This is a genomic window from Brevibacillus sp. AG (assembly GCF_028369215.1).
Lineage (GTDB): Bacteria > Bacillota > Bacilli > Brevibacillales > Brevibacillaceae > Brevibacillus > Brevibacillus porteri.
In genome coordinates, this window is record NZ_JAQMYO010000001.1 from 865,072 (window position 1) to 1,095,757 (window position 230,686).

The 230,686-nt window shown below is 47.3% G+C and carries 247 protein-coding genes, 1 tRNA gene, 1 pseudogene, 2 riboswitches and 1 other annotated feature (2 of these 252 running past the window's edge); of the genes and pseudogenes, 31 read left to right on the forward strand and 218 right to left on the reverse strand.

Going from position 1 to position 230,686, the window contains the following annotated elements; all coding sequences use genetic code 11:
• From POF51_RS03770 to POF51_RS03800, 7 genes are all read right to left on the reverse strand, one after another.
• On the reverse strand, positions 1-512 hold the 5' portion of the coding sequence (locus POF51_RS03770; RefSeq protein WP_069845302.1) for a DnaD domain-containing protein. The gene continues 172 nt to the left of window position 1, outside the view; the window shows 512 of its 684 coding nt (coding positions 1-512); it begins with the start codon at positions 510-512; its stop codon lies off the left edge, out of view.
• A 119-nt stretch (positions 513-631) separates the two neighbouring features.
• Positions 632-1,921 (reverse strand): asparagine--tRNA ligase, encoded by a 1,290-nt coding sequence (asnS, locus tag POF51_RS03775; RefSeq protein WP_069845303.1) that lies wholly within the window; start codon positions 1,919-1,921, stop codon positions 632-634.
• Positions 1,922-2,137: 216 nt separating this feature from the next.
• Complete coding sequence (locus POF51_RS03780; RefSeq protein ID WP_271753942.1) at positions 2,138-5,002, reverse strand: WIAG-tail domain; 2,865 nt, start codon at positions 5,000-5,002, stop codon at positions 2,138-2,140.
• A 178-nt stretch (positions 5,003-5,180) separates the two neighbouring features.
• Positions 5,181-6,692, reverse strand: a complete 1,512-nt coding sequence (locus POF51_RS03785; protein ID WP_069845305.1) for an AAA family ATPase — start codon at positions 6,690-6,692, stop codon at positions 5,181-5,183.
• Complete coding sequence (locus tag POF51_RS03790; protein WP_017248154.1) at positions 6,685-7,212, reverse strand: hypothetical protein; 528 nt, start codon at positions 7,210-7,212, stop codon at positions 6,685-6,687. Before POF51_RS03790 ends, POF51_RS03785 begins: the two co-directional genes overlap by 8 nt.
• 152 nt (positions 7,213-7,364) lie before the next feature.
• Complete coding sequence (locus POF51_RS03795; RefSeq protein ID WP_007723133.1) at positions 7,365-7,844, reverse strand: cell wall elongation regulator TseB-like domain-containing protein; 480 nt, start codon at positions 7,842-7,844, stop codon at positions 7,365-7,367.
• Between the two features lie 29 nt (positions 7,845-7,873).
• Positions 7,874-8,578 carry a hypothetical protein gene (locus POF51_RS03800; RefSeq protein ID WP_069845306.1) on the reverse strand — a complete coding sequence of 235 codons (705 nt, stop codon included), beginning with the start codon at positions 8,576-8,578 and terminating at the stop codon, positions 7,874-7,876.
• 133 nt (positions 8,579-8,711) lie between these two features.
• Here POF51_RS03800 and POF51_RS03805 point away from each other — a divergent pair, with 133 nt between their 5' ends.
• Positions 8,712-8,891, forward strand: coding sequence for a hypothetical protein (locus tag POF51_RS03805; RefSeq protein ID WP_133257456.1), 180 nt, complete (start codon positions 8,712-8,714; stop codon positions 8,889-8,891).
• 63 nt (positions 8,892-8,954) lie between these two features.
• Here the strand turns inward: POF51_RS03805 and POF51_RS03810 are convergent, their stop codons facing one another.
• The 15 genes from POF51_RS03810 to POF51_RS03880 form a co-directional block, all read right to left on the reverse strand.
• The gene (locus POF51_RS03810) at positions 8,955-10,259 is read right to left on the reverse strand and encodes an amidohydrolase (RefSeq protein ID WP_069845307.1); all 1,305 of its coding nucleotides are present in this window, start codon (positions 10,257-10,259) and stop codon (positions 8,955-8,957) included.
• A 16-nt stretch (positions 10,260-10,275) separates the two neighbouring features.
• Positions 10,276-10,899: a redox-sensing transcriptional repressor Rex gene (locus tag POF51_RS03815; RefSeq protein ID WP_017248151.1), complete on the reverse strand. Its 624-nt coding sequence runs from the start codon at positions 10,897-10,899 to the stop codon at positions 10,276-10,278.
• Positions 10,900-10,914: 15 nt separating this feature from the next.
• Positions 10,915-11,820, reverse strand: a complete 906-nt coding sequence (locus POF51_RS03820; RefSeq protein WP_069845308.1) for a ComEC/Rec2 family competence protein — start codon at positions 11,818-11,820, stop codon at positions 10,915-10,917.
• Between the two features lie 41 nt (positions 11,821-11,861).
• The gene (gene dinG, locus POF51_RS03825) at positions 11,862-14,765 is read right to left on the reverse strand and encodes an ATP-dependent DNA helicase DinG (protein WP_069845309.1); all 2,904 of its coding nucleotides are present in this window, start codon (positions 14,763-14,765) and stop codon (positions 11,862-11,864) included.
• Between the two features lie 91 nt (positions 14,766-14,856).
• The gene (locus POF51_RS03830) at positions 14,857-16,266 is read right to left on the reverse strand and encodes a tetratricopeptide repeat protein (protein ID WP_271753952.1); all 1,410 of its coding nucleotides are present in this window, start codon (positions 16,264-16,266) and stop codon (positions 14,857-14,859) included.
• Between the two features lie 82 nt (positions 16,267-16,348).
• Positions 16,349-16,732 (reverse strand): aspartate 1-decarboxylase, encoded by a 384-nt coding sequence (gene panD, locus POF51_RS03835; RefSeq protein WP_007723146.1) that lies wholly within the window; start codon positions 16,730-16,732, stop codon positions 16,349-16,351.
• 20 nt (positions 16,733-16,752) lie between these two features.
• Positions 16,753-17,619 carry a pantoate--beta-alanine ligase gene (gene panC, locus POF51_RS03840; RefSeq protein WP_069845311.1) on the reverse strand — a complete coding sequence of 289 codons (867 nt, stop codon included), beginning with the start codon at positions 17,617-17,619 and terminating at the stop codon, positions 16,753-16,755.
• Positions 17,616-18,479, reverse strand: a complete 864-nt coding sequence (gene panB / locus POF51_RS03845) for a 3-methyl-2-oxobutanoate hydroxymethyltransferase (protein WP_069845312.1) — start codon at positions 18,477-18,479, stop codon at positions 17,616-17,618. The genes panC and panB overlap by 4 nt, the downstream gene beginning before the upstream one ends.
• A 260-nt stretch (positions 18,480-18,739) precedes the next feature.
• On the reverse strand, positions 18,740-19,723 hold the full coding sequence (locus tag POF51_RS03850) for a biotin--[acetyl-CoA-carboxylase] ligase (RefSeq protein WP_069845313.1): 984 nt from the start codon (positions 19,721-19,723) through the stop codon (positions 18,740-18,742).
• Positions 19,713-20,936, reverse strand: coding sequence for a CCA tRNA nucleotidyltransferase (locus POF51_RS03855; RefSeq protein WP_069845314.1), 1,224 nt, complete (start codon positions 20,934-20,936; stop codon positions 19,713-19,715). The genes POF51_RS03850 and POF51_RS03855 overlap by 11 nt, the downstream gene beginning before the upstream one ends.
• A gap of 140 nt (positions 20,937-21,076) precedes the next feature.
• Complete coding sequence (gene bshA, locus POF51_RS03860) at positions 21,077-22,204, reverse strand: N-acetyl-alpha-D-glucosaminyl L-malate synthase BshA (protein WP_069845315.1); 1,128 nt, start codon at positions 22,202-22,204, stop codon at positions 21,077-21,079.
• Between the two features lie 16 nt (positions 22,205-22,220).
• Positions 22,221-22,916 (reverse strand): bacillithiol biosynthesis deacetylase BshB1, encoded by a 696-nt coding sequence (gene bshB1 / locus POF51_RS03865; protein ID WP_069845316.1) that lies wholly within the window; start codon positions 22,914-22,916, stop codon positions 22,221-22,223.
• A complete protein-coding gene (locus tag POF51_RS03870) occupies positions 22,913-23,323 on the reverse strand; it encodes a methylglyoxal synthase (RefSeq protein ID WP_056492842.1) in 411 nt (136 codons plus the stop codon). The genes bshB1 and POF51_RS03870 overlap by 4 nt, the downstream gene beginning before the upstream one ends.
• 50 nt (positions 23,324-23,373) lie before the next feature.
• Positions 23,374-24,126 (reverse strand): 4-hydroxy-tetrahydrodipicolinate reductase, encoded by a 753-nt coding sequence (gene dapB / locus POF51_RS03875; protein WP_271753966.1) that lies wholly within the window; start codon positions 24,124-24,126, stop codon positions 23,374-23,376.
• Positions 24,119-24,466, reverse strand: a complete 348-nt coding sequence (locus POF51_RS03880; protein WP_016740047.1) for a nucleotide pyrophosphohydrolase — start codon at positions 24,464-24,466, stop codon at positions 24,119-24,121. Before POF51_RS03880 ends, dapB begins: the two co-directional genes overlap by 8 nt.
• Positions 24,467-24,681: 215 nt before the next feature.
• Here POF51_RS03880 and POF51_RS03885 point away from each other — a divergent pair, with 215 nt between their 5' ends.
• Positions 24,682-25,539, forward strand: a complete 858-nt coding sequence (locus tag POF51_RS03885; RefSeq protein ID WP_017248139.1) for a YitT family protein — start codon at positions 24,682-24,684, stop codon at positions 25,537-25,539.
• A 60-nt stretch (positions 25,540-25,599) separates the two neighbouring features.
• On the opposite strand, the gene POF51_RS03890 is transcribed toward POF51_RS03885, so the two are convergent.
• The 44 genes and pseudogenes from POF51_RS03890 to POF51_RS04110 all read right to left on the reverse strand — a co-directional run bounded on the left by POF51_RS03890 (position 25,600) and on the right by POF51_RS04110 (position 61,212).
• Complete coding sequence (locus tag POF51_RS03890; protein WP_069845318.1) at positions 25,600-26,415, reverse strand: sporulation protein YpjB; 816 nt, start codon at positions 26,413-26,415, stop codon at positions 25,600-25,602.
• Between the two features lie 48 nt (positions 26,416-26,463).
• Complete coding sequence (locus POF51_RS03895) at positions 26,464-27,063, reverse strand: DUF1405 domain-containing protein (protein WP_017248137.1); 600 nt, start codon at positions 27,061-27,063, stop codon at positions 26,464-26,466.
• Between the two features lie 76 nt (positions 27,064-27,139).
• Positions 27,140-27,931 (reverse strand): menaquinol-cytochrome c reductase cytochrome b/c subunit, encoded by a 792-nt coding sequence (locus tag POF51_RS03900; RefSeq protein ID WP_017248136.1) that lies wholly within the window; start codon positions 27,929-27,931, stop codon positions 27,140-27,142.
• 28 nt (positions 27,932-27,959) lie between these two features.
• Positions 27,960-28,631, reverse strand: a complete 672-nt coding sequence (gene qcrB / locus POF51_RS03905) for a menaquinol-cytochrome c reductase cytochrome b subunit (RefSeq protein ID WP_012686173.1) — start codon at positions 28,629-28,631, stop codon at positions 27,960-27,962.
• Between the two features lies 1 nt (position 28,632).
• Entirely contained in the window at positions 28,633-29,151 is a 519-nt protein-coding gene (locus POF51_RS03910; protein ID WP_069845319.1) for a ubiquinol-cytochrome c reductase iron-sulfur subunit, read from the reverse strand.
• A gap of 253 nt (positions 29,152-29,404) precedes the next feature.
• The gene (locus POF51_RS03915) at positions 29,405-29,827 is read right to left on the reverse strand and encodes a DUF2487 family protein (RefSeq protein WP_069845320.1); all 423 of its coding nucleotides are present in this window, start codon (positions 29,825-29,827) and stop codon (positions 29,405-29,407) included.
• An 89-nt stretch (positions 29,828-29,916) separates the two neighbouring features.
• Positions 29,917-30,132 carry an IDEAL domain-containing protein gene (locus tag POF51_RS03920; protein ID WP_007716588.1) on the reverse strand — a complete coding sequence of 72 codons (216 nt, stop codon included), beginning with the start codon at positions 30,130-30,132 and terminating at the stop codon, positions 29,917-29,919.
• Positions 30,133-30,141: 9 nt separating this feature from the next.
• Positions 30,142-31,260, reverse strand: a complete 1,119-nt coding sequence (locus POF51_RS03925) for a hypothetical protein (RefSeq protein WP_069845321.1) — start codon at positions 31,258-31,260, stop codon at positions 30,142-30,144.
• 103 nt (positions 31,261-31,363) lie between these two features.
• Positions 31,364-32,311, reverse strand: a complete 948-nt coding sequence (locus tag POF51_RS03930; protein ID WP_069845322.1) for a tetratricopeptide repeat protein — start codon at positions 32,309-32,311, stop codon at positions 31,364-31,366.
• Between the two features lie 128 nt (positions 32,312-32,439).
• On the reverse strand, positions 32,440-33,090 hold the full coding sequence (locus tag POF51_RS03935; RefSeq protein ID WP_069845323.1) for a zf-HC2 domain-containing protein: 651 nt from the start codon (positions 33,088-33,090) through the stop codon (positions 32,440-32,442).
• Entirely contained in the window at positions 33,087-33,677 is a 591-nt protein-coding gene (locus POF51_RS03940) for an RNA polymerase sigma factor (RefSeq protein WP_007716581.1), read from the reverse strand. The genes POF51_RS03935 and POF51_RS03940 overlap by 4 nt, the downstream gene beginning before the upstream one ends.
• A 146-nt stretch (positions 33,678-33,823) precedes the next feature.
• Complete coding sequence (locus POF51_RS03945) at positions 33,824-34,945, reverse strand: amidohydrolase family protein (protein ID WP_069845324.1); 1,122 nt, start codon at positions 34,943-34,945, stop codon at positions 33,824-33,826.
• A 322-nt stretch (positions 34,946-35,267) separates the two neighbouring features.
• A complete protein-coding gene (aroA, locus tag POF51_RS03950) occupies positions 35,268-36,548 on the reverse strand; it encodes a 3-phosphoshikimate 1-carboxyvinyltransferase (RefSeq protein ID WP_069845325.1) in 1,281 nt (426 codons plus the stop codon).
• Positions 36,549-36,638: 90 nt separating this feature from the next.
• Positions 36,639-37,742, reverse strand: a complete 1,104-nt coding sequence (locus POF51_RS03955) for a prephenate dehydrogenase (protein ID WP_069845499.1) — start codon at positions 37,740-37,742, stop codon at positions 36,639-36,641.
• 68 nt (positions 37,743-37,810) lie between these two features.
• Complete coding sequence (hisC, locus tag POF51_RS03960; RefSeq protein WP_069845326.1) at positions 37,811-38,905, reverse strand: histidinol-phosphate transaminase; 1,095 nt, start codon at positions 38,903-38,905, stop codon at positions 37,811-37,813.
• Between the two features lie 29 nt (positions 38,906-38,934).
• Complete coding sequence (gene trpA / locus POF51_RS03965) at positions 38,935-39,753, reverse strand: tryptophan synthase subunit alpha (protein WP_017248127.1); 819 nt, start codon at positions 39,751-39,753, stop codon at positions 38,935-38,937.
• A gap of 2 nt (positions 39,754-39,755) precedes the next feature.
• A complete protein-coding gene (gene trpB, locus POF51_RS03970) occupies positions 39,756-40,976 on the reverse strand; it encodes a tryptophan synthase subunit beta (RefSeq protein WP_069845327.1) in 1,221 nt (406 codons plus the stop codon).
• Positions 40,939-41,607: a phosphoribosylanthranilate isomerase gene (locus POF51_RS03975; RefSeq protein WP_069845328.1), complete on the reverse strand. Its 669-nt coding sequence runs from the start codon at positions 41,605-41,607 to the stop codon at positions 40,939-40,941. The genes trpB and POF51_RS03975 overlap by 38 nt, the downstream gene beginning before the upstream one ends.
• Positions 41,604-42,404 (reverse strand): indole-3-glycerol phosphate synthase TrpC, encoded by an 801-nt coding sequence (gene trpC, locus POF51_RS03980; RefSeq protein ID WP_069845329.1) that lies wholly within the window; start codon positions 42,402-42,404, stop codon positions 41,604-41,606. Before trpC ends, POF51_RS03975 begins: the two co-directional genes overlap by 4 nt.
• A complete protein-coding gene (gene trpD / locus POF51_RS03985; RefSeq protein ID WP_069845330.1) occupies positions 42,394-43,419 on the reverse strand; it encodes an anthranilate phosphoribosyltransferase in 1,026 nt (341 codons plus the stop codon). Before trpD ends, trpC begins: the two co-directional genes overlap by 11 nt.
• The gene (gene trpE / locus POF51_RS03990) at positions 43,413-44,927 is read right to left on the reverse strand and encodes an anthranilate synthase component I (RefSeq protein WP_069845331.1); all 1,515 of its coding nucleotides are present in this window, start codon (positions 44,925-44,927) and stop codon (positions 43,413-43,415) included. The genes trpD and trpE overlap by 7 nt, the downstream gene beginning before the upstream one ends.
• A gap of 292 nt (positions 44,928-45,219) precedes the next feature.
• Positions 45,220-45,597, reverse strand: coding sequence for a chorismate mutase (gene aroH / locus POF51_RS03995; RefSeq protein ID WP_069845332.1), 378 nt, complete (start codon positions 45,595-45,597; stop codon positions 45,220-45,222).
• A 2-nt stretch (positions 45,598-45,599) separates the two neighbouring features.
• Positions 45,600-46,700 (reverse strand): 3-dehydroquinate synthase, encoded by a 1,101-nt coding sequence (aroB, locus tag POF51_RS04000; RefSeq protein WP_069845333.1) that lies wholly within the window; start codon positions 46,698-46,700, stop codon positions 45,600-45,602.
• Positions 46,700-47,863: a chorismate synthase gene (aroC, locus tag POF51_RS04005; protein ID WP_017248119.1), complete on the reverse strand. Its 1,164-nt coding sequence runs from the start codon at positions 47,861-47,863 to the stop codon at positions 46,700-46,702. Before aroC ends, aroB begins: the two co-directional genes overlap by 1 nt.
• A 226-nt stretch (positions 47,864-48,089) precedes the next feature.
• A complete protein-coding gene (locus POF51_RS04010) occupies positions 48,090-48,248 on the reverse strand; it encodes a hypothetical protein (protein ID WP_007716564.1) in 159 nt (52 codons plus the stop codon).
• Positions 48,249-48,324: 76 nt separating this feature from the next.
• Positions 48,325-49,098 carry a CheR family methyltransferase gene (locus POF51_RS04015; protein WP_017248118.1) on the reverse strand — a complete coding sequence of 258 codons (774 nt, stop codon included), beginning with the start codon at positions 49,096-49,098 and terminating at the stop codon, positions 48,325-48,327.
• A 129-nt stretch (positions 49,099-49,227) separates the two neighbouring features.
• Entirely contained in the window at positions 49,228-49,671 is a 444-nt protein-coding gene (gene ndk / locus POF51_RS04020) for a nucleoside-diphosphate kinase (RefSeq protein WP_007716560.1), read from the reverse strand.
• Positions 49,672-49,775: 104 nt separating this feature from the next.
• Entirely contained in the window at positions 49,776-50,741 is a 966-nt protein-coding gene (locus POF51_RS04025; RefSeq protein WP_017248117.1) for a polyprenyl synthetase family protein, read from the reverse strand.
• Positions 50,742-50,750: 9 nt separating this feature from the next.
• Positions 50,751-51,607 (reverse strand): annotated as a pseudogene (locus tag POF51_RS04030) (menaquinone biosynthesis protein).
• A gap of 4 nt (positions 51,608-51,611) precedes the next feature.
• Positions 51,612-52,208, reverse strand: a complete 597-nt coding sequence (locus POF51_RS04040; RefSeq protein WP_017248115.1) for a UbiX family flavin prenyltransferase — start codon at positions 52,206-52,208, stop codon at positions 51,612-51,614.
• Positions 52,205-53,074 (reverse strand): UbiA-like polyprenyltransferase, encoded by an 870-nt coding sequence (locus tag POF51_RS04045; protein ID WP_017248114.1) that lies wholly within the window; start codon positions 53,072-53,074, stop codon positions 52,205-52,207. The genes POF51_RS04040 and POF51_RS04045 overlap by 4 nt, the downstream gene beginning before the upstream one ends.
• 77 nt (positions 53,075-53,151) lie before the next feature.
• Positions 53,152-53,871, reverse strand: a complete 720-nt coding sequence (locus POF51_RS04050) for a demethylmenaquinone methyltransferase (RefSeq protein ID WP_069845335.1) — start codon at positions 53,869-53,871, stop codon at positions 53,152-53,154.
• Between the two features lie 4 nt (positions 53,872-53,875).
• Complete coding sequence (locus tag POF51_RS04055) at positions 53,876-54,712, reverse strand: heptaprenyl diphosphate synthase component 1 (RefSeq protein WP_017248112.1); 837 nt, start codon at positions 54,710-54,712, stop codon at positions 53,876-53,878.
• A gap of 125 nt (positions 54,713-54,837) precedes the next feature.
• Positions 54,838-55,353: a hypothetical protein gene (locus tag POF51_RS04060; protein ID WP_069845336.1), complete on the reverse strand. Its 516-nt coding sequence runs from the start codon at positions 55,351-55,353 to the stop codon at positions 54,838-54,840.
• Positions 55,354-55,429: 76 nt separating this feature from the next.
• Positions 55,430-55,660: a trp RNA-binding attenuation protein MtrB gene (mtrB, locus tag POF51_RS04065; protein WP_017248110.1), complete on the reverse strand. Its 231-nt coding sequence runs from the start codon at positions 55,658-55,660 to the stop codon at positions 55,430-55,432.
• 37 nt (positions 55,661-55,697) lie between these two features.
• On the reverse strand, positions 55,698-56,408 hold the full coding sequence (locus POF51_RS04070; RefSeq protein WP_069845337.1) for a lytic transglycosylase domain-containing protein: 711 nt from the start codon (positions 56,406-56,408) through the stop codon (positions 55,698-55,700).
• A gap of 111 nt (positions 56,409-56,519) precedes the next feature.
• A tRNA-Pro gene (locus POF51_RS04075) sits at positions 56,520-56,596 on the reverse strand.
• Between the two features lie 66 nt (positions 56,597-56,662).
• Complete coding sequence (gene folE / locus POF51_RS04080) at positions 56,663-57,229, reverse strand: GTP cyclohydrolase I FolE (RefSeq protein WP_017248108.1); 567 nt, start codon at positions 57,227-57,229, stop codon at positions 56,663-56,665.
• Between the two features lie 207 nt (positions 57,230-57,436).
• Positions 57,437-57,709 carry an HU family DNA-binding protein gene (locus tag POF51_RS04085; RefSeq protein WP_005831316.1) on the reverse strand — a complete coding sequence of 91 codons (273 nt, stop codon included), beginning with the start codon at positions 57,707-57,709 and terminating at the stop codon, positions 57,437-57,439.
• A 237-nt stretch (positions 57,710-57,946) separates the two neighbouring features.
• On the reverse strand, positions 57,947-59,425 hold the full coding sequence (spoIVA, locus tag POF51_RS04090) for a stage IV sporulation protein A (protein ID WP_069845504.1): 1,479 nt from the start codon (positions 59,423-59,425) through the stop codon (positions 57,947-57,949).
• Positions 59,426-59,605: 180 nt separating this feature from the next.
• Positions 59,606-60,334 carry a hypothetical protein gene (locus POF51_RS04095; RefSeq protein WP_271754024.1) on the reverse strand — a complete coding sequence of 243 codons (729 nt, stop codon included), beginning with the start codon at positions 60,332-60,334 and terminating at the stop codon, positions 59,606-59,608.
• 16 nt (positions 60,335-60,350) lie between these two features.
• The gene (locus tag POF51_RS04100) at positions 60,351-60,698 is read right to left on the reverse strand and encodes a 2Fe-2S iron-sulfur cluster-binding protein (RefSeq protein ID WP_271754026.1); all 348 of its coding nucleotides are present in this window, start codon (positions 60,696-60,698) and stop codon (positions 60,351-60,353) included.
• A gap of 16 nt (positions 60,699-60,714) precedes the next feature.
• Positions 60,715-61,011 (reverse strand): 2Fe-2S iron-sulfur cluster-binding protein, encoded by a 297-nt coding sequence (locus POF51_RS04105; protein ID WP_271754029.1) that lies wholly within the window; start codon positions 61,009-61,011, stop codon positions 60,715-60,717.
• Positions 61,012-61,023: 12 nt separating this feature from the next.
• A complete protein-coding gene (locus tag POF51_RS04110) occupies positions 61,024-61,212 on the reverse strand; it encodes a DUF2768 family protein (protein WP_017248104.1) in 189 nt (62 codons plus the stop codon).
• 134 nt (positions 61,213-61,346) lie between these two features.
• Between POF51_RS04110 and POF51_RS04115 the strand changes: the two genes are divergently transcribed.
• Positions 61,347-61,823 carry a hypothetical protein gene (locus POF51_RS04115; protein WP_069845426.1) on the forward strand — a complete coding sequence of 159 codons (477 nt, stop codon included), beginning with the start codon at positions 61,347-61,349 and terminating at the stop codon, positions 61,821-61,823.
• 120 nt (positions 61,824-61,943) lie between these two features.
• On the opposite strand, the gene POF51_RS04120 is transcribed toward POF51_RS04115, so the two are convergent.
• The 17 genes from POF51_RS04120 to prsW form a co-directional block, all read right to left on the reverse strand.
• Positions 61,944-62,210, reverse strand: coding sequence for a stage VI sporulation protein F (locus POF51_RS04120; RefSeq protein WP_007716506.1), 267 nt, complete (start codon positions 62,208-62,210; stop codon positions 61,944-61,946).
• Between the two features lie 78 nt (positions 62,211-62,288).
• Entirely contained in the window at positions 62,289-63,341 is a 1,053-nt protein-coding gene (locus tag POF51_RS04125; protein WP_069845427.1) for an NAD(P)H-dependent glycerol-3-phosphate dehydrogenase, read from the reverse strand.
• A gap of 13 nt (positions 63,342-63,354) precedes the next feature.
• The gene (gene plsY, locus POF51_RS04130; RefSeq protein WP_017248100.1) at positions 63,355-63,957 is read right to left on the reverse strand and encodes a glycerol-3-phosphate 1-O-acyltransferase PlsY; all 603 of its coding nucleotides are present in this window, start codon (positions 63,955-63,957) and stop codon (positions 63,355-63,357) included.
• A 15-nt stretch (positions 63,958-63,972) separates the two neighbouring features.
• Positions 63,973-65,286: a ribosome biogenesis GTPase Der gene (der, locus tag POF51_RS04135; RefSeq protein WP_069845505.1), complete on the reverse strand. Its 1,314-nt coding sequence runs from the start codon at positions 65,284-65,286 to the stop codon at positions 63,973-63,975.
• A 54-nt stretch (positions 65,287-65,340) separates the two neighbouring features.
• Positions 65,341-65,523: a capping complex subunit for YIEGIA gene (locus POF51_RS04140; RefSeq protein WP_017248098.1), complete on the reverse strand. Its 183-nt coding sequence runs from the start codon at positions 65,521-65,523 to the stop codon at positions 65,341-65,343.
• A gap of 3 nt (positions 65,524-65,526) precedes the next feature.
• Positions 65,527-66,432, reverse strand: coding sequence for a YIEGIA family protein (locus tag POF51_RS04145; protein WP_069845428.1), 906 nt, complete (start codon positions 66,430-66,432; stop codon positions 65,527-65,529).
• A gap of 7 nt (positions 66,433-66,439) precedes the next feature.
• Complete coding sequence (locus POF51_RS04150) at positions 66,440-67,075, reverse strand: YphA family membrane protein (RefSeq protein ID WP_069845429.1); 636 nt, start codon at positions 67,073-67,075, stop codon at positions 66,440-66,442.
• Between the two features lie 85 nt (positions 67,076-67,160).
• Entirely contained in the window at positions 67,161-68,213 is a 1,053-nt protein-coding gene (fni, locus tag POF51_RS04155; protein WP_106835991.1) for a type 2 isopentenyl-diphosphate Delta-isomerase, read from the reverse strand.
• Between the two features lie 76 nt (positions 68,214-68,289).
• Positions 68,290-69,462 carry a 30S ribosomal protein S1 gene (rpsA, locus tag POF51_RS04160; protein WP_069845431.1) on the reverse strand — a complete coding sequence of 391 codons (1,173 nt, stop codon included), beginning with the start codon at positions 69,460-69,462 and terminating at the stop codon, positions 68,290-68,292.
• Positions 69,463-69,647: 185 nt separating this feature from the next.
• Positions 69,648-70,241, reverse strand: a complete 594-nt coding sequence (locus POF51_RS04165; RefSeq protein WP_017248093.1) for a lysophospholipid acyltransferase family protein — start codon at positions 70,239-70,241, stop codon at positions 69,648-69,650.
• On the reverse strand, positions 70,238-70,909 hold the full coding sequence (gene cmk / locus POF51_RS04170) for a (d)CMP kinase (protein ID WP_271754038.1): 672 nt from the start codon (positions 70,907-70,909) through the stop codon (positions 70,238-70,240). Before cmk ends, POF51_RS04165 begins: the two co-directional genes overlap by 4 nt.
• 209 nt (positions 70,910-71,118) lie before the next feature.
• Complete coding sequence (locus POF51_RS04175; RefSeq protein ID WP_016740005.1) at positions 71,119-71,301, reverse strand: hypothetical protein; 183 nt, start codon at positions 71,299-71,301, stop codon at positions 71,119-71,121.
• Positions 71,302-71,326: 25 nt separating this feature from the next.
• Positions 71,327-72,010 carry a flagellar brake protein gene (locus POF51_RS04180; protein WP_271754039.1) on the reverse strand — a complete coding sequence of 228 codons (684 nt, stop codon included), beginning with the start codon at positions 72,008-72,010 and terminating at the stop codon, positions 71,327-71,329.
• Positions 72,011-72,125: 115 nt separating this feature from the next.
• A complete protein-coding gene (gene ypeB / locus POF51_RS04185; protein WP_069845434.1) occupies positions 72,126-73,493 on the reverse strand; it encodes a germination protein YpeB in 1,368 nt (455 codons plus the stop codon).
• Positions 73,494-73,525: 32 nt separating this feature from the next.
• On the reverse strand, positions 73,526-74,185 hold the full coding sequence (locus POF51_RS04190) for a cell wall hydrolase (protein WP_069845435.1): 660 nt from the start codon (positions 74,183-74,185) through the stop codon (positions 73,526-73,528).
• Between the two features lie 26 nt (positions 74,186-74,211).
• A complete protein-coding gene (locus tag POF51_RS04195) occupies positions 74,212-74,370 on the reverse strand; it encodes a hypothetical protein (protein WP_007716480.1) in 159 nt (52 codons plus the stop codon).
• A 20-nt stretch (positions 74,371-74,390) separates the two neighbouring features.
• Entirely contained in the window at positions 74,391-75,065 is a 675-nt protein-coding gene (gene prsW, locus POF51_RS04200) for a glutamic-type intramembrane protease PrsW (RefSeq protein ID WP_017248088.1), read from the reverse strand.
• 82 nt (positions 75,066-75,147) lie between these two features.
• On the opposite strand from prsW, the gene POF51_RS04205 reads away from it, so the two are divergent.
• Entirely contained in the window at positions 75,148-76,119 is a 972-nt protein-coding gene (locus tag POF51_RS04205) for an asparaginase (protein WP_069845436.1), read from the forward strand.
• 635 nt (positions 76,120-76,754) lie between these two features.
• Here POF51_RS04205 and POF51_RS04210 read toward each other — a convergent pair.
• Entirely contained in the window at positions 76,755-78,044 is a 1,290-nt protein-coding gene (locus POF51_RS04210) for a Glu/Leu/Phe/Val family dehydrogenase (protein WP_017248085.1), read from the reverse strand.
• A 311-nt stretch (positions 78,045-78,355) separates the two neighbouring features.
• Here POF51_RS04210 and POF51_RS04215 point away from each other — a divergent pair, with 311 nt between their 5' ends.
• Entirely contained in the window at positions 78,356-79,099 is a 744-nt protein-coding gene (locus POF51_RS04215) for a PIG-L deacetylase family protein (RefSeq protein ID WP_271754043.1), read from the forward strand.
• Positions 79,100-79,172: 73 nt separating this feature from the next.
• Here the strand turns inward: POF51_RS04215 and POF51_RS04220 are convergent, their stop codons facing one another.
• From POF51_RS04220 to POF51_RS04245, 6 genes are all read right to left on the reverse strand, one after another.
• Positions 79,173-79,772: a genetic competence negative regulator gene (locus POF51_RS04220; protein ID WP_017248082.1), complete on the reverse strand. Its 600-nt coding sequence runs from the start codon at positions 79,770-79,772 to the stop codon at positions 79,173-79,175.
• Between the two features lie 373 nt (positions 79,773-80,145).
• Positions 80,146-81,060: an NAD(P)/FAD-dependent oxidoreductase gene (locus POF51_RS04225; protein ID WP_271754046.1), complete on the reverse strand. Its 915-nt coding sequence runs from the start codon at positions 81,058-81,060 to the stop codon at positions 80,146-80,148.
• 50 nt (positions 81,061-81,110) lie between these two features.
• The gene (locus POF51_RS04230; RefSeq protein ID WP_106834772.1) at positions 81,111-81,788 is read right to left on the reverse strand and encodes a LysM peptidoglycan-binding domain-containing protein; all 678 of its coding nucleotides are present in this window, start codon (positions 81,786-81,788) and stop codon (positions 81,111-81,113) included.
• Positions 81,785-82,363: a CPBP family intramembrane glutamic endopeptidase gene (locus tag POF51_RS04235; protein ID WP_069845439.1), complete on the reverse strand. Its 579-nt coding sequence runs from the start codon at positions 82,361-82,363 to the stop codon at positions 81,785-81,787. Before POF51_RS04235 ends, POF51_RS04230 begins: the two co-directional genes overlap by 4 nt.
• A gap of 16 nt (positions 82,364-82,379) precedes the next feature.
• Entirely contained in the window at positions 82,380-83,891 is a 1,512-nt protein-coding gene (locus tag POF51_RS04240) for a RecQ family ATP-dependent DNA helicase (protein WP_069845440.1), read from the reverse strand.
• Positions 83,888-85,003: a helix-turn-helix domain-containing protein gene (locus tag POF51_RS04245; RefSeq protein ID WP_069845441.1), complete on the reverse strand. Its 1,116-nt coding sequence runs from the start codon at positions 85,001-85,003 to the stop codon at positions 83,888-83,890. The genes POF51_RS04240 and POF51_RS04245 overlap by 4 nt, the downstream gene beginning before the upstream one ends.
• An 80-nt stretch (positions 85,004-85,083) precedes the next feature.
• Between POF51_RS04245 and POF51_RS04250 the strand changes: the two genes are divergently transcribed.
• The 4 genes from POF51_RS04250 to serA all read left to right on the forward strand — a co-directional run bounded on the left by POF51_RS04250 (position 85,084) and on the right by serA (position 89,724).
• A complete protein-coding gene (locus POF51_RS04250; protein ID WP_069845442.1) occupies positions 85,084-85,995 on the forward strand; it encodes a hypothetical protein in 912 nt (303 codons plus the stop codon).
• Between the two features lie 103 nt (positions 85,996-86,098).
• Positions 86,099-86,305, forward strand: a complete 207-nt coding sequence (locus POF51_RS04255; RefSeq protein WP_007724004.1) for a ferredoxin — start codon at positions 86,099-86,101, stop codon at positions 86,303-86,305.
• 369 nt (positions 86,306-86,674) lie between these two features.
• Positions 86,675-86,923: a binding site (T-box leader), on the forward strand.
• A gap of 70 nt (positions 86,924-86,993) precedes the next feature.
• Positions 86,994-88,148 carry a pyridoxal-phosphate-dependent aminotransferase family protein gene (locus tag POF51_RS04260; RefSeq protein WP_069845443.1) on the forward strand — a complete coding sequence of 385 codons (1,155 nt, stop codon included), beginning with the start codon at positions 86,994-86,996 and terminating at the stop codon, positions 88,146-88,148.
• Positions 88,141-89,724 carry a phosphoglycerate dehydrogenase gene (gene serA / locus POF51_RS04265; RefSeq protein ID WP_069845444.1) on the forward strand — a complete coding sequence of 528 codons (1,584 nt, stop codon included), beginning with the start codon at positions 88,141-88,143 and terminating at the stop codon, positions 89,722-89,724. Before POF51_RS04260 ends, serA begins: the two co-directional genes overlap by 8 nt.
• 72 nt (positions 89,725-89,796) lie before the next feature.
• On the opposite strand, the gene POF51_RS04270 is transcribed toward serA, so the two are convergent.
• A complete protein-coding gene (locus tag POF51_RS04270) occupies positions 89,797-89,925 on the reverse strand; it encodes an IS3 family transposase (RefSeq protein ID WP_083261573.1) in 129 nt (42 codons plus the stop codon).
• Positions 89,926-89,985: 60 nt separating this feature from the next.
• Positions 89,986-90,324 carry a helix-turn-helix domain-containing protein gene (locus POF51_RS04275; RefSeq protein ID WP_069844674.1) on the reverse strand — a complete coding sequence of 113 codons (339 nt, stop codon included), beginning with the start codon at positions 90,322-90,324 and terminating at the stop codon, positions 89,986-89,988.
• A gap of 170 nt (positions 90,325-90,494) precedes the next feature.
• Here POF51_RS04275 and POF51_RS04280 point away from each other — a divergent pair, with 170 nt between their 5' ends.
• Positions 90,495-91,778, forward strand: a complete 1,284-nt coding sequence (locus POF51_RS04280) for an ArsB/NhaD family transporter (RefSeq protein ID WP_271754052.1) — start codon at positions 90,495-90,497, stop codon at positions 91,776-91,778.
• A gap of 12 nt (positions 91,779-91,790) precedes the next feature.
• The gene (locus POF51_RS04285) at positions 91,791-92,066 is read left to right on the forward strand and encodes a hypothetical protein (protein ID WP_069844673.1); all 276 of its coding nucleotides are present in this window, start codon (positions 91,791-91,793) and stop codon (positions 92,064-92,066) included.
• A 40-nt stretch (positions 92,067-92,106) separates the two neighbouring features.
• On the opposite strand, the gene POF51_RS04290 is transcribed toward POF51_RS04285, so the two are convergent.
• The 53 genes from POF51_RS04290 to POF51_RS04550 form a co-directional block, all read right to left on the reverse strand.
• Positions 92,107-93,237 carry an HAD family hydrolase gene (locus POF51_RS04290; protein ID WP_069844672.1) on the reverse strand — a complete coding sequence of 377 codons (1,131 nt, stop codon included), beginning with the start codon at positions 93,235-93,237 and terminating at the stop codon, positions 92,107-92,109.
• 14 nt (positions 93,238-93,251) lie between these two features.
• Positions 93,252-95,036, reverse strand: a complete 1,785-nt coding sequence (locus tag POF51_RS04295) for an ATP-binding protein (protein WP_271754054.1) — start codon at positions 95,034-95,036, stop codon at positions 93,252-93,254.
• Position 95,037: 1 nt separating this feature from the next.
• On the reverse strand, positions 95,038-95,754 hold the full coding sequence (locus POF51_RS04300) for a response regulator transcription factor (RefSeq protein ID WP_012686105.1): 717 nt from the start codon (positions 95,752-95,754) through the stop codon (positions 95,038-95,040).
• Positions 95,755-95,842: 88 nt separating this feature from the next.
• Positions 95,843-97,072 (reverse strand): c-type cytochrome biogenesis protein CcsB, encoded by a 1,230-nt coding sequence (gene ccsB / locus POF51_RS04305; RefSeq protein WP_069844670.1) that lies wholly within the window; start codon positions 97,070-97,072, stop codon positions 95,843-95,845.
• 24 nt (positions 97,073-97,096) lie between these two features.
• Positions 97,097-98,731 (reverse strand): cytochrome c biogenesis protein ResB, encoded by a 1,635-nt coding sequence (gene resB, locus POF51_RS04310; protein WP_069844669.1) that lies wholly within the window; start codon positions 98,729-98,731, stop codon positions 97,097-97,099.
• A gap of 13 nt (positions 98,732-98,744) precedes the next feature.
• Entirely contained in the window at positions 98,745-99,269 is a 525-nt protein-coding gene (gene resA / locus POF51_RS04315; protein ID WP_069844668.1) for a thiol-disulfide oxidoreductase ResA, read from the reverse strand.
• Between the two features lie 108 nt (positions 99,270-99,377).
• Positions 99,378-100,127 (reverse strand): pseudouridine synthase, encoded by a 750-nt coding sequence (locus tag POF51_RS04320; RefSeq protein WP_069844667.1) that lies wholly within the window; start codon positions 100,125-100,127, stop codon positions 99,378-99,380.
• Between the two features lie 115 nt (positions 100,128-100,242).
• Complete coding sequence (locus POF51_RS04325) at positions 100,243-100,776, reverse strand: spore maturation protein (protein WP_007724050.1); 534 nt, start codon at positions 100,774-100,776, stop codon at positions 100,243-100,245.
• Positions 100,777-100,787: 11 nt separating this feature from the next.
• Positions 100,788-101,378: a nucleoside recognition domain-containing protein gene (locus tag POF51_RS04330; protein ID WP_069844666.1), complete on the reverse strand. Its 591-nt coding sequence runs from the start codon at positions 101,376-101,378 to the stop codon at positions 100,788-100,790.
• Positions 101,371-102,540, reverse strand: coding sequence for a D-alanyl-D-alanine carboxypeptidase family protein (locus POF51_RS04335; protein ID WP_271754061.1), 1,170 nt, complete (start codon positions 102,538-102,540; stop codon positions 101,371-101,373). Before POF51_RS04335 ends, POF51_RS04330 begins: the two co-directional genes overlap by 8 nt.
• 144 nt (positions 102,541-102,684) lie before the next feature.
• Positions 102,685-103,269 (reverse strand): SMC-Scp complex subunit ScpB, encoded by a 585-nt coding sequence (scpB, locus tag POF51_RS04340; protein ID WP_017248066.1) that lies wholly within the window; start codon positions 103,267-103,269, stop codon positions 102,685-102,687.
• Positions 103,259-104,023: a segregation/condensation protein A gene (locus POF51_RS04345; protein ID WP_069844664.1), complete on the reverse strand. Its 765-nt coding sequence runs from the start codon at positions 104,021-104,023 to the stop codon at positions 103,259-103,261. The genes scpB and POF51_RS04345 overlap by 11 nt, the downstream gene beginning before the upstream one ends.
• Before the next feature lie 19 nt (positions 104,024-104,042).
• Entirely contained in the window at positions 104,043-104,711 is a 669-nt protein-coding gene (locus POF51_RS04350; protein WP_017248064.1) for a site-2 protease family protein, read from the reverse strand.
• A 180-nt stretch (positions 104,712-104,891) separates the two neighbouring features.
• Entirely contained in the window at positions 104,892-105,323 is a 432-nt protein-coding gene (locus tag POF51_RS04355) for a peptidylprolyl isomerase (protein ID WP_069844663.1), read from the reverse strand.
• Positions 105,324-105,390: 67 nt separating this feature from the next.
• Positions 105,391-107,664 carry a GGDEF domain-containing protein gene (locus POF51_RS04360; protein ID WP_106834784.1) on the reverse strand — a complete coding sequence of 758 codons (2,274 nt, stop codon included), beginning with the start codon at positions 107,662-107,664 and terminating at the stop codon, positions 105,391-105,393.
• A gap of 124 nt (positions 107,665-107,788) precedes the next feature.
• A complete protein-coding gene (gene lysA, locus POF51_RS04365; RefSeq protein ID WP_069844661.1) occupies positions 107,789-109,111 on the reverse strand; it encodes a diaminopimelate decarboxylase in 1,323 nt (440 codons plus the stop codon).
• A gap of 179 nt (positions 109,112-109,290) precedes the next feature.
• Complete coding sequence (locus POF51_RS04370) at positions 109,291-110,760, reverse strand: spore germination protein (protein ID WP_069844660.1); 1,470 nt, start codon at positions 110,758-110,760, stop codon at positions 109,291-109,293.
• Positions 110,714-111,328, reverse strand: coding sequence for a stage V sporulation protein AE (locus POF51_RS04375; RefSeq protein ID WP_069844659.1), 615 nt, complete (start codon positions 111,326-111,328; stop codon positions 110,714-110,716). Before POF51_RS04375 ends, POF51_RS04370 begins: the two co-directional genes overlap by 47 nt.
• Positions 111,329-111,357: 29 nt before the next feature.
• Positions 111,358-111,708, reverse strand: a complete 351-nt coding sequence (spoVAE, locus tag POF51_RS04380; protein ID WP_007724093.1) for a stage V sporulation protein AE — start codon at positions 111,706-111,708, stop codon at positions 111,358-111,360.
• Complete coding sequence (gene spoVAD / locus POF51_RS04385; protein WP_271754062.1) at positions 111,708-112,733, reverse strand: stage V sporulation protein AD; 1,026 nt, start codon at positions 112,731-112,733, stop codon at positions 111,708-111,710. Before spoVAD ends, spoVAE begins: the two co-directional genes overlap by 1 nt.
• A 13-nt stretch (positions 112,734-112,746) precedes the next feature.
• Positions 112,747-113,232 carry a stage V sporulation protein AC gene (gene spoVAC / locus POF51_RS04390; protein ID WP_017248057.1) on the reverse strand — a complete coding sequence of 162 codons (486 nt, stop codon included), beginning with the start codon at positions 113,230-113,232 and terminating at the stop codon, positions 112,747-112,749.
• 81 nt (positions 113,233-113,313) lie between these two features.
• The gene (locus tag POF51_RS04395; protein ID WP_017248056.1) at positions 113,314-113,733 is read right to left on the reverse strand and encodes a stage V sporulation protein AB; all 420 of its coding nucleotides are present in this window, start codon (positions 113,731-113,733) and stop codon (positions 113,314-113,316) included.
• Positions 113,730-114,344 (reverse strand): stage V sporulation protein AA, encoded by a 615-nt coding sequence (locus POF51_RS04400; RefSeq protein WP_017248055.1) that lies wholly within the window; start codon positions 114,342-114,344, stop codon positions 113,730-113,732. The genes POF51_RS04395 and POF51_RS04400 overlap by 4 nt, the downstream gene beginning before the upstream one ends.
• A 166-nt stretch (positions 114,345-114,510) precedes the next feature.
• Positions 114,511-115,266, reverse strand: a complete 756-nt coding sequence (sigF, locus tag POF51_RS04405) for an RNA polymerase sporulation sigma factor SigF (RefSeq protein WP_007724105.1) — start codon at positions 115,264-115,266, stop codon at positions 114,511-114,513.
• An 11-nt stretch (positions 115,267-115,277) separates the two neighbouring features.
• On the reverse strand, positions 115,278-115,727 hold the full coding sequence (spoIIAB, locus tag POF51_RS04410; protein WP_007724107.1) for an anti-sigma F factor: 450 nt from the start codon (positions 115,725-115,727) through the stop codon (positions 115,278-115,280).
• Positions 115,727-116,077 (reverse strand): anti-sigma F factor antagonist, encoded by a 351-nt coding sequence (spoIIAA, locus tag POF51_RS04415; RefSeq protein WP_007724108.1) that lies wholly within the window; start codon positions 116,075-116,077, stop codon positions 115,727-115,729. Before spoIIAA ends, spoIIAB begins: the two co-directional genes overlap by 1 nt.
• Before the next feature lie 147 nt (positions 116,078-116,224).
• Positions 116,225-117,409 (reverse strand): D-alanyl-D-alanine carboxypeptidase family protein, encoded by a 1,185-nt coding sequence (locus POF51_RS04420; RefSeq protein ID WP_017248053.1) that lies wholly within the window; start codon positions 117,407-117,409, stop codon positions 116,225-116,227.
• A gap of 143 nt (positions 117,410-117,552) precedes the next feature.
• Positions 117,553-119,625, reverse strand: coding sequence for a methyl-accepting chemotaxis protein (locus POF51_RS04425; RefSeq protein WP_069844657.1), 2,073 nt, complete (start codon positions 119,623-119,625; stop codon positions 117,553-117,555).
• Positions 119,626-119,804: 179 nt separating this feature from the next.
• On the reverse strand, positions 119,805-120,764 hold the full coding sequence (locus tag POF51_RS04430) for an ABC transporter ATP-binding protein (RefSeq protein WP_026043036.1): 960 nt from the start codon (positions 120,762-120,764) through the stop codon (positions 119,805-119,807).
• A gap of 20 nt (positions 120,765-120,784) precedes the next feature.
• The gene (locus POF51_RS04435) at positions 120,785-121,774 is read right to left on the reverse strand and encodes an ABC transporter ATP-binding protein (protein ID WP_069844656.1); all 990 of its coding nucleotides are present in this window, start codon (positions 121,772-121,774) and stop codon (positions 120,785-120,787) included.
• Between the two features lie 14 nt (positions 121,775-121,788).
• A complete protein-coding gene (locus POF51_RS04440; protein ID WP_017248051.1) occupies positions 121,789-122,706 on the reverse strand; it encodes an ABC transporter permease in 918 nt (305 codons plus the stop codon).
• Between the two features lie 6 nt (positions 122,707-122,712).
• Positions 122,713-123,645 (reverse strand): ABC transporter permease, encoded by a 933-nt coding sequence (locus tag POF51_RS04445; RefSeq protein WP_017248050.1) that lies wholly within the window; start codon positions 123,643-123,645, stop codon positions 122,713-122,715.
• A gap of 248 nt (positions 123,646-123,893) precedes the next feature.
• On the reverse strand, positions 123,894-125,552 hold the full coding sequence (locus POF51_RS04450; protein WP_069844655.1) for a peptide ABC transporter substrate-binding protein: 1,659 nt from the start codon (positions 125,550-125,552) through the stop codon (positions 123,894-123,896).
• A 115-nt stretch (positions 125,553-125,667) separates the two neighbouring features.
• Complete coding sequence (locus POF51_RS04455) at positions 125,668-126,138, reverse strand: Lrp/AsnC family transcriptional regulator (RefSeq protein WP_012686077.1); 471 nt, start codon at positions 126,136-126,138, stop codon at positions 125,668-125,670.
• A gap of 330 nt (positions 126,139-126,468) precedes the next feature.
• Positions 126,469-127,776 (reverse strand): pyrimidine-nucleoside phosphorylase, encoded by a 1,308-nt coding sequence (locus tag POF51_RS04460; protein ID WP_069844654.1) that lies wholly within the window; start codon positions 127,774-127,776, stop codon positions 126,469-126,471.
• A 24-nt stretch (positions 127,777-127,800) separates the two neighbouring features.
• Complete coding sequence (locus POF51_RS04465) at positions 127,801-128,610, reverse strand: purine-nucleoside phosphorylase (protein WP_007720725.1); 810 nt, start codon at positions 128,608-128,610, stop codon at positions 127,801-127,803.
• Between the two features lie 60 nt (positions 128,611-128,670).
• Positions 128,671-129,843, reverse strand: a complete 1,173-nt coding sequence (gene deoB / locus POF51_RS04470) for a phosphopentomutase (protein WP_069844653.1) — start codon at positions 129,841-129,843, stop codon at positions 128,671-128,673.
• Positions 129,844-129,962: 119 nt separating this feature from the next.
• A complete protein-coding gene (gene xerD, locus POF51_RS04475; protein WP_069844652.1) occupies positions 129,963-130,850 on the reverse strand; it encodes a site-specific tyrosine recombinase XerD in 888 nt (295 codons plus the stop codon).
• 93 nt (positions 130,851-130,943) lie between these two features.
• Positions 130,944-131,183: a YqzK family protein gene (locus POF51_RS04480; protein ID WP_007720735.1), complete on the reverse strand. Its 240-nt coding sequence runs from the start codon at positions 131,181-131,183 to the stop codon at positions 130,944-130,946.
• Between the two features lie 156 nt (positions 131,184-131,339).
• Entirely contained in the window at positions 131,340-131,804 is a 465-nt protein-coding gene (gene fur / locus POF51_RS04485; protein ID WP_007720739.1) for a ferric iron uptake transcriptional regulator, read from the reverse strand.
• 94 nt (positions 131,805-131,898) lie between these two features.
• Entirely contained in the window at positions 131,899-132,525 is a 627-nt protein-coding gene (gene spoIIM / locus POF51_RS04490) for a stage II sporulation protein M (RefSeq protein WP_016739960.1), read from the reverse strand.
• Between the two features lie 67 nt (positions 132,526-132,592).
• Positions 132,593-133,765 carry an endonuclease Q family protein gene (locus tag POF51_RS04495; protein ID WP_069844651.1) on the reverse strand — a complete coding sequence of 391 codons (1,173 nt, stop codon included), beginning with the start codon at positions 133,763-133,765 and terminating at the stop codon, positions 132,593-132,595.
• Positions 133,766-133,769: 4 nt separating this feature from the next.
• Positions 133,770-134,327, reverse strand: a complete 558-nt coding sequence (locus POF51_RS04500; protein ID WP_069845453.1) for an NUDIX domain-containing protein — start codon at positions 134,325-134,327, stop codon at positions 133,770-133,772.
• A 160-nt stretch (positions 134,328-134,487) separates the two neighbouring features.
• Positions 134,488-135,687: a DUF3866 family protein gene (locus POF51_RS04505; RefSeq protein ID WP_069844650.1), complete on the reverse strand. Its 1,200-nt coding sequence runs from the start codon at positions 135,685-135,687 to the stop codon at positions 134,488-134,490.
• A 143-nt stretch (positions 135,688-135,830) separates the two neighbouring features.
• Positions 135,831-136,952, reverse strand: a complete 1,122-nt coding sequence (locus POF51_RS04510) for a M20/M25/M40 family metallo-hydrolase (protein ID WP_069844649.1) — start codon at positions 136,950-136,952, stop codon at positions 135,831-135,833.
• Positions 136,953-137,043: 91 nt separating this feature from the next.
• Positions 137,044-137,460, reverse strand: coding sequence for a methylmalonyl-CoA epimerase (gene mce, locus POF51_RS04515; protein WP_069844648.1), 417 nt, complete (start codon positions 137,458-137,460; stop codon positions 137,044-137,046).
• 330 nt (positions 137,461-137,790) lie between these two features.
• Positions 137,791-139,935: a copper amine oxidase N-terminal domain-containing protein gene (locus POF51_RS04520; RefSeq protein ID WP_069844647.1), complete on the reverse strand. Its 2,145-nt coding sequence runs from the start codon at positions 139,933-139,935 to the stop codon at positions 137,791-137,793.
• Positions 139,936-140,176: 241 nt separating this feature from the next.
• Positions 140,177-141,514, reverse strand: coding sequence for a dihydrolipoamide acetyltransferase family protein (locus tag POF51_RS04525; protein ID WP_069844646.1), 1,338 nt, complete (start codon positions 141,512-141,514; stop codon positions 140,177-140,179).
• Positions 141,515-141,534: 20 nt separating this feature from the next.
• Positions 141,535-142,518 (reverse strand): alpha-ketoacid dehydrogenase subunit beta, encoded by a 984-nt coding sequence (locus POF51_RS04530; RefSeq protein ID WP_017248037.1) that lies wholly within the window; start codon positions 142,516-142,518, stop codon positions 141,535-141,537.
• 13 nt (positions 142,519-142,531) lie between these two features.
• Positions 142,532-143,524 (reverse strand): thiamine pyrophosphate-dependent dehydrogenase E1 component subunit alpha, encoded by a 993-nt coding sequence (locus POF51_RS04535; RefSeq protein ID WP_017248036.1) that lies wholly within the window; start codon positions 143,522-143,524, stop codon positions 142,532-142,534.
• 18 nt (positions 143,525-143,542) lie between these two features.
• Positions 143,543-144,964, reverse strand: coding sequence for a dihydrolipoyl dehydrogenase (gene lpdA, locus POF51_RS04540; RefSeq protein ID WP_069844645.1), 1,422 nt, complete (start codon positions 144,962-144,964; stop codon positions 143,543-143,545).
• Positions 144,965-145,102: 138 nt separating this feature from the next.
• Positions 145,103-146,194, reverse strand: a complete 1,092-nt coding sequence (locus POF51_RS04545; protein WP_017248034.1) for a Glu/Leu/Phe/Val dehydrogenase dimerization domain-containing protein — start codon at positions 146,192-146,194, stop codon at positions 145,103-145,105.
• 233 nt (positions 146,195-146,427) lie between these two features.
• On the reverse strand, positions 146,428-148,497 hold the full coding sequence (locus POF51_RS04550; protein ID WP_069844644.1) for a sigma 54-interacting transcriptional regulator: 2,070 nt from the start codon (positions 148,495-148,497) through the stop codon (positions 146,428-146,430).
• Positions 148,498-148,713: 216 nt separating this feature from the next.
• On the opposite strand from POF51_RS04550, the gene POF51_RS04555 reads away from it, so the two are divergent.
• Complete coding sequence (locus tag POF51_RS04555) at positions 148,714-148,974, forward strand: DUF2627 domain-containing protein (protein ID WP_007720834.1); 261 nt, start codon at positions 148,714-148,716, stop codon at positions 148,972-148,974.
• Here POF51_RS04555 and POF51_RS04560 read toward each other — a convergent pair.
• From POF51_RS04560 to POF51_RS04595, 8 genes are all read right to left on the reverse strand, one after another.
• Positions 148,971-149,894 carry a UDP-N-acetylmuramyl pentapeptide phosphotransferase gene (locus tag POF51_RS04560; protein WP_244521659.1) on the reverse strand — a complete coding sequence of 308 codons (924 nt, stop codon included), beginning with the start codon at positions 149,892-149,894 and terminating at the stop codon, positions 148,971-148,973. The genes POF51_RS04555 and POF51_RS04560 overlap by 4 nt on opposite strands.
• Positions 149,876-150,568: a glycosyltransferase family 2 protein gene (locus POF51_RS04565; RefSeq protein ID WP_069844643.1), complete on the reverse strand. Its 693-nt coding sequence runs from the start codon at positions 150,566-150,568 to the stop codon at positions 149,876-149,878. The genes POF51_RS04560 and POF51_RS04565 overlap by 19 nt, the downstream gene beginning before the upstream one ends.
• A complete protein-coding gene (locus POF51_RS04570; RefSeq protein WP_069844642.1) occupies positions 150,555-151,109 on the reverse strand; it encodes a copper transporter in 555 nt (184 codons plus the stop codon). The genes POF51_RS04565 and POF51_RS04570 overlap by 14 nt, the downstream gene beginning before the upstream one ends.
• A gap of 25 nt (positions 151,110-151,134) precedes the next feature.
• Positions 151,135-152,301 (reverse strand): putative cytokinetic ring protein SteA, encoded by a 1,167-nt coding sequence (gene steA, locus POF51_RS04575; protein ID WP_069844641.1) that lies wholly within the window; start codon positions 152,299-152,301, stop codon positions 151,135-151,137.
• 110 nt (positions 152,302-152,411) lie between these two features.
• Positions 152,412-152,588: a DUF2759 family protein gene (locus tag POF51_RS04580; protein ID WP_017248028.1), complete on the reverse strand. Its 177-nt coding sequence runs from the start codon at positions 152,586-152,588 to the stop codon at positions 152,412-152,414.
• A 116-nt stretch (positions 152,589-152,704) separates the two neighbouring features.
• Entirely contained in the window at positions 152,705-153,508 is an 804-nt protein-coding gene (locus tag POF51_RS04585; RefSeq protein WP_069844640.1) for a class I SAM-dependent methyltransferase, read from the reverse strand.
• Positions 153,509-153,510: 2 nt separating this feature from the next.
• Positions 153,511-153,885 (reverse strand): VOC family protein, encoded by a 375-nt coding sequence (locus tag POF51_RS04590; RefSeq protein WP_069844639.1) that lies wholly within the window; start codon positions 153,883-153,885, stop codon positions 153,511-153,513.
• Entirely contained in the window at positions 153,869-154,678 is an 810-nt protein-coding gene (locus POF51_RS04595) for a class I SAM-dependent methyltransferase (protein WP_106834805.1), read from the reverse strand. The genes POF51_RS04590 and POF51_RS04595 overlap by 17 nt, the downstream gene beginning before the upstream one ends.
• Before the next feature lie 100 nt (positions 154,679-154,778).
• Between POF51_RS04595 and POF51_RS04600 the strand changes: the two genes are divergently transcribed.
• Positions 154,779-155,645: a LysR family transcriptional regulator gene (locus tag POF51_RS04600; protein WP_069844637.1), complete on the forward strand. Its 867-nt coding sequence runs from the start codon at positions 154,779-154,781 to the stop codon at positions 155,643-155,645.
• Positions 155,646-155,651: 6 nt separating this feature from the next.
• On the opposite strand, the gene POF51_RS04605 is transcribed toward POF51_RS04600, so the two are convergent.
• The 11 genes from POF51_RS04605 to dxs form a co-directional block, all read right to left on the reverse strand.
• Positions 155,652-156,509 carry a metallophosphoesterase gene (locus tag POF51_RS04605; protein ID WP_106834807.1) on the reverse strand — a complete coding sequence of 286 codons (858 nt, stop codon included), beginning with the start codon at positions 156,507-156,509 and terminating at the stop codon, positions 155,652-155,654.
• A complete protein-coding gene (locus POF51_RS04610) occupies positions 156,506-157,081 on the reverse strand; it encodes a beta-class carbonic anhydrase (protein WP_069845451.1) in 576 nt (191 codons plus the stop codon). Before POF51_RS04610 ends, POF51_RS04605 begins: the two co-directional genes overlap by 4 nt.
• A gap of 114 nt (positions 157,082-157,195) precedes the next feature.
• The gene (locus POF51_RS04615; RefSeq protein ID WP_271754063.1) at positions 157,196-157,666 is read right to left on the reverse strand and encodes a hypothetical protein; all 471 of its coding nucleotides are present in this window, start codon (positions 157,664-157,666) and stop codon (positions 157,196-157,198) included.
• Between the two features lie 806 nt (positions 157,667-158,472).
• The gene (locus POF51_RS04620) at positions 158,473-159,117 is read right to left on the reverse strand and encodes a hypothetical protein (protein WP_271754064.1); all 645 of its coding nucleotides are present in this window, start codon (positions 159,115-159,117) and stop codon (positions 158,473-158,475) included.
• Positions 159,118-160,279: 1,162 nt separating this feature from the next.
• On the reverse strand, positions 160,280-161,068 hold the full coding sequence (gene spo0A / locus POF51_RS04625) for a sporulation transcription factor Spo0A (protein WP_007720793.1): 789 nt from the start codon (positions 161,066-161,068) through the stop codon (positions 160,280-160,282).
• Between the two features lie 259 nt (positions 161,069-161,327).
• Positions 161,328-162,662 (reverse strand): SpoIVB peptidase, encoded by a 1,335-nt coding sequence (spoIVB, locus tag POF51_RS04630; protein WP_069844632.1) that lies wholly within the window; start codon positions 162,660-162,662, stop codon positions 161,328-161,330.
• Positions 162,663-162,903: 241 nt separating this feature from the next.
• Positions 162,904-164,628 carry a DNA repair protein RecN gene (gene recN, locus POF51_RS04635; protein ID WP_069844631.1) on the reverse strand — a complete coding sequence of 575 codons (1,725 nt, stop codon included), beginning with the start codon at positions 164,626-164,628 and terminating at the stop codon, positions 162,904-162,906.
• A 16-nt stretch (positions 164,629-164,644) separates the two neighbouring features.
• Positions 164,645-165,094, reverse strand: a complete 450-nt coding sequence (gene ahrC / locus POF51_RS04640; protein ID WP_017248017.1) for a transcriptional regulator AhrC/ArgR — start codon at positions 165,092-165,094, stop codon at positions 164,645-164,647.
• A 5-nt stretch (positions 165,095-165,099) separates the two neighbouring features.
• Entirely contained in the window at positions 165,100-165,957 is an 858-nt protein-coding gene (locus POF51_RS04645) for an NAD(+)/NADH kinase (RefSeq protein WP_069844630.1), read from the reverse strand.
• 128 nt (positions 165,958-166,085) lie between these two features.
• The gene (locus tag POF51_RS04650) at positions 166,086-166,904 is read right to left on the reverse strand and encodes a TlyA family RNA methyltransferase (RefSeq protein WP_017248015.1); all 819 of its coding nucleotides are present in this window, start codon (positions 166,902-166,904) and stop codon (positions 166,086-166,088) included.
• Positions 166,901-168,787 carry a 1-deoxy-D-xylulose-5-phosphate synthase gene (dxs, locus tag POF51_RS04655; RefSeq protein WP_069844629.1) on the reverse strand — a complete coding sequence of 629 codons (1,887 nt, stop codon included), beginning with the start codon at positions 168,785-168,787 and terminating at the stop codon, positions 166,901-166,903. Before dxs ends, POF51_RS04650 begins: the two co-directional genes overlap by 4 nt.
• A gap of 248 nt (positions 168,788-169,035) precedes the next feature.
• On the opposite strand from dxs, the gene POF51_RS04660 reads away from it, so the two are divergent.
• Positions 169,036-170,730 (forward strand): M3 family oligoendopeptidase, encoded by a 1,695-nt coding sequence (locus tag POF51_RS04660; protein WP_069844628.1) that lies wholly within the window; start codon positions 169,036-169,038, stop codon positions 170,728-170,730.
• A 54-nt stretch (positions 170,731-170,784) separates the two neighbouring features.
• Here POF51_RS04660 and POF51_RS04665 read toward each other — a convergent pair whose 3' ends face one another.
• The 21 genes from POF51_RS04665 to POF51_RS04765 all read right to left on the reverse strand — a co-directional run bounded on the left by POF51_RS04665 (position 170,785) and on the right by POF51_RS04765 (position 185,649).
• Positions 170,785-171,687, reverse strand: coding sequence for a polyprenyl synthetase family protein (locus tag POF51_RS04665; protein ID WP_069844627.1), 903 nt, complete (start codon positions 171,685-171,687; stop codon positions 170,785-170,787).
• Positions 171,687-171,938 carry an exodeoxyribonuclease VII small subunit gene (gene xseB, locus POF51_RS04670; protein WP_069844626.1) on the reverse strand — a complete coding sequence of 84 codons (252 nt, stop codon included), beginning with the start codon at positions 171,936-171,938 and terminating at the stop codon, positions 171,687-171,689. Before xseB ends, POF51_RS04665 begins: the two co-directional genes overlap by 1 nt.
• Positions 171,907-173,289, reverse strand: coding sequence for an exodeoxyribonuclease VII large subunit (gene xseA, locus POF51_RS04675; protein ID WP_069844625.1), 1,383 nt, complete (start codon positions 173,287-173,289; stop codon positions 171,907-171,909). The genes xseB and xseA overlap by 32 nt, the downstream gene beginning before the upstream one ends.
• Before the next feature lie 113 nt (positions 173,290-173,402).
• The gene (folD, locus tag POF51_RS04680; RefSeq protein WP_069844624.1) at positions 173,403-174,257 is read right to left on the reverse strand and encodes a bifunctional methylenetetrahydrofolate dehydrogenase/methenyltetrahydrofolate cyclohydrolase FolD; all 855 of its coding nucleotides are present in this window, start codon (positions 174,255-174,257) and stop codon (positions 173,403-173,405) included.
• An 88-nt stretch (positions 174,258-174,345) separates the two neighbouring features.
• Complete coding sequence (locus tag POF51_RS04685) at positions 174,346-175,308, reverse strand: O-sialoglycoprotein endopeptidase (RefSeq protein ID WP_271754065.1); 963 nt, start codon at positions 175,306-175,308, stop codon at positions 174,346-174,348.
• Between the two features lie 18 nt (positions 175,309-175,326).
• The gene (nusB, locus tag POF51_RS04690) at positions 175,327-175,731 is read right to left on the reverse strand and encodes a transcription antitermination factor NusB (protein WP_069844622.1); all 405 of its coding nucleotides are present in this window, start codon (positions 175,729-175,731) and stop codon (positions 175,327-175,329) included.
• Positions 175,732-175,778: 47 nt separating this feature from the next.
• Positions 175,779-175,991, reverse strand: a complete 213-nt coding sequence (locus POF51_RS04695) for a DUF2273 domain-containing protein (RefSeq protein WP_017248006.1) — start codon at positions 175,989-175,991, stop codon at positions 175,779-175,781.
• 12 nt (positions 175,992-176,003) lie between these two features.
• Positions 176,004-176,561, reverse strand: coding sequence for an alkaline shock response membrane anchor protein AmaP (gene amaP / locus POF51_RS04700; protein ID WP_026043028.1), 558 nt, complete (start codon positions 176,559-176,561; stop codon positions 176,004-176,006).
• Between the two features lie 152 nt (positions 176,562-176,713).
• Positions 176,714-177,130, reverse strand: coding sequence for an Asp23/Gls24 family envelope stress response protein (locus POF51_RS04705; protein ID WP_017248004.1), 417 nt, complete (start codon positions 177,128-177,130; stop codon positions 176,714-176,716).
• A gap of 70 nt (positions 177,131-177,200) precedes the next feature.
• Positions 177,201-178,556, reverse strand: coding sequence for an acetyl-CoA carboxylase biotin carboxylase subunit (gene accC / locus POF51_RS04710; RefSeq protein ID WP_069844621.1), 1,356 nt, complete (start codon positions 178,554-178,556; stop codon positions 177,201-177,203).
• Positions 178,557-178,572: 16 nt separating this feature from the next.
• Positions 178,573-179,073 carry an acetyl-CoA carboxylase biotin carboxyl carrier protein gene (gene accB, locus POF51_RS04715; RefSeq protein ID WP_017248002.1) on the reverse strand — a complete coding sequence of 167 codons (501 nt, stop codon included), beginning with the start codon at positions 179,071-179,073 and terminating at the stop codon, positions 178,573-178,575.
• A gap of 207 nt (positions 179,074-179,280) precedes the next feature.
• Positions 179,281-179,955, reverse strand: a complete 675-nt coding sequence (locus POF51_RS04720; RefSeq protein WP_069844620.1) for a SpoIIIAH-like family protein — start codon at positions 179,953-179,955, stop codon at positions 179,281-179,283.
• Between the two features lie 13 nt (positions 179,956-179,968).
• Entirely contained in the window at positions 179,969-180,664 is a 696-nt protein-coding gene (gene spoIIIAG / locus POF51_RS04725; RefSeq protein ID WP_083261489.1) for a stage III sporulation protein AG, read from the reverse strand.
• Between the two features lie 31 nt (positions 180,665-180,695).
• On the reverse strand, positions 180,696-181,373 hold the full coding sequence (gene spoIIIAF / locus POF51_RS04730) for a stage III sporulation protein AF (RefSeq protein ID WP_069844619.1): 678 nt from the start codon (positions 181,371-181,373) through the stop codon (positions 180,696-180,698).
• A gap of 8 nt (positions 181,374-181,381) precedes the next feature.
• Positions 181,382-182,578 carry a stage III sporulation protein AE gene (gene spoIIIAE / locus POF51_RS04735; RefSeq protein ID WP_069844618.1) on the reverse strand — a complete coding sequence of 399 codons (1,197 nt, stop codon included), beginning with the start codon at positions 182,576-182,578 and terminating at the stop codon, positions 181,382-181,384.
• A 16-nt stretch (positions 182,579-182,594) separates the two neighbouring features.
• The gene (gene spoIIIAD / locus POF51_RS04740) at positions 182,595-182,984 is read right to left on the reverse strand and encodes a stage III sporulation protein AD (protein ID WP_017247996.1); all 390 of its coding nucleotides are present in this window, start codon (positions 182,982-182,984) and stop codon (positions 182,595-182,597) included.
• A 13-nt stretch (positions 182,985-182,997) separates the two neighbouring features.
• Positions 182,998-183,201: a stage III sporulation protein AC gene (gene spoIIIAC, locus POF51_RS04745; RefSeq protein WP_007725726.1), complete on the reverse strand. Its 204-nt coding sequence runs from the start codon at positions 183,199-183,201 to the stop codon at positions 182,998-183,000.
• A gap of 16 nt (positions 183,202-183,217) precedes the next feature.
• The gene (spoIIIAB, locus tag POF51_RS04750) at positions 183,218-183,736 is read right to left on the reverse strand and encodes a stage III sporulation protein SpoIIIAB (RefSeq protein WP_069844617.1); all 519 of its coding nucleotides are present in this window, start codon (positions 183,734-183,736) and stop codon (positions 183,218-183,220) included.
• Complete coding sequence (gene spoIIIAA / locus POF51_RS04755) at positions 183,724-184,686, reverse strand: stage III sporulation protein AA (RefSeq protein WP_069844616.1); 963 nt, start codon at positions 184,684-184,686, stop codon at positions 183,724-183,726. The genes spoIIIAB and spoIIIAA overlap by 13 nt, the downstream gene beginning before the upstream one ends.
• A 146-nt stretch (positions 184,687-184,832) precedes the next feature.
• A complete protein-coding gene (locus POF51_RS04760; protein WP_069844615.1) occupies positions 184,833-185,306 on the reverse strand; it encodes a CD1247 N-terminal domain-containing protein in 474 nt (157 codons plus the stop codon).
• A gap of 79 nt (positions 185,307-185,385) precedes the next feature.
• Entirely contained in the window at positions 185,386-185,649 is a 264-nt protein-coding gene (locus tag POF51_RS04765) for a YqhV family protein (protein WP_017247992.1), read from the reverse strand.
• A 149-nt stretch (positions 185,650-185,798) separates the two neighbouring features.
• Between POF51_RS04765 and POF51_RS04770 the strand changes: the two genes are divergently transcribed.
• Genes POF51_RS04770 through POF51_RS04780 form a run of 3 tightly spaced genes read left to right on the forward strand, consistent with a single transcriptional unit; the run spans position 185,799 to position 187,825 of the window.
• Positions 185,799-186,620: a phosphosulfolactate synthase gene (locus tag POF51_RS04770; RefSeq protein WP_069844614.1), complete on the forward strand. Its 822-nt coding sequence runs from the start codon at positions 185,799-185,801 to the stop codon at positions 186,618-186,620.
• Positions 186,611-187,327: a 2-phosphosulfolactate phosphatase gene (locus tag POF51_RS04775; RefSeq protein ID WP_069844613.1), complete on the forward strand. Its 717-nt coding sequence runs from the start codon at positions 186,611-186,613 to the stop codon at positions 187,325-187,327. Before POF51_RS04770 ends, POF51_RS04775 begins: the two co-directional genes overlap by 10 nt.
• Positions 187,328-187,363: 36 nt before the next feature.
• Complete coding sequence (locus tag POF51_RS04780) at positions 187,364-187,825, forward strand: DUF441 domain-containing protein (RefSeq protein ID WP_012686015.1); 462 nt, start codon at positions 187,364-187,366, stop codon at positions 187,823-187,825.
• A 52-nt stretch (positions 187,826-187,877) separates the two neighbouring features.
• On the opposite strand, the gene POF51_RS04785 is transcribed toward POF51_RS04780, so the two are convergent.
• The 7 genes from POF51_RS04785 to POF51_RS04815 form a co-directional block, all read right to left on the reverse strand.
• A complete protein-coding gene (locus tag POF51_RS04785) occupies positions 187,878-189,572 on the reverse strand; it encodes a DUF4179 domain-containing protein (protein ID WP_069844612.1) in 1,695 nt (564 codons plus the stop codon).
• Positions 189,553-190,122 (reverse strand): RNA polymerase sigma factor, encoded by a 570-nt coding sequence (locus tag POF51_RS04790; protein WP_069844611.1) that lies wholly within the window; start codon positions 190,120-190,122, stop codon positions 189,553-189,555. The genes POF51_RS04785 and POF51_RS04790 overlap by 20 nt, the downstream gene beginning before the upstream one ends.
• 198 nt (positions 190,123-190,320) lie before the next feature.
• Complete coding sequence (ant(6), locus tag POF51_RS04795) at positions 190,321-191,175, reverse strand: aminoglycoside 6-adenylyltransferase (RefSeq protein ID WP_069845449.1); 855 nt, start codon at positions 191,173-191,175, stop codon at positions 190,321-190,323.
• Positions 191,176-191,319: 144 nt separating this feature from the next.
• Positions 191,320-191,877 carry an elongation factor P gene (gene efp / locus POF51_RS04800; RefSeq protein WP_007725738.1) on the reverse strand — a complete coding sequence of 186 codons (558 nt, stop codon included), beginning with the start codon at positions 191,875-191,877 and terminating at the stop codon, positions 191,320-191,322.
• Positions 191,878-191,918: 41 nt separating this feature from the next.
• Positions 191,919-192,989, reverse strand: coding sequence for a M24 family metallopeptidase (locus POF51_RS04805; protein ID WP_069844610.1), 1,071 nt, complete (start codon positions 192,987-192,989; stop codon positions 191,919-191,921).
• A gap of 29 nt (positions 192,990-193,018) precedes the next feature.
• Positions 193,019-193,459 (reverse strand): type II 3-dehydroquinate dehydratase, encoded by a 441-nt coding sequence (aroQ, locus tag POF51_RS04810; protein WP_007725740.1) that lies wholly within the window; start codon positions 193,457-193,459, stop codon positions 193,019-193,021.
• A 140-nt stretch (positions 193,460-193,599) separates the two neighbouring features.
• On the reverse strand, positions 193,600-194,112 hold the full coding sequence (locus tag POF51_RS04815) for a YqhR family membrane protein (protein WP_069845448.1): 513 nt from the start codon (positions 194,110-194,112) through the stop codon (positions 193,600-193,602).
• 124 nt (positions 194,113-194,236) lie between these two features.
• Between POF51_RS04815 and POF51_RS04820 the strand changes: the two genes are divergently transcribed.
• Positions 194,237-195,184: a DUF1385 domain-containing protein gene (locus POF51_RS04820; RefSeq protein ID WP_017247982.1), complete on the forward strand. Its 948-nt coding sequence runs from the start codon at positions 194,237-194,239 to the stop codon at positions 195,182-195,184.
• 36 nt (positions 195,185-195,220) lie between these two features.
• Positions 195,221-195,580 (forward strand): hypothetical protein, encoded by a 360-nt coding sequence (locus tag POF51_RS04825; RefSeq protein WP_069844609.1) that lies wholly within the window; start codon positions 195,221-195,223, stop codon positions 195,578-195,580.
• 43 nt (positions 195,581-195,623) lie between these two features.
• On the opposite strand, the gene POF51_RS04830 is transcribed toward POF51_RS04825, so the two are convergent.
• From POF51_RS04830 to POF51_RS04840, 3 genes are all read right to left on the reverse strand, one after another.
• Positions 195,624-196,553 (reverse strand): patatin-like phospholipase family protein, encoded by a 930-nt coding sequence (locus POF51_RS04830; RefSeq protein WP_069844608.1) that lies wholly within the window; start codon positions 196,551-196,553, stop codon positions 195,624-195,626.
• A 120-nt stretch (positions 196,554-196,673) separates the two neighbouring features.
• On the reverse strand, positions 196,674-197,105 hold the full coding sequence (gene mntR / locus POF51_RS04835) for a transcriptional regulator MntR (protein WP_017247979.1): 432 nt from the start codon (positions 197,103-197,105) through the stop codon (positions 196,674-196,676).
• A gap of 99 nt (positions 197,106-197,204) precedes the next feature.
• Complete coding sequence (locus tag POF51_RS04840; RefSeq protein ID WP_017247978.1) at positions 197,205-197,768, reverse strand: NADPH-dependent FMN reductase; 564 nt, start codon at positions 197,766-197,768, stop codon at positions 197,205-197,207.
• Between the two features lie 156 nt (positions 197,769-197,924).
• On the opposite strand from POF51_RS04840, the gene POF51_RS04845 reads away from it, so the two are divergent.
• Complete coding sequence (locus POF51_RS04845; protein ID WP_271754105.1) at positions 197,925-198,932, forward strand: hypothetical protein; 1,008 nt, start codon at positions 197,925-197,927, stop codon at positions 198,930-198,932.
• Between the two features lie 122 nt (positions 198,933-199,054).
• On the opposite strand, the gene POF51_RS04850 is transcribed toward POF51_RS04845, so the two are convergent.
• On the reverse strand, positions 199,055-200,392 hold the full coding sequence (locus POF51_RS04850; RefSeq protein ID WP_271754108.1) for a M28 family peptidase: 1,338 nt from the start codon (positions 200,390-200,392) through the stop codon (positions 199,055-199,057).
• 317 nt (positions 200,393-200,709) lie between these two features.
• Between POF51_RS04850 and dat the strand changes: the two genes are divergently transcribed.
• Positions 200,710-201,561: a D-amino-acid transaminase gene (gene dat / locus POF51_RS04855; RefSeq protein ID WP_069844605.1), complete on the forward strand. Its 852-nt coding sequence runs from the start codon at positions 200,710-200,712 to the stop codon at positions 201,559-201,561.
• Positions 201,562-201,616: 55 nt separating this feature from the next.
• On the opposite strand, the gene POF51_RS04860 is transcribed toward dat, so the two are convergent.
• From POF51_RS04860 to gcvT, 5 genes are all read right to left on the reverse strand, one after another.
• Entirely contained in the window at positions 201,617-202,447 is an 831-nt protein-coding gene (locus POF51_RS04860) for a lipoate--protein ligase family protein (protein WP_106833408.1), read from the reverse strand.
• A 71-nt stretch (positions 202,448-202,518) separates the two neighbouring features.
• Positions 202,519-203,598 carry an undecaprenyldiphospho-muramoylpentapeptide beta-N-acetylglucosaminyltransferase gene (locus tag POF51_RS04865; RefSeq protein WP_271754112.1) on the reverse strand — a complete coding sequence of 360 codons (1,080 nt, stop codon included), beginning with the start codon at positions 203,596-203,598 and terminating at the stop codon, positions 202,519-202,521.
• A gap of 99 nt (positions 203,599-203,697) precedes the next feature.
• Positions 203,698-205,167: an aminomethyl-transferring glycine dehydrogenase subunit GcvPB gene (gene gcvPB, locus POF51_RS04870; protein ID WP_017247972.1), complete on the reverse strand. Its 1,470-nt coding sequence runs from the start codon at positions 205,165-205,167 to the stop codon at positions 203,698-203,700.
• A complete protein-coding gene (gene gcvPA / locus POF51_RS04875) occupies positions 205,160-206,512 on the reverse strand; it encodes an aminomethyl-transferring glycine dehydrogenase subunit GcvPA (protein WP_069844602.1) in 1,353 nt (450 codons plus the stop codon). The genes gcvPB and gcvPA overlap by 8 nt, the downstream gene beginning before the upstream one ends.
• A 41-nt stretch (positions 206,513-206,553) precedes the next feature.
• The gene (gene gcvT, locus POF51_RS04880) at positions 206,554-207,657 is read right to left on the reverse strand and encodes a glycine cleavage system aminomethyltransferase GcvT (RefSeq protein WP_271754117.1); all 1,104 of its coding nucleotides are present in this window, start codon (positions 207,655-207,657) and stop codon (positions 206,554-206,556) included.
• A gap of 78 nt (positions 207,658-207,735) precedes the next feature.
• Positions 207,736-207,847, reverse strand: a riboswitch (glycine riboswitch).
• Positions 207,848-207,945: riboswitch (glycine riboswitch) on the reverse strand.
• A gap of 220 nt (positions 207,946-208,165) precedes the next feature.
• Between gcvT and POF51_RS04885 the strand changes: the two genes are divergently transcribed.
• The 3 genes from POF51_RS04885 to POF51_RS04895 all read left to right on the forward strand — a co-directional run bounded on the left by POF51_RS04885 (position 208,166) and on the right by POF51_RS04895 (position 212,001).
• Positions 208,166-209,872 (forward strand): DEAD/DEAH box helicase, encoded by a 1,707-nt coding sequence (locus tag POF51_RS04885; protein WP_017247969.1) that lies wholly within the window; start codon positions 208,166-208,168, stop codon positions 209,870-209,872.
• Between the two features lie 36 nt (positions 209,873-209,908).
• Positions 209,909-211,033, forward strand: coding sequence for a YqhG family protein (locus tag POF51_RS04890; RefSeq protein WP_069844600.1), 1,125 nt, complete (start codon positions 209,909-209,911; stop codon positions 211,031-211,033).
• Between the two features lie 110 nt (positions 211,034-211,143).
• Positions 211,144-212,001, forward strand: coding sequence for a hypothetical protein (locus POF51_RS04895; protein WP_069844599.1), 858 nt, complete (start codon positions 211,144-211,146; stop codon positions 211,999-212,001).
• A 33-nt stretch (positions 212,002-212,034) separates the two neighbouring features.
• On the opposite strand, the gene POF51_RS04900 is transcribed toward POF51_RS04895, so the two are convergent.
• The 5 genes from POF51_RS04900 to POF51_RS04920 all read right to left on the reverse strand — a co-directional run bounded on the left by POF51_RS04900 (position 212,035) and on the right by POF51_RS04920 (position 216,090).
• Entirely contained in the window at positions 212,035-212,289 is a 255-nt protein-coding gene (locus POF51_RS04900; RefSeq protein ID WP_017247966.1) for a YkuS family protein, read from the reverse strand.
• A 39-nt stretch (positions 212,290-212,328) separates the two neighbouring features.
• Positions 212,329-212,490, reverse strand: coding sequence for a YqzE family protein (locus POF51_RS04905; protein WP_007725773.1), 162 nt, complete (start codon positions 212,488-212,490; stop codon positions 212,329-212,331).
• A gap of 57 nt (positions 212,491-212,547) precedes the next feature.
• Positions 212,548-213,069 carry a shikimate kinase gene (locus POF51_RS04910; protein WP_069844598.1) on the reverse strand — a complete coding sequence of 174 codons (522 nt, stop codon included), beginning with the start codon at positions 213,067-213,069 and terminating at the stop codon, positions 212,548-212,550.
• Positions 213,066-214,934, reverse strand: a complete 1,869-nt coding sequence (locus tag POF51_RS04915) for a stalk domain-containing protein (RefSeq protein ID WP_069844597.1) — start codon at positions 214,932-214,934, stop codon at positions 213,066-213,068. The genes POF51_RS04910 and POF51_RS04915 overlap by 4 nt, the downstream gene beginning before the upstream one ends.
• Before the next feature lie 196 nt (positions 214,935-215,130).
• Positions 215,131-216,090 carry a helix-turn-helix transcriptional regulator gene (locus tag POF51_RS04920; protein WP_069844596.1) on the reverse strand — a complete coding sequence of 320 codons (960 nt, stop codon included), beginning with the start codon at positions 216,088-216,090 and terminating at the stop codon, positions 215,131-215,133.
• Positions 216,091-216,233: 143 nt separating this feature from the next.
• Between POF51_RS04920 and modA the strand changes: the two genes are divergently transcribed.
• From modA to POF51_RS04935, 3 genes are read left to right on the forward strand one after another with little or no spacing between them, the layout of a single operon-like run.
• Entirely contained in the window at positions 216,234-217,031 is a 798-nt protein-coding gene (modA, locus tag POF51_RS04925) for a molybdate ABC transporter substrate-binding protein (RefSeq protein ID WP_069844595.1), read from the forward strand.
• A 35-nt stretch (positions 217,032-217,066) separates the two neighbouring features.
• Positions 217,067-217,753: a molybdate ABC transporter permease subunit gene (gene modB / locus POF51_RS04930; RefSeq protein WP_017247962.1), complete on the forward strand. Its 687-nt coding sequence runs from the start codon at positions 217,067-217,069 to the stop codon at positions 217,751-217,753.
• A 16-nt stretch (positions 217,754-217,769) separates the two neighbouring features.
• Positions 217,770-218,435 (forward strand): ABC transporter ATP-binding protein, encoded by a 666-nt coding sequence (locus tag POF51_RS04935; protein WP_271754125.1) that lies wholly within the window; start codon positions 217,770-217,772, stop codon positions 218,433-218,435.
• Between the two features lie 28 nt (positions 218,436-218,463).
• Here the strand turns inward: POF51_RS04935 and POF51_RS04940 are convergent, their stop codons facing one another.
• Together POF51_RS04940 and POF51_RS04945 are read right to left on the reverse strand one after the other, a co-directional pair.
• A complete protein-coding gene (locus tag POF51_RS04940) occupies positions 218,464-219,228 on the reverse strand; it encodes a LamB/YcsF family protein (RefSeq protein ID WP_017247960.1) in 765 nt (254 codons plus the stop codon).
• Between the two features lie 144 nt (positions 219,229-219,372).
• The gene (locus POF51_RS04945) at positions 219,373-219,717 is read right to left on the reverse strand and encodes a YlbG family protein (RefSeq protein WP_007725782.1); all 345 of its coding nucleotides are present in this window, start codon (positions 219,715-219,717) and stop codon (positions 219,373-219,375) included.
• Between the two features lie 76 nt (positions 219,718-219,793).
• Here POF51_RS04945 and POF51_RS04950 point away from each other — a divergent pair, with 76 nt between their 5' ends.
• On the forward strand, positions 219,794-220,123 hold the full coding sequence (locus tag POF51_RS04950; RefSeq protein WP_069844593.1) for a hypothetical protein: 330 nt from the start codon (positions 219,794-219,796) through the stop codon (positions 220,121-220,123).
• A 1-nt stretch (position 220,124) separates the two neighbouring features.
• Here POF51_RS04950 and POF51_RS04955 read toward each other — a convergent pair whose 3' ends face one another.
• Both POF51_RS04955 and POF51_RS04960 read right to left on the reverse strand, forming a co-directional pair.
• Complete coding sequence (locus tag POF51_RS04955; RefSeq protein ID WP_017247958.1) at positions 220,125-220,580, reverse strand: YlbF family regulator; 456 nt, start codon at positions 220,578-220,580, stop codon at positions 220,125-220,127.
• Positions 220,581-220,650: 70 nt separating this feature from the next.
• Positions 220,651-222,546 (reverse strand): hypothetical protein, encoded by a 1,896-nt coding sequence (locus POF51_RS04960; RefSeq protein ID WP_069844592.1) that lies wholly within the window; start codon positions 222,544-222,546, stop codon positions 220,651-220,653.
• A gap of 60 nt (positions 222,547-222,606) precedes the next feature.
• Here POF51_RS04960 and POF51_RS04965 point away from each other — a divergent pair, with 60 nt between their 5' ends.
• Positions 222,607-223,047, forward strand: coding sequence for a protease complex subunit PrcB family protein (locus POF51_RS04965; RefSeq protein ID WP_069844591.1), 441 nt, complete (start codon positions 222,607-222,609; stop codon positions 223,045-223,047).
• Positions 223,048-223,136: 89 nt separating this feature from the next.
• Here the strand turns inward: POF51_RS04965 and POF51_RS04970 are convergent, their stop codons facing one another.
• Positions 223,137-223,556 carry a hypothetical protein gene (locus POF51_RS04970; RefSeq protein ID WP_069844590.1) on the reverse strand — a complete coding sequence of 140 codons (420 nt, stop codon included), beginning with the start codon at positions 223,554-223,556 and terminating at the stop codon, positions 223,137-223,139.
• Between the two features lie 164 nt (positions 223,557-223,720).
• On the opposite strand from POF51_RS04970, the gene POF51_RS04975 reads away from it, so the two are divergent.
• The gene (locus tag POF51_RS04975; protein ID WP_069844589.1) at positions 223,721-225,388 is read left to right on the forward strand and encodes a ribonuclease J; all 1,668 of its coding nucleotides are present in this window, start codon (positions 223,721-223,723) and stop codon (positions 225,386-225,388) included.
• 416 nt (positions 225,389-225,804) lie between these two features.
• On the forward strand, positions 225,805-226,305 hold the full coding sequence (gene lepB, locus POF51_RS04980) for a signal peptidase I (protein ID WP_271754134.1): 501 nt from the start codon (positions 225,805-225,807) through the stop codon (positions 226,303-226,305).
• Positions 226,306-226,376: 71 nt separating this feature from the next.
• Here the strand turns inward: lepB and POF51_RS04985 are convergent, their stop codons facing one another.
• The 7 genes from POF51_RS04985 to POF51_RS05015 form a co-directional block, all read right to left on the reverse strand.
• Positions 226,377-226,946 (reverse strand): manganese catalase family protein, encoded by a 570-nt coding sequence (locus POF51_RS04985; protein WP_069844588.1) that lies wholly within the window; start codon positions 226,944-226,946, stop codon positions 226,377-226,379.
• A gap of 21 nt (positions 226,947-226,967) precedes the next feature.
• On the reverse strand, positions 226,968-227,240 hold the full coding sequence (locus POF51_RS04990; RefSeq protein ID WP_007725800.1) for a spore coat protein CotJB: 273 nt from the start codon (positions 227,238-227,240) through the stop codon (positions 226,968-226,970).
• Complete coding sequence (locus tag POF51_RS04995) at positions 227,237-227,464, reverse strand: spore coat associated protein CotJA (RefSeq protein ID WP_271754138.1); 228 nt, start codon at positions 227,462-227,464, stop codon at positions 227,237-227,239. Before POF51_RS04995 ends, POF51_RS04990 begins: the two co-directional genes overlap by 4 nt.
• A 2-nt stretch (positions 227,465-227,466) precedes the next feature.
• A complete protein-coding gene (locus POF51_RS05000) occupies positions 227,467-227,979 on the reverse strand; it encodes a rhodanese-like domain-containing protein (protein ID WP_244521658.1) in 513 nt (170 codons plus the stop codon).
• Between the two features lie 38 nt (positions 227,980-228,017).
• A complete protein-coding gene (locus POF51_RS05005; protein ID WP_069844586.1) occupies positions 228,018-228,767 on the reverse strand; it encodes a cytochrome c biogenesis CcdA family protein in 750 nt (249 codons plus the stop codon).
• A 101-nt stretch (positions 228,768-228,868) separates the two neighbouring features.
• Entirely contained in the window at positions 228,869-229,741 is an 873-nt protein-coding gene (locus POF51_RS05010; protein WP_069845446.1) for a cupredoxin domain-containing protein, read from the reverse strand.
• A gap of 122 nt (positions 229,742-229,863) precedes the next feature.
• Positions 229,864-230,686, reverse strand: the 3' portion of a protein-coding gene (locus tag POF51_RS05015; RefSeq protein WP_069844585.1) for an ABC transporter ATP-binding protein. The gene runs 224 nt beyond the window's last position; 823 of the gene's 1,047 nt are visible here — the last part of the coding sequence; its start codon lies beyond the right edge, outside the window; it ends in the stop codon at positions 229,864-229,866.

A 230,686-nucleotide genomic window follows, 5' to 3' on the forward strand; every position in this document is an offset into this window, starting at 1 on the left:
ATCAATTCTTCCTGATAGCCGTCCTGTTCGGTCCACATGTGGATGTTCTCCAATTCAAATGGCGCTAACGGGCGACCAAATGCCTGTTCAAAACGAGCGTAAATGGCAACAGGTTCGGCATCCAGAGAAACGGCCACTTCCATAAAGGGCTCCATGCTTCTCGGGTCTGCTTGCTGCTCCCGCCAGGTCTGGTACAGCTTTTTGTACAAAGGGGTCAAATTGTATTGCTCATGACGCATGCCAGTCTGTGGATCGATAAACTCATCTATCGTAATCCAATCTTCTTTTAATAGCTTTTGTAGAGATTGAATCAATTTCCTGCTCGTCATGGACATGCGTTCCTCCAGCTCGGTTAAGGTCGGGAATCGATTCCCTTCCTGCTGAAAGGATAACAGATGAATCAGTAGCATCATCTCGTCATCAGTCAATGACATACGCTTATACATTTTCAAAAGAAGGTTGGAGACGGATGTTGCTCCTTCTTGCAACAATTGCAATATATGGGAGTCCATAACGCATATTCACCTCTGGGTTGGAATAACAAGGGAGTGCGTAAAACGCGCTGTCAAACAATAGGAACACCCTGCTGCCCTCGCGCAACAGGGTGTAGATCATTCAGTGATAAAGGAACTTATGGGTAGAGACGATTCAGCATGCGTGGGAATGGAATGGTTTCACGCACATGATCCAGACCGCAAATCCATGCAATCGTACGCTCCAGACCCAAACCGAAGCCGGAGTGAGGAACTGTACCGTATTTGCGCAGATCCAAATACCAGCGATATGCCTCTTCTGAAAGCTCATGCTCAGCAAAACGTTTCTCCAAGAGTTCTGGATCATCAATCCGCTGGCTACCCCCGATGATTTCGCCGTAGCCTTCTGGTGCGATCATGTCCGCGCACAGAACCACTTCCGGACGTTCAGGGTGTGGCTTCATGTAGAAAGCTTTGATTTCGGTAGGATAATGAGTGATGAAAACAGGCTTGTCGAAGTGGTCCGCAATCATCGTCTCATCCGGTGCCCCAAAGTCGTCTCCCCATTTGATCTCGCTACCTTTTTCCTGCAACAGTTTGATCGCATCATCATAAGAGATGCGTGGGAACGCCCCTGTTACATTTTGCAGTTTTGTTGTATCGCGCTCCAACGTTTTCAGTTCGCGCACACAGTTTTTCAATACGGATTGTACCACATGAGAAACAAACGCTTCCTGAATACGCAGATTTTCTTCATGATCCACGAAAGCCATCTCCGGCTCGATCATCCAGAACTCGATCAAGTGACGACGTGTCTTGGATTTCTCGGCACGGAAAGTTGGACCGAAAGAGTAAACGCGACCTAACGCCATCGCAACTGCTTCCATATAAAGCTGGCCGGACTGCGAGAGATACGCATCTTCCTCAAAATATTTGGTATGGAACAGATTGGTGGTACCTTCCGCAGAGGTCGGTGTCAAAATTGGTGGATCTACTTTTACGAAACCGTTCTCGTGGAAGAACTCATACATGGCGCGAATCACCTCGGAACGCACAGCCATGACTGCACGCTGACGTGGAGAACGCAGCCACAGGTGGCGATGGTCCATGAGGAAGTCAACACCGTGTTCCTTCAAGGAAATCGGATACTCCTGGGCGATCTGAATAATTTCCACACCTGTTACTGTCAGTTCGTAACCGCTTGGTGCGCGGTCATCCGCACGAACTACACCGGTTATGTAAAGTGAGCTTTCTTGTGTGAGCTGCGATGCATTCTCCCACACTTCTTCCGCTACTTCCGCTTTTACTACTACACCTTGGATGAAGCCGGAGCCGTCGCGGAGCTGCAAAAATTGAATCTTGCCGCTGCTGCGTTTGTTGTATAACCAGCATCCCAGGCGTACTTCTTGTCCAACATGCTGCCCGATTCGGGCAATCGTCGTCAACATTGAATGATTCCCTCCATTTACCATGCCACGCAAATACAGACTAAGTATACCTGATAATTATACTATTGGGGGCCTGCAAATTCAATGAAAGTCTCCTTGCATAATGTTAACCATAAAATAATTATGTAAACTAATGTACATTTGGGAGACCTGATCTCTACATCGGCCTCCCCGCTTCTGAATCATCCACTCGCCCCATTGTTGTTTCCTACCGAATTATTTATCATGCTCGATATCGCTATCGTATTCTTCACTACTTTCATAATAATCTTGCTCGAGATCACTTTCATCCGTATCTTCTTCATCTTCGTCCATGTCATCCTCGTCCATGTCCTCATCTTCCATGTCTTCATCGTCCGTATCTTCATAATCCGTGTCTTCATCATCGGTATCTTCGTCATCGGTATCTTCGTCATCGGTATCTTCATCATCGGTATCTTCATCATCGGTATCTTCATCATCCATGTCTTCATCATCCATGTCTTCATCATCCATGTCTTGATCTTCCTCGATCTGATCTTCGTCGACTTCTTCTGTCTCCAGTTGATCCCTCTCCGTTGACCATTCCAATATTTCGTGTGGGACACCTACTCCTTTTTCTCCAATCGCGATCCAGTGAATCACACCAGTCGCTTCTTGACCCTCTTGATTGCGAAACACGGTGATGATCGCTGAAGTCCTCTTGGTGTATTTGAGCGACGTATATATCCCCGGTTGATTTGTCATCGCCACCATACAATAATGTGTATCCGCATATGGCTGTGGCAAACGAACGGTCACATCTGTGGACTTGCTCGTGGCAGAAAGTCTGAATGGGACGAAACCGTATTGTTGAAAGGTTACTCCTACGTGATTATGCGTTTCAATGACCGGAAAGCTCAGCTTCTCAGCCGTAATCGACTCATTCTCAATGTGAAGCGTAGAGACAGCTTTGGGCGCAATTTTGGAACCGGTCACGGAGTCCTCTGCCAGTTTTTCCTGCGTAATAATCCGGTTTTGCAGATGCTGTTCTGTTATGCTTCTGGTAACAAGATGATTTCCTTTGAGCGTCCCCTCCATAATATGAGTTCCATCCAAGCTGCCTTTAATGACATGAGCACCATGAATCGAATGGCTATCTAGCTTGCTCGCATCAATGCTCTGGTCAGCTATTTTCTCTCGGGTGACACTGCCTTCCTGTAATTTTTCCTTGGAAATGGAATTACCCTGGAGATGTTCATTTTGAATGATATGACTGTTGAGATGTGTAGACGATATTGCTTTTTCGGCGATCTTTTCCCCTGTGACGGCTGCTCTGCCCAGATGGCGTGTCTTGATCGCATCTTTGGCTATTTTGGGGGCTGTGATGACGGCATCTCCAATTTTGCTTGTCGTAATGCTTAGATCTGAAATTTTGTCTGTGGAAACAGATTCCGGCGCCAATTTTGAGGTGGTCACCAAGTGGTCATGCAGGTGTTGCGTGTGGATGATGTATTCGCGTAGATGATTGCCCCCAATGAGTCTGTCAGCCAAATGATGTTCTTCTACAGATCTTCTTGCCAACTTTTCTGAACGAATGGACCCGTCAATCAGATGTCGTGAACTCACACTCTCGTCGAGTAAGTGTTTCTCTCCTACACTCTTGTTCGCCAATTTGTCGATAGTGACAGCCTTGTCGGCTATTTTGGCAGTGGTAACCTGCTGATCCCCAATTTTTTTGGACGTCAGCATCCCGTCTTGCAAGTGGCTCGATAGGACACTGCCAGCTTGTAAATGTGTACTACCGATTGATTCTTTGGCGAGTTTTTCTGTCGTGACACTGTTGTTGTTCAAATGCTCAGTGGAAATCGCATTTGGCCCCACTTTATCACTGGTCACCGCTTCTGGCTGTAAATGCTGGCTGTAAATGGCCTGAAATGCGATGTGATGATTCGTGATGCTGCCAGCGCTAATATTACTGCCAGCTATTAGCTCTTCAGTGAGGTGATGACGGTAAATGGAGCCTTCACGGATATGTTGAGACTCAATTGCATCCTCGTCTATCTTCGTCGAAGTAACTGCTCCATCGCGTAATTTATCTCCTGTGACTGCTCCATCCTCAAGCTTCACTGTGTTGATCACATAATTGGCTAGGTTACTTGTTTGAATGGATCCCATTTTTATTTTTTCCGTGGTAATCGATTGATCCTGGATCAAGTCATTCGTAATGGCTTGATCCTGAATATGCTTACTCTGAATCGAGTGGTCGGCAAATTTCATGGAGTCGATGGTTTTATCAGCTAACTTCTCCGACGTAATGCTATGGTTGATCAATTTTTGCGCGGATATCGAATAATCCTGCAAATGCTCACCGTCTACGATTCCCCGCCCCAGATGATCCCTCAGTATCGCATGCGGTGCGATTTTGGTGGAGGTTACGCTCATGTCCGCGAGTTTGCTGCTGTCCACGGCATAATCCTTCAAAATCGAATTATCCACGGCGCCTTGCTTAATCTTGGACGAGTCAATGGCACGGTTCGCAATTTTTTCAGTTGTCACTGATTGATCTGTCAAGTCGTCTGTATAGACAAATGATTGGACACGATCATCATTTCGGTCTTTGATGACCTTCGAATAAAAGTTCGGATTGGCAGTTGAGCTTTGTTTGGAAGATGCATCCTGTTTGAAAGTTGTATCCTGTCTGGAATTTGAAACCTGTCTGGAAGTTGTATCCTGCTTGGAATTTGAAACCTGTCTGGAAGTTGTATCCTGTCTGGAAGTTGCATCCTGCCTGGAAGTTGAAACCTGTCTGGAAGTTGTATCCTGCCTGGAAGTTGAATCCTGCCTGGAAGTTGAATCCTGTCTGGAAAACGAGTCCTGTTTGGAGGATAGGTCCTGCTTGGGTACTTTGGGAATCGGTTGTTGTTGCTCTTTCGGTGTGGCAGCAGAGAGGGGAGGTATTCTCTGATCGCTCTCCAAATTACTTTCAAGCAGATTTAATTCGAGGTCTTCCATCCACTCCCGATCGGGTGATGATGTATATGAGAGCGGTAACTCGTGCATGGTCTGCCTAAAGGTTTTGCTCAGACTTTTGTTTGCTTTTCGCCGGTTCACATTGGCCATAGGGTCTCCTTGCCTCCTGATTTCATTCCCGTATCACTCTTGTAGGATATTCATCCATTTCCCTATTTGGCACCGTGTCTACAAAATTGTTTCATCCTTATTGGCCTAAGTTTCCAGCCAACACAAAAAAACCTGCTTGGCCAACTCTCCCGTTGGCTAGCAGGTTCTTTATCTTCATTTATACAGCAACTTCTTCTTTCGTTTGTGACAAAAGCGTTCTGAATTCATCGCCTTGCAGAACTTCCGCTTCCATCAATGTGTACAAGCCTGTTTGGAATACGGAGTCATATTGTCTCAAAAGATTGCGAGTTTCTACGAGCAACCCTTCCAGCAGACGCTCAACCTCGTCATGAATACGACTCTTCTCCACGTATTGCAAATGTACAATCCCCAAATCCGACATACCGCTTTGTACAATTTCCTGTGCCATTCCCAGCGCTTGCTCGAAGTCATTCTTCGATCCAGTACTGCGCCCACCGTAGTAGATTTCCTCCGCTACGGCTCCTCCAAGGCTAACCATGATTTGCTTTTCCATCGCATCCTTGGTATACAGATAGCGGTCTTCCATTGGATTTTGTCGGACGTACCCTAGTGCTTTGCCACGTGGACTCAGCGTGACCTGCGAGACAGAGCCTGGTCGCACCATCTCACTGACAATGGCATGCCCCAATTCATGGAGAGCAACACGCTTCTTCTCTTCCTCTGATGCTTCTCGATCTACTTTCTCTCCGAGCATGACCTTATCCACGGCATAAGCAAAATGCTTCGCAGTGATCTTGTCCTGTCGGTCACGCATGGCGTAAATAGCCGCTTCATTGGCTACACTTTCCAGCTGTGCGCCAGAAAAACCGAATGTCTCTTGTGCCACTTTTTCCAGTGTGACGTCTTCGCCAAGCGGTTTATTCGCCGTATGAATGGTCAAAATCTGCTCGCGTGCTGGCTTGTCTGGGAGATCAACGCTAATATGACGGTCAAAACGACCAGGACGCAACAGTGCTGCGTCGAGCATGTCTTTCCGGTTCGTAGCTGCCATGACTAAAATCCGCGGCTTGTCGGTCGTAGCTACACCATCCATCTCCGTCAACAGTTGATTCAAGGTCTGATCGTATTCACGTTGCTGTTGACCGTCCCTTTTTCCACCGACGACATCGATCTCATCGATAAAAATAATCGCGCTGTCTTGCCCATTTTTCTCTGCCAATGTCTTCGCTTCTTGAAACAATTCACGAACGCGTTGTGCACCGACACCGACGTACATCTCTACAAACTGCGAACCTGATGCCGCCACAAAGGCAGAATTTGTATAGTTCGCTGCTGCTTTCGCCATCAGTGTCTTACCCGTACCAGGAGGACCTGTCAAAAGAACACCTTTGATCGGGCGAATCCCGTACTGTTCAATTTTGTCTTTATACACGAGAAAATCAAGCGATTCCTTCAGTTCTTTTTTAGCGCGTTCCTGTCCACCAATATCGGCAAACTGCACGTCCGATTTCGGCAGCTCATGCTTGTTTGCTTTTCTTTTCCCACCAAGGGCGACATTCCCGCCTTGTCCATTTTGCTGACGGATGACCAGAAAGTAAATCGCCCCCAGTACGGCTCCGAAAACCAAGAATGGCGTAATATTTACACCTAGAAAAACAAGAAAAATAAACAGTGCAGGTACGACGCCGATCAGTACTTCCTTACGCACGTGCCGTCACCTCTTTTTCAATGGAACGGGGGATGATGGTGTAGAAATCCTCCGTTCCTTTTTTCAAGTAAACATAAATGTTCTCGTCATCCATTAATGCAGATGCTTCGTCCAGCTGATTCCCCTTTTTCCATTGTTCCACGAGGGCTGGAATGCGGCTATATTCATGCAGCTCCACCGCTTCTGTAAACACAAATTGACCGCTCTGCCAAATATCGTTCATCGCTGTCGACTGATTGTCTATGTCAATGACCACTTCTTTTTCCCCTGCGATCTTTTGTGTTTCCGTTAGCAAATTGCGATATTCTGCTGGAAACGTGTCAGGTTTTGTAACAGTTACATCTATTTGAATTTTATCTTTGCTGATCTCCAAATTACCCAATGTGGCGGACTGCATTTGTCCAATTTCTGCACGGATTGGCTCCTCAATCTCCATCTTTTGATACAAGAACCATCCTCCGAACAGGAGTGCCAAGGTTGCCACCAAAGATAATCCAATTGCGCTCTTTTTCAACTGCACGGCTACTCCCCCCATAAATATCGTTCTCGTTTTCTCTCTCTGCAACGTCCCCAGTATATCATATGAGTATATCAATTTCTTATACAGATGTTGGATGGAATGCCAAACAAGCCTTCTCCCATAAGGAAAAGGCCTGTCGTCAAGCAAGCGTATTAGGTTGGCGCGAGCACGTATGAGGTTAACAAAGCACCTGTGAATAGATCATAGTGAATATAGTGAAAACGACCGTCTTTGTCTTTGACAGTGACTTCCCAAAATTTCTTATCGTTTTCGAGACCAGGAACCAAATGAGTGATCTCCGATTGCGGGAATGACTTGTAAACCGCCTCTTCTACATTCTTTTTAGGAACAGCTAGATCCATTCGATCGAAACTAACTTTCTGATCGGTCATCCATGCTACAACCTGTGTACCCGCCTTATTTTTCCCAATGACGACAGCGTAGCTCTCCTTGCCTCGATATTCATCAATGGATTCAATCTCCGTGATTGTCGTGCGATCCTGGACCCACTGACGAACGGTTTCCTCAAATTGATTACGCTCTCCTGCTACAGAAGCCGTCAGGTGATAGGCGAACCCAGCTCCCGTAAGTAAAATGACGGCTACGATTGATAGGATAATTCGTACTAACACAGCAAAGTAACTCCTTTACGTGGCTGACATTACAATCGGAATCGAAGCTGGTCTCTCTTCACTCCAACTGCTGTTTGCATTTGCAAATCCAGCTCCAGTTGGCGAAGCTGCCCCGTAGTTGACTCGTACCATAGTTGGTAATTGACTTTCATTCCGTCTGTTACGTTCGAAGACAAATCCTGAATAGGGAAGGATGGACCTAACCACATCGATAATAACGAAGAGACTTCCTCTGGTGGAACCGCTATCCGATATCCACTCCATCCTTGCCCTGCAGTATCTTCAAGGCGTTCAGGACTAACCGATTGCAAAACTCCCTTGAGCAATACTGCGTGCTCATGCGGGGTGAACATCGCATACGGCAGTGCGGCATGATCCTGTATCTGGCCATCAATTCGCACCGATACTGGTTGCCCATCTTTTCTGGCTATTTCAAGCTGGTGGCCACCGATTTCTCCTGTGAGCTGAAATTGCTCATTTTGATATCGCCCATGCAAGGTCTGATCCTGCATGTATACCAGAAATGAGCGTTCCTCTTCCTTCGTGATCTGCTCCAAAAGCTCCGCTACCGTCGTCGCTGTCTGCTCCGTTCCTGCTGTTTGTCTGACCGCAGACGCAGTATCAGTGCTGTCTGTATTGGCTGATCGACTTACTGTCCCCAATACAATCCCAAGGAGAAATAGACCGAGTAGGATAGGAATGAGCCACCACAGCATTTTGGGCCGGATGTACATGTCGTCCCCCCTGTCCCATTTTTGTCTTTAGCCTATGCTATACGGGAAGGTTTTAGAACGACACGGAAAAGTTGCTAATCATAGCTTAAGGTCGGGCGGTCATACTACATATACACCCCGAGGAGGTGAGCGCGTGACATCTTCGCAACAAACCACATCTCCTGACATACTTGGGTTTCTGTTACAGGAATACCGCGTCTCCTGGGCAGGATTGTCGTCTCCCTTGCGTCAATGGTCGCACACACCCACTCTTCATTTTCGCCATCATCTCCTGACAAAAGCTGTGGCAAAAATGAACAACGGAACGTCGTAGTATCCAATTCCCCTACCTACACCTACACTGCCTTACTCCTGTCCCCCACCTGACAGGAGCCTTTTACCGTTTTAACGTTTGGAATACGCGGTTTGCTTCATAAATCGCGCGCTCCTCATCGATGGTCAACAGCTTATGATTACGCATCAAGAATTTACCCGCTACAATCGTATCTTTCACATCGCGTCCATTTGCTGCGTACACCACGTGTGAAATCGGTTGGTGTGCCGGGTGGAAATGGGCTTGGTGGCTATCCAGCACGATCAAGTCAGCTTGCTTACCTACTTCAATGCTTCCGAGTGTTTCCTCTTGGAATACCCCTTCTGCACCATAACGAGTAGCCATGCGAAGTGCTTCCTCTGCTGGAACCGCTACTGGATCGTTGTTCACACCTTTGTGTAGGATCGCAGCGAGTTTCAATTCCTCAAACAAATTCAAATTGTTGTTGCTTGCAGAGCTGTCGGTACCCAGGGACACGCTTACACCTTTTGCCAACATTTTAGGAACTGGCGCAACACCACTAGCCAGTTTTAGGTTGCTCACTACGTTATGAGAAACTCTTACGTTGTATTTTGCCAAAATGTCGATTTCTTCATCCGTTAGGTGAACAGCATGCGCGACGAGTGTTGGACGATTGAACATTCCCAGCTTTTCCAAATGCGCAACTGGACGAAGCCCGTAGTCCTTCTCGTTTTGACCGACTTCCCAAGCAGTTTCAGACATATGGATATGAAGCGGCAAGGAAAGCTCATCGGCTTTTTCGATAATTTGGGTAATAAATTCTGGCGAGCACGTGTACGGCGCATGCGGTGCCATCATGACGGTAATACGCCCGTCTGCCTGATTATGCCATTCTTTTGCAAAAAGAGTCGCGTCTTTCAGCTTTGTTTGACGTTCTTCTTCGGAGCACAGACCAATCATCCCTCTGCAAAGGCGAGCGCGCATTCCAGCAGTATCGACTTCCTTCGCCACGACATCCATATGATCATACATATCCACAAACGTAGTGGTACCGGTACGAATCATCTCGATAAGCGACAGCTGGGTACCCCATTTTACTGTGTCTCCCGTGAATTGCGCCTCCAATGGCCACATTTTGTCTTCAAGCCATTGTTGCAGCGGCAAATCATCTGCATAACCGCGTAGGAGGGACATACCAGCATGTCCATGCGTGTTGATTAAGCCAGGCAGTATGTAATCACCTTTTTGATCGATGACTTCATCGTATCCCGCTTCCGACAGGTCCTCAGGAGTTGGGCCCACATACGTAATCTTGTTGCCTTCGAATGCTACGGCACCATCGTAAATGACTTCATTCGTATCGTTAACGGTAATGACTGTTGCGTGAATGAGGATCGTCTTTTTCATAGTATACACTCCATTCTTACGTCAAATAGTAGGCCAAGCTTTGCAGGTTGGACGTCACATCCGCATAGTGAATGCGAACATCTTTTCCTGCGCGAATCGTCGTAGGGGCAAAATTCAAGATCCCCCTGATACCCGCTTGAGTCAACTGATCACATACGGATTGCGCTGCAGGTGCCGGTACCGTAATAATCGCCAGCTTGATTTGCTTGTCGACGACTGTTTCTTCCAGCTCTGATAAAGGCTGAATGGGTATACCTGCGACTTTTTTGCCCTGCTTCTCTGGATTATTGTCAAAGATGGCCGCAATCCGCATGTTATCTTTCAAATAAGCGTTGTAGTTACTAATGGCATGGCCCAAATGCCCAGCTCCGACCAAAGCGACACGGATTTCATCCGTTAGCTTCAGAATTTCACGGATTTTTTCCACCAGATAATCGACATCATAGCCGATTCCCTTTTTTCCAAAATCACCAAAAGCTGCAAGATCCTTTCTGATTTGGGCAGGATTCACATCAAGATTCTTGCCCATCTGTTGGGAGGAAACGGTGGTCACCTCAACTTGCTGCAAATAACTGAGGTAACGCAGATAAATCGGCAAACGACGGACGACCGCTTCTGAAATCTTTTCGTGTTTTGCCACGTTCGGTCTTCCCCCCTAATTCTTTTGCTTCAAAATCCGATATTCTTTTCCATTCGATAAAATGGTAATGGAACCGTCGTCGCTGGTAACGTATGTCTCGGCCCATGACTCACCCAAGCGCTCCATGACTTCCGTCTGACCGTCTTTCATTTGATCCCGTGATCGGCCTGTTTGAATAATGGCGACCTGTGGATCGACTTGCGTCAGAAACGGTTGCGAAGAGCCTTGATTGCTCCCCTGACCTGCTACCTTTAGCACTTCCGCCTTCAGTCTGTCATTTTGCCGTTCCATCAGTCGTTCTTCTGCTTTTTCATTCACGGCGCTCATAAATAAAAATCTCAATTGACCGTGCGTCAATCGAAAAACGAGAGAATTGTTCTGAGGCGATAAAAATAACGGTTCATCCGGGAGCAAAACTTCCATGGAGATTTCTTGGTCAAGAGTGAGTACTTGTCCTTGCTCTGCTTCCATCTGTTTTTGGTTGGAGCGAAGCAGCACGACATGGCGAAGCGATGATGCGATCAGCTTGGGCAAAATGACGGCATCTACAAGCACTTGCTGGCTCAATGAAGCGTAGCCTCCCATATGCTCAGGCTGGTCGTTCGTCAACACGACATAGTCGAGCCGTGTGATCTTGAGCTCTGCCAAGCGTGCCGAGAGAACGGGCCAATCATCTGCCGTACCCGTATCAATCAGCATCGTTTTGCCACCTGGCATTCTCAAAAGTGTACTCTCACCATGCGGAAGTGCCAAGTAGGTGATAATGAGACCCGAAAATTCCTGCTCTGTCTCTGTTTCAAACGGGTCATCTATCTTCACTGCTGCTTCTTGCAAATACAAATGGCTATCAATCGAGCATGCGCAAAGGAAAATCGCACTAAGAACTACAATCCACCAACGCCACTCTTTTTTCCATAACATTTATTTTATCACCTTAATCCCTATGAGACTATTGCTTCATTTTATGAATCTGACAGGGATTGCATACTAAGGAATGGCTCTATGCGTTCTCGAAGCGTTGGCCATGGACCGCTTTCGATCTGAAATGGCGGCAAAGATTGAAGGAATGAGCGTCCATATCTCGACTCAACCACACGCGTGTCAAGAACGATCACGACCCCGCGATCCAAGTGGTGGCGAATTAATCGACCCACCCCTTGTTTAAATTGCAGAACGGCTTGTGGAAGAGACAAGGACATAAAAGCGTTTTTTCCTTCTGCCTTCAAAAGCTCGGCCCTTCCTTGATACACAGGATGATTCGGTGGAGCAAACGGGAGGCGAACAATGACTAGACTGCTCAGCCATTCCCCCTGGATATCGACACCTTCCCAGAAGCTGCTCGTCCCAAGCAGGACACTTCTCTCCATGCTTCGGAACAAACGAACCAGCTTGCTCCGATTATTGCTATCGATTCCGTGACCGAATAGCGTATACGGTTCTGGAGCATCCGCAAGCCGTTCCTTCATCGCTTGGTAAACAAGTCGAAGCATCGAGTGGGAGGTGAATAGAATCAGCGTCCTTCCTTTCGAAGCCAGTACCACATCAACACACCCTTGAATGACCGCCTCCAAATACGTGTGGTCACTCTCTTTGCCTGGTGCGGGGAAATCAGATGGAATCAACAGTAATCCCTGCTCTTCATAATGAAAAGGCGATGGCAGTGACAAGGTACGCACTCGTTCCTCGGACAGTTGGTCGAGACCAAACTGGCTTTTGATGTAGGAGAAGCTGTTTTTGACCGTCAGAGTGGCTGATGTCAAGATCAGACTCCGCTTCTGCGCGAAAAGCGGTTCTGCCAGTGAGTCGGCAACCTTCAAGAGTGCTGCTGACAAATGAACTTGCTTGCGAGCTGTACGGGACTCTACTTCCATCCAATATACATACTCGCCATCCTGCTCAAGTAAAAAGAAGTGAAGCAGCTCCACAACATTTTGCCAGTCTTTGATGAGACCGAATAAATCTGTCAGTAGACTGCGTACGACAAATGGTGGCTTTTCCTCTTGCGGAGTCGTTCGCAAAAGCTGCTCGATGCCCGCTGCGTATGCAGTCATCCCTTCTATCAGCTTTTTGGTTACTTTGCGTATCTTCTCGTGCTTACCTACAAACGATTCGACCCGATAACGTACTGTCTCACGTCCTGCGTCCGTCGTCTCCTCCGCACGGTCTGATGCCCATGCATACAAGAGCTGTGTCCATTGCTGCGCTTTCTCACGTAAGGCAGCGGACTGTTTTCTCAGCTCTAAAAGCTTTGTGGCGACATCTTCTTCTACCGCAGGCATCCAGCTTTGCAGCTCTTCTGCGAAGCGGGAAATTGCCCCACTCTCTTCAACCGATGCACGATCTAACAAGAAAAGAAGCTGCGTGGTTGAAAACTGCTTGCCTAAATGCTGTGTCGCGGCATCCTCCAAATGATGGGCCTCATCGATGATGGCAACTTCATACGAAGGGAGGATTCTGTTTTCCGCTTGCAAGTCGCTGATGAAAAGGGCGTGATTGACGATGAGTACATCGACATCGCGAGCCCGTTCCTTCGCCTGAAAATAGTAGCAGCGACTAAACCAGGGACAAGCCCGGTTCAAACAAGAGCTCGTATCACTTTTTACCTGTTGCCACAGCAGTTGACCACTTGGAGGCATGCTCAGCTCCTCCACGTCACCGGTAACGGTTTGCGTGAGCCACGTCAGCATCTGTCCTTTAACCAAGCGCATTTCTTGGCTGCTTCCTTCTACAGGCTCGTCTACGGCTTGTTCAAATTTACGCAAGCATAAGTAGTTTCCTCTGCCTTTTAGCGTCGAAGCTGTAAAGGAAAACGGCAACGACTCCTGCAAGGTAGCGATTTCCTTATGGAATAACTGTTCCTGCAATTGAATGGTATTGGTACTGACCACCAGCTGCTGCTGATTGTGATGAGCCCAAATGATCCCCGGTAAGAGATAGGCTAATGATTTTCCCGTACCTGTCCCTGCCTCTACCAATAAATGGGCACCATTCTCCATTGCCTCATAGACGGCATGCATCATCGCTTCCTGAGCATCACGACGTTGATACCCCGACATTTTCGCCTGCATATGCCCGTTTTCGCCCAAAACATCCTCGAGCTGGTCGGCAAACGCCTTGGTCACTGTCGCATCGATATGAGGACGCTTCAGAGACGCTGTTCCTTTTTCTTCCCGCTTCCGAAGGGCCAGCTGGCGGTAAACATCCCACATGTCTGAGGAATCCGTTTCGGTTGGCGTTCCATCCAACTCTGGCAACTCAATGAGCTTTTCCATCTCAATCTGACGTAAAAGAACCTCGATATCAGAGCGAAACGAAGAGACGAGCATCTGCAGGCGCTGGATCGTCACAAGCGGCAGTTTCTTTAAAATATCCAACAAGTGGAGAAACAGTTGCGCCGTTGCAAGTGCATCGCTGTCTGCTTGATGGGGATTATCGTGCTCGATTTCCAGCTCAGACGCCAGTTCTCCGAGTCTGTAGCTATTTTGCATCGGCAAAAGAACGCGGGATAGCTCCACTGTATCAAACACGTAGCCGTCAAACGCATAATAGCCCTGGCTCAGCAGGGCTTCTTGTAAAAATTGGAGATCAAAGCTTGCATTATGTGCAACAAAAGCTCGCCCGTCCAATAAACGCAAGAAATCTGGAAACACTTCTTCCAAGGAAGGAGCATCTGCAACCATCTCATTGGTAATCCCTGTTAATTGGGTAATAAACGGTGGAATATCCTGGCCCGGATGAATCAGGGTGGAAAAACTCTCGGTAATCAGCCCGTCATCGATTGCGACGGCACCAATCTGAATGATGCTGTCCCCTTGGCGTGGATGGCTTCCCGTCGTCTCAAAATCTACAACTAGTAATCGATTCAAACGTTGTCACCTCGTAACCTGGGCGGAAACATTCAATCCGCACCCATTCACATTCGGCAACGATGGGAAATATTCCTGCTTTCCTGTACATTTAAGGCTGTACGAGCTCGGTTTGCATTTCTGATTGACCGAGCTTGCTTGCACATAATTGCAGATAGATGGGGATTTCCCATAACTGTTCTGCGAATGGCAATGCCCGTTGAAAATATTGTTCAGCTAGGCGCCAATTTTCTTCCACAACCGCGATTCTTCCCAGATGAAAATACCCTAACGAACGTACATATGGCTCAGCGTCGTCCAGGAAATACTTTGCCAACCGTTTTGCTTCTTGTGTATCCCCCAGCTTTTCGTATGCGGAAATCATCCCGGATTGTCCGAGGCGATTGTCTCGGTTTTTCTCCAGCATGATCCGAAACGCTTTGATTGCGTCCTCTACCCTTCCATCAAACAACAGCATCCATCCATAACTAAAAAGAAAGTCGTCATTTTCGGGTGCAAGACTGATGGCTTTTTTGACGAGCGTCAATGCCCGCTTCGTACCTGCAATGAGCCACGTATTCCAGGCCAAGCCATGCCACGTCCACCCATCTTTTGGGGAACGCTCCGTCAAAAAGTGATAGCAAATTTGTGCCCGGTGATAATTGCCCACTGTTTCGTATAAAGAGGCCATTTCCTGAAGGGTATCGCTGTCCAAATCGCGCGTCGGCAGTTGCAAGCCTTTAGGCGGGCCCCATTCCACAGTCTGGTCCATCGTATGCAGTAATTTGGCAGCACGTAGCCATAGCATCTGTGCTTCCCAATCGTGCTCGTTTTTTTCTAGATACGGTTCCAATTCGTCCAAAGCTTCCTGTGCATCGCCATCTCTTAAATAGCATAGCGCGAGGTTGTATTTGGCTTCTTCCTGTTCTGGCTTGATTTCGAGAGACGTCTTAAAAGCTTGCGCCGCCTCTAACCACTGCTCCTCTTCAGCCAGAATGCAACCGATGGCATTAAAGCTGATGGCCACAACGGTAGGTGAGCTTGCTGTCCTGCCGAGAAGACGGAATTCTCGAAAGGCCAATTCATTCTCCTCGCACAAAAGGAGACTGTAGGCGTAGTACAGGCGTCCACTTTCCCAGTCTGGCGATTTTTGGACTAATTCTGCAAAACACTTTTTCGCGTCTTGGAACATGCGCAAATGATAAAAGCCTTCCCCTCGACGAAAAATCGGCTCGTATGGATTCGTTTCAACGGCCTTTGGTGATTTTGTATTCACCTTCGACTGATCCGTCTTTTTCTCTTCCACTGGAAGCTGGCCTTCCATTTCCTTGATGTTACGAATCGCATTCGATAATTTTTCTTCGAATTGCAGCCACAGGTCTACGACTGTATCACTTACTTGGCGCAATTGAAACAATTGTTCCGCGAGCTGAAGACGTTCTTGTTCAGAAGCTCCCTGCCACTTCTCTTCAATCGTCTGAGCTTTGTTACGAAGCGTATGAAACCAGTCCTCGATTTTCACAAGAAAAGCCACCCCCTATGAGGCATGAGTACTTTCATTGTCTCACAAGGCAGGTGGCTCTATGCAGGAATAGACAGATCGCTTACAGAATCGTCGCGTGCACTTCTTCAGCAATCAATTCTTTGATCTGATTTTTCTCATCCATGATGGCGACACGTGGCTTATAAGTTCTCGCCTCTTCATCCGTCATCATCGCATAGGCAATAATAATGACGATATCGCCCTCTTGAACGAGACGTGCAGCTGCTCCGTTCAAGCAAATGACGCCACTGCCTGGAGCACCTTCGATGACGTATGTTTCCAGACGCGCTCCGTTGTTGTTATTGACGATTTGTACTTTTTCATTTGGCAAAATATCCAGTGCATCCAACAAATTTTTGTCGATGGTAATACTGCCCACATAGTTCAAGTTTGCTTCAGTTACCGTTGCGCGATGGATTTTTGCTTTCATCATGGTGCGGAACACTAAGAATTCCTCCCTTATCTCTACTTGATGGATGTAATTGTATTGTCAATCAGACGCGTTTTGCCAAAACGAGCAGCTAGCGCGATAATGATCGTTTGACCTGCCGTTTCCTGCTCGACGGGTGTGAGCTCTGGATAGCTCAAAATTTCCACATAATCAATATCAGCCAGCGGCTTTTCTGAAATCATTTGCGTCATGCGATCTTTTATTTCAGAAAGAGCCATGCCCTGTCCCAACCATTCCACTGCTTGCTTGAGGCTCTGTGATAGCACGAGTGCTTGTACTCGCTCATCCGCTGACAAGTAGACATTCCGAGAGCTCAGAGCAAGCCCATCCGCTTCGCGTACAATTGGGCATGGAATAATTTGTACTAGCATCGACAAGTCGTGGACCATTTGCGTCACAACAGCTACTTGCTGGGCATCCTTTTGTCCGAAAAAGGCGTAATCGGGCTGGACAATTTGAAACAATTTATTGACGACAGTCGATACGCCATCAAAATGACCCGGACGAGAAGCTCCACACAACGGAGTCGTCACATTTGCCACTGAAATATTGGTCAGCATCGGTTTCGGATACATCTCGCTGACTTCCGGGGTAAACAGGAGGTCCACACCCGCTTCTTCCGCCATTTTACTATCCCGTTCGATATCACGCGGATAACGTTCAAAGTCTTCATTCGGCCCGAATTGCAGCGGGTTTACGAAAATGCTCATCACAACCAAATCACATACTTCACGAGCAGCTTTTACCAAGCTGAGATGACCTTCATGCAAAAACCCCATGGTCGGTACCATCCCGATCGTTTTACCTTGCCGACGTGCTTCTTTTATATAAACGCGCATCTCTGCGATTGTCGAGACTTGCTGCATCATTGTTTGCATCATGACTGCTTCGCTCCTTCCCCGTACAATTCCTTGATGGTTTCTTCAGAGGCATGAAAGATATGCTCTGGCCCTGGGAAGCTTCTTGCTTCGACTTCTTTGTTATAGGTCTCAACTGCTTCACGGATGGTTTCACCGATGTTTGCGTAACGCTTCACGAATTTCGGTGTAATATCCGATGCGTAGCCGACCATATCATGGAACACCAGCACTTGCCCATCACAAGTCGCACCCGCTCCGATTCCAATCACAGCGATGTCTAGCTTGTTTGCAATCATGCCTGCGACCTCTTCCGGAACACATTCCAGCACAATGGCGAATGCACCCGCTTCTTGAATCGCAAGGGCCTCGTCCAACAATTTTTTCGCTGCCTCCAGATCTCTTCCTTGTACTTTATAACCGCCTAATTGATGTACCGATTGCGGAGTAAGCCCAATATGTCCAACGACAGGGATGCCTGCTTGTACACAGCGTGTAATGATTGGAGCCAGTTCACGGCCCCCTTCCATTTTGACTGCCTTGGCCAGCCCTTCTTGCATTAGTCTGCCCGCGTTTTTCACTGCTTCCTCAACTGTTCCGTGATAGCTGAGAAAAGGCAGGTCTGCCACGACAAATGCACGCTTGGCCCCTCTCGTTACTGCTTTCGTATGGTGTAGCATATCCTCCATCGTAACAGGGATGGTGGAGTCATAACCCAGTACGACCATTCCCAATGAATCACCAACCAGAATCATATCAGCGCCAGCTTCATCCACTAATTTGGCTGACGGATAGTCATAGGCGGTCACCATGGTAATCGGGGTTCGCGTTTCTTTTTTCTTGCGGATACTCGAAGTCGTAATAGGTCTGTCGTGTGTTGCCATTGTTCATTTCTCCTCTTTCGCATCAAGCCCGTGGATCCTGTGAGGAATAAAAAAACCTTCTCGCGTCAATCGGGAGAAGGTTGTCCATGTCAAAAAGACATTTGCGTCCAACGGATTCCTTCTGTCTCGGTCCACACAGGCTCTGAGCAGATTTTTGTCCTTACACGTATTGCTTTAAGATTACACGATAGATACAAAAATACTCCGGGAGTACCGTTCACGAGGTGATACAGCCTCCAAATTGGAGTATAGCAAATGATTTAATCATTTGCACGATAATTGACATCAGCCGAATAAACTTTGTGGATCTGTCCCGCCTGATCCTCGACCTTGAGTACGCCTTCCTCATCCAAGCCAACGGCACGACCTTCAAGCTGTTGTGAAATCGTCTGGAGGGTCACCCATTTGCCAATGGTGTACGAATGATCCTCCCACTCTTGTTTTACACGCTCGAAGCCAGCCTGCAAATAATGGTCGTACTCTTCTTCAAAAATTCGGCAGAGTCGTTGGATAAACGAAACGCGCTTGAGTGGCTCGCCAGATTCAATACGAAGCGAAGTCGCAATCTGTGCCAGTTCTGACGGGAAATCTGACTCGACACTGTTGGCATTGAGTCCTATTCCGATAACTAAATAATTGACTCGATCAGATTCAGCATTTAGCTCTGTCAAAATCCCGCATACTTTTTTGTCGCCGATAAAAATATCATTCGGCCATTTGATTTTAACAGGCAACCCAGTCACTTCCCGGATCGTTGTCGCTACAGCAACTGCCGTTAGCAATGTCATCTGGGGTGTCTTCGGTAACGGAATCGCAGGTCGAATGATCAAGCTCATCCAAATCCCCGTTCCTTTCGCAGAATGCCACGGGCGGCCGAGTCTGCCTTTCCCACCTGTTTGCAGCTCTGCCAGCACAATCGTACCTTCTACTGCCCCTTTTGCCGCAGCCTCGTGTGCGAGTGGCTGTGTAGATACCACCTCATCGTAAGCGATGACATTTTGACCGATCCGATTCGTTTCCAGGCCAGCCATGATTTCTGCTGCTGACAAGCGATCAGGGGCAACCAGCAGGCGATACCCCGATTTTCGCACCGCCTCCACCTCGTAACCATCTCGGCGCAGCTCTTCGATATGCTTCCAAACCGCCGTCCTAGAGCAACCGCATGTTTGGCTTAATTCTTCACCAGAGATGAAACTGCCCGGCTGGTCACGGAATGCTTGAAGGATGACTTGCTTAATGTTCATCTTGTGCAACCTCTTTCTTTGCAACTTCGACGAGTGCTTCTGGTGTATTTGGTAAACCGTGCAGAGCCGTTTGTCTAAGCAACGATTCCAAGACGCGGACAATCCACTCGCCTGGCTTTTTCTGAATGGCTACTTGCAGGTCAAGCCCGGTGATTGCCAAATCCTTGATGGTTTTGACAGGCATGTTTTCGTATTGATCAAGGAGTGCTTGCATCGAAAACGATTGCCTCTCCTTCCACCAACACGCTTGCAATAAAAGGAAGAACTCGTTGCACGTGTCCAAACCGACTTCAAGCAGCAGTGGCCCCCACTCAATCGGTTGAGGGACATCCCATTGTGGCTGCAATCGCATCAGAAGTTCAACCAAACAACAAATTGCTTCTGTTTCGCGCTTGGACATTTTGAGGAATTGGCATACTTCACGCGATTGCACAGGTGAATAATTCGCCGCAAACAGTAGCAACGACCATTTTTGCGTCACGGTTTGCAAATGATGCAACCGCCAGACATGCTCATTTGAGAGGACGAACAGTTTTTCTACCTCAGGGGCATAAGCCATGAGTCTTGTTTCATTCAACAACTGACAACCTACCTCTGGGGCTTTGCTGTCGAGCGTTTTATTCAGCTCTTCCCTTATGCGCTCCACAGCAATATGAGCTAACAAAGGCGCAGTCTGTTTCATAGCAAGCATAGTCTGGTCTTCTATCGCAAAACCTAACTGGGAAGCAAAGCGCACACCTCGTAAAAGCCGAAGGGCATCCTCCTGAAATCTCTCAAGCGGAATGCCTACAGCCCGAACCAGCCGATGCTGCATATCCTCTCGTCCACCGAACGGGTCGTGCAATACTTGATGACGATCCATCGCCATTGCGTTCATCGTAAAATCTCGTCGCTCCAGATCGAGCCGAAGTTCTGAAACGAACTGAACTTCAGCGGGTCGACGGTAATCTTCATATTTTCCTTCCGTCCGAAACGTGGTTACTTCGAACATCTGCCCCTCTACTTTTACAGACACAGTACCGTGTTTCAGACCAGTCGGGACATGATCGGGAAACAATCGGATGACGTCGCCGGGATGGGCATTCGTACATATATCTATATCATGAACAGGTCGTTGTAAAAGCCAATCGCGGACGCAACCACCTACATAGTAAGCTTCGAAGCCGTGTTCCTCCAATCTGTCGAGAACACGCTTTGCCAATTCTATCGCCAATCCAATCCCCCCTTTCTGGTTTGCTCCGCCTGATCTAGACAAGGAGGCGTTTTCATGAGAGTTTTGTATGGATTGTTTATTTTAATATCCAAGGTGCATCAATTAGCCAAAAGCTCAATCTTGCGTTCAAAAGCTTAGTTTTACACCGGATTGCTTGCCAGCAAGTTGGCGTAAAGTGCTTCATACTGAGAGGCGATCGTTTCGTGACAAAACGTTTTGCAGGATCGCTCGATGCTATTCGCGGAGAATTCACGGTATAGCTCTTCGTTTTGCAAGAGACGTATCGTTTCTTTCGCCATGCCTTCAACGTCCCCAATTGGACGCAAGAAGCCGTTCACACCATCTAGGACGACTTCGGGCAAGCCCCCTGCCACTGTAGCGACGACAGGCACACCGCAAGCCATTGCTTCCAATGCGACGAGTCCGAAGCTTTCCTTTTCCGATGGAAGCAGCATGATGTCTGCCATCGACAATACCTCAGCGACGTCTTCTTGCTTGCCGAGGTAGCAAACATCGTCACTCAGACCGAGCTCAGCGATCATCTTGCGGACCAGACCCATTTCGGGACCTTCACCAATGAGGATCAGTCTGGATGGCACTTCTTCACGTACACGCGAAAATATTTCAATCACATCCGGCACTCGTTTGACCGGACGGAAATTAGAAATGTGCATAAGAATTTTTTCACCATTCGGTGCAAATACCTTTTTCAGCTTCGTAACCTCTTTCGGGTAATAACGCCGCTTGTCTACGAAGTTGTACACAGGAACAATTTCTTTTTCAACATGTAGCAGCTCTTGTGTTTGCCTGATCAAATCATGGGACACCGCTGTTACCAAATCGCTTCGCTCAATGCCGAAGCGGATCATATCACTCAAATTCGAGTCATACCCCAGAACAGTAATATCCGTCCCGTGCAAGGTGGTCACAATTTTCAAATGATCCCCTACCATTTGCTTGGCAAGGAACGCGCACAACGCATGTGGCACAGCATAATGCACATGTAATAAGTCCAGGTTTTCATTTTTCGCCACTTGTGCCATTCGGTTCGCCAAGGTCAAATCATAAGGTGGATATTTAAAAACATCATAGTTGTTCACTTCTACTTCATGATAAAAAATGTTCGGGTGAAACGCACCTAAGCGAAATGGCATTCCACCTGTGATGAAATGGACTTGATGTCCTCGCTCGGCCAATAGCTTGCCCAGCTCTGTGGCTACTACACCCGATCCGCCCAATGACGGATAGCAAGTAATCCCGATCTTCATACAGTGTCACTCCTTCTCACAAGCTCTTTAATACATACGGAGCTGCACTGACAAATCCTTCTGCGTAGGCTACACCAACCTGCTGACCAAACAGTCGCTCTCGATACTCGACAGATTCCAGATACCCGTTGGTAAGCGGTGTTTGAACGCCACCTTCTTCTAGCTCAAACTGACTACGGTAGCAACGCAGCGCCTCCATTTTTTGCGGATAAACAGCGGTGATATCCACGACAACCTGAGGCGTGACAGTCGAATTAATGAAATAGTAAAGGAATTGCGAAGGTCGATAGGCAGGCACAGAAGGCTCTGGCAAATACTTGCGGATGCCCGCATTAAACACCGCCTCTCGAACGATTCGACTTACACTTTCGTGATCTGGATGACGATCCGCGAAATAAGGCGCAAGCACAATGGCTGGACGAGTTTCGCGAATGAGCTTGACGACACGTTCAATCGCACTTTCTCTGACTGCTTCCAAGCCACGATCAGGCAGGCCAAAGTTATAGCGAGCAGCCACTCCCATCACTTGGTCAGCTGCTGTCGCTTCTTGCTGCCTTCTTTCAACCGTTCCATTCGAAGACAATTCAGCATAGGTCAAGTCGAGAATCCCCACGCGCTTTCCCTGTTTAGCGGCCAAGATCAGACTGCCTGCCGCACCGATCTCGACATCGTCAGGATGAGCGCCTATTGCCAAAATATCGAGTGAACTCATGCTTCATTCTCCTCATGCACCACTTCACGCCAATCCAGTTGTCCCAGCTCCAAAGCCTTCAGCATGATTTCTGCCGAACCGAGATTGGTGGCAAACGGTATCTTGTGCACATCACACAGTCGAAGCAGTGCGATAATATCAGGCTCATGTGGTTGAGAGGTAAGCGGATCACGCAAAAAGATAATCAAATCCATCTCATTGCGGGCGATCATCGCACCGATTTGTTGATCGCCTCCTAATGGCCCTGACAGAAATCGGGTTAGGGACAGCGACGTAGCTTCCATGATTCGCGACCCAGTTGTTCCTGTGGCATACAGGTCATGTTTTGCCAAAATGGATTCATAGGCCATCGCTAGTTGCACAATCTGTTCTTTCATTCGATCATGGGCAATCAATGCAATTTTCAAGAAAACCTCTCCCTTTATGGCTGGGTATCGTGTGTATGTTAATCAAACGTTTAATCAATCAGATGTTCCAATCCGTAAATCAATCCGTTCATATTCATTACGGCTTTAATGGCCATATTCACGCCTGGCATGAAAGATTCCCGGTTAATCGAATCATGGCGAATAGACAGCGTTTGGCCTGTTGCACCAAACAAAACCTCCTGATGAGCAACCATACCTGGAAGACGGACACTGTGAATCCGGAATCCTTCGTAATCTGCTCCGCGAGCGCCTGGAATCGTTTCTACTTCTTCAGGATGCCCTTGCTTGAGCTCTTCCCGAACGGCTGCAATCATCTCAGCGGTCTTCAAAGCAGTTCCGCTTGGCGCATCCAGCTTGCGGTCATGATGCAACTCGATAATTTCCACATGCGGCATATATTTTGCTGCCATTGCGGAAAACTTCATACATAGAATCGCACCAATCGCAAAATTCGGGGCAATGATAGCACCCAGTCCCGCTTCTTTATAGCGCGCAGTCATCTCTTGCAGCTGTTCTGTTGTCAGGCCCGTAGTTCCGACAACTGGTCTCACACCACGAGCCAAACAGAGCTCCATATGACGGTAAACCGTATGGGGTGTAGTAAAGTCGACCAGAACATCCGGCTTCATTTCGTCCAGTTGTTGATTGATTTTCTCTTCGCTCACACGCGTATCCAGATTGCCAGTAAAAACAAGTGAGGTATCCTGCGCTAGCATTTTCACTACCTCTTGCCCCATTCGACCATTTGCGCCTGCAACTGCTACACGAATTTGTTTAGTCATGCTGCTCGTTCTCCTCTATTCTCGTCCAGCGATCTTTATCGCGAGTATTAAACTTGTGCATAATACGATCAAACGCTTCCTGCAAATCGATTCCGAGCGAGTTTGCGAAACAAATCACGATGAAGAGTACGTCACCCAGCTCTTCCTCTACTGTTTTTTCGCCTTCGTCCTTTTTCTTCGGTTTTTCTCCATAAAAATGGTTAATCTCTCTGGCTAATTCCCCTACTTCTTCTGTCATTCTAGCCAGCATCGAAAGCGGAGAAAAATATCCTTCTTTAAATTGCGATATGTATTGATCAACTTCTTGCTGCATCTCTTGCATCGTCTTTTGCCGTTCCATCCGCCCACTCCTTTTTTCACAGTCTTCTCTCTTTCACCTATCGTACTAAAAAAGGCTTGGTTTGCCAAATCACAATACTTCGTCTTTCCAGCATATGGACAATCAAACGAGCGTTCATTTATAATGGCTTTCGGATAGCCCTCAGGTAACACAAGTATTACCTGCACATCATGTCCGGGGGGAAGCCATTCCTGATCCGGCGAACAGGAGGACATATGAAAATTCGTCTTGATAGTATCTTTGCCATTATCATCGGTTCTGCCATTATGGGATTTGGTATTAATGCGTTCAACATTCCCAACCATTTAGCTGAGGGCGGTATCACTGGTATCAGTATTTTGATCAAGCTGTTAGTTCCATCTGTGGATCAGGGGGTCGTCTTCTTCGTCCTAAACGTACCGTTATTTTTTCTAGGCTGGAAAATTCTTGGACGAACTTCTTTTTTCTACACGATTTTGGGAACGGTTTCACTCTCCGTCTTCTTATCCTTGTTTGATGGAGTTCTTCCGCTTCAAATGAAGGATCGCTTGCTCGCCTCCCTCTATGCCGGGGTAGCTGTCGGAGTCGGTTTAGGGATTATTTTCCGTTACGGCGGGACCACTGGCGGAGTGGACATCATTGCCAGACTGCTTCAGAAATACATGGGTATCAGTATGGGGAGGACGTTGTTTTTCGGAGACATCTTGGTCATTGGGGCATCTCTCGTCTATTTGAATCTGGAAAGCGCCATGTACACACTTGTCGTCGTCTTTATCGCAGCACGTGTCATCGACTTTTTCCAAGATGGGGCATATGCCGGCAAAGCACTGACGATCATTTCCAACGAAGCGGACAAGATTGCCAATCAAATCCTTGAATTCGGTCGTGGTGTTACCCTTTTAGCAGGAAAAGGCGCTTACTCTGGTGATGAAAAGAAAGTAATCTATGTGGTTATCAGCCGCAACGAAGTGATGCGTTTTAAAAATATCGTGCAAGAAATTGACCCGCATGCCTTTGTCATCGTCAACGATGTTCATGAGGTACTCGGAGAAGGCTTTACTCTCGACGAAAACAAGAAACCGCTTCACGACTAGCACGAAGCAGCACAACAAAAACCCTTGCCTTTTCGTACAGGCAAGGGTTTTTTGCATCCATTAAGTCGAACGGATTTCTCCGTCATATTTCTTCCACGCCACATACGACAAGGCCATGATCAATGCAATCGAAATCGAGGCGAGAATGACAATTGGTGAATCTGGCCGCATCATTAAACGAGCAAACGTACTCTTTTCTTCTCCCACAAAAGCCACTTGAAAAGAGCTGTTCAATTCTCGCAACGCCTCTCGTACTAGTTGCCAATCTACCTGGCTGTTTCGCATCTCTTTGGATATGATATCGTACGCAACCGTAATCGAGGACATTTGCCCCTCTGGGAGCTGAATACTCATCCCCGGCTTAATGGCCAAAAATAATCGGTAATTCTCATCGAACTGTTCGCGAAACTGACTGAAATTCCGCTCAACAGCCGATAGCTGCAGGTTTTGGACCTGTGTTACGAGAGAAGGATAGTAGCTACGCCACATCGGCTGGTGATCATGCGTCAGAGCATCTATGGCGATACGGACCCGCGTGGCATGCCACAGCAATTGCTGTTCACTTGCGTTTGCGGAAGCAAAGCTTTGCTTGGCTGCCAGTATGGACTGTGTCACTGCATTCAGACTTTCAATTCGTATCGGATTGGGTAAATGCTGGTTCGGGAATCGTTCTGCCAGCTGTACAATGCGCTGCTCTGCCCCTTCAAGATCTCCCTTTTTTGCATACGTCAGTAACTCATGCGCAATTTGATCCAATGCGGCCAACTGCTTTTCTTCTATTGGTTGATTCAGCTTCGAGTACAAATTATGAATGGGCCACGACAAGAACAACCCGATCATGAGAAAGAATAATAAAAACCGGATGTTTTTCTTCAACGCAAATAACCTCCTTCCCTAGTACAGCCTATGGAAAGGAGGACAAGATTAGACCTTATTTGTCGTATACTTCATATTCACCCACCAGATCACCGAGATCGAGATCAGACTGAGAAGAACCGTAAACAAACCAACGAAGCCTTCATACGGATCCAGTACACTCGGCAGCCACGGATGGATGTCCATGACGTAATCGAGAAAATCATTATTTAGTGTCCACAGCGCAGCGATTCCCACCGGCAGAAGACTTAGCTTGTAAAAACGCGCATACAAAACAGATTCCACAGCCATGCCGGTGTGGGAAATGATTAGCATCACGTCTGTCCAACGCACTTCATTGCCCATCATCCAACCAGCCACGATAATGCAGACGGCCCAGACACCGTACTTAAAATTGGTGATGCCAGCCAAAGCTTCCAGTACAGGAATGTGGCGACCCAACAAATAGGTAAGGAGTACAAGCGAAAAAAGTCCGCTACCTGTCGGGCTGTCCGGAACAAAAGGAATCAAATATGCTGGTGTCTCAGCTAATTGGTTACCGTACCAGATAAATCCATATATGGTTCCCAAAAAGTTGACGACGAACAGCGTCCAAAGAAACCACCTTTTGCCCAAAGATTGCCGAAACCACTCCCATATCCAGATCATCTATAATCGTCTCCCGCTGTGTACGCCGCTAACGAAAAAGCTGACCGCATTACCAGCCAGCTTTTCCCCTATTAGCTTATTTCAAGCCAGCCATGTATTCAGCTAGCTTTGCGATTTCTGCATCATCTTTGATCATACCGCCTGGCATTGCGCCTTTACCGTTCTTGATGACATCAGTAATCTTGGCTGCATCCAAAGTTGCACCGATTTTTTGGAGGTTTGGACCCATGCCGCCCTCCATGTTTTTACCATGGCATCCCATACAGCTTGTTTGCGCTTTCCAAAGCGCATCTGCTTTAAAGCTGGTGTCAGCCGGAGCAGGTGCAGTTGCACTTGATCCCTGTTTACCACCAGTTCCTTTACCTTTATCTGGGTGAGCCAGATGATATTCATGGTTTGCCGCCCAAGTCAGGTAGAAAATACCAACGAGTGCCGTCAGCATCAAGCCTGTAGCAACTGGACGTTTGCTAGGACGACGCTCTTTGCTGGTATCCAGCCAAGGCGCCAGCATCAGTGCACCAAATGCGATACCTGGAATAACAACGATTCCAAGAACGACCCAATCCCCTGCAGCCCATGGATATTTCAGCAATTGATACAGGAACAAGAAGTACCAGTCTGGCAACGGAATGAATGAAGTATCATTCGGGTTTGCTTTGTCTGTCAACGGCGACGGATGTGAAACCGTCAACACGAGGAAGCCAACTAAACAAACGGCTGCCACCATCCACTCTTTCAACAGGAAGTTTGGCCAAAACGGCTCGTTTTTACCTGGAAAGTCGGAGTAGGATGGAGAAATGTTTGGGATACGCTTCGCCGATACTCGGGAATCTCCGACGAAGGTAGCATCTTTATCTTGTTTTGCCATGCTATTTCCTCCTTTTTTCGAAGACCGATTATAGTGGACCCGAGATACCTTGCGAACGGATCATAACAAAGTGAGCTCCCAACAGTCCAAGCAGTGCGCCTGGCAGGAAGAACACGTGAATCGCGAAGAAGCGAGTAAGCGTTTGCGCACCTAGAATGTCTCCACCTGTGAGCAATGTTTTCACATACGGACCGATAAATGGTACCGAGTCTGCGATCTGCACACCTACTTTGGTCGCAAAGTATGCGGTGTTATCCCAAGGCAACAGGTAACCTGTGAAACCGAGACCCAGCATAACGAAGAAAATCAGTACGCCGACTACCCAGTTCAATTCACGAGGCTTTTTGTATGCACCTGTAAAGAATACACGCAAAGTATGTAGGAACATCATCACGATTACCAAGCTCGCGCCCCAGTGATGCATACCGCGTACGATTACCCCGAACGCTACTTCGTTCTGCAGGTACTTAACGGATTCGTAAGCATTGATAACGTCTGGTACATAGTACATCGTCAAGAACATACCAGACAAGATTTGAATAACGGTAATAAAGAACGTAAGTCCACCAAAGCAGTAAACAAAAGCTGAAAAATGATGTGCCGGGTTCACGTGCTCAGGTACTTCGTGGTCAGCCAAGTCACGCCACATCGGAGTGATGTTTAAGCGCTCATCGACCCAATCATACATTTTTTGCATCATTTTAGCCGTTCACCCCCGGACGAGGATTTGCTTTTACTTTACCTAAATACAATTTTCCTTCTTTGACTTCTGTCTCATACTCATCAAGAGAGGCCGTCGGTGGCGTTCCCAAAATGTGCTCGCCATTGATCGAATAACGACCCATGTGGCAAGGACAGAAGTACTCATTTGGTTGTCCAGGGCCAGTTCCCCAGTCAACCGTACACCCTAAGTGCTTACAGATCGGGGACAGAGCAAGAATCTCACCCTTGTCGTTCTTGGTAACCCATGCAGTAAGTGTAGATTCTGATTCATACCAACCGTCCTTGGTATGGACCTTGAATTCTACGCGTTTTGGCACGGCACTAAACTCATCCGGACTGCCGACAGCTACTTTATCTCCACCTGCATGTCCTTGCAGAAGGGGGTCTACCGCAAAGCGAATCATTGGGGTGATCATTCCCGCAGCAAGGAATCCGCCAGTTCCCATCAGGGCGTAGTTCAAAAATGTACGCCTGGAAATTTCGCGTTTGTCTCCCATATCTTTTTTCCCTCCTTATCCTGTAAAATAGCGCTACGATGGCATTTTCATACATATACACTAGGTCAATCCCAATCATAGCTAACGCCTATAAAGATGTCAAGAATGTCCAGTGGACATGTCTTTACCCAAACGATGTGTGACAGGATATTGTTGCCAGATTGTCAAATTTATGACCTTGCCCCACCCATTTTTCTGTAGTATTACCGGAAAACGCTTTCTCTATTGCGTCTCTATTTTTTAGTCAAAACGATTATCCTCGCCCGGTTTGCCACAACTTGATGACCTCTTTGTATAGCACATCCACGGTCACTTCGAAACGCAAAGAAGATTCCAGGTCTTCATCCCCTACCAATAAAGTCAACACGCCTTCTTCCGTTCGTTCCTTTAATTGAATCTGTTCTCCCCGAAAATGAAGCAGTACTTTATAGGGGAATGCCGCCGGTGTTCGTTGTTCCAGCTGCTCTTCTCCTATTTGATAGCTTAACGGAAATAGCAATACGCGTCCCTTCAGTCGCTGCTCAATCCCCGCCGCTACATTCAATAAGTAGTTCATGCGTACAACATGCTCTTCTACTTTTCTATCCGAGTTATACAAATAAAGAGGGAGCAGTGCGGTATCCACAAAGGACCGCAACTCCTCCCAGTTTTCAAAATCGTTCAAGTTCCACTGCATAGAGCTGTCTCCTCATTTCCTTGTTCATTTCTGGAAACTAGCGTACCATGAATGGTTGGAGACTCGCAATAACGCATACGATTATGTATTTAGGCTTGCTCGTAAGCCATGATCTCTTTTAATTCGTCTGTTAAGCGCAAAAACAACTCTTTGTTCTTCGATGCAAGTGCCTCATCAATCTCCTGGATTAGCGTGCGCTTGCGATATTGACGCATTTGCTCATCGATCACCATTTCAGATAGCAAACCGGAAACCATTTGATTGTTCGTTCCGTACGCGTTGGAATAGAAATTCGGCCACTCCATACCCATCCCTCACTTCAATAAAATAGTCGTTTCGGTAAAACCATTGTATTTTCGAAGCCAAGTCTGGCTCGCATACGTTGCGGTGTATAACCACTGCCCCTGTTCGTCTTGTCCGACGCGCAACAATCCTAGATGCACCATCATTTTGCATACCCGATTCACCAAGATATCTGTAGGCGAATCGTAGTAAAACTCTTTCATCCAATGGAGTAGCGTGTCCATCAGCGATTGCTGACTTACCCATCCACCCGACGCGATCAACGGAATGAGCTGAACCAGCATCGGCAAGTTCGGGACAGCCCGCTTGTACAGCCTCATCCAGAAGCGAATGACATCGTGGTACAATTGATCGTTATACGGTTGCTCCAGTCGCTCCCTCCCCGCTTCCGTTACTGCTACCTTGCCGTCCACTTCTACAATCCATCGGTGATAGTAGCAGAAATCGTAGAGCAAGGAAAAACGGTCAGGGTATAAATCAAAATGCAGCCCGTACCCAAAACGCCATTTTTGTGGCAAAAGCGGCTCTTCTTTTACGTACAAAAATTGAAAAAGCTGCTGCTGATGACGCTTGTACATGCCACCTTCTGCGGTTAGCGGTACTGGCTCCTGCTGGAGAAATTGTAAAAATTGCATGATATCATCGCAGAGTGCTGTTCCCTCATCCCTATAAGCTTGCGGACCAGGATGAAGCAATGCGTTTGAATCACGCCATTTTGTCAGCCACGCTTGCAAGTACGGCTCACGGATGTCCAGCGGAATTTGATACTGCCCTATGGTTTTACTTTTCGCCGGAAAAATCCATCCTCGCTTCATTGCTGCTGCGACAAACTTCCGTCCTTCCTCCTGCTTTTTTTCCTTTTCACACTCCAGTGCCACCCCGGCTTTCGCCAATAAATCCTCAAGCGACATGACCGTACGCTTGTCCAGGAACAGTTGGAGCAAAAAATGGGTTTCTGCACTGCTCAGCTGCTCAACTTCTTGAGAGATTGTCAACCTTTGCCTCAAGCTAGACAACAGTGACGTAATCAATTCGTTTTTGGAATGAGGGTTGCATTCGCATCCGTAATGGTTGGCAATCTGATGGAGCTGCCGGATATCGGTGTACACCAAGATCTCAGCCAAGTTCATCTGTGCATCCCTTCTTTACGATGGCTTACTTGTCTCTCATTCTTGCCAAAATGCGGAAAAATAAACAGGAAGCCACCGAAGTGACTTCCTGTTTGTCGATTTTTTATTGCTCCTCTTCGGATTCATGGTCCCACTGGTCGTGAAGCTGTTGGTATTCTTTCGCTTCCTCATAGCGCCCGGCTTGAGTCAAAAGAGCGATCAGCCTGCGGATTTGATCCAAATCGAACCCTGACAACGATACATATTGCTTTAGGGCCTCAATAGCTGCTTCTGTTTTCCCCATCGAAAGATTCACATCTGCAGCTAATGGGTACGCAGCCACATACTCCTCGTCAACCGCTTGCAAGCTGCTGACCAATTCGGCTGCTTCATCCAGTCGTCCTACGTGGAATGCCATCAGTGCACATCCGTAGAGTACTTCTGGCGAACGATCCATGACCAGCGCCTGACGGAATACTTGGTAAGCCTGTTCGAATTGACCGTTTTGAGCGTACGAGCGCCCCTTTGTCAAAAGCATGGACAGACTTTCATCCCCGGCTTGTTCCAGGAGCTTCATTGCTTTCTCGTCATCTCCAATGCGGAAATACAAGTTACCCAGCGCTGCCATAATATCTTGGTTATCTGGCTCCTTCAGTCTTGCTTGCTCCAAATATTTGACCGCTACTTCATCTAAATCTTGGAGGGAATACAGATCCGCTAGCAACAAGTCAAGCTGGATGCTTTCAAAGCCAGATTCTTTGCATTCATAGAGAAGATGTTGCGCCGTCTCAAAATCACTGGAATCCAAAGCAATCTCTGCTAGCAGCAGCTGGCATTCTCTGCGCAAAGAGGAATCCATTTGCGGATTTTTGGCCATGACATCTGTCAGCAATTGACTCGCCTCCTCCAAATGACCGAGATGATACCAGACCTCCGCCAAATACATCATGACATCCGGCATATCTTTTCCATGCTCCTGAACCTTTTGCAGAGCGGTCAAGCCCAACTCCACTTCATCGTTTTCAATCCGCTTGATCGCTTCGTCTATGACATACAGCCACTTTTTCGGCATTTCTTTCACCTCATATGTATTTTGCGTGGCCTTGTTGCTCTACGCGCTTGCTGAACAACCACTCTAATAAAATAGCCACAAAAGACCGTCCGAAGACGGTCTTTTCTTTTACTCTTGATCATATACCATTATGCTCGCGTTAGCCAGCTCATTGTAAGAACAGTAATAAGGATTCCAAAAATACTAAGCATAATGCTGTAATTCGGCTTGGCTAAATCAGTAGAAGTCGGCTTTCCATCGAGCGGTACGATCGATGCAGTAGCATGTTCCAGTGAATCACCTTGCGACGTATATGGCTGTGCTTCTACCACGTATGTACCGTCGTCTGTTTGCATGGAAGAAGAAATGACTTGCGCCTTTGGCGTGTTAATCTCCATGACTTCTCCGTTAATAACGAGAGAATTCGCATGCTCCGTGGTACTTGTATTCACATATAAAGTGAATGAAAAGACCATGAGCAACAAAACCGCTACACTCGCACCCATGCGTCGCATTCTCGCTGTCACGCTGAAAATTTTTCTGCCGATCGGGATCGCCCACTGTTCTTCCGATAAAATACGGGCCATCACCGCGTCTACAATGGAACGTGATGGAGTTACAGAATGATATTCTTCTTTATCCATTTCCATCCACTCACCACTGTCCGACCAAATCTCATAGTCGGAACGACAGGCATAGCATGCTGCCATATGGTGATCAACCCGACGTTGGGTCACCTCAGGCAACAGATTTTCGGCGTATTCAGGCAGCATTTCCTGAACTTCTTCACATCTCATCATCGATTCATCCCTTCAGCTTCATCCAAATGAGGGTCCAGGATGTAGTTTTCCAACTGTCCACGAATACTTTGCCGCGCTCGAAACAGTAGAGACTTCACAGAGCTCACTGTTAAATCCAGAATCGTAGCGATTTCTGTGTAATCCATTTGTTCGTACTCGCGTAATATCAGTGCTGAGCGTTGCTTCTCTGGCAGACTGTTGATTGCCAGTCTCACCATGCTCTCCCGTTCATTCCGGAGCAAAACTTGCTCAGGCAGTGTCTTGGGAGATGCCATAGGCACTTGCAACGTATCATCCAGATACACATCAGAATTGCGACTCTTGCGCAATTCACTGAGTACGGAGTTGCGTGCAATCGTATAGAGCCAGGTGGAGAATGTAGCTTCTACATCTCGGAAAGAATGAATGCTCTTATACGCCTTGTAAAACGTCTCCTGACATATATCCTCCGCTATATGCTCTAAATGTGCCTGACGCAAAAGATGAGTGACAAATGAGAGGATCTTTTTTTCATATCGACGAATCAGTTCAGCATAGCATTCCAGATTACCTTCTTTAATCTCTCGGATAAGCTGGGAATCGGTCATGATCAGGATTACCTCCTTGCGATTCCGATCCCTCAGCGGCCTTTTGCATAATTAGACTGCTGGGGATGTAAAAAGTTGCGCGACCTTACGATTCTTTTTCTCGTGTGTCTGCTGGAAACCATTCACGAAAAAACCCCCAACCGGGGTTATATGACATAAGCGTAGGGCTTCGTGTCGAATAAACACTTACCCATACCAATCAAAGGGATAAATCGCATATTTCGATATATCCATTTACCGTTCGACATAACAGATGTTGGAAGATGCATTTCACTAAAATTGAGAATAGTGGAAAGATCATTCTTTGTCAACCAGTTTTCCTTTTTCAGGAAAACGATATCAGCGTCTGCGCCAGTTGTCAAGCTTCCTTTTCGCGGATACAGTCCAATTGCTTTTGCGACATTTGTCGAAGTGAGCCTGACTAGCAAGCAAAGCAATTCTTCAGGCGTACACCAGTTCTTTCGTGTATCAATCCGCACATCGTGAATCGGAGATGCTACTTGCCAACTCCCAAACCATTGACGATGTAATTGACGAAGACCTTGATCCGTCACTTCAGCAGGTAAACGAAAGATATGCAGGAACGGATCATTTTCTTCAAAATGAAAGGCCGCTTGAGAATCAGTGATGACTGTGCGTAATCGCCAATAACGAGTAGCCTCCATCCAAATCTGTCTAATGAGTTCCCGTTGTTCTTTTTTCAAAAACGGATCATTCTGTACCTGCATGTGCAGGATCGTATGTTTAGACGTATGAAGTTGCAAAAGCGTTTCCCATTTTATTGTGGAAATTTCTTCTGGATTTCGAATCGTGACATGAAACGAAGAATAGCCATGGTTCATCCACTCCGCTAAGCGGTCACCGTGAAGATCAGCGACATCGATTTCCACATGCCAAACATAATCCAACAAACTGTTGAAGTGCTGGGTTTGTTGATAGTGAATTTGCGGTCTGCTCATCCAACGCTCTGGCTGGAAGACGTCCACCAGGCTTGTACATCCCGAGCTGATGAGATTTCGCATGGCTTCTATATAAACATCAACATCTTTGATTTTATACAACGAATGTGTCGGGAGTGCGACGAAACCGGGCAAAAGATACATACCGGTAGCATCTATTTCTTCATATAAATCGTTGAAGGGGTTTTTCGTCAAGGTATCTTTAGCCATTCGTACAATTTTCCCATGACGAATCCAAATATCTACTTCTTTCATTCCTAGTGCTGTGACAATCGTTCCCCCACGTATGACCGTCCCTTGCTCCAGCATAGCTCGTCCCCCTCCCGTTTCTCATGCACACACTACCCTTGTACGAGCATATGCACAGAAAGGAGAAAAAGTACTAATGAGGATCAAACCGCTTTTTAAACAAAAAAAGACCGCCGTTGATGTAAGCGCATTCAAACGACGGTAGCACACACGTGCTTTCTTATATTGGATAGGAGTGGAGAGAAACCATACTGTAGTTTTATAATAAACGGAATGTAAGCGCTTGTCAAATCATTTTTGCTAAAATTCGGAACGCTTTGTCCTCCCTCAAAAAAAGAAGCCTGCTACCTTATAAAGGCACAGACTTCTCTTTCATTTTTTCTTATTGGCTGATTTTCACAAGCAAGTCATGGAAGCCAGGGAACGATACATCAATCGCATCATCATTTTCGATGGTCGTCTCTCCCTCGGCAACGAGACCCGCAATCGCCATCGCCATGCCGATTCGGTGATCCCCCATGCTATCGATGACAGCCCCTGTCAATCCTGTTTTTCCTTCGATGATCATTCCGTCATCTGTAGCTGTCACCCTAGCTCCGAATTTGGACAGTTGACTAACCACCGTGGCAATACGGTCTGTCTCCTTTACTTTCAGCTCTTCCGCATCACGGATAACGGTTTGACCTTTGGCCTGCGTTGCCATGACCGCAATCACCGGAATTTCGTCAATCAGGCGTGGAATGATATCTCCAGCAATTTCAATACCGTGCAGCTCCGAATGTGTCACGAGGAGGTCTGCAACCGGCTCTTCATTTACGACTCGCTCATTCAAAAGCTCCAGACTTCCCCCCATCGCCTTGACAACATCAATAATGCCCGTGCGGCTTGGGTTAATTCCGACATTTTCAATGAGAAGAGAGCTGCCTGGTACAACCATTACAGCCGCAATCAAAAAGGCAGCGGAAGAAATGTCACCGGGAACAGAAATGGCACGGCCCTTCAGCTTTTGTCCGCCTTCTACCGAAACGGTCAAGCCATCACGCACAACTTGTACACCAAATGCTTGCAGCATACGCTCCGTATGATCGCGGGATAAATGCGGCTCTGTTACACTCGTCACGCCTTTTGCCTGCAACCCTGCCAGCATAATCGCTGACTTCACTTGTGCACTCGCAACTGGGGATTGATACGCGAACCCTTGAAGCTCCCCACCTCGAATGGATAACGGTGTGTATTCGCCGTCTTTTCTTCCATCGATTTTGGCGCCCATTTGACGGAGCGGTCCGATCACACGACGCATTGGTCTTTTGGCAATGGACTCATCGCCTTCCATCACCACATGAAAAGGCTGTGTTGCCATGATCCCTGCCATTAAACGAATGGTCGTCCCGGAGTTCCCTACATCCAAATGTTGAGACGGTTCCTGCAAGCCATACCAGCCTTTTCCTTGTACGGTTACGGCATCTCCTTGTTGTTCAATCTCAATCCCCATCCGACGAAAGCAGCTAATCGTGCTCAAGCAATCGGCACCCGGCAAAAAGCCTTCAATGGTTGTGGTTCCTTCTGCTAGAGCTCCAAACATAACTGCACGATGGGAAATGGATTTATCTCCTGGCACGCGAACGGTACCTTTGATTTGTTTGGCTTGTTGTACACGAAGCATTTCTTCCACTCCTTTTCTCTCTCACGCTCTCCCAGAACGCCATCGCACTGTGAAGCGTCTTCGTTGTAAAGTGTGTTTGCATAAAAAAACTTATGTGCGCTTGTATACATTGTAATCGAAAAAGCGAAGAACTTCCTCTCCCTTTTCCAACTCTTGTTGCGAATGGAACGTAATGCGTAGCACCCCATAAATGTCTTCTCGTGTCTCTCTGATTTGGAGATTCGTGATGTTGATTTCTCTTGCTCCCAATAGTGTCGTAATTCGTCCGATTTCACCCGGGTTGTCAGGGATATCGATATACAAATCGTTCAAAGGAGGTAATGCACCCGTTTTGCGCTCAGGCAAGCTGTCGCGGAATTCTCGTGCCGTTTTGAAGAAATGCTCGATTCCTTCTGGATCTCCCTGTTCTACAAGGTGAACGACATCTTCCAATGCATTTGCCCAATCTTTTGCGATTTTCAGGATCGGATCACGGTTTTGCAGCAAAATGTCACGCCACATCTGAGGGTTGCTCGATGCAATGCGCGTAATGTCACGGAAGCCACCAGCAGCAAGCGTAGCATGCCAAGCATTTTCCTCGTCGTACCCTGCCACCAGATTGACCAGAGCAGAAGCGAGAATATGCGGGAAATGGCTGACTGCACCCACGACCTGATCATGCGAATCCGCGTCCATTTGCACGACTTTTGCACGAGTCAGTGTAAGTAGTTCAGACAATTGCTTTACTTTTTCTTCAGGTGTTCCCGGCGCTGGTGTCAAAACATAATAGGCGTTTTCCATAAGACGGTCAGAAGCAGCTTCCACGCCGGATTTATGCGAGCCAGCCATCGGATGTCCACCAATAAACGTAACATGATCGGGAATGACATCCACCGCTTGTCTCACAATACCTGCTTTTGTACTGCCAACATCCGTAATGATCACACCAGGCTGCAGATCCATTTCCACTAACGAGCGAATGGTTGCAACGATTTGCTCTACAGGTGATGCGAGGAAAATGACATTTGCTTCTCGAACTGCAGTCTGCAAATCAGTTGTGCCAGCATGAATGACACCAAGAGTCAGTGCTTTATCCAAACAATCCTTACGTAAATCGTAGCCGACTACCCGAATATTTGGATCACGTCGCATAGACAGCGCGATTGAGCCGCCAATCAACCCGACGCCGATTACAGTAATGGTGGTTCTTTTCATCTCCACTCTCTATCCTTCCTTCATCTCTCTAGACAAAGATGCCGAGGCATGCCCGGCATCTTTGTTCTTTATTTCAATGCTCCAGTCACGATTTCTTTTAATACAGAAAGAATCTTATCATTTTGCTCTTTGGTCCCGATGGTAATACGTTGAAAACCTGGGAAGCCTAGCGCATTACCAGAGCGAACGATGATGCCTTGAGAGAGCAGCTTCTTAAATACTTCATCGGAATCCCTTTTCAAATCAACCAAGATAAAGTTGGTCTGAGATGGATAGTAGGAAATTCCCCACTCGTCAAAGGAATCGGTAAACTGCTTCATGCCTTCACGGTTACGATCGCGGCATGTTTTCACAAATTCCTGGTCTTTTAACGCCGCACGTGCTGCTACTTGGCCAAGTGTGCCTGTATTAAACGGCTCACGCACATGTTCCAAAGAGGAAATGAGCTCCTCTGACGCGACCCCGTAGCCGATACGAAGGGCAGCCAGACCGTAGATTTTGGAGAAAGTACGCAAAATAATCAGGTTCGGATACTCAGCGAGCATCGGTACTGTTTGTGGATACTCTGGATCCACCACATACTCGTAGTAAGCCTCATCCAATACGACCAGCACATTTTTGGGAACCTTTTTCAGAAAAGCTTCCAACTCGGATGTTGTTACAATCGTCCCAGATGGATTGTTCGGGTTACACACCCATACGACCTTCGTCTGTTCGTTGATGGCAGCCGCCATCGCTTCGAGATCGTGAACGCCATCTTTCAACGGCACCTCAATCAAGTCTGCTCCTTCAATAATCCCATTTGAGCGATATTGCGAGAACGTTTGCGTCGCCATGACTGCATTTGTTCCTTCACCCAAAAAAGCACGAGAGATCATCAACAGAATTTCATCAGACCCGTTGCCGAAAAACAATTGACCTGGTTTGACTCCGAGGAAGTCAGCAAGATCCCAGCGTAGATTAAGGCTTGCACCGTCTGGATATAGGGCCAAATTGTCCAACTGTTCCGCAATGGCGGCTTTAGCCTTCGGTGAGGAACCAAAAGGATTTTCGTTGGACGCCAGCTTGATGACTTCGGTCAAACCAAATTCACGTTTAACGTCATCAATGGGCTTGCCAGGTTGATATACCGGGGCATTGAGTATGCGTTGTTTCGGTTGCATCCACGTTCACTCCAGTCACATTTTTCCCACTATTGTAGCGCACTGGCTAACTGATGTACAAAGGTTTTTATTTTTTCTACTGCTTCTGGCATCTGTTTTGGGTCTTTCAGTTGCTCAGCATGTTCCTCGATTAGCTGTACAATGGCACTTCCCACAATGACACCATTTGTATGGGGTGCTACTGCTCGTACCTGATCCGGCGTGGATATTCCGAAGCCTACCGCAGTAGGAACCGATGTACTGGCCTTTACTCGTTCCAGAAAATCTGCCAAATCCTCTCGCAGGTCTACACGGGCACCCGTCACACCGAGCGACGATACACAATAAAGAAATCCGGTTGCTTGCGCGCCAATCGTATTGATTCTGGAACTAGAAGTTGGTGCCACCAGCGAAATGACATGAATGCCATTCTGTTGTGCTGCGGTTACTACTGGACCGTTTTCCTCAATCGGTAAATCAGGAATCACAACACCATCAGCACCATAGGCCGCGAGATCGGCAAAAAAGCGCTCGATGCCATATTGTAAAACCGGATTGAAGTAGGTGAACAGGACGATGGAAGCCTCCATACCTGATTCGCGAAGCCTTTTGACCAAGTGCAAAGCATCCCCGATCGTCACGCCATTTTTCAGCGCGCGTTCTGAAGCCCGTTGTATCGTTGGGCCATCTGCCAAGGGATCGGAGTAAGGGACGCCGAGCTCAATGAGATCTGCTCCTGCTTCGACCATCGCTTTTACGAGATGAAAGGTTGCTTCTATTGAAGGATCGCCTACCGTTAGAAATGGGATGAATCGTTTGCGATCACGATCCGCGAATAATTGATCGATTCTGTTAAGAGCTGTCGTCATGATTACTCTCCCCCTCCTGCTGTCAGCGCTTCTTGAATAGTTAGTACGTCTTTGTCCCCTCGACCAGACAAGCAGATCACGAGTATTTGATCTGAAGTCATTTCTTTCGCACGTTTTATCGCTTCAGCTATCGCATGTGCGCTCTCCAACGCTGGAATGATCCCTTCCGTTTGACAAAGCACTTGTACTGCCTCGAGCGCTTCCGTATCTGTTACCGATGTATAGGTCACTCTTCCACTGTCTTTGAGATAGGCGTGCTCAGGTCCTACTCCTGGATAATCCAAGCCAGCCGAAATCGAATGCGCTTCTTGCACCTGTCCGCATTCATCCTGCAACAAGTAGGTTAAGGAACCGTGGATGACTCCCGGGCGTCCAAGTGTTAGTGTTGCTGCATGTTTTTCAGTATCGATTCCTTTTCCTGCCGCTTCTACCCCTCTAAGCGCGACAGACTCATCCTGAATGAACGGATAAAACATGCCAATCGCATTGCTGCCGCCACCAACGCAAGCAACGATCTCGTCTGGAAGCCTTTTGAGCATTTGCAGGACTTGACTGCGAGTCTCTTCTCCGATAATTTTTTGGAATTCGCGTACGATGTACGGATATGGATGTGGGCCAACGACAGATCCGATGACATAAAACGTTTCTTCGACATGGGAAACCCAATGGCGAATCGCTTCGTTTGTCGCATCCTTAAGTGTACGTGAGCCGGATACAGCAGGAATGACTTCGGCACCAAGTAGCTTCATCCGAAAAACATTCAACGACTGGCGACGAATATCTTCTTCCCCCATGAACACCTTGCAAGAGAGTCCGAGCTTTGCTGCCACAGTTGCACTTGCCACTCCGTGCTGACCAGCGCCCGTTTCGGCAATAATTGATTTTTTGCCCATGCGCTTGGCTAGCAAGGCTTGGCCCAAAGCATTGTTCAATTTATGTGCACCCGTATGGTTAAGATCTTCTCGTTTCAAATAGATTTGGGCACCGCCGACCGTTTTCGTCAAACGCTCTGCATAGGTGAGCGGAGTTGGGCGTCCAGCATACTCGCTGAGCAGTCCATTCAATTCTTGAACAAATGCCGGGTCTCGACGTGCTTCTTCAAAAGCGATCTCGAGTTCTGTCACCGCATTCATCAAGGTTTCCGGAATAAACTTGCCTCCGAAGGCACCAAATCGTCCGTTTTCGTCAGGCACGACTCGCGTAGTTGTTTGAATGTTGTTCATGCGCCTTCACCCTCTCCACCAATGTTTTTATTTTTTCGGCGTCTTTTTCGCCATCTGTCTCTACTCCACTGGACACATCGACTATCCCTGCTTGATACTGCCTCATTAATTCTCCGACATTCTCCGCATGAATCCCTCCAGCAATGATGCAGTCTGCTTCCTCGCATGCTGCTTGCAATGCAGGGATTTGCTCCCACGAAAACTTTTTCCCTGTACCACCTGCTTGACTAGGGTCATACGTATCAAACAAAAAGGCACTGACAATGCCTCGATAGGATTCAATTGCTTGAGCAGCATCCGCTTCTCCGCCCACTGCCAACGCCTTCCATACCGGAATTGCAAACCGCTCCCGAACTTGCTGGCAAAATTGTGGCGTCTCCTGTCCATGCAATTGGATCACAGATAATGGTGCCTCACGTAGCACTTCCTCCAGTTCTTCCATCGTCGGATTTACGAACACACCAACAGCAGGAGGATGGCCCGAAACGGCTGCAAGCAATTGTCCAGCAGTCTGGGCATCTACTTGTCGCTTACTTGGGGCAAAAACAAGGCCTACGTAATCGACTTCCAGCTCTTTTAACAGCGAAAGTGTTTCCGCTCGCTTAATCCCGCATATTTTCAAACGAGTCATACACTCACCCCCGGTGCAGCTTCTCCCACGAGATCAATGACTGCGCGCTCTACGTCTGTTTGGCGCATGAAATGCTCTCCAATCAAGACAGCCCGGGCACCTGCACTTCGTACATTCTCAATATCCGCTGGTGTCGAAATCCCACTTTCGCTCACAATCGTCAATGACGTAGGCAGTTTTGCAATCAGCTCATGCGTAACGGCTAGGTCAGTTTGAAACGTATTTAAGTTTCGATTGTTGATCCCGAGCAATTTAGGTTCCATTGCTTGAAAAACAAGCTCGCACTCGCGTTTGTCATGAACCTCCACCAGTACATCCATGCCCAGCTCCTCGGCAGTTTGGTTCAGGTGGCGAAGTGTTTCTCGATCGAGAATGGCTGCAATGAGCAACACACAATCAGCGCCTGCTGCTCTTGCTTCCACGACTTGAATTTCATCAAGTAGAAAGTCTTTTCTGAGTAATGGACGATCAATTGCCTCGTGAATTTGCCGTAGATAGCTCAAGCTCCCTTGGAAAAAGGACTCGTCTGTCAAAACAGACAAACATTCTGCGCGAGCTGCCTGATAAGCCTTCGCAATGGTCACTGCTTGGAAATCAGGTCGGATTAACCCTTTGGATGGCGATGCTTTTTTTACTTCGGCAATCACGCTTACAGGCCGTACACTTGTCTCCAATGCGTGACGAAATCCACGTGGACGTTGTACTTCTTTCGTTGCTGCGAGCAATGCTGAAACGGTTGTTTCTGCTTGAAGACGTGCGATCTCTTCGCGTTTCTTTTCTACGATTTTACGAAGCATGAATCATACCTCCTGCGATGTGACGAACGTGCTCAAGCTTTCGCGTGACCAGTCCGCTGTCTATCAATTCCGCTGCACGTATAACCCCTGTTTCAATCGAGCTAACACGATCTGCGAGGTAGAGGATCGCGCCCGCATTCAGCAAAACGATGTCGCGTGCTGCCCCACGTGCACCGGAAAACACGTCGTGAATGATCTTGGCATTCTCATTGGCATCACCGCCGCGCAAAGCATCCTTTTCATGTCTGCGAAGACCGAACTGCTCAGGCTCGATTTCATACGTCAAAATACGCCCATCGCGCAACTCGGCAATATGACTCGTTCCCGTTACCGTCAATTCATCTAGACCATCCGAACCTGCGACAACGAGCGCTCTGTTCACATCCAGCTCGTGTAAGACTGCGGCTACATTTGGAAGCAGCTTGGCATCATACACGCCCATAAGCTGATGGCTGGCACCTGCTGGATTCGTCAATGGTCCCAATAAATTAAATACTGTGCGAATCGCCAATTCTTTTCGCGGTCCAGCTGCATGCTTCATTGCTTGGTGGTACAGAGGAGCGAACAGGAAGCAGAGATTGGTCGCTCGCAGGCAATCTGCAGCGTCCTTTGGAGATAAATTGACGGGCACTCCCAACGCTTCCAACACATCAGCACTGCCACTTTTGCTGGAAACTGCACGATTCCCGTGCTTGGCGATACGTACACCGTCAGCTGCTGCGACAATGGCACTCGCCGTCGAAATGTTAAAGGTGTGACTTCCGTCTCCTCCTGTTCCGCAGGTGTCTACCAGACCTGGCAGATCGATCGGAAAACTCATCGCCCGCGCTCTCATCGCTTTAGCAAAACCGATAATCTCTTCCACTTGCTCGCCTTTCAAGCGAAGACTCGCTAAAAATGCACCAATTTGAGCCGGAGTTGCCTTTCCGTCCATAATCTCACCCATGGCCTCTTCTGCAACCGTCCGTGTTAAGTGCTTCCCAAGCAGAATTTGTTCCAGCGCGTATGTTAGCATGACAACTCCACCTTTCTGACAAACATCTGTTCAGCTTTTTCTAAAGCGGAGAGCATCGCTGCTGCTTTGTTCACCGTCTCTTGATATTCACTCGCAGGGACTGAGTCCGCTACGATGCCTGCTCCTGCTTGTACATGTGCGTACCCATCCTGAAAGAACAACGTTCGAATCGTGATACAGCTATCAAGTGAACCATCAAATGAAATGTAGCCGATTGCTCCCGCATACAGATGGCGTGCGTCAGGCTCGAGCTCTGCAATAATTTCCATCGCCCGTAGCTTGGGAGAACCAGATACCGTCCCTGCTGGAAAAGCGCTTAGCAATGCATCGAAAGCGTGTAGTCCCTCACGAAGCTTGCCTGTCACATGCGAAACCATATGCATCACATGGGAGTAGTTTTCAATAATCAGTGCTTCCTCCACTTTCACACTTCCGTAAGCAGAGACCTTTCCTACATCGTTGCGCCCTAGATCCAGCAGCATGTAGTGCTCGGCTCTCTCCTTTTTATCTGCCAAAAGATCAGCCGCCAGCGCAGCATCTTCTTGTGGGGTTGCCCCTCTTTTCCGCGTTCCGGCAATCGGTCGCATCTCTACTTTTTCATCTTCTACACGCACGAGCAGTTCTGGTGATGTCCCGACCACGGTCTCGCCCTCGTATTCGAGATAGTACATATACGGGGAAGGATTCAACGTGCGCAACAATCGATACACCGCAAAAGGATCGACATCTGTCTTTACAGAAAAACGTTGCGACAACACGACTTGAAAAATGTCGCCGGCTGCGATATATTCTTTCGCCTGCACGACTAGTTGCTCGTATTGCTCACGCGTCATATTTGGCTCTACTGCTAATGGCGTTGGTGTATCCGCCGCTACTTGAATGCGTTGATCCATTTCAAGCGGAGCCATAACTTTTGCAGCGAGCTCCTCGATTCGTTCGCAGACTTGCTTGTATTTTTCACCAATAGTATCCGCAGTGTCGCCTGGCTCCACATGGAGGTTCACAATCAATTGAATTTCCTGCTTCAAATGATCAAAGGCGATCATCTCATCAACGAACAGAAAGCGCATATCCGGCACTCGTACAGCTTCCTTGCGATGTGCTGGCAAATTTTCGAAGTAGCGCAGCGTATTGTAGCCGAAAAAGCCTACCGCACCTCCACTGAGACGAGGTAACCCGGGTAGCTTTGGGCTTTTGTAGCGATCGGTTTCTTCACGCAAAAAGGAGACGGGATTTCCTGTCTGGACAAGCTTTTCACCAGTACGATAGGAAATGGTGATTTCTTCCCCTTTTGCTTCTACGATTTGAAAAGGATTCATGCCAATGAACGAAAAACGAGCCCAGCGCGCACCACCTTCTACGCTCTCCAGCAAAAAGGAATCACTCGTGCGAATCTTCTGATACAAGCGAATCGGTGTCTCCTGATCCGCCAACAGTTTCATGCTTACAGGGATAAGGGAATACGACGCCGAGAGGGTCTTAACCTCGGCAAGGGAAGGGAAATACATGAACTCTCATCTCCTCAATTAGTGGGAGAGAAAAGGGAATCAGACATCCGCCTTTTCTACACCCGCTTCCTAGAGCGAGAGGTAGGGGGGGAGGAATTTTTTGTATACAAAAAAAACCCAGACAAAGAGACCTGGATTGGGTGTCAATATGTACCCAGCCTTCTCTTCTCTCCTCAACCTAACTCATCTCAACTCTGCTCAACTCATTCTCTGCTCTCAGCCGGCTTTTGCTTATTACCGGAAAAACGAGGCGCTCTCGTTTCACTTATGGTAAAAGAGAGCGCCCTAATTGTCAACCGCGATTTGTCAAATCCGGGCGCAACTTGACTGCATCACGCAAAAAGACGTGATGCATGTCTTTTGCTGTCTTGTCTGTATTCACATGCATCATGACACGAATACAAAGCGGCAAGCCACCCGGCACTGGGATTTCTCTTGCGCACATGAGTGGCACATATTGCCAAGCTTCTCCTTCAAGCAGGCGAGCCGCTTGAGCAGGGAAGGTCGCACAGAGGTCCTCTGTCGTCGTGATAATAATACTACCAATGTCTTCGGGGTTTACTTCATTGCGACTTACCATTTCTTCCAACAACCATTTTGTAGAGGAGACAATCTCTTCGCGCGTATCGGCTTCCACCGTGACTGCGCCTCTGATTCCTCTCATTCCCATCCTTATCCCTCCACTTCTTCTCTCATGACTCCCAGTATGAGTTCTTCTTCTATATTTTTGACGACTTCAACCTGCCCGATTGCCCTAGGCAACACCAATGCCAGTTTTCCGCCTACCGTCTTTTTGTCCCGTTTCATGGCTTCCAGCACAGCTTCTGGCGAGAGATTACCCGGCCACGCCGTTGGCAAGTGGAACAATTCCAGCATCCGTTTCGTGCGATTGTATACACCTGTCTCGGCAAAACCAATGCGTTCTGCTACCTTGGCTGCCAAACACATCCCAATTGAGATAGCTTCCCCATGATTCAGGGTGGAGTAAGCAGACAGCGCTTCAAATGCATGCCCAAACGTATGACCCAAATTAAGCAATGCACGCTGCCCTTGCTCTGTCTCGTCTTGCGAAACAATAGCCGCTTTGACTGCGCAACCTTTTTCAATGGCTTTCCCTAATAATTCTGAATCGAGCTGCCATAGCCTATCCGCGTTGTCTTCCAGCCAATCGACAAAGGCAGCGTCGGCGATAAGACCATGCTTAACAACTTCTGCAAAACCTGCTGCGACCTCCCGCTTCGGTAAGCTATGCAATGCTTTCGTGTCGTAAATGACAACTTTCGGCTGATGAAAAGCACCAATGAGATTTTTTCCGAGTGGATGATTGATCGCTACTTTTCCACCAACCGAACTATCATGTGCGAGCAAGGTGGTCGGCATTTGAACGAAATCAATGCCGCGCATGTACGTAGCAGCCACAAATCCAGCCAAGTCTCCGACGACTCCACCACCGAGAGCCAATACAGCAGACTTCCTGTCCAGTCCTGCATCAATTGCCTCTGTCATCAATCGTTCGTAGACAGCCAGGCTCTTCGATTGTTCTCCAGCAGCGATGACAGCTGAGTGGGCCTGATACCCATGCTGTCGCAAAACTTCAAGCAAAGGCTCTAGGTAATGAACCGCTACATTCTCATCTGTGACAATCATCAGCTTGCTAGTAGAAGCAATTCCTGCCTCTACTAGCAACGCTGCTGCATCGTGCAAAAGACCGTCGCCTATCACAATCTCGTAGGAACGCTCCCCCAGTTCAACAGTCAGCTTCTCTACACTCATTAGAATTTCTCCGTGTACGCACGGTATTGACGTACGTTTTCTGCCATGTCGTCAAGAGAATCAGAAGGGAATTTTTCGCACATTGCACTCGCGATCTCCCACGCTACCACTGCCTCCGCAACCACACTTGCCGCTGGAACAGCACAACTGTCGGAACGCTCAATGCTCGCTGAGAATGGCTCTCTCGAGTCAATATCCACACTCATCAACGGTTTGTACAAGGTAGGGATCGGTTTCATGACACCCCGAACAACTACAGGCATTCCTGTCGTCATTCCGCCTTCGAGTCCACCTGCACGGTTTGTTTTACGGCTGTAGCCGGTTTCTTCGTTCCAAATAATCTCGTCATGAACTTGCGAGCCTTTCAGACCAGATGCCTCGAATCCGATACCGATTTCGACACCTTTGAAAGCCTGAATGCTCATAATCGCTTGTGCAAGACGTCCATCCAGCTTGCGGTCCCATTGCACATGGCTACCCAAACCAATCGGCACGCCTTCAACGATAACTTCTACGGTACCACCGAGGGAATCCCCGTCTTCTTTTGCTTTATCAATCGCCGCCATCATCAGTGGCTCTGCTTCTTTATCCAAGCAGCGTACTGGCGATTCTTCTGTGCGTGCAATCAGCTCGTCCAGACTTACTTCTTGTCGCTTCGCCACGATCTCATTGATCTGGAGTACCTGTCCGCCAATACGGATACCAAATGGAGCCAGCAATTGGCGAGCTACTGCACCAACAGCTACGCGGACAGTGGTCTCACGAGCGCTGGAACGTTCCAGAATATTGCGCATATCGCGTTGATGATACTTAATAGCCCCGTTTAAATCAGCATGTCCAGGGCGTGGACGGGAAACACGACGCTTTTCTTCAGTGCCTTCCTCTACAGGTTCAGCACTCATGATTCCTTGCCAATGCGTCCAATCATTATTTTCAACGACCAGTGTGATAGGAGCTCCGGTTGTATATCCATGACGGACACCAGAAAGAATTTTCACCTGATCCTTTTCAATCTGCATTCTTCTGCCGCGGCCATGGCCTTTCTGACGACGTGCCAACTGCTCATTAATTTCCTCAATGGAAATCGGCAAGTTGCTCGGTACGCCCTCAATGATAGCTGTTAATTGCGGCCCGTGGGATTCCCCTGCTGTCAAGTAACGCATCTCTATCCTTCCTCCATCCTCCAGGCAGCCTGTATCCCAAAATGACTCTTTTCGGGATGCTGTCCTTTATCACTTTTAAGCGCTATAATATCATACCTAGTACGCCGTGGAAATACAAAAGTGGCAAACGTCTGCGAAAAACCTTTTCTTTTTACAGGAAAACGCCCCTCCGTATAAGGAGAAGCGCTCTCGTTACGCTATCGCGAATAAATCAGGATTGACATACCTACACGTTGAAAAAAGGATTGGGGCTCAGCGGTTTGCGAGTGTGATCTACGCGTATCAAATCATCTAGTTGTGTCCTCTCCGCCCCTAATATCTGACCACATTCCTGCAGCGTGATCAGCCCTCGACGGTATGCTTCGATGACCTTGTGTTTATCCATCTGCTGCCTCCTCTTGCAAAGTAGGTATTCCTAGTCTTGGGAAAAAACAGCAGAGATATACCAAGGCCAACATGAATCAACCCATTTTTCGATAGAAGAACGTATCCTCTGTCTCCAGTTGGTATTGTTGCGGCTGAAAAATTTGTTCCGTGCTGCCTACAAAGAGTACCCCACCAGGTTTCAGTGCCCGGCTAAACTTATGATACAGCTCATGCTTTGCTTCTTCGGTAAAGTAAATCATCACGTTCCGGCAAATAATCAAATCAAATTGAGAATCAAATGAGTCCGCCAATAAATTATGTTTTTTGAACGTCACTTTTCTCTTCACTTCGTCCGTTATGCGATAGCTGAGTGTATCTTTTTCAAAATACTTCGTTACGAGGTCTTTCGGACAATCTTGCAGGGAGCGATCCGTGTATACCCCTTGCTTTGCTTTTGCCAGTGCTCCCTCATCAATATCGGAAGCGAGCACGGTCGCATCCATCTTCTTGCTCAGCAAAATCAGTGAGAGTGTGTACGGCTCCTCCCCTGTCGAGCATGCAGCACTCCAGCATTTCACCCGCGGCGATTGCTTCGCCAAGCGTGGCAAAATTTTATTCTCGAGAACTTCCCACCGGCCTGGATTGCGGAAAAATTCCGATACGTTGATGGTCATCCTATCGAGGAACTCATAGAAAAGCTCCTTGTCTTTAGCGATGGCATCGAAATACTGGGCAAATGTGTTGTACCCCCGCTTTTGTCTCAACGAGGTTAGACGGCGCTTCATCTGTGCTTCCTTGTAGAGGGCAAGATCAATTCCAGTCATTTTCTTCACACTAGCAATAAATTGGAGAAAGTCCTTATCTTCCATGCTGAATCGTACCCCCTTTAAAAACTCCTTAACTTCATTCGCTATATTTCGTCATTATCCTATCTGTTTTGACAAAGATTTTGACAAAAAAAAGAAAACCCCACTAAATGGGGGTTTTCTCGATCAGTCTTAGATCCAGCGTTGGATTGTTTTCTCGAAGGAGAGAACTTCTTCAGCGGAGAACCACAGGCCGATTTCACGCTCAGCGCTCTCAGGAGAGTCAGAACCGTGGATGATGTTCATGCCAACGGAAGTAGCGAAATCGCCACGGATCGTACCGGAAGCAGCGTCTACTGGGTTTGTTTTGCCCATCATAGCGCGAGCAGTTGTGATTACGTTGTTACCTTGCCATACCATAGCGAATACTGGTCCGGAAGTGATGAAGTCTACCAGTTCACCGAAGAATGGGCGCTCTTTGTGCTCTGCATAGTGTTCTTCAGCCAGTTCGCGGCTTACTGTCATCAGCTTAGCACCTACGAGTTGGTAGCCTTTTTTCTCAAAACGGGATACGATTTCCCCGATCAGGTTGCGTTGTACGCCATCTGGTTTTACCATAAGGAATGTTTTTTCCATTGTAAGTATGCCTCCATTAGAGCTATGTATTGGTGCATAGGACACCAACGTAAATTTTATCAAAACTAGAGTGGTCAAGCAACAGGAAGACCGTCAAAAAATCATTAAAATTTGCGATCGATGATGTAATTGGCGATACCTGTCAAAGATGTCTTAGCTTGGTTGTTAGGTAAATCTACGAGAATGGCATGCGCACGGGCGATGTAACGTTCAGCGAGGCGCTGCGAAAAAGCAATGCCCTCATCTTCTCGCACCATACGAACTGCTTCATCCGTATGATCCCAAAACGTATTTTGCGCGATCCATTCCTGGAATTGCGCACGTGCCTTTCCATGATGAGCAGAATAAAGCGCAGGCAACGTAATGTTTCCATGCACCAAGTCACTTCCAGCAGGCTTCCCTAACTGCTTCTCAGTCCCTGTAAAGTCCAAAATGTCGTCGGTAATTTGAAAAGCCATCCCCACATTGTAGCCGTACCAGTACATTTTGCGAATCATGTCAGCTGACGCTCCGCTTGCCACTGCTCCTAATTGACAGCTAATCGCAATTAAAAGCGCCGTTTTTCGTTTGATTCTGCGCAAATACGTACGGAAATTTTGGTCCCAGTTATTCAAATCCTTTACTTGCTCGATCTCTCCCTTGCAAACCTCGACGATTGCATTCGAGAGAATTTGGTGCAATTGCGGAATCGGGAGCTGGGAGGCAATGGCCAATGCCCGCGCAAAAATATAGTCGCCTGCGTACATGGCTACTTTGTTATCCCACTTCATCCGAACGGTATCTTTTCCGCGACGCTTATCCGCATCATCAATCACATCATCATGGACAAGCGAAGCCATGTGGATCAGTTCAAGAGGAACGGCCACATGCTTTAGCTTCTTGACATCGTAATTGCCCCACTTACCGCCAAGCAAAACAAAAACGGGACGAATCCGCTTTCCTCCTGCCTTGAGTAAGTGAGTCGAAGATAGATACAGCTCTCGAACCGGCGTATCAATCGCTTTTTCCAGTTCATCTTCTATGTATTGGACATCTTTTTTCATCTTGAAGTAAATATCGACTAGATTCATCCGTTCCACCTATCTCGTCAACGTAGTATTGGTCTGTCGGCCGCCAGCTTGCCACAGATCGACGGTTGCAGGTGCCGATAGAAGTCCCAGCTCCGCTGCGCATCGGTAATAGTACTCCAGTCCAATCCGCTGAACGTCACCGAAATCGTGCTGTAATCCTTGGAAATAGTGGATCCATTGCTCTTTCTCTCCACCGAAATGTGTGTGAACGTAGTCAATCAAAGGGGCTGTATTCGCTCTTGTTTTCCTTTTGCTCTCTAAAAAAGAAGCATGGACTTCCGCGATCAAATCATGCTGATCGGCAATAACCGCTCGACGAAGAGCCCAAATGGCAAAGGTCATGGAATAGCCCGTAAATTGATGCCACAGCTCTCCTAAGTCATAGACATGCAGGTCTTTGGCCGTTCGCTCAGCCGAAATAGCGTCGTCCCCGATCAAGAGCGCTGCATCAGCATCCTCCAGCATTTCTTGCAAAATGGGTTCCTGTGTAACGTAGGAAATCTCATAATCGTAAAACTTATGGAGAATGATCTTTAAGAGGTTCACTGTGGTAGCCGATGTGTTGGTCAAGGCTATTTTGGCACCGTTTATTTGTTCAATCGGCTTTTTGCTGAACAAGAGCCTACTCTCCCCTTGGCACTGACAGACAGATCTGCCAATGCCACGTATTCGGAGGCATGCTCTGCATAGCTAAACGAAGAAATCGGTCCCAAGTCTATCTCGCCATTCGCCATTGCAGTGTTTAACTGGGCAGGAACCTGGCGGATGAATTCGATTCGGTCTTCGAATTTCGCCTGATCAAAATAGAAGTAAACCGGCAATACATTGGTATACAAAATTTGTCCAACACGCAAAGACTTTTGCATGCGTTTATTCCCCCCAACGCCGGAACAGCGAATGTGGTACATCAATTGCATCCAAAGTTTTCCCTACTACAAAATTGATCAGATCATCCATGGTTTGCGGCTTCTGATAGTAACCTGGCATAGCAGGCAGAATCTTGACTCCCAGACGACTTAATTTGAGCATGTTCTCGAGCTGAATCGCATTGAGCGGCGTCTCTCTCGGAACGATGACCAAGCGCCGACCTTCCTTGATCATGACATCTGCAACGCGCTCCAGCAAATTACCTGATGCACCATGCGCGATGCCAGAAACAGTCCCCATCGAGCACGGTACTACGATCATACCGTCACAGCGATAGGAACCACTGGCTGCGGGACAATTGAAATCTCGCAGTCCCCAATAATGTAGCTCACCCGAAAAGTCTTGTTGCAGCTTCTCCTGCAATAGAGCTTCTCTGTCATCCGTGTGCCAATCCAGTTCATCACGAAATACTTGCCAGCCTGCTTCTGTAATCATCAAGTGAACGATATGTCCAGCACGTAAAAGCTCCTGGACGACTCGAACACCATAGATAGCACCACTTGCACCCGTTATCCCGACAGCCCACTTTTGCTTGTTCATGCAATCACCAAATCAATCATCGTAAAGGTAAACATCACGACACTCAAGATACCATTCATATTGAAGAATGCCATGTCCAGCTTGGACAGGTCTGTCGGCTTTACCAGCGTGTGTTCATAGATCAAAATCGCACCAGAAATGAGCACGCCTACCAAGAACCAGATAGACAAGTCTGCGACTACATACAACGACATCAGACCAACGAAAGTAAGAACGTGGCATACGCGGGCAATCAGAAGTGCATTGGCAATTCCGAAGCGGCTCGGCATGGAATAAAGTCCTTCTTTACGGTCAAAATCTGCGTCCTGGCACGCATAAATGATATCAAATCCTGCTGTCCAGAACATAACAGATGCAAACAATAGAAGGCCGATGCCATCTACTTGACCTGTTGTCGCTACCCAGCCACCTAACGGACCAAACCCGATGGCAACCCCGAGAACAAAATGGCAAAGCCAAGTAAAACGTTTCGTATAGGAATAAAGCACAAGAACAAACACAGCGAGTGGCAACAATTTCACAGCCAAATCATTTAACTGGAATGCAGCAATGAACAACACCGCAAAGGACACCACGATAAATAAAATGACTTCCACAATCGAAATGAGACCAGCAGGTATCGCTCGTGTGACCGTCCGAGGATTTTTCGCATCAATTACCCGGTCGATGACACGGTTTAAGGACATCGCTGCACTTCGAGCGCCCACCATCGCTACCGTCACCCAGAAAATTTCTGACCAGGTAGGCCATGCATTCTCTACCACAATACTTCCCAAAACAGCTCCCATAAAAGCAAAAGGCAAGGCAAAAAGGGAGTGCTCGAATTTAATCATTTCCAAGATGACTTTCAATTTACGTAGACCCATCTATGACACTTCCTATCTAGTGAAGAAATACCGGTTTACTCCCCATATACGCGTTTGGGGCCATCGCATTCGTCAACCTATGGCTTTGTGCCAATATGCAAGGCTGATACGCCGCCCATAAACAATTTGACCTGAACCGGGTCCAAGCCTGCTTTCTGAAACATGCTTGCCAGTTCGCGACTGTCCGGGAAATTGGTCAGGGATTGTGGCAGCCACGCATACTCTTCGTACTTGTTGACTGTCAGCTTCGCGATAAATGGCAAGATTTTGTAGAAATATAAGTAAAATAGCTTCCGGTACGGAAGGAACGGGGGCTTGGACACTTCCAGAGAAACGACTTTACCGCCCGGCTTCACAACACGCGCCATTTCATTCAAGACCTGCTGAACATCCGGTACATTGCGCAGGGCAAACCCGATTGTCACGAAGTCGAATGTATGATCCTCGTAGGGCAGATTCATCGCATCTGCGTTTACTAGCTTTACGTTGTTGCCAACACCTGCGTTCGCCACTTTATATGCCCCGACATCCAACATATTTTGGCTGAAATCAAGGCCAACAACGCTGCCTTCTTTACCAACTGCCTTGGCCAATGCAATGGTCCAGTCTGCTGTACCACAAGCGACATCCAACGCTGTATGCCCTGGCTGAATATTCATCTGCTTCATCGTGTAATTACGCCAAGCAATATGACTGCCAAAGCTGATTACATTATTCATTTTGTCGTAATCGTTTGCAATGCTCTCGAAAACGGAGTGAACGTACTCTGCTTTCTCATTCATCTGTGTCTGGTTCACTTGGCTACATCTCCTCAATTACCTTCTTCAAGCGACTGATCCGATGGGAGTACCGTGCCGTAATGGATGCAAGCATGTTCCGCGTCTCTGCCGGATGCAGCGTACGCACCATTTGCTCACATAAACCGATTAATTCGATGGCTTTTCCCTCAACGCCAGACAAAACTTGCGCGAGTGTAGCACCGGGTTTTTGCAGCAAAAAACGGGCAAAACCAAAAGGGACTTGTTCTTGCCATTTGAGCTGCTCCCACTCTCCGATCACACTCTCTACCTTGGCTGTTTCCTTCATCAGATCGCTCCAGAATCGACGGCGATCAGCTGAATCAGCATACTCCTCTACAACAGCCACGTATAAGCCCGTATCAATCGTATTTCGCAGTTCCCAGTACTCTTCATCTGATAAAATCTTGCTATCTCGCCCAGCGATGTAGAGTCTCATTTTCGCTTCGTTCACTCGCTGAATGGCTGCCGACAACACTTGAATAGCTTGGATTTCACCCGCTGAAGCCAGAAGGTGATAATAGCGACTGCTGTAATAATCACCCGCAAGTACGGTCAGCTGTCGGTTTCGCTCCGCGCTCTGTGAGGAGTCGTACTCATTTTTCACGAGCTCATGCGTGTCCAGTCCCAATTGGACAAGTCCTGTTGCTGTACATAAAACCGAAGCCTTTTCCTTCGGCATACCTTGTTCCAGCAAAAAAAGGTACAACAGCTCTAGACGATTTTCCGCCATGGAAGGAACGTCAACATAATGTTCTACATAGGAATGGGTGATTCTCTTGTAGATTTGTTCGATAATGGACCGAACCTCTTCTACATTCGGGGAAAGTTCTTTGCTCATGCGTCCTCCTCCACAAGCTGCACAACCTAAAGATGTCTGCCTGTTCCGTACTGTTCCATACTCTTCGGTCTTCCTCTGCCGTCCGGTCAAAAGGCCGTCTCTACTATCATACCATACTTCTTCCATCAGGGACTAATTCGCTCATAAAAATACGGCTCGATTCGAATGGGAAATGTACTGCTTACAAAGGACTGGATATCCGAAGGGTCGGTCAAAGGTTTGTCATGCCCTGCGAGATTTCCCGTTGTCGATTGTATGGCAATCAATAATCTCGATTCTTTTGGTGGATCCGTCTCCTCCAACAAGCGATAGTACACGGGCCCAACATTGTCTGCATAGGTACGCAAGTCGTATGTCAAACGGTAAAAATCTTGATAGACGGTGTTTAGCTCTACTTTTTCGGCAGGTTTCACCACAAAATCGACATAGATCGATGGGTTTTCCCATTTTATACGCTTAATATTATAATGTGTCGACAACCTTGTAAACAAATCAAGGGCATTTTGCTCGCTTAAGTGAATGGCTCGTGCCGACTGAAATGTCGGTATATCCGCTTGCATCCACTGATTTGTGGGAACGAGCGACAGCATCAGAGCCAAGAAAGTGGAAACAGCAATCGCCATCAACAATTGGCGCGGCATAGACATCCCTCCTCTCCTCCATTGTACAAACAAAAAAAGCAGGCTATGCCTGCTTCTTAGCAAAACGACTTGCTCTTTATTCGGTCGTATCCACGACGCCATGCTGCGAGTAAATCACTGCTTTTCCTCGCACCTTAATCGCAGAGGTGTGCTCAGTAAATTGAAAAATCATGACCTCGTCTTTATCGAGTTTCTCTGTATGATGAAAACGCGTATCAGTGCCTCTTGTTAATCCGATCACATGAACGCCATTTTCCTTCGCTTTGACTACGAAATAATCCTGATTAAATCCCGATGGTTGTGCCAATATGTTTCCTCCTGACCAATACGATATGCGAGTATGTCTAGTATGATGCCCCTTCTGACTCCAGTCGGCTCATGATCTTGTCTACATAGCGCTGTGTCTCTTGCGGCAATTGGTCAAACTTCGCTTCTAATTCGTCATCACTGCTGATTCCCAGACGACTCATCCGACCTGGACCAGCATTGTAAGCAGCAAGTGCTACTTTCACATCTCCATCATAACGATCCAAGAGCGACTTCAAATATTTTGTTCCACCTTCAAGGTTTTCATCAGGGTCGTATACATTACGGACTTGCATGGCTTTTGCCGTATTGTCCATCAGCTGCATCAAGCCCTTCGCCCCTGCGTGAGATTCTACATTCGGATTGAAATTGGATTCGGCCCTGACGACCTCTCTCACTAGATCAGCGTCCACTCCGATCGCTTTCGCTGTCTGATCAATCTTGCCCAAAATTTCCGGGGTAGGAACAGATGGCCCTTTTGCAAAAAACAGGGACTGCTCATTTTGAATATGGGTAGGAATCTTCCAGTTCCTAGAACCATCTAACTTGGCTAAAATCTCCTGCGAACTGATAACCCGCTGGCCGGTTGTTGCTAACTGGGACTGCAGGATGTCCGAGAAGAGCCCCTCGTCTCCATACGAAAGCGAAGAGGCGTCATAGGTTTGCGGCAATGTTTGCAAATATGGTTGAAGTGATACAGGCACCTTCATAGCATTGAACAACCCTTCCCTAGCTTGTCTACCTATCATTATAAAAAAGAAAGATCAAGAAGCCAATAGCAAAATGGTACTACTTGGGAGAGTAGCCATTTCACATAAAAAAGAAGCCTTTGCTCAAGGCTTCTGATCGTTATATGCAGATGGTCGGAATGCAGGGATTCGAACCCTGGACCTCACCCACCCCAAGGGTGCGCGCTACCGGGCTGCGCCACATCCCGACTGTACATCCGTACTATACAATATTTTACTTATAGAGTCAATATAATTTCCTTATTTTTGAATTTTTATGAGCGAATCAAGCTAAATACTTCTGCACGGGCAGCCGCATCTTTCTCAAACATCCCGCGAACAGCAGAGGTGATCGTTTTCGAGCCTGGCTTTTTCACGCCACGCATCGTCATGCACATATGCTCTGCTTCAACAACCACAACCACGCCATGCGGATCGAGCTTGCGCATAATCGCGTCTGCTACTGTCGATGTAATGCGTTCCTGCAACTGTGGGCGTTTGGCAACGGTATCAACCGCACGCGCCAACTTGCTCAGTCCAACCACGCGGCCCCCACGCGGTACGTAAGCGACATGCGCTTTACCGAAAAAGGGAACCAAGTGATGCTCACACATGGAGTAAAACGGAATGTCCTTCACTAACACCATTTCCTCATGATCTTCGCTAAAGACAGTCTCAAAATACTGATCTTCGTCTATATGCATGCCCTCAAATACTTCAGCGTACATTTTCGCAACTCGCTTAGGGGTATCGAGGACTCCTTCTCGATTAGGATCATCCCCTACTGCTTCTAGGATCATGCGAACAGCTTGCTGTATTTTATCCAAATCGACGTTCATCATTGTACCTCCTACGTAACGGCATACGCCTTGTTTCTCATCCAAAAGCTCTGCCTGCTCGCGATCAAAGCCAATCTTACCATATCGTTTTAAAAAAGACAAAAAAATATGCCAGTATTTTCATAGGCAAACTGTATGTACACAGAAAAAAACCCACATTTAATCAATGTGGATTTTTTTATGTAAGTGCTTCGTTCTCAAAAGAAACAACTACTTGATGGAGTCTTTGAGTTGTTTACCTGGTTTAAACGCAGGTACTTTGCTGGAAGCGATTTCGATCTCTTCACCAGTTTGTGGGTTACGACCTTTACGAGCCGCACGTTCACGAACTTCGAAGTTACCAAAGCCGATCAGTTGGACTTTATCACCAGTTTTCAATGCATCTGCAATTGCGTCAAGAACTGCATCAACTGCTTTTGTTGCATCTTTCTTGGTGAGTTCTGTGGTTTCAGCCACTTTTGCAATCAGTTCTGTTTTGTTCATTTTATTCACCTCCCCTCAAAGAACACCAAGTCCTAGCTATTATTTTTCTTAACCGAAACGAAGCGTTTTATACACGAATGGTTGTTTTTACCGATCTGACAAGCTTATAGTAATACACCGATTTCTTAAATTCAAGCCCCTCCTGTCGAAATTGAACGAAATACAAGAAAAAAAGGCATCTCGTCATGTCAGATGCCTTCCCTATATTTGTTGTTTATAGGACTTTGGAACTATTTATTAGAGTATGATCGCAATCAGGCCACCCGATCCCTCGTTGATGATTCGACCTAAAGTCTCCTGTAATTTGTATCTCGCGTTGTCTGGCATCATGGTAATTTTTGCCTGAATACCCTCTCTTACGATGGAATGGAGCGAGCGTCCAAAAATATCGGAGTTCCAGATGGAAAGCGGGTCTTTGTCAAAATCTTGCATCAGATAGCGGACAAGCTCCTCACTCTGCTTCTCTGTTCCGATAATCGGAGCGAATTCAGACTCGACATCCACCCGAATCATGTGAATAGACGGTGCTGTTGCTTTAAGTCTGACTCCAAAGCGCGGCCCCTGGCGGATTAGTTCAGGTTCGTCCAAGGTCATTTCATGCAACGACGGGGCTGCTATACCGTAGCCCGTACTTCGGACCATGTGCAATGCTTCCGCTACCTGATCAAACTCGCGCTTGGCATGTGCGAATTCCTGCATGATTTTCAACAAGTGATCCTTGCCATTTATCTCAACACCGACAATTTCCATCAAGATGCGGTCATACAGTTCATCTGGCGCGTAGAGGTCAATCTCTGCGATCCCTTGCCCCATATGCATACCAGCAAGAGAGGCTCTCTCTACGAAGTCATAGTCATTGAAGAAGCCGACGACACGGTCCACATCGCGTAACCGGCGGATATCCTGCACGGTCTCACGTACGGCTTCCTCGTAGTTCTGACGCAGCCAGTGCCCGTTTTCCAGCACCATTACCCAGCTCGGCAGATTTACATTTACTTCATGAACTGGGAATTCAAACAGAACTTCTCTCATGAGAAGCAAGATTTCCTGCTCTGTCATATGATCAACCGACAAGGCAACGACTGGGACATCGTATTTTTCCTGAAGCTGTAAGCGAAGGTTCTGTGCTTCGTCGGCTCGCGGACGCGTCGAGTTTACAACGATCACGAACGGTTTTCCGACTTCCTTCAGCTCGTTTACAACCCGCTCCTCTGCATCGATGTATCCTACACGCGGTATTTCCGCGATGCTGCCATCCGTTGTCACAACAATCCCGATGGTTGAATGTTCCTGGATAACCTTGCGTGTCCCGACTTCGGCCGCTTCCTCAAATGGTACAGGCTCTTCATACCAAGGTGTATTTACCATTCTTGGGCCATTGTCGTCTTCAAAGCCCTTTGCCCCTTGCACCGTATAGCCAACGCAGTCAACGAGGCGGACATTGATGCTGAGCCCTTCTGTCACATGTACGTTAACAGCCTGATTCGGAACAAATTTGGGTTCGGTTGTCATGATTGTTCGTCCTGAAGCGCTCTGCGGCAACTCGTCTGTCGCTCGTATCCGCTCCGCTTCAGAGTTAATATTCGGGATGACAACTTGCTCCATAAACCGCTTGATAAAGGTAGACTTTCCCGTACGAACAGGGCCTACCACTCCGAGGTAGATGTCTCCGCCCGTCCGTTCGGCAATGTCTTTAAAGATGTCGACTCGTTCCACCATCGATGACCTCCTTCTATTTGTCTATTTTTACACTATGACCGATTTTCCGAATTATCCCTGACCGCCAGTATTTTCGTAGGGAATCTCGTACTAGTTTTGTGGACAGTACAAATATATGTATTTTTGCGTTAACTAGAACAAAAAAAACGACCCTGTTCAGAGTCGTTTTTCGTAAAGCTAATTTAGTTTGAGAAGCCTTGGGTCACCATCGACCATTTCATATGGAAACGATTTCGCTGGCACAAACATCGAATGGCGTGCAAGAACGTACCTCGGGTCTGTTTTTTCCGGCACGGTTACTTTTGTATCCCGAAGCAATTGCGCGATATCCGAAGCATAGTCGATCCCGACTTGTCCTTCAGCGTTCATGACCAGTGGCAATAAGTAAGTCCCCATCGTGGACGGCACCTGCCACGCTTTTAACCCGAGTCGTTCATGATCGATGGAATAGTAGCCATTCCCCAGGTCAGCGAGTACAGGCAGCTTTTCGAAATGTCCCTTGTAACGGTCTACTTCGCTCTGTACATCCGCTACTGTACTTACAGCGGTCAAATGAATGAGCTTCACTGTCGGCTTTGTATCCACATCAATGAGTACGTACTTGTATACGCCACCTTTTTCAAATGCGTTCCCTGGTACATCCGGCATGTATTTAGGGATCATCCTACGGAAATCAATCTCGTATTTTTCAAAAATAGGAGTATCGAGGGGTTTCGTTACGATTGGCAATACTGCTGTGTCTTTTTGGAATTGCTCAATCGCTTTTTCTGTTGCTTCTACAAAAAAGGTACTAGGAATTTGATTCTCTGCTCTGCGCTCATCCGGATACAAGCATCCGGATAAAAGGGAAGACAGAATCGTCAAACTGATCACGAGCTTGAACGATTTTCGCCACGATTGCCACATCTTATGTACACACCTCTTACATTCCATCTTCATTTTCTTTACGTTGTCGCTCGAGTGCAGCGGCTACCACTGATTTCAGCTTGCTTTCTGGAATCCTGACCGTACAATCCTTTTCCGTCGTTTTTGCCTGACAGGCCAAACGAATCCCATTCGCGAGATCCTTTTCAGGCAGCTTGCGCTTTTCCAGCGCCGTTGGCGGGCACAGCAGGCCATTCTCAACGACCACACGGCACATCAGACAAGATGCATGCCCACCGCATCTCTGCGGAATTACGACGCGAGCTGACGAAGCTACACCGACCAAGGTTTGCCCTGACCGCGCCTTCACACTCTTCTTGCTCGGGAGAAAGGTTACTTTCCCCATTTTGTCACTTCCTTTACTAGTACGGCCGATGAGCTACCTTGACTGTTCCTGCTGAAACAATCTTTGTCTGGCAGCCTAATCTGTAGCCTTCTGTGCGTTCAGCCTTGCGCAATCGCAGTTTTTCTTCTGGTGTCACTTCGTTTAAGTACTCTGCTCCTTCCAGAACATGCGTACGGCATTGTGCACATACCCCTCTTTGGCAGGCATGGCCCCACACGACGTTGTTCTTTTTCGCAAGAGCAACAATGGATTCATTCAACTCGATCGAGACTTCATGAATGCCTGCACGAGTAAGTAATGTGATCGTTGACATCGATAATCCTCCCTAGACAAAAATCACAATCAAAATCATGACAAGCACGACGAGTAATAGTAAGAATGCGAAGGTCTTCACCAGGAACCGCAAAAACGCATTGGTTATTTTTCTGGCAAAGATCATAACTAAATTGCAGACGAACATGAGCCCAATGGCAATTAAGGAAATGTTCATCTTTGTCATAGGATCAATATACATCGGGACTGCAGCATCCTTTGCATTTTTTGCTTTATTATACCATACTTCCCCATCTTCGTCTGACGCTTGCGAACCTAATACTAGACATTCGCATAGACTATCGTGATGAATTCGCCCATTGGAGGGATGAAACGTTGAGTAATAAAGTAAATAATCGAAAATGGCGGAATCCATATGCGCCTATACCCAGCAAAAAATTAAGCGACCAAATCGAAAATGTCTCCCTTTCCATTTCACCGAAAAGAATCCTGCCCACGGTTGATTTGCGCACCTCTGTATCGAAAATGCGCCATAACATCAAAGGGATCGGCAGCACGATCCGGCAGGTAGAAGACACGATGGATTCGTTGTACGGGGCGATGGAGATGATGGAGAACCTCGGAAAACGCACGCCTGAGCCTGAGGTCGTTGCCGAAAAGCCTACTGGCAAACGCAAAGCTGCTCCAGAGCCACAAAAGGCAGCAGAAACAGCACCACAGGAATCAGGCTTAGGCAACCTTTTGGGCAATATAGATATCGGGCAATTACTGGGTCTCCTGCAATCCCCATTAGTCCAGAACCTGATTACACAGGTAAGCAGCAACTCCAAGGAACGAAAAAAAGAGGGATAAGATCCCTCTTTTTTTCTTGCAATCTGTAGGTCAGCCATGTCCCTGTAGAGCCATGATTGTTCCTAGTCTTACTGTATGACGGTTTTTGTTGCAGGTAACGGGCATAATCGCCCATTTCTCTTATTTGAGCAGCTTGGTCAAGGTGGACATGTCACCCAGATTGATTTCCTGATTGCGAAACATTTCAATGACCTTATCCTCCTTTTCAGGAGTTAATTGCTTGCCGCTAAGGGTAGCGAGTGTGCGAATGATTTGACGGAGCTTAGTCTCATCTTCAAAATCACTGCGCTTGACCTGACCGGCTAGTGAGCGAAGCTTTTCTTCATCAACATTTTCCGTTGCTTTTCCTTGCAAGCGCTCAAAAAGTCGTTTCGACATATTATTCATGTGAAATCTCCTCCTGCACATGGGCTTTCACCCTATCGTATGTGCAGAAGCCTAAATCGGTGATACTTCATTCATGACTTATTCCGCATCAGGATTGAGGTATGCCATTTCAAAGGTTTTTCCGCGCCCCATCAGTTCTTCCACGCCTTGACGAGCTTCTTTTCCTTCAAACAGCATGCCATACAGAACAGAAGTGATTGGCATTTCCACTTGCTCGCGTTGCGATAAGGAAAAGGCTGCATTTGTTGTCCGAACACCTTCGACGACCATCCCCATCTGCGCCAGTACGTCATCGAGTTTTTTTCCTTGTCCGAGCATATAACCTGCACGCCAGTTTCGGCTGTGTTTACTCGTACATGTGGCAATCAAATCGCCAACACCAGCCAGACCTGAGAACGTAAGCGGCTTAGCACCGAGCTTAATGCCCAGACGGCTAATTTCCGCCAAGCCACGGGTCAACAGCGCTGCCTTAGCGTTATCTCCATACCCTAAGCCATCAGACATCCCTGCACCAAGTGCAATGATGTTCTTCAACGCTCCAGCGATCTCAGCGCCAATCAAATCCGGGTTGGTATACACACGAAAATTCGTATTCATCAGCAAATCCTGAGAGCGCAGCATGCTTTCTTCCGATTCAGACGCCATCACAACTGTCGTTGGTTGCCGTTTGACTACTTCCTCGGCATGGCTCGGTCCTGACAACACAGCCATTCTAGACGCAATCTCTTTCGGCACCTCTTCCGCAATGACTTCTGACATTCGCTTCAGACTTTCCAGTTCAAAGCCTTTTGTCGCATGAATCAAAAGTACATCCGGTTCTAAGTACGGAGCCACTTGCTGACAGATTTGGCGCATGGCATGGGAAGGAACAACGAGAAGAACAATTCGCTTGCCTATTACAGCCTCTTGAATGTTGGTCGTCGCCACTATGTTTACTGAAAGCTTTTCTCCAGGCAGGTATTTTTCATTCACATGCTTGCTGTTTATTTCTTCTGCCAGCTTGGTATCCCGTACCCAAAGCGTAACCTGATGCCCGTTGTCCGCCAAAACAGTCGCAAGTGCCGTTCCCCAGCTTCCGGCCCCAATCACCGTAACATTTTGAATCAATACGTCCCCCTCCACTTTTCTCATGTCCGTTCGTACATTATCCTAGCTTCCGGTTGGACTTATCTCCTAGTTTCCGTTCGTTTCCTGAAAGAAGATTGCGGATATTATTATAATGACGAATGTAAGCAAAGATTGCGATCGCCAAGCTCGCCCAAATAAAGGAAATAGGTTTGTCCAACAAGTAAAGGGTGAATGGAATAACCGTTACGATAACCAATGATCCTAATGAAACAAAGCGAGTGATCGCAATGACTATGACAGCCAACACGGCAGCGATTAAAAAAGCCAAGGGAGAAAAACCTAACACGACACCTAGCGTGGTCGCAATGCCTTTCCCTCCGCGGAATCCAAAAAAGATCGGCCAATTGTGACCGGCGATAACAAACAAGCCTGCCACAGCATACGCTGCCGGGTCTCCTGTCATCAGGTGAGTCAGTCCCATCGCAGCTGTTCCTTTAAGTGCATCAAGAAGGAGAACGGCAATGCCGGGGCCTTTTCCTAACACCCTTAAGGTATTAGTTGCTCCGGCATTTCCGCTGCCATGAGAACGTATGTCAATTCCTGCGACTTTTTTGGCGATAAGATAGCTAAAGCTAATAGAACCGATTAAATAGCTAATCACCCAGGATAATAACACCATGGCGTTTTTCTCTCCCTACGTTTTTTTCCGTGTCCAGATTCTAACTGGTGTGCCTTCAAACACAAAAGCTTCACGGATCTTGTTCTCTATGTAACGTTCATAGGAGAAGTGCATAAGTTCTGGATCGTTCACAAACAAAATGAACGTCGGTGGTTTCACTGTCGCTTGTGTCGCATAGTTGATCTTCAAGCGTTTGCCGCGATCAGATGGTGGAGGTGTACGGATCGTCGCATCTGTTACCAAATCATTGAGAACGCCGGTAGGAACGCGCATAGTATGTGCTTGTGCTACTTCATTAACCTTCGGCAGAATCGTATGGACACGTTGCTTCGATTTTGCAGACACATACATGATCGGAGCGTAATCCAGGTATTTAAATTCTTCGCGGATCAATTCTGTGAAGCGTTGCATCGTTTTGTCGTCTTTTTCAATAGCATCCCATTTGTTCACGACAATAATGACACCACGGCCAGCCTCATGTGCATAACCCGCGATCTTCTTGTCCTGCTCGATAATGCCCTCTTCCCCGTTAATGACAACAAGAACGACATCGGAATCTTCAATGGAACGCATCGCACGCATCACACTGTATTTTTCCGTTGTTTCATACACTTTCCCGCGCTTGCGCATACCTGCCGTATCTACGAGAATGTAGCTCTGGCCATCACGCTCAAATGGCGTGTCGATCGCATCACGGGTCGTTCCGGCAACATCACTGACAATGACTCGCTCTTCACCGAGAATCGCATTCGTCAAGGAAGACTTCCCGACGTTTGGACGACCGATGATGGATACACGAATGATATCGTCTCTTTTCTCTTCGTCATCCTCTGCTGGGAAATGCTGAACCACGTCTTCCAGCATATCGCCCAAGCCAAGACCATGGCTACCCGAGACAGGGAATGGCTCGCCCAAGCCCAAGGAGTAAAAGTCATAAATATCCGCACGCATTTCCGGATTATCCGCTTTGTTCACCGCGAGTACGACAGGTTTTCCTGTCCGATTCAGCATTCGTGACAGTTCAACGTCCGCATCTGTCACACCTGTGCGGCTATCTGCAATCATAATGATGACATCTGCTTCGTCAATCGCAAGCTCTGCCTGGTAACGCATCTGTGTAAGAATCGCGTCGGTCTCGCCAAACTCAATTCCACCGGTATCAATCACATGGAAAGTATGAGTTAACCATTCACCTTTCCCGTACAGGCGGTCACGGGTTACTCCCGGCATATCCTCCACGATCGCGACTCGTTCGCCAATCAATCTGTTAAAAATCGTGGACTTTCCCACGTTGGGTCTCCCCACAATGGCTACCACTGGTAATCCCATAATCAACAACACTCTCTCTCATTTTACGTTTTGACTAGCTAATCATACCATACACTACTTATGCCGAACAATGATAAGGGTATCGTCGCTCACTTCATGCACCATCGCGTCCAGTATCTTTTCCAGCGTGAAAGCCGTTTGCTGCATCTTCTCCGTGGTAGATTCGATAAAAATCGGGACACCACCCGCAATCCTGTCTTTGTTCGTCGTAATCACCGACAAGATTAATCCTGTCATGGCCTACAGCTCCTTTTTCACCATTCTAGTCTTCGTTGGCATTCGGAAGACGCTTTCGAGAATTGGGACTGCACGAATGACGGACGTTGCGCGTTCCACATCTTTTTCTTGCGGTAATAAAAATACACCCAGTCTCCCTGACTGTATATCACGTTTTACCAATGGTGATAGCGATGGCTCTCCCGTATCTGTATAAACGCCGAGCTGCGTCGCGACATCGTGCAATATCGCTTGCCGCTGTCCTGGGTGGGCAATCGTGACCTTGGCATTGGCATCCCTCGGTGTCAGAATAAAACCCACACCTTGCTCACGTATGATCTCTTGGGCATCTGCCAACCCGACGTTCATGATGTAAATGTCGTTCACATACAAGTCTCTTCCTTCCATTCTCACTTCCCCCGGCTCGATCTCTGCAATCAGCGACAGTGTTTTTCCAGAGCGCAGCTTGCGAGAAATCATCAAGGCGATGACACCCGCGATGACACCTCCCCACCAATGAAAAAGGATGGTAGCCGTCGTTGTCACCAAAGAAGTAAACATGACCATGTAATTGCGTCCTTCAAACACCATTGCGATTCCTTCGATGTAAGGACCACCACGGGGCACTAGCTCCTGCTTATCGATCTCTGTGAGCGTAGTGCGTTCCATGTTCCTGACATCGCGGAATTGCTGAGCAGCCACCGTTAAAAATGTGACCGCCGTGTAATTCTCCTTGAGCAGGGCGGGAATCGCTATCGCTCCGAGCGCGGATGCAATCACCCCAAGTGAAATGTGAATAATTTTTCCGTGGGGATAGGTTGGATATTGTCGATAATCTGTTCGCAAAAGATGAATCCGGCACATAATGCCGAATAGGAAACCCAGAACTAATGGAAAAACATATTCGTAAGCTAGCAATTCCTTCAACACCCTAGCGTCACCTGCCCGTATCGGAATGGGAAGACTCTGTTTCTGTTCTACCAAGAATACGACGAATCGCAGACCAGACGATGCTGACGAGAGCCCATAGTGATATGCCACTCCACAAGAGATCTTGCGCATACTCCGATCCCCATTGACAGGAACCCGACAATTTCCAAAAATAAAGCGAATGTATCACATCTGCGAGTGGGATGGCGAACGTGAGCTGAAACAGTTGGCCCAGATTCGTTCTGCTCATCAAAAAAATCGTACTGACTCCAACAGCGGGTACGATGATCCTCTCATCCCAAAACAGCAAGATCGGATCGGTAAAAAACAGCCAGCGCAGCCAAAATAGCAAAAGGGCCGTTGCAAGCGCACTCAGCAAGTACAATCTGCGTATTTTGGACATGAGCTTGGTGTAGAGGACAATGCTTCCGATCAGTGGCAATATCGTTCCACTTAGACTAACTTGAATGGGGGCAAAATAGATTTCCCAGTTCACAAACGTACAAATTAAAAACGCACTGATCACTGCGAGCACTCGTCTGCGTTCCATCTTCATGTTTTGCAGCTGCAAGTCAAAGCTTCCCATCCAGACAAGACACAGCAAAGACCACTGGATGAGGATCGCAACGGTTCCCTCGTTCATGTTCATCTCCTCAAAATGATGGTTGTCTCCCCCAAAAGTATGCCTCAATCAAGGAAATTTCATGAATCGAATGCTCGTCCACTAACTAACGTTGCGCCAGTCTCTCCAATTGGATGTGACGAAGCCTAGCTCTCTCCGCTGTTTTTCCCGTGATCATAACAGGAGTACAAACTGCGTCTGCCAGACCTTTCATACCTAGTGCCGTCATCGCCACACGAATTTGGTGATGCCATCTGTCTACGGTAGACAAGCATCCTTCCAGAGATTCGCGTTGAACCAGACGCAGCATTGCCCCCGCCATCCCGACAGCGGACGCGCCTAAAGAAGCGGCTTTGACTACATCGAGACCATGACGAACACCGCCTGTTGCTATGTACGACATTCCCGGATGACCGACAGCATTCGCTTCCAGCAAGCTCTCTACCGTCGTGAATCCCCAATCTTCAAACATCGTGTGAGGATGATCACTACGCATATTTTCGACTTGAGCAAAATTTGTTCCGCCCCTTCCACCCACATCGATGGTTCTGATCCCGATTTCTATGAGTTTCTCGATTGATTCCTTCGCCATGCCAAAACCGACTTCTTTGACCATAACCGGTACATCCAGACTCTCCCTGATTGCTTGAATCCTCTCGAGATAGCCGCGAAAATCCCGATCTCCCTCTGGCATCAGCAGCTCTTGCATGACATTTAGATGGATTTGCAGTCCGTTCGCTTCGATCATCTCCACCGCTGCTGTTGCCTGCTCCACTGTCGCTTCCGCCCCAACATTTGCAAACAAGATCCCCTGTGGATGTTCCCTTCTGACAATCCGATAGCTATCCGTAACATCCGGATCACGCAGAGCTGCCATTTGTGAGCCAACAGCCATAGCCAGATTGCGTTCCCTCGCAATGATCGCCAGTTTTTGATTGATTTGCGTAGTCCCACCAGCTCCACCCGTCATCGCATTAATCATAATCGGTGAGGAGAGTCGTAAGGATGCGATCTCGGTGTCCAGTGAAGTTTCAGCAAATGCTGCATTCGGCAAGCTGTTTGGAACAAAGCTAACATCATCAAAACTATTCGCACCATTTTCCCCGGTAACAAGAGCATTTCGAATATGGTCCAGTTTCCTAATCGAACGACGATCCATTCTACCCCTCCTAGACTTTCACTCCCAGAAAAAAGGGATACGCCAGAGCGTATCCCCATGAGTCCTACTTTTTATCTTACTTGAACTTGTCTTTCAGATCACCGAACAACTCGCCCAATGTCACGCCCATTGGTTGGTTGTTTTCTTGCGTGAATTGTTGCTGTTCACGCTTGCTCGCACGTTCTGCCTGCTCCACACGGTCTTCTTCTACTGCACGGATGCTGAGGCTAATGCGCTGTTCTTGTGGAACAACATCCAAAACTTTCACTTGTACTTCTTGGCCCTCTTTCAAAACCTCACTCGGTGTATTCACCCGGCGATTTGCAATTTGCGAGATGTGTACCAGGCCTTCGATTCCAGGAGCCAGCTCAATAAATGCACCGAAGGACACCAAACGTTTTACAGTTCCATTCAAAATAGAGCCCGCTTTGAAATCTTCTGCAACGCTCGCCCATGGACCTGCTTGCGTTTCCTTAATGCTAAGGCCAATGCGCTCGTTTTCACGGTCAATTTTGAGGACCTTCACTTGCACCTTGTCGCCTTCCTTCACGACATCGGACGGCTTATCTACACGGTTCCAAGCAAGTTCAGATACGTGAACCAATCCATCAACACCACCGATATCCACGAATACGCCGAAATCGGTCATGCGCTGAACCGTTCCTTCCAATACTTGACCCACTTGGATTTTATCCATAATGGATTGCTTTTGCACTTTTACTTCGTCTTCCAAAACTGCTTTGTGGGACAGGATGACTTTATTCTTTTCCTTATCCATTTCTACTACTTTCAAAGCCAATGTTTTGCCTTTGTAATCAGAGAAATCTTCAACGAAATGACGCTCTACCATGGAAGCCGGAATGAAGCCGCGAACGCCTACATCAACAACCAGGCCGCCCTTCACTACTTCTTTCACGGACGCTTCGATGATCTCACCCGCTTGCATTTTTTGCTCAAGATCAGACCAAGAAGATTCCATCGCTACGGCTTTCTTGGAAACAACGAGCTCTTCTTTCTCGTCGTTTAGCTTGATGACTTTCACTTCGAAAGTATCACCAACCGCTACTACATCAGATACCTTTTCAACATGCAGTGGAGACAGTTCGCTGATAGGAATCAGACCATCGTACTTGTAACCTAGATCTACAAGCGCTTGTTTGTCCTCAACTTTTGTTACGGTTGCTTTTACGACATCTCCTACGGAAATGGTTGTTGCATCCGTCAAGCTTACGTTCGTTTCTTCCATCATTCAAAAGACCTCCTTAATACCATCCAGTCCCAAACGTCTATGTACAGGTTGTGTACAACCTCACTACACGAAGCGGGAGCATGTATATTTTTAACTGTCGCCTGATGGCTGGCAGTTAGTACTGATGAAGCCAGTAAGTTCCAGCAGATTTAGTATTCGTCCCTTTAGCAATTCTATACCGTTTGCTAAGAGAGATGCTGGTTCCGTAATTGCTTGATGTGCTCCATAATCAGATCGCTCGCTTCCTTCAACGTATCTGCGCTTGATTTGGCCTCGCGCAGTTGAGTCAGATCGATCGGTTTACCGTAAACGATCTTAATGGAACGAAACGGCCGATATGGCCCGATAATGGCTACCGGAATGACCGCGGCTTCTGATTTGAGAGCGAACATCGCCACACCCGGCATTGCTTCCCCTGGTTCCCCTGTTTTGCTGCGAGTTCCCTCAGGAAAGATTCCAAAGATTTTTCCATCTTCCAGCAATTTGAGAGTCGTGCGAATGGCCGCACGATCTCCTGCACCCCGTTTGACCGGAAATGCACCGAATTTAGTAATGAGAAAGGATATGACCGGAATTTTGAAAAGCTCTTCTTTGGCCATGAAATGAACCTGACGCTCGATACCACTCCCGAGAAGAGGTGGATCCCACAAAGAAATATGGTTGGCACAAAGGATCACTGGGCCTTCCTTAGGTATATGTTCACGCCCGATCACTTGCCAACGAAAGACAAGCGAAAAAATTATGCGAAAAAAACCTCTGAATAAACGATAGTAACTCAATGGGTTGACTCTCCCGTTCGCTCGCAGATTTGCAAGATGCGATCGACCACCTGATCAATGGTCATTCCTGTTGTGTCTACCAAAACGGCATCTTCCGCTTGGCGCAACGGCGCGACTTCTCTCTGCATGTCCCGTCGATCTCGCTCTTCGATTTCTTTTTCCAGCTCAGATAAGTCTGTCTGGGTACCTTTTGCGAGTAGTTCCTTCCAGCGGCGTTCTGCACGCTCTTGGATGGAGGCCGTCAGAAATATCTTCACATCTGCATCAGGCAAAACATGAGTACCGATATCTCTACCGTCCATGACGACATTGCCTTGAGTCGCCAATCGTCGCTGGAGCACAAGCATTTGTTCACGTACGGAACCGTAGCTCGCTACAATGGAGGCGTACTGGCTCACTTCTGTGGAACGTATCCAGCTTGTGACATCGATTTCATTCCAGTATACATGTTGCTGTCCGTTTTCCCGAACCAGTTGAATCTTGTTTTTTTGCAAAAGTTCGGAAACTGCAGACTCATCGTTGATAGGGAGCTGATGATGGTGGACTGCCCAAGCGAGGGCACGATACATGGCACCCGTGTCAATGTACACGTATTCCAGTTGTCCCGCTACTTTTTGGGCGACAGTGCTTTTGCCTGCTCCCGCTGGTCCATCAATGGCAATGTTCATTACTTCTCACCTGCTATGTACGTTAGTTCGGATGGGAATAAAACAAGAAAAGCTTCTGTCGAAGCCCTTTCCCATTCTTTGTGTGATGAAAAACGATATTGCGTTTTTCGGATTTGGCTGTGACCACTAATGGTCTACAAAAAAACGATCCAAGACCGTTTTCTATGTTATCTATAATAGTACCATAGTATGGAAGCATGCGCAAACCTTTAGGGCTCTCTGGACACGCCTTCCAAGCGCTCTGTTTCGATTAATACTAGTCTTGCGGGAACGTACTGAATGAGGACTTCGCCTATGGTCAGTACAATCGCACATACGACAATTCCAATCATGATGCCTTTTTCTACCCGTTTGGAAAAGCTGCGAAAACGATCGTTGTACTGACTGGTCAATAGGGTCACTTCCTCTGATGAAGCGTCAATCCACAACGCCTTTTTTGCGAAGCTCTAGCTGTCTCTCGTAACACGCTCTAACCACTTTTGCCCGATCTTGCTCACTGATTTGGGTGAACTTACCCGAAATCCATTGGTGCAAACCTTTTTCTTCCGCCGGTTTTTGTCTGACGATTTCCATCTCAACAAAAGCATGTTGAACCTGTCCATTTTTGCTTGGAAGGGAAATCCAGACGTGCAAGTTGTCTTTTTCCTTCAAATGAAAGCTTTCCTCACAGCTAAAAGACAGCCCACCACCGCTGATATCCAGCGTTCGTGCCAGAAAATGATAGCGTCGAATCGGATCATCCAGTTTGACTGCGATGTCTACCGTGGTGTCAATTCTCAAGTAGTTTCGTCGCTGTGTGCGCACAATCTCCTCTTTCGCCGGGAGTTGCAAAAGCAGTACAGGAATGTGGTTGTTTTGCCTGCCGACAATCGCAGAGCGGAATTCATAGCGTGAGCCATCCTCGCCAACATACCAAACCAAGCATTCTGTCCCTGGTTGAAATATCCCAGTCCGTCCAGTGTTTTCGCTGGTTGGCAACTCGATGGAAGCTACATCATCCTTCAAATCAGCCACTCGGCTTTTGAACGTTTGCAGCTCCATTTCTTCTGAGGAACTCGTGAAGTTTAGTCTGATTGTTTGTCCTATTCGTGGAAGCATCATAAAGTAAATGTTCCTCCCCTTCCCTATCACCCTTTCCATTATATACCCTTTTGTTTCGAATCAGCAAATAGGGAAAGCCGCTAAAAAACTAGCTTTCCCCATGATTTTTCAAACGCTATTGTCCCTCGTTCTGTGCTGATCCCGTTTCCATTTTCACAACTTCTTCTTCTTCTCCATTCATGGCGTTGATATAGACCATGTACGAATTTCCTTCAAAGCTACCTGTCATTTCCCATGTCAATACTTCTTTTCCATCGTTTTTCCCTTCGATGAGAGCAAGGCGTTGATCCGTCACTTTTACACTCGGATTGACTTTTTTCCTTGCTTCTTCTTTCGTGAGACGAGGCTCGGAGAGAATTCTCTTTTTGTGATTAAACAGATACTCCGTCGAGTTAAAGGCAGTAACCTCTCCATTGTCCAACGCGATCTCGACGACCACCCCGTCAGGATAAATTCTGACGCCATCCTGAACAGGCACAAACGTAAAGAGTGCGTTGCGGTCGTAGCTGTCAATCTCGGAGACCTGCATATTGTCAAATCCGTGGTTACGCAAGAACACGCGACCTTTTTCTTCCGCCTGTGTCATGTCCAGCTTTTCCTCACCAACCCCACGCTCGTTCATCATCCAAACCACTTTACCGCCGCGTTTGGTGACATCGAGGTTAATGCCTGTCTTGTGTCCTTTTGGCGTGACACGTACACTATACGCCGAGTATTCCTGCCCCTTGCCGTTCTCATTCACTTCTACTTTTGCATCCCCTGGCTTCAACCCGAGAAACGCCAGTGCATTCTTCTCTGCTTCCTCTTTGGTGGCTGCTTTGCCATCGATCCCTTTGATTCGCTGCTGCTTTTTCTTATCGAGACTCTGTATCCCGACGCCCCAGTCTAAATCAGGGTATTCCTGCACTTTTTTCTCAATGGTTTGGAAGCCATCGATGATGGAATTGTCCTCTTTGCTTTTATTGGAGGCCAATGCCGTCTCGACATCCATCCACCTCAATTGTTTGTCCATCGCGAGGGTTTGTACCTTGCGTAGCTCATCCTGGATATCCTTTGCTTGGGTGTGCAGGCTCTTCAAGGTCTTGTATTCACTTTGGCTCAATGGCTGCTTGTCCAGATCACGCACAGCGACGCGATAAGAAAAATCTGCGACCCTCGACAGCATTTCTTCGGTTTTGCTAAACGCCATCAAGGTCAGTGGGAGTTGTCCGACATCCGCTTGTGCCGCATAGGAAAGCCGCCAAACACTCGTCAAAATGGGGGTCATTTGTCTGCGCGAGTTGACTACCAGCGATTTGCCAAGCTCATCGTGCAGCTTGTCCACATGATAAGTGAGATCGTGAAAAGCTCGTTGATATGAGTTTTCCGCTTTGATCAGGACCGAGTTCTTCTCATTGTGCTCCTGATATCCCCACACGCCAGCGCCTATTAAGGCAACCAGGGCAATGGGAAATAACACACGTGCTGTTGCTCCATATACCATCCCTTGCCACTCCTCCTTTGATTACGTATCCATCATCTGCAAAAGATGTGTTTCCCGATCTTTTTGACCTGCGGCCTGGTCCAAATCCAACCGGATGTTGCTGTATCCGGATTAAAATAGTACGTGCAGCCTCCCGACGGGTCCCAGCCATTTAGCGCATTCTTCACTGCTTTCGTCGCACTTTCATTCGGTGTCAGCCATATTTGACCATCAGCAACTGCTGTAAAAGCACGTGGTTCGAATATTACAGCCGAGGGCGTATCAGGAAACGAAGGACTCTTGACGCGGTTCAAAATAACGGCTGCGACAGCTACTTGTCCTTCAAACGGCTCTCCTCTTGCCTCCCCGTAAACAGCATTCGCCATGATTTTCAAATCATTGTCAGAGACCCGTGAAGGATGAAAGCTGGCTAGGGTTTTGGCAGTATTTTTCTTTGTAGCAGGTGCGGCCATCTGCTGTTCTTGTACGGCAGCTACATTCTTTTCTTTCCAGACAACCTTGTATCCACTCAAGCCAGCTGCTACCAACATCACTAACACACCTGCGATCCAGATTGTACGCACGGCTGAATCCTCCTTGGCATGTATTGAAATCTTTGCATAGTGTTGGTGGAGGAAGAATGGATTATGCATGTAAATCTGGATATAGAAAAAGACCGATGCTATTTGCATCGGCCCACATAGATTTGTCACGCTTTTTCAGTTGGGAAAGGAAAAGATCAGGACTCATCAATCCGAAAATGCTTATCGTTGTCACACAGGCATTGCTTGAACCCTGTTTCTATTTGCCCTCCAGGTTCTCGATGACCACGCAGTGTAAACTTTTCTCCACATACATTGCATTGAATTGTCACTTTTGCTCGTTCGGTTTTTAGCACGTACGTCTCCTCCTTACCGTCTATTGTGGACGTGAAGAGAGATTTTTAGAACCGAAATCGTGTGCTCTTTGTACCTTTTTTAAGCCCTGCCACCACAAGACGAGCATGAATGGTACAATCACGACCAACCAGTTTTGCACTGCCAAAAAAATCACGTTGTACAGTGCATGCAAGCCGATTGGCAAGGTAATCGACATCCATAAAAAAAGCCGCTCATGTTTGGCGTCCTTGGAAAACTTGGCCCGTCCGAGATAATAGCCCATCCACACTGCAAACAACGCATGGCTGGATACCGGCAGAAAGGCACGCCAGATGGCGATATTCGTTCCGTTGATAATGAGGTAGAACAAATTCTCCAGCGTAGCAAAACCAAGTGACACCGCAACCGCATAAACAATTCCATCGTATGGCTCATCAAATTCCAAATGTTTATAAACCGTAAAATAGATGACCATCCATTTAAAAAATTCTTCCACGACAGCGGATTGGAAAACTTCCGCGACAATGCCATCCCGCCAGTTCCATTCATTCTGCATGATGTACTGGAGCACCATAATCGGTACAACCAGCAGCATCCCAAAGATAAACGACCGGATCACCATCGAAATCGGCTCCGGTTCGAGACTGTCACGCAGGTAAAAGTAACTTAAGATGGCGATACCGGGGGCAACTGCCGCGCCGATCAAAGCAATCATCTTTTATTACTCCTTTACACAAGACTATTGTTCATCGTACCATGAATACTGGTTGATGAAAACCCGCTACAGGAGAGAGATCATGTCAAAAAAAATTTTGGTAGTGAACACAGGCGGTACGATTGCCATGTCTGTCGATGACTCAGAAGGCGTAAAGCCATTGGATGATCAAGCAGTCAACAAAATCCTTCCTTTTTTAGAAAAACACGCGGATGTCACCATGAAAAATGTACTCAACCTACCTAGCCCTCATATGACTCCTGCGATCATGAATCAGCTGCGACTCGATATTGAGGAAGCCTTTCACAATGATCGCTACGATGGCATTGTCATTACCCATGGGACTGATACGTTGGAAGAGACCGCGTACTTTCTCGACTTGACTTTATCGGTTAACGCCCCAATTGTCGTTACCGGAGCCATGCGCAGCAGCAATGAACTCGGGGCGGACGGCCCTGTTAATCTTATTTCTTCCGTTCGTGCAGCCGCAGATTCCTACAGTTTGAACAAAGGCGTTATCGTTGTGTTTAATGATGAAATTCACGCAGCACGTCACGTAACCAAAACACATACGAGCAATGTCGCTACCTTTCAGTCGCCACAATACGGACCGATTGGAACCATTGCGAAAAAGAGTGTGCAATACCACCATGCTCCATTGGATCGAGAGCATTACGCCATTACCCATGCTGATGCGAATGTACCGCTGATCAAAGCAGTTGCAGGCATGGAGCCCGCTTGGCTGCAGTTTTTATTGGAGCAACACATTGATGGACTCGTCGTAGAGGCGTTTGGATTAGGAAATCTTCCTCCCGCTATCATCCCTACCCTGCAACAACTACTCGACAAAGGAGTACCCATCGTGCTCGTCTCCCGCTGCTACAATGGCCAGGTGCAGGATATCTATGACTATGAAGGTGGAGGCCGCAAACTAAAAGAGATGGGCATCATCTTCTCCAATGGCTTGAATGGGCAAAAGGCTCGTCTCAAGTTAATCGTAACGCTGCAAAAAACACGGGATTTCAAAGAACTGCAGCAGTTGTTCGACCAGTAAATAATATGACTTAAACCTCCTGGTTCTTCAGGAGGTCTTTTTGTCTTTGAAAACATTTTGTACGATGCTGTTGTGGTGGGGAGGAAACAGGAGAAAACGCTCAGATTCTAGGGCCACCCGCTGGGGGATTGACTGTCCGGCTCCATGAAAAAAAGCGAAACCCGCGTCCAAAGTCGTCCATTCAGGGGGTGTCTCAGAGGTGGACGCTAAGGACTTGTTTCTCTTTTTTTCATTGCGCCTCGGTCGGCGTCCCTAAGATCTTCGCTTTTTTCTCCTGTTTCCTCTACGAGCTTTCCCCTGGTTTTTAGGTGCCCTAAAAGATTGAAGAATGTGAGTAGTTACGACAGAGAAGAATATTTCCAGGCGTAGCGACTTGTGGAGTCCGACCAAGTGCAGAAGGGATTCGTGGGCAAAAGAAACGCAACGTGCCCGGGCTACGTAGCGGCTACCACTTTTGCGTTTCCCCGCGAATCCCTTAGGAGCGGACAGTCTTACCCCCAGCAGGACGAAGCCTGGAGCCTAGACTGGAAAGATTCTTCTCTCCACTCCAGCCACATCACAAACGCCAATAAAAAAAGGCCCCGCCAAAACGGCGAAGCCATGTTTTCTCAATATATGGAGGGTTGTTTGAAAAATTATACCCAACCGCGGAAGCGAGAAGCTTCTGCCATTTTGCGGGCACCAACCATGTAAGCAGACAGACGCATATCAATACGACGTGTTTGCGACATGTTGTATACATTTTCAAACGAACGAACCATTACTTTTTCCAACTTCTCTTCTACTTCTTCTTCAGACCAGTAGTAGCCTTGGTTGTTTTGTACCCACTCGAAGTAGGAAACAGTCACACCACCGGCACTTGCCAGTACGTCTGGAACCAGAAGAATTCCACGCTCAGTCAAAATCTTGGTCGCTTCCAAAGTAGTTGGGCCATTTGCTGCTTCTACTACGATTGACGCCTTGATGTTGTGAGCATTTGCAGCTGTGATTTGGTTTTCGATCGCTGCCGGAACCAAAATATCGCATTCCAGTTCCAAAAGCTCTTTGTTGGAAATCGTGTTGTTGAACAGTTTTGTAACTGTACCAAAGGAATCACGACGATCCAGCAAGTAGTCAATATCCAAACCGTTCGGATCATGCAGGGCACCGTAAGCATCAGAGATACCTACAACTTTAGCACCTGCGTCATGCATGAATTTTGCCAAGTAGCTACCAGCGTTACCAAAGCCTTGTACAACTACGCGAGCACCTTTTACGTCGATGTTGCGACGTTTCGCTGCTTCACGGATGCAAATCGTTACACCTTTTGCAGTAGCTGTTTCGCGGCCATGGGATCCACCCAGCGCAATTGGTTTACCCGTAATGAAACCAGGCGAGTCAAATTCACGGATACGGCTATATTCGTCCATCATCCACGCCATGATCTGTGAGTTCGTAAAGACGTCCGGAGCTGGAATATCTTTAGTAGGGCCCACAAGCTGGCTGATTGCGCGAACGTAACCGCGGCTCAGTCTTTCCAGTTCGCGGAAGGACATTTCACGCGGGTCGCAAATGATACCGCCTTTACCACCACCATATGGCAGGTCGACGATACCTGCTTTGAGGCTCATCCAGATAGAAAGTGCTTTAACTTCATCCTCAGTAACTTCCGGGTGGAAACGAATGCCCCCCTTGGTCGGACCTACTGCATCGTTGTGCTGTGCACGATAGCCCGTAAATACCTTTACTTCGCCATTATCCATGCGAACCGGAATACGTACAGTCAAAACGCGTAGCGGTTCCTTCAAGAGTTCAAACATCGATTCTTGGTAACCTAGTTTCTCCAGTGCTTCCTTGATCACCGTTTGAGTTGAATGGAGCAAGTTCAATGATTCTTGCTTTTCTTTCCCTTCGGTGCTTTCGGTTACCACGTCTTGATTACCCATTACTTACCACCTCAAAAATGTTTTCGGTCAATGCCGCCTTTAGTATACACGCTTGTATCATTTATGAGAAGCTTAAAAATGTTTTTTTTCCATTTCGAAAACGTTTTCGTGCCTTGTTTTGCATAATCATTCAATTATTTACCATCCATTTTGAAATCGCTTTTACAGACTGCATTTTTCACAAACAGCTTCAAATGCACGTCCAGTCATGCTTGTATTGTCCCCAAACTTGTTTCTTTCATTACAGGAATAGTGAATTTATGCCATAATGGAAAAAGTAATGGTGGAAGTTTATTCATGGAGGTGTTTTTATGAAAAAAAAGTCTATTTTGTTTGTTTTTGCCCATCCCGATGACGAAACGTTTGCTTGTGGGATTTCCATTTCCAAATATAGTGAATCCAAAATGGCCAGCACTCATCTTTTGTGTGCAACAAAAGGGCAAGCAGGAAAAGCTGGTGAACCACCGTTATGCACACCCGAAGAGCTCCCCCGCTTTCGCGAGCAAGAGCTTCGCGACGCTTGTGCCATACTCGGGTTCGATCAGGTAGACGTCTGGGAATATCAGGATAAGTTCCTAAACTCAGTGCCTGTAGATGAGCTCGTTACTCGTATCCATCAGGCCATTCACCAGATCCAACCGGAAATCGTCGTCACGTTTGCACCGCATGGCATCTCCGGACATCCTGACCACTTAGCGATTAGTCATGCTACCACCCAGGCTGTCCTTTCTCTAGGCCCAGATACGAGTGTGCGAAAGCTTTATTACGCAACTCGCTCGTCCGACGAAGGATTTGGTACGATAAAGCCTCCCTTTACAGACCCAATCGAGAGCATTACGACGATCATTCACGCCCCCGAATACATGCAAAAAGTAGCAGATGCCTTGCGGGCGCACAGAACACAGCACCTATCAGTAGAGCGCGTTTTCCCAGGTGTAACAGAAGGCGAGCACCATTCTGTTCCACCAAACAATCATTACATCTTGGCTTGGCACAGCCTTCCGAACTATACCATTCAAGGTAAAGAGGCTGACTTTTTTGACGGCCTAGCATAATCTGTACAGACAGCAACAGCACCTAGTTGGTTGACTAGGTGCTGTTTTATATTCCCAGACATTTCGTTTCCGATTACGTGAAATGCCTGCATATTTCTTTTACAGCATCGTCGGCAACGATCACTTTCCCGTATTCTTCCAACACATAAATCGTTATCGGCGTCGCTTCTCCGTACTCAGAGAGGATCGCAATTAACTTGTGATAACGCTCCTGATCCAAGTCGACTTCCTCCAGCACCAGATGATATTTCCCCTGGTAGAAGTAGGCAGCTCCGCCATTGGTCAAAAGGGCGTTAATGCGATGGGCGGCTTCAACCATATGCTCAAAGTCCCGGAAGGCATACATGATCAGATCGCTTTCTTCCAACGTGACCTCTAGCTCGTATACATCCTCGTCTTCGAATTCTTCTTCTTTTCCGTCCTTTGAGCCCGTCTTGCCACGCGTTACGATTACGACCATTCCCTGAGCTGGCAAGGCGAACACTTCAACTGCAACAGGCCCTGATACCTCAAACCCTAATTCGTGATAAGCCTGTTCCATCATGTCGTTGAACAGTTCATGAACTTTAGGAATGTCACGCCACATGTCTTCTTTTTCTATCCCGCGCTCTGTGAGGTCGTCAAAAGTTAAAAAGATTCGTATTTTATCTTGACCAAGGCGTTCAACACGCATGACTGTCCCTCCTCGCCATCCAGTCGTACTACAAAATATGATGGTAAGCCTGTAAGAGTTCTCCACATTCTCCGGCGAATACCTGTTGGCATTCATCCATTTTTTGATGGACTGGAAAATAAGGGGTAGTCCTATCATATCACATTTAGTTACTGGAACAAAAGCTACCATGACACCTACGCAGCATTCGCCTATCGATGTCGAATCCACTCACGAAAAAAGAAACTTTGTTGTTGCCTGTCATTTCCTGCGCTTTCCCAGGAAAAGTTCCCCCTCATTGTTCTTCTGTATTTATATTTGGCTCTGCTAGTTCGGGTTCCTTCTCATTCATAAAGGTTTGTACATGAAAAAACGCCCAGAATCAGGCGTTTTTCTACTTCTCATATTCACGTAGCCGCTTTTGAATCCAAATGGCCGCCTGTGTTCCATCCCCCATGGCAATCGACACTTGCTGAGAATGCTGATTGATATCGCCGACAGCCCATAGGTTGGGATGATCGGTTTCTTTTGTTCGCGGATTCGTATAGATGTGGCCCTTTTCATGAATTTGCACGGAAAAACCACGCAAAAGCTCTGTTAAAGCATGAGCACCAGGAAAGGCAAGAAACGCTCTTTCTGCAGACAAGCGTTCACCTGAAGAGAGCTCGATTTCTTGCAATTGCCCCGACGTATGATGAAGGGCACATACTATTTCCTCCCGATACATAATCCCTCGCTGACTTAGTCCAGAGACAGCCTGCGTATCCACCTGCACTTTTGCATGGTTAATCACGGTTAACTTGTTTGTATAATAAATAAGTTCATCGGCCATCGAAACAGCGTGTGGGCCCGCTCCAATGATTGCCGTGTCTTTCTCAACGGTTTCATAGCCGTCACAGTCGGGACACAAGAAAATTGATATCCCTACACAATCGGAGAAGCCAGGGATCGTTGGAAACCGATCACGAATGCCGGATGCCAATACCAGCGTTCGCGAAGTAAGCGTATGTATGCCACTTTTCGTACCTATCGTAAATAAGCCACTTGAGTCAGTAGCAAGCTTTGTTACCTCATCTGTTATCAAGATTGCGCCGTATTTTTGTGCTTGCTCCCTGCCCGCTTGACGCAAAAAATCGCCACTAACCCCCTCCGAAAATCCGAGAATGTTTCGGTAGGCTTTGGCGACTGTTGATCGACCACCCGGCATGTCAATCACTGCAACGCGTCGAAGGCATCTTGCTAGTTGGATTGCGGTTTGAAGCCCCGCAATCCCGCCGCCGACAATGACGGTATCATACTCCACTTGCATCCACCTGCTTATCCTTTTCCCGATAGCATTGCCAGTGGAGCACGATCTCATTACTGAAGGAGGGGAATCCAGACAATTTTTCCTTCAACGAGCCCTGCTTCTGAATGAAGTCTGTTATATTTTGCGATTCGTCCTACGTTCGAATTATTTCCATAGTACTTTCGTGACAGCATAAACAACGTTTCACCCTTCTTCACCACATGCTTGACGACCTTCGATTTTGTTGTAGGCGGTGTTGAAGCTTGTTTTCCCGGTATAGCTACTTTGCTAGTAGAAGTACTCGCGATCTGGTTTGCCTTGTTTACAGGTGTACCAGTCGAAGTTTGAGCTGGGACTGGGCTTACAGCAGGTGTCTGTACGCTTGTGACCGCCTTTACTGCAGGCTCAATTGATTTTGATTCGATCGTTTTCACCTTGGCAGGTGGGGTGGTCACGCTTGCACTGGGATCAGGCGTAGCATCTAGAACGACAGATACAGGCTCCTTTTCCCCTGCCTTGCTTCCTTGCGAAGTGGTACTCGCTTTACTAACATCTTTCACTTCAACACTACCAGAAGCTGCTGACTCGTGTGGGACATTGGCCCTGTACAACTCAAGACCAATCAACCCGAAAAAGACGAGTCCAAACAAGTATAATCCCGGTTGAATCCACTTTTTAAACGAGAACGACGCTTTAGGGCGAGTATGACGGGAGCGTCGGGGTGGTAATGGATTATGCTCGAGATTCACTCTTCCTCCCCCTTTTTCTTGATCGTATTTTGTAAATAAAATGCTAACATGACGTCAATAAGGATATGAGCCACAATCGAGGGCCAAAGGGACTGAAAGTGAGAAAACAAGAGTCCCAAGATCCAGCTTGTACCAAATACACTTATGATCATGAGCGGCTTTTTCAAATAACGTACGTGGATCAGTGTAAAAATAAGACTGCTCCAAAAATTCCCGGTAAGAGATTGAATGACTCCCCGGAATAGCCATTCCTCTCCCACTCCTACTACCATACAGACGAGAATCGTAGTGGATGGTAACATGGCCCCAAAAACTTTCTCATTGATACTGCCATCATCTTGCCATCGCTTAGGCAAGTAACGATCCATCGCCATACTCGCGCTGATAATACCTCCGGCTACAAACACGGCCCACAGTACGGCGTTCCAGCCTGGCAAAGTAAACAAGGACAGAGTAGCATCCCAGCCCAACACCAATAAGCTACCGGCAGCAGCCACTCCCATCACGATTCCTTGTGTCAACCATAGATTCAGCCGAAGCGTGGCTTCATCCACCTCTAGCCGATCTTCCCTCACTCGATGTTTCTCTCCTTTATTTGTTCGGCAAAAGAGTGTCTAACGCCTGCCGCAAATTCCATTTGATTTGTTCATTCTTTGCGATTGTATTGTCATTCGTTTGGAAATACGCATCCGTAGTTAGGCCACATTTTTTACAGCAATACAGATCAAATTGATGATCATTTTCTTTGAAATACGTATTGATGCTCGCACGCAAACAGTTTTCTCCTCTTACGTAAGACACCATTTCTGCCAGCTTTTTTTGCTTAAAGCTTCTTCTTTTTTCCGTTTCCTGCCAAATGATTTGAGCCTTCGGATACGATTCACCCGCAGCGGCAGCTTCGTAGGAGGCCAGCACTCTTTCCGTATAAAAGGCAAGAAGTGCGCCCATTTCTTCGGATATGTCCACCATCGCCAATGCCTCGTTCGTCAAGGGTACTCCGGTATTGCACAACTGCTCGTATTTTTGAACTTGCTCTTGTGTCGGGTACTCCTTCTCCAGCATGTGTTGATGAATCTGCCAATCGTCCCACGAAAATAAAAGCAGCGCATACCCAGGCTTGCCGTCACGGCCGATCCGCCCTATTTCTTGTGCGTATGCCTCCAAACTGGCTGGCATTTGGTAATGGATGACGTAGCGAATATCTGGTTTGTCGATCCCCATACCAAACGCATTAGTTGCAATAATAACATCCAACTCGCCCGCGAGAAATTGGGATTGGATCAGCATTCTCTCCATGCTGTTCATCCCCCCGTGGTAACCGTGAACGCGTTTTTTCCCATCGAGTTGATAAGAGGCTGCCAATACATCTACCGCTTGTCGCGTGCTGCAGTAAACGATCCCAGGGCCTTGCAAACGATCCATCTGATCAATTACATACGAACGCCTGTCAATTTCCTCCGCAACTTCAACCAGATCATAGGCGATATTCGCCCGATTAAGGGATTGCAACACGACGTCTTCTTTTTCAATGGAAAACAAGCTGCAAATTTCTTCACGAACAGTCGCCGTAGCGGTAGCCGTCACAGCCAGAACAGGAGGTGCTCCCAATTGTTTCACGACTTGTGGCAATCGCAAGTAATCTGTGCGAAAGTCATGTCCCCATTGCGAGATGCAATGCGCTTCATCAATGGCGATCAAAGACACCCTCGTCCGCTTTAACACTTGTTGGACATAGGGCTGTTGAAGCTTTTCTGGAGAAATATACAACAGCTTGAACGCGCCTTCTGCGAGCCCTTTTAAAATTTCGCGGGACTCTGTCGGGTCTTGCATGCTGTTCAAATAGGTAGCTGGAATTTTTTTTCGTGCTCGAAGCTGTTGCACCTGATCAACCATCAAGGAGATTAACGGGGAAACCACGACGGTCAGACCCGGCAAAAGCATTGCTGGAAGCTGATACGTCACTGATTTCCCGCCACCTGTTGCTAATAACCCGAGAACGCTTCGTCCAGACAATACACGTTCAATAATGGACTCCTGACCGGGACGGAATGAGTCGTATCCAAAATGCAGCTTTAATCTGTCGTGCATGAGCTGTTGGTTCATTTTGCCCCCCTTGTCGCTCGTGCCAGTGCCAATCGGATTTGCAAATACGTCACTGTTGCTTCCGATTGATCCTTGATGAGCCGGAGTCTGCTTGTATCGAGTCGCTCACTCGTCTCCACGATCTCTTTTGCCAACTCATTCGGTAAATACGTTGTCATATCCCATTCCGGACAGCGTAAGGCAATCTCTACCAAATGATCTTCTATCGTACTTTCTTTCATTTGTCGTTTCTTCGCTATTTCTTTTTTGTCACTGCCAGTCTGAAGAAGGGCATACGTTCGAGCAGCACTTTCGGTTAGACGTAGATCAAGCTTGTGCGATTCTGTAACAAGTTTTGATAAAAGAGGATAATGATTGCTCTCTGCAAGCAGCGTCTGAATCGACGCGGCAAGTCCGTATCGAAACTGCAGCATGAGATAGCTACGACTCGTTTGGCGAATCTCTGCTACCTGTCCCAAGGTCTTGCCGACTTGTCCTACTCCTGACAGTTGACAAAACAAAAGCTCCTGAACACCTTCATCCAAGGGCTCCCACAATCGATATAGCTCGTCAGACAATTGCTGCTTCCAAGCAGTTCGCATTGCCCCATCAGCCAATTGGTTTTTTACCCAACGCTGCGCTGTCTTATCCGAAACGACCGGAATGAAACCGAGATCACCATGATGCATTTGCGAGATCGTCTGCACCATTAGATGAAGCCTACTCCAAAATGGTTCGATTCGCTCCGCCAAATCGGACTGGGTAAAAGGCGCGAACCATACATCAAACCGATATTTTTGGTACATATGTTTGGCATGCTGCAATCCTGTATCAGAAAAGGTAAATGTCGGCTTCGAATTCGTTCCACCTGCATCAACCGGTAAAATCCAGCCCGCCTGAAATAAAGTTGAAACAATTTTCTCCCAATCCTCTCTTGGAAAACGAGAAAACATCCGATAATACGGATAAAGGGTATACAAATGCACATCTTGCAGTGTCTGATTGGCTTTTCTGCCACGCAGTATGTAGTAGGCTGATTGCAGCGTTCGTTCATTGGCCAGAGGTAACATGGCATTCAAGGCGACCGCACATAAAAGGTCCTGCTCCTCTGCCGCACTGTTCCGACTGTTCATTGGTACTCCTTACATCATTCTATATTTTTCAAAGCTCAAAGTAAGCGAAGTAAACTGCATCATTGGATTTGGAGGATAGTATGACAAAACGATTGAAAAGAACTGAATTTATGATGGCGTACATGATCATCATAACACTTGCATGCACAGTTGGTGGATTTTTTTTCGGGGCCCATTATATGAAGACACAATTGGAGTCGGAACAAGCCGCCGTACTCGAAGCAGAGAAAAAGGAAGCCGAAAAAGAAAAACTGCTGCGTGAGCAAAAGCTGTACAACGAACAGGACTTTATCCGATTTTACTATGCCGTTTATGCACCGCTGCTTGATCTGAAGCAAGCACATTTTGATACGATGGATAAATGGAATCAAATGAACGAAAGTGAACGGACGGATGGCTTGAAGCAGCTCAGCAAATTAGCTGACCAGACAAGGAAAGAGCTGGAGAAAAGTGTTCCCTTGCCGACGTCACCCATGCTGAGACAAGCTCACACCACTTTTACGAACAGTGTACGGGCGTATTTGGATAGTATGGAGCAGATTCGTTCCGATCAAAATAATGCTACACCTGCTTCTATTGGAGCTAGCCTGACGCTTTTCCAAAATAATTGGCTAACCGCACAGGAAATGGTCTATCACTCCATCGCGTCTTGGGAATCGGCTTATGTGGTCAAGCAAGCCATGCCGAAGCAAGTACCTGGAGCCGTTAACACCGCGCAGTGGAAGCAGTATCCGTTTCACTACCGCACCTATCTCGCAGCTGTGGCCATGTCGAAAAGCAATCAATGGAGCAGCTATAGTCCTGAGGACCTGACTGCAAGACTTGATTTGCTCATCGCTTCTAATGAAGTTCAAGCACTAGGAATCAAGGATTTAACCGCTGCCGTGAAGATTTTGAACGCGACAGATGCAGTATCTGCGGGAGATTTTAAACGCTTGAACACCCAGCTCTACTCCGTGCTGAGGGCACCTGAAATCCCTCTTTATAAGTAGTCGTACATTTTTAGACTGATTCAATCTTGAAATCTTGTCACCAAGAGCATACAATGGTCTATGATAGTGGACGTACCACTTCGGTATGGGAGGTGAAACCACGATGACTACATGGGTAGATAAAGATACTTGTATTGCTTGCGGTGCTTGTGGCGCCACGGCTCCTGACGTCTTTGATTACGACGATGAGGGCCTTGCGTTCAACAAGTTGGATGACAATGCTAACAGCGTTGAAATCCCGGATATCCTGCATGACGATGTTCGTGATGCTGCTGAAGGATGCCCGACCGACTCTATTAAAGTGGAATAGTATTCCATCTACTAATGGAAGAGACCTCTTACGTACTCCGGTATGTAAGAGGTTTTTCATTATGCCCTCCTCTCCTCCACTGAACGAATGATCGACAACTTTCCGTTCTTTCTTTTGTGATTTTTCGGTATGATAAAAGCAACAGCAAAAACCGAACATTAAACTGAATTTTTTCCATTTTTTGTGATGTCAATATCTTAATGTTCGTGTTTTGGTTATTTTCACGGTATTTCTAGCATATAATTGAGCATTATTCACGAACGATAATCGATTTAAAATAAATAATGTTCATTTTTTCTTGTTTTTCTTCTTGACGGTGTTATTTTGACGTGATATCGTAAGTACAAATCTTACGAAACACCTTATAAAACAACGGCGTTGACGAAGAAACGCTGTGATCGAGAAATCCCCAGAGAGCCGATGGTTGCTGCGAATCGGCGATTTCTCCCACGGTTAAGCACTTCTGAGCTGCTGCGTTGAAAAGAGGGTTCACCATCCCAGTAGACGCAAACGGTAGATCCGTTATCTCTTTTAGGTCATGTACCTACCAAGGCTCTTTTTTGAGAAAAAAAGAGCGAATGAGGGTGGCACCGCGAAGCAAAGCCTCTCGTCCCTCACTGTTCTGTAATAGGAGCAGTGTGAGAACGGGAGGTTTTTTTGATATGCACATATATAGGAGGAGAAAACCATGTTTGCAGACAAAATGATCTTGAGAATCCCAGGTCCTACCCCCATTCCACCACGTGTTCAAACAGCGATGAGCCAACCGATGATTGGACACCGCAGCGGCAAATTTTCCGCTCTCTTCGCCCGTACTGCTGAAAGACTAAAGCCTTACTTTGGCACCAAGCAGGACGTATACATCTTGGCAGGTAGCGGAACGAGCGCGCTGGAGATGGGCGTCGTAAACACGCTCCAACCAGGAGATGAAGCTGCTGTCCTCATCAGCGGGGCATTTGGTGAGCGCTTTGCAAAAATTTGCGAGCGTTACGGTATAGTCGCCCATCGGTTAGAAGTGCCTTGGGGAAACGCCGTAACACCTGAGCTAGTTGAAACATTCTTGCAAAAAAAGCCGCAAGTAAAAGCTGTATTTGCCACCTACTGTGAAACATCCACTGGGGTAGAAAATCCGATTGCTGATTTGGCGAAAGCAATCCGCACACATTCGGACGCCCTCTTCATTGTGGATGCGGTAAGCAACCTCGGTGCGGTTCCATGCGAGATGGACGCTTGGGGTGTCGATATCGTGGTAACCGGCTCGCAAAAAGCTTTCATGCTGCCAACAGGCCTTGCCTTCCTCGCTGCGAGTGAACGCGCATGGCAAGTGATTGAGCAAAACAAATCGCTCGCCTTCTATTTGGACCTGAAAGCATACCGCAAGAGCTTGGCAGAGCAAACAACACCGTATACGCCTGCTGTATCCCTCATCTTCGGTCTCGCCGAGGTATTGGATATGTTGGAGGAAGAAGGCTTGCCAGCTATCGTAAAGCGCCATGAACTGATGAGAGACATGACTCGCGCAGCGATGAAAGCATTAAACATCAAACTCATGGCGGAAGATCAGTATGCATCGACGACCGTAACTTCTTGCGATCCTTCTGGTGTCTTTCATGCAGAAGCTCTCCGCAAAATGTTAACGCAGCAATTTAACATCACGATTGCTGGCGGACAGCAGCACCTGAAAGGCAAGATCTTCCGTATCGGGCACATGGGTTATTGCGAGCCATTGGATGTCCTGCAAGTCATTTCTGCCATCGAATTGTCGCTTCACCAAATCGGTGCCCCAGTAGAGCTGGGTGCTGGTGTAAAAGCTGCTCAGGAGGTGCTCATTGCACATGTATAAAGTACTCATTGCCGATCCACTAAGCGAATTTGGAATTCAACAGCTCTTGGACGCTTCTGATGTAGAAGTTGTTCGTCAAACAAACCTCTCCCCTGCCGAACTGATCGATGTGATTGGCGACTACGATGCACTTCTCGTACGCAGCCAAACCCAAGTAACACCAGAAGTACTCGCTGCCGGCAAAAAGCTGAAGGCAGTCGGTCGTGCGGGTGTTGGCGTCGATAACATCGATATCAACGCTGCCACCCAAGCGGGTATTCCAGTCATCAACGCTCCAGACGGTAACACCATCTCTACTGCAGAGCATTCGTTTGCCATGCTGATGGCTGTCGCTCGTAACATCCCTCAAGCTCACAAGAAGCTGGTAGACGGTACATGGGATCGCAAAAGCTTCCAAGGGGTTGAGTTGAACAACAAAGTACTGGGAGTTATCGGGATGGGCCGTATCGGTTCAGAGGTTGCGAAGCGTGCGAAAGCATTTGGCATGACTGTTATGGGCTTCGATCCTTTCATGACCGAGGAACGTGCACAAAAGATGGGCGTATCCAACGCGACTGTTGATGAAATTTGCCGCAAAGCTGATTTCATTACCGTCCATACTCCGCTGACAAAAGAAACCCGCCATATCATCAGCACGCGTGAATTTGCGAAAATGAAAGATGGCGTTCGCTTGATCAACTGCGCTCGCGGGGGAATCATTGACGAGAAGGCTCTCTACGAGGCGATTACCACTGGAAAAGTCGCGGGGGCAGCTCTGGACGTTTTCGAAGAAGAACCACCTGTAGACAACCCTCTCGTTGGTCTGCCACAAGTAGTAACGACTCCACATCTAGGAGCGTCGACTATTGAAGCGCAGGAAAACGTGGCCGTAGACGTATCGGAAGAAATCCTGAAGGTTCTTCGTGACGAGCCATTCAAAAACGCAGTGAATTTGCCTTCGATCCCTGCGCACGTGATGGAAAAAGTTCAACCATACTTTACGTTGGGTGAAAAGCTGGGACATTTCCTTGCCCAAGTGACGGTAGGTTCCATTTCGGAGATTTCGATTAAATATAGCGGTGAGTTGACGGATGTAGACACGTCTCCTTTGACTCGGACAGTCCTCAAAGGCGTGCTGTCTTTCCGTTTGGGCGAGGAAGTCAACTATGTGAACGCCCCGATTCTGGCAAAAGTGCGTGACATCACCGTAACGGAGCAAAAGGCAGCACAAAACAAAGGCTTTACGAACTTACTGACCGTTAGCTTAAAAACAACGCAAGAGACACGCACAGTGTCTGGAACACGACTAAATGGTTACGGTGCGCGTATTGTAAAAATTGACGACTTTGCGATTGACGTAGCGCCTGAGGGCTACCTCCTCTACATTCACCATAATGACCGTCCAGGTGTGATCGGACGTGTCGGCTCTATCTTGGGCGAAAACAGCGTGAACATTGCAACGATGCAGGTAGGACGCCGTGATATCGGTGGAGACGCGATCATGATGCTCTCTGTCGACAAACCATTGACGCCAGAGCTTCTCGATACGATGGGCGAGCTGGCGGAAGTGAAAAGCGTTACACAAATCGAGCTGTAGGTTCTCCTTTTCCTATGAAAAAGACTGGCCATTTTGGTCTTACCCCTGTCAAGTAGACACAATTAAAAAAGCCTAAGCAGCCAGCGTGTTTCGGTATTCAACCGGGGCACGCTGGTTTAATTTTTTCTGGAACCGTTCATGGTTATAAAACCAAATGTATTTTTCAATGGCTTGAAAGAGATCTTCCTCTGTCTTGCGCAATTTCTACCAACCATGTTAGTGGATATTTTTTACGCAGCTCGTTTATGATCGTAAACCGAGTTATTTTCCATACCTCCCCCCCAGATGCAGATTGGGATTGCGCTTTTTTAGGTATTCTACCTGCGCCTTTAGATAGTCCCTTTCCTCTTCCACAGTAGCAAACTTGGTTCTTGGACGACCAACAAATGGGGTGTCACTAGAACAATTCTTTCCTCTTTGATCCACAAAACCTTCGCCGCTATTCTTCTTTCGGACCCATTGTAGAACTTGCGTTTTACTAGGTATCCCTAGTTCTTTAGCTATTGCTTTATAACCCATCCCTCCCTGTTCATACATGTTTACTGCCCTCAGCTTTAACTCCTCGGAATATCGCTTGAATGTTTGACCTTTTTTAGCCATGAGAAAATCCCCTCCAAGTAGAGTGTACCACCCACCGTCAGGTGGGCGGGCTTTTTACACTGTCTACTCAAAGGGGATAATATCATTTGCCGGGTCTTTTTCTTTACCCTTATTTTGGTTAGAGCTATAATGGGACAAGATAATTCTACACACCTAGGAAGGAGCTTCTTATGACGAACCAGGCATTATTCGCTATTGCTATCTTTTTAGTTACCTATGCATTTATTATTAGCGAAAAGTTACATCGAACCATCGTCGCCATGTCGGGCGGAATTCTCATGGTCTTGTTCGGGATCGTTACACAGGAACAAGCAATTCACCATATCGACTTTAACACGCTCGGCCTACTTATTGGGATGATGATCTTGGTTGCCATTACAGCGCAAACCGGCGTTTTCAAGTATGTGGCCATCCGTGCGGCAAAGGTCGCAAAGGGCAAACCGATTCGCATCCTCGTCTACCTGAGCTTGATCACGGCCGTTGCCTCCGCCTTTTTGGACAACGTTACCACTGTACTTCTCATCGTACCTGTGACGTTTAGCATCGCCCGCCAGCTCGAGCTTAATCCGATACCTTTTTTAATCAGTGAAATTATCGCTTCTAATGCCGGAGGAACAGCTACATTGATCGGTGATCCACCGAATATCATGATTGGCAGTTCTGTACCGGAGCTTGATTTTATGAAGTTTCTTGTGAATTTAAGCCCTATTATCATCGTGATTATGGCTGTAACCGTTGTTTGCTTGGTCTTGATTTACCGCAAGCAGTTAGTAACGTCACCTAAGTTGAGTGCAAAAATCATGCAGTTAAATGAGCGCGATGAAATTACCGACAGCCGTTTATTGAAAAAGTCTTTGACGGTGATGGGATTGACCATTATTGGTTTCATGCTCCATGGGGCCCTTCACTTGGAGTCGGCAACCATCGCTTTAACTGGAGCTTTTCTTTTGCTCCTCCTTACCGGAGAGCATTATTTAGAAGACGCGATCAGCAAAGTCGAGTGGAATACGATTTTCTTCTTCATCGGTCTGTTTGTTCTCGTCTCTGGTTTAGTGGAAACAGGCGTGATCAAAAAACTCGCAACGGAAGCAATGAATCTGACGGGTGGAGATCCATTGAACACCTCCCTGTTGATCCTCTGGTTGAGTGCAATCGCCTCTGCCTTTGTTGACAATATCCCGTTCGTCGCCACAATGATTCCAATGATCAAGGAAATGGGAGCCCTCGGGATCACCAATCTGGAGCCTCTTTGGTGGAGCCTTGCACTCGGGGCGTGTTTAGGAGGAAACGGTACCTTGATTGGAGCGAGTGCCAACGTGATTGTAGCTGGCTTGGCCTCAAAGGAAGGCTATCATATCGGCTTTTTCAGCTTTATGAAGGTCGCCTTTCCATTGATGATTATCTCTATCATGATTGCTCATCTCTACGTTTACCTGCGTTATTTTATTTGGTGAGGAGGAATCCATTTGTTCCATTACACCTATGAAGAAAAGGAAATCGAGATAAAGGAAGTTGTTTCTGAGCAGGGCGCTTCTTTCCAGATCATCGTCAAAACCGAATCAATGCGAGAGCGTGTGAAAGAAGTTCGCCGTTATTTTGAAGGGAACAAAGACTATACGGATGTCATGTTTTTTTCTCGTGAAGACGGTTCTTTTGAAGTAATCGTTAGGACAGACATGATTGAATCCTTTTTGATTGACGCCTTTCGTTTCAAATGCTTGCAATCGATTTGTTGGGAATAAAAAAACTCCGCCGTATGTAGAAACGGCGGAGTTTTTTTATCTACAGAATGGACAGGATATCGCGAACATCATCCAGAATAAAATCTGCTTTTTCCTCTTCAAACTTGCTGCGCGCGTCTTGACCAGACAATCCAGTCAATGTCGCTGCAAACTTGCAACCGATGGAGCGAGCCGCTAGAAAATCTGCGAGTGAATCGCCGACGATCAATACCTCTTCTCCATTTTCGATTGGCAATGAAAAATGGACAGCATCGCTAATCGGTGCATCGAGTCCGAGCAACCCTTTTACATAGGAATAAGGGTGTGGCTTGGACATCGGCGCAAAGTTAGGAAATGCTTCTTCCGCATCGAGAACGTGAGAGGCAGTTACGACGCGGTTCGGGTCGAACCATTCCAGTATGTTCATCTCACTGAGGGGAACATGCGTCTCGATGGTAGGGCGCCCTGTTCCAATTCCCAGTGTGTATCCTTTTTCTTTTAACGCGCGGAACAACTCGACCATTTCTACAGGCGGTACAATCGGAATCTCGTCTGACAAGAAGCCCTTCTTGCCCGGCTGCATGGTTTCACGGCCAATTGATGCCGCCACACGCTCATCACCGAGATACCATTCTTGAAACGTCTTTTGAATCAACTGCCATAGATCACTATTGCGAGAGAACATATCTGTTGAAACACCGCAACGCTCTTTTGCAATTTGATTCAAGTAGAGCAGCATTTCTGCTTTTTGTGCGGAACCTTTGGCAAAATCAGCGGTGAACGCTGCGTAGTCTACTTGGAAATCAGGAGCATAAGTGGCTGCCCACTCTTTCACTTTTGCTAGTTGCGGTCGATCAATTTGTTCGCTGAGAAGGCTCGTTGCTTCCGGCACTTGCGTTTTAACCGCTTCAATTATACGAATCAACTGATAGGAAAACGCGAGGAAAACCATGTCCCAGTTGGAGTTGATTCCACGTGACTTGATGAAATTCAGCACTTCATCATGAGCGAAAACTTGCTCGCGCACTCGTCTGATTTGCGCTTCTTCTGGAGCAGGTGTGAATTCCTCCCCTGCAAGCCCTACATACTGCGGACTGTACAAAAATTCCCACACTGTCAATGCAGAAGCATCAAAGTAACGCTCTTCACTCAACATAACCCCATCAACATCAAATAAGATCGTTTTGATCATTTCTCTCTACACTCCTATTTGTTTTTATGCAGCATCATGGCGATTGTAAAAGTCGTTCCCTCACCCAGTTTACTTTGCACACTGATGGTGCCCCCGTGTGCCTCGACAAGGTTTTTCGCGATGGCTAGTCCAAGACCAGTTCCACCTAGTCGTCCACGTGTACGAGCCTTGTCTGCTTTATAGAATCGCTCAAAAACAAACGGCAAATCTTCTTGCGGAATGCCACTGCCTGTATCGCTTATCTCAACCAGCAACGTTTTATCTCCGCGAGCACGAATGGTGACGCTTCCTCCACTTGGCGTATGTCGCAGTGCGTTATCGATCAAGTTCGTTAGCACTTGCTCCATGCGATCAGGATCCATGAGCACATGCGTATGCGTCGTCGATATTTCGAGGAAGAGATGGATTTCGCGTTCTCTCGCCAAATTGGTGAATTTACGTTGAATGCGCTCCAAATACGGACGCAGTTCCATCGTCTCCTGGAACAATTCAACATGCCCCGCTTCCATCCGTGCCAAGCTGAGCAATTCATTCACCAGCTTGGTCATACGCGCTGACTCGTCATAGATGATCTGCGCCAATTCTTTATGCTCTTCCGGTGTAGCCACGATATCGTCCACAATCGCTTCACTGTACCCTTGCAACATGGATAGAGGTGTTCGCAGCTCATGGGATACGTTAGCCACAAAATCATTACGCATTTTATCTAGCTTTCGTTCCTGCGTGATGTCCCGAAGAACTGCGACAGCTCCACGGATTTGATCCCGATCATTCAAAGGTACCATGACAACGGACCATATCCGCCCTTGAACAGGGATATCCTCTGTCACTTCCTGTCCCGTTTGCAAAACCTGCTGATAGAATGAGAACAGCGGCACCGGCTCATCCAAATGCTCAAAATCCCAATCTCGCAGGAATCGTTCTGCTGGAGGATTCGTTACGGCCAGCTTGCCGTTCGCATCTATCATCACAACACCATCTACCATGCTTCTAAGGACACTCGCCAACTGCTCCTTTTCTTTGGACAGGGCATCGACTAACTGATTGAGCTTGCTTGCCATCGTGTTAAACGAAGCCGCCAGTTCACCTGTTTCGTCCTGGGTCCTAATCGGGATCTCAGCATGAAAGTCCCCTTCCGCTATGCGATGCGCCGTTTCTTTCATCTGACGTAATGGAATCGTAAGACGCGATGAGAGGAAAAAGGCGAATACAGTGGTCGAGACGAATCCGATGACGCCAACCACAAAGATTAAAAATCTGACTTCACTAACCGTATCATCAAAATCTTCAATCGCCTGATACATGACCACTGCGCCCGTTTTCCCTGCTGCCATTTCTAAAGGCACAGCGACCGCAAGCATTTCATGCTTGTTGTTCGTGTGATCAGCAGAATTCTCCACATTAATATAAATCGTTTTGGGAGCAGGATGCTTACCTGCCAGCGCATCAGGCAAACGCAAGGCAGGATTTTGGAGCAATTGCTCTACTGGAATACGAGGGAGTCCAGCCCCTTCGCTCATACCGACTTGCTTACCTTTTTCATCGAGAATGACCATGCCTGTATGATGGACCAAGCCAAACCTGGAAGCCATCTCCATAGCTGCTGTCATATCCGAACTCTGCGCCAAACCGATTGCGATGCCATCTGCCAGATCGTGCAAATTCTTGGACTGCCGATTGCTATAAAAGCTGTCAAAGGATTGAACGAGTAACAAACTGAAGATCGTCAAGACGAGAGCAAATAAGGCAATAATGGTCATCCATAGCTTTCCGACTACACTGCGAAAAATAACGTCCACTTTACTTAGGCACCTCTAGTTTGTATCCGACGCCCCAAACCGTGGCGATCATATTCGCAGCTTGCGGAGAAACACGGTTCAATTTTTCGCGGAGACGCTTGATATGCGTGTCCACCGTGCGCAAATCGCCAAAGAACTCGTAGTGCCACACATCTTTTAACAATTCTTCACGCGTAAACACTTTATCCGGCGACAATGCCAGGTAGTGCAACAGCTCATACTCTTTTGGAGTCAGGCTCACCTCTTGGCCACTTGCGATGACTTTGTGTGCATCGTGGTCAATGGTCAATTCCGGGAAAACAAGGACAGAATGACTGTTGAATGTCTCTGTCTTCAAATAAGCTGTCGCGGAAGATCGACGCAGAATCGCTTTTACCCGGTACATGACCTCACGCGGGCTGAACGGTTTCACGACATAATCGTCTACCCCTGCCTCAAACCCGTGAACGCGGTTCGTTTCTTCCCCTTTTGCTGTCAGCATAATAATTGGGGTTGCCTTGAATTCACGAACACGCTGGCATACCTCGATCCCGTCCATTCCTGGCAGCATCAGGTCGAGCAAGATGATATCATAGTCACTTCCCACAGCCATTTCGACTGCTTGCTCTCCATTGTCTGCTTCATCAATCAGGAAGTTTTCTCTTTCCAAGTACATTTTCAGAAGTCTGCGAATGCGCTCTTCATCATCCACTACGAGAATACGTGCCATTTTTTCCATCTGAAACACCTCTTGCTCTCATAATATCGTAAAACCGTTAGAAGATAGTCCAAAAAGCTGGTGGTAAAACCAGCTTTTTGAGGAAATTTTACACCCCAGCGTAGGAGTGTAAACCAGCAATGACCAAGTTGACCACGACCAGTGTAATCAAAATAATGACAAACCCGATGACGGACATCCATGCTGATTTTGCACCGATCCATCCTCTGGATAGACGCAAGTGCAAGTAGGCACTGTAGAAGAGCCAGACAATTAATGCCCATACTTCCTTCGGGTCCCAGCCCCAGAATCGTCCCCATGCCTCTTCTGCCCAAATCATGGCAAAGATAAGGGCCCCGAGGGTAAACACCGGATATCCGATACTGATTGCTCGATAACTGATCTCGTCCAGAAGTTCAGGATCAACACTCTCAACGGAAGGCTTGATAGCAGCCCCTAATCGTTTTCGGAAAATCAAGCGCAATCCTCCATACAGAATTCCCCCTGTAAGGACTGACCACAGCATCGTGTTCAATTTACGTGCGGCGTCTTTTCCTTCCATCCAGGTAGGTGCCTCAAAGAGTGGTGAAATTGAACCTTCCTTGATGATGGTTGAATCAGCAGGTGCAACAATTGCAGGCAGAATGTACTCCACTTTCGGTTTTACCATCTGTCCTGCTGCATTCATTTCTTCTTTCTTCATCTCAAATACCGTCTTTTGATCCATCCGAGCAAAAGAAGAATCCATCAAAATGAATCCAACGAGCATCAAGACCACAGCTAGCACGATCTCCAACCATTTCGTACTTTTCGTCGAAATATGCTGCGGAACGGTACGGATCAAATACATCAGACCCGCTGCAAAACCAACTGCCAAAATCCCTTCACCCAGTGCAGCAGTCGTCACGTGAATATGCAGCCAGTAGCTCTGCAAAGACGGAATCAATGGAGTGATTTCCTTCGGGAACACGTACGAGTACGCGAGCATGATAACCCCAAGCGGAAGGACGAACGCTCCAATCGAGGTCAGCTTGTAGATCCGGTAAATAATTAAGTAGGCCAAGATAATACAGTAATCCAAGAATGCCATAAACTCAAACATGTTACTCGTCGGGCTATGGCCGCCGGCAATCCAGCGAGCCATCACATACCCTGTTTGCGCCACAAAACCGATAACGGCTAACCAATACGCAATCCGTCCATAGCGCTCCTCATGTTGTTTGGGATCCCGCCCTGCCCAGTTTTTACCCGTCACGGCTACAGCGAAGACGATAGACGAGATGACGTAGAGCAGAAACGCGACATCCAGTAACCAGTCACTCAGTTGAATGAGCTGCACGTTGTTTGTACCCCCTTTGAAGCTTTAGGCCTTGGCCTTCGTTTTATCTTCTATCGTGACAGGGAGCTCCGCTTGTTTAACCAGCCCAACTACTTCTCGGCGAAGACCGAACCAGTTTTTATTCGTGTGAGCTGCTACCATGATACTTCCCTCTTGCGTCTGTACCCAAACCCGACGATGTTGCCAGAACACACCGATTGCAACGCCCGCAAGGAAAATGAATGAACCGAAATAAATCAGTGGCAATGCTTTGTCCACTCGTACATTCAGCCCTGCAATATCGATTAAATCAGGCATTTTGATTTCGAGTCCGTAACGCGGATCATTTTTCTGTGTAAGAATGGTTCCTTCTAGATAAACCAGTTTTTCGTTATAATTGCCATTCTCTCCAATGAGTTCCAATGCCACCATCGGATTTTTAGGCAAATTGGTTTTCGTCGCCGGCTTCCCGTCTTTTCCCATTATAAAATCGGGGAAGTAATCCAATATCCGTACCGTGAAACCATCCGCAATGGTTTGCTCGGGCTGTGGATTGTACAGATCAATTTTGATGAGGCCGATCTCTTTTTTGTTGTTTTTCAAATCGACCACTGTAAAATTGAGCGCTCCAAGCTGCATCTCTTGCACGCCGCTCTGATAAATGTAGAGGCTGTCCTGCTCCATCGGATGATTCACGACGATCGGCCCCTTCTGTACTTCTACCAAATCCGGCTTTTTCCCTGGAACGTCAGCGCTTTTATTTTCATACAAAATGGCCTCTGTCTTGTAGCTCTTCACGATGGCTCCGCCCTTAAGCTCCAGTTGCTCCGGCATTTCTTCTTCCGACCAATACTCTGTCGTGTAGTTCTCGTTTTTTATGTAATAAGGGGTATTCGGAATCGCCATTGTTTGTCCCTCACGCACCCAGACGTACTCGTCCAAGTAAAAGCCAGGCAGGCTTCGCATCAGGGTACCGACCAAAAACAAGATCAATCCAATGTGATTAATGTAAGGACCCCAACGGCTAAAACGGCCTTTTTCAGCCATAATCGCTCGTTCCGTGCGGAAAATGCGGTATCCTTTTTCTTTCAAGGCCAGAGCGGAGGCGTCCAGTATCGCTTCCTGATTAGCTTCTGGTGCAAGCTCACCCTCTGCAAACAGCTTTTGCCCTTTCAAAAAGGACTTGTGCTGGTTCAATCTTGGCTTCTTTAACGCTTTATACAGTGGTACTACGCGGTCCAAACTACAGATAACCAAAGACGTACCGAGCATAACCAGAAGCGTCACAAACCACCAGGACGAATACATATTGTGAAATCCAAGGCCGTAGAAAATCGTTCCTAGTGTTCCATATGTTTCCGTATAAAAACGGGCAACATCTGCTTCAGTCGGTACGGGAACCGGTATGTACATTTGTTGCGGAAAGATGGTTCCGACTGCGGACGCCACCAAAATGACAATAATGATACCGATTGCAATTTTGACCGAAGAAAAAAAGTTCCAGACTCGATCGATTACCTTCGTCTTATTCGTTTGAGAACGTCTTGCCATTCCTTCATAACGCATGTCAGGAAACGATGTCTGCTCGTGGACTTCCACATTCAAAGGCTTCCCGCAAGACTCACAGAGCAGCGTCCCAACCGGGTTGGTATGACCGCATTCGCATTTTCTCTGATCCATCGTTGCTCCTCACTTACGGCAAGATTTTTGTTATTTTCGACTCAATCATCGCTTCATCTAACTGCCCGATAAAGATTTCTTGCACTTCTCCATCTGGGTCGATGAAAAAGGTCGTTGGAATCGGACCGATTCGATACAGCTTGGTAATTTGCGATTGGCGATCGAGCAAAATAGGGAAGTCAATCCCGAACTGCTTGACGAATGGTTCTACGGCAACTGGCGATTCTCCGATATTGACTCCGACTACAACCAATCCCTTGTCTTTAAACTTCGTGTATTGCTGTTGCAATGCCGGCATTTCTTTCTTACAGGGTTCACACCACGTGCCCCAGAAATTGAGGATAACGCCCTTTCCTTTCAAACTTTCCAGAGTCAGCTCTGGTCCATTCAGTTGCTCCAAACTAAAATTCGGAGCATCGCTTCCTACTTTCACAGCACCGGGGTCCTTCACAAAGCTGGAATAGAGTGCAAAGACCAGCGCTACAAGCAAAACACCCAATACCGCGATCCTGACATATGTACGATTGCTTTTGTTCATGACGCCATACTCCCATCTACTGCTAATAAATTGCATCCTTTTCCCATTCTATTATAGCGTTCCTAGTTTTTCCGACAGCGCACAACTTATGAACAGATTTTGAACGAATCAATGTTTCGACCGCAGGCTGCGTTTCTTTTGAACCAATCCCCGCTTCAAGCTCTCCACTTCCTCATGAGTGAGCTTGCGAAATTCACCCGGCTTTAGTCCATCTAATGTGAGAAAGCCTAAACGGATTCGCTCCAATGTCAACACCGGATGACCGATCGCCTCACACATTCTGCGTACTTGACGGTTTCGTCCTTCATGGATGGTCAGTTCTACCAATGCCCTTTGGCTGCTAGACTCTGTCTTCAACAATTTGGACTGACCAGGAGAAGTCATGCCGTCTTCCAAACGAATGCCGGTTGCTAGCTTGCTCACTTTGTCCTGACTAGGGATTCCCTTTACCCATGCCCGATACACTTTGTCGATTTCATAGCTTGGATGTGCTAACCTGTTGGCTAGCTCCCCGTCGTTTGTCAAGAGCAGCAAGCCAGAAGTATCGTAATCCAAGCGACCTACTGGATATACCCGTTCTTTAATTCCCTTCAACAGATCGATCACTACCCGTCTGCCGCGCGGGTCTGTGACGCTCGTAATGACACCAGTAGGCTTGTACAGCAAGAGATAGACATGTTGCTCCAGCCTAACCTGCTGTCCATTCACCACAATTTTATCTTTGAGCGGATCGACTTTTATTCCCTGCTCTCGTACGACTTGGCCATTTACCTGCACCTTGCCTTGCGCAATCAATTCTTCACAATGGCGACGAGAGGCGACTCCAGCATGCGCCAATACTTTCTGTAAACGTTCCATCGTTGGTTCACCTCTACAACATCATACCCATTCTTACTAGTGTGGACAAGAAAAAGGGAAAAACTTCCCCATATCCATGAGGAAGTTTTCACTGCCTACGCTATTTGAACTCTTTTTAAGCGAATATGTAGGAGACAATGAGCAGCGAGAAGATGACACCAGCCAGGTCCGACCACAAGCCTACCTTTAGCGCATAAGCAGAATTGCGAATGCCAACTGCGCCAAAGTAAACGGTTAGGACATACAGTGTCGTATCTGTGCTCCCTTGCATGGTAGCTGCCAGTCTGCCTAAAAAAGAATCGGGACCGTACTGCGCGATCAGATCTGTTGCAATCGCAAGTGAGCCTGTTCCCGTCAACGGACGGAGCAATGCCAACGGGACCAGTTCTTCCGGAAAATGCAACAGGTCAAGAAGCGGTTTGAGTGCGCGAAGCAGTAGATCCAATGCTCCTGACTCCCGAAACATACTTACCGCGACCATCATGGCAATCAGATGTGGGAGTATGCGAATCGTAGTGGTTAAGCCCCCTTTTGCTCCATCTACAAATGTCTCGTAGACGGGGACTTGTTTCCGCCACCCATACAACAAGACAAAGGCAATCGTAACGGGAATGGCCCAAAGAGAGAGCAGGGATACCCATTGGTACATAAGGACTCCCCCTATCTATGTCTTCGTATATGCCGATAACGATACATGCGATCAATCAACAGGGCGACAATGGTGGCAGCAAAGGAAGATAACAGCGTAGTGCCTACGATTTCTACCGGATTCACGGAGCCATACTGCATGCGAATCGCGATCATCGTCGTCGGAATAATCGTAATGCTCGCCGTATTAATCGCCAGCAACGTACACATGGCAGGCGAAGCGTTTTGCTTGTCTAGATTTAGCTTTTGGAGCTCTTCCATGGCTTTCAGCCCCATTGGAGTTGCTGCATTACCCAGCCCGAGTAGGTTTGCACTCATATTTGAGAGGATATATCCCATAGCAGGATGCCCTTTTGGTACATCGGGAAAAAGGGCTTGGATGATCGGTGACAATACCCGCGCCAATAGCTCAAGGAGTCCTGACTTTTCAGCAATCCGCATCATTCCCATCCAAAAGGCGAGAACACTGAGAAGACCGAGACTAACGGTTACTCCCGTTTTGGCTCCCTCAAACGCTGCTGCGTTGATCGCTTCCATCCGTCCTGTCATGGCCGCAACGACAATGCTAATGACAATGAGCCCGAGCCAAATGACATTAAGCACTCCACAGCCCCCCTGACACTATGTCCCAAAATGGCTGCCACATTGAGCGTGAAGCCTGCGGAGCTGCGAAAGTCGGCGCATCCACACTAACTAGCAACGGAACCTGTCCAATCATCTTCTCCTTTAAATAGAGTTGAAGAAACCCTGCCAGTTGGCCATTCATCTTCGGTGTAACCGTTGATTCGGCCATAACGACACGCTTGTGAATCCCCTCTGCCTCTGCCGTTTGCAACGGATATTGAAAAGCGTTTGTTGTGACAAGATGAGTTCCTGCTTCAAGTGTGACTGGTGTGTCAGGCTTTACCTCCTGCCCTTTCTTGACCAGCTCTTGTAGCGGATAATTCGCAAAGCCCCAGTCCATCAGCTTGGCGGAGTCGTTCCAGTCATCAGAAGCATTCAGAGTAATCGTCGCCAGCTGCCTTCCATCCCGTGTGGCAGAGGAAGCTAGGCAACGCTTCGCGAGTTTTGTGTATCCCGTTTTCACACCATCAGCACCGTTGTATAGGTGAAGCATCTTGTTTTTGTTGAGTAGACGCCGGTCCCACTGTTCGCCTTCCCATGAAATATCCTTGACTTTCGTAGAAACGATTTGACGAAACACCGGATTATGTAAGGCGTAGGCGGACAGCTTTGCCATATCTTCCGCAGTGGAGTAATGCTGGTTACTGTCATCTAACCCATGCGGATTGGTGAAATTCGTATGCTCCATTCCAATCATCGCAGCTTTTTCATTCATCAAGTAAGTGAATCCAGGCACTGACCCTCCGATGTGCGTTGCAATGGTGACGGCTGCGTCATTACCAGATCGCAGCATCAAACCGTACAGCAGTTCTTCGAGCGTGAGCTTTTCTCCATTTTTCAAGTAGATCGATGAGCCTTCCACGCCTACTGCTTGTGGGGGGACTGTTACCTGTGCATCCAATTTGCCCATCTCGATCGCTACGATTGCTGTCATTGTTTTGGTCAGACTGGCAATCCTCATTTTTTTCGTACCGTTTTTGGAATAAAGAATCCGTCCACTCTCTACATCGACTAGTGCTGCACCTTCAGCTGACAAGCTAGGTGGAGCTGCAGCAGCTTTTACCATCGCTGCCGGCGTAAGAGCCATCTGTATAAAAAGAAAAACGACGAGTACGCCGGACAGATATTTTCGTATGCTCATAAAAGTCCTCCCCATTTGAAAACTTGGGCTCACCCCTGCCTATTAGGCAAGAGAAAAGCTATCGTTATACCACGATACACAGGTTTGTACCATAGTATATGGGGACGAGTCGTATGATAGTACGAAAAACTGTCCGGGCTGTAACTAGTCGTTTGTCGGTTCTTCTGATTTTCCGAATAGCGCTGATGCTTCCAGTCGCGCTTCTTCGATATCTAGATTGACAGGCGGTTCTGGCAAATCCCCCAGTTCCCTTAATCCAAAGTGCTCTAAAAATTCTTTGGTGGTCGCGTACAAAATGGGGCGTCCGATCCCCTCTGCTCTCCCCGCTTCGCGAATGAGATGTTTGGATAAGAGGGTGTTCAGTGCTTTTTCGCATTTCACGCCACGGATTTCTTCAATCTCCGAGCGGGTCAGGGGCTGCTTGTACGCAACAATGGCGAGAGTCTCCAATGCTGCTTGGGATAGCGTTGACTGACCCGGCGATGTTGCTAGCCGTTCAAAATAGGGCACATGCTCGGGCAGAGTGGTCAGCTGATACGCTTTTGCCACTTCCACGATTTGAATACCGCGTCCTGCCCGGCGGAAGTCAGCTTTCATGTCTTCGATCAAGTCGATGACCTCTTCTTCCGACACCTCAGTGATTTCACTGATTTCTTTGGCATCGATTCCTTCATCACCCGAGATGAACAGCAAGCCCTCGATTACGCCTTTCAGCTTGTCATAGTCCATCGGTATGGGCTCCTTCCGTTCCGTTTTCACATATGATGATGTCTTGGAACAATTGATTTTGTACACACGTAATGTGCTTAGCCTTCATGAGCTCAAGCAAGGCGAGAAAGGTAGTTACAATCTCTGTGCGCGTCGCACCTTGGGAAAACAACTCAGAAAAGCGAACCATCCCACCGCTACGTACCGCTTGGCGTATCTCCGTCATCCGATCCTTGATGGAGATTTCGTCGCGCGACACCCTGGTCATCGGTTCTTTTTCTTTCGATTTCTTCACCAGCTTTTCCAGCGCGTTGATCAAATCGTAGAGGGTCACATTCGTTACGGTATGATCCTCTTCACGCGCATAAGGAGACAAATTCTCTGCGGGACGCGTAAAAACTTGATTACGACCGATCTCCATTTCTCGCAAGTTCCCGGCGAGCATCTTATAACGCTTGTACTCCAACAGACGCGCAACCAGCTCTTCACGCGGGTCTATCTCGTCTACATCCATATCGAGGAACTGCTGAAAGACATGCTCCTCCTTTTTGGGTAACAGCATCTTGCTTTTAATAGAGAGGAGCGTAGCCGCCATGACTACGAACTCACTGGCCACATCCAGTTGGAGCTCTTGCATCTTGTCAATCGTCGCGAGGTATTGCTCCGTAATTTCCGCTATCGGTATGTCGTAGATGTCCACCTCTGCCTTGTCGATCAGATGGAGCAACAGATCGAGTGGTCCCTCAAAAGAATCAAGTTTGATGCTGTAAGCCAAAAGACGTCCCTCGTTTCCGTTAGATGAACACGCTTAAGATACTATTTCCAATTTGTTGAACCCATGCTAGTGCAATCCCATGGGGAATACCAAAAATGATTGTGCTAACCCCCGGAATAAAGATCAGTAATAGGAGAATCCACGGCCCGTAGACCTCATAATTGTAAAACTTTCCATCCCAACTCCGTGGAGACAAAAATCGCAGTATTTTGTAGCCGTCCAATGGCGGAATCGGCAAAAGGTTGAAGATAAAAAGAGCTGTATTGATCAAAACAGAAAATCGTAGTGTCAGATCAATTGCATAAGCCACTTTTTCTTGCATTCCTACTAGTACTCCGGAATTAATTACTACGAAATACACCATGTAAAACAATACCGCGAGTATCAGGTTAATTAATGGACCTGCAAATGAAACGTAAACAATCCCTAATCGCTTGTTCCCACGGAAATGCAGCGGGTTGATCGGCACTGGTCTCGCCCAACCAAATGGACCAAACAGAATGAGAATCAAACCAAACGGATCAATATGCGGGATTGGATTTAATGTTAAGCGGCCCTCCGATTTCGCCGTATTGTCACCCAGCTTCCAGGCGACAAAGGCATGTGCCCATTCATGCAAAGTGAAAGCGATAACGAACGCAATCAAACGAAACGGTACCGTTTTCCAATCAAAATGAAAAAGATCCATTGCTTCCTCCAATCATGCGAGTTCAAAAAGTCATCTTTTTGAACAACCCCAGATAAAAATCGTCTATCTTCTAGCATACCAGCAGATAGATAGGCTTACAACCCCATTCCAGCTTGACCCAGCATGCATCCTGACGAAAAAACACCGACAAGGTTTCCCTCATCGGTGTTCATGAAACTTTTATTCGCCTACTTTTACTGTACCCATTTTATCGCCTTGTTTGATTGCATCAACGTGTTCCATACCGGTAGTGACGCGACCAAATACTGTATGTACGCCATCGAGGTGAGGGAAAGCATCATACAAGATGAAGAATTGGCTTCCGCCTGTGTCTTTTCCTGCGTGTGCCATGGACAGGTATCCGCGCAGATGCTTGTGTGGGTTTCCTTTTGTTTCACATTTGATTGTGTAACCTGGACCGCCTGTACCTGTTCCATAAGGGCAACCGCCTTGTGCTACGAAGCCAGGGATAACGCGGTGGAAGGACAGACCGTTGTAGAAGCCTTCGTTAATCAATTTTTCAAAGTTTGCTACTGTTCCCGGAGCTTCTTGATCGAACAGCTCCAGCTCGATTTGGTTACCATTTTCCATGGTGATGAGCGCCTTTTTCATATGTTGACCTCCATACCTTGTAAAGTTAACGTACCCATTCTACCATGGAGATCGATTGACGTCCAATTTATCCCTCGATGCGGATCTGCTCTTCGCCAGGCAACTCACAGTCGGTAATAAAAACAGTTCCCGCCTTCGCCTTTGCCACCATTTTCACGTACGCTGCCTTCTCTGCAACTTGTTTCGCACTGGTGTACTTCCCTGCATAGAGGACGACACCTGCCATCGACATCGAGAGCTCCTGACCGTCCCCCATTCTGCGCTTTTCATAAATGTCCGAAAAATACGGCGTAAAAGCATCCATGATAAACAAGACGACATCATTCGCACATTGTGCTGTCGTAATCAGGATAAAATCATCTCCACCAATATGCCCAATGAAGTCAGACCCGCTTCCGTACCATTTCGAGGCTTCCCGCAACAAGTTTGCGGTTCGAACGATAATCTGATCCCCCACTTCAAACCCGTAGCGGTCGTTAAACCATTTGAAACGGTCGAGATCACAGTAGATGACCACCTGATGATCATTCCGTTTCAGCCGTTGATTCAATTCCCTTTCAATCTGCACATTCCCCGGCAATCCAGTCAGCGGATTGGCAGAGCTCGCCATCTCGAGTTTAATGGAAGCCATTTTGTCCAACAGCTTCTGCACGGTAACGATACCGATGTACTCGCCATTCTCATCAATAATAATGACCACATCATACAAATGATAAGCATCTCTGGCCATCGCACGCTTCGCTACCTCATCCAACTTGTCGTCTTTGGTAGCTTTGAGCGGGTTCGTATTCATGATTTGAGAAACGGATCTTTCATAATACAGCGCGATTCCGTATTGACCACCGAGAATTTGATACAGGGAAAACCGCATGACAAGTCCAACCGGTATTCCGTTCTCTAGCACTACCACGCTTTCAATCCGCTGATTCTGTTCGAAAATCTCATGGATGCGTCTTACTTTCACGTGTTTTTCAACACTGATTGTCTTCGCCAAGATTTCCGTCATAGCCGGTGTGGGCAGCACTGGTTCTGCTTCTTGCTCAATCCGCTTTTCCATCGTAAACCGCAGAAAGTTCATAGCCGTTCCACATAGCTGCGCCATCCCTTTGTCCGGCTTACCTAAATAGTAACCCTGTCCATAGATGACACCGACGTCCATGAGCGTTTCCAGCTCACGCTCCGTCTCGATCCCTTCTGCTATGATTTTGCAGTTTACCTTGTCAGCAAAGGATACAAACGTCTCCAACAACGCCTGCTTAATCGGATCGACATCAATATTGCGGATCAATGACATATCAAGCTTAATAAAGTCTGGGTAAATTTCTGTAATCGATTCCAAGCTGGAATACCCTGCACCCGCATCATCTACGGCAATCATATAGCCCTGCTTGCGGTATTCCTCGATGATTTTTCGAAAAGCAGCGTAATTCGTAATCGCGTGGCGCTCTGTAATTTCAAAAACAATGTTTTGTGGCGTCAGCTCATACTCTGCCAAAAGCATCTGCACTTTGCCACGTAGCAGAAACGGATCGTCAATCGCCCGTGGATCCAAATTGATAAACAATTTTTCATGTGGCTTCAGGTAGCGTATATGCTCCAATGCTCGCTTGCGACATATATGCTCCAAACGAAACACCGTATCCGTCTCTTGCGCATAATTAAACAGAGCAGTAGGAGTTGCAAAGAGGCTGTTGACCGGCCCTCGCGCCAATGCCTCCCATCCTAAAGCTTCGCCATTTGGCAAATGAATGATCGGCATGAAGTGCATCTGAACATTTTCTTCTGCAAGCAGCTTGTGAAATTGTCTGATGTGCGTATATTTTTCGGAGGTAATCCCATATTTGGCCATATGAACAGCATGTTTGACAGAGGTATACATCTCTTTCACGATATCTTCTCCGATGATTTCCGCATAGCCGATATGGACACGAAGCTCCTCACGATTAACGAAGCTCACTTGTCGATTTAACTGTCGTTCAGCCAACTCCTGAAAATGAATCGAGAGCATTTGACAGTCTTCCTCACTCATCATTTTCGAAAAGGAAGTGTAGATCGCAAAATCATCGCCCCACAGCTTTTGAATCGCGATGATTCTCCCTTTGATTTCAAATGCTTGACGAGCTACAGCCGGCAAAATGCTTTCAAATATATGAAGAACTCTCTTGGCACTCGTATCGCCGTAGCGATGCTCTACCTCTGTCAGCTTGACGATATCTATATAAAACAGGACGACTTTCTTCTCTCTCTCCACCTCTTGCCGAATCATCGCCTTCATCCATTGGCGTTTGTCCAATGAAATATAGGGTATTCGTCGAAACCGCTTCATAAGAGTCGACAACATGATGAATCGCTCCCCCTCACCCTTCCATTATGCCGAGCAAACATTAAGCAATCATGAATGGGAGATGAAGGAAATACAAAACCTTCCCAAACGATCGGGAAGGTTTGTGCATTTTTTATGAAGTTTAGCGCATAAGCTGCGCGCGTTTTGGCAAAACATCGTGACCAACTACTTCTGCGTACGTTTCGCGTCGTACGACCACTTCTGCTTCTCCGTCCTTTACAAATACAACAGCAGGACGAGCAATTCGGTTGTAGTTGTTCGCCATCGAATATCCATATGCACCTGTGCTTGGGACTGCGAGAATATCGCCCGCCTGCGCTTCTGGCAGCCTTACATCCCAGATAAGCATATCACCTGACTCACAGCACTTCCCTGCAATGGAAACCATCTCGGTAGCAGGTGCATTCATTTTGTTCGCAATCGCTGCTTCATATTCTGCATCGTATAAAGCTGGTCGCAGATTGTCTGTCATGCCACCATCGACCGCAATATATTTTCGGACATTTGGAATGTTCTTTTGCGATCCAATTCGGTACAAGGTTGTCCCTGCATCCCCTACAATACTCCGACCTGGCTCGATCCAGATCTCAGGTAGAGGAATCGCAAGCGCTGTGAGCTCTTGGCGAACGATATCTGTAATGGCTTTGATATACGTGTCCGCTGGCTGTGGTGTATCGCCTTCTACATACCGAATACCGAAGCCGCCTCCTACATTCAGTACTTCTGGAAGGAATCCAAGCTTTCCTTTTGCTTCGCCCAACAGTTCTGTCAATCGTTTGACAGCGACGAGGAAGCCTTCTGTTTCAAAAATTTGTGAACCAATATGGCTATGAACTCCTAATAAATGGAGATGATTGCTTTCGTGAGAGAATTGAATCGCCTCAAGAGCCTGACCGTTTTGCACGTCAAAGCCAAACTTGGAGTCGATCTGTCCTGTAGAAATGTATTCATGCGTATGAGCTTCTACACCCGGTGTGACACGCAAGAGAACGGAGACTTTTTCGTTCCGCTCTTCGGCCAATTGCGCCAAGATGTGCAACTCATAAAAGTTGTCCACAACGAAACAGCCAATTTTGGCCTCTAGTGCCATGATTAACTCATCACGAGATTTGTTGTTGCCATGAAAATGGATGCGTTCTACGGGGAATCCAGCTTGCAGAGCCGTATACAATTCGCCGCCAGATACTACATCGAGTGACAAGCCTTCCTCTTCAACCAACTTGCACATCGCCATCGTGCAAAAAGCTTTGCTCGCGTAAGCAACCTGGAAGGAAAAACCCGTATTGTGAAACGCATTGACAAAATCCCGGCATTTGGTGCGAATTTGTTGTTCGTCATACACATATAAAGGTGTTCCGTAAGTAGCAGCTAACTGTGTCGTATCACAGCCTCCGATTTCCAAGTTTCCTTGTTCATTCACTCGACTTGTCCCGTGTAAGTACATGTTTCGTTTCCTCCCCAATTCATTCGCACCGATGATGTATATAGACAACCTGTTATAGAGAAAGGCAACCAACGAGGAGCGTCAGTTGCCATACAGAAACTTTTGTTCGTAAGGCTTCCCTACAATTTACTACAAGGTTGTGCGTTTGACAATGGGTGAAGTCAACCGTTTTCAGAATATTATTGCCGAGAGGAATTTTGCGCGCGAACGATACTCGGCCTGTTGTTTTTCCTTGGCACAGCCAGCCGTACCACAATATCCTTCATCCCTTTGTAGTTGAATGGAATGAACGGCCATAAGTAAGGTGTATTGAGCGAACGGGAGGAAGCCAAGAAAATCAGAATGATCGTAAGTCCGATCATCAGTCCCGGTGTAGAGAAAAAGCCCACCATGAGAATGAGAAACAAACGAATCAGTCGATTGGCCAAGCTCAACTCATAACTGGGAGTTGCATACATCCCGATTGCCGCCACTGCCAGATACAAGATAACCTCGGGTGCGAGGAGTCCTACCTTTATCGCCACATCCCCGACCAGAATCGCGGCCAATAAACCTACGGCAATCGAGAGGGGCGCTGGCGTATGAATGGCGGCCATCCGCATCAAGTCCAGTCCAACCTCAGCGATCACGAATTGTGCCAAAATAGGAATGCTCCCCATCTTTTTGATCCCCAGGAAGTGAAGTGGCTCCGGTATCATGGAAGGGTGCATGACCAAAAGCAACCAGGTCGGCAAAACAAAAACAGAAGCAAAGATTCCCAAAAAACGAACCCAGCGCAGATAAGCACCGATTACCGGTGTTTGTCGATACTCCTCCGCATGCTGTACATGATGAAAATAAGTGGCGGGTGTGATCATAACACTCGGCGAAGTATCCACATAAATCAGTACGTGACCTTCCAATAGATGTACAGCAGCCACATCGGGTCGCTCTGTATACCGTACTAACGGAAAAGGGTTCAAAGTCTTTCCAATGATAAATTCTTCGACGGTTTTTTCTGCCATCGGTATCCCGTCAATCTGGATGTTTTGTAGACGCTCCTTTAACGTATGGACCAGCTCTTCATTCGCTACATCATGCAAGTAGGCAACCGCAACGTCTGTCTTGGTACGCTCCCCAATCTGCATGATTTCAAATCGGAGCCGTTCATCACGAATCCTTCTACGCGTAAGAGCTGTATTGGTTACGAGCACTTCTGTAAAGCCGTCATGCGCGCCGCGGACGATTCGTTCCGTATCTGGCTCTTGCGGTGTGCGATTCGGCAAGATTTTCGCATCGAGGATAATGGCGTGAGGAGATCGGTCGATAATAAGCCCTACCTGACCGACGAGCAATTTATCCATAAATTCGTCTGTCGTTTCCACTTTGCTGAGCTGGAAGAAAGGGATGAACTTATGAAACAACTGGTCGAAAGCGTTATCAGCCATATCCCGTTCACGCACATCGTTCAGCTCACGCATGACCTGCGAAATCAGTAAGCTTTCTGCGAAGCCATTTATGTAATACAACAACATTCGTGTATGACCCACATAAAAATCATGGACCCCAATATCAAAACTCTTACCAACACCGAGTCTGTCGTTCAAATACCTCTGATTCTCTTCAAGATAAGTCGAGATGGGATGCCGTTTTTCCGTGACCTGTGCCATGAGCGCCGCTCCTTTCCATTATCCATTGCACCGCTCTCGTTGTGATGGGACAACCGTTTTGCAAACTATCCCTACCTTCCATTTTGCCTATATCTCCAATGCCGATGACATTTGGTACATGCAGGGAATTCAAGATGTCTACGGTATCTCCATAAATATGATGCTGAAGTTGCTCGTCTGCGTACCCGTCCTTGTCCACCGCTTCATCTACAATTTGTCCTTGGTTGTTTACAGAATAAGCGACTGTCGCACCCTTGACCCAGTGTGTATTCGAGGCTACTGCAATTGCACCGATTACTTCGATATCAGGATGCTTCACCACGTATTCGAGTGCTCGTTCCCCTCTACCCTTGCCGTAATCTCCGTTGTCATCGAACATGACGATGACAGGATCATACGGTGTCATTTTAATGAGTTCGACCATCTGATTGCCTCGTAATGGAGTCGGATTCCCGGCAGACAGTGATATACATCGCCCCCCAAATTGCTTGGCGACATTCTCGATAACTTTTTGGGCAATATGATCTCCGTCTGTCACCAATATGACTTTCCGGCGTACTGTGTCCATGCTGGGTCACCGCCTTTTACTGCCTGGACTTACCCTTTGGGTTTAAAGATGAGTGAGGCAAAAAATCCAAATGCAATCGCGGCCGATATACCCGCACTCGTGACCTCAAAAATCCCCGTTGCCACACCGATCAACCCATGTTGTTCGGCCTCGCTGATGGCTCCGTGATACAAAGAATGACCGAAGCTCGTAATCGGTACAGTCGCTCCTGCGCCAGCGAAATCAATAAACTTGTCATATACGCCGATAAAATCGAGAAAAACTCCTGCCACGACCAGCGTACTCATGACATGAGCAGGCGTTAGCTTGCCAACATCCAGAAGGAGTTGACCCACTACACAAACCAATCCCCCTACGACAAAAGCAATCAGGTACTCCATCATTTTCCTCCCTCAAGTGCAACCGCATGGGCGATGCACGGTATCGAATTGCCCTGCTGAGTGCTTACTGGGCTTAATAGTGCTCCCGTGGCGCAGACCAACACGTTTTTCAGTAACCCACGGTTGAGCTGATCCAATATGTAGCTATAAGTGACTACTGCACTGCTGGCACAACCGCTCCCGCCTGCAAATACATCCTGATCGGGGGAGTATATCATCAATCCGCAATCATTGTAGACTTGATCCATGTCGTATCCTTCTGTCAGCATGAGCTCCTTTAAAATCGGATACCCGACAGCTGCCAGGTCACCAGTCACGATCAAATCATAGGACTGTGGAGAGCGCCCCGTATCTTGAAAATGCGTCTGAATCGTCGAAGCAGCTGCTGGCGCCATGGCCGTCCCCATATCAAACGGGTCTTTAATCCCCATGTCCACTACTTTCCCCATCGTCGCATACGTAATGCGCGGACCATTTCCCCCTATCCCGACCAATCCCGCGCCAGCTCCTGTCACTGTCCACTGAGCGCTTGGCGGCTTCTGGCCTCCGTATTCCGTAGGATAACGATACTGCCTTTCTGCTGTAGCATTATGGCTACTGCAAGCAGCAATCGCCTTGTTTGCATAGCCTGCGTTTACCAAAGCCGCCGCATTTGCCAGTGTAAGCATTGAGGTAGAACAAGCGCCGTACATGCCCAAAAGCGGAATCGTCAACTTTTCTGCTGTAAAGTTGGTGGTGATGTTTTGATTCAACAGATCACCCGCAAGAATGATATCCACATCCTTGCCCGTGATCCCCGCCTTTTGCAACAAGGTGTTGACTGCATCCTCCATCAACTGGCGTTCGGCGTCTTCCCACGTTTGTTGGCCTGCATACATATCATCGTGGATCTTATCAAACAAGTGCGCCAGCGGCCCTTCTCCTTCTTTTGGTCCCACAGCAACTGCCGAGCTTTGCAGGCGAACATTTTGATCAAAGTGCCAGGTTTGCCGATTGACTCGTTTCACAGGTAGATTGTTTGACACTGACAGCCCTCCCTTAGAAAAACATGTTGATCAGGCTCTTTAATATTCCTGCAACGAAAGCAGCAACAACCCCAAAAACAATGACCGAACCAGCGAGCTTAAACATATTTCCCCCAACGCCAAGCACAAACCCTTCGCTCCGATGTTCAATGGCAGCAGAAGCGATCGAGTTGGCAAAGCCTGTAACAGGCACGGCTGATCCGGCTCCAGCATACTGCCCGATATTGTCATACACACCTAAACCTGTCAGCAAAACGGATAAAAAGATGAGTGTCGCAACGGTTGGATTGCTTGCCGTTTTCTCCGTAAATCCGAAGAAGGTAATATACATATTTTGAATGGCCTGACCCAACAAACATATGGTCCCTCCTACCCAGAAAGCACGAAACGAGTTAAGCAGAACATTTCGTTTGGGCTGGAACTTGGAAGCCTGCTGTTGATACAGTTGTTTGGTCATCTGCATCGATCCGGGGTTTTTGGATTTTGTTTTGGTTGCCATGCCCTTTCACTCCCTTTGTAAGCTTTCTTCCTATATCCTTCCTTTTTCTAAAGATGCCTATGAATAGTGGTATTTACCATTTCACAGATGGAGCAACCATTGCAATAAGGAACCTGTCACTTTCCCCAGCACCACTGCCATCAACAGAAAAAGAAGACTGCCGTCCATGTGGATTCGCTTTGCTAATATCGGAAAGACGTTCAGTACCTCAGTTAAGCCTGCAGCGAGTGTCCCCACAAATATCCCCGCAAAGATCCCGTAAAGCGAAGAAACGATAACGGGCAATTGAACACCCCAATGAAAAAAATCAATAAACGTAAAAAAAAGCGCTCCGGCCACCAGAGCCCATTCCAGCGAGCGGATATACCGATGAGCATTCGTTAATTGTGTCAACCTCGGAATGATGTCCAGAACGGTAATAAACGCGACCAGCCCGCTCCCTACTGCAAGCCCACCACCCAGCCCGATCAAAATAAGCAACAAGCACTTGATGACGCTCATTTCTTCGTCCGTTGGTTTTCCTTGTTTTCATTTTGTATGTAGTATTGATCCAGGCTTTGCTGATACATAAACAATTCCACTTCAAGCGGACTAGGTTCCTCGTTGATTTTTTTCTGAAAGATATGATTGAAAAACAGAATCATCCCCAAGCCGATTCCGATAGAGTATGGGATTTGCATCCACAAAGGCTGATGGCTTTTTTCACCTGTAATCAAATAGTAGATTCGTTCGTGAACCTGCATCATGCTGACATCCGTATGGAAATTCATGATCGCCAATCCTGAGCCAATGAACAACAGAAGCCACACCAATGCCACTAAAATCGGATTCGATTTCTTACGTGGATTGAGTACTTCCACAATGATTTGGGGTGCACCCTGGACGTCCAGTTCCACGTCAGGATAGACAGAACGCAATCTTTTAATCACCTGCATAATATCGATAATGATCAAATTGCCATCCGTTGGCTTCGTCTGGTAAATGGGCATCCGCTTTAACGCTTCCTCGCGCTCTCCATCCCAGTAAAGCTGGCAAATGTCCCCAAGCGTAATCATAGCTTGTGGCTGTATGGCCAATCGCTTTCTCAGGCGCAGAAACAACGCGTCATTCATGGTACCTTCCCCTTCCATCACATACCTGATTATTCGCTAGTATGTGCCGCGCCACAAAACCCATGCAAATAAACGGAAATGATCGTTCTGTTTAATGAAAAACATCGAGATGTTTTTCACAAAACAAAACACCCCAGCCACGTAGTGACCGGAGTGTTTGCATCTGTTAATGCTCAATTTGCTCTTTGATCGTTTGCAAAATGCGCTTCTCGAGGCGCGATACCTGTACTTGCGAGATTCCCAGCCTCTCCGCTACTTCTGACTGCGTCTGATCCTTGTAGTAGCGCAGGTAGACAATGAGTTGTTCCCGCTCGCTCAATCGACTGATCGCATCCTTGAGCGCAATTTTTTCAAACCATTTGTTGACCCCTTCATCCGCAATCTGATCGATCAAAGTAATGGGGTCCCCGTCATTTTCAAAAACCGTTTCATGGATGGAAGAAGGTGCCCGATTCGCTTCTTGCGCAAACACGACTTCTTCTGGCGTAATCCCCACCGCGTCCGCAACCTCAGCAATCGTGGGTGCGCGACCGAATTGCTTGTACAGCTCATCCTTTGTTCGTCGTACCTTATTGGCTGTTTCTTTGAGTGATCGACTTACCTTGACTGTACCGTCATCACGTAAGAAGCGTTGAATTTCTCCGATAATCATCGGCACAGCATAGGTTGAGAATCGAACATCATAGGAGAGATCAAACTTGTCTACAGCTTTCAAAAGGCCAATACAACCGATCTGAAACAAATCATCCGCTTCGTATCCACGGTTGATAAAGCGCTGGACGACGGACCAGACCAGCCGAATATTGCTGTTGACTAAAAGCTCTCGTGCCTCAGTGTCGCCAGCTTGGCTTTTGGCGATTAGCTCTTTTACTTGGTCATTGGTCAGAAATGGTTGACTCGCGTTTTTGATATCGGCACCCATAGGCACTACCCCTAATTTTGCAAGGCTTTGGCAAACGCTAGGCGTTTGGTGAGGCGCACAGTTGTTCCCTTACCCACAACCGTTGCCACTTCCAAAGAATCCATGAAATTCTCCATAATCGTAAAGCCCATCCCAGAGCGCTCAAGCTCCGGTTTCGTCGTATAGAGTGGCTGCATAGCTTGCTCCACATCCTCTATTCCACGTCCATTGTCTTCTACAATCAGATCAATACTGTCCTCTTGAATTCGCACAGAGATCTGTACCACACCCTCTGGATTTTCGTCATAACCATGAATAATGGCATTGGTAACAGCCTCGGATATAACGGTTTTGATTTCTTCCAGCTCGTCCATCGTAATATCGAGTTGAGAAATGAAGGCTGCGACTGCTACACGTGCGAATGCTTCATTTTGGCTCAATGCTGCAAACGACACTGACATAAAGTTACGTTGTACCATCATTACGCCACCCCCAGAACATGCAAAGCATCCGCTTCGTTTTCGCGAAACTTGATCACCTTGAATAACCCGGACATCTCAAATATTCGATAGATCGTAGGATTGATCGAGCAGACATACATTTCTCCAGATCGGGCAGAAATCTGCTTGTATCTTCCCAAAATAACCCCGATACCAGAGCTGTCCATAAACGTCAAATCAGCCAGACTCAGCACAATATGGCGTATAGTAGAGGTACGCAAAAGATCATCCGCCTTCTTGCGCAACTCCTCTGCCGTATGATGATCCAGCTCACCCTGCAAACGGATCACCAGCACATCCTGCCGTGTCTCCATCGCGACTCGTAAACTCATAGCTGACACACTCCTTCTCCCTTGATAGAAACTCTCTTTCTTCCTCGGCGAAACCAATTCCTGCCAGACGACAAAAGAACAAAAAAATCGAGCAGCCGCGCCATTCCATTCGGGGCAACTCGATTCTTTTCGCGCTCATGCTGTCTGTCAGTAGCTAATCAAAACGCTCTTGGTGGTTCGCTTGAGAATCTCCCACATGTTGGCTTTATCTACCTGATCTTCTGGGAACAGATCGATTCGGTTTACTTCCTTGCCATCTTTCGTTCGGATGAAAATGTGGCCAATTACTTGGTCTTTTGCTATAGGTGCGTGAACCGCCTCATTGATGACAATTTCCTTCTGGAAGGTATCGGCCGATTCTCCTTTTTTCATCAACAAACTAACCGCATGTGGTGTCACCGCATTGATTTGCGGTTTCTGACCTTTATCTACAACGAGTGCGCGCACAGCTTCTCCCTTTTTGTACATCGGCATCACCTGAAAGTGTGTGAATGCGTAATTGAACATGGTCGAAACCTCATTGTTACGCGTTTTTACATCAGGCTCACCCATGACGACTGCAATGACACGCATGTTGTTGCGTTTGGCAGTCGCTGTTAAACAGTATTTCGCTTCGCCTGTGTACCCTGTTTTCAAACCGTCCACCCCTTCATAAAAACGCACCAGCTTGTTCGTATTCACAAGCCAGAAGGGGCTCTCTGTATCTTTCCGCAAATAGTCTTGATACGTACCGGTGAACTTCGTGATGCCATCGTGCTTTAAGAGCTCACGTGACATGATCGCAATATCTGCTGCCGAAGAGAAGTGATTCGCGGCTGGAAGTCCATTGGAGTTGACAAAATGCGTATTTTTCATACCGAGCTGCTGTGCTCGTTCATTCATTCGCGCGACAAAACTCTCTTCTGTCCCAGCCAAGTGCTCAGCCATCGCTACAGAGGCATCATTCCCAGAAGCAATCGCAATCCCTTTCAACATGTCCTCTACCGTCATTTCTTCACCGGGCTGTAGAAAAATTTGCGACCCGCCCATTGATGCTGCTCTTTCACTTGTTCGAACCTTATCGGTAAGCTTAAGCTCTCCCCGCTCCACCGCTTCCATGATCAAAAGCATGGTCATAACTTTGGTGATACTGGCGGGTGGCATTTTTTCATTGGCGTTCTTTTCATACAAGACTGTTCCCGTATCCGCTTCAATCATCACTGCGGATGAAGCTAGTGGGGCAAAATGATTGTCACCCTTTTGCTGTCCAGCCTTTTCTTTGGCAACAGCCATCGGAGAAAAGATGGTAAAGCACATAACGAAGCATAGAGCGAGGTATCCATTCCGTTTCATAGCAGTCTCTTCCCTCCATTCATGGTTTTATTCTCACCATCATGAAAGGAAAATATTCACACAAAAACGGCAAGATTATCTTCTCGAAAGTCATCCGGTTACACAAAAAAATCCCTTCCACTACTCGCAGAAGGGACACTTTCTTAAATGACGAATCGGCTCACATTTTGAGTTAACTCGTCCGCCATTTTTTTCAATTGTTCTACGTTTTCATTAATGCGTGCAATCGAATTCAATTGTTCATCCACTGTCTCTACCACACCTGAGATGGAATCACTAATTTCATCCGACATGGTGGCGAGACGCTGCATGGAGTTCGTCACAACCTGATTACCTGCGGCCATCTCTTCCGAGGTCGCCGTCATCGATTCGCTTTGCTCTGCGGCCGATTGAATCTCTGCCACGATATTTTGGAAAGCAGTACCGACAGACTCTACAGACTGCAAGCCTCCACTCACCATGGTAACGATCTCGTCCATATGCTTGCTCATATCCATTGCCTCATCATTGATCGAATGGGCAATAGCAGCAATACGCTCAGAGAAGGAGCTGCTTTCCTCTGCGAGCTTGCGAACCTCGCTGGCTACAACCGAGAAGCCTCGTCCAGCATCTCCAGCACGGGCAGCTTCAATGGCTGCATTCAGCGCCAACAAATTCGTCTGCGATGCAATACTCGTAATCATTTCGACGATACTCGTAATTTCACGAGCACGATCACGAAGATTGTGCATTTGCCCAGCAGTACGTTCTACCTCACTAGTGGCACGTCTTACCGTATTGATTACGTTCCCCACTAATTCCATTCCGCCTTGCGCTCTCTCAAACGTACGGGTCGTAGCAACCGATGTTGATTCGGCAGCCACAGCCACCTGTTCAACGCCTTCCGATATTTCCGAGACGGTATTGGCCGTCGCTTGCACTTCGTTTGTCTGTGTAGAAACGCGTTGGGCAATCGTTGAAATATTATCCGTAATGACGTTAATGGCTCCTTTGTTCTCTTGCGCAAATAGAGTCAGCTCATCTGTCGCTACGTTCAGTTGTGTAGCTTGTCCCTGTACAAGGGCAATCAGCTTGCGAAGTTCAGCCGCCATCTCATTCATTTTGCGCCCAACCATAGCCAGCTCGTCATTGCCGTTTACTTTTACGTTGATATTAAAATGTCCGGCGCCGATTTGATCCATATCTCGGGCTATCGCGAACAAGGAAAGTCGAATCCGCTTCGCAAACCACCAGATCGCCCAAACCGAGAGTCCGATGATCGGCAAGCTGAAGAGCACGAAGTATAGCCACATTCCGTCCACCTCACCATACACCTCGTCGGTTCCCGTGGACAAAACTACATTCCATTTCAACATCGGTATTGGTGCAAAAGCTGCAAATGAATCAATACCATGATCCGAGTACAATAAGCTATTGCTTGTCTCATACTGCATCAGGGCAAGCATCTCTTCATAATCTTTGTCACCAGCTAGCACGAGCTTGTTGTTGTTATTCGGATTTTGATGAGCTACAACCAAACCATCTTGTCGAACGACAAATGCGTAGCCATTCTCCATGAAAGAGATCTCAGGAATTTTTTGAATCATTTGGTCAATCGTAAACCCAACAACGAACAATCGGCTCGTATCATCTGTCTTTTCCCCTATGGGTGTCGCAATATAAAGAAAACTCTTGTTGCTGCCTTCAACGATTTCTTCATCAGAAATGACCAAGGATTTCGTAGTTAGTGCTCTTTGGAAGTATTGCTTTTGCTTGAAGTCAATCTCATTGGTCCCGGTCAAGGAATACAGGGATTTCCCGGTAGCCGTGTCGATCAAATAGATTCGGGATACTTCTTTATGTGCCTGGCGCAATAGAGTAAACTGCTCCATGATAAGCGGCTGTAGCTCTGTCATCATCACACGTTTGGTTGCCGCCGATTTCGTGGAGTTCACAATTGCTTTTATGTCATCTTCTATGCTATTTGCATGCTGGTCAGCCAGCATTTTCGCCTGGTTAGAGGTAATGCTGAACAGCGTTGATTTCGAGAAGGAAAGGGCTATGTATTGCAAAGAACCGATAATAATAAGTACAAGAATTAGGCCAAACACAATCATCTTTGTAGCAAGAGAGCCTTTTAGCTTTTCCGTTGCTACTTGGCTAGTCAAATTTACTTTTTTTAAGAGATTCGAAATTCCCTCCTTCTTGTTCCATCGTGGCGACAAAAATTTACTCATGCTACTTGCCCCCTTTATCGCTACTACAATTTTCCAGTGCAAGAACTCCGAAAAAATACCCCTGAAAAAACTGCCTCTGGGTACAATACCCATTTTTTTCAGAGGTAAAACCTCCCTTATGAAGGGAAACGAGTTCCGGGCTGCACGAGTAGCCTCGGAACTCGTTATTTGTAGTTGATTTAGTTATACAAATGACAAGCTGCGAAATGGCCTGGCTCTACTTCTTTCCATACAGGTGCGGATGCAGCGCATTCCGGCATTGCTTTCGGGCAACGGGTACGGAAATGGCAACCGCTTGGTGGGTTCATTGGGCTAGGTACATCGCCTTGCAATACAATGCGCTCACGGTTACGCTCAACTTCTGGGTCTGGAATCGGAATCGCAGACAACAGCGCTTGCGTATACGGGTGGAGCGGCTTTTCATACAAAGCATCGCTTTCTGCCAGCTCAACCATTTTACCCAGGTACATAACCGCTACACGGTCGGAAATGTATTTTACCATGGACAAGTCATGGGCAATGAACATGTAGGTCAAGCCCATTTTTTCTTGCAGCTGTTCGAGCAAGTTTACAACCTGTGCTTGTACGGATACGTCCAAAGCAGAGATTGGCTCGTCACAAACGATGAATTTTGGCTCTACTGCCAATGCACGGGCAATTCCGATACGTTGGCGCTGTCCGCCTGAAAACTCATGTGGAAAGCGGTTCATATGCTCAGGATTTAAGCTCACCAAGGAAAGGAGCTCCTGGATGCGTTCTTTGCGCTTTTGACCAGTCGCCAGTCCATGAATATCCAGCGCCTCGCCAATGATATCCCCAACTGTCATACGCGGATTCAAGGATGCGTAAGGGTCTTGGAAAATCATTTGCATGTTGCGGCGCATCGCCTTCATTTCCTGCTGGTTCAAATTCATGATGCTCTTACCTTCAAACAGGACGTCCCCTTCAGTCGCATCATACAGTCTCAAGATGGTACGACCGGCAGTGGACTTTCCACAGCCTGACTCTCCTACTACGCCCAATGTTTCTCCACGTTTGATCTCAAACGAGATATCATTCACAGCTTTCAGAGTATTATCGCCAATAGAAAAGAACTTTTTTAGATTACGTACTTCAATTAAATTTTCACGTTTATCCACTGATATCCCTCCTTCTACGTTCATGCACGGTTCTGAGCAAGCGGATGCTGAAGCCAACAAGCTGCTCGCTGAGTCGTGCTGACGTCGTTCAGCTCAGGATCGATCTCTTGGCACACACGCATCGCTGATTCGCAACGCGCAGTGAATCCACAGCCAACTGGCGGACGCAGAAGGTCTGGCGGCGTACCAAAAATCGGTGTCAGTGGCTCGTCACGGTTCAAGTCAAGACGTGGTACCGAGCGAAGCAAGCCTTTGGTGTAAGGATGTTGCGGATTGTAGAAAATATCGTCAACTGTTCCTGTCTCGATCACTTTTCCTGCGTACATAACGATGACGCGTTCACACATCTCAGCAACAACACCAAGGTCATGCGTGATCAAGATAATGGAAGTGCCTGTTTTCTTTTGCAATTCTTTCATCAGGTCCAAAATTTGCGCCTGAATCGTTACGTCCAAAGCTGTCGTCGGTTCATCCGCGATCAACAGCTTCGGCGAACAGGCGAGAGCGATCGCGATCATCGCACGTTGACGCATACCGCCAGAGAACTCGTGTGGATATTGCTCCACACGTTTCTCAGGTTGCGGAATACCAACCATGGTCAACAGCTCAATGGCACGATCACGTGCTGCAGCTTTCGACATGTTTTGGTGCTTGATCAAGCCCTCGGTAATTTGGCTACCGATGGTCATTGTTGGGTTCAAGGAAGTCATTGGATCTTGGAAGATCATCCCGATATCTTTACCGCGGATCGATTCCATTTCTTTTTTTGACTTCTTGACGATATCCTCGCCATTGAAGAGAATTTGCCCTTTTTTAATTTCACCTGGAGGCATCGGAATCAGCTTCATGAGGGTTTGAGCGGTTACGGATTTACCGCAACCGGACTCCCCTACAATCGCTACAGCCTCTCCGCGGTTGACGTGAAAATTCACACCGCGGACTGCTTTTACTTCACCTGCATACGTATGGAAGGATACATGCAGGTCTTTTACATCAAGAATGCGTTCCATTACGACGATCCCTCCTATTTACGCAGGCGTGGGTCTACTGCATCGCGCAGACCGTCACCGAACAAGTTAAATGCCAAGATGGTCATGGAAATAAAGATTGCCGGGAATGTCAAACGCCATGGATAGTACTTCATGGCCGGCAAGCCCTCATTGGACATCGTTCCCCACGATGCAATTGGTGCCGAAACCCCTAACCCGATAAAGGACAAGAAAGATTCTGCGAAAATCGCGGAAGGTACAGTCAAGCTCAATGTAACGATGATTGGACCCAAAGCATTAGGAATCAAGTGTTTGAAGATCAGACGGTTGGCGTCAGCACCAAGGGAGCGTGCTGCCAGTACAAACTCTTGGTTCTTCAATTGAAGGATCTGACCACGCACAATCCGGGCCATACCGATCCATCCCGTTATCGTCAAGGCAAGAATAATCGTTCCAACACCAGGCTCTAAAACAACCATCAACAAAATAACAACCAGCAGGTAAGGAATCGCAAACAAGATATCTGCGAAACGCATCATCAGTTCATCTACTCTTCCACCATAGAAACCTGCGAGACCACCCCAGATCACACCAATGATCAAGTCAATGAACGCTGCGGCAAGACCTACTTGCAGAGAGATACGTGCACCGTACCAAATACGCTCAAATACGTCACGACCTAGGTCATCTGTGCCAAACCAGTGTTCAGCAGACGGCTTTTTGTTCTTGCCAGCCAGATCCGTCGTAAAATAATCTTGTGGAGTTAGCCATGGGACCACAATGGCACATACGATCAACGCAGCAATGAAGATCATAGAAATCATTGCGACTTTATTCATTCTCAAACGACGCCAAACGTCAGACCAGAAAGAGAGACTTGGGCGCTTGATTGCTTCCGCTTGACGAAGGTCAACGGAAATTGGCTCAAAATGTTCTTTAGTCAAGTTTTGCACGTGTCATTACTCCTTTCCTGCGTCCGAAAGTTTGATCCGTGGGTCTACCAAGGTGTATGCGATGTCAACAATCAGAATCATCACAACAAGGATCATGGAGTAGAACACGGTCGTACCCATGATTACCGTATAGTCGCGGTTTGTAATGGACAAAACGAATTCGCGACCAAGACCAGGAACACCGAAAATACGTTCAATAACGAATGCACCTGTCAAAATACCGGCAATCAGTGGACCCAGGTAAGTAACAACTGGCAAGAGCGCATTACGGATTGCGTGTTTTACTGTAATGGTAAAAGTGTGCAGCCCTTTTGCTTTTGCTGTTTTGATGTAATCTTGACCCATAACTTCAATCATATTGGAACGCGTCAAACGCGCGATAAATGCCATCGGTGATGCGGCGAGTGCCAATGATGGAAGGATGGTGTATTCGAATCCTTCCCATTTCGCGATTGGAAACCAGCCCAAATTAATAGCGAAAATGTATTGGTAAAAGGACGCCAAAATAAAGCTTGGTACCGATAATCCCAAAACGGCGATGACCATCGCGGAATAGTCTTGCCATTTATTATGGTTTAGCGCTGCGATAACCCCTAGCGTAATCCCACCAAAGATAGCGAGCAATAAAGCTTGTGCACCCAAGTGAGCAGAAACTGGGAAACCACGATTAATCATGTCATTAACAGTTGAAGATTTCTCCGTAAACGATGGACCGAGCTCCCACGTTACTACACCCTTCAAATATTCAAAGTATTGTTCGTGCAACGGCAGGTTCAGCTTGTACTTTGCCTCTAGTGCTGCCTTAATTTCCGGCGGGACCTGCTTCTCGGATGTAAATGGACCACCTGGTACTGCTTTCATGATGAAGAAGGTGGCCGTTACAATTAAGAAGAGCGAGATGAGCATAAAAATGATGCGCTTACCGAGATAACGGATCAACTAACTTACCCCCTTGTAGATTTTTGATTGCTTTCACGTCCCATGTTTACACTGCGGAACGCTGCCGACACAGTGTAAAAATCGGCTGTGTAAATAACCCTTAGATCTCTTGCAGTAAAGCTTCTCTCTCTATTTTCTCTTTGCTGGCAATCATGCCAGCTGGTATTTATGGGAAGGGCTTGCATAGCAGAGGGTATATGAGCAACCATATAACCTCTGCTGCAAATCCCGTTTCCTTCGTTATGAAATTACTCGATGTATGCGCCTTTCCAATCCACGTCACCCAGGCCAGTTTGGTGAACGCCTTTCACTTCTGGCTTCTGTACCCAAGATTGCGTGTAGAAGTAAATTGGCATGATTGGCATTTCATCCATCAGGATTTGTTCTGCATCTGCCAAAATTTTCTTACGTTTCTCGAGGTCTGATTCCTGAGCGGATTGGTTCAACAACTCTTTATATTTTGCATTTTCCCAACGCGTATCGTTGTTTCCACCCATTTTATCCTTGTAAAGCTCCAGGAAGTTGATTGGGTCATTGAAGTCACCCAGCCAGCCCATCCGTCCAATCTGGAAGTTACCCTCATGCATATCTTCCAGGTAAACTTTCCACTCTTTGTTCTCGAGTTTCACATCTACACCGAGATTTTTCTTCCATTGGTCTTGGATGGCCTCAGCAATCTTCTTGTGAGCCTCAGATGTGTTGTAGGACAACGTAATCGCTGGCAACTTGCTCATGCCAACCTCTTTCAGTCCCTCTTCCAAAAGCTTTTTCGCGTTTTCTAAATCTTTGTCTTTGAAGTAGCCGTTTGGATTCAGCACCATGGATGGAGGTACAGCGCCTGTTGCTGGGATTTGACCCGTTTGGAGAATGTTGTCGATCAAGGCTTTACGATCGATCGAGTAGGCAAATGCTTTTCTGACTTTAATGTTATTAAATGGCGGCTTTTCGGTATTGAACTTGTACCAGTACGTACCAGCGATTGGATTTGTTTGAATCTTGCCTTGATCTTTCAATGCTGGAATCGCATCTGTTGGCAAAGCACTCATTGGTGCGCCAGCCCAGTCGATTTCGCCATTTTCGAACATGGAGAGCTCTGTATTTTCGTCTTCTACCATGGAGAATTCGATTTTTTCGAGCTTTACATTGTCTTTATCCCAGTAATTTTCGTTCTTCACGAGCACCATCTTGCTCTTGTGCTCCCAAGATTCGATTTTGAAAGGTCCGTTACCGACGTGCGAACTTGCTTCGCCTGCCCACTTCGGATTTGCATCAATTACTTTTTTGTTAACTGGGAAGTAGGTACGGAATGCGAGCAATTCCAGGAAGTATGGAGTTGGATTCTCCAGCTTAACTTCCAGCGTCTTATCGTCAAGTGCCTTCACACCTACTTCATCAAGCTTTGCTTCGCCCTTATTTGCTTTTTCACCATTTTTCACGTAGTACAGCTGATATGCGTAGTTGGAAGCTGTTTTTGGATCGAGAGCGCGCTTCCAAGCATATTCAAAGTCATGTGCTGTTACAGGATCACCATTGCTCCATTTCGCTTCTCTGATTTTAAATGTGTAAGTGAGCTTATCATCAGAGACTTTGTAGCTCTCAGCGGCAGCTTCATGTGGCTTATCGTCGGTACCAATGCGGGTCAAGCCGTCAAAGGTTGCCAAGATAATCGCGCCTGAAGTCGTGTCCTCTGCGAGTCCTGGATCAGTTGTAGGTGGCTCGGAGTGCAGGTTCATCTTTAGAACTTGTGGCTTCTTCTCAGCAGCTGGTGTTGCAGGCTGTGAAGGTGCTGGCGTTGCAGGTGTTCCTCCTGCCGGTGGAGCGGCAGCTGGTTGACCTCCTCCGCACCCTGCCAGGGCGGTTCCTAATACAGCAATCGAGCTCACAAGTGCAAACATATTCTTTTTCAACGCAATAACCCCCAGTACGTTTTTCTTTTTTGTCTTTTTTCTGAAAATAAAGGACGAAAAAAAAACGAAAACTACGCGAAGCTGCTTGACTTCGGCTGGAAGGCATCAACCCCTTTCATTGCAGGGTCACCTCGTCGTCTTGAACGAAAGAGAAGGTGTCTTTGTACTGCTTCAGTTCCAGTGAAACGTCCGCAGCTGCAATTCCTTCAATTTGAGAGAGTCGTTCATTGACAAAGGTGATCAGCTCATCATTACTATGGAAACACGCTTGGATAATCAAGTCGTGCTTACCGCTATAAGCGCCTACAAAGCGTACTGCAGAAAATTTGCTCAATTTTTCTGCCACTTCTTTCTGCAAACCTAGCTTTGTGGTTAACCCGATGATAGCCTGCACATGTAATCCTAATTTCTCTGGATCGGGTTGTATTACGAATTGGAAGACTCCGTCTTGCAAAAGACGAGTGATGCGCGATCGAATCGTTCCTTCGCTCACGCCTAATTGATGGGCGATTTCTGTATATGGGATACGCCCATCTTCATGGAGGATTTGCAGAATCTGTCTATCGACATGGTCCAGCTTTTTCATAAATACGATTTTCTGGGAACCTCCATCATTTTTTTACGAATTTCGCAATAATCTTTTACAAACAGTCTAATACAATAAAAGTAATCGGAAATGATAGCGGTGTCAACGAAATTTGACAAGTAGAATTATAAAACTTTATAAAGTCAATCCGAACAGTAAAATATATTTTATATAATAAAAAACGACTTATATCTTACTATTGAATATGAAAAACTAGATTTAATCAACAATATTTTTTCGAGAAACTGTATTTTTACTCATAAAACAAGGCGTGCTCATGTGCTGTGCACGCCTTGTTTTATTTGATTGATCAACTAATATTCAGACTTTCTATGCTTCGATAATTTTATAAATCAACGGTTGTTCTCCGTCGATTGCCGTCGAAATTCGGAAGGCACCTTCCATTTCTTTCAACGCATTTTGCAGAAGATGGTCTTCGTTGGCATGGATGGTGACCAAAACTTCGCCTGCCTTCACCTGATCCCCGCGTTTTTTGTGCAGAACAAGACCTACTGCCAAGTCAATCGGCATTTCTTTTGTCAATCTGCCAGCACCCAAGACAACAGAAGCATGACCGATCGCTTCTGCATCAATCTCGCTCACAAAGCCGTCCTGTTCGGCTGTAACGGTATGAATGATCTTTGCTTGCGACAGACGAGACAAATCATAGACGTCCTGCTTATTGCCGCCTTGAGCCTCTACCATTTCCGCCAGTTTATCTACTGCTTTTCCGGAAGCCATCAGGTCTTCGAGCTTTTTACGTCCTTCTTCCACATCAGTAACAAGCCCACCCATAACAAGCATGCGGGAACCAATAGCCAATACCAGCTCGGTCAAATCGCGCGGACCTTTACCTGCTAGTGTCTCCACCGCTTCTTTCACTTCCAGTGCATTGCCCACAGCAAAGCCAAGCGGCTGGTTCATATCGCTGATGACCGCCACCGTTTTACGTCCTACTTGGCTGCCGATTGCAACCATCGCATTTGCTAATGTTTCTGCCTCTTCAATGCTTTTCATGAAAGCGCCCTTCCCTACTTTTACGTCAAGCAGGATGGCATCTGCCCCAGCGGCAATCTTCTTGGACATAATGGAGCTTGCAATCAACGGCACAGCTTCTACAGTAGCTGTCACGTCACGCAGAGCATACAGCTTCTTATCTGCAGGTGTCAGGTTGCCAGACTGCCCGATTACGGACACGCCAATATCACGCACCTGCTGCAAAAATTGCTCGCGTGTGCGTTCTACTTCGAAACCTGCGAATGACTCCAGCTTGTCAATGGTGCCTCCTGAGTATCCAAGGCCTCTTCCAGACATTTTTGCCACAGGAATACCTGCTGCCGCAACCAATGGTGCAACAACAAGAGTAGTCTTGTCGCCTACCCCACCTGTACTGTGCTTGTCTACCTTAATTCCTTGCAGAGAAGACAGGTCAAGCTGTTCGCCTGACCCTGCCATTGCCAAGGTTAGATCTCCTGTCTCTCTCGCTGTCATGCCACGGAAAAAGACTGCCATTGCCCATGCGGACATTTGGTAGTCAGGAATACTTCCATCTGTATAGCCTGTCACCAGAAATTGAATCTCTTCTGTTGTCAGTTCTCCGCCATCACGTTTTTTGGCGATCATATCGACCATACGCATTGTTAATCCCTCCGAATCCGTTACTTACATTTTGGCTACGATACCGTTGACCAGAGCCAGGAATTGCGATTTTACCTTTTCTGTTGTTTCCATTACTTCATCATGGGACAGAGGCTGTTCCAAAATACCTGCTGCCATGTTGCTAATGCACGAAATACCGAGCACCTTCACACCCATGTGTCGTGCCACGATTACTTCTGGTACAGTTGACATCCCTACAGCATCTCCACCCAACAGGCGAAGCATACGGATTTCTGCAGGAGTTTCATAGGTAGGACCTAGCAGACCTGCGTATACACCTTCACGGAGCTGGATTCCTTGCTCGGAAGCAACTTCATGAGCCAGCTTGCGGAGCTGTTTGGAATAAGCTTCAGACATATCTGGGAAACGTGCTCCCAATTGTTCATCGTTTGCGCCGATCAATGGATTGCGGAACGTCATGTTGATGTGATCGGAAATCAGCATGAGGTCGCCTGCATTGTAGCCTTCGTTAATTCCGCCAGCAGCATTGGTTACAATAATGGTTTCTACGCCGAGCAGCTTCATGACACGGATTGGGAAAACAACGGCATCCAGACCATGTCCCTCATAAAAGTGGAAACGACCTTGCATCGCAACGACTTGCTTGCCTTGCAGCTTGCCAATCACGAGTTGTCCTTTGTGGCCGACAACGGTGGACACAGTGAAGCCTGGAATTTCATGATAAGGAATGATCACCGGATTTTCGATTTCATCTGCCAAAACACCCAGCCCTGATCCGAGTACGAGACCAATGGTTGGTTTTTCTGTTAGTTTCGGTTCGATATATGCTACTGCATCATGGAAATTTGCCAATTCAACTCTCTCCTTTTTTGTGTTTCTTCTATTATATAAATGTTTATTTTTGCTTAACCTTTATAAATGATTGAGGAAGCTTTTCCCAATCACTGGAGCAGTTACTCCAAAATTGTCTGCGATGGTCGCACCCAAGTCCGCAAATGTCTCACGGATGCCCAAATGTGCCCCAGCTTGAATACCCTTATGATAGACAAGCAACGGAACGTATTCTCTCGTATGGTCGCTGCCATGATGTACAGGATCGTTTCCATGGTCTGCCGTGATTACCAGTAAATCATTTTCTTGTAGCGCTTCCAAAAGTTCTGGAATACGAGCATCGAACTCCATCAACGCTTGACCATACCCTTCTGGATCGCGGCGATGACCAAACTTCGCATCGAAGTCCACAAGGTTTACAAAAGAAAGACCTGTAAACGATTGTTTCATTGTGCCCAGAATTTGATCTACACCGTCCATGTTATCTTTGGTACGGATAGATTGGGTAACACCCTCTTCTGCGTAGATGTCGCCGATTTTGCCAATTGCAATAGAAGCAAGGCCAGCATCTTGCAAACGATTCATGACTGTCGGAGCAAATGGCTTCACGGAATAATCGTGGCGATTTGACGTACGGCTAAAATTGCCTGGCTGTCCAACAAATGGACGCGCAATAACACGAGTAACGGCGAATTCATCACGCAGCGTCAACTCACGAGCTACCTCGCAAATATGGTACAGCTCTTCAAGCGGAACAACCTCTTCGTGCGCTGCTACCTGGAATACACTGTCCGCAGACGTATAGACAATCACTGCACCCGTTTTCATATGCTCTTCGCCAAGCTCGTCGAGAATGTCTGTCCCCGAAGCAACTTTGTTCCCGAGCACTTTGCGACCAATACGTTGTTCAAATTCCGAGATCAGCTCTTGTGGAAATCCATCTGGATACGTGTTAAACGGAGTAGACACATGCAGACCCATGATCTCCCAATGACCAGTCGTCGTATCTTTCCCCATGGAGATTTCTTGCATTTTTCCATAATGGGCCATAGGGGTTGCTACTGGTGCAACGTTCTGGAGTGGTGCAATATTTCCCAAACCTAATTTTTGCAAGTTGGGCAATGAAAATCCTGCAACTCGTTCCGCAATATGACCTAAGGTGTTCGCTCCTGCATCATTGAACTTAGGCGCATCAGGTTGTTCGCCAATCCCTACGCTGTCCATGACGATCAAAAAAACTCGTGAATACTGCATCTTAACGCCTCCTGTTTACCAGTCATTCGAATTCTAAAATCAAGTCGTCAGACGTCTGACCTGATTCAGAAAATTTTTCTCCGCCCGACAATCAGGCGGAGTCGATCGGTTTTTCATACTCATGCTCGCGGATGCGTCTTGGCATAGATGTCCTTAATCCGCGTTCTGGTCACATGTGTGTAAATCTGGGTGGTTGAAATATCAGCATGCCCAAGCATCTCTTGAACAGAGCGCAAATCCGCTCCATTTTCCAGTAAGTGAGTGGCAAAAGAGTGGCGAAGTGTATGGGGTGTAATCTCTGCACGGATGTTAGATTTTTGGGCATATCGTTTAATAATTTTCCAAAAACCTTGCCGTGTAATTTGTTTGCCCAAGTGATTCAGAAATAATGCAGTATCGCCAGTTCCTTTTACCAGCTTGGGGCGCCCTGCCTGTAAATAGTGGCGAACCACTTGAATGGCAACCGAGCCTAACGGAATGATTCGCTCTTTTGATCCTTTTCCCATGCACTTGACAAAGCCCATATCCAGATTCACATCAGCACTATCCAGATTGACTAACTCCGAGACACGAATGCCTGTCGCATATAAAAGCTCAAGCATCGCCTTGTCCCGCAGCCCGGCAGGATGATTGATAGGAGGACTTTCCAAAAGACGTTCCACTTCCTCAACAGAGAGCACTTTCGGCAAGCGTTTCTCGATCTTCGGTGTTTCCAGATGAATGGATGGATCTTTATCTATGTACTTATCCCGAATGAGAAACTGATAAAACGCTCGTATCGATGCCATATTGCGAGAAAGCGTTGCTGTAGCACGTCCTTTTTCCCGTAAAACAAGCAAGTAACCAATGATGTGCGTCCGAGTAGAATCCTCTATTCGAGCAACACCTTGCTCCTGTAAGTACGAGGTAAAGGCCACCATATCCCGTTGATAGGATTCCAGGGTATTTCTCGATAACCCTTTCTCCACAGTCAGGAAATGAATAAACTGATCAATCAGACTGTCCATGAAGCTGTCCCCTTCAGCTGATAAGTATCTTGTATTGCTTTCCACAAAGAAGAAGAAACTCCTGCTTCTCCAGATAAAAAACTCAAACTTGCATTACTCTCCCGTTAAAAAAAAGAGCTGTAGTCGTGCGACATAACCGTCAAAATCCTGTGCCTGAGAGGTATTGATGACTTTTACTACCTTCACTGCATTCCCATGTGGTTCATGATAAGGGTTTGCCGGGAGAAATTTGTCCGCCAGCAAGGTAATGATGCCGTAGGAGAGCAAGGTGCAGGTAATGAAAAGAAGCAAGAAACGAAGACCCTCCATCAAGCGGCGATAAGAGACCTTCATCCGTGAGCCTCCTTACAGACTTTCTTTCATTTATATGCACTTGTCCCCTGCTCCATTCGAATCGATCCTCTCTTAGGATTCCACAGGAATAGGTCTGCCATTACAAAAGCTCCCAATGAAAAAAGAAAAACTTCTCCGTTCCCAGAGAAGTCGACTTTATTTGAAGTCCTCCACGTTCACTTTATCTACGCAACGATTGCAGATCCCGTAGAAGGTCAATCGGTGGTCGGTAATATAAAAGTTGTAAACATTCTTGACTTTCTCTTCTGCTGTGACAAGCAGATCTTCAAAAATTTCATCCACCGTACCACAATTGAGGCAAATGAGGTGATGATGGTGATAGGCAGCATTATCATCACGAAGATCGTAACGAGCTACGCCATCGCCAAAATTCATTTTATGGAGGATCTTCAGTTCGCTCAACAGCTCTAATGTCCTGTATACGGTAGCAAGCCCGATTTCCGGCGCTTTATCCTTCACCAACAAGTAAACATCTTCCGCGCTCAAGTGATCTTCTTCATTCTCCAACAACACGCGAACAGTGGCTTCACGCTGTGGTGTCAGCTTGTAGTTTTGTGAATGCAACTGCTGCTTAATTTTCTCTAATTTTTCTTCCAACATTAATGCCCCTCCCCGCTCGCATGAAACCTGTTCCTATTATAGTAGAGGGGCATCGAATAAGTCAAATGCATAAGTTCTTACCTGAGAATTATTCTTAATTAAGTACGAGCTGCATCAACCGAGGGGAAATGAAGGTTTCAAACAAGGCTGCAATCGTCAATACCGCCAGCATGCTAAGAACAAGAACCGTATAGCCCATAAAATGCGGCATGATGACATCCCTTTTGCTTAGCACTCTCGTTCGTATGAGTCGAAGAGAAAACGAAATTCCGCTGACGCCTACAATAAAAAGGGCAGGAACGACTAATAAATTTTGTGGGAGAACACCCACCATGGCAAATGTTACGCCTTGCCATTGGAGTTGACTCACCAAAAAACCGACGGTGAAACCAACCACGACTCCTTTTAAGAAGAGCATCAACAAAATCATAGGCAACCCAATAATGGATAATCCTAGCACCCACATGATCGCTATGGTTTTGGCATAATGACCAAACGCCTGCTGAAAATGGGCACTGGTCTCAGGGATTCCATCACTGCCAAGACTGTTGAAAAAATATTGTAGAAAACCGTACAGCTCCTGCTTCTGTGACAATGGCAGTGAATTGACGAGGACGGCTCCGAAAATAATGCCCATCGTAAACAGGACGATCGTGAACCAGTAGAGTGACTGATGTTCTCTCGCATAGGATTGGATAGTTTGTCCGACTCGTGAACGCACGCTTCGTCGCCTCCCGCTTGGCTGATTACTGTACAGCTTATGCGGACGAGTTCTCCCCTATGACAACCTACATCGGGACGATCTTTCCGTAGGTACCGGCGCCGCCTTTTTGAACAGAGAGCTTTCCCTCTCGTGCGTGTACGATAAGCGATGCGATTTTCTCTCCGACAACAGAGGTGAGCTCTTCTTCGTTTACGCGATGCAATACGTTCATCTGTGTACCAAACGACCGATACAGCTTGTCCAACAATTTCGGACCGATTCCCGGAATGAATTCCAACGGGATTTGCTCGATATAAGGAGGACGGAACGCCGGATGCTGGCCGGCCTCTACATCCGCCAGCTGATCAATGCGCGCTGCAACCCCTCGCACAATTCGTTGGAAGCCGCATTCCGGACATTTGCCTGAGGCATCCGCCGCTAGTAAAGACTGGCACCCTTGGCACGCCGTCTGATGATACTTCCCAAGCTCGGGATGCAGACCGTAGTTCATATGAACCCCTCTGCCATCGATGCGCTTAATTGCTTTCACCCACTCTGCGAAGGAACGCTCTTGCATATATATCGCTTGATATTCCCGGCCTATCTTCGCCAGAGAATGGGCATCTGAGTTTGTGAGAAAGGTTTTGTCATGGAGCTCGGATATGCGGTCTGCCATGATGGTATTCGCACTCAATCCCAGCTCAACCGCATAGATAAGCGACGGATCAAGCACTTCGGCCATCGAATCCGTACAGCTCCCATACAACCCTTTATGCGGCGTAAAAATATGTGCCGGGATCAAGAGGCCCTGCAATTGATCGACACAGGCTTGTAGTTCCCTCAGTGATGTGTAGATACGCTGAGAACTTAATTGCACATTTTTGCAGCGTTCAGACAGCCACGCGGTAAATTGCTTCATTTCTTGCAGTTTCGGCAGATAAACGAGAAAATGAGCTGCACCACGCCCTGGCTCCTTGATTTCTACTTCGCACCCCAAGAGTAGCAATGTATCTTTGTAGGAAATTCCTCCATCCACCTGTTCAGTGGCTAATCCCTTTTCCAACAGATCTACCAGCTCTTCCTGAACCTCCGGCGAATGTGCATCGATAATCCCGATGACATCCATCCCTTTTTTATCTGAGGCTTCCTCCAAAATTTTCGTGAGTGTCATTTGGCGAGAAGCCGTTATTTTCACAGGATTACCGGTCCACGTACCACCGATGTGAATATGCATATCGCAAAAATACGAAGAAAGCATAGTACTAACCACGTTCGCGTAGCATTTTGTTTTCCCACGCAAACAATGCCACGACTGTCTTGGCATCGCGAATTTCTCCACTTTGATGGAGCGCAAGCGCTTCTTCCAATGTTACTTCCAGCACATCGACGAACTCATCCTCGTCCGGCTTGCTTTCTCCTTTTTTCAAACCAGTGGCCACAAAAACATGTAAAATTTCATCCGCGAAGCCTGGAGATGTGTAAAAAGAGCTGAGCGGTGTGTACTGACTCGCAACGTAGCCGGTCTCTTCCTCCAGCTCGCGCATTGCACACGCAAGCGGCTCTTCCCCTGGCTCCAGCTTTCCTGCTGGGATTTCCACGATCGTACGCTCCAATGGCTTGCGGAACTGTCGAACTACAACCATTTTGTTATCATCTGTTATCGGCATTACAGCAACCGCGCCTTGATGATTCACGATTTCTCGCTTGGCTGTGTTGCCATTGGGCAGAAGGACCTCATCTACCTTGACCTTAATAATTCTTCCGTCATAAATCGGTTGACTGGAAATGGTTTTTTCATATAAGTGATCATATTTACTCACTGTCGTCATCATCCTTTTTTCATGAAGTCGTTCTAAATCGTCGATTCCCTCCATAAGTTGGGAGCATAGAGCTTGTCCATCTTATTGTATCGGAGGAGATTATGAATGAAAACATATGTTAACGAAAACCAATTGCGTATGGTCGGGAAAGCTTGGGAGATCAAGGCTGCACTTCGTTCCTGGTCAAATAAAGACCTAACGCTTCAAGCGTACTTAATGAAGCGGGCAAATGCGGGGCGTCGTTAACGGTTTGGACGATGTAGCCCAAACTGTTGTCTACATAATCGGCAGCCATCCATGCCGTCTGAAAAGGTGCAGGGTCCTCTTGCCAATTTCGTCCCATCGTAGAAAAGGACAAGCCATACCCCTTTTCCAGCGCTGCTAGTTCTGATTGGTCTGGGACTTTTCCTTTTATGAAAATATGCTTCCCCGCAACTTCTAGCGTTTTCAATTGCCGTGAAAGGACTTCATCTCTTTCGTCTCCGAAAATCGGAATGGTAACCAGGGCAGGACAGAGAGCAAATCGGTTTAATATCGATACAGTATGATGACTGACACCGTAATGCCTGGTACGTGGGTCACCAAAGCTGATTCGTGGAATAAAAAAGGGTGTTCCACCGAGAGTAGATATGGCATGAATGACCTCAGCTAACTGAATTCCCGAGAAGCCGTAAGGTGTACCTGTACCTGCTACCCCAGGTCCCAACATACAAACAATAATATCGGCATGCTCTACATGGCGCGCTGCCAACAAGCCACTATGAATCGTCAGCGACTCGCGATCTCCACCCCACGCATGACCTGTCGTTACTGTCGCAGCCAAGCTCCCGACTGCTTTTAATTGCTGGACGTGCTGACTCAAGGCAATCGGCAAGGATGCACCGTCTGGCATAACATATACGATACGGACATTTGGATTTTTTTTATGCAAAGCAAGGACAGCAACAGGTAGAAGACTGTGCAGCTCTCCGACCAAAACAGGGGTACCTTCCAAGGATAGGTCATCTTGCACAAACAAAGGGTGGTACGGGCTAGTCTGTTCTTCTACCGAATCAACCGCGAGCTGCCATGGCGAATAGCGCATTTTCATGACATGCCCCCACTCATTCGGAAGAACATCGGTTTCCTCCGGTTGGGTAACCTTCCCTACAACAAAGTGATACCCGCCTGTCCCCAATTCAAGGCGAACAGCAGTTGTATTGATCAAGAGTAAATCGCCACTGCTATAATCCTCCTGCAAAAAAGACAGCACTCTCTCCATCTTGTATCCAGCAACCGATTCTATCCGGACTTCGAGTATCTGCATCCCTGTTTGCTTTTCCAGAACTTTTTGGACCGTCCCCACTGCCAAACGGAGCACTCAGCTTCCCCCTTTCATTCCTGCTTCGTCCCCACTTTCTATTCAGTCTATGATGAACAGTGCTTGTCTCAATCATGCAAACGAGTAAGAGAACGTACAAAAAGGCCGGAACCCCTCGCAAGGAGATTCCGACCTTCTTTTGATTATTCTTGTACTTCTGCAATAACAGCAAGCACCAGCTCAGCCGCTTTGTTCAGTTCAGCGATTGGCATGCGCTCGCTTTTTGTATGGATTTCTTCATAGCCGATGGCAAAGTTTACGCTTGGCACGTTGTAGCCGTTAAATACGTTACCGTCGCTTCCGCCGCCGCTTGCAACCAGCTCAGGATTGCGGTCTACACGCTTAACCGCTGCAATCGCTTTTTGTACAACAGGCGTTTCTTCGTTGAATTTGTAGCCGTGGTACATAAAAATAACATCATTTTCGCAAGTCGCACCCATTTCGGCTGCCACTTCTTCAAATGCTGTCGTCATTTTCTTCACTTGCGCTTCCAGCTTGTCCATGACCAAGCTGCGAGCCTCTGACCAAATTTCCACATAATCCGTTACGATATTGTACGCTTTACCGCCTTCAAAACGACCGATGTTTGCAGTTGTGTCCGCATCGATACGGCCTAGTGGCATACGGGAAATGGCTTTACTTGCAACCGATATAGCACTGATGCCATCCTCTGGATTCACACCTGCATGCGCTGCTTTGCCGTGAATTTTGGTTACGATGCGATATTGTCCAGCACCAGCTACTGTAATTTTTCCAACCGGACCTTCCGAATCGAGGATGAAGCCCATTTCTGCTTTCAGCAGGCTGGAATCCATTGCGCGGGAGCCTACAAGTCCTGACTCTTCTCCCACAGTCAATACGACTTGGATCGTTGGATGTGGCAAGTTTTGCTCTTTCATGCTGCGAATACCTTCAAAGATCGCCGCGATTCCTGCTTTGTCATCCGCACCGAGGATCGTCGTTCCATCGGAATAAATATGGCCATCGCGAATTTGTGGCTTGATTCCGTTTCCTGGTACAACCGTATCCATATGACTGCTAAACAGGATAGTCGGACCGTTTCCAGTTCCTTCTAAGGTTGCAATCAGATTGTTGGCACCATGTCCGGTTTTCGCTGCTGCGTCATCCTCTTCGACGGTAAAGCCCATCTCAATCAGTTTTTCTTTGAGCACCTTATTGATCTCTGCTTCGTTCTTCGTTTCACTGTCAATTTGGACGAGCTCTAAAAATTCATTTAACAAACGCTCTTGGTTGATCGTACTCACACTCGTTACCTCCTGATCGTACTGCCCGATTTTGGTACATATTCACAAGTTCCAGTATACCGCAAAAAATTTTTTTCTACTACGTAAACGCCTATGATTCTTTCGGATATTGGCATAGCTCATACAAAACGCCATTCGCTGCCTTTGGATGCAAAAATCCAATCAAAGCATCGTGCGCACCCGCTTTGGGGACCTCGTGAATGAGAGGTACACCTTGCTCTTTTAATGTGGCTAGACGACCCGCAACATCATCCACATCAAAAGCAATGTGGTGAATGCCTTCTCCGCGTTTTTCCATAAATTTTGCTATTGGACTCTCATCACTTAACGGTTCTAGTAATTCAATATGACTTTCCCCGATCTTTAAAAATGCCACTTGTACTTGTTCGCTCTCTACGATTTCGGTTCCAACCAACTCCAATCCCAATTGCTCGGTATAAAAGGGAAGCGTCTTTTCCAAGCTTTTTACCGCAATGCCGATATGGGCAATTTTTTTCGGTGCGCTCACGAATCATCATCCTTTTGTAAGTGGTTGTCTCATTGGCTACATTTCGGTACAATTTCAGCATGGGCGAAAAAAAGAAAGCCAATGATATCCTTTTCTTCATTCTAGCACAGCCACTTACAGAATCACCTGATAATTTCCTCTACCTTGAAAGGAGGTTTGATTAGAATGAGACACCAGTCGCTCTTTGCAAAAATCCTGATCGGCATTCTAATACTCTCACTCATCGTTCCCACGTTTTTTTACTTTCAATAAACGAGTGCTGATAAACGATTAAAAACCCCTTTCCGACTGAAAAGCGGAAAGGGGTTTTTCGTTTGTCCCAGCTCGTTTTTATTTTTGAACGTATATGCTGGAAGTTTTCGCATCCCAGCCGACTTTATAACCAAGATTATCCGTAACGGTACGGATTGGGATCATTGGCATGCCGTTTTTGAGAACAACAGGTGTTGGCAATTGGATATCCGTTTTGCCTACTTTTGCTGTTTTCGACCCAACTGTAAACTTCACGACTTTGGTTCCACTGATAACAGCAACACTTGTATTGTTCCATTGCGTAGTCAGTGCCAATCCTTCTTTAAAGAATTGGGCTGGAACCATGGTCGTATTACCATCTGCAAGGTAAGGAGCTACAGAGAGAGGATACGTTTTGCCATTCAGGCTGAAGTTTGCTGTATTTACTTTAAAGGAAGCCGCGTTCGCTGGAATAGCTGTCGATGGCTGTTGTGGTGTTGGCGTTCCAGGCTTTGGTTGAGCCGGAGAAGGCATCCCTACACCAACAGCACGCGCAAACAGCAAGCCTCTTTCTTCGGAAGTAAATACACTAATGCTATATGTGTTTTTCACAGCAGGGTTTACGATGTTCGCCGCTGGACTGATCACGATAGTAGCATTTGTTGCCGCAGGAATATCCTGAGACGGATAAATCAGAACGTTTTGTCCACGAACCGCAACAAAATTCGCACCTGCACCATTCACAGAGATGTTAGCTGGCGCGATGTAAGCCGGTACCTTGTAGCCTACCGGGAATACGATCTCGATGAAATCGCGCTGTTTTTGCAGACCAACACCCAATCCTTTGATTGCCACGTTCACACCCGTCTGCTTGCCAAGTGCATTTTGTGTCAATGCGATAGTTGCGGTGCTGTTGTTAGTAGTTGTATTTGGTACAGGTATTGGAGTTGTCGGGTTGGTTGGCGTCGGGTTCACCGAAGAGCCACCGATGCTGAAGGATTTGGATTCCAAAGTTCTTCCGGAAACAGTAGCCTTCAACGTATAGCTACCCGCCGCTTTTGGATTCGAAATCCACGCTCCGTAAGTAACTTCAACCTTCACTTTGCTATTGGTACCGAAGTTGGTTGGTGCTACCAACGCGATTCTATTTCCAACTGCAGTTGCTTTTTTCGCTGGTTTCCCATTGAGCAAAAAGTCTGATGCAGTCAAAATACCCGGTACCATGTCAGATGATGGGAATTCAAGAACTAGTTCCCCATCTGCTTTCAATTCTTTGCTACCGAAATCAGCATCAAAGGTGTAGCTGGTGCGAGCGCCTGCGCCCGGATCGGACAGGTTCACAGTAAAGCTGTCGGAAGCGCTGCTAGGAGTGGAGGAACCGTTCTTAGTAATTTCAACATCCTCTGATTCGTATGTAGTTCCATCATATTTCACTTTGAAAACGTGCTTGCCTCCGGAATTAGGGTTCTCGATTCCAGCATCCTTGTCAAATTCCACGGTGATGTAATCATCTGCGTCTGCACCACTCGGAATTTTGACATCAACGGTACTGCCACTAACACTGACAGATTTCGCTGTATAGCCGTTTACTTTTACATCCTCTTCATCAATGCTTGATGGCAGCATGTTTTTATCTGGGAAAGTGACAGTAATCGTGGAGTTTGACTCCAGCTCATCACTTCCTTTGAGAGAAATTTTGCCAAGCTTGAGGCTGACTTTTTCTCCTGCTGCTTTGCTGCTCAACGATACTGCGTAATCTTTGCTGGACTTGCTACTGCTGCTCGAGCTGCTTTTTTTGATATCTACATCTTCCGATTCCGAATCCTCGTCACCCGCTTCTACACTTACGCTGTATGAACCTTTGTCATCGGGATTCGTGATACCGCTCGTAATTTTAATCTTTATTTTATCGCCTTCATCTAAATCTTCATCAGTCTTGATTGTAATTTCGCCTTTAGAAACACTTACTTTCTTCACATCGAAGCTAGCATCAATATCGTCCGTATCAATGTCATCGTCGATATCAAAATCAGAATCGAAATCAATAGTAATGGATTCTCCACTTTCCAGATCTTCTTCTAGCTTGAATTCAATTGTGTAGTCACTTTCTTTACCTGCACCATCGTTGTCAGCCGTTACCGACAATTTTTCAATAGCATGTGCTTGCTGCGGTACTGCCACAAATGGTGTAGCGGCCAGCGCTGATGCTAGCACTATTGGTAGTGCTTTTTTACTTTTCTCCATGTTTTTCCTCCCATAATTACCCTTAATCTGGAAATTCTCTCTAGTGGGACGCTACCAGTCTACCACAAATGCTATCTGGTGGGAATCTCTTCTAGATCATTTATGAGACTTACTGGCTCCAATTGGTAAGACGAAAATGTCTCAGAAAAAGTTACATACGTAATGATCGATTTGGAAAAATTTTTTTGTCATTCTTTTATCAAAAAAACCAGGTCTTTACTTGACCTGGTTTTTCGACACCCTAGTACAGCTTGGTATCCGGACCTACATTTTCAAGCTTTTGTTTCACACTCTGAAGGAATCGTCCGCAAATCAGACCATCCAGCACGCGATGATCCAAGGACATGCACAGATTGACCATCGAACGCACTGCAATCATGTCGTTAATGACGACAGGGCGTTTCACAATGGATTCGACACTAAGTATCGCAGCTTGCGGAGCATTGATAATCGGTTGGGACAAGACAGAGCCAAAAGAGCCTGTGTTGTTAACCGTAAAGGTCCCGCCTGTCATGTCATCCATTGTCAATTTCCCTGCACGGGTGCGAGCTGCCAGATCATCGACTGCCTTAGCAATGCCAAGAATTGATTTTTGATCAGCATGCTTGATGACAGGAACATAGAGAGCATCTTCCGTGGCTACTGCGATGGAGATGTTGATGTCCTTTTTCACGATGATTTTGTCATGTGCCCATGTGGAATTGATCATCGGGTACTCTTTCAACGCTTCTACAACCGCTTTGATAAAGAACGGAAGGAATGTGAGGTTGAGCCCTTCTTTTTTCGCAAATTCACCTTTTGCCTGATTGCGGAAGTTAACGAGATTGGTCACGTCTACTTCGACCATCGTCCAAGCATGTGGAGCTTCGTGCTTGCTCTGTACCATCCGGTTTGCAATCGTACGACGAATCGACGTTACGGGTACAACTTGATCACCGCTTGCAACCGGAATTTCTACGGAAACAGCAGGAGTCGAAGCTGGTGCTGACGGCACAGGTGTTGAAACGACAGTAGATTGTTCGACTGCTGCCACGGGAGCCTGCGCGACTGTTTCTTTCACTGTCTCAGCTGGCTTTTGGCCGCCCGCGTCGATAATCGCTTGGACATCTTTGCGCGTAATACGACCGCCTGCTCCAGTCCCTACAACGCGGGACAAATCAATGCCATGTTGCTGTGAAAGCATGACTACAGCAGGTGAATAACGTTGTTTTGGTCCATCAATGACTGGTGCTTGCTGAATCGATACCGCCGGCGTAGCTGCCTTTGGCTGCTCGGTTGCAGGCGCTTGTGGAGCCGTAGTTTCCGGTGTGCTAGCAGGCGCTGCAGTTCCACCTTCCGCTCCGCTTTCTTCTATATATAGGATCAATGTGCCGACAGCGACTGTCTCACCTTCTGGTACGACGATCTCAGTAACGCGTCCTGAAACGGTAGAAGGAACCTCTGCGTTTACTTTATCCGTCGTCACTTCAGCCAGCGAGTCGTATTTCTTCACCGTGTCGCCTACATTGACCAACCATTTGCTAATAGTGCCCTCGGTCACGCTCTCTCCGAGCTGGGGCATAAGTACTTTCGTTGCCATGATCCTTGGTCCTCCTCGCCTTAAAAGTTGGCCAGCTCGCGCATTGCTTCCAATACTTTTTCCGGGTTCAGCATAAAGTATTTTTCCATCGGCGGGCTGTATGGCATAGCTGGCACATCTGGACCACAAAGACGTTTGATCGGTGCATCCAAATCGAACAGGCAATGCTCCGCTACAATGGCAGCTACCTCACCGCCAACGCCGCCCTCTTTGTTGTCCTCGTGTACGATCAATACTTTGCCTGTCTTCGAAGCCGCTTCTACAATCGCTTCTTTGTCCAACGGATACAGTGTGCGCAAATCGAGCACATGCGCGCTGATTCCTTCTTGTGCAAGCTTTTCCGCAGCTTGCAGACAGAAGTGCAGAGTCAAGCCGTAGGAGATGACCGTGATATCTGTCCCCTCTCGCTTCACGTCCGCTTTGCCAATCGGCAACACATAGTCGTCCTCAGGCACTTCGCCCTTGATCAAACGATAGCAGCGCTTGTGCTCGAAAAAGAGCACCGGATCTTCATCGCGAATCGCTGCTTTTAGGAGACCTTTTGCATCATATGGTGTCGAAGGTGCCACTACTTTCAAACCAGGGGTGTTCGTGAACATCGCTTCCACAGATTGCGAGTGGTACAGTGCACCATGAACCCCGCCGCCGAATGGGGCACGAATCGTGATTGGGCAATGCCAGTCGTTGTTCGAACGATAGCGCATTTTCGCCGCCTCACTGACAATTTGGTTCACAGCTGGCATGATGAAGTCCGCAAACTGGATCTCCGCGATTGGACGCATACCGTAAGCTGCCGCACCAATCCCTACACCGACAATAGCGGATTCAGCCAGTGGCGTATCAATCACACGCTCCTCACCAAACTCATCAATCAACCCGTTTGTCGCACGGAAAACCCCACCGCGTACGCCAACGTCTTCTCCGAGGATAAACACATTGGAATCGCGACGCATTTCTTCACGCATCGCCATTGTAATTGCATCAATAAAAGAAATGACTGCCATAAAAGATCCCCCCTTATTCCCCGTATACGTATGTCATTGTCGATTCTGGCGTTGGATATGGCGCGGTTTCCGCATATTCAGTGGCTTCATCCACTTCCAGCTGGACGCGGGCAAGCATATCTGCTTCCTTATGTTCGTCCAAGAGCCCGATCTCTCTCAAATAGGCAGCGAAAACAATCAACGGGTCCTTTTTCTTCGCTTCTTCTACTTCTTCTCTCGTACGATACACACGATCGTCATCGTCACTAGAGTGCGGAACAAGGCGATACATAACGGCTTCAATCAGCGTTGGCCCTTGACCACTACGAGCACGTTCAACCGCTTCTTTCATGACTCGATATACTTCAATCGGATCGTTTCCGTCCACACTGATTCCAGGGAAGCCGTAACCAATCGCACGGTCTGCTACACTTTCACAAGCCAACTGCTTATTCAGTGGTACAGAGATCGCGTATTTGTTGTTTTCACAGAAAAAGATAACCGGGAGCTTGTGGACACCCGCAAAGTTCGCCCCTTCGTGGAAGTCCCCCTGGTTACTGGAGCCTTCTCCGAACGATGCATACACAACAAAATCTTTTTGCTTCATTCTACCTGCCAAAGCCATACCAACTGCGTGTGGCACTTGAGTAGTCACAGGGCTTGAGCCCGTCAAAATATTGTACTTCTTGCCACCGAAGTGACCTGGCATCTGTCTTCCACCGCTATTCGGATCTTCTGCCTTCGCAAAAGCGGACAGCATGCAATCACGGGCTGTTTGGCCAAAAACCAGAACCAAACCAAGATCACGATAGTACGGGCACAAGAAGTCTCTGTCTTTTTCCATCGCAAAAGCTGCTCCCACCTGAGCTGCTTCCTGACCCTGGCAGGAAATCACGAACGGTACTTTGCCCGCACGATTCAACAGCCATTGGCGCTCGTCAATTTTTCTGGCCAATAGCATGTAATAATACATGTCAAGGACTTGCGCATCGGTCAATCCCACTTGCTCATGTCGCTTGGTTGTCATCGTTACATACCCTCCTTGCTAATTGTGTATCGCTTTTCCGTCGACAGCCTGCGCTGCCTCCATGATTGCTTCTGATAAAGATGGATGCGGGTGAATCGTCTGTCCGATCTCCCACGGAGTCGCATCCAGTACACGGGCCAAGCCCGCTTCGGAAATCATATCTGTCACATGTGTACCGATCATGTGAACCCCTAACAAATCATTGGTCTTGGCATCAACGACCAACTTCACAAAGCCGTCATTCTCACCGTGGATCAGTGCTTTACCCAACGGCTTAAAGCTGAACTTGCCGATCTTTACATCGTAGCCTTGTTCTTTTGCTTCTTTTTCAGTGAGTCCGACATTTGCGACTTCAGGTCTGCTATACGTACATTTCGGAACCTTGGTGTAATCCATCGGGTGCGGGTTTTGCCCAGCCATGTGCTCTACCGCGAGTATTCCTTCATGCGAAGCAACATGCGCCAATTGCAGACCGCCAATCATGTCACCAATCGCATAAATATGAGGCTCTGCGGTCTGGAAAAATTCATTAACCACGACTACGCCACGCTCGACTTTGATTTCTGTTGCTTCCAAACCGATGTTTTCTACATTCGCTTGGCGTCCTACAGATACGAGTACCTTTTCAGCTTCAAAGTTTTGGACTCCATCCTTGACTTCCGCCTGAATAGAGACTTTGCCTTCCCCTTTTTCCAACGATTCAGGCAGCACCTTTGCTCCCGTCACGATGTTGACTTTCCGCTTTTTCAACAGACGAGCCAATTCCTTGCTCACTTCTTCATCCTCAAACGGCAAAATACGGTCGGCGTACTCCACAACAGTTACTTCCACACCGAAATCATTGAGCATGGAAGCCCACTCAATCCCGATGACACCGCCACCAACGATGACGACAGAAGCAGGCAATTGCTCCCACTGCAACGCTTCATCGCTTGTTACCACATATGAACCGTCAATGACCAAACCGGGAAGTGTGCGTGGACGAGAACCTGTTGCCAGCAAAAGGAATCGTGGAACGATCATTTCTTGGTCCCCGTTCTCCTTTTCAATGCGCACAGCACCTGCCTGCGGAGAAAAAATGGAAGGCCCCATAACTCTTCCAAAGCCTTCGAAGACAGTAATACTGCCTTTTTTCATCAAGTACTGAATCCCTTTGTGAAGTTGGTCGATAATGCCTTGCTTTCGCTCTTGTATTTTTGTGAAGTCATAGCCTACAGTACCTGCCGAGACTCCGTATTTGTCAGCTTCCTTCAGGGTGGAGAATACTTCTGCACTGCGCAATAGCGCTTTTGATGGGATGCAACCACGGTGCAAGCAAGTACCACCGAGCTTTTCTTTTTCCACGATTGCTACCTTCATTCCCAATTGGGAAGCGCGGATTGCCGCTACATAACCGCCGGTACCTCCCCCGAGGACGACTAAATCAAACTCTTGAGACACCACGATCTCTCCTTTCATTCGGAAAGCTAACCTGCGTATTTACGAGAATATGAATATTCAAAGAAAACGGTTTATGTATTCCTGACCGCCCTCCATAGAAGAGCGGACAGGAGTTTGAAATTTATAGAAGAAACGAGATTAGCGCTTGTAAACAGTCTTGCCGTTTTGCAGGAAAGTATTACGTGATCTCGCAACACTTGCAATGCGCTCTTCCGCCATGCGGTCAGCAGCTTTGTAGGAAGCCATGCCATCACGTTCAGCGATTTCGTAAATTTTCAGGATGCTGTCATAAATCGTTTCTACTTTTTTCAGTGCACGCTCGCGGTTGTAGCCTTGCAGCTCATCTGCCACATTGATTACACCACCAGCATTGATCACGTAGTCAGGTGCGTAGATCAGACCCATTTCGTGAATTTGGTCGCCGTGTCTCTCTTCTTTCAACTGGTTGTTAGCTGCCCCTGCGATCACTTTTGCTTTGAAAAGTGGAATGGTGTCATCGTTGATGATTGCACCCAATGCGCAAGGAGAGAAGATATCGCACTCTACACCAAAGATCTCGTTTACGCCTACCGCTTTGGCACCGAAATCGTTCACTGCGCGATCTACGTTTTCTTGATTGATGTCCGTTACGATCAAATGCGCGCCTTCTTCATGCAGGTGGCGGCACAGATTGTACGCTACGTTTCCTACACCTTGTACGGCGATCACACGTCCGGAGAGAGAGTCAGAACCGTAAGCCAATTTAGCAGCAGCTTTCATTCCACGGTAAACACCATAAGCTGTTACTGGGGATGGGTTGCCACTGGAACCGAATGCTGGAGAAACGCCTGTGACGAAATCTGTTTCCAAGTGGATCATATCCATGTCTGCTACCGTTGTTCCTACATCCTCAGCTGTGATGTAACGACCATTCAGCCCTTGAATATAGCGACCGAAAGCACGGAACAGCTCTTCGCTCTTGTGCTCACGCGGATCACCGATGATGACTGCTTTACCACCACCGATGTTCAGTCCTGCTGCTGCGTTTTTGTAAGTCATCCCACGACCGAGACGCAGTACGTCCACAATCGCCTCTTCTTCTGTTTTATACGGCCACATGCGCGTACCGCCGAGTGCTGGTCCTAATGTCGTATCATGAATGCAAATGATTGCTTTCAAACCGGAATTTTCGTCTTGGCAAAATACCAATTGCTCGTAATCGTACTTTTGCATGTAGTCAAAGATGTTCACTGAAGAAACCTCCCTAGTATCTTTCGTTTTCCGCTTAGGTAAGCTAGCGTAACAGTGGGCTCCATTTGGAGAATTTCCCGTCAAGAGGTATATGCAAAAGTCATGCCAATAAAATCAAACTTATGAAAGCGCTTTATTTACAAGAACGTGGAATGAGTATCCCGACGTCAAGTCTGCATTTTTTTGCATATACGCGCAAATATTTGCGTGCAATATTTTGCACAGGTGCTTCGTTACTCTTCCTGCACATCCATGATGCCCAATTTTTCCATCTTGTAGTACAAACTGCGAATCGCGATTCCGAGGCGTTTGGCTGCAAGGGTGCGATTGCCTTTGGCTGCTGCCAGTTCCCGCAATATGTGCTGACGTTCTGCCTTTTCCACAGCTTCTTTTAACGAGGTAGCCGTGGAACCCTCATGCTGGGTCTCTTCCTTTTTGGTCGAAACAATTCTTCTTTCCAGTGGGGGTAAATGCTCCGGCAAAATGATTCGCTCGTTGATCCGCATATGAATCATCGCCCTGCCCAGTACATTCTCTAGCTCGCGTACATTGCCTGGCCAGTGATAGGACAGAAGCATCTGCCATGTTTCTTCATGCAGTTCTTCTACATTTCTTCCGTACTCCAGATTGGCTTTTCGTAGCAGGTGCATAGCAATCGGTTTAATATCTTCCAAGCGCTGTCTGAGTGAAGGGATATGAATCGGCACGACCTGGAGACGATAATACAGATCTTCACGGAAACGTCCCGCTCCAATCGCCGCCTCCAGATTCACATGGGTAGCCGCAATGACGCGAACATCGATGTTGATCGGTTTCGTTCCACCCACTCGTACAACCTCTCGCTCCTGCAGGACGCGCAAAAGCATGACCTGCATGCTCATGGACAGTTCGCCGATCTCGTCCAAAAAGATCGTTCCACCGCTCGCTTCCTCAAACAGCCCCCGCTTTCCTCCTCGACGCGCGCCTGTAAACGCGCCTTCTTCATAACCGAAAAGCTCGCTCTCCAGCAGGCTCTCTGAGATCGCTGCACAATTGACACGGATGAATTGGTTGTATTTTCGTTCACTTGCATTATGTATCGCGTGGGCAAACAGTTCTTTCCCCGTTCCTGATTCCCCACGAAGGAGGACAGTTGCTGGTGTTGACGCCGCTTTTTTGGCTTGCTCGATCGCTTGCTGCATAGGCTCGCTATAGCCAATGATGTCTGCAAAGCTATATTTTGCCTCCAAATTGCGGATGATACGACGAGCTCTCTCCAGCTCTTCTGTCAGGCGCTTGAATTCGGAGACATCGTGAATGACGCCAACGCTGCCTTTCAGCTCCCCATCGACCACAACTGGTGCAACATTGACCACGACGTCCTTGCGCTTTGGTCCTAATTTCATAGGGACGCCTCTCACTGCCTTCTTCGTTTTCAGGACTTGCATGTGCATGCTATCGCCTTCGGAAATGTCTACCGTCGCTGGTTTCCCGATGATGTCGTCTTGCGAAAAGCCCGTAAGCCTTGTGTAGGCCTTGTTGATCAAAAGTCCATTCCCGAATTGATCAACGACTGATATCGCTTCGTCCGATGATTGAATAATCGCTTGCAGCATGCTCTGCAAATCTTTCAAGTTCGTCACTTCTTCTGCCAACGCCATGATTTCTGTAATATCACGGAAAATGGCAACGGCTCCGACAACTTCTCCTCGATCATTGCGAACGGGCACGCGGTTTGTAATAATCCGCGTCTGATTCGGCAAGACCTGCTCCTGATTCAATTCGGGAGAGCCTGTCTTTAACACAATATGTAACCGAGTGTTCGGTATACGCTCCGAGACTTTTGTATCCAGCACTTCACTCGCCTCGATGCCCATCAATCGCTCTGCAGCTTTGTTGAACAACGTAATAATTCCTTGGCGATTGACCCCGATAATCGCGTCATGAGTGGAGTTCAGCATCGTTTCGCGCTCCCGCTGATTTTGCATCAAGACTGCAATCAGCTTATCGCGTTCCCGAATCAATTTCATGACGATTCTCGTAAACGTTCCCGGGATGAGCACCGTCTTATCTTTCTTTAATTGCCTGAGATGCTCATACTCCCCCAGGTCCCCTGTAGCTTCTAAAATGACATCCAGATCCTCATCCAAATAAGGCCGATAATCTTGATCGGCGGGAATCCCCAATGATTGGGCCAACAGTATGCCTGGAGCGTCCGGCCGTTGATCGACCACAGCCACGACTTGTAATCGGTCCATCTGGTTTAGCATCCGCAGGAGTGCTGTACCACCACGTCCCGCACCAACGATGAGCAGCTTGTGCATGCGAGAGACCCCTCACTTTTTGAACAACCTCTTTACGATCTTACTCGTTACCATTGTACTCCAACAAATCGTTGATGGACAGGCGTTCTTCCCTAACGTGCGCTCGTTCGTGTGCAACAGGTACGGTGGACAAGGCTGTTCGCATCCGATATGATGAAAAGACCTTATTGTAGTTGTTGAAGTCGTTTACGCATTTGAGAAAGGGGTGAAAAACCCTTGGTTTTTCAGAAAATCATTGCACTCTTAATTATGGTAATCCCGGCGGCAATCGCCATGTACGGAATCAAGTTAATTCGTGACGCATTCTTCTATTCTGCCTCTCCGGATGTTGGATTTTTATGGGGAAAACTCATTCTAGGGATACTGGCTTTCGCCATCCCTGTATGGTTTATTGCCGGATTTATTCTCCATCACGAACGCAAAAAAAATCGCGTACAGCCCCGTTTCATGGTTCCTGAACCTGATGACGAGGACTAGACCAAACCGGACGAGCCAGTCTGGTTTTTTTTATTTTCAGCTTCTGTAGCCCTCCCCCATTGATCGAGTCGTCGGAGCCAACCAACCTGTTCAATGACATGGGAAAACGAGCAAAATTCTGCCGTAACCTGAAGACACAAGAAAAGCACGAGCATACTCGCCTGTACATAAATCGGTGTCCCGATGACCAAGGAAAAGCCTACTGCAAAGCCCAAGGCATTCGCCCCTGTATCTCCGAGCATGATTTTGCCGCCAGCGTCATGGGGAAACATGAGCATACTCGCCACGAAGATAGGCATCAAAAAAATCCAGTTTGCCATCGCCGGTTCGGCTCCTATTGTCCAAATGCCAAAGGCCCCTGCAATTGCTGTCAGGCCCCAAAACACTTTGATCGCCCTTGCAGGCCGTAAATCAAACAAGTTAATGATGTTGGGGGAGAGAGCAAGTAAACCAAAGGAAACAATACCTGCCCACAACGAGTTCGAAAGAGAGAAGGAAAGACAAAAAGCCATGCTTGTCCCACCTATCAGCTTCCACATGCCACTGGTCATTCGCCTCTCTCTCCATAACACGCCGAAATGTCCACGAAAGCCTTTTGCATCCCGATCTGATGCGCGATCGTCACGCCACCCCCAAAAGGCCATTGTGATCATACCTGTTAGAAATAAAAAGCCGTGCAGGAGAAGCTCGCTTTTGGCCCCTCTGAGCAAAAGGAATCCGATCAGCACGATCCCGGTTATAGCGCTCGAACATACGAGGATAAGACCCCCTGCTGTCAATACTGGCTCTCTATCGTAATTGAATCGATTCATCCCCATGGCTTTGAGCTTTTGTGTACCGATTTTATGCAGCGGGCGGTCAAGCACCAGCGGAAAAACGACCGCGACAAGCATCATAAACATCATGTTTTTCGTTTCCACTCATGCCCCTCCCACCATTTCCAGCATAGCGTTCGACTAATCGCGACAAACTCTTTTCCTCGATGACAGAAGCCTGCCCAATCGTTTTTCGTTTCACGGTGCGAAAAAAAGACAGGGACCTCTGCTACACGATACCCTGCCCGCAAAGCATCGACAGTGAGCCCCACCTCTATGCCGAATCCTTTATCTTGGCACCCCAATCGGTTAAGAAGCTCGCGACGTATTGCCCGTTGTCCCGATAGTGGAGCTTTTGCTTCAAAGCCTGTCAACATCCGAATGCCATGATGGGCCAAGCCTTTTGCTAATCCGAGCCCTGCTTTCACTTGCGGAGGTGGAAGAACAGCTACCGCCATATCACAGACATCTTGTAGCACCGGCGTAACTAAATGTGCAGCTTCTGCTGCGCTGTCTCGCAAATCACCGTCGAGAAGCATGACCACATCCCCACTGGCGCACTTCCAGCCCAGTTGAACAGCTGCACCTTTCCCTTGATTGCGCGGTGCTCGAATCACCATATCCGCCCACTTGCTTGCGATGTGTGCCGTCTCATCTTTACTACCATCATCAACGACGATCAGTTCATCACAAAAAAAGCGTTCACGGATGGCACGGAGTGTATCACCGATAGAAGCCTGTTCGTTGAACGCTGGGATGACGACGCTAACTTTTTTCACGCGAGCCCTTCCTCTCAGCCAATCTATTTTGCACTTGCTCCAAAAGTGCCCATTGTTTTGCAGGAGAGTCAGGCACTTCTACGACCTGAATCCAGGAATTCGCCTGTTTTTCCCGTAGCCAAAGCGGGGCTTGCCTTGCTACCACCAAAAGCACCCCATCTTCCCACCTGTTTCCCTCGCGATACGAAACCACTTCCATGCCTACTGAATGCATCAGTTGCTTAATCTGTTCAGCTACGTTGCCATCCTCCTGCCAAACATATACCTTGCTTCCTGCAAGTTCATCCACATAGCGTATGCTCATGAGTTGGACGACTTCTTGGTTGCTACGTGCAACTTCCTTGAGCAATCGATTCATTTGCTGCCTTAATTCATGGTTGCTTTTGAGAGCCCGATCGTACTTTGCTTCCATATTGGAAAGAATGCCTTTTGTTCCTTGCGTTATCCATGAATGGCCTGCCGTCCCTCCTAACAAGATACCTACCCCAAGCGCGACAAATATGGCAGCCAGTGAAATCAAATGATAGCGGAAGGGTATCATGTATACCTCCATGAAAATGCGTTGTTCATAAAGTCCAAGTCCGCCACTGGGTCCAAATCATCTGGACAGCATGACGGGCGATCGGATTAATGACGAGCGCGGCTGAAACAGGGAGAAGCATAGCGACTATACACCACCCCCACAGCTTCCATGACTCGCTAGGCCGATAGAGATGACTGACTCCTTTGGCATCAATCAGCTTTGTCCCGATCTTCGTGCGTACCAATAACGTGCTCGCCATACCTTTGCGGCCTTTTTCCAGAAAATCAATCATATTGGTATGGGCACCGATCGTAACGATCAGTTTAGCCTCGTTTTCGTACGCTAACAGCATCGCCACATCTTCGCTCGTACCAGGCGCTGGCAACACATGAAAAGGCAAACCGAGTGCTTTTACGCGAATCGTTCCAGGTGCTGTCCCATCCACAAAAGCATGTACGACGATCTCCGCTCCGCTTTGGAGCGCTCTGTCCGAGACGCTGTCCATATCTCCCACAATCAGGTCTGGACGATACCCTGCTTCCATGAGGGCATCTGCACCGCCATCGACACCAATCAAAACAGGTCGATATTCCCGAATGTAGGAAGACAGCGTCAGTAAATCCTCTCTGTAATGTTTCCCGCGAACAACGGCAACGACGTGTCGCTGTTCCATTTTTGTATGTAATCGCACATGGCAAAGTGGTTTCAAAAATAGGTCTTTTTCCTTGCTAGCGTACAAAAGTGTATTGTCAATAAACGATGAGAGCGTGTCATCCAACTTATCGTGCGCTTCATGCCATCGGTTCAAAATAGCTGGAACCGTCACTTGCTGCAGCCTACATACATGGACCCACTTCTCTTCCAATAGGATGTACAGATTTTCTTCACGTATCGTTGCATACTTGCCCTCGACCCATTCCACGAACGAATCCGACACATCTCCATCCAGTACCTCATAGAGTGTGACACCGTTTGTTAAAAGTTGGCGAGCTCCTTCAGCCGGGTATTGCCCCGTCATGAATGGTGAAAGGTTGAGGACAACTTTTACCCCTCTTTCCAGCAAGGACTGTGCTGCTATCTCATCAACATCCGGATGATCAATGATGGCGATATGATGGGAGTGGAGACGTTTGCACAACTGCTTCGTCTTCAGATCAGCTGCTACGACAGCCGTGTATGAATGTGCTACAGAACTTTTTCGTTTGCCCACGTTTTCCACCTCCGCCTTTAGTATGCTAAATATTTCCTTCCTACATGCAAAAAAAAGAAGCCGTGCATCAAATGCACAACCTCTTTTAAGCGAAGCGTTTTCAGTTTCATCTACGCACCCTTGACCAGGTAGTAAATGATCAAACCATCTGCGAACAGGAAAACCATCAAAGATACAAAGCCAAATAAGATTGCAAATGTGTTTTTCGCTTTGATGGAACTCAAACAGCCCCAAGCAATAAAGAATGTGAAGATAAACATCAGGATGTCAAATAAAACTAGTTTCATAAACGACAACTCCTTCACCATGATGACGCAAACCGGAATACAATGGCAATTCCATTATATAGCTTCACGTATTATGAGACAAGCATATCCAAATTTGTGAACAAAAAGTTTCACAATTATTCCCCTTTTATTGTGCCACATGTTGCGTTGCCTATCCATATACTCCAGCAATCTTGCTCATTCCATTTTTCTTGCCCGGCTACGTGATCATGGATGGTGTGAATGAGGTCCTTCAGTTCCGCATCGGTCAATTCATGCAGAATGGAGCGGCCTTTTCTTGAAAGCAAGTCAGCTTCCAATTCAGACCAGCTACCGTATTCACGTCTTGTCTCCCATAGGGTTGTCTTGTTCACCTGTTCAAGCCCCGCGAGTTTCATGGTGGTCTGCACCGCTGTATCATCCGGTCTTCGTGTCTGTTCGATCGTGAGTAAGCGCGGGTACCGGGTAAAAAAATAACCGCGAAAATGAGTTGGCGATGCTGGCATTTTGACATCGTCTATCGTCCTGTCTTGTATGAAGCAAATTCCCCCCGGTGCCAAGAGCCTGATGACTTCCTTAAAAAACTTCTGCAAGTCTTGCTCCGGGAAATGATGGATCAAGGCGCGAGCGAATACAATATCCGCACACTGACTCGGCAAGCCTGTTGCGCGGGCATCGCCCTGTGCAAACGAAATCTTCGGATCGTCAGCGCATTGCTCTCTCGCCGCTTCTACCATCACCTGGGAAAAGTCAATCCCTGTGACAGAAGCAGCTCCTAACCTAGACCAAGCCTTGCTGTAAATTCCACCACCACAACCGATGTCTACGACGTTTTTTCCCACAGGATTGACGAGTGACAGGATCGTCTGACTCCACGAATCGTCAGCGGTTCTCCCCGTATAGCTCAACTGGTTTTTCTCCGCATGAAAATCAATGGTCATTCCTATTTCGCCTCCATAAACTCCAGTCGGTTTCCAAACGGGTCCTCTGTGAAAAAGCGGATAAGGTGAGGAATTTCTTCGTCAATCCGAAACGATACCTCATTTGCTTGCAGATGCTCCATCAGCGAACCAATGTTTTGCACAAGGAACGCCGGATGTGCTTTTTTCGCGGGAATGAATCCTTCCTCTACGCCAATATGAATCATTTGAGCGCCACATTGAAACCATACACCACCTCGTACGAGAAGCTTCTCTGGCTTTGGAACCTCCGGCATTCCCAAAAGCTCACCGAAAAACTTGCGGGCTACGTCCTCCGTTCCTCCTGGTGCTGCTAATTGTACATGATCGAGCCCAATCCATTCATGCTTTGTTGTCATCGTCTTCATTTCCTCCTCTTTTTTTACACATAACCATCCATTCGTCAATCTGATGGGTCATTACTTTGCCTTCCTTTGTGGTAAGCCCGAGATATTCCTTTTGTTCGTCTGTAGCGTTTAGCAGCAGTTTTTCGACGTCCGCCTCCTGCTCAACTGATTCGGAAGTACGCTGAACCCATGGTAAAAACTCAAACCTTTTTTTGCGTTCCTGCTGCTTTTGTGGATTCAAGCCGTTCGCTTCAAACAAAGCGCGCCATTCACTTACAGAAAGACAGCGAACATGACTGGGATCGCGTGTTTTCTCTACTTCATTTATGAATGCCGAGAGTGACGACTCCTCAGGCGAAACATTGTCGATGAAGAGAAACAACCCACCAGGGGACAGCACGCGACTCACCTCACGAACAAAAGCCGCCGGATCCGGAAAATGATGAGCCGCGATTCGGCATGTGACGATCTCAAATGATTCATCGAGAAACGGAAGAGATTCTGCATCAGCCTGAACATACATCACATTATGAACAAGTGCTGTATCATTGGCCGCAGCCGCCGCCATGAGCATCGGGCGAGTCAAATCCGTGGCGACGACCAAGCTCACATGTGGAGCCAATGTCCTCGCTACGTGCCCACCTCCTGTGGCTATATCCAGTGCCCGCCACTTCTCTGCTGGCTGCATCCACTCCACCATCAGTTCCAGGTCGCTGCCCTTTGCATGCGTCTTGCTTTGCACGTATTGCTCGGCATTTTTTCCAAATTGCGCTTGTACAGCTTGTTTGATCTCCTCATTCTTCATCGGGAACACCTCCTGCCTACATCATATTCCAATGTTTGTCATCTTTGTTATAGAATACAGATAACTAGTTATCAAGAATTTGAATAGGAGGCAACTCACAATGGATCGAGAAAGTCTTGAGGTATTTTTGACGATTGCTCGTCATGGATCGATTAATCGCGCTGCACAGGCATTATTTTTGGCGCAATCAACATTGACGCACCGATTGAAGCAGTTAGAGCGCCAGGTTGGGAGTGCGCTTTTTGTTCGTACTGCCTCAGGAGTGAGTCTTACAGGCGAAGGACGTCGGTTACTACCAGTGGCTACAAATATCGTGGAGCAAATGCGGTCCTTTATCCAAGAGAAAGAACAGCGCCAATCCATGAATATCGTCGCTGGAAAAGCTTTTGTCGCCTATGAACTGCCGAGACTGATCGGGGAGTACCGGATTGCTCATCCGGGCTTCACCTGTTACGTCCGCTCTACGTTGTATGAGGAGTCCCTCAGCGCTCTGTTAACCGGAACGGCCGATATTGCCTTTCTCGGGAGTGAAATGTATCACCCGCACATCCATCAAGAATTCCTTCCCAGCGATCGGCTCCTGCTCGTCATGGCGCCCAGCCATCCTTGGGCAAGCGGGTTTCCAGGTTTTCAGGCATGGGGAACCGAGGAGATGATTGTGTTCGGGAATCACACCGCTCCTTATCGCCAACGAATTGACCGCTATCTGGCGCAGCAGGGAGTTTTTCCGAATATTATTATGGAATTGGACAGCTTCAATGCTGTTAAAAAAATGGTCGAACGTCAGCTAGGGATCACGATCCTTCCGGAAAGAACCATACAACAAGAGCTAGCGACCGGAAGATTGGTCGCGTACGATATCGCAAACGGCGAATTAGTACGCCCCACACTCATCGCCTACCTGCATCCAAAAAAAGAGGACGATGCTTTCCAGCAATTCGTCCAATGGATCAAAGAACATTATTAACAAAGTTTACTGTAGTGTTAGTACCGTAAGCTCCGGGCGGCAAAATAAACGAACAGGCAAGATCGTCGTACCCAACCCTCTGTTAGTGTACACAGCCATGCCACCTACCTGATACAGTCCTTGTACATATTTACGCCCGTATTGCGGCGCCAAGAGATGACCAATGAAGGGCAAGCGCACTTGTCCGCCATGGCTGTGGCCGGACAGTTGGAGATGCACGGGATGCTCCGACGCAATATCAGCAAAATCAGGCTCGTGCACCAACAAGATCACGCTGCCCTCCGGCGGGATATTTTCCAACGCCCGCGGAAGATCAGGTACGCCATAGAAAACATCATCGACCCCCGCCATGTATAACTGTTGGCCATCTTTGTGCACGACAACGTGCCGATTATCCAACACTTCGAATCCAGACGCGACTAAGCCATCTCGAACTTTTTGTTGTTCACCAGCTCGATAATCGTGATTGCCCAAAACGGCGAATTTGCCTAATGGGGCTAGGAGCTGATTGAAAAGGGGAACAGCGGCGAATAGAGGTCGCGTCACTTCATCTACGATATCCCCTGTGAAGCAAATCAAATCCGGTTTTTCGCTCTGGATCAAATCTATGACGGGTTGTAAGTCTTTTGGTTCAAAATAATGACCGAGATGGACATCACTGAAGTGAATAAGCTTTGTTCCCTTAAAGGTTTCGGGTAATCCCGGTATCGTGATGGACAATCGCACAATCTCAAGAGCTTTTCGCTCCCAGACATGACCGTACACGCCAGTCGCTACACCGAGACCAACTACTCCACCTACCCATTTCGTGACTTTATGGAGAAATGTTTTCCGCGAAATGGGGGCAAGGTTAGGATCATTCACTGTTTTCCGTTCGCCTCATACCCATTCACGACAACGTCCAATCTTCCGGTAACCGGGTCAATGAGTAAACCATGTACCTCCACATTCGGTGGGAGGAGCGGGTGATTTTTAATCGTTTCTACGCTATTTTTCACACTTTCTTCTACACGATCGAATCCGTGTAGCCATTTATGTAAGTTAATCCCTGCATGTTGAAGTGTGGAAAACGTTTGAGCCGAGACTCCTCGCTCCAGCATCTTCTCCATCGTGCGTTTGCTGTCTATCGCACTCATCCCGCAGTCATAATGCCCGACGACCATCACTTCTTCGGCATTCAATTCGTAGATCGCAATCAGAATACTACGCATGATACTTCCAAAAGGATGGGACACGATTGCCCCGGCGCTTTTTACGTGCTTGATATCCCCATTTCGCATATTCATGGCTTTCGGCAGCAGTTCAACTAAACGGGTATCCATACAAGAGAGCACGACCAGACGTTTATCAGGAAACTTGGTTGTTTGGTACTTTTCATATTCATGGCTCGCCACAAATTCACGGTTAAATGCGAGAATTTCATCTAAATTGCGCACTTTCACAGCACCTGCCTCGCTCTTTGTAGTATGTGTTTGTATCGTATGCTTTTCTATTTTACATAGGAGAATCAAAATCTCGCAAGTGACTGTGGCAGTTTCTTATCAAGTGGTTCATTTTTTCAGGATGCAATGTTGCTCGTCTAAACGAAATTTTTTTGGTGAAAAGAGGTTCTCAATCGTCGAGTAAATTGGTTCTCTTTTCGTGAATGTCTCACCTATCCATAGACCATACAGTTCAACTTGCGTCTTGTCGTGATCAAGTAGCTCCTCGCACCAAGCACGTAGATGCATCATTCTGGCCATGCTTTTTTGATAGTCCTCTACGTATCTTTGATAATGACGAGGTCTCTCCTCTTCTGGGTACATCCCGAGTTTTACTTTATCTGGATGCTTGGAAATGCTAAATCTGCAAGCACAGCCCTCTTCGGTTGTCAGCCACCAACCCTGTCTTTTCGGAAAACGCTTGAAAAAATGAGGGCTATTTTCGCGTGACAGCTTGCCTGTCAAAACATAAGGAGAGAGTAGTGGCTTTGGTTCAAATCCTGGCGTTTCTTTTATCATAACGATTAATTCTAAGCACATTGCTTCAATTCCTCCGGAAAGAGTAGAAACATCGAAGTAACCTCTGTGATTCTATTAAGTAACATTGTGTAATGATAATCAAAGCCAGAATTAAAATACCCTGGCTTACTTCTTGCCCCGAGAGACATCTACGTTCATTAGTCATTTCATCATGTTAATACTTGGAAAAGTTTACCTATTTGTTTCTTACTGGCGAATGACTCATCCATCGATAAAAAGGATAATAGGGTCATCGCTTTTTTTGCTTTATTTGCCGCAAACATTTTGTGATGACCATCCAATAAAAAATGACTATTGTTCAAAGAAAATAAAGTATTAGACTGATGCTGTTGATTTGGTGCTATTACTGTCTAAAAAAGCTCTTTACCTTAGAAAAATAGGTATTAGACTATTCAATCCTTCCATACAAAAAGGCCAGTCAAAACACAAAAATAAAGTGTTAGACTGGCCTGGTTTATTGAGCTATCGACCCCGTTAGCTTAAATCAGAAATTAGAGTATACATCTAAAATCTCAATTGCTGTCCTACAAGTTTCTAGGCTCAATATATATAATAATTGGACCAAGCCTTCCATCGTCTTTAGTTTTGAAGGTAACTGCAACAAATTTATCTTTATCTAATTTAAACATTTCTTTTATATCCATTTGGCATTTCGTTCATCCTCAATTCCAAACAGTACAACAGCTGCTTGCTCCACTAGATGTAACACTATTTTCGTACTTCTTCTGTAAGGCTATTTCAGGCTATTTAACTTATTGATGACATTCTGAAGTCCCAATTCTGTTGACTTCTTGAAATAGAAACTTTCAAATTACTACTCCCAGTTTTGAAAGAACCCGATCCATTTCATCAAAATGTTCTTTGTCGCTTGAAGCATAGATCAAATCAAAACTATCGTTATTTTTCATCACTGTTATTATGCTGTCATCGTAATTCCCATAAAATTCGATGCCAATCCAATGCCGAAAGGAAATACCTTTATTATTAAAATTTTCACGAATAAAATCCAAGTCGGTTTGTTCAATGGAATAGAACGATTCACAGCCGTATTCAAGAGCGAAGACGGTTTGCAAATAGGCCATCGCATGAAAAAAATCGGTCAATGTTTCAAAATCCTTTTTCCATACCTTTTCATCGTAACTCATATAGACAGGTGGATTGGACCTGGATAAATCGTTCTTATGGATTCCCCAAACACAGACACGTTGATTCTCGCAATAAAAAATTAAATATTCGTTATGTTTGAAGTGTTGGAGTTGCTCGGGTTTGATCAAACTATCCTGAGTATGATTCAGCCGCTCGTCTTTACCGAGTTCCAAATAATAATCTATAAACACCTGGGGCAATTCACCAAAATTATTTTTAATGGTTTGTATCTCGTCATGACTAAACCCATTTCGTTTCGTAATACGAAACAGCTTTTTAATCATTGTAAAATCAGTCATCCGCATCACACCTTATCCTTTGTATAATACTCCATCGTTTGACTTAAGAATATCTCAAGTCGGTCTCCTTAACCATCAAGAGAGCATATTATACACCCAATCTACCATATATTTACTCCACTATCCTGCCTGTTAGTTGAATAACTGGCGCCAGTCTAACACTTTATTTCTCAGTCTAGTACTTTATTTTTCGGTCTAATACTTTATTTTACAGTCTACAACTTTATTTTTACGGAACAACTATAAACCCATACCTCGTCAAAATGATTTACCGGATATTTTATATCTAGGAAAGAAATACTCAACGCTGTTGGTGTTTCTTTTACATCCAGTCTTTCCATGTAATCATTTATTGCTATAGGATTTAATGATTCACTGGATTGAATGGGTACTATATATTCTTCGCTTTTCCTCATACTGCTTATATTCCTTAGCCCAGCCTTGTAGTATTCAGTCCCATATGCCTCTCTTTTCAGGATACACCTTCAGCAAAGTTGCAATGTAATGACCATTGGGAATGAGACAGGATAAATCAGACAGGAAAGCTTGGTCCAATTTATTTATCCCTTGATTTAATTGGTTGGATATTTTTGTTGAGTTTTTCATATCCATTCCTGAAACGTCGGCATAAAAAAGACAGGTTTCACAATCAATACCTGTATTGGCGATCTCTTTTCCCTCAATGGCGTAGTTTGCTCATTTATTTTTATCTCCGACAGAAATAGTTCTAAATCAATAAAACCTACGTAATCAGTATTAACCTTTAAATTTAAATGGGTTTTCAACATAACTTTCAATCACATAGCCACAATGTGTACAGATTCTATGAATGATTTCAGAACTAATAGGAATAAACTTACCTAAGGGAAATACTCCCGCCTGCGGAGCTTGCTTCCCTTTTCCAATCTCACTCCAACCACATTTTGGGCATTTCTATTTGATTTTTCATTTTGCACCTCGGGATCTCGTATTTTTAAAATACCTTTTCCTATTATACCTAATTTTCCCACAAACAGCGATAAAGCCTTGAAACTGTCTGCGGAATGAGAAGCCTACATTTGCACAAGCATTGTGAGCGATTGTTATCCATACAAAAAGACACTAACAACAGCTAGTGTCCTTTGTATTGGTTATTTTCTTATCCATTACTTTTGGCTACGACTACACCCTAGCTAATCTTCGCCTCAATCCGCAGCTTGTCCGCCACCATCGCGATGAATTCGGAGTTGGTCGGCTTCGCCTTGGTGTTGGAAATTGTATAACCAAACAAGCTGGAGATGGAGTCCAAATTACCACGGGACCACGCTACTTCTATCGCATGGCGGATCGCACGTTCTACGCGACTAGCAGTTGTATTGAATTTCTTGGCAATGTCCGGGTACAGGACTTTGGTAATCGAACCGAGCAGCTCGACATCGTTGTATACCATTGTAATCGCTTCCCGCAAATACAAATAACCTTTGATATGAGCAGGAACTCCAATCTCATGAATGATGCTGGTGATGCTCGCGTCCAAATTTCGTCCGCGGATTTGCAAGGTAGCTTGTGGTTTCACAGAAGAAACAAAAGAAGAGGCAGGTTTTGTTGTAATGATTTGACGGATGCGCTGTGCCAGCACCTCCATATCAAACGGTTTCAAAATGTAGTATGCTGCTCCCAGCTCTACTGCTTTCTTCGTAATTTCTTCCTGCCCGAAAGCAGTCAACATGATAATTTTAGGTTGAGGACTTAAGCGCATGGCCTGAATTTGCTCCAAAACAGCCAAGCCATCCAGATGTGGCATGATGATATCCAAAATTAATACATCGGGTACACGTTCCTGCAGCAGTCGAACTACCTCATTGCCGTTGTAAGCAACACCTACAACATTCATGTCATACTGGCTACTGATGTACTCTTCCAACAGATTTACAAATTCACGGTTATCATCTGCCAACAACACTTCAATCTTGCTCAAGGTCGTTCCTCCTAACAATGGACGGTCTTTTGGAAAGAAGGTGGCGTTCTAGGGGTTAACAAATCTAAAAGGATTAGTCCATACCATCTTTTCTCTACAAAAATTATTCGACAAAGCAAATTCCATTCCTGCCAATGACGAAAGATTGAATGATTTAACTGATATTTCGACAAAGAATCCATTCATTTCCAAGCGATTCGTCAAAGGACTGCAAAAATCGAAAAAGCCGCCTCGCTTCGTTCGCGTGACGGCACTTCATTCAGGCAGCTTTGGTTGTATTGGTTCGAGATTCGGCAGTACCTCGCACATTCACACCAGCATCCTGAAGCATCCACTCAATGTAGCAGCCGTATCCCGAAGTAGGATCATTGACAAACACGTGCGTGACGGCACCGACGATCTTGCCTTTTTGAATGATGGGACTGCCGCTCATCCCCTGTACGATGCCACCTGTCTTTTCCAAAAGGCGTTTGTCCGTAACTTTAATAATCATCCCTTTGGTTGCAGGAAAATGCTGCTTGACCACGTTTGCGATCTCAATATCGAACTCTTCTACCTTCTGGCCTTCCACGACAGTAAGAATTTTGGCTGGCCCTTCCTCTACCTGCTCAGCAAGAGCGATTGGTAACGGCTCCTGGTAATAGCTGCGTTTAGGCTCGTCCTTCATTTTGCCGAAAATGCCAAAAGGGGTGTTTTTGGTTATATTTCCGAGAACTTCACTTTCATTGTAGAAACGCGCAAATTTCTCCCCTGGGTTGCCACTTTGTCCTTTTTCAATCGATGTGACACTTGCTTGCACGATCTGGCCATCTCCTACGACAATGGCTTGACCAGTATCAACGTCGGAAATGACGTGCCCTAATGCCCCGTACGCTTTGGAATTCGGATCATAAAAGGTCAGTGTCCCTACTCCTGCCGCTGAATCCCGAATATAGAGACCCATACGGTATTCACTGTCTTTTTTGTCTTTTGCCGGGTGCAAAGTGAGCGAAAGCTTTTCCTTGCCACGAACGACAAGCAATTGAACGGAATGATTCTTTTTCCCCGTTTCGTTAATCAATTTCTTTACGTCGTTCATGTCATTGATGTACATGTCGTTCATTTTGATAATCATGTCACCGACGTGTATACCTGCCTGTTCACCTGGAGAAAACTTGTTTTTACCATTGTCAACTAAATGATGACCGACAACCAAAACACCCGCTGTTTGCAGCTTCACCCCGATTGACTGTCCACCAGGGTACAACCGCAGATCTGGCAATACATTTACTTTTACAGCAGTCAGCGGAATGTTATGCCACTTCACCTGCAATTGGGCTTCCCCAGCCCTACGAGGTTCAACGGACATAGGCCTGCTCAAATCAACGGATACCTCACGCGCCTCTGTCCCGTTAACGTGCAAAATATCAGGATTGCTATTGATTAGCGTGCCCATTACCGGCACAGAGACCCGCAGTTGCTCGAGGGACCCTTCCATCAAACGCAATTCACGGGGAAAGGAGGACAGATCGCGGAACGGGGTGGAACTCACGACAAGCGCCGTGATGAGGAGAAGGAGACTTCCCATCCATTTTCTTTTGTTTTGTCGGATCACCAGTAATCACTCCTACCGTTCCCTACCTACACCTACAAAACAAAACGGTCAGGTCCGTTTTGATTGACCGCAAGCGGTCATGAGGGACACCTCCACCTTGTGTACCTTTAATGTTGCCACCAGCCAAGCGGATTATGTCAGGAAAATAACCCACTCTGAACATTAGAAAACCAAGCTTCACCAAGCCCTAGGGAGGCCATTGCTGCACTCTTATCAACGAAAAAAAGACTGCCAACTAAAATTAGCTGACAGTCTTTCGTTCACGGCCGAGAAGGATCATCTCGCGTGCATGTTCTTCTGTTTTCGCTGTTACCTCTGCCCCGCTTAGCATGCGAGCCAGCTCCGTTACCCGTTCATCATCAGACAAACGATGCACCCGCGTCTCCGTTTCATTCTCGCTCATTTCCTTTTTGATCAGAAAATGCGCGTCTGCCATGGATGCGACCTGGGGCAGGTGCGTAATGCACAGGACTTGGCGCTGCCCAGCGACTCGGGCGAGTTTTTCTGCTATCGCTTGAGCGGCTCTTCCGCTTACACCCGTGTCGACTTCATCAAAAATAAGGGTCTCCACTTGATCCGTGCCCGCCAAAATCGTTTTGATGGCCAGCATGACGCGTGACAGCTCCCCGCCGGAAGCAATCTTCGCCAAGGGACGCAATGGCTCACCCGGGTTAGGTGAGATTAAAAACTCGATTTGATCCATTCCGTTCGCATCTACGAAGCGCTTGATTCCGTCGATTTCTACCCCGTCATCATCCGGCGTCTGTCTGACGTCGATGGCAAAACGAGCCCGCTCCATGTGCAGTTCTTTTAGCTGCTGCTCGATTTCTTGTGCGAGTTTTCCTGCACATTCGGAACGAATAACCGACAACTCCAATGCCTCCACTGCCAAATCGGCTGCAAACTCCTGCAATTGCTTATCCACCTGCTGGAGGCGGTCTTCGTAGTGATGCATGTCATCCAATTCATCCTGAATCGTGGCAGCGTACTCCAAAATATCGTCTACACTTTTGCCATACTTGCGTTTTAACGACTGGATTTGATCAAGACGGCGTTCTACTTCTGCCAGCTGCTCCGGTTCAAAATCCATTTGGTAAGACAATTGACGAAGGTTATGTACCACATCTTCTATCTGGTAGTATGCCGATTGGACCATCTCCAAAATCGGAACGAGCTGTTCTTCGTAGTTCACACCACGCTCAAGCTCTCCCATCGCATGCCCTAACCAATCCATGCCTTTTTGGTCACCATGCAATGCGCGGTATGCATCTTGAATCGTTGAATAAACTTTTTCAATGTTCATCCACTTTTTCCGCTGCTGCATGAGCTTCTCGTCTTCTCCAGGCGTGAGAGTTGCCGCCTCAATTTCATCCAACTGATATTGCAATAGATCGATGCGCTGTACCAGCTCCCGATCATTACGCGCCATACGCTCCAGATCTTGCTTTGTTTTACGGTAGGCAGCATACAGCGTACCGTACTCTTGCTTCGCAGATCCCAAAGCGCCCTCCCCATATGCATCGAGCCAATTGATATGCTTGTCTGACTGCATCAGCATATGCGTATCGTGTTGTCCATGCACCGTAACCAGCCATGGCCCTAACTCACGCAGCATAGCGAGAGTTACGAGCTGACCATTAATTCGGATGATACTCTTCCCTTGATTCGATATATCTCGGCGTACTACGAGCATTCCGTCTTGCTCAATCTGGACACCGACATTCTTACAAACGTCAAGTCCAGGGTGACCAGGCGGCAATTCAAACAGCCCTTCCACTTCTGCACGAGGCTCACCGTATCGGACAAAATCAGCCGAAGCCCGGCCTCCTAACAACAGTCCTAGCGCATCGATAATGATGGATTTACCGGCACCAGTCTCACCTGTGAGGATGTTTAACCCTTTTTGGAAAGAGACTGTCACTGATTTGATAATGGCAAAATTTCGGATCGAGAGTTCCACTAGCATCGCAAGCGACCACCTTCTACAACATTTCCATTAAGCGTTTCGTCACTTCATTGGTATTTTCTTTGGAACGGCAAATAATCAGGATGGTGTTGTCGCCACTGATTGTCCCCATGATTTCTTCCCACGGAAGGTTGTCAATCAGTTCAGCTACCGCATTCGCATGTCCCGAAAGTGTCTTCAGTACAATAAAATGATCAGCTTGGTCAATGCTAATAAAGGAATCCACAAGCATGCGTTTCAGCTTTTGCAGTGGATTGAATTTTTGTTCAGCAGGCATTGAATACTTATATCGTCCATCGGGGAGCGGCACTTTTACCAAGTGTAGTTCCTTGATGTCTCGGGATACAGTCGCTTGCGTTACGTTAAAGCCAGCAATCCGCAAGCGGTCCACCAGATCATCCTGTGTTTCCACCTCTTGATTGCTGATGATATCCCGAATTCGAATATGTCGTTGCCCTTTGTTCATATGGATTACTCCCATTCCCCTTGTAATTTCGTTCGTATTGCTTCGAAAAAGCCACCTTTTTTCCACTTAATCAGCGGGGTAACACACGGTGACTTTTTAATGTAAATCTGATCGCCGCCCTCGAGTCGATAACCAAACTGCCCGTCTATGGACAGTCCCATCTCTTGATGAATGGCATCTACTTCGACCCGGATCGTTTGATTGCCTGACAGTACCATTGGCCGGGCCGTCAAGGAATGAGGAGCTACTGGCGTCAGTAATAGCATGTCCACATTGGGCGCCACTATAGGGCCGCCTGCAGAGAGTGAGTATGCCGTTGATCCTGTTGGCGTAGAGACAATGACACCATCTCCGCTGAACGTCGCGACGTACTCATCATCCAGAAAGACCGCACATTGAATGATTCGGCAAAATGACCCTTTTGCAATCCCTATGTCATTCATGGCCGTGTATGTCCCCAACGTGGTTCCTTTTCGCACCAAACAAGCTTCCAGCATCGCTCTCTTTTCAATGTCGTACTTTCCAGAAAGGAGATTGTCTACAGCCTGAGGCAGATGCTCCGGTTCCGCTTCCGACAAAAAGCCTAACGTGCCTAAATTAATTCCAAAGATTGGGATCGAGTGACCGGCAAGCTGGCGAGCAATTCTGAGTAGCGTGCCATCGCCCCCTAATACACAAACCAAATCCGCCTGCTTCCCCATCTCTTCTACAGATGCGCCCAGTTCTGGATGCCCTACATCTGATGCGACATGTTCATCCAGGAATACGTGCGCCCCTCTGTCCTCAAGTAAATACAACAGTTCCCGTGCAACGATACGTGCTTCAGGTTTTCCTTTGTTCGCTATGATTCCAATTTTCTTCACGTGGTCCACCCCAAAACTGGTTGGTTGGAAATCCTTCTTGAACAACCTCATATTCAAGTATACAACTTCACATGCATAAATAAAAAGCCTCGATTGTGACAAAACTCCCGAGGCTTTGGTTTTTTATCCTATTTCAAATTCGCATGTGCAGAGGCAACTACCTCTGTTACGCATTGCAACCATGCTTCCGAATCCATGCCGCCCTCACTTTTTTGGACATGCATAACAAATTCAATGTTTCCTTCTCCCCCTGTAATTGGAGAGTAGTCCAAGCCCTTTAGCGCGAAACCCAATCCACTGGCAAACTGACCGATGTCAGTCAGTACGCTCTCGTGTACTTCTGGATCACGGACGATTCCATTCTTTCCGACTCTATCCTTGCCGGCTTCAAATTGAGGCTTAACTAGCGCAACGACGTCACCGCCATCGAGCAGAAAACGGTACAACACCGGCAAAATCAATCGCAATGAAATAAACGATACGTCAATCGATGCCGCGTTTGGACGTTCATGTTCAAAAGCTTCCGGGTCCATATGGCGGAAATTTGTCCGTTCCATGACGACCACTCGTTCATCCTGTCTCAAGGTCCACGCGAGCTGTCCGTACCCGACATCAATAGCGTATACAAGTCGCGCACCGTTTTGCAGCGCACAGTCCGTAAATCCGCCCGTGGAGGCCCCGATGTCCATCATGACACGATCCTTCATGTCGATCTCAAAGACACGCAATGCCTTTTCCAACTTGAGGCCACCCCGACTCACATACGGGTGTACCTCGCCCTTCACCGTAATCGCAACATCCTCGGCAAATTTGGTTCCCGGCTTGTCACAGCGCTCGCCAGCTACTTGCACAAGGCCTGCCATTACGGCTGCTTTTGCTTTTTCTCTGGTCTCATAATGGCCTCTCTCGACCAAGAGAACATCAACCCGTTCTTTTCTTACACTCATGCTTCCACTACGCCCTTCGAAATTGGCATCAAGGATCGGACACGAGCAGCGATATTATCAGCTGTGAGCCCTACCTCTTGCCGCTGTTCTTTCACACTTCCATGCTCAACAAAATAATCAGGTACCGCGACAACCTGTACATTCATGCCGTGATAGCCTGCACGATTGTAGCATTCTATGACAGCGCTGCCGAATCCGCCCATTTCACAGCCCTCTTCGACCGTAATGATATCGTAGCCTTCCTTCGCCAGACGGAACAAAAGCTCTTCGTCCAGAGGCTTGCAAAAACGTGCATTGACCAGCATCGGTTTGATTCCTTCTTCTTGAAGCTGATTGACAGCCGCCTCAGCAATTTCAAATACGTGACCGAACGAGAGGATCGCCACGTGTTTGCCTTCTCGTACAATCTCCGCTTTTCCGATTGGCAGCACTTGCAGATCATCATCCATTTTGACGCCACGAATCGGCAATCGCGGATAACGATAAGAGATCGGACCGTCTTTATATTCCACTGCTGTCTTCATCATGTGACGCAACTCATTTTCATCCTTCGGTGCCATAATGACCATATTTGGAATGATGCGCATGAATGCCACATCGTACATCCCTTGGTGTGTCTCCCCGTCTGCTCCGACGAGCCCAGCACGGTCAACAGCGAAAATCACATTGAGTTTTTGACGCGCGACATCGTGGACCAGCTGATCATAGGCTCTTTGCAAAAAGGTCGAATAAATCGCAAAGACCGGCTTCAAGCCTTGTGTCGCTAATCCTGCCGCAAATGTACATGCGTGCTGCTCTGCAATCCCAACGTCAAACAGTCTGTCAGGGTACTTCTGTCCAAATGGGATCAAGCCTGAACCCGCTGGCATCGCAGGGGTAACAGCCACGATCGAATTGTCTTCGTCTGCGAGCTTCATCATCGTTTCCGCAAAAACAGACGTATACGTTGGTGCAGATTTCGGTGTATCACCTGACTCGATTTTATACGTACCGATACCATGCCACTTGACTGAGTCGGCTTCAGCTGGTGCATAGCCTAGTCCTTTTTTCGTGATGGCATGAATCAAAACAGGGCCTTTTGTATGCTTGGCTGTCTTTAATGTATCGAGCAACAGCTCCATGTTATGTCCGTCGATTGGGCCAATATACGTAAAGCCGAGCTCTTCGAAGAGAACGCCAGATACGAGCAAGTACTTCATGCTGTCCTTGAAGCGTTCAGCCATGTGAGCCAATTTGCCCCCTACAGCCGGAATGGATTTCAACAATCCTTCGACTTCATCCTTCGCCCATTGATAGTTCTCCGTCGAGCGAATTTTCCCCAAGTAGTTATGCAAGGCCCCAACGTTTGGCGCGATGGACATTTCGTTATCATTTAACACAACGATGACATTCTTACGCTCATGACCGATGTGGTTCAAGGCCTCCAGAGCCATACCACCTGTCAGCGCACCGTCACCGATGACTGCAATGACATGATTCTTTTCCTTTTTCAAGTCCCGCGCAGTCGCCATCCCCATTGCGGCAGACAAAGACGTACTGCTATGTCCGGTTTCCCAGACGTCATGCGGGCTTTCCACCATTTTGGGGAACCCACACAGACCTTTATACTGACGCAAGGTCGGAAACATCTCCCGGCGTCCTGTCAGCATTTTATGTACGTATGCTTGATGTCCGACATCCCAGATCAGCTTGTCCTTGGGACTGTCAAAAACATAGTGCAGCGCTAGCGTCAGCTCGACGACTCCCAGATTCGGCGCGAGATGACCACCTGTTTTCGATAGCGTCTCGATTAGAAACTGACGGATCTCGGATGCCAATGTATGTAGCTGCGGTTGCGTGCACTTTTTCAAGTCTTGAGGATCATTTATAGTAGTAAGCAGCATTGGTATTCCTCACTTTCCACTGTTCGTTCTCCGGCGATTGTGCATGCTGCATATCAATCAAGCCACTAGAAAACCCGGCTTTCCTTATTGCTATAGCCGATTTCGCTTATTTTCAGCTTGATTCATTATAACGGTTTCTTAATAAAAACACCACTTTTCATCAACATATACGAATATGAAGGCGATATCTTGCATTTTCTGGTAAGATGATTTTGAATACATACTCCGAACAAAAGAGGTGGACGTCCGTGAAGTTCTCACAAATTCAGTATGAGCGCATGGATATGGACAAAGTTGAAGGACAATTCACGCAATTATTGGAAGCGTTTCAACATGCTGCAAGCTTCCCTGAGCAAGATACGATCATGGCTCAATTGAACAAACTGCGACAAGAAGTGGAATCTGCGCGGAATGTCGCACAAATCCGCCACACGATCAATACAGAAGATCCTTACTACAAAGCAGAGCAGGACTATTGGGATGAAGCAACTCCTTTGTATACCGGAATCGTTTCCCGCTACTATCAGGCAATCGTCGATTCTCCCTTCCGCGCTGACTTGGAAGAAAAATGGGGAGCACAGCTGTTTCGCATCGCTGAGAGCACACTCCGTACATTTTCGCCAGAAGTTATCACTGATTTGCAGGAAGAAAATCGTTTGGCTAGTCAATATGTAGCTCTGAAAGCTTCTGCCAAAATCATATTTGAAGGAGAAGAGCGAAACCTTTCAGAGATGATTCCTTTTACAATCGCGAAGGATAGAGACATGCGCAAACGCGCTAATGAAGCGAAGTATGATTATATGCGGCAAAATACGGACGAATTTGATCGCATTTACGATCAGCTCGTCAAGGTACGCACACGCATCGCCAAAAAACTCGGCTTCAATAGCTTTGTGGAGCTAGGCTATGCACGTATGAACCGTTCTGATTACAACGCAGAAATGGTAGCCAGTTTCCGCCAACAAGTGCTTGCGCACATCGTTCCAGTAGCATCAAAGCTCGTTGAACGTCAGCGCCAGCGCATTGGTGTCGATACACTTGAGTATTACGATCTTTCCTTTGATTTCGCTACAGGGAATCCGAGCCCGAAAGGCCCGCCGGAATGGATTGTGGAAAACGGGAAAAAGATGTATGCCGAGTTGTCACCTGAAACCGACGAATTTTACAACTTCATGCTGGACAATGACTGTTTAGATCTATTGAGCAAAAAAGGAAAGGCTACAGGCGGCTACTGTGAATACATCAGCCAATACAGGCTCCCCTTTATTTTCGCCAATTTTAATGGTACATCCGGTGATATTGACGTACTTACGCACGAGGCAGGACATGCGTTTCAGGTGTATGTAAGCCGAGATTTTGAGGTCCCTGAATATCATTTCCCAACCTACGAGGCGTGTGAAATACATTCAATGAGCATGGAGTTTTTGACCTGGCCATGGATGGAGCATTTTTTCAAAGAAGATACCGATAAATACAAATTCTCTCATCTGAGTAGTGGACTCCAGTTCATTCCGTACGGCGTGTCTGTTGATGAGTTCCAGCATGTTGTCTACGAGCACCCAGATATGACCCCAGCAGAGCGCAAACAGGCTTGGCGTGAAATTGAGCGCAAGTACCTCCCGCATCGCAATTACGCACAGAATGAGTATCTGGAGGATGGCGGGTTCTGGCAGCAACAAACGCATATTTTTCAAAGCCCCTTCTATTACATCGACTACACACTGGCCCAGATTTGCGCGTTCCAATTTTGGAAACGATCTCAATCTGAGCCAAAGCAAGCTTGGGAGGATTATTTGACGCTTTGCCGCGAAGGTGGCAGTAAGTCATTCCTCGAACTGGTACAAGTGGCGAAGCTGTATTCTCCATTTGAGGGCGACAGTATCCCATCAGTGATTGGCGAGATTGAACAATTTTTAAATAGCATTGACGATAAGAGGTTGTAATTAGGTAGGTATGCAAAAAAGCTGGCATTTCCCATATGGGTTGCCAGCTTTCACTTATTTATTACGATCACGCACGTAGTCGGCCAAAGGGCTGAGTGCAGAGTTCTCGATTCCCGCATCTGCAAGTGCTGCTTTTGCCTCCGCAATCAATTCTGTAAGACGCGCCTTCGATTCGGCTAGACCAAGAAGCGATGGATACGTCGCCTTTTCCCGATCCGCATCGCTGCCAACTGCTTTCCCCAGCTCTTGGGCATCTCCTTCCACATTCAAGATGTCATCCTGAATTTGAAAAGCAAGACCAATGCAAACACCATAGCGTGTCAATGCTTCCATTTGTCCTTCGGATGCTTCTGCGAGGTAGCCTCCCCCGCGCAAGGCTGCGATCAAGAGATCACCCGTTTTGTGACGATGGATGAATTCGAGCTGATCGAGGTTAAGGCGCTTGCTCTCCCCTTCGATATCAGCCATTTGTCCACCGACCATGCCAGTTGCTCCTGCACGTTTTCCCAGCTCCGCAATCAGTTTCACGGTAGTAGCCGCAGAAACATCAGCGCGATCCATGTAAGCTTCTGCAATGTATGCGAACGCTCTCGTCAGCAAGGCATCTCCTGCCAGAATGGCTGTTGCTTCACCGAATACTTTGTGATTGGTTGGTTTTCCGCGACGCAGATCATCGTCGTCCATCGCAGGGAGGTCATCGTGAATCAAGGAGTACGTATGTATCATTTCCAAGGCAGCCGCAAATGCCACACCCCGTTCAATCGGCTTGTCCAGTGCTTCGAGGACCGCCAACACCAGCATGGGACGCAGCCTCTTTCCGCCCGCCATGAGCGAATACTTCATGGATTCGTACAAGTTTTCCGGAACTCCTTGCTGCTCAAGGGCTGGCAGGAGTCTTTGTTCTATATAAGCGGTCTTTTCCACCAAATAACTCTCGAATGTATGCACGCCGATCATTATTCTCCTTCCACGCGAAAAGCCTTCTGCTTTACCTGCCCGTCTTCTTCTACCAACTGGGTAATCTTCGCTTCGATTGCATCCAGCTTTTGACCACAAATTCTGGAAAGAGTTACTCCTTCCTGATATAACGTAATCGCTTCTTCGAGGGGAATTTCTCCTTCCTCGAGTCGATTGACGACTTCTTCCAGACGCTTCATCGCTTCTTCAAACTGCATATCAGTCTCTTGTTCTGTTTTCTTGCGAGCCACTCTTCTTCTCCTCCTCCCGCTTCACTTTTTCCACACGCGCAGTCGCACTGCCATCACTTAATCGTACCATGATCTCATCGCCCGGGGCAAACTGTTCCACCGATTTTACGAGTCTGTCATTGGTGTATACAAGTGAGAATCCACGCTGCATGACCTTCAGCGGACTCAGTGCTTCCAAAGTAGCTACACGAGCTGCGAATGCCATTCTTTTTTGGTTGAGACGACCCAGCATCCGTTCGTCCAGGGTGGCCCGGAGTATAGACAGATTTTTTCTTTTATCCCCGATTTGATCGGCGAGGCGATAGCGCTTGATCTGTTCGTCAAATCGCGTATAGCGTTCGCGTCTTCTTTCCAGCAAATGCTTCATCGATTGACGCATCCGCAAATGCGCTCGATCCAATCGTTCAGACGCTTCCTCCAGCCTCCGCTCCGGTTGGCGCATCGCATATGAATTGCTCAAGCGTGTCAACCGGTTTCTCTGCTCTGTCATGGTACCACGCACTGCTCGATGCATCCGTATTTCGAGCTGCCGCACTCTCTCGACCCATTCCAAATAATGCGGTACAGCCAATTCAGCTGCCGCTGTCGGCGTAGCTGCACGGACATCTGCTACGAAATCGGCGATCGTCACATCCGTCTCGTGTCCAACAGCGGAGATGACAGGGATGAGTGATGCAGCAATTGCCCTCGCTACGTTTTCATCATTAAACGCCCACAGCTCCTCGATAGAACCACCGCCGCGTCCTACAATGAGAACATCAATGTCAGGCTGATCGTTCATAATCCGAATAGCGGAGACAATCGATGCAGGTGCATCCGCACCTTGGACAACGGCTGGTGAAAGTACGATCTCTGCTTGTGGATACCGTCTGCGAATCGTCGTGCAAATATCTCGAATGGCTGCTCCTGTGGGAGAAGTGACGACACCGACACGTTTGGGAAAACGCGGGAGCATCCGTTTCCTCTCCGCTGCAAACAACCCTTCTTGAGCCAATTTTTCTTTTAGCTGCTCAAATGCTAAATAAAGCGAGCCGAGACCATCTGGCTGCATCTCTTTGGCGTACAGCTGATACGCGCCGTCCCGTTCGTATGCAGAAATAGACCCGCGTACAATCGCTTTTGCTCCATCTTTGGGCAAGAAACGCAGGAAGCGGTTATAACTTGCAAACATGACGACTTTGATGCGTGACTGCTTGTCCTTCAGCGTGAAATACATATGACCACTGGAGTGGTGGGTAAAATTGGAGATTTCCCCTCTCACCCATATATCTTGCAGGTGGGGTTCCTGTTCCAGCACCAGCTTAATATAACGATTGAGATCACTCACTGATAAGATATCTTGTAATGCCATGCGGCCCCTCCTTTACAAAAAACTTGGCTTTGCCGTGCATGTAACAAGGACTATGCAAAAGAATGGATAAAGCTTATGCCTTATCCATTCTATAATAAGTTGCCGATTTTCTTCTATTGTTTTGCTTGCTTTTTCGCTGCCACAACCGTATTTTTCAGCAGCATCGTAATCGTCATCGGGCCAACACCGCCAGGAACTGGGGTTAAAAAGCTAGCCACTTCTTTGACCTCGTCAAACTTGACATCCCCAACCAGCTTACCCGTTTCGATGCGGTTCACACCAACGTCAATGACGACAGCGCCCGGTTTGACATGCTCTTTGCCGATCATATGAGCCCTACCGGTTGCAACGACGAGGATGTCTGCCTTTTGGGTGTATTCCTCGAGATTTTGCGTACGAGAATGACACATGGTTACCGTAGCATTTTCCTGTTGCAGTAGCAATGAGACCGGTTTTCCAACGATGTTGCTGCGTCCGATCACCACTGCATGTTTGCCTGCCATTGGGGTGCCTGTGCGCTTGATCAATTCAATAATCCCGTGCGGCGTGCAAGGAAGCAGCGTGTCATTTCCCAATACCATATTTCCTACGCTAATCGGATGGAAACCGTCCACATCTTTTTCAGGAGCAATGGCTTCAATTACCGCATGCTCTGAAATATGAGCGGGAAGAGGAAGCTGAACCAAAATCCCATTAACGTTCGGATTTTCGTTCAACTGTTGAATGATAACCAACAACTCTTCCTCTGTGATGTCAGCGCCCTTCATGATGATCTCGGATGAAATACCGACTTCCTCGCAGCCTTTTGCTTTACCACGCACATAGGAGTGAGAAGCCGGGTCGTCTCCCACAATGACAACGGTCAAACCCGGTACGATCCCTTGTTTTTTCAATTCAGCTACTTCGTTCGCCAATTCGGCCCGAATACTCTGTGCTACTTCTTTTCCCTGGAGAATGGTTGCAGCCATGGAGAAAATGCCTCCTTTATCAACGTCGATACGTTAAGTGTACCGATTTCCCCCTCCGCTGTAAAGCCGAATTATAAAAAGTTTTCATTTATTTAATGTTCGTCCTTTGCTTCATCCACCCCAACATAGCTACTCCATAGGCATTATCACCGGAGTAAACGGGGTCACAGAAGTACAGCTTCGCCTTCACGGCAGGGTGTTCCAGGCGTTTGATCAGCCGCTCACGTATGTAATAATTAGCAGCTACTCCTCCAACAATCAAGATGTCCGTCGGATAGCCTTGCTCTACTGCATGACGTAAGGACTTCTCTAGAGTATTGGCAATACATTGCTCTGTCGCCCGCGCAATCTCAGCAGGGCTCGTACTTCCCTTCTCCACTTCACGCAAAAGCGAAGCCTCTGGACCAGAAAAACTAAAGGAAAGCCCGTCAACCGCCGAAGAAATCCGAAACGCCCCTGTTGAGTCCTTAGCTAATTGCTCCAATGCAGGACCCGCAGGAAAGGACAGACCGAGTGCCACACCAATCCGATCAACCAGCTGCCCAGCGTGCAGATCGATCGTCCCACCGATTTTCTCAATGGCATAACCGGCTGCATGACGCTCGCACAACAACAACTCGCTGGTGCCTCCAGACAAATGTACGGCCAAAAAGCGATCCTCTGTCGGACGCACCTCAGCGGTATATTCCCCCGCCGCAATATGTCCCTCTTGATGAGTCGTCAAGTGGAGGGGAACGCGCAAATAAGTCGCCAACGATTTCGCCAAACCCTCTCCTACCTTAAATACAGGCATATACGATCCGTCTTGCGGACGCGGCTTCTCGCTCACGCAAATCGCTGCAATCTCGTAATCCTTCCACTTCATCTCTTCACTTAATTCCGGCAGGTTCATCACATGCTGAAAGACGGCTTCGGATTGTTGCAGTCCGCGCTTGCCCTCCTTTACTTTCAGAAGGCGTTTTGCTTCTGCGACAATTCGGCCGTCTTCCTCAGCCAAGCACAGTGATGTCCGGTAATTGCTCGTGTCGATGCCCAACATTACCTTACTCATGCTTGTATCTCCTACCTATTACGCCTGCTTGGTTTCACGCGATTGCAAGAAGCTCGACAACACACCGTTAATGTATCGGTGGGACTGCTCGTCGCTAAAGAGCTTCGCGATCTCAATCGCTTCGTTCATCACGACTTTGTCAGGAGTGTCTTGCTCGAACATGATCTCGTAAAAAGCCAGACGAAGAATAGCGCGATCTACATTGGCGATGCGTTCCAATTGCCATCCACGCAAATACTTCTTGATTTCCGAATCAATCTCAGTCAAGTTTTTCAATACACCGTCGAGGAGATAACGCAAGTACTGCGCATTTTCCTCGGATTCTTCCATGACGAGGGCAACCGCATCCGTTAGCGGAACCTCTGCCATATCGATTTGGAAAAGACATTGAACTGCTTTTTCTCGTGCTGTTCTTCGTTTCATACCATTCATTCACCTACTAATTAGATTGAGCTCGGACTTTCTTTATGTCACCGAAACTTGCCTGGCAAAATCTTGTCGAGTATCTCACGCAAGTCTTCTTTATGATCGAGCTTGCGACCAATATAATAACCGGTCCCGACAAACACAACAAAAACCAGTGTATCCCAAAATCCCACGAGAAGGTAGATGATGCCGAAAAAAAGTCCGGCCAAAACCCCCATTAGCTTCCCCTTGTGTTCCCACATTAACTCCCTTACCATGGACTTCACCTTCTATTCCACCCGTTTACGAGCCGCGTAGTTTTCCTGCTGAGCTACTTCCGTCACGACAATGACCACCTCGGAAATGACAACCCCAGCAATCCCTTCGACTTGCTCCTTCACGTCAGCCTGTAGCTTCTGTGTCAGTTCAGGCAATGGCGTTTCTCCATCTACCGAAACACGCAGAGTGATAATATTGCCGCTCTCGAGTGCTTTGACTGTCGTTTTCATGTCGCGCACTCCTTTCACTCGGCGGGCTGCACGCTCTGCAATGGTCTGGATCGTCTGAATCGTAATGTTGACCTCACCCAAATCACTGCGCTGACGGATTCCCCGTTCTACTTTAGGCTTGTTAGAGCGGAAAGAACTGAAAAAGAAGCGAAGGCTGACTACGAGGAAAATAATCGCGACAATGAGATAGGTGATGTTCGTACCCGCCAGTATCTGATCCACGTACGGACGGAAAAAATCTGGATGGATCAATCCGCTGGTCGCTGCTATCGCGATGCAGGACAACACAATAAGCGCAAAGCTATAAATCGTCAAGATAAAACGGTCAAACAAGTTCACAAGCACCTCTCCTTTCAGCCATGTTTGAAAAAGGAGACAAACACGGCACGCTCCGGAACACTCCATGAATTTACGCTGAAAGCCTAAACAAAATCACGTTTTCAAATGAGGAAAATGCCCCCTGTTCGTAGGGGGCATCCATCCGCTGCTTGTTAGCGCACGCGCTGGTGTTCTTCAACCGGTACTGGTGCCGGTGCTTTTTCTTCAGCTTTCAACTCAACATCAACGATATGTACGTTTACTTCAACTACCGAAAGACCTGTCATGCTCTCAATCCCATTGCGTACACTATCTTGAATATTTCGAGCGACTTCCGGGATGCGATGTCCGTATTTGACAATGATAGACACATCAACCGCTGCTTCTTTGGAGCCAACCTCCACTCGAACGCCACGAGCTATATTTTTACGGCCTAAACGTTCAGCTATTTCTCCTACGAAACCGCCGCTCATTTGTGCTACGCCTTCTACTTCGGACGCAGCCATGCCGGCAATCACTTCCAACACTTCGGGAGCGATCTGGACCTTACCAAGTTCTGTTCTATCTAAATCTGGAGTAAACTCTTCCATGCTTCGCACCTCCCTTTAGATTTGTATTTCATTATACCAAGCACACCGTATTTTTACAAATCAGCCCTACTTACTCTTCATCCAGCTTCAAATCGTAGGTTTCCAAGAATTTCGTATCGAAATGACCGCTGACAAATACTTCATGCTCCAATACCTTCAAATGGAATGGAATCGTCGTCGTAATACCCTCTACGACGAATTCGCTCAAGGCACGCTTCATACGGTCAATCGCTTCGTTACGATCCTTGCCCCACACAATCAGCTTGGCGATCATAGAGTCGTAGTATGGCGGAATGGAATATCCCGCATACGCTGCACTGTCTACGCGCACACCAAAGCCGCCTGGCGCCAAATATTCCGTGATACGACCTGGCGAAGGCATGAAGTTTTTCGCAGGATTCTCAGCATTAATGCGGCATTCAATAGCCCAGCCATCCATTTGGATATCCTCTTGTGTGAAGGACAATGGTTGCCCTGCCGCTACGGTCAACTGCTCCTTGATCAGGTCAAAGCCAGTCACCAGCTCGGTTACAGGGTGCTCTACCTGAATACGCGTATTCATTTCCATGAAGTAGAACTTTCCGTGTTTATCCAGCAAAAACTCGACAGTGCCCGCACCATGATAGGAAACGGCTTTTGCCGCCGCAACAGCAGCTTCACCCATTTGTCGGCGCAGCTCTTCACTCAATGCTGGAGATGGCGCTTCCTCGATCAGCTTTTGGTGACGACGTTGGATGGAGCAGTCGCGCTCACCCAGGAATACGGCATTGCCATGCTTGTCGGCCATGATTTGAATTTCTACATGTCGTGGACCTTCCACGAACTTCTCCAAGTAAACCCCTGGATTTCCAAAAGCCGTTTTCGCCTCGTTTTGCGCCTGACGAATCGCTTTTTCCAAATCTTCGTCGTCAACGGCTACGCGCATTCCGCGTCCGCCGCCACCCGCTGTTGCTTTGACCATGACAGGATAGCCAATCTGGTTTGCGGTGACTACAGCGTCAGCCACATCTTCGATCAGTCCTTCCGTACCTGGTACAGTAGGTACACCTGCCGTTTTCATCGTATCCTTAGCTGTGGACTTGTCCCCCATCTTCACAATTGCTTCTGGGTCTGGACCGATAAAGGTAATGTTGCAGGCGGTACAAATCTCGGCAAAGTCGGCGTTTTCTGCCAAGAAGCCATAACCAGGATGGATGGCGTCTGCCCCTACCTTGGTCGCTACACTCATGATGTTTGCTATATTCAAATAGCTTTCCTTGGATGCCTTTGGACCAATACAGTAGGCTTCGTCGGCCAGCTTCACATGAAGCGCTTCACGATCCGCTTCGGAGTAGACGGCGACCGTACGAATGCCCAGCTCGCGGCATGCCCGGATAATACGCACGGCAATTTCCCCGCGATTGGCAATCAATACTTTTTGAAACATTCCGCTCTCCCCCACCTTATTCTGGCTTCACCAAAAACAATGCTTGGCCATACTCAACCAATTGACCGTCTTCTACAAGCACTTTCACGATCTCGCCGCTTACTTCTGCTTCGATTTCGTTAAAGAGTTTCATAGCTTCCACGATGCAAACGACTTTGCTCGCAGTCACTTTGTCACCAGCTTGTACATAAGCCGGCTTGCCTGGTTCTGGTGCGCTATAGAAAGTCCCTACCATTGGAGATACAATCTTGTGGAGATTGGCGTCATCCGATGCTTGTACAGCTGCTGCTTTCGGAGCTTCTGCTACGACTGGCGCTGCCGCAACAACTGGCTGAGCCGGGATATGTGCAACTGGTGCTGCAACAGGAGCTTGAACCGCTGGTTGCGTGACGACAATCGTTTCCGTACCATTGGATTTTTTCAGAGACACCTTGGCACCTTCTGTTTCCAAGTTAAATTCTTGAATGGAAGATTGATCAATTAACTTAATAATTTCGCGGATTTCATGCATTTTCATTACGAACAAGCACTCCTTCTTTTCTTTCAATAAGGTTCGTGGAGTCCATTATGTATCCTTTTGGCAAACCATAAATCCATGGTAGCCTGTTGCCTAAACCACGTCAAGAAAGGATTTCCCCGCTTCTTTTCCAACAGAAGCGAGAAAATCCTTACCATCATGCCCGTTTCTCCTATCCCTTATAACGAGAAACTACCGCAGCTTTTATTAGGATGACTTGTATTGTACGTTTATGTTTGTCGCTGGGATATTCAAGTGCTGCTTCACGTTTGCAATGATTTCCACGACCTCGTTGGCGCTCAATTTATCTTTTTGTACAAGGACTGTCGCCTTGTCATTTTGGACAGTAACGACCGCATCCTGATAGCCACTCGCCTTGAGCATTTCTTCTGCAGTCATTGTGGCACTTTCCATGTTGGACAGTTCTTCAAACTTAGCCATCGCTTCTGCTACTGCCTGCGGAGAGGACTCCGTGCTGTTTACGATTGCGAGCTGTTCGTCTTTTTGTTGCTGCAGCATGGCTTCGCGTTTCATTTTGTAGCCTTGGAAGATTTCACTCGCCGTTTCCGCTACTGGGACGACCGTGTTCGTAGCCGCTGGTTTCGCTTCTGGCGCAGCAGGAGTTTTGGCTTCCTGCGTGCCATTTTTTTCGTCTACCGGAGTTGCCTTTGGAGCTTGATCGACAGGAGTTGCTTGTGGGGCGTGATCTACTTGCTTCGATTCAACAACCACGCCAGAAATTTGCTCTTGTTTCTGGACGGCTTGCTCTTTTCCTGATGTTGGGACCTGTTCTTGCGGCCCCTTCACCAAGTAATATCCGGAGAGCACAACCATGACAGCAAGCATTGTCAACAACCATACCGTTTGCTTTCGCAGAATCATTCGCCATTACCTCCTACCCTTTTTTGGGCAAAATGGATATTTTATAAGCGGGTACATCCAAAACCTTTTGAACGGCTTCAGTGATCCACGCTTTAACCTGGATGTTATCGGCCCCTTTAGCCACTACCAGGACCCCGCGGACTTTCGGCTTCAACGTCTTCACAATGACAGGGGCATCTTGCTTGCCGCCTTGCACGATGACGACCTGCTCATCTCGTGACTGGTCATTTTGATTGCGGGTTGCCTTTTCTTTGTCCATTTCCTGATTGGTTGAGGAACGAATGTTGCGATTTTTTTCCACAACCAGCTCTGGTGTTGATTCCAGATTGACCATGACCTCTACTTCGCCGACGCCGACAACAGAAGCGAGGATATCGCGAAGCTGTGTCTCGTAAATGTTTTCATATTCTGCAATGACGTCGGTAGTCGCTGATCCCCCCAGCACCTGGGAAGTTGAATCGCCTCCAGGAGGACCTGGCGCCTCACTCCCTATATCTCCAAATCCGAGTGGCTGATCTTTTTCCACTCTGAGGAAATCCGTCAAAATCATGATGGCTACACCTACTCCCAATATGACGATGAAATAATGCAGCGGCTTTAGTTTTTGGTTTTTGCCCTTGCTCCCCACCACGATTTTCTTTTCTTCCTGCATCGTTTCGCCTTGTCGCTTCATGAACAGACTTTTCAGCTTTTCCCACAATTGGTTCATTGTTCTCACCTCGCTTCACTGACAGTATCCGCTACTGTTTCTCTCTTTCTCTCGATTCGTCTTTGATGACGACCTGACTCTTCGAAAGCCCCCACTCTTTGGCGACATCGTTTGTGATTTGCGCGTAAAGTGGGTTGTCATGGTGAGCTGTTGCTGCAATATCTGATTTGGGATCAGGTTGTATTTCAATGGGCTCGCCAATCGTAATCTCAACAGGCTGGACAGGTTTAATCGGTTCAATCGTGCTCTGCCCTTTTTGCTCTTCCTTGTTCGCGTCACCGACTACCAACTCGATTCGCTCAAGGGTTGGCTGTTCCGGATTTTGCTGATTGACGGTAATCGTGACATCTTCGACTGTTACGCCGTACTGCTCTTTGACACTGGCTTTTACCGAGGACGCTACCTGTGACTGTACGTAAGCGGTCATCTGTTGGTTTTGTTGACCGAGCAGCTTGTCAGTGATGCGTTTCCACTCTGCCGAAGCAGGCTTGTTCAGCTCTTGTTGGTAGCGATCCAGACGAAAGGCCAAATCTTCCTGTGAGAGGCTGAACAGACTAAACACGGGAGAAATGATCGTCAGCAAGAGAATCAAGCCCATCACCATTTTTACGTAGCGCTGCAGTGTCGTATTGGGCAGGATCAGATCAAGGAAGGCAGCCAAAAGGACGAGCAGGATAATTTTTTTCAACCACAGTGTTAACCACGTCATTTCATCACCTACCGAACCATCATGGAGATGTTGCCCGCCGCAATAATGATCGTAATCGCCAGAAAGAACATCAAGCCGACTGTCGCCAAAGCAGCAAAGACGAACAAAAGACTTTTCCCAATCGTACCTAACGCACTGATGATTGGGCTGTTTCCAAGCGGTTGGAGTACGGCAGATGACAGATTGTAGATCAGAGCCAGTACCAGTATCTTCAAAGCCGGAAACGCGCATAGCATGATCAGAATTAAAACTCCTGCCAAGCCGACGGCATTTTTGACAAGTAGCGAGGCATTGAGTACAGTATCTGCCGCATCGGAGAACACACGACCTACGATCGGGATGAAATTGCCCGTGATGTATTTCGCTGTTCGGAGAGTGACCCCGTCCGCAACAGCTGAAGTCGCTCCCTGTATGGAAATGATGGCGAGAAAAATCGTCAGAAATGAGCCAAGGACACCCATTGCAATATTGCGAAGTAAGGTCGCTAACTGTGTGACTTTGTACCTCTCTGAAAACAGGCTGACGATAGAGAGCATCGCAGAGAGAAACAGAAGCGGAAACACGACATAAGAGATCATCATGCCACTGGTGTTGATCATGAAGATAATCAGCGGGTGAAACATAGTGGCGGATGCCAGATTGCCTACCGAAGCAAGCAGCGCGATGACGAGTGGGATCATGGCTAGCATGAAATCAGACATGTTCGCGATTGCATCTTTGGCATAGGTAATGGCGACATGAAAGCTGTTGATCGCGAGTACCATCAAGACGAGATAAGTAATCGAGTACGCCACTGTCGATACCGCATTGCGTTCAAAGGCGTTCTGCATCGTTTCGAGAATCATCGCGAATACCGTAATGATAATGATGGAGCTGAGCAGCTTGCCATTCATCAAAATCTCATGAAAGATGAATTTGCCCATTCCTTGCAGGACTCCTGAAATACTGAGGTCACCTTGCTGCATGAGGATTTGGATAAAGCCTTCCGATTTCAAGTCGGGCAAGTACCCTTTATAGTCGCGCTGCAACTGATGCCAATACTGTTCGACTCTGTCTAGTTGCAAGTGATCGACCTGTTGTTGCACGATTTGATTGATCGGACCGGCTACAGGTGTCACAGCGGGTGTCACAGCAGCAGACACGGCAACTGGAAACAAGGCAAGAAGCAGGAACAAGAACAGGATCAGCTTGCAAGTGTGTGCCATGGACATCCCACCTCCCTTATGCCGGCAACAAGTCGATCACTGTTTCGATAATGATTTGGATGATCGGTACAGCCATAACCAGTATGAGGACTTTTCCAGCGAGCTCGATTTTCGAAGCTATCGCACCTTGTCCAGCATCTCGGGTCATCTGTGCCCCGAATTCAGCAATGTAGGCAATTCCAATGATTTTTAGAATCGTTTCCAGAAACACAAGGTTCAAATCTGCTTGAACTGCCAATTTTTCCAAAACTCGAATGACATCTGCTATTTTTCCGACGAGAAAGTAAAAGATGATGACTCCGCTCGCGATCGCCAGCAAAAAGGCGAACATCGGCTTCTGTTCCTTAATGACTAGCGCGAGAATGGTAGCCACCAGTCCTAGTCCGACAATTTGTACAATCTCCATCTGGAGCCCCTCCTCAGTTGAACAGGAAGACGCGTTTTACCTCGGAGAACAGATCACCGATGTAATGGGACACCATGTACAGGACAATGATGAATCCGACTAGAGTTGCCCAATGCGCAATATCTTCCTTGCCCGCCTGCTTCAGGACTGTATGCAGGATGGCTGTTATGAACCCTACTGCTCCTATCTGGAAAACAGGTGTCAAATCAAAATCCACTGTGAACACCTCGCCTTTAGAACATCAGGATGACGACCAAGAGTCCACCTAAAAAGCCCAAACTCTTGTACATTTTTTCGTACTTTTCCTGTTCTGCACGAGCCTCCTCTTCCAGCCCTCGCAGGTGGGTGACAGCTAGGCGCAAATGCTTTTGCTGGTCTTCCCGATCGGATGATCCAAGTACCTGACCTAGACTCTCCAGCACCTCTCGCTCTTGTCTGCGCAAGGCGGTTTGGGCCCAGAGTCTATTCATTGCTTGTTGCAAGGCTTCCTCAGCCGAATGCGCCTGTTCTGTCTGCAAGAATTCAGCTGCCAGTAGAAATACTTTCCCTACCTCTTCGGAGACGCGATGACCGACCTTCACAAAAGCCCGCTGTAATGGAGTCATCCCGAACATAATTTCCGTTTCGAGCATTTGCAGAGCAACGAGCAGTGCCCGAAGCTGAACGGGACGATTCGCGTAATACTTGCCGATCTGCCAACCAACCATCGACGCTGAAAACAGGATGAGTACGGCTCCCATCAGCTTGACCATGAAACTTTCTCCCTTTCAACCAGGTTCATGCTTTGATCGTAGATGGCCTGGATTGTTCCAACACCTTTTGCGCGGCTGAGTACGATATAGCGGGAAAAGGCACCATATCGAATCAGCTTGCCCAGCATGGGGCGTTCGGCTACTTCCTTGACGCTCGCTCCATGTGCCGAGCAAATGACGGCTACCCCTGCATGAATCGCTTCCCAGACTGCATCGCCATCCTCCGCTCTTCCCACCTCGTCCACAATCAGAACATCAGGAGACATGGAGCGAATCATCATCATCATCCCTGCAGCTTTTGGGCAAGCATCCAGCACGTCCGTTCGTGGACCGACGTCTCGTTGAGGAACCCCTTGCAAGCATCCCGCCAACTCAGAACGCTCGTCCACAATTCCTACCTTACGACTTGAAGACCACTCGCTCCCGTAGCTGATGGTTCGCGCCATATCACGCAACAAGGTTGTCTTCCCGCACTGGGGTGGGGAGATGAGCAGCGTGTTCAGCAATTTGCCATCCTCAAACAAATACGGCATGACCTTCTTGGCCGCGCCTTTTTTCTCGCGGGCAATCCGGATGTTGAAGCTGGTCACATCTCTGATTCCCTTCACTTCACCTTTGTCCAGCACCACTTTCCCCGCAATGCCAATGCGATGGCCGCCAACTACCGTGATGTAACCCCTTTTCAACTCTTCTTCCAAGGCATAGAGAGAATGCTGGCTGACCTGGTTTAAGAGCTTTGCAGCCTCTTCTGCTGAAAACAGCCAACCTTGCGCGGGTATCGAGGTGATTTGCCCCGACGGTGTCACATAGCTAGATTGTTGGCCAAACCGGACTTCTAGCGGTTGGTTTTGCCGAAGCCGAATCTCTTCCAAATTCTCTCTTACCGCGATAGGAAGGGCCGTCAAAATCGTGCGTAAAGTTGCTGGCAGAATCGCCAAAATTTCATTCATCCGGTACCCTCCTTTTGCAGCATTCTGCCTTTGTACACGTTGTCTTACCTCCATCCTATGCTGAGGTGGACGAGATTTATGCAAAAAAAATAGCTTGCTCTCGTGCTAGAACGCGAGTAGCAAGCTTTTCCTATAAAGCTCATGGATTATCTGTTTTTCTTGTTATCCACCGGCTCTATTACATAGTGTCGGTAGCCTTCCTCATCTTTGCCTTCGTGCAGATAGATTTCTTTTTGGCAGCTAGGGCATGCGAACTCGTAGGTCGTATCGAGATGGGGATCTACTTGTACTTCATACAGATGTGCGTCTTCATCATCATCCAAATCGTACAAAGTCGCGTACTCGTCGTCATCGTCCTCACAATCGACAACGGTTTCGTACAAGTCATCATCATCTTCAAAAAGGTAGAGCTCAATGTCCTCTAAGTCTTCATCCAAGGCCTCCACATAATCCTCTGCCTCTTCCACTCGCGAGTGAAGCTCTCGTAGTTGACCCTGTACCTCCCCTAGAATCTCAATCATCTCTACCATAATTTTTCCTTCGGGGCTCTTCTCCCCCACTTCCAACCCATCTGCCAACCCTTGCAAGTATGCGATTCGATTCGCCAATGATTCTGGCATCCACATTCCCTCCCATCCAATCTCTCCCACATATCGTTCCCCATCGTGATAGCATTTACCAATGGAAGGAAATGGGTAACTACTTGCGGACACCAATCAAGATGCAGGAGACCCCCACCAGAATCCAGGCAATTTTGGCAAAGCTAACCCGATCCGACATGCCTAATAAACCGATCGTTGTAGTGGTGATCAAGATGATTGGCCCGACAATCGCAAGACCTGAATTAATGAGCAGAGCTTTTTCGACCTGGTTCACTTTTAAAATGAGCAAAGCTGCAATGATCTCGATACTACCTGAGAAGACCCTAAGCGCCGCCATACCCATAATTGCTTTTTCCAACATACCGTCTCGTCCTCCCCTCCTTTCACTCTATGCCTGTACCACATCATTTCAGCACTTTTTGCATTTCCTCTATAGGCTTTTGCCCTCACTCCTCCCCTCCGCTGGGCATACACTGAACCATACGCCTAGAAGAAATGAGGAACTTGCCGATGGTAGAGTGTGATCAATCGTTTTTGCCTGAAAGCTGGGCAAACCCGTCCGGGCAAATACGAGAGAAGCCCCGTGCGAAGGGCTTAACCATGGTCATTGACAAAGGCCTTGGGCTTACCGCTTATTCCGACTTGTTAGCGCTGGCTGCTCCCTATATCGATCTATACAAACTCGGTTTTGGCACCATCGCTCTGTATCCGCTCGAAATACTCAACCAAAAATTGACCCTCGCAAAACAAAATGGCGTACACATCATGCCAGGAGGAACTTTTTTTGAAATTGCTATCCGTCATAATACGATTGCAGATTATATGAAGCTGATTCGCACTCTCGGTTTTACTGCGGTAGAAATATCCGATGGAACGTTCCCTTTATCCTTCTCACAGCGTCAAGAAGCCATCAATTACGCATTAGACAATGATCTGGTGGTCTATACTGAGGTCGGGAAAAAAGCGGCCGATTATCGCGCTTGTCGAGAGGAATTGCTGGAGACACTTAGCTTCGACCTGCACAACGGTGCCAGTCACGTTATTGTCGAAGCGAGAGAGAGTGGTACTGTCGGCGTATGCGACGGGGACGGCAATATTGACGATTCCTTCGTTCGAGATATTGTCTCGGCGGCCAAAGAAAAAGCCTCCCGCCTGATCTGGGAAGCCCCACAAAAAGATCAACAGGTCTGCTTCATTAAGGCCGTTGGCAGCGACGTAAATCTCGGAAATATTGCCTATACGGATGTATTCTCTGTGGAGACGCTACGGCGAGGATTGCGCGGCGATACAGCCCTACTCATGGAGAGAGGGGGGGTTTATCCGTGCGAATAGAAGTGGTGCCGACCGTGGAAGAAATTCGTTTTGAACAGATCAGCAATCATGTTGTCATTGTCATCGATGTGCTTCGAGCCTCCAGTACGATTGTCACCGCATTAGGCAATGGATTTCGTAGCGTCATCCCGGTCGAAACCATTGGGCAAGCGAACTCGCTGCGCGCCAACGACTGTATTTTGGCTGGTGAACGCCACTGCAAGAAAATCCCGGAATTTGACTGCAACAACTCACCAACCGAAATCGCTTCTCTGGGGAAAACGGGGAGCCAGCTGATTCTCACCACGACGAACGGGACTCGCGCGATCCAAAAAGCAGAACGTGCCTCTGTACTCTTGATCGGCTGCTTCTTGAATGCCACTGCATGCGTGCAGCACGCTCTTTCGTATCATCTCGATATTACGCTGTACTGTGCAGGTACCCGGTCTGAATTCGCTTTGGAAGACGGTCTGGCTGCCGGCTTGATGATTGTCCAGGCACAACAATCGTTACCGAGCATCCAAATTTGTGATCTGGGTGAAGTTCTAAAAGCGAGCTATCTTTACTACGCAGGAAAACTGAGCGAGCTGTTACCCCACACAACAACAGGAAAAAGGCTCGTCCAGCATCATCTCGCAAGCGATATACGGTACTGCGCTCAAGTAGATCAGTATCAAATCGTTCCCTATATCAAGGAGAAACGCATACTCCCACACCTTGTCTCATAATGTGAATGGAGAACAGGGACAGGGGTTATGATGCCAATGATGTCTGGAGAAGTGATGCTCGTCATCCTGATCGTTATCGGTCTTATTGGGCGCTCACCAATTATTGCGACTGCCGCGAGTATATTGTTGGTGTTGAAGCTAACGGCGCTGGAGCGTTTTTTCCCAACGGTAGAACGTCGCGGATTGGAGCTCGGCCTGCTCTTTTTGACCATTTCCGTACTGGTTCCATTCGCCAGCGAAAAAATATCGTGGAAGGACGTCACCCCACTATTCACGACGGTAGTCGGACTGACAGCACTAGCTGGTGGAGCCATTGCCACCTGGATGAATGGAAAAGGACTCGATTTGCTGCGCTCTGAGCCACATATGATTGTCGGTCTGGTGATTGGCTCGATTATTGGCATTGTGTTCTTTCGAGGCATTCCCGTCGGGCCTTTAATGGCCGCTGGTATTACTGCGTTTGTATTGAAGCTGTGGGAATGGTTTGGAAGCAGATAAAAAACATAATCCCCCTCTTTTACATGCAGGAGGGGGATTTGTCTATGTTGTTTTAGCGTTTGGTGTTATTGGACGTCTCAAATGGAACTTCCCAGTTGAGGTCTTGGTATTGGCGTTGTTGAATAGCGTGAGACAGCTTTACTTCTTTCGGCTGTTTTTCAAGGTCGCGGATGAAGAATGTTCCTGTAACATGCACTCTTCCATCCTTGCCTCTTGTATATGTTGTTCCGTTAAGAGATACATTGTATGTTTGTTTGGACTCATCCAGTGCCGACCATTCAGTCGTGTAGACGATCCCTTCTGGCAGTATAGCCGAGAACGGAATCAGTGCACCTTTTCCAAAATAGGTCTCATTCCCAATTTTTTCTTCGTCCTCCGTTGTTTTTAAGGTAAAGCCCGTTAAGGTATAGGTACTATCATTGTTTGTCACGCTCACCTTATCCTTTAACAAGCTATCCACCGGGATGGTTGCCTGAAATTTCGATGGCTCATACAGATACAGAGAGTGCATTTTCAATTTGTACGCTTGATCCTTTGCCAGGGGAGTTATCCCATTCCATTTCGTAACTCCTTTGCCGTCATCATGCACTTTTCCACGGTACGAGTGCTTGACGTTGTTCTTTCGAATTTGGTTAAGTTCTTCATGCAGGGCATCGTCCCATCCTGCTACTACATTCCCTTTTTCATCGAATATTTGAAACGCGACTCCCATGTCGATGAAATACCTCTCCATCCGCTCCGCCTCTGTGAATGTTCCTTGTTTTGGCTCTTTTACAATCCAGCCGTTTTGCTCTTTCCATTTTTGGATTTGTTCTTCTCTTTCTTTTGTCCAGTCTATTTCCAACTCCATCATACTTGTGCTCGGTAACGTCATAATGTTTTGCAACATGATCTCGATTCCATGCGGAGTCATATATTTTCGTCCGATCTCTGTATAGTTTGCCACTTCCCTCGCCTTCTTCATATCAACTGGAAACTCTACCTTCCAGCTACCTTCTTTCCCTCCCAACATGGTTGCTTCGACACCGACGATCAACTCATCTGGCAATGATTTGCTATCTTTCAGGAATCGGAAAATATCATGACTGACGACAAGATACTCTCCTTCTTCCCCGTAGGAATAGCCCCCTCCCCCAGGATTCAGGTCTTCACCTGACTTCGTTTTATAAGTAAGGGACAATGCGTTTTTTTCCATATCAAACGGGATACGCTTGCCGTTTTGATCCACGATATTTGCAATGATCGCCATCCGCGCCGGATCTGCAACCACTTCTTTTACAAGCAGTGTAATTCCTTGTTCCGTCACCTTTTTATTGATTTGCTGGACATACCCTTTCTCCGCTGCCTGCTTCATTCCTTGGTCGATGCCTTGTATGGATTGGATGACACTGTTTACATAGCTCGCAAAAGTCGGTGACACCATGGACCCAAACGTAATGATTGCCGTGACACTCGCTACGGCTAACGCAGTTTTCTTCACAATGTTTACGCTCCTTTTTTTCCAATCTGGTTTTGGCTTTGTTAATTTCACTTGCTCTAACGCCGTCATCACCTGGGCAGTAAAATTTGAGGGCAACGCGCTTGGAACGTGCATGCTCGAAAACTCCTCGCTGTTATCCTCTTCCTCCATCATCTGCCGCTGGCAGAGCAGGCACTCTTCGACATGTCGTTCCAGCAGTCTAGCTTCACCTGCAGATAGCTCACCAGTCAAATACTTGCGCAACTCTTCAGTTTTGGAGCAATTCATAGATAGAAGCACCTCCTGACATTTCTTGCGCGATACTAGCCCGGAGCCTTTTCTTGGCGTGATGGATACGCATTTGTACAGTTGTGACCGGAACATGCAAAAGCTCGCTAATCTCTTTGTAGCTCATCTGTTCCAAGTATTTCAGCAAAAACACGACACGGTAATCTTCACCTAACGCCATGATTTGCTGCTGCAAGCTATCTTGCTTTTCTTTTTCCAAATAAGCTTTTTCAGGTGTATCGGATTCAATCAGCCTTATCTCTTCCAAAGGTGTTTTGGTGTAGTGCTTGTTCTTGCGCCACGCGTCTATACACAAGTTGGACGCAATCCGATACAGCCAGGCCAAAAAAGCATCTGTCGGCTTATACTTATCCAGTTGACAGTACGCTTTGATGAAAGCCTCTTGTGTCAGGTCTTGGGCATCTTGCTGCTGCCCCGTCATTCGATAAAGATAGCTGTATAATCGATCTTTGTACTTGTCGACCAGGTGCGCATAGGCATCCCGATTCCCTGTTTGTACCTGTTGTATGAGCAACCAATCATCCTGCAAAGGAAATCCTCCCATTTCAAAAAAGTTCGCTGCGCAGCGTTCGTTTTGGCAGGTTCATATGGATTAACGGATCATTTTGGTTTTTCTTTCCAAAAAAGAATACATTTTTAAAAAAAAGCTTGATTCAAGGGGATTCACTGGCCGTCTCCACTTCCAAAAATAAAACCGCCCTTGATAAGGGCGGTCGAATGACGTCTATCACTTCCATGAATGGTAGATATTTTTCGCGTACTTGGTAATGGCTTCATCGTAATCTGGATACGGATATCCGAGACTTTCTGCCACTGCTTTGGCGTACTTTCGAAATAATTCATAGCAAGTGAATAACGATTCCCACATCTGCGTGTAGCCATTTTCGTGATAAGTGGATCGTAACGCTTCCCAATCTTCTTTTGGAAGATAGTGATCTATAAATTTGTAATTTTTCCCGACACTAAAGGTAAACCCTTTCTCACATCCGATTTGCCAAGCCATCATTCGGAGCAAATTCGGTCGGGAAATTTCGTTGAGATGGTCAATCGCAAACAGGATTTCTTTTCTTGCCAGACCTTTAACAACGTAAGTAGAGACCATCCAAAATTCATTGTAGCAGTCATCAAACTCTCTAGCAGTTGGCTTCCGGGTCCAATATTGACGATCGGAAGCGACCACCTCGTGTTTAATAAGCTCGTCCTTATCCAGCAATACCTCAACTAGACCGTCGCTATCTGCAAAATACTGCTCTGTCTCGTCTATCGGAATCAGCGTCAGATCTACTTTATTTCCATCCTCAAATAGCATGAGATAGGAAAACCAATTCCCTAACTCGGACGGAAAAAGCTCCATATCCTCCGGCTTTTGCATCATAATCCGATTCCCAAAAACATCGAGCCATCGATCATTTTCCTTGAAAGAATCCATCTCTGTCACAAAATACGAAATATCATAATCTTGGAATGGATCAGCGGGTATATTTTTGTTCGTACGTGACCCTTCCAAGGTTACCAAACGGATTCGATCATCCTTCCTGGCGAAATCGATCAGCATGCTCATCATTTCTTGTTCCGTTCTCAAAGCCATACCCCTCCACCCTACTCTTTCTCCGTACCACTTAATGTAGTGCAATTGCATAATTTTTACAATACCGCATCATTAGGAGAAGCAAATAAAAAAGCTGCACCCATATATGGGCACAGCTTTTTCTTGCAATCCGTACTTTTACGCGCGGGAAACGTATGCTTCCGTACGAGTGTCGATGATTAGACGCTCTCCTTCTTCTACGAAGAGAGGAACGTTTACTACGAAACCAGTTTCCAAGGTTGCTTTCTTTGTTACGTTAGAAGCAGTGTCACCTTTTACACCTGGCTCACATTCTGTTACAACGAGTTCAACTGTGTTCGGCAATTGAATACCGATTGTTTCTCCGTTGTACTGCATGATTTGCACGTTCATGTTTTCCTTGAGGAAACGCAGTTCACGCTCAATTTGCTTTTGAGTGAACGTCATTTGCTCATAGGTTTCTGTGTTCATGAAAGTGTACTCGTCTCCGCTCGCATACAGATATTGCATCGTGCTGGATTCGATACGGGCAGGGTTAACTTTTTCACCACCGCGGAAAGTCATTTCCGTCGTGTTACCGCTGCGCAGGTTGCGCAGTTTGGAGCGAACGAAAGCCGCACCTTTACCTGGTTTTACGTGTTGGAATTCTAGCACGGTAAAAATATTGCCATCCACTTCGATTGTCAAACCGGTACGAAAATCGTTTACAGAGATCATGGTAGTCCTCCCAAATCAATCAATAACAGAATAAGTATAAATTACACAGGCAAAATGAGCAACTCTTTCGTGGACTTGTTCAGGTTCTCATGACCATCGACAGTAATCCACACATCGTCCTCGATGCGAACGCCACCAAGTCCTGTTACGTAAATACCTGGCTCCATCGTTACGAGCATACCTGGCTCCAATACGAAGGTACTTACAGTCGACAGCCCTGGCAGCTCGTGAACTTCCAGCCCGAGACCGTGACCTGCGCTATGTCCATAGGCATCGCCATAGCCTGCTGCTGTGATGATATCTCTCGTTGCTGCGTCAGCGTCTTTTGCGGATACACCTGGCTTCAGTGCTTCCAAACCTGCGAGCTGTGCACGCAGAACGATTTCGTAGATTTCACGCATTTTCGGGTCTGGCTCTCCCACAGACAATGTGCGTGTGATATCGGAATTGTAGCCCTGATAAGCAGCACCAAAGTCGAGCGTAACCATTTCCCCTGCCTGAATCACTTTCTCGGAAGCTCGTCCATGTGGCAGAGCACCGCGCACACCCGACGCTACGATCATATCAAATGCAGAGCCTGTCGCTCCTTGTTTGCGCATGAAGTATTCCAATTCCAAAGCAACATCGGATTCACGCACACCTGGCTTGATGTAGCCCTGAATATGCGTAAATGCTGCTTCCGCGATACGAACCGCTTCACGAATAATAACCATCTCGGATTCGTCTTTAAACATGCGGATTTTTTCAAGCAGACCGCTTGTTGGCACCAGTTCTACTCCGTCAAATCCTTTGTTCCAATCCTGATAGGTGCTAAAGGCCACGCTGCTCTCGAATGCCAAACGCTTAATCCCTTTTTCTTGCAGGAGCTTTGCAATCGCTTCAACAGCTTTTCTCTCGTTATTTACTACAGTAAATTCAGGTGCTTGTTCTTGCGCTTGTTCCACATAGCGGAAGTCAGTGACGAGAAACGCCTCTGTTTCGGTGACAATTACCCATCCCGTTGATCCGGTGAAACCACTCAAGTAGAAGCGATTCTCTGTTTTTTCGGTAATAAACGCCTCTGCTCCAACTTGTGTAAGTGCTTCACGCAATTTATGCAAACGTTGTTTCATGGCAGCCTTTTTCCCCTTTTTGACAGCTTTTATTTTTTTTCGATTTTACGGACGAGCGCTCTTAGCGCCCATTCATATCCATCGATCCCCAATCCGACAACCTGTCCAATCGCGATAGGAGCGATGACTGAGTGATGGCGAAATGGTTCCCGTGCATGAATATTGGAAATATGTACTTCAATCGTTGGCAGAGCCACACTGGCCAATGCGTCTCGGATCGCATAGCTGTAATGTGTGAATGCCCCTGGATTGATCAAGATGCCGTCATGGACACCTCTCGCCTGATGAATCGCGTCGATGAGGACACCTTCGTGATTCGATTGGAGATGCTCAAGCTTTCCGCCCAACTCATCCATGACACCCGTCAGGATTGTCACCACATCCTCCAGCGTTTCCCTTCCGTAAACATCCGGCTCCCTTGTCCCCAATAAATTCAGGTTGGGTCCGTTCAATAACAAGACGGAAGTCATCGACCATCCCTCTCCCTATAAAAGTTTTTTTACTAATGAAACATTTTACCACATGCCGTCCTAGTTCCATAGTGGGCATTCATCTATGAAACTTTTCGAACATTGTTACATCCATTTTGACAAGGAACGGAGAAATCCTCCTACCTTGTAGACTCATTCCATGTATGATTCTCGTCGGATTGCTCGAGTATGATTGTCATCCCGATAAACAAGCCAAACGTCAAATACCAAGCGCCCTCCGTACTTAAAGTGGCTATCTCCCAATTTCCGATATGAAAGAAGAAGCCTGCTATCACTAGCATGCCAGCCCCGTAGACGAGTCCCAACCACCAGGCACGGATCCGGCTAAAAAGCAAGCTGAACACAAAGGAAGCAACGGCTGTTTCAACGAATAGCACGATACCACCAAGGCACACGCTCGCAAACTTATTTTCGTCCTCGATGTTGATAAAGGGACGTGCAAAAGCTCCGACTCCATACGGGGTCATGTTCAAAAAGTGAGCCATTAACCGGACGAGCCCCCAAATGATCGTTCCCCAGAATGCGACCTCCAAAATCTTCGAAGTGGAGACTCTTTTACTCCCTTGCTTCTCTTCTTCCGTATGGGATACACGCGCTTGCTTGTGTTTCCGTCCTGTTTTGCTTATTTCCATTTCCATCACCTCTGTTCTCTAGTATGCTCTTCCTCTAAGCTTTTCACTTTTGCTTTACATTTGTTGGAAAAGTGCGAACTCCTTGTAGCTTCAAGTCGCCATTTCCGTTAATATAGTGGTAAGGATGGTGATTGTATTGGCGCAACAAAACGTACCTAGCTACGGCGGTCAGGCCGTCATCGAAGGAGTTATGTTCGGTGGCAAAACCATGACTGTTACGGCTGTTCGCAAAAAAAATCATGAAATTGAGTATTTTGAATCCCCAAGATCGGAATATAAATGGATTACTACGCTGAAAAAGATTCCGTTTGTGCGTGGGATTGTTGGTTTGGTCGAAGCCAGCGCCAATGGGGCCAAACATCTCAACTTCGCCTCTGAACAATACAGTATGGAGTCTGGAGAAGAAGTATCTGAAAGTCCATCGAAGCTCACTATGATTTTAGGTGTTGCTGTCGTCGGAGTACTTTCCTTCCTGTTCGGGAAATTCGTATTTACACTCGTTCCCGTTTTCCTGGCTGACTTTTTACTCGGAAAATGGGTACCGGATGGCGTTCCTCAAACCTTGGCTGAAGGCGGATTTAAAATCTTGCTCCTCCTCGGCTACATTACAGCGATTGCACAAGCTCCGTTGATTAAAAGGCTTTTTCAATACCACGGAGCCGAGCATAAAGTGATTAACGCATTCGAATCCGGGGTAGAATTAACAGTAGCCAATGTACAAAAATTTTCCGCTCTGCATTATCGTTGCGGTAGCAGTTTTCTCATTTTCTCAGTGTTCGTCGGTGTCGTGATTTACTCACTGTTCAGTTATGACTCCCTGACGGAGAGGGTCGTACAACGCATTGTTCTTTTGCCACTGGTAATCGGCGTCTCTTATGAGGTTTTGCAGTGGACAAACAAGCTCCGTGATGTACCAGTCCTACGTTACCTTGGTTATCCAGGATTGTGGTTGCAAAAGATCACGACTCGTGAACCAGATGACAGCCAAGTCGAGGTAGCCATCGCTTCATTCCAAAAGATGCGGGAGCTTGATCAGAAGCACGTGCAGGAAAGAATGGTTACGACCGGATAGCGTGAGGCATTTTTATTCCCATAGAGGTGAAGCCCTATGTTACGCCGCATTCCACCAGTGATTCTGATAGTGATCGTATTAGCGATTTACGGATTTTTGATCACACTCATCAATGACCCTGTTAGTACGATTATCATCTTGGGATTATCCGTTGTACTTTTCTTGGTCGTGCGCAACTATTTACAAACCGGCTCCTTCTTTTCACAAGGCGCAGGCTCTGGCAAACCTAGACAGCCAAAGGTCAAGGTGAAGCCAAAGCCCTCCATAGGTCGGCAAGCAGTGAAAAAGCAGCCGACTACCCCGAGAAAAGATCATCCGTTTCGTGTGATCGAAGGCAGCAAAGGAAAGCAAAAAGAGAAACAAGACGAAAAATCGCAAAATAATATCTCCCACTAAAAACAAGAACAGGTTGCCTGAATCGGCGACCTGTTTTTGTTTTTCACACCAGCATTTTCGGAGAGCTATTGCGAAACACTTTTACGTAATCTTCAAAATCCCATTGTGCCAAAAATTTGTGAGCGGCTGCCTCCCCTGACTCAAACAATTGCTGCCTCATTTCTTTTGACATCTGAAATTGGGTTGTCCTTACCCCTAATGTATGAATGAAAATCGTCCGAACGGCTTTTGCCTTTTCCACATACAGACGGTCATGGGCATCGAGCATAGTCGCCAGCAATCCCCGAGAGAAGGAAAAAAGCCCTTTGATACTGGTCGCTTCTCTCTTGTTTTGATCATCACTCAGGCGAAAACCAATTGTCGGCCACCGGGGAGTCCCCTCTACATCAAATAACCACACGGGGTAGTTGCTCAATAATGCGCCATCGACGATGTAGTGCACATGTCCAGCACTTGTCAGTTTTGCGGGCTGAAAAAAGAACGGAATAGAGGAAGACATACGAACGGCTCGTGCCACAGGAAAATGATCTGGTTCTACACCATACCGTGCCAAATCGTCGGGAAATATAAGCATTTTTCCGTCAGTGACATCAGAAGCGACAACTTTCAGCTTACCAGGAGGAAGATCTCCAAATGTTCGCACTCCTTTTCGCTGTAACAACTTCTCTATGAACAACTCGATTCGATCTGCTCGATAAACCCCTTCCCGCACGACTAGTTCATAGATTGGTCCGATGAGAGGGAGCCTGCCCAGCCCTGAGCGCTTGAGAAAGTGAAGGTAATCCAGCTCTTCAAAGATCGGTTTCAACTCATGGCTTGAATAGCCTGCGCCAAGCAAAGCTGCAACAATGGAGCCAGCCGAGGTACCAGCGAGCCTTTCCCATGTGTATCCATTCTCCTCCATGACTCGCAAGGCACCGATAAAAGCGATTCCTTTTACGCCGCCACCTTCAAAGACTGCATCCGCTTTCACTTTGTTTCCCCTCCCTAAAATTCCTCCCCATTTTCCATGTATAAGACGACAGCTTTTCCGTTACCACAAAGAAAAACGCAAGCCTGGTCGGCTTGCGCTATAATACGATAACGATATAGACTATTCCTCTTTTTGCTCATCTAACAAACGAATGTTACGAAGCTCTTCTATACGCTTTGGATCTGCCTCGAAGTACTGAACCAAATACTCCAGGCATGTAATCGATTCCCAGCTCAGGTGGTGCTCGATTCCTTCCACATCCTGATAAATATGCTCTTCATCCAAGCCAATGATCCGCATAAATTCTTCTAGAAGACTGTGACGGTCCACTAGGCGTTTTCCGATTTTCTTCCCTTTTGGCGTCAAGACAAGCCCGCGGTATTTTTCATAAACGAGATACTTGTCTTTGTCTAGCTTCTGAACCATTTTCGTGACCGAAGAGGGATGTACTTCTAACGCTTCAGCAATATCGGAGACACGAGCATAGCCCTTTTCTTCAATTAAGTTGTAAATGCGTTCCAAATAGTCTTCCATACTCGGCGTCGGCGGCATTGTGAACCCCTCATTTCCAAACCGTTATTTCATCTAGCCAAAAAAGGCACGTAGAAATATCATACCGTGTAATGAGAACCATTTGCAAGAGAAAAGTACCTATCGCAGCTGTTTTTCTGGTGTTGGGTTCATCATTTGGACATATTGTACGAGTTGTTGACCCAACTGCTCCATGCGCGCCTGCAAACGCTCATCCTTCAGCTTGCCTTCTGGTGTAAAAGCATTGTAAGCACTTGGGATGGAAGGGCTAGATGGCAACGGCCATGCATGCAGGTTGCGCATGATTAACTGCAAGGTGTTGACCGTGTTCGTAGCACCCATGCTTCCCCCAGCGACGCCAATGATGGCAACCTGCTTGTCACGCAAAATGCGCCCTTCCAGGAAGTCAATGGCGTTTTTCAAAGCACCTGTCATTGTGCCATGGTATTCAGGCGAACCGATCACAAGTCCATCCGCTTCAGAAACCGCTTTGACAAATTGATGGACAATTTCAGGGTACGTACTGGTATCATCACGATCATCATACAGCGGCAGCTTCCAGTCCGCGAGATGAATCATTTCAACATCGGCACCTGCAGCCTTCGCTGCTTCGAGTACAATATGAATCGCTTGTTTGGTCGTAGAATTGGCATTCATGCTTCCGGCTATTCCTACAATTTTCATGGTTTCACCCCATCGATAATCTAAATACTGGTATGATCATCATTATATTCCATTAAGTATAATTTGTAAACATTTATGTTTATTTAATATCGTCTGTTCTGAACAGACCTGTTTGTCACATACACTTGTACCAAGTTGCAAGTGAGGATGATGCCTATGGACAAAGTCGCTTGGCATATCGCCGTGCTTTTTGCAGGGTCTGCGTTAGGTGGATTCTACTTGGGTGGATATGAGTGGTTACGCTTTTTTACTTATTTCGGTTCCTGGGGGACAATCGGCATTGCACTTGCGGCTCTTGGCCTCGGATGGTTCGGCGTCCAGCTGTTGACCTTTTGCCATCGCAAGCAAATTGGCTCCCTGTACGAGCTGTACTACGTATTGTGTGGCGAAGCGTTCGCTTCTAGCCTATCTGTAGTCACCCACATTCTGCTATTGGGCTATACAGGAGTCATGCTTGGCCAACAGGCAGATTTCCTCTTGGAGGAGCTCTCTCCTCTCTGGTTCATCCTTCTGACCATTGTAGCCATCTTCTTTATCATAAATCGTTGGAGATGGATTGTCACTGCAACAGCCATATCTCTATCCATCGGTTTATTATTATTCGGATTGATTTTCAGCGCACAATCCCATGTCCCAATACCGAGCTTGGGTTATCAAATGAATGTGAACTGGCTGATTCACGCCGTATTTTTCCTTGCTTTGCATTTTCTTATCAGCTTGGCCACGACTCTACCTCTGGCAGTCCGTGCGTCCCATGAGCGAACAGTTCGGATGGGGGCAATCATCGGTGCTGGAATCTTCCTTTTGTTCACGTTTTTAGGTCAAGCTATCCTTCTTGCCCACTGGCATGATGCACACTCCTCTATATTGCCTATCAAACAAATTTTGGTTCAAATGATGACGGGTGGCGATTGGCTTCTCGCTATCCTCTCGCTGGTGCATGGTGGAGTCATTGTCGCAGCCCTACTCTACTCGTTGACACATCCAATCGCGACACGTCAACATCTACAAATGCTTCCATTGATTGTTGTCATGCTGCTTACCGTTTTGGTATTCTCTCTCCTCACACTCGTGGTTCCGTGGAGTATGTCTGCAATCGCCAGTGCAACGACCTATTGCGGCATGTTCTTAATGGGCTGGTACGTTTGGAAGCATCAGCATTGATCACGTATGATATCAAGTTATGCAAGTGGTCAAGAAAGCTCTTGGCCACATTTTTTGTGCAATCTGGCAACAATCCGCTTCTTATTTTACCACAAATGAAAAACGTCCCCCGAAGGAGACGTTTACTGCAAAGCCTCACTTTCCGCTTTCAGCTGTACCCCATTTGGAGTACCCAACGGATAAGCTGGCGTTGTTTGTGCCGTAATTTTGTGGATTGCTGAAAGGACCGCCTTAGTCGCCTTTGTAGTTTGTTCCCAATCCATTTGCGCCAAGGAGTCTTCTTTTGCTTGTCCTGTCTCTGCATTCGTCACAAGTGCCGTAGGAATACCTGCGGCGGCCAAAGAGCTCGCTGCACCGTTTCGTTCACGTGTACCATTCTTTTGGGAAGGTGATGCCCCCGCTTCTCTCAGGAGTTGGATTGGCAGATTTTCGTTGCCCAGCGAATTGATTGCAACAAGCTCTGCCTTTTGGCTGCCCACACCATCGACATAGAAGGCTGCAATCATAGCTTGTCGTTCCTTGGCTGATAAGGCATTCGCATAAGCAATCGGGCCTCTGTTTCCCGATGTAACTGCACCAAAGCTGACAAACCTCACTTCCGTATCGATCGGCTTGTCAGCCATATTACGCGCGATTTCAAGTAAGGCTGCTACACCGGAGCCATTGTGATTAGCCCCAACCGATAACCCAGCGGAATCATGATGAGCGGATACCATGACGACCTGCCCGGTGTCGTTTTGATTGGACTTTCGACTTGCCACGATATTATACGAGGTTTGCTTGATGCTTACGGCTCCTTCCACCTTGACGATTCCCTTTACGGGCCGCTTGTCCATGATGCGTTTTTGGAGCTTCGTGCCATCCGCCTTAGACAAAGCTATTACAGGCACAGCGATATCCAAAGGTTCGCCCAGCGAAGCATTCCAGCATTCCTCTCGATCATTCCAGATGATAAGAGCAACGGCTCCGGCAGCTGCTGCTTGGCGTACTTTTTCTCCGAACGGAATCTCGCCTCGCTTGACCAAGGCAATCTTCCCCCGGGATGCATCATTCACAAAATCAACCGCTCTTCCCAAGCCTGCATCCACCACTTCTGCTGTCGCGGTTCCATTGATCCCAAAAGCAAATCCACTTACTGTCCATTTTTGACCTGGCCATTCTTCTATCGTCAGCGATAGAGTAGCAGGCTTTCGGTACGTATAATAAGAAAAGGGATCGAGCTTGGTCTTGTACCCGTAAGATCGAAGTGTATTTTCCACATAGACGGCTGCCGCAAATTCCGTTTCAGTAGCAGGTGGACGAGCTGTTCTCGCCAATTGCTCGACATGGCTATACAAGCGTTCACTATCGATCCAATCTTGCGTTTCCTCTGCATGAGCACGATGTGAAAGGAAAGGTATCGGAAATATCGTTCCACAGACAAGCAAGGCACATAGCGCATAATGACGGACTGATCGCATGGCATTCTCCCTTTCCTTCGCTCTTTGCATTTATTATGGGCGGTTATGACAAATAGAGTCTAGTCAGAATAGTTAGTCAAATAACTTCATCTTGCGCCATCCCTGGACAGCTTTCGCTTTCTTCTGCCCAAAACGTCGATTTTTCGAGTGACTTCCCTCCATATGAATTCTTAATAGAAAGGTGCTTTTCTCTGTAAAATTATTGATAAAGAAAAGGCGACTTTCAAATTGACCTATGTCCTTCCCTTTTGCTAAGGTGGAATCAATAAAAAACCGTTTGAAAGAAACGGATTGGAATCCATTGAGGGGGAAGTACCATGCTGTATGTAGATGGAAAATGGGTAGAAGAAGGGCAAGTCGCAGTTCATCCAGAAGACCGCGGTTATAACTTTGGGGATGGCATATATGAGGTAGTACGCATTTATAAGGGACGCATGTATCAATGGGATGGACATCTTACCCGTTTGTTTCGAAGTGCCAAAGAAATAAAAATGGAGCTTCCATGGAGCGCAGAAGAGCTGACAGACTTAGCCAATCAGTTGATCGCCAAGAACAACATCACGGAGAATGATGACGCCAGCCTTTACCTGCAAGTATCTCGTGGCGCCTCACCGCGTGTTCACGATATTCCGTCTGGGATCAAGCCTGTGATCATGGGCTTTGTCCGTCGCAAGGACCGCCCTGTCGCCGATATGAAAAAGGGCTGGACAGCACAACTCGTCGAAGATATCCGCTGGCTCCGTTGCGATATTAAAACGCTCAATCTGCTAGGAGCTGTTCTTGTCAAACAATACGCAAAGGATGCAGGCGCCCAAGAATCAATTTTGCACCGCAACGGCGTCATCACAGAGTGCAGCTCTTCCAATTTGTTCGTCGTAAAAAATGGCGAGCTGTATACGCATCAGGCTGACAATCTGATCCTGCACGGAATTACCCGCCAAGTGGTCATTGATTTGGCTCGAGACAATGGCATCACTGTACATGAAGAAGCATTCGACATGGCTTTCTTGAAGCAAGCCGATGAAGTCTTCCTCACCAGCACGACTGCGGAAATCATGCCGCTCATCTCGGTAGATGGCGTCGCTGTCGGCAACGGACAGCCAGGACCTGTCGTGTTTACGCTACAAGATTTGTTTGAACAGCATATCAACACAAGTGTACTCGTGTAATGAACAAAAGCTCTCCCGGTATGCATATACATCCGAGAGAGCTTTTCTTTATTGTTTAACGACGCAGATTCCATTCGTCTGTGGCATAGCGCGTCTTAACGAGTTCTTCTGCCAGCGCGAGTTCTTCGTCTGTAAGCGTTGAAGAGATCAGCTCCACTTCCAATCCAGATGCAAAGCCTTTCGAGAACGCCTCGATGGATTCTTGGAGACTGATTGGCCGTGGGCTTACTTCGTTGATCGTCACTGCTTTTTGTCGGAAACTATCGATCATCCGCTGTTTTACCCGCTCCGATGGGAAATGCAAGAGCGAGAATAGTAAATCTACGTCCATATCAAGCAGAATAGAGCCGTGCTGAAGAATAACGCCCTTTTGTCGGGTCTGAGCGCTTCCCGCTACTTTTTTCCCCTCTACCACGAGCTCATACCAAGAGGGCGAATCGAAGCAGGCGGATGACCCTGGCGAATTGTACTTTTCCTTCTCCTCTTCACTCGCTAAAGAGACCATTTCCGCCGAAAGTCCAAGGTTCTGGAATCCGTGCAGCAGTCCCAAGCTGATGATTTTGTAGGCTTCCGTCACACTCGAAGGCATTTTCGGATGGTCTTCGGATACGATGACACTGTATGTCAGCTCCTGATCGTGGAGAACAGCACGCCCTCCCGTCGCTCTGCGAACAAAGCCCAGTCCTCTATTTTGTACTTCCTCCAGGTTTATTTCCTTGATGGCCTTTTGGAAATAACCAATCGACAGTGTCGCGGGGTCCCACGTGTAAAAACGAACGGTCGGGGGAACCTTGCCCTCACTGTGTAACTGCAAAATCGCTTCATCTACTGCCATATTCATCGCGGGTGACATTGCTTCCGTCACGATATAGCGCCACTGTTCCATCTATGTACCTCCTCATTCACAACGCCTTCATTGTACGCTTCTGGCACGAAGGACGGCAAGCTTCTGATGGGCTAATTTGAGCGAGCTGTTTCCTGCAAAATGGCCAAGACCTGCGCCAATGAATCTGTTTTCTTCTCAGTCTCTTCCCGCATTCGCCGCAAGATGGACTCCCTGTTGTTTTGCAAGTCATTCACCGCTTGAAAAAAGCGATCAGCTGTTAGCTCTTCTTCCAGCAAAACATGACACAAGCCCTGCCTTTTAAAAGACTGTGCATTTAAAATTTGATCACCCCGACTTGCTTCACGTGACAACGGTATCAAGAGCATCGGCTTTTGCAGGGCTAAAAACTCATAAATCGCATTGGAGCCTGCTCGAGACACGACAAGATCAGCCATTGCCAGTAAATCGGGCAATTCCTCCTGTACATACTCAAATTGCTTGTAGCCATTCACCTGAATCGTTTCATCCACTTGATTTTTGCCACAAATATGTACAATGGAAAAATGTTCGAGCAAAGCAGTAAGCGAATGGCGTACCGCCTCGTTTATTCTCCGTGCTCCCAAACTTCCTCCCATGACGAGCATGACAGGTTTCTTTGTAGAAAAAGAGCAAGATAACAAGCCCGCTTCTCTTCTCCCCTGCTTCAGCTCATCTCGCACAACTGCGCCTACGTGAATCCCTTTGTTTTTCGGCACTTTCGAAAGCGTATCTGGAAATGTTACGCACACCTTGCTGGAAAAAGGGACAGCCAGCTTATTTGCGAGACCGGGTGTCAGATCAGATTCATGGATGACTACAGGAAGACGGTTTAGCCACCCCCCAAATACGACCGGCACGGAGACGAAGCCCCCTTTGGAAAAAATCACATCCGGCTTCCATTTGCCAAGAAAGCGAGACGCCTGCCAAATGCCTTTGACGACTCGCAACGGATCACTCACGTTTTTCCAATCAAAGTACCGTCGCAGTTTGCCTGAAGAAATGCCAATATAGCGAACATCCGGATGGTTGGCGACTAGCTCTCGTTCAATTCCTGTCGCAGAACCAATATAGGCGACTTCCCAGCCCAGCTTGATAAAGTGGGGGATAAGCGCCAGATTCACAGTAACATGTCCTGCCGAACCACCACCGGTAAACACAATCTTTCTCTTCATTCGGCCCGAACCCTCCCCTGCCTCTTCTTCCCCCATGATAGCACCAATCGGAAAGAAAAGCCGCCCGTAACAACAGGCGACTTTTCCTGGAATCTAGAATTATGCTTGTGGTTGATAACGCAGAATTGGCTTTCTTGCCGCTGTCGCTTCATCCAAACGTTTGACCACAGTGGTATGAGGAGCCTCCTGTACGATTTCTGGCGTTTCCTCGCACTCGCGGGCAATTTGTATCATGACGTCGATGAACTCATCGAGCGTTTCCTTTGTCTCGGTTTCGGTCGGCTCGATCATAAGGCACTCGTCCACGATCAATGGGAAGTAGATCGTTGGCGGGTGATAGCCGAAGTCGAGCAAGCGTTTTGCGATATCGAGCGTGCGTACGCCCAGCTTCTTCTGGATTACACCAGACAGGACGAACTCATGCTTGCAGACGCGATCAAATGGCAGATGATAAGCCGTTGCCAGACGACGCATCATGTAGTTGGCGGAGAGCACCGCATTTTGGGAAACTTGGAGCAAGCCTTCTGGACCCATGGTACGGATGTAGCTGTACGCACGAACGAGAATACCGAAGTTTCCGTTGTAGCCTTTTACGCGACCGATGGAAGCCGGACGATTGCTATCCCAGTAGAAGCTGCCGTCTTCCTTTTTCGCTACGATTGGAGTAGGCAGGAATGGCTCGAGAATTTTTTTCACGCCGACCGGACCTGCACCTGGACCACCACCGCCGTGAGGCCCTGTAAACGTTTTGTGCAAGTTCAGATGCACCACGTCAAAGCCCATGTCACCTGGACGGGCAATGCCCAAAATCGCGTTCGCATTCGCACCATCGTAGTACAAGAGACCGCCTGCTTCATGGACAATTTTCGCCATTTCCACGATATCTTCTTCAAACAATCCGAGTGTGTTCGGGTTCGTCAACATCAAGGCAGCTGTGTCAGGACCAACCGCATCACGCAGTGCTTGAATGTCAACCAATCCACGCTCGTCAGATGCAATGGTTACGGTATCCAAGCCAGCTACCGCAGCAGATGCCGGGTTCGTACCGTGTGCGGAGTTCGGCACGATTACTTTGGTACGATGTCCTTCCCCACGGCTCTCGTGGTAGGCACGGATCATCATCAGACCTGTCCACTCACCCGCAGCACCAGCAGCTGGTTGCAGTGTAACTGCGTCCATGCCAGTAATTTCACCCAGTTCTTCTTGCAGGTTGTACAACAGCTCCAAAGCGCCCTGTACGGTTTCTTCCGGTTGGTATGGATGTGTCTGCGCGAAGCCTGCGTAACGGGCAACATCTTCGTTGATTTTTGGGTTGTATTTCATCGTGCAAGAACCAAGCGGATAGAAGCCATTGTCTACCCCGTGGTTGCGACGAGACAGTTCTGTATAGTGACGAACCAATTGCAGCTCAGATACTTCTGGCAGCTCAGCCGGCGTTTCGCGAATGAGGTGCTTTGGCAAAAGGCTTGCTACTTCTACTTCTGGAACATCCAATGCCGGCAAATTGTAGCCCACACGGCCTGGTTTGCTCATTTCAAAGATCAGTGCTTTCTCTTGGTCGTTACGCACGTGTGATCGCCTCCAATTCAGCCGCCAATGTGTCGATTTCTTCTTTGGTACGCAGCTCAGTTACTGCAAACAAGGTATGATTGGCAAACTCTGGGTAGTCGAGTCCGAGATCATAGCCCCCGATGATTCCAGCAGCCAGCAGGCCTTTGTTCACTTCTGCAACTGGTTTGTTCAGCTTCACCACGAACTCGTTAAAAAACGGTGAGGTGAATACGATCTCCAAGCCTTTTGCTTGCAGGGCATTCTTCGCGTAATGAGCTTTTTGTAGGTTCATCATCGCCATTTCTTGTACACCCTGCTTGCCGAGTGCTGTCATGGCTATAGAAGCAGCCAAAGCGAGCAGCGCTTGGTTGGAGCAGATATTGGAAGTCGCTTTTTCACGACGAATATGCTGTTCACGCGCTTGCAGCGTCAATACGAAGCCGCGTTTGCCATTTTCGTCCTTCGTTTGACCAACGATACGACCTGGCATTTTGCGCATCAGTTTGGACGTTGTAGCAAAATATCCGCAATGCGGTCCGCCAAAGGATGCTGGGATACCGAATGGCTGCATGTCGCCCACTACGATATCTGCGCCTAATTTACCCGGCGCCTCCAGTACACCCAGAGCAAGCGGATTGGAGGATGTAATCAACAGTGCGCCTTTTCCATGTGCAATTGGTTCAATCGCTCCCAAATCCTCTACGTTTCCGAAGAAGTTTGGATACTGCACGATGACCGCTGCTGTATTTTCATCAACAAGCGCTTCCAGAGCCGCTGTATCTGTAACGCCATCGCTGTTGATACCTACTTCAACCAGCTCAACGTTTTGTCCATACGCATATGTTTTCAAAACACCACGCGCTTCCGGATGTACAGCGCGGGAAACGATTACGCGCTTTTTGCCAGTGTGACCTGCTGCCATCATCGCTGCCTCTGCCAAAGAAGTCGCGCCGTCATACATCGAGGAGTTAGCTACCTCCATGCCAGTCAGCTCACATACCATCGTTTGGAACTCAAAAATAGCTTGCAGCTCACCTTGGCTGATTTCTGGCTGGTAAGGTGTATAGGCGGTAAAGAATTCACCGCGGAGCAGCATATGATTGACTGTGCTCGGCGTGTAATGTTGATAAACACCCGCACCCAGAAAGTTAACATGCGTGCTGAAGTTTACGTTTTTATTTGCGAGGCGTGTAAAATACTTCACCAAATCTGGCTCGGAAAGTGCTTCTGGAATATTCAAAGCACCTTTGAAACGTACTTCTTCCGGAATATCAGCAAACAATTCTTCTATACTCGAAATGCCGAGGGTTTCCAGCATTTCGCGCTTGTCCTGATCAGTTTGGGGCAGGTAGCGGTATTTCACGGACGTTGTCCTCCTCTAAAAGGATGTATGTGGTGTATCGCTTAGTTTTTTGGGCGCTTATAAAATGGAGCGGCTACGATTTCTGCTTTCAGACGTTTTCCGCGAATTTCTACTTCTACTTGTGTACCTAACGCAGCATGCTCGGTTTTTACGAGAGCGAGACCGACGTTCTTCTTCAAGGTTGGAGATTGTGTTCCCGTCGTCACCTCGCCAATGAGCTCTTCTCCCATATAGACGGGGTAATGCGTGCGCGGAATCCCACGGTCGATCATTTCGATCCCTACCAGCTTGCGTGGAGCACCGTTTTCTTTTTGTGCCTTCAGCACTTCCTGACCGATGAACGGCACTTCTTTGTCTACCTTGACAGCAAAGCCAATGCCCGCTTCGATCGGAGTGATGTCTTTGCTGAGCTCTTGGCCGTACAGTGGCAGCTTCGCTTCAAAACGAAGAGTATCGCGCGCACCGAGACCGCACGGCAACAGACCTTCTTCTTTCCCAGCATCCAGCAAGATGTCCCACAGCTCTGCTGCACGATCGGCATCCAAATAAATCTCGAAGCCATCTTCGCCAGTATAGCCAGTGCGGGAGACCAATGCAGGAATACCACTCACTTGCACATCACGCCCAAAACGGAAAAAGCCGATTTGAGACAAGTTTGTCGTCGTCAGCTTTTGCAGAATGGATTCTGCCAAAGGACCTTGAATCGCGATTTGTGCTGTTTGTGGCGAAATATTCTTAATCGTTACACCTGGAATCAGATGTTCTTCTAGCCACGCATAGTCTTTGTCGATATTCCCTGCGTTGATGACGAGCAAGTAATGATCATCTGCATATTTGTAAACAAGCAGATCGTCTACCGTCCCCCCATCTGGGTAGCAAAGCACACTGTACTGCGCCTGTCCGACTGCCAGCTTCGACACGTCATTCGTAGTCACACGCTGGAGATAAGAAAGAGCGTTTTCCCCTTTTACGTCCACTTCTCCCATATGGGAAACATCAAACAGACCAGCTTTTGTCCGAACAGCTTCATGCTCTTGACCAATGCTTGTAAACTGCACCGGCAGATCCCAACCACCGAAGTCGATAGTTTTCGCGCCATACTTTGCATAAGAATCAAATAGTGGCGTACGTTTCAAATTGGACATGTGGCACCTCCTGTGAACAATAAGATCCAAAACAAAACAGAGGGGGAAAAACGGGTACACCAAAATAATGGTGCCCATTTCTCCTCCTCTGTCCTTGGTACCTGAGAGTTACCTTGCGAATCTCATGAGGATTCTTTCCCCATTTGCAAGTTTCCCCTTTGGTGGCTCGTGTGAGCTCTCTCCAGAGTTGCGTCCGGTAGAGGTACTTTTGCCTGAGAGATTCACCGTTACCGGCTTGCTCCTTCGGCGCTGCCAAACGTTCAAGCAGTCTCTCCCTACTACCATCATTCGCGGTTGTTTCATGGTCATACATAAGTTTTTGCTATCATTTCCATACTAATGGATGTACTACCTCCTTATCCTACCATGAGAGTCCAAAGTTGAAAATATACAAATTAACAGTCAGATTCAGAAAATCTTAACAAAACACATTGACAATAGATAAACGTTCAGTTTTTAGACATTAACCATGAATGTTATGGTAGAGCTATGTAAAGGAGTATCTTATATGCCGAATGTTCCTATTTCATTTGATACCAGTTGGATCAATACGCTTACAGAACGCATGCAAGAAGATGGCCCCTGGGATAAGTGGGAGCTGTTCAAGCTCTCATTGGAAGCCGAGGAAGCGATGGCTGTTCACGAATTTGATCAATTGCAATGTCTGAAATACCTTCCACTCTTGTCACCATTTCCACACCAGTTAGAAACGGCGAAACGTGTCCTGTTAGAGATGCGCGGACGTGCCATTCTCGCAGATGAGGTCGGTCTGGGAAAGACGATCGAAGCAGGTTTGATCATGAAGGAGTATATGGTCCGCGGCTTGGCTAAAAAAATTCTCGTCCTAGTTCCAGCCTCTCTCGTGATTCAATGGACAAAAGAGCTTCATCAAAAATTCGGCATAGCAGCAGTCGCGCAAAAAAAAGAATATATGTGGCGGCAGCACGAGGTCGTTGTCGCATCGATAGACACAGCAAAACGAGATCCTCACAGGCGTCACGTACTCGACATCGATTACGACATGCTCATCATCGACGAGGCCCATAAACTCAAGAATAAACGGACACGCAACTATCAGTTCGTCAAAGAAATCCGCAAAAAATATTGCCTGCTCCTTACCGCAACTCCTATTCAAAACGAGATGGACGAGCTGTACAACCTCATCAATTTGTTAAAGCCAGGTCACCTCGGCCATACTTCCACCTTCTCTACCAATTACGTAGAGGGCAAACGCCAATCCAAAAACAGCGAGAAATTGCGCGAGGAGATTGAAAAGGTCATGATTCGCAACAAACGAAGTGATGGTGGTATTCAATTCACCAGTCGACGCGTTCAGTCGATTCCGATTGACCTTTCTCCAGAGGAATTGACCTTGTACGAAGGTGTGACGCGCTTTGTTCGCGAGCAATACCAAACAGGATTTGGGGTTGGCGGCTTCAACTCTCTCGCTCTGATTACCTTGCAGCGTGAGGTCTGCTCAAGTAAGGAAGCTGCGTTTATGACACTGTATAACATGCACCAGCGCACCGGCGAGGACTCTCCCTTGCGCACACAAATTCTTGAGCTAGTCGAGATGATTAAACAAATTGAGACGCATTCCAAGGCTGCCAAAGCGGTCGAGCTCATTCAACAAATCAACGACAAAGTCATCATTTTTACAGAGTATCGGGCAACACAAAACTATCTGCAAAAGTATTTGCACGACCACGGCATTACTTCTGTCCCCTTCCGCGGCGGATTTAAACGCAGTAAAAAGGACTGGATGACTGATCTGTTCCAAAATCGTGCACAAGTCCTGATCGCGACGGAAGCAGGCGGGGAAGGGATCAATTTGCAGTTCTGCAATCAGGTGATTAATTACGACATGCCGTGGAATCCCATGCGAGTGGAGCAACGAATCGGTCGCGTCCATCGTCTCGGACAAAAAAGGGATGTGCACATTTACAATTTATCGACAACAGGAACGATCGAGGAGCATATTCTCAAGCTGCTGTATGAAAAAATCGACCTGTTTGAAATGGTGATCGGTGAACTCGATGATATTGTGGAACGCCTGAATCTAAGTCACTCCTTGGAAGATAATCTGATTCAAATCATTATGGATTCCCGCTCCTCCAAAGAAATGGCGCTGAAGCTCGATAACATTGGACACGCGATTCGGGCAAGCAAAGTAACCAAAGAAGCCGTCCCGCTTTCTGAGGCGGCTGACCAATAACTCTTGTTGGAAACGAAAAAGAAATGAGGTCTCCTGATGCAGCAACAACAGGTCAGACAATTTGTCGAGCGCTATTTGGCGACTTTTTCTGCCCATATCGTCGAATCTCACCCAGATTATTTCACAGTCAAGCTCCCTGTCGAGGTGGACAAAGATATCGGCAATCGCCCTTTTTACTGGAGCTGGGTGGATAAGATGAATTTGGCTTATCAACCATTAGTACTCACCTTTACTTTTCATCCGGATTGCATGCCAGAGGGTTTGCGATCCGAGCATCTGCATCTAGGGGCTGCCCGCATGCAACAAATTTTCGCTTCAACCAAAAAGCATGGCAGCTTTGTCTGTATGTACGAGCAACAAGGGGGACTTTTAGGCAATGCCGGCAAGCGTCGGTCAACCCCTCTCGTGCCTTGGCTCGGGATGAACTTGAAGGTTTCTCTGCTCTGTGACAAGCGACGTGACATTTTATTGTACCTGGGGATTAATTTGCATCAGCCACGGATGGTGGCGGATTTCACTTCGTTTTTATTTTCACTTTCCTTGACCCCTACCATCCCTGACTACTATTACACGTTGGATCGAAAGGTAACCATACAGGAAGCCCTCCAAATGGTACAACTGGAAATCGAACATACATTGGAACAAGAAGATCAGCAGTGGGCAGAGGAAGCGCGCACACGTTTACGCGAGGAAATGGCCATCTTAGAAGCGTACTATGAAGAATTGGCACGGCGAGAACCACAAGATGAGCAGACAAACGCAGACGAAACCGAAGATGAAGCAGAGCAACCAGTAGCTCAGTCGTCACTCGGGCAAGAGGCTCAGCAAACCGAGCCTGATCCAGCTGGAACAGCTTCTGTCGAACAGCCAATATCTTTTGACGAATACCGGGCTTCTGGCGGACGAATCCTCGACTTTTTACGTGCAAATGGAATCCAAACCACTCCACGCGAAGAGATTAATCAAGTGGAATGGAAAAAGAGCACGCCAGATGAGGAAAGACAACGCCGAAAGGACGAGCTGGCATGGCAATACGAGCCGCGGATCGAGGTTTCGTTCATCAACGGTGGCTTGTTCTATTTATCTTCCGCTCCTCCGCTCATGCGGTCATCGAAAGCAAAAAGTATGCGACATCTCCCCGCATCAGGGCGAATCATGTAAAAGATCAACGAGAAAATGTGAAACAGAAAAGACACGTTGCAACAAATCTTTTTGTCATAGCTGGTTACAATAGGAATAGGTTAAGCCTTTACAAAAGGTGGTGCATAGTTGTGACCAGACGATTTCTTCCTTTTATCGCTGCTCTTTTGTCTCTGATGCTGCTCTCCTTACCAGCTTTTGCGCAAGACGAAGCAAGCTGGGACAAGCAATTCCAAGCACAAATTCGAGAATGGATGGATGCAATCGCAAGCCGAGACCCTCAATTCAAGCAATGGCAGGACGCAAAGACGGACGTGCAAACACTTGGTGCAGGGCAGCATCAATGGCTGGTAAGTATAAAAAAAGCGGACAAGCAAGTAGGGTATTTGGTGATTGGAGAAGCACCTGATTCTACTTCCCATGAGAAATTTGTTCTGCTGGAATACGGTGTCGGGGAGTACATCTTGTTCGATGACGCTTTTGCTCCGAAAGAAATCGCGGCAGAGCCAGTTTATGACGGGTTTGCTTCCTACTGGCTGATCACCCAGAAGTCAGATACACAAATGGTCAATGCAAAAACGGGAGAAATGTATCCCACTTCCTTTCAAATTAGTGAGCGCGCTGTCGATGCTTTTGCAGGCGAGAAGCTCATACAAAATGGACAACGCCTGACTCAAATGAGAATTTTAAACGCAGCCGAGGCTGATCCTTTTGATCATATCGGGTGGGTCAGCCAAATGAGTACAACGGACACAGACGTGTCCTGGAATCAATTGTGGCAGCAAGATTATACCTCGCCGGTAACATTAGCCGTCCCGATTCATCAGTCACAGGTTTTGGCACCCTTTGTCGTGGGGTCCCTGCATTTATGGAACGACCAAAATGCTTATGTCGGCGTATGGGATGAGGGCCTGCGCTTTGTCCCGTATTCGTATGCCCATCGCGTCGGACGATTTTTTGTAAACGAAACAAGCTCTCCTGCCGAATAACCGGTTGGAGAGCTTGTTTTTTACGTTTTCTATTCACCGATGTTCTGTAGGAGAGAGACGTTCATGAACGGCATGAAAAATTTCATTGACCGTCATTCCCTCTGCATTAATGATGGGAGCACCTGTAATCGTTTTGTTTTCATCACCCAGTACGTTGATATCCTGTCCTGTAATGACAATCGCATCTACCACCTGCTGCCAGTTGCCCAAATCAACAACATCGTAACCATTTTGACGCAGCATCTTGCACAGTTCAGACAGGGAATTTTCTACCGCTACTCTCGCCATATGCACCCTCCGTCTTCGTTCATGATAGGTTTGCGAATTTTATTTGCGCCACAACAGTCGAATGGACATGGGAATGGCACCAAACCAGCGTGACGACCAAGACTCGCGTGGAGTCTTACGCAAACGGCGTTCATCTTTCGGGGTATCCATGTACTGAACAAACAGTTTCGTCAGGTACTTTAAATATTCCTGAAAGGACATCGCACTTGACCTCCTTCTTACTCACGGATTCACACCATGGCGCAAGCGCTGTCCCCTCTATTGTTCCCCGTCCTGCGTTCTTTCAACCACTTGGCTCGTAATTTCCATCACAATATCGGAAAGGCTCTTTCCTGTCGTATCCACCTGAATCGGGGCGAAATCGTATACACCAGCGCGCTCCGCCATTAAGGTTTTTACCCTTGTCGCTACGCCTCCTGCCAACAAGGGCCTGCCTGTATCATTTTCCAAACGCTTGATGAGCTCTTCTTCCGTGGCATACAGCGTGATTACGATGCCGTGCTCCATCATCATCTCTACGTTTTGCTTCCGTAATACAGCTCCTCCCCCAGTTGTTAGTACCTGATGCCCTGCTGCCAGTAATTGTGCAAGACGTTTCGTCTCGACGTCTCGGAAATACGCTTCGCCCTGATCAGTGAAGATTTCTGGAATGCTGCGACCTTCACTTTCCACAATCGCATCATCCAAGTCCGTATGCTTCATTCCCAAAGAGGCAGCGAGTGCGGCGCCAACCGTGGTTTTTCCTGTTCCCATAAATCCGACTAACACCAGGTTTTTCATTTTGTTTCTGCCGCCTTTCCAATCGTTCGGTATGTATTGATCTTCACCGTTTTTTGTTGTTGATTGTACGATGTCTCATACCCTAATGCTTTTTCAAAAAATGACAGTGGAACCATCGTACGTTCTTTGATTTCGATTAACGGGCTGCCTAAATCTATTCGCTTCCCATCTACGACAGCAAAGCGCTCCCGTTCCTTTATAAATACTTCGCGTCCATTTCCTTTTACGCGGATCATTTGTTTCTTGTCGTCCCAGCTAATGGCTAATCCCATTTTCTCACCGAGCTCACGCAGTGGAATATACACCGTATTTTGGGTGACCCGAGCCGGAATCGATGGATAAAAACTCATGTTATTGATGATCGTGGTGATATAGGGCTCCAATTGCACGGCACCAAAGCCATTCTTATTTGCACTATTGGTATACAGGGTGAAATATTTCGCTTCCCCTTGCAAGGTTTGCCCAAGCGCCTGATCGAGATGCTCTGCACCAATGACACTGCCATGATAATTTTGCTGGACGCGCTGCAAGAATCGCTTATAGGCATCGTCACCGATTTTGCGGCGCAGGTTATCGAACAAGAGTGCTCCCCGGGAATACCAGGTCAGCTTAAACTCTTCTTCGGTGGCAAACTTCTGCAACGGCTTGTCCAGCTTTCCATTTGGATAGCGCTCTTGCAAACGTTTGACATCCCGGTTGTACTCATCTAACAGAGTCGTAGCTGATTGGGCACCATAACGCTTCTGCAAGTAATGAGACACACCGAGCTCCACCAGCCCCTCATCAAGCCACCCATGCGAGGACTCCAATGTAGCCACACTGTTGTACCACCAAAGATGCCCCACCTCATGCGGCAGCCAATGATCGATCAGATTGTTGTGATGCATGTCTCTTTTGAATACGGCGAGATTCGCGTATTCCATGGCGTACGTCGTTCCTGTACTCGTTTCCGCAATCGCCACGTGCGGATACGGCAACGGACCGTACATGTCGATGAAAGTAGGAAATACCGATTGGGCAATGCCCTTGATTCTTTCTATGTTCCCTTTATCAACGGAAGCAATGTCAACCGTTAAATTCGGAGCAAATTGAATCGTTTCAATGTGATAAAGCGGACTTCCCACCAGTCCAAAGTTCAACAGATTTTTTGCTTGATAATGGACTTGTTGCTTACTGCCACCGATTGACTTCGTTTGTCCTCTACCCCATGAACTGACCCATTTGTAGCCTTGTGGAGAGGTAAATGACACATCGTAATCTCCATAGTGGTAAACGAATGGATCACCAAAATCAACGCGTTGCGGCGGGTTATACCAAACACCTTTTTGATTTTGGGCCCCCAGCATCGGGTACCATGTCGTTAACGTCCATATATCGTCTTTGACCCCAAATCGTGTCCCCCTACGTGGAACCGGGTTCTCGAATTCAATGGTTAAAGCGCCACGAAGCTCTTTACCTAGAGGATTTGCCAGCTTCACCAGCGATTGGCCACGTTCAAAAGAAAGCGGCTTGTCCTTGTAGCGAATCGACTTCACCGTCATTTTGTTCCAAAGGTAGTCGTAAATATACAGCCGTACATCTGGAGTTTTCGGGTTGTCGAACTCCAAGGTCATATTCCCGGTTATTTTTGCTTCGGACGTATGTAATTCAGCTTGAATCTTATAGACAGGGTTCAAATCCTTAACATAAGACGGCAGAGGCGGATCATAGGAAAATGGATCGACGAACTTTTGCTCCTCCTCAGGTGATTGATTCATGGCAATGATTTGAGAAATGGCTGGCCAATACGCGACGACCCCAACTGAGCCAAAAAAAATGAGGATCGTCACACATACTAGCAAGCTCGTTTTATGTAGTGATTTCATGACAGCCCCCAAATAATAAACCGCCCGGCGGCAGGCGCTAAATGTTTTTGTTTCATTGTAGCAAATATATGTCAAACTGAGTAGAAATTCAGGAGATTCTGTAGAGAATACGCCTTATTTGACAATGGTCTTTCCTGAGTGAAATAAAAAAGCCGCCACTCATTGTATCGTAATGATTGGCAGCTTTCTTTAGCGTTTACCAGGTTTCGTACATAATTTTTCCTGTCTGGCTAAGATCATAACCCCCGACCGCTTCCAATTCCTTCTGAAATGGACGTGAATCGAGAACATCAAGAACGGCCTGAATGAGCGGTTCATTGTCCTTATTTTTCAACAAGACAAGGTCATATCGCTCACGCACAGTTGGGACAAACTCCACTCCCACGAGTGAAGCTGCCTTTTCAATACCCACCCCTACGTCTGCCTCGCGCCGAGCTACTACCCCTGCGACTGCCAGGTGATTGGACTCTTCCCGTTCATAGCCAATCACGTCCTTCCCCGCTATTTTTGCCAGTCGAAACTGTTCTTCAATCAACGTGCGTGCACCAGACCCTTTTTCCCGATTGACCATTCGAATCCCCGGCTTCGTAAAATCGCTCCATGCTTTGATCTGTTTCGGATTACCTGCCTGAACGTAGAATCCGGCCCAACGTGACAACATATTGATGACAACAAAACGGTGCCCACACAAAATGCGACGAATATACGGGACATTGTATTCGTTGGTATCCCCATCGTACAAGTGTGTGCTGACGATATCAGCCTTACCTGTATACATCGCCACGAGGCTGTTCAGAGAGCCCACGTACGAGCGAAGCGGTCGGTATGCCTCATCCTTTTTCTCCAAATGCCCGGCTAGTAGGTCCAAGCTCACATCCTGTCCGCTAATAATAATATTGCGGCCTGTACCAGTCTGCTCATGTCGTGACGTCTGCTGAGCTTGTCCTGTCTGTGGGATGCTGACGGCTGAGGCTTGTCTGTATTCTCCCTTTGCCTTCGCCTTGTACGCTTCCAGATCGCTTTCGTCTACGCGCATTTGCCTCCCGACTCGATAAGCGGGCAGCTCTCCTTTTTTAATCAGATCGTAGACCGTCAGCTTAGAAATACGTAGAATTTTTGCTATCTCTTCGGTGGTATAAGAATTTTGTTGACTCATGTCCCGCCTCCGTTATCTCCTTTGCTCTATTTTCAAACAACTGTCGTAAAATCGCAATTGATTATTCATTACGAATCCATATAATCTAGTTATGTCCAGTTATAATTAATTATAACTAAATATAATTATGGAGGTCTTTTTTTATGAAGAAGCACTGGTTAGCCTTATTGACGGCATTTTGCTTGATGCTCACTGCTTGCTCGACAACACAAACAGCCCCACAAGCAAGTGAGCCAGCAAAAACCGAAGCAGCAAAGATAGAATTGATGATTTCTGCTGCTGCTAGCTTGACGGATGCCTTGAATGAGTTGAAAACGCAATATGAAACAGAACACCCGGGAACGACCCTCACCTTTAACTTCGGTGGCTCAGGAAAACTCGCCACACAAATTACCCAAGGCGCTCCGTCTGACGTATTTTTGTCGGCTAGTAAAAAAGACATGGACGGTCTAGAGGAACAGCAGCTGATCGCCAAAGACACTCGCCAAGACTTCACGAAAAACTCGCTTGTTCTCATCGCAGGTAACACAAGTGCTGTCGCAGTCTCTTCTTTTGAAGAGCTGAGCAACGCAACGATCAAGCACATTGCCGTCGGTGAGCCTGAGACAGTCCCTGCTGGACGATATGCGAAAGAAACATTGGATACGCTGAAAATGTGGGATTCTCTTTCGTCACAAATGGTATTTGGCAGCGATGTTCGCCAAGTTTTGACCTTCGTAGAATCCGGTAACGCAGAAGTCGGTATTGTCTATTCCAGTGATGCCGCCGCTTCGAAAAATGTAAAGGTATTGGCAACAGCCAAGCCTGAATGGCACAAACCGATCGTTTATCCAGGTGCGGTCGTCAGCGCATCGAAGAACCCAGATGCAGCAAAAGCTTTTCTTGCCTACTTGACAAGCGACAAAGGAAAAGCGATCTTACAGAAGTATGGGTTTCAATAAATAAACCAACCGAATCGAAATTGGAGGTGGCAAGCGTGATCGAAACGAATCTTACTCCTTTGATGCTTTCCCTTAAAGTAGCTGCGCTCTCCACCTCCTTTGTATTTGTCCTTGGGATGGTTTTTGCTAGGTGGATGACACAAAAGGATTTTTGGGGGAAGAATGTGCTGGAGTCCTTCTTTTTGCTTCCGCTTGTTCTCCCTCCCACTGTTGTTGGCTTCGGCTTGTTGATGCTTTTCGGAAAAAACGGCTTTCTCGGCCAGTTACTGCATGAATGGTTCAATATTACCGTCGTCTTTACGCTGACAGGAGCCGTCATTGCCTCGATTGTCGTTTCTTTTCCATTGATGTATCAGAGTGCAGTCGCTGCCTTTACAGGAGTAGATCAACGTTTGGAGAATGCAGCACGCACGATGGGCGCTTCTGAATGGCGATTATTCTGGACCGTTACCTTTCCGTTGGCTTGGCCTGGCCTGTTGGCTGGGTTTGTTCTTTCTTTTGCCCGTGGTTTAGGGGAGTTTGGTGCTACGCTGATGCTCGCAGGCTACATCCCTGGGAAAACCGATACGATTCCCGTCGCCATTTATTTTGCTGTAGAGGCTGGTCAAATGGATAAGGCATTGTTTTGGGTCATCATTATTGTTTCCTTAGGTATGGGTACGACTCTCTGGCTGAATTGGTGGAGTCGTCGAAACGTGCGCAGGTACGCCAATCAAAAGTAAGGCAGGTGAATGGTAAATGCTCTTTGTCAACATACAGAAGCGTTTGCCTGATTTTATTTTGGATGTGTCCTTTTCGGTGCAGAAGGAAATTGTCGTGCTGTTCGGACCATCCGGCTCTGGCAAAACAACGATATTGAACAGTATTGCAGGTCTGGTTCATCCCGATACCGGCGTGATCCAATTAAACGAGAACGTCTTTTATCGCGAAGGACAGAAGCCGCTTCCCGTACAAAAACGCAACATCGGGTATTTATTTCAAGATTATGCGCTGTTCCCTCACATGACAGTCGAGCAAAATGTTCGATACGGCTTGAAAAAAGAGCATGAGCTAAATTTGGCTCCATTGTTGTCCACAGTGGGAATCGATCATCTGCTGCAAAAATATCCTCACCAATTATCCGGAGGACAAAAACAACGGGTGGCACTCGTACGTGCACTTGCTACTGAACCAGACATTCTGCTCCTTGATGAGCCTTTATCTGCGCTGGATGCGGATACGCGTAAACAATGCCAGGATGAGTTGCTTCGCCTTCACGCTATGTGGAACATCCCGTTTCTACTGGTCACCCATGATCATGAAGAAGCCGAGAAGCTCGCAGATGTCATTTTCCTGATTGATAACGGCACAATCAAAGAACGGAAACATGAAAAAAGCCATTCAGCAACGTCCATTTCCCGATAATGGGATGGCATTGCTGGATGGCTTTTTACTATCGAGCTGTGATTGGTTCAATTTTCACATCGTTTTGCTTTGCCCACTTATGTACTTCGACAAGGAATTGCAGTACGTCATGGCTCTCGTGATGGACACAAAGGGTATCGGCCGCCAAGTCAATGTGCTCGCCATTGACCGTCATTACTCTTTGTTTTAAAACGAGCTGACGTGTCTGCTCCATGCGTTCTTCCTTGCTGATCAGCACGCTTCCTTCCAACTCACGCGGGGCCAATCGACCATTCGGCAAATAAGCCCGCTCTGCAAATACTTCCTCTGCCACTTGAAGGCCGTGTTCCAAGCCTGCCTCTACTAGCTTACTGCCAGACAACGCATAGAGGATCAATTCCTCATCAATATCCGCAATGGCTTGGACAACCGCTTCGGCGAGCTCTGGGCGTTCAGCTGCTTCGTTATACAACGCGCCATGCAATTTCACATGGTGCAGCTCCCCACCGAGTGCTTTTGTAGTCCCAGCCAAGGCTGCAATTTGATACAGCACCAGCTCATACACTTCATTGACAGACAAGTTCATCGAACGACGTCCGAAGCCTTGAATATCTGCATATCCGGGATGTGCCCCGATTTTCACATCATGCTTGAGTGCAGCTTCGATTGTTCTGCAAATAATATGCGGATCCCCTGCATGCAATCCGCAAGCAATATTAACGGAGGTGATCCATTTCATAATCCCCAAATCCTCAGATTGTCGACCTCTGCTGAAGCCCTCTGCCATATCGCAGTTAATATCCAGATGAATCATGTATGCTCACCTTTCTTTCGCTAATCTATCTCTTGAAAACGCATTCATTCGCGTGGCTTCTCGTTTTCTTCCACTTTAGCATACCATGTACGCCCGTTTAACAAAAGCGAAAAAGCTGCCGAAAATTGGCAGCTTATGAACAACTTATGTCGAACCAACGGTTGCTTGGCTGCTTTCTTCTGTCTGTAAGGTCTCTGCTAGTGCCATTACCTGGTTCTTCTCTTGTTTATAATCGTATTCCTTTGCCTTATCCGGTCTGGCATTGTTGTACTCTACCGGAATCTCATGGCGATGGGAGCGTTCAATTTTTGTTACGAAGTGCAGCTTTTCCATAATGCGAATCGTTTCATCCAACAAATTGGCATCCACATACATCGAAACGTAATTTAAGCGTTTGGAGATGTAATGAATGGTGCCAAATTTGCGTAAATTTTTGGCGGCACGCGTGTTTTTCACCCACACGGCGACCCCCAGACGTCGCTCTCTCATGTTTTGCCGTCGGTCTCCTTCCCAATCGTGGTATACTTACTGGTGAAAGCTTATTACAGAAAGGAATCGTGGTCCTATGCTGGCTACGTTTTATCATCAATTCGAGGAAGCGCTTCACCGCGAAAAAATCGTGACCCATAGCAGTTGGCGAACATATGCAGGCCAGCTCTTTTTCTATGTATGCAGTACGCTCCCTGCTCCTATGCTGACAAAGCAGCTCATGGAAACAGGAGAGCGCCTGACCACTGATACCAAATTAAAGCCAGAATGCATTTACGTGCGCTCTGATGACGCGCAGCATGTGTATCGCTTCCGCTTTCGCGTACCTGACGAAAAGCAGTTTTGCTGTGGCAATCTTTGTGAAGACTGTTTTCTGCTGCGCCAAAATGAATCGGGAACAGCGTGAATTACGATGGCTTTTTCACACTGCAGCCGCAGCTTCCACCTGTCCCGCAACCACTGCCCTGCGCCTCTAAAAATGGATTGTTACTCGGTACCTTTATCGTTTCCGAGACGGAATGAGCAATAGTTCTACTCACCTGATACAAGAGCTCATCCAGAGCATCCTCTGCTCGCTTGAATGCCTGTACGGAATCCCTCAGTTCAATGTTGCGCTTCAGTTCCCGTACTTCTTTGGATATATGATTGTAATCCGGGTGATACTTCCCGAACCGTTGCACATCTTCGTACTGTTCCTTCTTAGCCTCGAACACGACGAGCAGACGTTGCACTTCCTCATCTGCTTCCATTTGGCGTTTGGCCTCCAGATAATCTGAGACCTCGCGCGAGTGGTTAATCATCGTGGACAGCTCATGAGACTCCATGATCAACTGTGTCATATCCACAGCTTCCAATGTTTCCATAAAGCGAGACCTCCTTTCGCCGTAAAGTGAAAACTTTACGTCATTCCTGATTGTATCACGATGCACACCCTTAGTACAGATATTCGGGCACGACAATGCGCACTCGCTCAATGTTGTCGAGACGGTAGCACTGTTTGCCGCCCTGTCCGGCAATCGTAACCATCCAGTACCCCATTTCCAGGCGTACTTCTGTCGGCAGCCCTCGCAGCTTTTCTTTGCCGCTTTGCTGGATCTCGACTTCCAGCTTCAGTTCTATTGCGCGCTTAAACAAATCCCGCATGGACTGTGGATGATACGATTGGAAATGCTTCGTCCACATTTTTGGTAGTGCGGCGATTTGCTCATTTTGCTCAGGGAACGTGTTTTCAATAGCATAACCGTCCCAAGGCCGTTCAATGAGAAGCAAGCCTTTATTCCCCGCTTGACTATTTTGATGCGGCTGGAGCTCTTTGCTTGCGCTAGCAACATGTGACAGCACTTGTGGCTCATAACCGAAGTGACGTAGTAAACGGATTAGTTCTTTTTCCTGCGAGTGTGGAATCAAAAACGCATTCGGCGATATCACTTGGGTAAGAAATGGGTGAAAGTCAGGAATTTCGCGCCATTCCTCCAGAAATCCAGCATGTGCTGTCCGCACGAGGAAGTACGGCTCCATTTGAATCTGCCTTGCTGTTCTCGCCCATTGGCTCACAACCTCAATCAAGCTCTCGGGCAACGGATGAACACAGGAGGCGCGGAGCTTTTCGATGACTTGCTCCTCCGTCCCTCCTTGAGCCAAATACGATTGCAACAGCCTTGCTTGCAATTCTCCCCGAATCAATTGCCCATCAAATTGGAGCTGGCAAAATCGGCTGATCTCCCATACATCCAGCAATGGAACAAGTGGAGGGATGGTAATGGCACCTGTGGGGTCCACAAACCAGCCTTCCTCCGACGATAATCGCGGCAAGCTGCTCCAACGCCAAAAAATCCCTCGCTCCTCGTCCATCCCAAGCTGAATCCATCCCAGCCCTAACAGTACATGCATCCATTGCTCCACAATGAGCTCCTTTGCATTGTCGGGTAAAGGGAATCCTGCTTCGCTTAGCATGCGCAATTGCTCATGGATGGAACACCACTGCTCGACAGGAACCTGTCTCATCAATTGAATGAAAAATTCCCACCAGTCGCCATGCGGCAAAAATTGTTCCATGACGAGTTGGTACATCTCTTCCCAACGTACGAGCGGCAGTTGATGTAGCCATTGCTTCGTTCGATTGAGATCGAGTACGAGTTCTCGCTCTTCCCTATGCACCAAGCCCAGTCTGAGCGCAATATCAAGGACAACGGTCAAGGATAAGCCCTCTCTTTGTTCCTGATCGAGCGGTGGAATCACGATTCCTTTTACATGCTCGTCTGTAAACGAGAGCAGCGGCAGCATTTTTTGCGACATCCTGCGATGAATGCTTCCTTTTTGCGTAATGGGAATTTGGTTATCTCGAATAAACAACAAAAGCCCAAAAAGATCCAGCTGTATCCCTCTGCCTGCTGATATATAATAAGGGAGCGTTTTTGAAAGAGAAACAAAAGCCTGAGAGGCTTCCGGCAGCATTTGATTCGTCAACTGTTCTCGAACCTCTTGTGGCATCAAATAGCCGATCTCACTCCACATTTTCCGTACAGTCAAGATCAGTCCAAGCCGTCGCAATTTCGTCAAGCCGACTGACAGATGTCTGTGCTCTTTTGCCGTTTCGCGTTCCCAAGCTCGTTTGCTAAAAAAACCTCTCGTCGCTTTGGTTACGAAAAGCCAGATAACGGCTCGTTCCAGCTCATCTGCCTGTTCCCATACTTGCCCAATAAAAGCGGGGTCCAACAATCTCGCTGTTAATTCTTGCTCTTCGGCAATCTGATATCGTTTGGTCTGTTCATGTAGAATCGCTTGTCGCGTTGATTCGGACAGGTATTCCAGCGAATCCTTCACACGCACGCCTGTCACCTCAGTCTATATGATGTTCGATTCATTACTTTACCAATTGGAGGGATCTTGATGTTGCATGTATTTCCTAGTTTACTCTTAACAGCAACCTTGGCAGTAACGGGTACACAAGTCTTGTCACCTCAACATCCTACCGTATCTGAGCCTGTGGCGAAAGAGGCTGTACAAGCAGATGCTGCTTACGAGGCCGTTGCAGCTCCCTATCCGCCGGCTGTGCAGGAAGCTTTGACGAAAGTTCGAAAAAATGGCGGACACACTATTGTTCGTGCCAATGGAAAATCCTATGTAGTCGTGGGTGCAGGACAGCGCCCTACAGGAGGATATCGTTTAGTGGCGGACCAAGTCAAGCGGACTGGCCCTCATGCCTTTGCCGTACACGTGCGGGTACAAGCACCAGCTGCAGGTTCGATGAAAACACAAGTCATCAGCTATCCGACGTTGGTGATTGCCCTGCCAGACCAACAAGCAAAAGTCAGTGTGCATATGCGCTAGTCTATCCACGAAAAAAGCCGACAGTTCGAATGCCACAAGGCGTATCGAAGTCGGCTTTTTTCCTTTTCCCAACAGTTACCCTTGCTTATTTAGGGCTTTACCTCAATGGAAAAGCTCTCTGCAACACCATACGACTCGTGGTTATTATGGGCCAATTCTACCTTGACCTCATGCTTCCCAGCCGGGATATCCTTCATGACATAGTTAGGCTCAAATACTTTGGCGATCTTTTTACCGTCGAGGTACAGATGAACATGACCTTCCCCGTGCTTGTTTTCTTTCCCCATGTTTTCGAGGGAAAAAGAGAAGTTCGTAACGGCCAATTTGAGTTGCAAATCATCTTTCTCAAGGGTATGCGTCACAGCGAGTGTCGGCGCTGCATGATGAGCGTGCGACTCGTCTGCTACCACTTCGGTTTGCGCTTGTTGGTTCGCGTACACAAACCACTCCACACCAGCCGCAATGGCAATCAATAGAAACAAGCGGAAAAGAAATCGTTTGGTTTTCACCGGAGCTGCTCCCTTCCAAAATGAGTCTTACCCCAGTGTGCCCGACTCCTGATTGGTTCATTCATCCTTTTTTGCTGCAGGATCTAACCTGCTATCCATACATACTCAGCATTCTAATAGGTAAAAGTAACCACAAGATGCTTTGGGGAGGTCAGTGACTGCGTATGAATGCATGGAATGAAACTCTTTCTATTTTTGCTTTAGGAGGAGTATATGAAATCGGCAAAAACATGTACGGGATTCAATGCGGGGATGAAATCGTCCTCATTGATTGTGGCTCGAAGTTCCCGGATGAGAGTTATTTAGGAATTGATCTGATCATACCGGACATTAGTTATTTGCTGGAAAATCAAGAAAAAGTCCGAGCCTTGATTGTCACGCATGGTCATGAGGATCACATCGGAGGCATTCCCTATTTTTTAAAACAATTGAACGTCCCTGTTTACGGTACCCGCTTAACGTTAGGACTTATCGAATTGAAGCTGAAGGAGCATGATTTGCTTCATCAGTCCACCCTTATCTCCATCGATCGTCTCTCTACTATTTCATTAGGCTCGCTCACGATCAGCTTTTTTCAGACGAACCATAGCATTCCTGATTGCTTGGGTGTTGTATTTGAGACAAAAGCAGGCTCTATTGTGCATACGGGCGATTTTAAATTTGATTTAACGCCGGTGCATAAGCAATCCCCCGATTTGCACAGAATGGCCGAAATCGGTCAGAAAGGTGTATTAGCCTTGTTGTCGGAAAGTACCAATGCGGAGCGCCCAGGCTTCACTCCATCAGAAAAGAACGTGGGCGATCGTCTGTTAGAAGCATTCAGTAAGGCACGGCAGAAAATATTTGTCTCGACGTTCGCTTCCAATGTATACCGCCTGCAACAAGTCATTGATGCGGTAGAAGCGACGAATCGAAAGCTAGCTTTGCTGGGCCGAAGTATGGTCAATGTGGTCAAAATCGCATCGGAACAAGGCTATTTACATATACCAGAAGACATGTTGGTGGAAATAGAAGAAGTGAGCGAGCTCGATCCAGGCCGTGTCGCTGTCCTATGCACGGGAAGCCAAGGCGAACCGATGGCAGCCTTATCCCGATTGTCGACCTCCGGGTATCGGCACGTTAAAGTAGAACGCGGCGATACCATCATCCTCTCTTCTTCCCCCATTCCAGGAAACGAACGGAATGTAGCGCGCATCGTCGATAACTTGTTTATTATGGGCGCCAACGTAATTTATGGCTCTGGGACAGGCATGCATGTGTCCGGACATGGCTTCCAAGAAGAGTTGAAGCTCATGCTCACTCTCATGAAGCCAAAATACTTCATCCCCATTCATGGTGAGTATCGGATGCTCCATCAACATCGTCTGTTGGCTGAATCCGTCGGCGTTGATTTCGAGTCCATTTTCATTGTAAATAACGGAGATGTCGTGGATATTCAGGATGGTGTAGCTGTACAGGAAAGAAAAATCCCTGCCGGAAATACCTTGGTGGATGGTTTGGGAATCGGTGATGTAGGAAATGGGATATTACGGGATCGCAAGCATCTTTCGGAAGATGGCATTCTCGTGATCGTTGTGACGCGCAGTAAAACCGACGGCAAGATTTTGTCGGGTCCTGACCTTATTTCCCGCGGTTTCATCTATGCACCGGAATCAGAGGGTCTCTTGGAAGAAGCCACTCGCATTGCATCCGAGGTGATCACCAATCTGCAGGAAGCGAATGTGAGTCAGTGGAACCGCTTGAAGCAAGGAATGCGGGAATCGATTGGGAAATTCGTATATGCCAAAACAAAGCGCAGACCCATGATCCTGCCGATTATTATGGATGTGTGAGGGAAAAGCCTTCTTTCTGGAGGGCTTTTCTATCATGAGATTACAATCTTGGGGTGATTTGAAATGGTGAAAATGCTTCGATTTTTTACGTGCCTTCTTTCGATCTTTTTTATTTTCTTTGCTTCGGTTCAAGTGTTTACACGATCATCATATCAGTTCCAATCTGCCCCGATTCTGCCATAATCCTGTTGTTTGTCCATGAAAACTCGAATCATACGATGGAGTGGCTTCCTCGACTCTTCACTGCGTCTCTTTTCAGTCAATCTTCGGTAGGAATGACAGTCGTATGCTCATCTTCGCTCCCACTTTTGAGATTGCCCTATGGTATTATTGCCTAACATATATACGGTTGCGGGCTTTTCATTTCGAAGTAGACTATATAAAATTAGAAAAAACTAGACGATTAGGTGATACGAATGAAAACGCTCTTCCTTATGCTATCTTTCATTTTCGCAAGTCTTTCTTCTATCCAGCCTGACCAATCCACAAGTATCTTTGTTTCTGAAGGTGAGAGTATGGCCCCTACCTTGAACAGCAACGATCGATTTGTTGCTGATAAAACCTACTATGACTCCCATCCTATGCAACGTGGGGATATTGTTATTTTCCAAGCCGAGAAAGATCGACAATACGTGAAAAGGGTTATTGCGTTACCGGGAGAAACACTTGAATATAAAGATGATATTCTCTACATCAATAACAAAGCAGTCGACGAACCATACTTAGCTGCCGCTAAAAATGTAGCCAAAAAAGAAAATCTCTATCTGACTGAGGATTTTGGGCCTATAACTATCCCCCAAGATACAATATTCGTTATAGGTGATAATCGTTTGAATAGTTTAGATAGTAGAATGATCGGTCCGATTCATGTCAATCAAATAGTAGGCAAGATGCTTAACAAGTTACCCTCACATTAATTCGTTTTATTTTTCCACGCTCCGTTTAAAGAGCGTGGATTTTTAACTCCCGAAATATTTTTCTTTCACTCTCAAAATATCTTCTTCGAATCCCGCTCTTCCTTCAAAATCTCTACAGCCTCGCGAAAACGCATAGAGTGAACGATTTCCCGCTCCCGCAAAAACTTCAAGCTGTCCTGCAAATCAACATCATCGGTCATGTCAATCAGCCATTGATACGTCGCGCGGGCTTTTTCTTCGGCCGCGATATCCTCGTAAAGGTCCGCTATTGGATCGCCCTTGGCAGCAATATAGGCTGCCGTCCACGGCACACCGCTGGCATTGTTGTAAAAGAGCGCCCGATCATGATTGGCGTAATGGTCACCCAGTCCCGCTTCCTTCAACTCTTCGACAGTCGCGTCTTTGGTCAGCTTATACACCATCGTGGCAATCATTTCGAGATGCGCAAACTCTTCGGTAGCGATATCTGTTAATAATCCGACCACTTTATTTGGGATCGTATACCGTTGGTTCATATAGCGAAGAGCGGCTGCCAACTCTCCATCCGCCCCTCCGTATTGCTCAATCAAATACTTCGCCATTCTTACATCGCACTTACTGACACGAACCGGATACTGCAGTTTTTTTTCATAGATCCACATCGGTTTCGTTATCCCTCTCTTCTAAACTTGCCAAGGCCATGGATCATCATTCCACTGCCACGGATACCCTGAATAGCTGCGACCAAGATTTTGCAAAGGCCCGTACAATTTCTCATATTCGTTTGCCAAAACCCAGCGTTGCTCTGTTAAATCATTAAACTGCTGAAGCGCATTTTGATCGGTTGGATGCGTATCTAAATAAAGACTGAGCTCAACCAGTACAAAGTCGATCGCTTGCAGCTGTTCAAGCAATGCGTAATATTGTTCATCGCCAAATCTATTTTCAGCTGTCATGAGTGCCCCCTCCCCAAATGACTCAGTCTGGGATCATAGGGGCTAAAAAGTGCCGGCCATAACGTACCTAATCTCAACGCTTCCATCGGGCTGTACTGTGGCAAGTTCTCCGGCTGAAACGTCATGAACAGCTGAGGGGGTACCTGGTACGTCTTCACCCGAATCGGCTGACAAGGATCATAGGGACCCACGTACGGATAATAGTCGCGTGTTTGCGAATGCAATGTCAAAATCCTCCTCCAGCTTGCAATGTCTGTTCCTTCATGACTACACTATGCAGCCCACCCAGTAGGCGTGATTGATCCCCCAAAACGACGAAACCGCTCTCCTCCATATAAGGAAAGCGGTTTACATCTACGATTCCACCTGTCCCAGTCCACCTAGCCATGCCACCGTCCAGATTCACAACATCTTTGTAGCCATTTTCTAGCAGGAGGTTTCCGCTCTCCACTCCCATCCTTCCGGTATGGCAGACGAAGACGACTTTTTTGTCTGTGGGGATACTGGTAAACTTCTCATTGATTTCTGCAAAAGGAATATTGATGGCATTGGGGACTCTTCCCTCTTCAAATAATTCGGGCTCGCGCAGATCCACAATCACCATCTCTTGTTCATCCGTCATCCATTGCGACAACTGTCCTGAATCAATGACTTGCAAAGATGGTTTGGTATTCCCAAATACGAGGGCTATAGTAGCGAGAACCACCAACAGAGCGCTCACTATCCATCTCTTTTTCATCCTATCCACCTCTTCGATTTCTATCTTGTCTTTCACCCTTACCAAAATGCCATAAAGTCCGAAATACCGAGCAGGACAAACACGATTCCAGCCAATTTTTGCGTGACCGTACCCCATTTCCTCGTTTTGTTCATGAGAGAAGGGCTATCACTTGCGACGGCAAGCAGCAGTAATACGATGAGCAATGGAAGCGCCGTGCCAAGTGCAAATACAGTGGGAATGATCGGGCCGAACGAGCTCGTGAACATCAAAGGCATCGTCAGTCCAAAATAGAGCCAAAACATCGTCGGACAAAACCCGAGAGAAAAGGCAACGCCAAGCCAAAAGGATTGTGTCTTTCCCTCAAATCGCTCCGAAAAACGCTTGATTTTTTCCTCAAATGATTGCGTATGTAGAAATGGCAGTCGAATCCATCCGATTAAGAACAATCCAATCAAAATAAACAACGGAGCCAGTAACTTTCTCGCCCACTGAAACAAAGGAATCGCTTGTGTAGAGAGTTGTTCACCGAACGCAAATACGATTGCTCCCAAAGTGGAATACACGACTGCTTTGCCAAGGATGAACATCCAGACATGACTACGAAAGCCACCTCTGACGACGACATTCTTCCCGAACACAGTAAAAGCAGCCACATTCCCCGATAACTGGCACGGTGCAAATGCGCCAACGATCCCGAGCAACAACGCTCCAATCAACGGTGCTTGTTCGCCCATTCCGTAATACAAATCGGAAAAGGGCTTGCTCATCCATGCTCCATATTGATACAAGTACGAATACCAATCCATGCTTCTCCTCCGAGTGGGTCTTCCTTTTCGTTTATTTTACAGAAAAGTTGTGAGGAAACGATGAAGAAAAAAAGAAAGGCATGATTCGCCTCTCCTTTGCTTCATCCAGTCACTTGCAAGCGTCCTATCATGCCGCTTTCTTTGTGTCCAGGGATCGTACAATAAAATTCATAGGTTCCTTCCTCCAATGCCTTCCACACGGTTTCAACAGACTCTCCTGGTTTGGCGTGCAAATGAACCACACCTTCAGCCATTGCTCCATGATGATGTTCGCTGCTTGATTCTGAAATCGTAACGATTTTTCCATGAGACACAACCTCGATATCGTGCTCTACATTGCCATCATTTTGAAAGACGACTTTGATCTCCGTATCTTTTTTCACGGTAAATTGGTTCGGTTTATACGAAAAGTCGACGGCTGTGAGGGTGATTTCTGTCGCGCGATCGCCTGCATAAAGAGCCGGGGATGGAAACGGTAATGATTGAAACCAGAAGAAGACGGCAAGCAGCAACACAGCTGGAGTGCTTGGATGATGAAAAAAGGAGGACCACTTCGTTTCTTTTTTATTGAAATCAATCAGCTTGGCTACGAGCAGCATACATACCGTATAGAGCATGACGAAAACAAACAGAAGAGGCTCTACTTTTTCACTGGGAACCATCTCTCCTAGCATGGCGCCCATCATCCCGCCCATGACACCCGATAAAATTCCTTCTACAATACTCAGGATCGACAAAGGAACTCCTAGCAGAAAACCAGACAGTCCACCAGCCAGCATTCCCCACATGGTGGATACATAAAGGTCTCCCCTGTAAACATCGCCGAGGATCAACCCACCGATCAACCCAATCATCATACTGACAGACATCGTGCTCATCATGCCTTGCATATGATCGATTCCCTGCTTTCGTCGCCATATAAACCATGTAAAGCAAACGTAAGCGAAACCGACATAGATCAGGACCTGATACACCGCGTTCAAGATACCACCCCCGAGTATATTCTCCACATTGTAAAGTATGTCCTACGTCAACAAAATAGGACAAAACGAACAAGAAAACCCTCTGACTACTGTCGAGAGGGCTCACACCTTTTCTAGTTCGCATACCGATTGGCAGCCTTTGCGCTCTCAAATTCCCCCTGATGATGGATACATGAAACATAGTGGTCGGATGAGATTCGCTCTAGCATAGGTTTCATATTCCGGCAGTGGTCAACCTGATGGGGGCAGCGGGCAAGAAAAGGACATCCTCGTTGGATTCCTTCATTCTGTACTTCCCCATCTAAAATCAGCTCTTGCCTGTGTTTGAGAAAATGATTGAGATCAGATACCACGGCTACGAGTGCGCGTGTGTAAGGGTGAGAGGGATGATACAGAACCTCATGGGTCGGTCCGATCTCGACGATATTCCCTTGATACATGACAGCTATCCGATCACACATGTATGCAGCCGTCGACAGGTCATGGGTAATAAACAACATCGTCAGACCCATTTCTTCTTTCAATGATTTTAATAGCTGCAAAACGCCCATTCTGACCGACACATCCAACATGGAGGTCGGCTCATCAGCCGCAACGAACTTTGGTTTTAAAATGAGCGCTCGAGCGATTGCAATTCTTTGCCGCTGTCCCCCGCTTAGCTGATGCGGATATCGCTGCAGAAAGCTTTCGGCAGGTCTTAGCTCGATATGGTTGAGAATTTGAAGCACTTGGTCCCTCTTCTTTTCAAAGGTACTCGCTATTTGATGGGCATGGAGCGGCTCCATTAAGATTTCAAGAATCGTCATTCCCGGATTCAATGAATCGTACGGGTCCTGAAAAATCATTTGCATCTCTTGCCGAATTCCCCTCACTGCCCGGTCTCCTAATCGGCACAAGTCTTGCCCATTAAAAAGAATTTGACCGGATGATTCTTTT

What these genes read in the sequence shown, in the direction of transcription:
- asnS (WP_069845303.1), bottom strand. Translation starts at nt 1,921, where the DNA reads ATGTTGACGACGATTGCCCGAATCGGGCAGCATGTTGGACAAGAAGTA.
- POF51_RS03780 (WP_271753942.1), bottom strand. Translation starts at nt 5,002, where the DNA reads ATGGCCAATGTGAACCGGCGAAAAGCAAACAAAAGTCTGAGCAAAACC.
- POF51_RS03800 (WP_069845306.1), bottom strand. Translation starts at nt 8,578, where the DNA reads ATGTACATCCGGCCCAAAATGCTGTGGTGGCTCATTCCTATCCTACTC.
- POF51_RS03810 (WP_069845307.1), bottom strand. Translation starts at nt 10,259, where the DNA reads ATGAAAAAGACGATCCTCATTCACGCAACAGTCATTACCGTTAACGAT.
- POF51_RS03820 (WP_069845308.1), bottom strand. Translation starts at nt 11,820, where the DNA reads ATGTTATGGAAAAAAGAGTGGCGTTGGTGGATTGTAGTTCTTAGTGCG.
- panC (WP_069845311.1), bottom strand. Translation starts at nt 17,619, where the DNA reads ATGATGCAAACAATGATGCAGCAAGTCTCGACAATCGCAGAGATGCGC.
- panB (WP_069845312.1), bottom strand. Translation starts at nt 18,479, where the DNA reads ATGGCAACACACGACAGACCTATTACGACTTCGAGTATCCGCAAGAAA.
- POF51_RS03850 (WP_069845313.1), bottom strand. Translation starts at nt 19,723, where the DNA reads ATGAACATTAAGCAAGTCATCCTTCAAGCATTCCGTGACCAGCCGGGC.
- bshA (WP_069845315.1), bottom strand. Translation starts at nt 22,204, where the DNA reads ATGAAGATCGGGATTACTTGCTATCCGTCATTGGGCGGATCGGGTGTA.
- bshB1 (WP_069845316.1), bottom strand. Translation starts at nt 22,916, where the DNA reads ATGAGTTCACTCGATATTTTGGCAATAGGCGCTCATCCTGACGATGTC.
- dapB (WP_271753966.1), bottom strand. Translation starts at nt 24,126, where the DNA reads ATGACTAAACAAATTCGTGTAGCAGTTGCAGGCGCAAATGGTCGAATG.
- POF51_RS03880 (WP_016740047.1), bottom strand. Translation starts at nt 24,466, where the DNA reads ATGGAACGGCAAAAGACGATGCAAGAGATGCAGCAAGAAGTTGATCAA.
- POF51_RS03885 (WP_017248139.1), top strand. Translation starts at nt 24,682, where the DNA reads ATGAAAATTCGTCTTGATAGTATCTTTGCCATTATCATCGGTTCTGCC.
- POF51_RS03895 (WP_017248137.1), bottom strand. Translation starts at nt 27,063, where the DNA reads ATGATCTGGATATGGGAGTGGTTTCGGCAATCTTTGGGCAAAAGGTGG.
- POF51_RS03900 (WP_017248136.1), bottom strand. Translation starts at nt 27,931, where the DNA reads ATGGCAAAACAAGATAAAGATGCTACCTTCGTCGGAGATTCCCGAGTA.
- qcrB (WP_012686173.1), bottom strand. Translation starts at nt 28,631, where the DNA reads ATGATGCAAAAAATGTATGATTGGGTCGATGAGCGCTTAAACATCACT.
- POF51_RS03910 (WP_069845319.1), bottom strand. Translation starts at nt 29,151, where the DNA reads ATGGGAGACAAACGCGAAATTTCCAGGCGTACATTTTTGAACTACGCC.
- POF51_RS03915 (WP_069845320.1), bottom strand. Translation starts at nt 29,827, where the DNA reads ATGCAGTGGAACTTGAACGATTTTGAAAACTGGGAGGAGTTGCGGTCC.
- POF51_RS03920 (WP_007716588.1), bottom strand. Translation starts at nt 30,132, where the DNA reads ATGGAGTGGCCGAATTTCTATTCCAACGCGTACGGAACGAACAATCAA.
- POF51_RS03925 (WP_069845321.1), bottom strand. Translation starts at nt 31,260, where the DNA reads ATGAACTTGGCTGAGATCTTGGTGTACACCGATATCCGGCAGCTCCAT.
- POF51_RS03930 (WP_069845322.1), bottom strand. Translation starts at nt 32,311, where the DNA reads ATGCCGAAAAAGTGGCTGTATGTCATAGACGAAGCGATCAAGCGGATT.
- POF51_RS03935 (WP_069845323.1), bottom strand. Translation starts at nt 33,090, where the DNA reads ATGATGAGATGTGAAGAAGTTCAGGAAATGCTGCCTGAATACGCCGAA.
- POF51_RS03940 (WP_007716581.1), bottom strand. Translation starts at nt 33,677, where the DNA reads ATGACCGATTCCCAGCTTATCCGAGAGATTAAAGAAGGTAATCTGGAA.
- POF51_RS03945 (WP_069845324.1), bottom strand. Translation starts at nt 34,945, where the DNA reads ATGCTGGAGCAAGGGACGGTCATACGTGGGGGAACGATTGTCACAGCA.
- aroA (WP_069845325.1), bottom strand. Translation starts at nt 36,548, where the DNA reads ATGCTTCGTGTACAACAAGCCAAACAAATCAAAGGTACCGTTCGCGTG.
- POF51_RS03955 (WP_069845499.1), bottom strand. Translation starts at nt 37,742, where the DNA reads ATGAAAAGAACCACCATTACTGTAATCGGCGTCGGGTTGATTGGCGGC.
- hisC (WP_069845326.1), bottom strand. Translation starts at nt 38,905, where the DNA reads ATGCAACCGAAACAACGCATACTCAATGCCCCGGTATATCAACCTGGC.
- trpA (WP_017248127.1), bottom strand. Translation starts at nt 39,753, where the DNA reads ATGACGACAGCTCTTAACAGAATCGATCAATTATTCGCGGATCGTGAT.
- trpB (WP_069845327.1), bottom strand. Translation starts at nt 40,976, where the DNA reads ATGAACAACATTCAAACAACTACGCGAGTCGTGCCTGACGAAAACGGA.
- POF51_RS03975 (WP_069845328.1), bottom strand. Translation starts at nt 41,607, where the DNA reads ATGACTCGTTTGAAAATATGCGGGATTAAGCGAGCGGAAACACTTTCG.
- trpC (WP_069845329.1), bottom strand. Translation starts at nt 42,404, where the DNA reads ATGCTTCGTAAAATCGTAGAAAAGAAACGCGAAGAGATCGCACGTCTT.
- trpD (WP_069845330.1), bottom strand. Translation starts at nt 43,419, where the DNA reads ATGCTAACATACGCGCTGGAACAAATTCTGCTTGGGAAGCACTTAACA.
- trpE (WP_069845331.1), bottom strand. Translation starts at nt 44,927, where the DNA reads ATGTATTTCCCTTCCCTTGCCGAGGTTAAGACCCTCTCGGCGTCGTAT.
- aroH (WP_069845332.1), bottom strand. Translation starts at nt 45,597, where the DNA reads ATGGGAATGAGAGGAATCAGAGGCGCAGTCACGGTGGAAGCCGATACG.
- aroB (WP_069845333.1), bottom strand. Translation starts at nt 46,700, where the DNA reads ATGAGTGTAGAGAAGCTGACTGTTGAACTGGGGGAGCGTTCCTACGAG.
- aroC (WP_017248119.1), bottom strand. Translation starts at nt 47,863, where the DNA reads ATGCGTTACTTGACAGCAGGGGAATCCCACGGGCCGCAATTAACAGCT.
- POF51_RS04010 (WP_007716564.1), bottom strand. Translation starts at nt 48,248, where the DNA reads ATGGATAAACACAAGGTCATCGAAGCATACCGTCGAGGGCTGATCACG.
- POF51_RS04015 (WP_017248118.1), bottom strand. Translation starts at nt 49,098, where the DNA reads ATGGAAGATAAGGACTTTCTCCAATTTATTGCTAGTGTGAAGAAAATG.
- ndk (WP_007716560.1), bottom strand. Translation starts at nt 49,671, where the DNA reads ATGGAAAAAACATTCCTTATGGTAAAACCAGATGGCGTACAACGCAAC.
- POF51_RS04025 (WP_017248117.1), bottom strand. Translation starts at nt 50,741, where the DNA reads ATGAATCTAGTCGATATTTACTTCAAGATGAAAAAAGATGTCCAATAC.
- POF51_RS04040 (WP_017248115.1), bottom strand. Translation starts at nt 52,208, where the DNA reads ATGAACAAGCAAAAGTGGGCTGTCGGGATAACGGGTGCAAGTGGTGCT.
- POF51_RS04045 (WP_017248114.1), bottom strand. Translation starts at nt 53,074, where the DNA reads ATGGGTCTACGTAAATTGAAAGTCATCTTGGAAATGATTAAATTCGAG.
- POF51_RS04055 (WP_017248112.1), bottom strand. Translation starts at nt 54,712, where the DNA reads ATGAGCAAAGAACTTTCCCCGAATGTAGAAGAGGTTCGGTCCATTATC.
- POF51_RS04060 (WP_069845336.1), bottom strand. Translation starts at nt 55,353, where the DNA reads ATGCCGCGCCAATTGTTGATGGCGATTGCTGTTTCCACTTTCTTGGCT.
- POF51_RS04070 (WP_069845337.1), bottom strand. Translation starts at nt 56,408, where the DNA reads ATGATAGGTAGACAAGCTAGGGAAGGGTTGTTCAATGCTATGAAGGTG.
- folE (WP_017248108.1), bottom strand. Translation starts at nt 57,229, where the DNA reads ATGATGAACGTCGATTTGGATAAAATACAGCAAGCTGTTCGCATGATC.
- POF51_RS04085 (WP_005831316.1), bottom strand. Translation starts at nt 57,709, where the DNA reads ATGAACAAAACAGAACTGATTGCAAAAGTGGCTGAAACCACAGAACTC.
- POF51_RS04095 (WP_271754024.1), bottom strand. Translation starts at nt 60,334, where the DNA reads ATGTGGCAATCGTGGCGAAAATCGTTCAAGCTCGTGATCAGTTTGACG.
- POF51_RS04100 (WP_271754026.1), bottom strand. Translation starts at nt 60,698, where the DNA reads ATGGGGAAAGTAACCTTTCTCCCGAGCAAGAAGAGTGTGAAGGCGCGG.
- POF51_RS04105 (WP_271754029.1), bottom strand. Translation starts at nt 61,011, where the DNA reads ATGTCAACGATCACATTACTTACTCGTGCAGGCATTCATGAAGTCTCG.
- POF51_RS04110 (WP_017248104.1), bottom strand. Translation starts at nt 61,212, where the DNA reads ATGTATATTGATCCTATGACAAAGATGAACATTTCCTTAATTGCCATT.
- POF51_RS04120 (WP_007716506.1), bottom strand. Translation starts at nt 62,210, where the DNA reads ATGAATAATATGTCGAAACGACTTTTTGAGCGCTTGCAAGGAAAAGCA.
- POF51_RS04125 (WP_069845427.1), bottom strand. Translation starts at nt 63,341, where the DNA reads ATGAGAAAAGTGGAGGGGGACGTATTGATTCAAAATGTTACGGTGATT.
- plsY (WP_017248100.1), bottom strand. Translation starts at nt 63,957, where the DNA reads ATGGTGTTATTATCCTGGGTGATTAGCTATTTAATCGGTTCTATTAGC.
- der (WP_069845505.1), bottom strand. Translation starts at nt 65,286, where the DNA reads ATGGGATTACCAGTGGTAGCCATTGTGGGGAGACCCAACGTGGGAAAG.
- POF51_RS04140 (WP_017248098.1), bottom strand. Translation starts at nt 65,523, where the DNA reads ATGACAGGATTAATCTTGTCGGTGATTACGACGAACAAAGACAGGATT.
- POF51_RS04150 (WP_069845429.1), bottom strand. Translation starts at nt 67,075, where the DNA reads ATGAACGAGGGAACCGTTGCGATCCTCATCCAGTGGTCTTTGCTGTGT.
- fni (WP_106835991.1), bottom strand. Translation starts at nt 68,213, where the DNA reads ATGGATCGTCGTTCGATTAGGAAACTGGACCATATTCGAAATGCTCTT.
- rpsA (WP_069845431.1), bottom strand. Translation starts at nt 69,462, where the DNA reads ATGATGGAAGAAACGAACGTAAGCTTGACGGATGCAACAACCATTTCC.
- cmk (WP_271754038.1), bottom strand. Translation starts at nt 70,909, where the DNA reads ATGAACATTGCCATTGATGGACCAGCGGGAGCAGGCAAAAGCACTGTC.
- POF51_RS04180 (WP_271754039.1), bottom strand. Translation starts at nt 72,010, where the DNA reads ATGATGCTTCCACGAATAGGACAAACAATCAGACTAAACTTCACGAGT.
- ypeB (WP_069845434.1), bottom strand. Translation starts at nt 73,493, where the DNA reads ATGGTATATGGAGCAACAGCACGTGTGTTATTTCCCATTGCCCTGGTT.
- prsW (WP_017248088.1), bottom strand. Translation starts at nt 75,065, where the DNA reads ATGATTGCTTTGATCGGCGCGGCAGTTGCCCCCGGTATCGCCATCTTA.
- POF51_RS04205 (WP_069845436.1), top strand. Translation starts at nt 75,148, where the DNA reads ATGTCAAAAAAAATTTTGGTAGTGAACACAGGCGGTACGATTGCCATG.
- POF51_RS04210 (WP_017248085.1), bottom strand. Translation starts at nt 78,044, where the DNA reads ATGGGTAATCAAGACGTGGTAACCGAAAGCACCGAAGGGAAAGAAAAG.
- POF51_RS04215 (WP_271754043.1), top strand. Translation starts at nt 78,356, where the DNA reads ATGAAAAAAAAGTCTATTTTGTTTGTTTTTGCCCATCCCGATGACGAA.
- POF51_RS04220 (WP_017248082.1), bottom strand. Translation starts at nt 79,772, where the DNA reads ATGCGTGTTGAACGCCTTGGTCAAGATAAAATACGAATCTTTTTAACT.
- POF51_RS04225 (WP_271754046.1), bottom strand. Translation starts at nt 81,060, where the DNA reads ATGCAAGTGGAGTATGATACCGTCATTGTCGGCGGCGGGATTGCGGGG.
- POF51_RS04240 (WP_069845440.1), bottom strand. Translation starts at nt 83,891, where the DNA reads ATGAACCAACAGCTCATGCACGACAGATTAAAGCTGCATTTTGGATAC.
- POF51_RS04245 (WP_069845441.1), bottom strand. Translation starts at nt 85,003, where the DNA reads ATGAACAGTCGGAACAGTGCGGCAGAGGAGCAGGACCTTTTATGTGCG.
- POF51_RS04250 (WP_069845442.1), top strand. Translation starts at nt 85,084, where the DNA reads ATGACAAAACGATTGAAAAGAACTGAATTTATGATGGCGTACATGATC.
- POF51_RS04255 (WP_007724004.1), top strand. Translation starts at nt 86,099, where the DNA reads ATGACTACATGGGTAGATAAAGATACTTGTATTGCTTGCGGTGCTTGT.
- POF51_RS04260 (WP_069845443.1), top strand. Translation starts at nt 86,994, where the DNA reads ATGTTTGCAGACAAAATGATCTTGAGAATCCCAGGTCCTACCCCCATT.
- serA (WP_069845444.1), top strand. Translation starts at nt 88,141, where the DNA reads ATGTATAAAGTACTCATTGCCGATCCACTAAGCGAATTTGGAATTCAA.
- POF51_RS04275 (WP_069844674.1), bottom strand. Translation starts at nt 90,324, where the DNA reads ATGGCTAAAAAAGGTCAAACATTCAAGCGATATTCCGAGGAGTTAAAG.
- POF51_RS04280 (WP_271754052.1), top strand. Translation starts at nt 90,495, where the DNA reads ATGACGAACCAGGCATTATTCGCTATTGCTATCTTTTTAGTTACCTAT.
- POF51_RS04290 (WP_069844672.1), bottom strand. Translation starts at nt 93,237, where the DNA reads ATGATCAAAACGATCTTATTTGATGTTGATGGGGTTATGTTGAGTGAA.
- POF51_RS04300 (WP_012686105.1), bottom strand. Translation starts at nt 95,754, where the DNA reads ATGGAAAAAATGGCACGTATTCTCGTAGTGGATGATGAAGAGCGCATT.
- resB (WP_069844669.1), bottom strand. Translation starts at nt 98,731, where the DNA reads ATGGATCAGAGAAAATGCGAATGCGGTCATACCAACCCGGTTGGGACG.
- resA (WP_069844668.1), bottom strand. Translation starts at nt 99,269, where the DNA reads ATGAACAAAAGCAATCGTACATATGTCAGGATCGCGGTATTGGGTGTT.
- POF51_RS04320 (WP_069844667.1), bottom strand. Translation starts at nt 100,127, where the DNA reads ATGGAACGTTTACAGAAAGTATTGGCGCATGCTGGAGTCGCCTCTCGT.
- POF51_RS04325 (WP_007724050.1), bottom strand. Translation starts at nt 100,776, where the DNA reads ATGTACCAATGGGTATCCCTGCTCTCTCTTTGGGCCATTCCCGTTACG.
- POF51_RS04335 (WP_271754061.1), bottom strand. Translation starts at nt 102,540, where the DNA reads ATGAGCATACGAAAATATCTGTCCGGCGTACTCGTCGTTTTTCTTTTT.
- scpB (WP_017248066.1), bottom strand. Translation starts at nt 103,269, where the DNA reads ATGGACTATGACAAGCTGAAAGGCGTAATCGAGGGCTTGCTGTTCATC.
- POF51_RS04350 (WP_017248064.1), bottom strand. Translation starts at nt 104,711, where the DNA reads ATGGATCTTTTTCATTTTGATTGGAAAACGGTACCGTTTCGTTTGATT.
- POF51_RS04355 (WP_069844663.1), bottom strand. Translation starts at nt 105,323, where the DNA reads ATGAAAAAGGCGCTCATCACCATGGAAAATGGTAACCAAATCGAGCTG.
- POF51_RS04360 (WP_106834784.1), bottom strand. Translation starts at nt 107,664, where the DNA reads ATGTTGTCGACTCTTATGAAGCGGTTTCGACGAATACCCTATATTTCA.
- lysA (WP_069844661.1), bottom strand. Translation starts at nt 109,111, where the DNA reads ATGTACTTACACGGGACAAGTCGAGTGAATGAACAAGGAAACTTGGAA.
- POF51_RS04370 (WP_069844660.1), bottom strand. Translation starts at nt 110,760, where the DNA reads ATGGCACAGGTCACGGAAAAACGGCATCCCATCTCGACTTATCTTGAA.
- POF51_RS04375 (WP_069844659.1), bottom strand. Translation starts at nt 111,328, where the DNA reads ATGGACACAGTACGCCGGAAAGTCATATTGGTGACAGACGGAGATCAT.
- spoVAE (WP_007724093.1), bottom strand. Translation starts at nt 111,708, where the DNA reads ATGGAGTACCTGATTGCTTTTGTCGTAGGGGGATTGGTTTGTGTAGTG.
- spoVAC (WP_017248057.1), bottom strand. Translation starts at nt 113,232, where the DNA reads ATGGCAACCAAAACAAAATCCAAAAACCCCGGATCGATGCAGATGACC.
- POF51_RS04395 (WP_017248056.1), bottom strand. Translation starts at nt 113,733, where the DNA reads ATGAGCGTCATCAAGTGCTTGTTGCTTATTTTGATCGGGCTGGGTGGT.
- POF51_RS04400 (WP_017248055.1), bottom strand. Translation starts at nt 114,344, where the DNA reads ATGAATGACGCGTTGTTTCTGCGCCTGAGAAAGCGATTGGCCATACAG.
- sigF (WP_007724105.1), bottom strand. Translation starts at nt 115,266, where the DNA reads ATGGGTGCCGATATCAAAAACGCGAGTCAACCATTTCTGACCAATGAC.
- spoIIAB (WP_007724107.1), bottom strand. Translation starts at nt 115,727, where the DNA reads ATGATGGTACAACGTAACTTTATGTCAGTGTCGTTTGCAGCATTGAGC.
- spoIIAA (WP_007724108.1), bottom strand. Translation starts at nt 116,077, where the DNA reads ATGAGTTTACGAGTCGCGATGGAGACACGGCAGGATGTGCTGGTGATC.
- POF51_RS04420 (WP_017248053.1), bottom strand. Translation starts at nt 117,409, where the DNA reads ATGAAACGGAATGGATACCTCGCTCTATGCTTCGTTATGTGCTTTACC.
- POF51_RS04425 (WP_069844657.1), bottom strand. Translation starts at nt 119,625, where the DNA reads ATGAGTAAATTTTTGTCGCCACGATGGAACAAGAAGGAGGGAATTTCG.
- POF51_RS04435 (WP_069844656.1), bottom strand. Translation starts at nt 121,774, where the DNA reads ATGGAACGCATTCTTGATGTAAAAGACCTGCATGTATCCTTCCATACG.
- POF51_RS04455 (WP_012686077.1), bottom strand. Translation starts at nt 126,138, where the DNA reads ATGAAAAAGCTGGACCATGTCGATAGACAGATTCTGCAAATCCTCCAT.
- POF51_RS04460 (WP_069844654.1), bottom strand. Translation starts at nt 127,776, where the DNA reads ATGCGTATGGTCGATATGATCGCCAAAAAACGTGATGGCGGAGAACTG.
- deoB (WP_069844653.1), bottom strand. Translation starts at nt 129,843, where the DNA reads ATGCAGTATTCACGAGTTTTTTTGATCGTCATGGACAGCGTAGGGATT.
- xerD (WP_069844652.1), bottom strand. Translation starts at nt 130,850, where the DNA reads ATGGACAGTCTGATTGATCAGTTTATTCATTTCCTGACTGTGGAGAAA.
- POF51_RS04480 (WP_007720735.1), bottom strand. Translation starts at nt 131,183, where the DNA reads ATGAAGGTCTCTTATCGCCGCTTGATGGAGGGTCTTCGTTTCTTGCTT.
- fur (WP_007720739.1), bottom strand. Translation starts at nt 131,804, where the DNA reads ATGTTGGAAGAAAAATTAGAGAAAATTAAGCAGCAGTTGCATTCACAA.
- POF51_RS04495 (WP_069844651.1), bottom strand. Translation starts at nt 133,765, where the DNA reads ATGCTTTCTTCGTATTTTTGCGATATGCATATTCACATCGGTGGTACG.
- POF51_RS04520 (WP_069844647.1), bottom strand. Translation starts at nt 139,935, where the DNA reads ATGGAGAAAAGTAAAAAAGCACTACCAATAGTGCTAGCATCAGCGCTG.
- POF51_RS04525 (WP_069844646.1), bottom strand. Translation starts at nt 141,514, where the DNA reads ATGGCAACGAAAGTACTTATGCCCCAGCTCGGAGAGAGCGTGACCGAG.
- POF51_RS04530 (WP_017248037.1), bottom strand. Translation starts at nt 142,518, where the DNA reads ATGGCAGTCATTTCTTTTATTGATGCAATTACAATGGCGATGCGTGAA.
- POF51_RS04535 (WP_017248036.1), bottom strand. Translation starts at nt 143,524, where the DNA reads ATGACAACCAAGCGACATGAGCAAGTGGGATTGACCGATGCGCAAGTC.
- POF51_RS04550 (WP_069844644.1), bottom strand. Translation starts at nt 148,497, where the DNA reads ATGCACAAGCTGCTCATCGTTGGTGCGGGACGTGGTGGTACAGCACTC.
- POF51_RS04570 (WP_069844642.1), bottom strand. Translation starts at nt 151,109, where the DNA reads ATGATACCCTTCCGCTATCATTTGATTTCACTGGCTGCCATATTTGTC.
- POF51_RS04580 (WP_017248028.1), bottom strand. Translation starts at nt 152,588, where the DNA reads ATGAAACTAGTTTTATTTGACATCCTGATGTTTATCTTCACATTCTTT.
- POF51_RS04585 (WP_069844640.1), bottom strand. Translation starts at nt 153,508, where the DNA reads ATGACCATTGATTTTCATGCGGAGAAAAACCAGTTGAGCTATACGGGG.
- POF51_RS04590 (WP_069844639.1), bottom strand. Translation starts at nt 153,885, where the DNA reads ATGACAACAAAGCATGAATGGATTGGGCTCGATCATGTACAATTAGCA.
- POF51_RS04595 (WP_106834805.1), bottom strand. Translation starts at nt 154,678, where the DNA reads ATGAAGAATGAGGAGATCAAACAAGCTGTACAAGCGCAATTTGGAAAA.
- POF51_RS04600 (WP_069844637.1), top strand. Translation starts at nt 154,779, where the DNA reads ATGGATCGAGAAAGTCTTGAGGTATTTTTGACGATTGCTCGTCATGGA.
- POF51_RS04615 (WP_271754063.1), bottom strand. Translation starts at nt 157,666, where the DNA reads ATGTGCTTAGAATTAATCGTTATGATAAAAGAAACGCCAGGATTTGAA.
- POF51_RS04620 (WP_271754064.1), bottom strand. Translation starts at nt 159,117, where the DNA reads ATGCGGATGACTGATTTTACAATGATTAAAAAGCTGTTTCGTATTACG.
- recN (WP_069844631.1), bottom strand. Translation starts at nt 164,628, where the DNA reads ATGCTAGTGGAACTCTCGATCCGAAATTTTGCCATTATCAAATCAGTG.
- ahrC (WP_017248017.1), bottom strand. Translation starts at nt 165,094, where the DNA reads ATGAACAAAGGGCAACGACATATTCGAATTCGGGATATCATCAGCAAT.
- POF51_RS04650 (WP_017248015.1), bottom strand. Translation starts at nt 166,904, where the DNA reads ATGAGTGTAAGAAAAGAACGGGTTGATGTTCTCTTGGTCGAGAGAGGC.
- dxs (WP_069844629.1), bottom strand. Translation starts at nt 168,787, where the DNA reads ATGCTGCTTACTACTATAAATGATCCTCAAGACTTGAAAAAGTGCACG.
- POF51_RS04665 (WP_069844627.1), bottom strand. Translation starts at nt 171,687, where the DNA reads ATGATCGGCGTGCATACATTCGAGAGTTATTTGGTGGAAAAGACCGCT.
- xseA (WP_069844625.1), bottom strand. Translation starts at nt 173,289, where the DNA reads ATGGCATTACAAGATATCTTATCAGTGAGTGATCTCAATCGTTATATT.
- folD (WP_069844624.1), bottom strand. Translation starts at nt 174,257, where the DNA reads ATGGCTGCAACCATTCTCCAGGGAAAAGAAGTAGCACAGAGTATTCGG.
- POF51_RS04685 (WP_271754065.1), bottom strand. Translation starts at nt 175,308, where the DNA reads ATGAGTAAGGTAATGTTGGGCATCGACACGAGCAATTACCGGACATCA.
- nusB (WP_069844622.1), bottom strand. Translation starts at nt 175,731, where the DNA reads ATGAAACGAAGAACAGCACGAGAAAAAGCAGTTCAATGTCTTTTCCAA.
- POF51_RS04695 (WP_017248006.1), bottom strand. Translation starts at nt 175,991, where the DNA reads ATGGTAAGGGAGTTAATGTGGGAACACAAGGGGAAGCTAATGGGGGTT.
- POF51_RS04705 (WP_017248004.1), bottom strand. Translation starts at nt 177,130, where the DNA reads ATGGAAGAGTTTACTCCAGATTTAGATAGAACAGAACTTGGTAAGGTC.
- accC (WP_069844621.1), bottom strand. Translation starts at nt 178,556, where the DNA reads ATGTTTCAAAAAGTATTGATTGCCAATCGCGGGGAAATTGCCGTGCGT.
- accB (WP_017248002.1), bottom strand. Translation starts at nt 179,073, where the DNA reads ATGAAAATGCATGAAATCCGCGAAATTATTAAGTTAATTGATCAATCT.
- POF51_RS04720 (WP_069844620.1), bottom strand. Translation starts at nt 179,955, where the DNA reads ATGATTCTGCGAAAGCAAACGGTATGGTTGTTGACAATGCTTGCTGTC.
- spoIIIAG (WP_083261489.1), bottom strand. Translation starts at nt 180,664, where the DNA reads ATGAACCAATTGTGGGAAAAGCTGAAAAGTCTGTTCATGAAGCGACAA.
- spoIIIAF (WP_069844619.1), bottom strand. Translation starts at nt 181,373, where the DNA reads ATGACGTGGTTAACACTGTGGTTGAAAAAAATTATCCTGCTCGTCCTT.
- spoIIIAE (WP_069844618.1), bottom strand. Translation starts at nt 182,578, where the DNA reads ATGGCACACACTTGCAAGCTGATCCTGTTCTTGTTCCTGCTTCTTGCC.
- spoIIIAD (WP_017247996.1), bottom strand. Translation starts at nt 182,984, where the DNA reads ATGGAGATTGTACAAATTGTCGGACTAGGACTGGTGGCTACCATTCTC.
- spoIIIAB (WP_069844617.1), bottom strand. Translation starts at nt 183,736, where the DNA reads ATGGTCAAGCTGATGGGAGCCGTACTCATCCTGTTTTCAGCGTCGATG.
- spoIIIAA (WP_069844616.1), bottom strand. Translation starts at nt 184,686, where the DNA reads ATGAATGAAATTTTGGCGATTCTGCCAGCAACTTTACGCACGATTTTG.
- POF51_RS04760 (WP_069844615.1), bottom strand. Translation starts at nt 185,306, where the DNA reads ATGCCAGAATCATTGGCGAATCGAATCGCATACTTGCAAGGGTTGGCA.
- POF51_RS04765 (WP_017247992.1), bottom strand. Translation starts at nt 185,649, where the DNA reads ATGTTGGAAAAAGCAATTATGGGTATGGCGGCGCTTAGGGTCTTCTCA.
- POF51_RS04770 (WP_069844614.1), top strand. Translation starts at nt 185,799, where the DNA reads ATGGTAGAGTGTGATCAATCGTTTTTGCCTGAAAGCTGGGCAAACCCG.
- POF51_RS04780 (WP_012686015.1), top strand. Translation starts at nt 187,364, where the DNA reads ATGATGTCTGGAGAAGTGATGCTCGTCATCCTGATCGTTATCGGTCTT.
- POF51_RS04785 (WP_069844612.1), bottom strand. Translation starts at nt 189,572, where the DNA reads ATGAATTGCTCCAAAACTGAAGAGTTGCGCAAGTATTTGACTGGTGAG.
- efp (WP_007725738.1), bottom strand. Translation starts at nt 191,877, where the DNA reads ATGATCTCTGTAAACGATTTTCGTACCGGTTTGACAATCGAAGTGGAT.
- POF51_RS04805 (WP_069844610.1), bottom strand. Translation starts at nt 192,989, where the DNA reads ATGAAACAACGTTTGCATAAATTGCGTGAAGCACTTACACAAGTTGGA.
- aroQ (WP_007725740.1), bottom strand. Translation starts at nt 193,459, where the DNA reads ATGACTTCCGTCTTGTTATTGAACGGACCCAACCTGAATTTATTGGGG.
- POF51_RS04815 (WP_069845448.1), bottom strand. Translation starts at nt 194,112, where the DNA reads ATGGAAATAAGCAAAACAGGACGGAAACACAAGCAAGCGCGTGTATCC.
- POF51_RS04820 (WP_017247982.1), top strand. Translation starts at nt 194,237, where the DNA reads ATGGTGATTGTATTGGCGCAACAAAACGTACCTAGCTACGGCGGTCAG.
- POF51_RS04825 (WP_069844609.1), top strand. Translation starts at nt 195,221, where the DNA reads ATGTTACGCCGCATTCCACCAGTGATTCTGATAGTGATCGTATTAGCG.
- mntR (WP_017247979.1), bottom strand. Translation starts at nt 197,105, where the DNA reads ATGCCGCCGACGCCGAGTATGGAAGACTATTTGGAACGCATTTACAAC.
- POF51_RS04840 (WP_017247978.1), bottom strand. Translation starts at nt 197,768, where the DNA reads ATGAAAATTGTAGGAATAGCCGGAAGCATGAATGCCAATTCTACGACC.
- POF51_RS04845 (WP_271754105.1), top strand. Translation starts at nt 197,925, where the DNA reads ATGGACAAAGTCGCTTGGCATATCGCCGTGCTTTTTGCAGGGTCTGCG.
- POF51_RS04850 (WP_271754108.1), bottom strand. Translation starts at nt 200,392, where the DNA reads ATGCGATCAGTCCGTCATTATGCGCTATGTGCCTTGCTTGTCTGTGGA.
- dat (WP_069844605.1), top strand. Translation starts at nt 200,710, where the DNA reads ATGCTGTATGTAGATGGAAAATGGGTAGAAGAAGGGCAAGTCGCAGTT.
- POF51_RS04860 (WP_106833408.1), bottom strand. Translation starts at nt 202,447, where the DNA reads ATGGAACAGTGGCGCTATATCGTGACGGAAGCAATGTCACCCGCGATG.
- POF51_RS04865 (WP_271754112.1), bottom strand. Translation starts at nt 203,598, where the DNA reads ATGAAGAGAAAGATTGTGTTTACCGGTGGTGGTTCGGCAGGACATGTT.
- gcvT (WP_271754117.1), bottom strand. Translation starts at nt 207,657, where the DNA reads ATGTCCAATTTGAAACGTACGCCACTATTTGATTCTTATGCAAAGTAT.
- POF51_RS04885 (WP_017247969.1), top strand. Translation starts at nt 208,166, where the DNA reads ATGCCGAATGTTCCTATTTCATTTGATACCAGTTGGATCAATACGCTT.
- POF51_RS04890 (WP_069844600.1), top strand. Translation starts at nt 209,909, where the DNA reads ATGCAGCAACAACAGGTCAGACAATTTGTCGAGCGCTATTTGGCGACT.
- POF51_RS04900 (WP_017247966.1), bottom strand. Translation starts at nt 212,289, where the DNA reads ATGGCGAGAGTAGCGGTAGAAAATTCCCTGTCTGAACTGTGCAAGATG.
- POF51_RS04905 (WP_007725773.1), bottom strand. Translation starts at nt 212,490, where the DNA reads ATGTCCTTTCAGGAATATTTAAAGTACCTGACGAAACTGTTTGTTCAG.
- POF51_RS04910 (WP_069844598.1), bottom strand. Translation starts at nt 213,069, where the DNA reads ATGAAAAACCTGGTGTTAGTCGGATTTATGGGAACAGGAAAAACCACG.
- POF51_RS04915 (WP_069844597.1), bottom strand. Translation starts at nt 214,934, where the DNA reads ATGAAATCACTACATAAAACGAGCTTGCTAGTATGTGTGACGATCCTC.
- POF51_RS04920 (WP_069844596.1), bottom strand. Translation starts at nt 216,090, where the DNA reads ATGAGTCAACAAAATTCTTATACCACCGAAGAGATAGCAAAAATTCTA.
- modA (WP_069844595.1), top strand. Translation starts at nt 216,234, where the DNA reads ATGAAGAAGCACTGGTTAGCCTTATTGACGGCATTTTGCTTGATGCTC.
- POF51_RS04935 (WP_271754125.1), top strand. Translation starts at nt 217,770, where the DNA reads ATGCTCTTTGTCAACATACAGAAGCGTTTGCCTGATTTTATTTTGGAT.
- POF51_RS04940 (WP_017247960.1), bottom strand. Translation starts at nt 219,228, where the DNA reads ATGATTCATCTGGATATTAACTGCGATATGGCAGAGGGCTTCAGCAGA.
- POF51_RS04945 (WP_007725782.1), bottom strand. Translation starts at nt 219,717, where the DNA reads ATGAGAGAGCGACGTCTGGGGGTCGCCGTGTGGGTGAAAAACACGCGT.
- POF51_RS04950 (WP_069844593.1), top strand. Translation starts at nt 219,794, where the DNA reads ATGCTGGCTACGTTTTATCATCAATTCGAGGAAGCGCTTCACCGCGAA.
- POF51_RS04955 (WP_017247958.1), bottom strand. Translation starts at nt 220,580, where the DNA reads ATGGAAACATTGGAAGCTGTGGATATGACACAGTTGATCATGGAGTCT.
- POF51_RS04965 (WP_069844591.1), top strand. Translation starts at nt 222,607, where the DNA reads ATGTTGCATGTATTTCCTAGTTTACTCTTAACAGCAACCTTGGCAGTA.
- POF51_RS04975 (WP_069844589.1), top strand. Translation starts at nt 223,721, where the DNA reads ATGAATGCATGGAATGAAACTCTTTCTATTTTTGCTTTAGGAGGAGTA.
- lepB (WP_271754134.1), top strand. Translation starts at nt 225,805, where the DNA reads ATGAAAACGCTCTTCCTTATGCTATCTTTCATTTTCGCAAGTCTTTCT.
- POF51_RS04985 (WP_069844588.1), bottom strand. Translation starts at nt 226,946, where the DNA reads ATGTGGATCTATGAAAAAAAACTGCAGTATCCGGTTCGTGTCAGTAAG.
- POF51_RS04990 (WP_007725800.1), bottom strand. Translation starts at nt 227,240, where the DNA reads ATGACAGCTGAAAATAGATTTGGCGATGAACAATATTACGCATTGCTT.
- POF51_RS05000 (WP_244521658.1), bottom strand. Translation starts at nt 227,979, where the DNA reads ATGAAAAAGAGATGGATAGTGAGCGCTCTGTTGGTGGTTCTCGCTACT.
- POF51_RS05005 (WP_069844586.1), bottom strand. Translation starts at nt 228,767, where the DNA reads ATGGATTGGTATTCGTACTTGTATCAATATGGAGCATGGATGAGCAAG.